The organism is Pseudomonas sp. P9_35 (assembly GCF_034008205.1).
Lineage (GTDB): Bacteria > Pseudomonadota > Gammaproteobacteria > Pseudomonadales > Pseudomonadaceae > Aquipseudomonas > Aquipseudomonas kilonensis.
In genome coordinates, this window is record NZ_CP125373.1 from 1 (window position 1) to 230,686 (window position 230,686).

Here is a 230,686-nt window from a genome sequence, read left to right on the forward strand (position 1 = left end):
ATGTCCCGACTCAATCCCCGGCAGCAAGAAGCCGTGAACTATGTCGGCGGCCCTCTTTTGGTGCTCGCCGGTGCAGGCTCCGGCAAGACCAGCGTAATCACCCGCAAGATCGCGCACCTGGTCCAGAATTGTGGCATCCGCGCCCAGTACATCGTCGCCATGACCTTCACCAACAAGGCCGCCCGGGAAATGAAGGAACGGGTTGGCGGCCTGCTGCGCGCCGGCGAAGGCCGCGGCCTGACGGTCTGCACCTTCCACAACCTGGGCCTGAACATCATCCGCAAGGAACACGCGCGGCTGGGCTACAAACCGGGCTTCTCGATTTTCGACGAGACCGACGTCAAGGCCCTGATGACCGACATCATGCAAAAGGAATACTCGGGCGACGACGGCGTGGATGAGATCAAGAACATGATCGGCGCCTGGAAAAACGACCTGATCCTGCCGCCCGAGGCCCTGGAAAACGCCCGCAACCCCAAGGAGCAGACCGCCGCCATCGTCTACACCCACTACCAGCGCACGCTCAAGGCGTTCAACGCGGTGGACTTCGACGACCTGATCCTCTTGCCGGTCAAGCTGTTCCAGGACCACGCCGACATTCTCGAAAAATGGCAGAACAAGGTCCGCTACCTGCTCGTGGACGAATACCAGGACACCAACGCCAGCCAGTACTTGCTGGTGAAGCTGCTGATCGGTACGCGCAACCAGTTCACCGTGGTAGGCGACGACGACCAGTCGATCTATGCCTGGCGCGGCGCGCGGCCGGAAAACCTGATGTTGCTCAAGGAAGACTACCCGTCGCTCAAAGTGGTGATGCTGGAGCAGAACTACCGCTCCACCAGCCGCATCCTGCGCTGTGCCAACGTGCTGATTTCCAACAACCCCCACGAGTTCGAAAAACAACTGTGGAGCGAGATGGGCCACGGCGACGAGATCCGCGTGATCCGTTGCCGCAACGAAGACGCCGAAGCCGAGCGCGTGGCCATGGAAATCCTCAGCCTGCACCTGCGCACCGACCGGCCGTACAGCGATTTTGCGATCCTGTACCGCGGCAACTACCAGGCCAAGCTGATCGAGCTGAAACTGCAGCATCACCAGATCCCTTATCGCCTGTCGGGGGGCAACAGCTTTTTCGGACGCCAGGAAGTGAAGGACCTGATGGCCTACTTCCGCCTGATCGTGAACCCGGACGACGACAACGCCTTCCTGCGGGTGATCAACGTGCCGCGCCGGGAAATCGGTTCGACCACCCTGGAAAAACTCGGCAACTACGCCACCGAGCGCAAGATCTCGATGTACGCCGCCACCGATGAAATCGGTCTGGGCGAACATCTGGACAGCCGCTTCACCGACCGCCTGGCGCGCTTCAAGCGCTTCATGGACAAGGTTCGCGAACAGTGCGCCGGGGAAGATCCGATTTCAGCACTGCGCAGCATGGTGATGGACATCGACTACGAGAACTGGCTGCGCACCAACAGCTCCAGCGACAAGGCTGCCGACTACCGCATGAGCAACGTCTGGTTCCTGATCGAGGCGCTGAAGAACACCCTGGAAAAAGACGAAGACGGCGACATGACGGTCGAGGACGCCATCGGCAAACTCGTGCTGCGCGACATGCTCGAGCGCCAGCAGGAAGAGGAAGACGGCGCCGAAGGTGTGCAGATGATGACGCTGCATGCCTCCAAGGGCCTGGAATTCCCCTACGTGTTCATCATGGGCATGGAAGAAGAAATCCTGCCGCACCGCTCCAGCATCGAGGCCGACACCATCGAGGAAGAACGGCGCCTGGCCTATGTCGGGATTACCCGCGCCCGCCAGACGCTGGCCTTCACCTTCGCCGCCAAGCGCAAGCAATACGGCGAAGTGATCGACTGCGCCCCCAGCCGCTTTCTCGATGAACTGCCGCCGGATGACTTGGCCTGGGAAGGCAACGACGACACGCCGACGGAAGTCAAAGTCGTTCGCGGCAACAGTGCCCTGGCGGATATACGCGCGATGTTGAAGCGTTAGAATCGACTACTTTTTTCCACCAGGCTTTTTAAATCCAGACGCTGAAGGCGTCACCAGAGGAGGCTTCATGGAAGCCCTGCACCAGAAAATTCGCGAGCAAGGCATCGTGCTTTCCGATCAGGTCCTGAAAGTCGACGCGTTCCTGAACCATCAGATCGACCCGCAGTTGATGAAGCTGATCGGCGACGAATTTGCCGCGTTGTTCAAGGACTCGGGCATCACCAAGATCGTCACCATCGAAGCCTCAGGGATTGCCCCGGCGATCATGACCGGGCTGAACCTGGGCGTACCGGTGATCTTCGCCCGCAAGCAACAGTCCCTGACCCTGACGGAAAACCTGCTGTCGGCCACCGTGTATTCGTTCACCAAGAAAACCGAAAGCACCGTCGCCATCAGCCCGCGTCACCTGACCAGCAGCGACCGGGTGCTGATCATCGATGACTTCCTGGCCAACGGCAAAGCCTCCCAGGCGCTGATCTCCATCATCAAGCAGGCCGGCGCGACTGTCGCCGGGCTGGGGATCGTGATCGAGAAGTCATTCCAGGGCGGCCGCGCGGAACTGGATGCCCAGGGTTATCGCGTCGAGTCGTTGGCGCGGGTGAAGTCGCTGGCGGGTGGGGTCGTGACCTTCATCGAATAACCCTGTGCCTCCTGTGGGAGCGAGCTTGCTCGCGATAGCGGTCTGTCAGACACATTTTGTGTACCAGATGCACCGCTATCGCGAGCAAGCTCGCCCCCACAAGGGTTTCAGGTGGGTCGCCAAGGCGCGGTGGCCTTGAGCCCCGCCAGCAACAACCGCTGAAACAACTCCTCCTTCAGTCCTTCAGGGCTGGCCAGCTGCATCCGCTCCAGATGCCCGGCAAACTCCCAGGGCTGCGGCGCATCGAGCGCGGCTTTGCCCAACTCCAGGATCTCGGTGAGCTTGAACTTGCTCTTGAGCCAGTTCAGCGCCCGCAACAGGTCGCGCTCGACCTCATCGAAATCACACCCCAGCGGGTACTCGGGAAACAGGTTCGGATGGCGTGCCTGGATCGCCTGCAAGCGTTCCGATGTGTTGTCGGCGAAGCGCGGGTCGAGGCGGAAATCCTTCGGCAACTTGCCGGCGGTTTGCGCCTGCTCGATCAACCCGGGCTGGAAGCGTGAATCGCTGATGTTCAGCAACGCCTCGATCACCGCAGCGTCGGTCTTGCCTCGCAGGTCGGCGATGCCGTACTCGGTCACCACGATGTCGCGCAAGTGCCGGGGAATCGTGCAATGGCCGTATTCCCAGACGATGTTCGAGCTGATCTCGCCCCCGGCCTCACGCCAACTGCGCAGCAGCAGGATCGAACGCCCGCCCTCCAGCGCATGACCCTGGGCAACGAAGTTGTACTGCCCGCCCACGCCGCTGAGCACCCGCCCGTCTTCCAACTGATCGGCCACCCCGGCCCCCATCAGGGTCATGGTGAAGACCGTGTTGATGAAACGGGCGTCGAGGCGCTGCAGGCGCTTGAGCTGTTCCTGGCCGTACAGCTCGTTGATGTAGCTGATGCGCGTCATGTTGAATTCGAGAAGACGGCTTTGCGGCAACTCGCGCAGGCGCTCATAAAAACTGCGCGGCCCGAGGAAGAATCCGCCGTGTATGCAGATGCCGTCGGGTTGCGCCGCCTCGTCGAGGGTGCCGGCGTTGGCCCGTTCCTGGGTCGGAACGTCGGGGTAGACCTTGCGCCGGACGATTCCGGCCTCGGCCAGCACCAGCAAACCGTTGACGAACATTTCACTGCAACCGTACAGCCCTTTGGCAAACGGTTCGACCCCGCCTTCACGCTCGATCAGTTGCGCCCACTGGCTAAGGTTCAGGTCCGCCAGCAGCGCCTGGTAACCGGCATTATCGGCCTGGCGTGCGAGCAGCGCCGCCGCCAGCGCATCGCCCATGGCGCCGATGCCGATCTGCAGCGTCCCGCCGTCGCGCACCAGGGTACTGGCGTGCAGGCCAATCAGATGGTCCTGGAAGCCCACCGGCATGTTCGGCGTGGAAAACAACGTGTGGCTGTCCTTCTCGTCGATCAACAGGTCGAAAGCGTCGATACCGACTTCCGCGTCGCCGGGCATGTAGGGCAAATCGCTGTGCACCTGGCCGACCAGGAGGATGGTCTCCCCGGCCGCCCGCCGCTTGGCGATCATCGGCAGCAGGTCGAGGGTGATGTCCGGATTGCAGCTCAGGCTCAGGCGATCCGGATGCTCAGGATCGCTCGCCACCAACTGCGCCACCAGGTTCAAGCCGGCAGCATTGATGTCCCGGGCAGCATGGCTGTAGTTGCTGCTGACATAGTTCTGCTGGGCCGAGGCGCTGTGCAGCAGGCTGCCGGGCTGCATGAAGAACTGCTCGACCCGTATGTTGGGTGGCAGGCTGTCCTGATGCAGGTCGGCCAGGTAATCCAGTTCGGGATAGTCACCGAAGACCTGTTCGACAAAGGGCTCGAGGAAGCGCTTCTGCAGACCATCACCCAGTTTCGGTCGGCCCAGGCTCAGGGCCGTGTAGATGGTCAACTGTCGCTCGGGCAGTTGTGCAATGCGCCGGTACAGCGCGTTGGCGAACAGATTGGGTTTGCCTAGCCCCAGTGGCATGCCGAGATGAATATGCGCGGGCAGGCGCTCGAGCACGTCATCCATCGCCTGTTCGATTGAACACAACTGCACCATCGGACCCTCCTGGACACTCCATGAATGTGGGTTGGACCGAGCTTGCCGCGTCTTGGTTGCGATGAACAGCCCTGGAGAAACCCCAGGCACAAAAAAGCCGCTCGTAAGCGGCTTTTTTACGCAAGATATCGGCGTATTACAGGCCGGACATCTCTTTGATGGCGCCCTTGAGGTCGTCATCCGAGCAATCGGCGCAGGTGCCTTTAGGCGGCATGGAGTTGATGCCGGTAATGGCCTTGGCCAGGATGCCGTCGAGGCCGCCCTGGTGATCGGCGCGCTCTTTCCAGGCTGCCTTGTCACCGATTTTCGGCGCACCCAGCAGGCCTGTACCGTGGCAAGCGTTGCAATGCTTTGCAATCACGTCAGCCGGCTTCTTGGCACCACCCGCGCCGCCAGCGGCAGTGGCAACTTCCATGCCTTTGCATTCTTTCCCCTGGACGCAGACCTGGCCAACGGGTTCGAGGCGCTTGGCGATTTCGTCGGTGGTCGCCGCTTGGGCACTGACTGCCCATAGGGCCAATACGGTTGCTGGTGCAGCCAGCATTTTCATAATTAGGTTCACGCGTACACCCTCAATGGTGGCTAGTCACGCCTGCGGCCACGGTTTGCAGGCGGGCGCAAGTATAGCGGTAAGCCCGTCACACTGAAACAACCCCAAAGTCGCAAGGGTCTTGTTTGCAATGACGGTTCCTTCCCTGGGCGCCTTTGCCGTATGGGCCGGCGCCGCTTTTTCTAGAAATTGGCCGGTGTGGCTGCGCTGATCAGTCGCGCCGGCACGTCGAACGGATTACGGAAACGGTGGGGCTTGGTGCTTTCGAAATAGTAGCTGTCGCCCGCTTCGAGCACGAAGGTTTCGACACCGACCACCAGTTCCAGCCGCCCTTCCACCAGGATCCCGGTTTCCTCGCCCTCATGGGTGAGCATCTCTTCACCGGTGTCGGCGCCAGGCGGATAGATTTCGTTGAGAAAGGCAATCGCCCGGCTCGGGTGTGCCCTGCCCACCAGCTTCATGGTCACGGCGCCGTCGGAGATGTCGATCAGTTCGTTGGCTTTATAGACGATCTGAGTCGGCTTCTCCTGAAGGATTTCTTCGGAGAAAAACTCGACCATCGACATGGGAATCCCGCCAAGGACCTTACGCAGCGAGCTGATCGAGGGGCTGACGCTGTTCTTCTCGATCATTGAAATAGTGCTGTTGGTGACGCCCGCACGCTTGGCGAGCTCACGCTGGGAAAGGCCTTTGAGTTTACGAATGGATTGCAGTCGTTCACCGACGTCCAATGCAGGAGCCTCCAGGGAATCAGGTTGTGAGGAAAGTGAGCGTTATCATGGCGACAGCGTTCAGTATTTACAACACTTTGACCCGAATCCTGTGCGGTGAAGCGACTTTCGGTAGCCGACGCCGTACGTCAATGCCCGGAATAGAGGCGTGGCACCCGCCGCAGGTTGCAGAAAATCTGATAGGGGATCGTGTCGGCGGCCTTGGCAACGTCGCTGGCCAGGATGTTCTTGCCCCACAACTCCACGGTCGAGCCGAGCCCGGCCTGGGGGACATCGGTCAAGTCGACACACAGCATGTCCATCGACACCCGTCCGACCAGTTGGCTGCGCTGCCCATCCACCAGCACCGGCGTACCGGTGGGCGCCTGGCGTGGGTAGCCGTCGGCATACCCCATGGCGACCACGCCGACCCGGGTTGGTTGCGAGGTCACAAAACGGGCACCGTAGCCCACCGGTTCGCCAGCGGGCAATTCGCGTACGCTGATGATCTTCGACTCCAGAGTCATCACCGGTTGCAGGCGCGAGGCGACGGCGTTGGGCTCGTCAAAGGGCGTAGCCCCGTAGAGCATGATGCCCGGGCGCACCCAGTCGCTGGGGATCTGCGGCCAGCCCAATACGGCCGGCGAGTTGCGCAGGCTGATCTGCGCCACCAGGCCCTGGCGGGCCTTGTCGAATATCGCCAGTTGCTCGGTGCTGCTGGGATCGTGCAGTTCATCGGCACGGGCGAAGTGGCTCATCAAGACAATCTTCGCCACCTTGCCGCTGGCGAGCAGGCGACGGTAGGCGGCCTGGTAATCCGCCGGATGCAGGCCGACCCGGTGCATGCCGGAATCGAGCTTGAGCCAGACCGTGATCGGCTGGCTCAGCGCGGCTTTTTCAATCGCTTCGAGCTGCCACAACGAATGCACTACGCACCAGAAATCGTGCTCGACGATCAACGGCAGCTCACTGGCCTCGAAAAAACCCTCCAGCAGCAGGATCGGCCCACGGATCCCGGCGGCCCGCAGCTCCAGGGCTTCTTCGATACAGGCGACGGCGAACCCGTCCGCCGTGTCCTGCAGCGCCTCGGCGCAACGCACCGCGCCGTGCCCGTAGGCGTCGGCCTTGATCACCGCAAGGGCCTTGGCCCCCGTGACTTCGCGGGCCAATTGGTAGTTGTGACGCAGGGCTTGGAGATCGATCAGGGCACGGGCAGGACGCATGGCGGCAGGCTTCTAGGCGGTCATGAATAAAAAACCGGTGCTGGCTGACAGCATGAACCACCAACAGCACCGGGAGAGGGATCGTTTGGGCCGGTATTTAAGGCAACGCGGCCACGATGGACAGCTCCACCAGGATCTCCGGTTCGCACAGCTTGGCTTCCACGGTGGCGCGGGCCGGGGCGACGCCCTTGGGCAACCATTTGTCCCAGACGGCGTTCATGCCTTCGAAGTGGGCCTCGATGTCCTTCAAGTAGATCGTCACCGATAGCAAACGATTCTTGTCGGTTCCGGCCAGGTCCAGCAAGCGTTCGATATTGGCCAGGCTTTCGCGGGTCTGCTGTTCAATACCGGCGTTCATGTCGTCGCCGACCTGTCCGGCCAGGTAAACGGTGCCGTTGTGTACGACAACCTGGCTCATGCGGTCATTGGTGAGCTGGCGCTGGATTGACATGTTTTGCAGACTCCTGGTGTTTGCTGCCATAACGGGAAATATCGAGGCCTTCGGCGCTGATCTGCGGCTTTTTCTTCGCCATCAGGTCGGCCAACAGGCGACCGGAACCGCAGGCCATGGTCCATCCGAGGGTGCCATGGCCGGTGTTCAGGAACAGATTCTTGAAGGGCGTGGCGCCCACGATTGGCGTTCCGTCCGGGGTGGTCGGGCGCAAGCCGGTCCAGAAACTGGCCTGGGCCAGGTCACCGCCCTGAGGATAAAGGTCGTTGACGATCATCTCCAGGGTTTCACGCCGACGTGGGTTGAGGGACAGGTCAAAACCGGCGATTTCCGCCATGCCGCCCACCCGAATACGGTTGTCGAAGCGGGTGATCGCGACCTTGTAGGTTTCGTCGAGAATGGTCGAAGTCGGCGCCATCGCCGGGTTGGTGATCGGCACGGTCAGGGAGTAGCCCTTGAGCGGATACACCGGTGCACGGATCCCGAGAGGCTTGAGCAGTTGCGGCGAGTAGCTGCCCAGGGCCAGGACGTAGCGGTCGGCGGTTTCCAGCTTGCCGTCGATCCAGACACCGTTGATGCGGTCACCGGCGAAGTCCAGGCGCTGGATATCCTGGCCGAAGCGGAATTGCACACCAAGCTTCTCGGCCATTTCCGCCAGGCGCGTGGTAAACATCTGACAGTCGCCGGTCTGGTCGTTGGGCAGGCGCAGGGCGCCGGCCAGGATGTCGGTGACATTTGCCAGGGCCGGCTCAACCCGGGCAATGCCCTCGCGGTCGAGTACTTCGAACGGCACACCCGACTCTTTCAGCACGGCGATGTCTTTTGCCGCGCCATCGAGCTGGGCCTGGGTGCGGAACAGCTGGGTGGTCCCCAGGCTACGGCCTTCGTAGGCAATGCCGGTTTCGGCGCGCAGCTCGTCGAGGCAGTCACGGCTGTACTCGGACAGGCGCACCATGCGTTCCTTGTTGATCGCATAGCGGCTGGCGGTGCAGTTGCGCAGCATCTGTGCCATCCACAGGTATTGGTCAATGTCGGCAGTGGCCTTGATCGCCAGCGGCGCGTGGCGCTGCAGCAGCCACTTGATGGCCTTGAGCGGTACACCCGGTGCGGCCCACGGCGAGGCATAACCCGGCGACACCTGGCCGGCGTTGGCGAAACTGGTTTCCATGGCAGGCGCTGGCTGACGGTCGACCACCACCACTTCAAACCCGGCACGGGCCAGATAATAAGCACTGACGGTGCCGATGACGCCGCTACCCAAGACCAGAACGCGCATGTTGATGCCCTCATCGCGGATAACCGCTGACGTTTGTTGTACATAGCTTTGATGGTCGCAGTGTAAAAAAGATCAGCCAGTGCTTTTCACTATATAAACGCCTATATTTGGCGAGAATTCTCGGCAAAAACCCTTTTCACGGAGGCGCATCACCTGTGCGTACCAACACCCAGACCAAACGTGAGCTGGACAAGATCGACCGCAATATCCTGCGCATTCTCCAGGCGGACGGACGCATCTCCTTCACCGAGCTGGGGGAAAAGGTCGGCCTCTCCACCACGCCCTGCACCGAGCGGGTACGGCGCCTGGAGCGCGAAGGCATCATCATGGGCTACAACGCCCGGCTCAATCCGCAGCACTTGAAGGGTAGCCTGCTGGTGTTTGTCGAGATCAGTCTCGACTACAAATCCGGCGACACGTTCGAAGAGTTCCGACGCGCCGTGCTGAAACTGCCTCACGTGCTGGAATGTCACCTGGTGTCAGGGGACTTCGACTATCTGGTGAAAGCACGGATTTCCGAGATGGCTTCGTACCGCAAGCTGCTGGGCGACATCCTGCTCAAGCTGCCCCATGTGCGCGAATCCAAGAGCTACATCGTGATGGAAGAGGTGAAGGAGAGCTTGAACCTGCCAATTCCGGATTGAAGACAGCTTCCAAGGCAAGAGTCGTCTGGACGGCCGCTATCGCGAGCAAGCTCGCTCCCACACCGGTCAGAGGTGGATACACTCTTGTGAGCAACGGAGATCCATTGTGGGAGCGAGCTTGCTCGCGAAGGCCGCGACTCGGTATCCCTGCCTGCTAGACCAACACCTGGCGAGTGCTGGCCATGTATTCATGAATCTGCTTCTCGACCCGCGGATGGATCAATTCCACCGGCCGCCGGCCATTGGGACACGGCAAGGTCGCGGTGGTGCCGAACAACCGGCAGATCAGCGGGCGCTCGTCGTAGACGGTGCAACCGTCGGGCCCCAGGTGCACGCAGTCGAGTGCGTCCATGGCCGCGTCCTGTTCGGCCCGGGTCTTGCGGGGCAAGCGGGCCATTTCCTCCGGCGAGGTGGTCACCGGACCACAGCAGTCATGGCAGCCCGGTACGCACTCGAACGAGGGAATCTGCTGGCGTAGCGTGCGAATTTTTTGACTGTTGCAGCTCATCGAGGCGGTTACCGAAGGAGACGGTCCAGGATTCTGCCTTAAAAGCCGCGCACCAGACAGCGCCAGCCGACCGGTGTTGCCCAGTAAGGAATCGCCAGCTTATGCTCCGTAAAATTTCTCAAACACAAAAATCAGGATTACGCACATGAACGCCCGTGTTCAGCAACCTGTCCCGAGCCACGCGCACGCCGCCTCTTATTACGCCGCCAGCAGCCTGCCGCAACCGGACCATCCGCTGCTGCAGGGTGAATTGCTGGCGGATGTCTGCGTGGTCGGCGGCGGGTTCTCCGGGTTGAACACGGCGATCGAACTGGCCGAGCGCGGCATGAGCGTGGTGCTGCTGGAAGCGCACCGGATCGGCTGGGGGGCCAGCGGGCGCAACGGCGGCCAATTGATTCGTGGCGTCGGCCATGGCCTCGATCAGTTTGCGCCGATCATCGGCGCCGACGGCGTGCGCCAGATGAAGCTCATGGGCCTTGAGGCCGTGGAAATCGTCCGACAGCGCGTCGAGCGTTTCCAGATCCCGTGCGACCTCACCTGGGGTTACTGCGACCTCGCCAACAAGCCCAGCGACCTGGAGGGCTTCGCCGAAGACGCCGAAGAACTGCGCAGCCTGGGTTATCGCCATCCGACCCGACTGCTGCAAGCCAACGAAATGCACAGCGTCGTGGGTTCGGATCGCTACGTCGGTGGGTTGATCGACATGGGCTCGGGGCATCTGCATCCGCTGAACCTGGCCCTGGGTGAAGCCGCCGCCGCGCAGCAACTGGGGGTCAGGCTGTTCGAGCAATCGGCGGTCACACGGATCGACTACGGCCCTGAAGTGAAGGTACACACCCAGCAGGGCTCGGTCCGCGCCAAGACGCTGGTGCTGGGCTGCAACGCTTACCTCAATGGACTCAATCCGCAACTAGGCGGCAAAGTGCTGCCGGCCGGCAGCTACATCATCGCCACCGAACCTTTGAGCCAGGCCCAGGCACAGGCGTTGTTGCCACAGAACATGGCGGTCTGCGATCAACGCGTGGCCCTGGATTACTACCGACTTTCGGCGGATCGACGCTTGCTGTTTGGCGGGGCCTGTCACTATTCCGGCCGCGACCCACAGGACATCGGCGCGTACATGCGGCCGAAGATGCTCAAGGTCTTCCCGCAATTGGCGGAGGTGAAAATCGATTATCAATGGGGTGGGATGATTGGTATCGGCGCCAACCGCTTGCCACAGATCGGTCGGCTCAAGGACCAGCCCAATGTGTATTACGCCCAGGCCTATTCCGGCCACGGGGTGAATGCCACGCACCTGGCTGGCAAATTGTTGGCCGAGGCCATCAGCGGGCAGCACAGCAGCGGTTTCGATCTGTTCGCCCAGGTCCCGCACATGACGTTCCCTGGCGGCAAGCACCTGCGCTCGCCGCTGTTGGCGCTGGGGATGTTGTGGCATCGGTTGAAAGAGCTGGTCTAAAGAACTTCAGCACTACGGATGACGCTATCGCGGGCAAGCCTTGCTCCCACAGGTCAATTTCAAATCTGTGGGAGCAAACAAATCTGTGGGAGCAAGGCTTGCCCGCGATAGCAATCTCAGAACCCACACCGCGTCAAAGCCGCCAGAACGGCTTCAAGCCCTCCTCTCGCGCCTGCTCCCGACTCAGCCCGATGTCACGCAACTGTTCGGGTGTAAGTTCCAGCAAGGCTTGGCGTGTATGCAGACGATGCCAGAACAGGGCCCAACGGCTCAGGCCGGACGGCGGCTTGCGCAACATCGCACTACGCAGCCCTCTCTCCTGCCCTGCCGCCAGTTCCTGACTGTGTAACGTCAGCCGCACATCGCTCAAGCCGTTCATTTTGATCGCTCCTGTTTACTTGGGTAGCCAGAGGTTTCATGATGCGCGGACGGTCAAAAGCAATACAGATTCAACTCATTTTTTTTATAAGCATACAGATTCGGTATTTCCGGCACTGAATTGTCATTTTCCACCCCAACTGTATCGGTTGCCGTGGTCCATCTCATCGGGAGCGCACCATGACCCTCTACGTGAACCTCGCCGAATTGCTCGGTACCCGCATCGAACAGGGTTTCTACCGTCCCGGCGACCGGCTGCCGTCAGTGCGGGCATTGAGCACGGAACATGGGGTCAGCTTGAGTACGGTGCAGCAGGCCTATCGCGTGCTGGAAGACAGTGGGCTGGCGATGCCGAGACCCAAGTCCGGCTATTTCGTCCCCGTGGGCCGCGAACTGCCGGACCTGCCGGTGGTAGGCCGTCCGGCCCAGCGCCCAGTGGATATTTCCCAGTGGGACCAGGTGCTGGAGCTGATCCGCGCCGTACCGCGCCCGGACGTGGTGCAACTGGGACGCGGCATGCCGGATATCAATTCGCCGACCATGAAACCGTTGCTGCGCAGCCTGGCGCAGATCAGCCGCCGACAAGACATGCCCGGCCTGTATTACGACAACATCTACGGCAACCTCGCGCTACGTGAACAGATCGCCCGGCTGTCGCTGGACTCCGGCTGCCAGCTGGGGCCCAACGATTTGATCGTCACCACCGGTTGCCATGAGGCCCTGTCGGTCAGCATCCGCGCCACCTGCGAACAAGGCGATATCGTCGCGGTGGACTCACCCAGTTTTCACGGGGCCATGCAAACCCTCAAGGGCCTGGGCATGAAGGCTTTGGAGATCCCCACCGACCCGCTCACCGGCATCAGCCTGGATGCCCTGGAACTGGCGCTGGAGCAATGGCCGATCAAGGCCATACAGTTGACCCCCAGCTGCAACAACCCCCTGGGCTACATCATGCCCGACGCTAATAAACGCGCCCTGCTGACCCTGGCACAGCGCTTCGACGTGGCGATCATCGAAGATGATGTGTATGGCGAGTTGGCCTACACCTACCCTCGCCCGCGCACCATCAAGTCCTTTGATGAAGACGGCCGCGTCCTGCTCTGCAGTTCTTTTTCCAAGACCCTGGCGCCAGGGCTGCGCATTGGCTGGGTCGCGCCGGGCCGGTATCTGGAGCGGGCGCTGCACATGAAATACATCAGCACCGGCTCCACCGCGCCACAACCGCAGATCGCCATTGCCGAATTTCTCAAGGGTGGCCATTTCGAACCCCATTTGCGCCGGATGCGTACGCAATACCAGCGCAATCGCGACGTGATGATCGATTGGATCAGCCGCTATTTCCCACCAGGCACCCGGGCCAGTCGCCCGCGAGGCAGCTTCATGCTGTGGGTCGAATTGCCGGAAGGCTTCGACACGCTGAAGCTCAATCGGGTCCTGCTGGACCAAGGCGTGCAGGTCGCTGTCGGCAGCATCTTTTCGGCATCGGGCAAGTACCGCAACTGCCTGCGGATGAACTACGCTGCCAAGCCAACGGCCCAGATCGAAGAGGCCGTACGCAAGGTCGGAACCGCCGCTATGGCGTTGTTGAACGAAACCCAGCGCGACATCGTCTGAACTTTATCCAGAGAAGCAGCACCCAACAGCCGATCAACGTGAACAAGCGGAACGATCCTACGTGAGATCCAGACCGATCCTGCCTGCGCTGCTGTTAGTCGCCTCACTGCTGAGCGGCTGCGCCAGTCTTGATGTCACCCGCGAGCCCTCCCAGGCCTTGCCGGCCGCCGAATCTTCGTTCGGCCGCTCGGTCCAGGCCCAGGCTGCCGCCCATGAAGGGCGCTCGGGCTTTCGGCTGCTGTCGGACAGCACCGACGCGTTCATCGCCCGGGCCGAGTTGATTCGCCACGCCCAAGGCAGCCTGGATTTGCAGTACTACATCGTCCATGACGGCATCAGCACGCGGATGCTGGTGGATGAATTGCTCAAGGCCGCCGACCGGGGCGTGCGCGTACGGATCCTGCTGGACGACACCACCAGCGATGGCCAGGATCAGATCATCGCGACCCTCGCCGCTCATCCGCAGATACAGATCCGCCTGTTCAACCCGCTGCACCTGGGCCGTGCCACCGGCGTGACCCGCAGCCTCGGACGCCTGCTCAACCTGTCGCAGCAACACCGCCGGATGCACAACAAGCTGTGGCTGGCGGATAACAGCATGGCCATCGTCGGCGGTCGCAACCTGGGCGATGAGTATTTCGACGCCGAACCCAACCTGAACTTCACCGACATCGACCTGCTCAGTGTCGGCCCGGTGGCCGAACAATTGGGGCACAGCTTCGACCAGTACTGGAACAGCGCCCTGAGCAAACCCATCGAACAGTTCCTGTCCCATCGCCCCACGCCCAAGGACCTGGCCAACAGCCGCCTGCGCCTGCAAGAATCCATGGAGCAGACCCAAAAGGAAAATCACGCGCTCTACCAGCAGTTGACCGCCTACAAGACCCAACCGCGCCTGGACACCTGGCGCGACCAGTTGATCTGGGCCTGGAACAAGGCGCTGTGGGACGCGCCCAGCAAGGTGCTGGCCAAGGACGAGCCGGACCCGCAGCTATTGCTGACCACGCAACTGGCGCCGGAACTGACCGGGGTCAGCAAGGAACTGATCATGATTTCCGCCTACTTCGTCCCCGGTCAGCCAGGCTTGGTCTATCTGACCAGTCGCGCCGATGCTGGCGTGTCGGTGAGCCTGCTGACCAACTCCCTGGAAGCCACCGACGTGCCCGCCGTGCACGGCGGCTATGCGCCGTACCGCAAAGCCCTGCTGCAACACGGCGTACGCCTGTTCGAACTTCGCCGACAACCGGGCGACAAAGGCAGCAGCCCTCACCTGTTCTACAGCAAGTCCTACGGCCAATCGGACTCCAGCCTGCACAGCAAGGCGATCATCTTCGACCAGCAGAAATCGTTCATCGGCTCGTTCAATTTCGACCCGCGCTCGGTGCTGTGGAACACCGAAGTCGGCGTGCTGGTGGACAGCCCTGAACTCGCCGGCCAAGTGCGCGACCTGGCCTTGCAGGGCATGGCGCCAGCCCTGAGCTATCAGGCCAGGCTGGAGGATGGAACGCTAGTATGGACCACCGAAGACAACGGCCAGACGCACGACCTGGACCGCGAACCGGGCAGCTGGTGGCGCCGATTCAATGCCTGGTTCGCCACGACCGTCGGACTGGAGCGGATGCTTTAGGGGGCGACCGCTTTCATGGCAACCCGCTTTTGGAGGCAGCCCGCTTTTGTGGCGAGGGAGCTTGCTCCCGCTGGACTGCGAAGCGGTCCCGGCTTTTGCGGTTGCTGCGCAACCGAGCGGGAGCAAGCTCCCTCGCCACAGGGGTTTCGGGGTTTTCAAGCGGGTTCTGTCGCCCCAAACGCCCCTTGACGCAACAACAGGATCACCAGCCCGAACGCCCCGGCGGCCATGAACAAAGGCAGCGCATGCCCGCTGACCCACTGGCTGCCTGCTCCCGCGGCCAGTGGGCCGATCAGGCAACCAAGGCCCCACAGTTGCGCGACGTGGGCGTTGGCCCGCACCAGCGCATCGTCGCGGTAACGTTCGCCGATCAGGATCAGCGACAACGTGAACAAACCGCCGGCACTGGCGCCGAACAGCACCCACAGCGGCCAGATCAACAGGGTATCGATCAACAGCGGAACCGCCAGGCTCGACAACGTCAGTGCCACCGCGCAACCCGTCAACAGCGCCCGGCGAGACACGCGATCGGCCAGGGCGCCGATGGGCAACTGCAACAGGGCATCACCGACCACCACGGTGCTGACCATCGCCAACGCGATGTCGGCGGTGAAGCCCTGGCGCAGACAATACACCGGAAGCAACGTGAGGATCATGGCCTCGAACGCGGCGAACAACGAGACCGCCCAGGCAATCGCCGGCAAGCCTCGGCAAAACGTCCACAGGTCGCCAAACGTAACGCTGCCGGCCTCGCTGCTCGGCGCACCGCTACGGCCCAGCAACAGCAAGGGTGCGATCAGCAGCAAACCGACGCCCACCCAGAACCCGTAGTCATGATCGGTCCCCAGTGCGCCCAGCAGCAGCGGGCCGGATAACTGGCTCAGGGCGTAGCTGCTGCCGTACAGCGCCACCAGTCGCCCACGCCATTTCTCAATGACCAGTTGATTGATCCAGCTTTCACCCAGAATGAACACCAGGGTCAGGACCACGCCAATCACCAGGCGCAACAGCAACCAGACCGGATAGCTGGGCAACAGCGCCAGCAACCCGATGGACACCGCGCCACCCCACAGGCACAGACGCATCAACGCCGCCGTGCCAAACCGCGCCGCCAGCCGGCTGGACACCTTGGCCCCGAGCAACACCCCCACGGCCGGCATGGCGGCCATCACGCCAATGGCGAACGAGCCATAGCCCCAGCCCTCCAGGCGCAGCGACACCAGCGGCATGCTCACGCCCAGGGCCAGGCCGACACTCAGGACAGACGCCAATACGGCGAAATAGGTCGCCCAACGCATTTCCACGCTCCTGTGGAGGGTCATCAATCTCAGCCATCCCCAAAAACACTGTGGGAGCGAGCTTGCTCGCGATAGCGGCGCAACATTCAACAAAGTCGTCGACTGTCATACCGCTATCGCGAGCAAGCTCGCTCCCACAGGGGGGATCAGCGCTGTTTGAAGCCCCGGACAGGATCCGGGGCCATCATCTTCAGAGCTTGATCCAGGTCGACTTCAGCTCGGTGTACTTGTCGAACGCATGCAGCGACTTGTCGCGACCGTTGCCCGACTGCTTGAAACCACCGAACGGCGCGGTCATGTCGCCGCCGTCGTACTGGTTGACCCAGACGCTACCGGCGCGCAGGGCCTTGGCGGTCAGGTGGGCCTTGGAGATGTCCTTGGTCCATACCGCAGCGGCCAGGCCGTACGGCGTGTCGTTGGCAATCTCGATGGCCTGCTCGGCGGTGTCGAAGGCAATGACCGACAACACCGGGCCGAAAATCTCTTCCTGGGCGATTTTCATCGCGTTGCTCACACCATCGAAAATCGTCGGCTCGACGTATGTACCGCCCGTTTCCTCAAGGATGCGCTTGCCGCCGGCCACCAGTTTGGCGCCGTCGCTGTGCCCGGCCTCGATGTAGGACAGCACGGTGTTCATCTGCTGGGTATCGACCAGGGCGCCGACGTTGGTGGCCGGGTCCAGGGGATTGCCCGGCTTCCAGCCCTTGAGGGCTTCGATCACCAGTGGCAGGAATGTGTCCTTGATGGAACGCTCCACCAACAGCCGCGAGCCGGCGGTGCAGACCTCGCCCTGGTTGAAGGCGATGGCGCTGGCGGCGGATTCCGCGGCGGCTTGCAGGTCCGGGGCATCGGCGAACACGATGTTCGGGCTCTTGCCGCCAGCTTCCAGCCAGATACGCTTCATGTTGGATTCGCCGGAGTAAATCATCAGTTGCTTGGCGATCTTGGTAGAGCCGGTGAACACCAGCGTATCGACGTCCATATGCAGGGCCAGGGCCTTGCCGACGGTGTGACCATAGCCCGGCAGCACGTTCAGCACGCCTTTCGGAATGCCGGCCTCGATCGCCAGTGCGGCGATGCGGATAGCGGTCAGCGGGGATTTTTCCGACGGTTTGAGCACCACCGAGTTACCGGTGGACAGCGCCGGGCCGAGCTTCCAGCAGGCCATCATCAACGGAAAGTTCCAAGGCACGATAGCGCCCACGACACCCACCGGCTCACGGGTTACCAGGCCCAACTGATCGTGCGGCGTAGCCGCCACTTCGTCGTAGAGCTTGTCGATGGCTTCACCGCTCCAGCTCAAGGCTTGCGCCGCGCCGGGAACGTCGATGTTCAGGGAATCACTGATCGGCTTGCCCATGTCCAGGGTTTCGAGCAGGGCCAGTTCTTCGGCATGCTGCTTGAGCAGGCCGGCAAAACGAATCATGGTGGCTTTGCGCTTGCTGGGTGCCAGGCGCGACCAGACGCCGGAACTGAATGTGGCGCGGGCGTTTTCGACCGCACGCTGGGCGTCGGCGACGTCACAGCTGGCGATCTTGCCCAGCAGGCGGCCATCGACCGGGCTGAGGCAATCGAAGGTTTCGCCGGACACCGCATCGGTGTACTCGCCGTTGATGAAGGCGCGGCCTTCGATCTTCAGGTCGCGGGCGCGTTGTTCCCAGTCGGCACGAGTCAGGGTGGTCATGCGTGTGTCCTCCTCTTATTGAGTACGAACGCCGCGCGGTGCGCAGCGCTCAAAAGAATTCTGCCCAACCAGCCTGGTTTCGGCGCCGTTTTCGGCATAGGGCACCCGCCACCCTAAACCAGCGGCTGGTCATGTTTCAATATATTTGACACAACGCTGGCAAACGACCTTGCGATGTTCGTTTTAATAAACATAGACTCGAGGCCTTCCAAGCGATCACTGGGGATCACCCGCATGAGCATTCAGGACATCGTCGATTTCAGCCAGGCCAATACCGCCGCCGAACGTTATCGCCCGGACCCGGCCAAGGTGTTCAAGGGCGATCCCGAGCAAACCGTGTTCAACCACTACAGCAGCCCCTGCGGGCAAATGAACGCGGGCGTATGGGAAGGCGCCGTCGGCCAGTGGACGGTCAATTACACCGAGGATGAATATTGCGAGATCGTCCAGGGCGTTTCCGTGCTGCGGGACGACGATGGCAATGCCAAGACGTTGCGAGCCGGCGACCGTTTCGTGATTCCAGCGGGATTCAAGGGCACTTGGGAAGTGTTGGAACCGTGCCGCAAGATTTACGTGGTGTTCGAACAGAAGGCTTGAGGACTTGTGCGGCCTGTGAGGGCCTCATCGCGAGCAAGCTCGCTCCCACAGGAATCTGAGGTGTCATAAGGTCCAGTGTGGGAGCGAGCTTGCTCGCGATGAGGCCCTCACAGGGCAACAAAAAAGGCCCGTATCTCGCGATACGGGCCTTTTTCGTAAGAAGGGAAAAATCAATTACTTGATTTTGCCTTCCTTGTAGATCACGTGCTTGCGAACAACCGGATCATATTTCTTGATCTCGATTTTGTCCGGGGTAGTACGCTTGTTCTTGTCGGTAGTGTAGAAGTGACCAGTACCGGCGCTCGAGATCAAACGAATCAATTCACGCATGATTAGCTCCCTTAAACCTTGCCATCGCGACGAAGTTCGGCCAGCACGACACTGATGCCACGCTTGTCGATGATACGCATGCCCTTGGCAGATACGCGCAGACGCACAAAACGTTTCTCTTCTTCAACCCAGAAGCGGTGATGCTGCAGGTTCGGCAGGAAACGACGACGGGTTTTGTTGTTTGCGTGGGAAATGTTATTCCCAGTCACCGGACCCTTACCGGTAACTTGACAGACTCTCGACATGCCTCAGCCCTCTAAAACCACATGCCCAACCCGGCATGGGTTGGCCGCTTAATCTCTCAGTCATTTGGCGCCAGGCGCCGCGTTTCTTTAAGGGTCTTACCGGCTACACCTACAGTGAAGGAACCGGGCCCCTAGAAAAGAGCGCTGCTTTATACCAGAAAGACCACAGTGCAACAACAGCCGATGTGATTTGTCTTCATGGCGAATCATCGGCCAACCGCCCCGGGCGGCGGGGGCAGAGGCTGGCGCAGCCCCTTACCGCTCGTCGCTGAACGCAGGTTTTTTTCTCCCGCGGCGATTTTTAGTCCTTCAACGCGTCGGCGCAGAGTGCCGGAAAATGCAAAAAGGGGATAGTCATTTAGCGGCGAGCCCACTAGGGTAGGCCTTTTCCAGACTGCACTCGCAGATGGGCCTTCGACTTGCACAGGAAACCGACCATGCGCCTCGCTGCCCTACCATTGTTGCTCGCCCCTCTGCTGATCACCCCGCAGGCCTTGGCCGCCGCCCTGAGCGTCTGCACCGAAGCCAGCCCGGAAGGGTTCGATGTCGTCCAGTACAACTCCCTGACGACCACCAACGCCTCCGCCGACGTGCTGATGAACCGCCTGGTGGACTTCGACACCGCCAGCGGCAAAGTGGTCCCCAGCCTGGCCGAGCGCTGGGAAGTCTCCACCGATGGCCTGGCCTACGTGTTCAAGCTGCGGCCACAGGTCAAGTTCCACCACACCGACTACTTCACGCCACGCCGCGACCTGACCGCCGAGGACGTGAAGTTCAGCTTCGAGCGCATGCTCGACCCGGCGAACCCCTGGCACAAGGTGGCGCAAAGCGGCTTCCCCCACGCCCAGTCCATGCAACTGCCAGCGCTGATCAAGAAAGTCGACGCACTGGACCCGCTGACCGTGCGCTTCACCCTCGATCACGCCGACTCGACCTTCCTGGCGACGTTGAGCATGGGTTTTGCCTCCATTTATTCGGCCGAATACGCCGATCAGTTGATGAAGGCCGGCACGCCGGAAAAGCTCAACAGCCTGCCGATCGGCACCGGCCCGTTCATTTTCAGCCGGTTCCAGAAGGACGCCTCGATTCGCTACAAGGCCAACGACACCTATTTCGGCGGCAAGCCCCAAGTGGACCCGCTGGTCTTCGCCATCACGCCGGACGCCAACGTACGCCTGCAGAAATTGCGTCGCAACGAATGCCAGATCGCCCTGTCGCCCAAGCCGCTGGACGTACAAGCCGCCAAGCAAGAACCTACGCTGAAGGTCGAGCAGACCGACGCGTTCATGACCGCGTTCGTGGCGATCAACAGCCAGCATCCGCCGCTGGACAAGCCTGAGGTGCGCCAAGCCATCAACCTGGCCTTCGACAAGGCCAGCTACCTGAAGACCGTCTTCGAAGGCACTGCCGAAGCCGCCAATGGCCCCTACCCGCCCAACACCTGGAGCTACGCCAAAAGCCTGCCCGGCTACGCCCATGACCAGGCCAAGGCCCGCGACCTGTTGGCCAAGGCCGGCTTGAAGGAAGGCTTCCAGACCACCATCTGGACCCGCCCTTCCGGCAGCCTGCTGAACCCCAACCCCAGCGTTGGCGCACAACTGCTGCAGTCCGACCTGGCGCAGATCGGCATCCAGGCCGAGATCCGGGTGATCGAATGGGGCGAACTGATCCGTCGCGCCAAGGCCGGCGAACATGATTTGCTGTTCATGGGTTGGGCCGGCGACAACGGCGACCCGGACAACTTCCTCACGCCACAGTTTTCCTGCGCGGCGGTCAAGTCCGGCACCAACTTCGCCCGCTACTGCAACGCCGACCTGGACAAACTGATCAGCGCCGGCAAGACCACCGGCGAACAAGGCGTGCGGGCCAAGCTCTACGAGCAGGCCCAGGCCCAGATCCAGCAACAGGCCCTGTGGCTGCCCCTGGCGCACCCGACCGCGTTCGCCCTGACCCGCAAGGATGTGCAGGGTTATTCGGTCAGCCCGTTTGGGCGCCAGGATTACTCCAAGGTCAACATCAAATAATCACAGCCCCCTGTGGGAGCGCTCGCGATGGCGGCTAGCCAGATAACATCAATGTTGAATGACCGACCGCTATCGCGAGCAAGCTCGCTCCCACACAGGGCCTAGACTCGTCAGCGACGACCTACATCCACCCACGCTCCGCCATCGACAACGGCTCCCCATCGCCAACGATGAAGTGGTCGAGCACCCGCACATCGATCAGCTCCAACGCCTCCTGAAGCCGCTCAGTGAGCACCCGGTCGGCCTGGCTGGGCTCGGTGTTGCCGGAGGGGTGGTTGTGGCACAGGATCAACGCGGCGGCGTTGTGGGCCAGGGCGCGCTTGACGACCTGCCGGGGATGGACACTGGCGCTGTCGATAGAGCCGCGGAACAGCGCCTCGAAGGTCAACACCTGGTGCTTGGAATTGAGAAACAGGCAACCGAAAACCTCGTGGGGTTCGTGGCGCAGCATCGACTTCAGGTACTCACGCACCGCGAACGGGCTTTCCAGCGACGTTTTTTCCCGCGCCTGCTCAGCCAAATGCCGACGACTCATTTCCTGAGCCGCTTGCAGCTGGGCAAACTTCGCCGGCCCGAGCCCCATATGATTACTGAATGTGATCTGATCGGCTTCAAGCAGCGCGCGCAGGCTGCCAAATTGAATCAATAGTTGTCGCGCCAGATCCACCGCGCTTTTGCCCGACACGCCGGTTCGTAAAAAAATCGCCAGCAGCTCGGCGTCCGATAGACTCCCCGCCCCTAGCGCCAATAACCGCTCCCGTGGCCGCTCGGCCGCGGGCCAATCGCGAATACTCATGGCATCTCCCTGATTGTGGGCGCCGCTGTTCCGTAGCGGTCGCTGTGATATCGTAGCCCATCTTTTTTGCAGGCGATTTGCACCCTGGCAGGCGGCTGCCAAGGGGTTCGCCCTGCACTGACCACTGAAATCGAAAGGCAGGCCTATGCAGCGGCTGTATCGGAAACGCATCGTTCTGGGCGTCGGCGGCGGCATTGCCGCCTACAAGAGCGCCGAGCTGGTTCGCAGGCTTATCGACCAGGGCGCGGAAGTTCGGGTCGTCATGACCCGCGGTGGCAGCGAGTTCATCACCCCGCTGACCATGCAAGCCCTGTCCGGGCACCCGGTCCACCTGGATTTGCTCGACCCGGCGGCCGAAGCCGCCATGGGTCATATCGAATTGGCCAAGTGGGCCGACCTGGTGCTGATCGCCCCGGCCACGGCCGACCTGATCGCCCGCTTGGCCCAAGGCATCGCCGACGACCTGCTGACCACCCTGGTACTCGCCACCGACGCGGTGGTCGCCGTGGCGCCGGCCATGAACCAGGCCATGTGGCGCGACCCGGCCACCCAGGCCAACCTGCAACTGCTGGAAAGCCGCGCCCTGAAAGTCTTCGGCCCGGCCTCCGGAAGCCAGGCCTGCGGCGATGTCGGCATGGGCCGCATGCTCGAAGCCACCGACCTCGCCCAGTGCGCCGCCGACTGCTTCCAGCGCCAGGCCCTGACCGGCAAGCACGTGCTGATCACCGCCGGACCGACCCAGGAAAACATCGACCCGGTGCGCTACATCACCAACCACAGCTCCGGGAAAATGGGCTTCGCCCTGGCCGAAGCCGCCGTGGAAGCCGGCGCCCGGGTGACGCTGATCACCGGTCCCGTGCACTTGCCGACCCCGGACCGGGTCACGCGCATCGACGTGGTCAGCGCCCGGGACATGCTCGCGGCCTGTGAAGCAGCCATCCCCTGCGACCTGTTCATCGCCTCGGCGGCAGTGGCGGACTACCGCCCCGAAGTCGTTGCCCCGCAAAAATTGAAGAAAGACCCTACAAGCGGCGACGGCCTGCTACTGCAAATGGTGCGCAACCCGGACATCCTGGCCAGCATCGCCACCCGCCCCGACCGCCCGTTCAGTGTCGGCTTTGCCGCCGAGACCGAACACCTGCTCGATTACGCCGCACGCAAGCTCAAGGACAAGAACCTCGACTTGATCGTCGCCAACGACGTGGCCAACCCGAGCATCGGCTTCAACAGCGAAGAAAACGCCTGCAGCGTGATCGACCGCCAGTTGCACGCCACACTTTTCGCCCAGACCAGCAAGAGCAAGATTGCCCGTCAGCTGATCACCTTTATCGCCGAACGTCTGAACCAGGTTTAATGTCATGCACGCCCTACAAGCCAAGATCCTCGACCCACGCATCGGCAACGAATTCCCGCTGCCGCAATACGCCACACCGGGCTCCGCCGGCCTCGACCTGCGGGCGATGCTCAAGCAGGACACGATCCTGGAGCCGGGCCAGACCCTGCTGATTCCTACCGGCCTGTCGGTGTACATCGGCGATCCGGGCCTGGCCGCGCTGATCCTGCCGCGCTCGGGCCTGGGCCATAAGCACGGCATCGTGCTGGGCAACCTGGTGGGCCTGATCGATTCTGACTACCAGGGCGAACTGATGGTGTCGTGCTGGAACCGCGGCCAAACAGCCTTCAACATTGTCGTGGGCGAACGCATCGCGCAGCTGGTGCTGGTGCCGGTGGTCCAGGCCCACTTCGAACTGGTCGAGGAATTCGACGAGAGCCAGCGCGGCGCGGGTGGTTTCGGGCACTCCGGCAGCCATTGACCGGTGGTTACAGGCCGGGCGTCCTGCCCGGCTCGTTTGTGAAGCTTGTGTTTCAGGACAAAAAATGCGCAATGGCTTTCTGCTAGGTTTCCCACCCGGAATCAATGTATTAGGCGAGCGAGGCCAGGGTAACGCTGTCTCATGGCACTTTCCCACCACGAACTCTCTGTCAAAAACGCCGTCATACCCTTCAGCTTGAGCCTGCCGACGCTACCCGTCGGCCTGTCCAGTCACTTTCCTGATAGAGCGCCCCGCCCATGAACACCCCAGCCGCAATCGCCCCGATCTTCCCTGACAGCATCTTCCGCGCCTACGACATCCGTGGCGTGGTACCGGAAACCCTCACCGCCGAAACCGCCTACTGGATCGGCCGCGCCATCGGCTCCCAAAGCCTGGCCCAGGGCGAACCGAATGTGAGCGTCGGCCGTGATGGCCGCTTGTCGGGCCCCGAGCTGGTCGAACAACTGATCAAAGGCGTTGCCGACAGTGGCTGCCACGTCAGCGACGTAGGCCTGGTGCCGACCCCGGCGCTGTACTACGCCGCCAACGTGTTGGCCGGCAAGTCCGGGGTGATGCTCACCGGCAGCCACAACCCATCGAACTACAACGGCTTCAAGATCGTCATCGCCGGCGACACCCTCGCCAACGAGCAGATCCAGGCCCTGCACACCCGCCTCAAGACCAACGACCTGAGCAGCGGCCAGGGCAGCGTGACCAAGGTCGATATCCTTCCTCGCTACAACGACGAGATCGTCAAGGACGTGAAACTCGCCCGTCGCCTGAAAGTGGTGGTCGATTGCGGCAACGGCGCGGCTGGCGTGATCGCCCCGCAACTGATCGAAGCCCTGAACTGCGAAGTCATCCCGCTGTTCTGCGACGTGGACGGCAACTTCCCTAACCACCACCCGGATCCGGGCAAGCTGGAAAACCTCGAAGACCTGATCGCCAAGGTCAAGGAAACCAACGCCGACCTGGGCCTGGCCTTCGACGGCGACGGCGACCGCGTGGGCGTGGTGACCAATACCGGCAGCGTGGTGTTCCCCGACCGCCTGCTGATGCTGTTTGCCAAGGACGTGGTGGCGCGCAACCCGAATGCCGAGATCATTTTCGACGTCAAATGCACCCGTCGCCTGGTGCCGCTGATCAAGGAATATGGCGGTCGCCCACTGATGTGGAAAACCGGTCATTCGTTGATCAAGAAGAAAATGAAACAAAGCGGCGCCCTGCTGGCCGGCGAAATGAGCGGCCACATCTTCTTCAAGGAACGCTGGTTCGGTTTTGACGACGGCATCTACAGCGCCGCGCGCCTGCTGGAAATCCTCAGCAAGGAGAAATCCACGGCCGAAGAGCTGTTCGCAACCTTCCCGAACGATATTTCTACGCCAGAAATCAATATCCATGTGACCGAAGAGAGCAAATTCAGCATCATTGATGCACTGCACGACGCTCAATGGGGCGAAGGCGCCGAACTGACCACCATCGATGGTGTGCGGGTCGACTATCCCCACGGCTGGGGCCTGGTTCGCGCATCCAACACCACACCGGTGCTGGTACTGCGTTTCGAGGCCGACAACGAGGCCGAACTGCAGCGCATCAAGGATGTGTTCCACACCCAACTCAAACGTGTTGCACCTGATCTCCAACTACCGTTTTGATTTTTTGAAGCACTACCGGAGCCCTGAATGACCCTCGAACGCGAAGCCGCCGCCAACACCGCCAAGGTCCTGTCCGAAGCGTTGCCTTATATCCGACGCTACGTCGGCAAGACCCTGGTGATCAAATACGGCGGCAACGCGATGGAAAGCGAGGAGCTCAAGACCGGCTTCGCCCGCGACATCGTGCTGATGAAGGCCGTGGGCATCAACCCGGTGGTGGTACACGGTGGTGGCCCGCAGATCGGTGACCTGCTCAAGCGCCTGTCGATCGAAAGCCACTTCATCGATGGCATGCGCGTGACCGACGCGCAGACCATGGATGTGGTGGAAATGGTCCTGGGTGGCCAGGTCAACAAGGACATCGTCAACCTGATCAACCGTCATGGCGGCAGCGCCATCGGCCTGACAGGCAAGGACGCCGAGCTGATCCGGGCGAAGAAACTCACCGTTACCCGCCAGACACCGGAGATGACCCAGCCGGAAATCATCGACATCGGTCATGTGGGCGAAGTGGTCGGCATCAACACCGACCTGCTGAACCTGCTGGTCAAGGGCGACTTCATCCCGGTCATCGCGCCCATCGGCGTGGGCGCCAACGGTGAGTCGTACAACATCAACGCCGACCTGGTGGCGGGCAAGGTTGCCGAGGCACTGAAAGCTGAAAAGCTGATGCTGCTGACCAACATCGCCGGCTTGATGGACAAGTCGGGCAAAGTCCTGACCGGACTGTCGACCCAGCAGGTCGATGACCTGATCGCCGACGGCACCATCTACGGCGGCATGCTGCCGAAGATTCGTTGCGCGCTGGAAGCGGTACAAGGCGGCGTCGGCAGCTCGCTGATCATCGACGGCCGGGTACCGAATGCGATCCTGCTGGAGATCTTCACCGACACCGGCGTGGGTACGTTGATCAGCAATCGCAAGCGTCCTTAAGCGATACCGGTAAAAAAAGACCCCGCTCAGCCAGACTGAGCGGGGTCTTTTTTTTGCGCCTCTTTTTCAGATGATGTTTTTTGTGGCGAGGGAGCTTGCTCCCGCTCGGTCGCGCAGCGACCGCAAAAATGTTGGGGCCGCTGCGCAGCCCAGCGGGGGCAAGCTCCCTCGCCACAAGATCAAAATCAGCGGGCTTCTTAGACGCCGAACTGCGCCCGATAAGCCTCAACCGCCGGCAAATGCTGCTTGAGCTGCGGATCGTCGGCCAAAAACTCCAGCACTTGGTTCAGCGTCACAATGCTGATCACCGGAATACCGAAGTCGCGCTCCACTTCCTGGATCGCCGACAGCTCACCGTTGCCGCGCTCCTGGCGGTTCAGGGCGATCAGCACGCCAGCGGCCTTGGCGCCTTCCTGGGAACCGATGATCTGCATCACTTCGCGAATGGCAGTACCGGCAGTGATGACGTCGTCGATGATCAACACGTCGCCGGTCAGCGCTGCACCCACCAGGCTGCCGCCTTCGCCATGGGCCTTGGCTTCCTTGCGGTTGAAGCACCAAGGCAGGTCGCGGCCGTGGTGTTCGGCCAGGGCGACGGCAGTGGTGGCGGCCAGCGGGATGCCTTTGTAGGCCGGGCCGAACAGCACATCGAACGGGATACCGCTCTCAACGATGGCCGCCGCATAGAAACGACCCAGTTGCGCCAGGGCGGAACCGGTGTTGAACAGGCCGGCATTGAAGAAGTACGGGCTGGTGCGCCCGGACTTGAGGGTGAACTCACCGAAGCGCAAAACGCCGCGATCGATGGCAAAGCGAATGAAATCGCGCTGATACGCCTGCATGAAAAAAAGCCTCAAATACCGCGGATTTAGCTAAATAGGTACACGGCGTGTATCATACACGCACGTGATTTTTGGGGCCATTTATGCGGATCATCAGTGTGAACGTCAATGGTATTCAGGCTGCAGTCGAGCGTGGTTTGCTCAGTTGGCTGCAAGCACAGAATGCCGACGTCATCTGCCTGCAGGACACCCGCGCCTCCGCCTTTGAACTGGACGATGCAGCCTTCCAACTGGATGGTTACTTCCTTTATGCCTGCGATGCCGAAGTCCCCGCCCAGGGTGGCGTGGCTTTGTACTCGCGGCTGCAACCGAAGGCTGTCATCAACGGTCTCGGTTTCGAGACGGCGGACCGCTACGGGCGCTACCTGCAAGCCGATTTCGACAAGGTCAGCATCGCGACCTTACTGCTCCCTTCGGGGCAGAACGGCGATGAAGATTTGAATCAGAAATTCAAGTTGATGGACGACTTCGCCCGTTATCTGGATAAACAGCGGCGCAAACGTCGCGAGTACATCTATTGTGGCTCGCTGTACGTGGCGCAACAGAAACTGGATATCAAGAACTGGCGTGACAGCCAGCAATCTCCTGGTTTCCTGGCGCCGGAACGGGCCTGGATGGACGAGATCATTGGCAACATGGGTTATGTCGACGCCCTGCGTGAAGTCAGCCGTGAAGGCGACCAGTACAGCTGGTGGCCGGACAACGAACAGGCCGAGATGCTCAACCTTGGCTGGCGCTTCGACTACCAGTTGCTGACACCTGGGCTGCGCCGCTTCGTACGCAGCGCCCGCCTGCCGCGCCAGCCACGGTTCTCGCAGCATGCGCCGCTGATCGTGGATTACGACTGGACGCTGACCATCTAAACGTCCCGGCGACATCCCCAGGTCGACCGACCAAAGAAAATGCCCGTATCGCAAGATACGGGCATTTTTTATGGCGAACGCTACCGCGCAGAACCTCAAGCCACGGCAAAAAACGGCAGGGCAAGGTACAACTTGATGACGATGACGTTAATGATATCGATGAAGAACGCTCCCACCATCGGCACCACCAGAAACGCTATCTGTGAAGGCCCATAGCGCTGCGTCACTGCCTGCATGTTGGCGATGGCCGTCGGCGTGGCGCCCAACCCAAAACCGCAATGCCCTGCCGCCAAGACGGCTGCATCGTAATGACTGCCCATGATTCTGAACGTCACGAAAATCGCAAACAGCGCCATGACCAATGTCTGGGCCGCCAGGATAATGAATATCGGCAAGGCCAGCGACGCCAGGTCCCACAACTTGAGTGACATCAAGGCGATCGCCAGGAACAGTGACAGGCTGACATTGCCAAGTACGGACACTTCTCGCTCAAAGACCTGATACAAGCCGAGTGCCGAAAGTCCATTGCGCAGGACCACCCCCACGAACAAGACACAAACGAATGTCGGCAACTCGAATGCGGTGTCGTGGAGCTGCCCATTCAAGAGCGTACCGACCAACAGGCTGACCGCAATCAGCGCCAGCGTCTCGATAAACGAAAACGGTGTAATCGAGCGCTCTTTGTTCGGCTGTTCGAAGCCCTTGGGTATCCGGGGCTTTTCTGATTCAAGGCCGCCGGGTGACTGGACACGCTTGATGAGCAGGCGCGCAACCGGTCCACCGATCAAGCCACCCAACACCAAACCAAACGTCGCGGAAGCCATCGCAAGTTCTGAGGCGGAAGCCAGACCGTACTTCTCACTGAACACCGTCCCCCACGCCGCGCCGGTACCGTGACCGCCCGCCAAGCTGATCGAGCCAGTCAGCAACCCCATTAACGGATCGAGCCCCAGCGCTTTTGCGAGCCCGATGCCCATGGCATTCTGGACCACCAACAGGCCGACGACCGCCAGCAGGAAAATCCCAACTACGCGCCCGCCTTTCTTCAGGCTCGCGAAGTCTGCGCTCAGGCCAATCGTGGCAAAAAATGCCAGCATCAACGGTGTCTGCAATGAAGTATCAAATCGAACTTCAACTTCAAGCCCCCGCAAAGCCAGGAGCACCAGGGCAACTACCAGCCCGCCCGCTACAGGCTCAGGGATATTGTAGGCGCGTAGAAAACCAACACGTGTAACAAGTCCGCGCCCCAGCAAAAGCACTAGAGAGGCGGCGACAAGTGTTCCATAGAAATCGAGCTGAAACATGAGTGTTTATTCTTTGAACATATATTCAGGGGCGAACTTTTTACCTGGACACGCCTCTTGAACAGGTTGATTGTCTCAACACTGATTGGCTTTGAATTCAAGGACCTTCAATGGTCTGAATATATCGAAATATTTCTGGAGGAATATAACTTGGCGCAACTCTATCAATCGAAGTGTCTTATTGCCAAGCATAGAGACCGCACTAAAACTGTGCAGTTGTGACTAGAAGTGTAAGAGCGGAATATGCGCACACTCACTCGCTACGCAATGGAAGATTGCACATAAAGAGAAACATTCATGACTTCAAAAAAGACAATGCCCCGATAAGCCGGGGCATTGTCCTTGAATCGCAGCGCTGATCGTTACTTGACCAAGCGCCAGGTAAACGGATACCGATACGGCTGCCCTTCATTGGCCTTCACGCCACCAATGATCGTCAGCACCAGCGCACCGATGGCCACCAGGCCGAACAGGAAGAAGCCGATCACCACGACCATCAGCAGCAGGCTGATCGCCGAGGCAATCGCCACGGTGATCTGGAAGTTCAGCGCTTCCTTGCCCTGGGCATCGATGAACGGGTCGGACTCACGCTTGAGCTGCCAGAGCACCAGCGGCCCGATCAGCGTGCCGAACGGAATCCAGATCCCCAACAAGGCGGACAGGTGACAAAACATTGCCCATTGACGCGCCTCTTTGCTCGGCTGGGGCAGTAGGATTTGCTCATCACTCATGACGCTCTCCTTGTCTTGAAGCGGGAATCGATCAGTCAGCCAAGGCGGCCTTTTGCAGTTCGAAGATTTCGTTCATGCCTTTCTTCGCCAACTCCAGCATAGCGTTCAATTCTTCCGGCTGGAACGGTGCGCCCTCGGCGGTGCCCTGGACTTCGATGAAACCGCCGGCACTGGTCATGACCACGTTCAGGTCAGTCTCGGCAGCGGAGTCTTCCAGGTAATCCAGGTCCAGCACCGGCTCGCCCTGGTACATGCCCACGGACACAGCGGCGATCATTTGCTTGAGCGGGTCGCCGCCCTTAAGGCCGCCGCGCTTCTTGATCACTTTCAAGGCATCGACCAGGGCGACCATAGCCCCGGTGATGGAGGCAGTACGGGTACCGCCGTCGGCCTGGATCACGTCGCAATCGACATACAGCGTTACGTCGCCCAACTTGGACATGTCCAGGGCAGCACGCAGCGAACGGCCGATCAAGCGTTGGATTTCCAGGGTACGGCCGCCTTGCTTGCCACGGCTGGCCTCACGCTGGTTCCGCTCACCGGTGGCGCGCGGCAGCATGCCGTATTCGGCCGTCAACCAGCCCTGGCCCTGACCCTTGAGGAACCGTGGCACGCCGTTTTCGACACTGACAGTGCAGATGACTTTGGTATCACCGAATTCGACCAGTACAGATCCCTCGGCGTGTTTGGTGTAGTTGCGGGTAATGCGGATCGAGCGAAGCTGATCGGCAGCGCGACCACTTGGACGTTTCATAGGGAATACCTGTACGGAGGACGGAAAACTGCCGAGCATTATAGAGCCGTGAATCGTCATAGGGCAGTTAAACGTCGCTCGGTTCTAAAAAGCCGGCGCGAGCGAGGCCGCGCAAAGGCCCGCCCGACGGGCTGCTGCGCTTTGTCGCAAGCGCGGTTGGGGGCATGCGCTTCACTGCGCTACAATCCTGCGCCTTTGCTGCCCTTCGGCTTTTATTCACAGATTCCAGGCCCCACGACCACCCGTTGTGGCCGCCTGCATTGCGAGGATCCTCCATGGTGCACAGCATGACCGCCTTCGCCCGCGTCGAAAAAGCCGGGGCCCAAGGCACGCTGAGCTGGGAACTGCGCTCGGTCAACAGCCGCTACCTGGAGCCGCACCTGCGCCTGCCCGAGTCTTTCCGCGACCTCGAAGGCGGCGTGCGCGAGGCGCTGCGCCAGGGCCTGTCCCGGGGCAAGCTGGAATGCACCCTGCGCTTCACCGAAGAAAACACTGGCAAAGCCTTGCAGGTGGACCGCGAGCGCGCCGCGCAACTGGTCGCCGCCGCCGAAACCGTCGCCAGCCTGATCAAGCACCCTGCCGCCCTGAACCCACTGGAAGTCCTGGGCTGGCCCGGCGTGCTGGTGGGTGACGCGAGCGACCCGCAGGCGCTGAACGCCGAGGCGATGGCGCTGTTCAATGAAGGACTCAAGGAACTCAAGGCCGGCCGCGAGCGCGAAGGTGCGGAGCTGGCCCGGCTGATCAACGAGCGCCTGACCTCCATCGAAGAAGACGTCAGCACCCTGCGCGAACTGGTCCCGCAGATGCTCGCCACCCAGCGCCAGAAGGTCCTCGACCGCTTCACCGACATGAAGGCCGAGCTGGACCCGCAACGCCTGGAACAGGAAATGGTCATGCTCGCGCAAAAGAGCGACGTGGCCGAAGAACTGGATCGCCTGAGCACCCACATCATCGAAGTTCGCCGGGTGCTCAAGTCCGGCGGTGCGGCCGGTCGCCGCCTCGACTTCCTGATGCAGGAGCTCAACCGCGAGGCCAATACACTGGGCTCCAAGGCCTTCGACCCGCGCAGCACCCAGGCGGCGGTCAACCTCAAGGTGTTGATCGAACAAATGCGCGAACAAGTGCAGAACATTGAGTAAGGCTAACGACATGACCCACAGCACCGGCACCCTCTACATCATTTCCGCGCCCTCGGGCGCCGGCAAGACCAGCCTGGTCAAGGCACTGATCGATGCCGAACCGCAGATCCGCGTCTCGGTCTCGCACACCACCCGCGCCATGCGTCCGGGCGAAGTGAATGGTGTGAACTATCACTTCGTCGACCGCGAAGAGTTCGTGAAGATGGCCGAACACGGCGACTTCCTGGAGCGCGCCGAAGTTTTCGGCAACCTTTATGGCACTTCGCAAAGCTACTTGCAGCAGACCCTGGACGAAGGTCACGACCTGATCCTGGAAATCGACTGGCAAGGCGCCGAGCAGGTGCGCAAGCTGATGCCCCAGGCCCGTTCGATCTTCATCCTGCCGCCGAGCCAGCAGGCCCTGCGCCAGCGCCTGACCAACCGTGGCCAGGACAGCGACGACATCATCGAGGGCCGGATGCGCGAAGCGGTCAGCGAGATGAGTCACTACGTCGACTATGATTACCTGATCATCAACGACGATTTCGCCCACGCGCTGGACGACCTGAAGGCGATTTTCCGCGCCAGCCAGCTGCAGCAGAAACGCCAGCAGCAACGTTTCGGCAAATTATTGGCCGAATTGTTGGGCTGAACAGCTCTTCCCAAAACCGCTGCGACGGCTTTACATTGGTAGTCGCAGCGCGCCGAGGGGTTTGGTTAAAAAATCAGCGCTTCCCTAAACGCTGGTGTTTTTTTAAACTGTCGAGTCCGCTCGCCCAACCGGGCAGCGCGCATATTGCATTCGCTCCGAGGAATACCATGGCCCGCGTAACCGTTGAAGACTGCCTAGAACACGTGGAAAACCGCTTTGAGCTGGTCATGCTCTCTACCAAGCGTGCCCGTCAACTGGCCACCGGTGGCAAAGAGCCGTTGGTCCAGTGGGAAAACGACAAGCCTACCGTAGTAGCGCTGCGTGAAATCGCCGAAGGCCTGATGAGCTACGAGTTCATCGCCAACGCTGAAATCGTCGAAGACGAACCGCTGTTCGCAGCGTTCGAGGACGAGTCCAACGAGGCGGTCTAAGCCTATGCCTGGTCGACGTAGCACGGCGCGGGGTCACAGCAAACGGCAGGAGTCATCATCATGCCGAGCATAGACGCCCTCGCCGATCGCTTATCGGCCTACCTCGGCACGGACCAGGTCAACCTGGTCCGCCGAGCCTATTTCTACGCCGAACAAGCCCACGACGGCCAGCGCCGCCGCAGCGGCGAGGCGTACGTCACGCATCCCCTTGCGGTGGCGAATATTCTTGCCGACATGCACATGGACCATCAGAGCCTGATGGCGGCGATGCTGCATGACGTGATCGAAGACACCGGCATTGCCAAGGAAGCGCTGCAAGCGCAGTTCGGCGAAACCGTGGCCGAACTGGTCGACGGGGTCAGCAAGCTGACCCAGATGAACTTCGAGACCAAGGCCGAGGCCCAGGCCGAAAACTTCCAGAAAATGGCCATGGCCATGGCTCGCGACATTCGCGTGATCCTGGTCAAGCTCGCCGACCGCCTGCACAACATGCGCACCCTGGAAGTGCTGTCCGGCGAAAAACGCCGGCGCATCGCCAAGGAAACCCTGGAAATCTACGCCCCCATCGCCAACCGCCTGGGCATGCACGCGATCCGCATCGAGTTCGAAGACCTCGGTTTCAAGGCCATGCACCCGATGCGTTCGGCGCGGATCAACCAGGCCGTCAAGCGCGCCCGGGGCAACCGCAAGGAAATCGTCAACAAGATCGAAGAGTCCCTGAGCCACTGCCTGGCCATCGACGGCATCGAAGGCGAAGTCAGCGGGCGGCAGAAACACCTCTACGGCATCTACAAGAAAATGCGCGGCAAGCGTCGGGCCTTCAACGAGATCATGGACGTCTACGCGTTCCGGATCATCGTCGACAAGGTCGATACCTGCTACCGCGTGCTGGGCGCTGTACATAATTTGTACAAACCGTTGCCGGGGCGCTTCAAGGATTACATCGCGATCCCCAAGGCCAACGGCTATCAGTCGCTGCACACCACGCTGTTCGGCATGCACGGCGTACCGATCGAGATCCAGATCCGCACCCGTGAAATGGAAGAAATGGCCAACAACGGCATCGCCGCCCATTGGCTGTACAAATCCAGCGGTGACGAACAACCCAAGAGCACCCACGCTCGCGCCCGGCAATGGGTCAAGGGTGTGCTGGAAATGCAGCAGCGTGCCGGCAACTCCCTGGAATTCATCGAGAGCGTGAAGATCGACCTGTTTCCGGACGAGGTCTACGTCTTCACGCCCAAGGGCCGGATCATGGAGCTGCCCAAAGGCTCCACGGCCGTGGACTTTGCCTATGCGGTGCACACCGACGTCGGCAACAGTTGCATCGCGTGCCGGATCAACCGCCGCCTGGCACCGTTGTCCGAACCGCTGCAAAGCGGCTCCACGGTTGAAATCGTCAGCGCCCCGGGCGCACGCCCCAACCCGGCATGGCTCAATTTCGTGGTCACCGGCAAGGCCCGCACCCATATCCGCCATGCCTTGAAACTGCAACGCCGCTCCGAATCCATCAGCCTCGGTGAACGCCTGCTGAACAAGGTGCTGAACGGTTTCGACAGCTCGCTGGACAAGATCCCGGCCGAGCGCGTGCAACTGATGCTCCACGAATACCGTCTCGAATTGATCGAAGACCTGCTCGAAGACATCGGCCTGGGCAATCGCATGGCCTACGTCGTTGCCCGTCGCCTGCTCGGCGAAGGCGAACAGTTGCCAAGCCCCGAAGGCCCGCTGGCGATTCGCGGCACCGAGGGCCTGGTGCTCAGTTATGCCAAGTGTTGCACGCCGATCCCGGGCGACCCGATTGTCGGCCATTTGTCCGCCGGCAAAGGGATGGTCGTGCACCTGGACAACTGCCGCAACATCAGCGAAATCCGGCACAACCCGGAAAAATGCATCCAGCTCTCCTGGGCCAAGGATGTCACCGGCGAATTCAACGTCGAGCTGCGGGTCGAGCTGGAGCACCAGCGCGGCCTGATCGCCCTGCTGGCCAGCAGCGTCAATGCCGCCGACGGCAATATCGAAAAAATCAGCATGGATGAACGCGATGGCCGCATCAGCGTCGTTCAATTGGTGGTCAGCGTACACGACCGTGTGCACCTGGCCCGCGTGATCAAGAAACTGCGCGCCCTGACCGGCGTTATCCGCATCACCCGCATGCGCGCGTAGCCCATTCGTTATCAGGAGTCATTCATGACCAAGACTGTTATCACCAGCGACAAGGCCCCGGCCGCCATCGGTACTTATTCCCAGGCGATCAAGGCTGGCAACACCGTGTACATGTCGGGCCAGATTCCACTGGACCCCAAGACCATGGAGCTGGTGGAAGGCTTCGAAGCCCAGACCGTGCAGGTGTTCGAAAACCTCAAGGCCGTGGCCGAGGCCGCCGGTGGTTCGTTCAAGGACATCGTCAAGCTGAACATCTTCCTCACCGACCTGAGCCACTTCGCCAAGGTCAACGAGGTGATGGGCAAGTACTTCGACCAGCCTTACCCTGCCCGCGCCGCCATCGGCGTGGCTGCCCTGCCCAAGGGCGCTCAGGTTGAGATGGATGCCATCCTGGTCATCGAGTAATAAGGCCGGCGCGGCCTCCCCTGCTGCGCCGTTTTCGTCTTGAAAGGATTCCACCATGCGCAAAGCGCTTGCTCTCTCGCTGGCTGCCCTGCTTCTGGGCGGCTGCGCCAGCGACCCTGCCGACCGTGACATCAGCGGCACCTGGATCAACCAGGCAGCCATCGACGCTGCCGCCAAGGGCGGCCCGCTTCGCGAAGCGCTGCAGGGCTATGGCCCGAACCTGGAATGGGACGTCAACACCCGGGCCGGCCAGGCGCGCTACACCAACGGCTTTGAAAACGTCGAAGGCAAATTGCTGGGCGAAGAAGACGGCGCCTGGAAAGTCGACTTCTACGGCAGCTCCGCCAGCGAACTCAAGCGCGACGGCGACCAGTTGAGCCAGGCCGCCACCGAGAACGAACCGCAGCAGGTGTTCGATCGCGCACAAGTCCAGGTCCCGGAAGGCGCGCCCATCGGCGCCAGTTTCGAGCGTGCGCTGTATGCCGCCTACCTGGGCGGCACCTGGAACATCGCCAGCGGCCCCGGCCAGGGCGCCACCGTGCAATTCCAGCCCGACGGCCAGGTCAGCGGCCTTCCGGGTGCCGATCGCTATGCCTTGTGCCTGGCCGGCGATTGCGCCTCCATGAGCGGTGGCAACGACAACATCTGGCTGCAACAGAACGGCCAGGGCAACACCTGGATCTTTGCCCGCGACGGCAAGAAGCTGGAGATCTTCCAGACCGTCAACGCCGCGCTGGCCGATGAAATGCCTTCGTTCACGCCGGGCACTCGGCAGTGGTTGCTGGAAAAGCAGTAAGAGACAGGGCGCCTTGAAGTAACTGTACGAGCGCCCCCTCCCGGCAAAGGTTCACGCGCGAGACGGAACTGGCTTTTTTCTACCCAGGCGGATCAGCTCATTGGAGAAACACAGCCCAATGATGATCAGCAGTGCGCCCGGGTACAGGCTTTCGCGCGGCACCTCATTGAGCACAACAAATGCCAGCAGTGCGGCGAACAGTGGCTCGGTCAGCTCCAAGGCTTGCACCTGGGATGGCTTGAGGTACTCGATTGCCTTGGTGGTGCAGAAAAAACCGAGGATGGTCGGCAGCGCGGCCAACGCCAGCAGTGCGCCAATCGCCCAGGGCGACAGCTCACCGATCACAAAGCCGTCGGCCGAAGCCGGCATCAGCAAGTACAGGCTGCCGAAGAACAGCAACTGACGAGTGAAGTGCAGCCCACCGGACACGCCCATCCGCTTCATGGCTACCGAAAACGCCCCATAGCCGCAGCCCGCCATGGACGCGAGCGCAACGCCCTGGAGCGTGAAGCCCTGCTGCAGATCGGCGCCAAAGATCACCGCGATTCCGGCGATCGCCAAGGCGGCACCCACAGTGGCGTTCGCGGTGATCGGATCCTTGAGGATTATGCGTCCGAGCACAATCGAGGAAATGGAAGCACTGGCCATCAGCATCACGACTACACCCGCCGCAGCGTAATGCCGATAGGCAGCCGTTTCGAAGTGGAACAGCACAAAGATACCGAGAAACGCGCAGATCGCCGCCTGGGTCCATTTGGCCGTCGTCGCCGGACGCTTGATAAACAGCAGCAAGGCCGAGAGTAGCAGACAACCCAGGACTGTCTTTATGACGGCGACACTGCTGGCGGTGAAACCATTGCTCATGAGCACTTTGCTGAGCACGCCTATCGTGGCGTTAAGTGCGGCGGCGGAGAGTGCAAAGATAACGCCTTTGCTGAAACTGGCTTGCATTGATGACGGTCCTTGTCGCTGTCAGGTCGTTCGACAGGATGTTGGCCCACCGACGACGCAAAAGATGACTGAAACGGTTGCGGGTGGCCTGCAGATCACTCTTGGCTTCGGCAAGCAGCGGTTAATGCTCGGCGAGCTCGATGAACCAAGTCAAGACCTGGAAGGTACTCAGGGCGGCAAGAGCCCATAGAGAACTAGCCCTTGGCGCCGAACCCCATCATCGAGCACATGCCGAGCAGGCCCGTGTCAGCAGCGCCCTTCCAGAATCGCCGCATACCCCTCGCGAAAACTCGGATACCGCGGCGTCCATCCCAAGGCCTTCGCCCGGGCATTGCTGCAGCGCTTGCTGCCGGCACGACGCACGCTGGCGTCTTCGGCCCACTGGGTGACGCCCATGTATTCACGCAACCAGCCCACCACCTCGGCCAGCGGCGCAGGGGCGTCGTCGACGCCGATGTAGCAATCGTCCAGCACCTGGCCCTGGCGATCGGCCTCCAGCAGGAACGCCAGCAAGCCGGCCGCATCATCGGCGTGGATGCGATTGGCGTACAGCGGCGGGTCGATCACGACGCGATAACCTTGGCGCACCTGGCTCAGCAACCATTCCCGACCCGGCCCATAGATGCCGGTCAGGCGCACGCGACTGGCCGGGATGCCACTGTCCAAGGCCACTTGCTCGGCTTCGAGCATCAGGCGACCGGAATACCCGCCGGCCACGGTTGGCGAAGTTTCATCCACCCATTCGCCCTGCTGTTGCCCATACACACTGCTGCTGGACACAAACAGCAGACGCTTGGGCTGCTGCCCATGCTGCTTCAACCAGCTCAACACGTGCTGCAACCCCTCGACATAAGCCGTGCGATAACCCGCTTCGTCATGGTCGGTGGCCGCGGCGCTGTACACCAGGTAATCCAGTGACCCGGTGGGCCAGGCGGCGGGGCATTGCTCGCTGAACAAATCCCCCGCCACCCCGATGACGCCCGCCGGCAGGTTCGAAACCGTGCGCCGCAGGCCATGGACTTGCCAATGTTCGGCCACTAACTGGCTGGCCAGGCGGCCGCCGATATCACCGCAGCCGGCGATCAAAACAGAAGGCGCGGACATCAAGAACTCCTCTGGCAAAGCCGCAGACTAGCCTTCGCAGGGGACGAGCGGCTAGCCATGGGACAAAAAAAGTAACTGTATTACTTTTGTTAACAAGAATTAATTGCAATAATGCCCACCACTTTTGTTCTCGGCCCCCGAGGCCTGGAAGAACATCAACCTTCTTTTTTCTCTCAGGTCCGGCCAGCATGAAACGCTCTCTATCCCCCGCTTCGCCAACCAATCGACCTCGTGCCTGGGGCACGGTAGCTGCCCTGCTGTTCAGCCTGCTGCTGGCACCTGCCGCCGCATTCGCCGATCAAGCGTCCGCTCCCGCAACCACTAGCGAACCCGCTGCAAGCACACCGCAAGTACCGCGCAACCCTGACGGCAGCGTGGACACCTCGTCACTTCCTCCAGAAGTCCAAAACGCATTGTCCGAGCTCGGCGAAACGGCGAAGCTGATGGAACAAGACCAGCAAAATGCCGACAACTCCCTGGGCATGGCTCACGACCTGTCGCCATGGGGCATGTACAAGAACGCCGACATCATCGTGAAAATCGTGATGATCGGCCTGGCCATCGCCTCGATCATCACCTGGACCATCTGGATTGCCAAAGGCTTCGAGCTGCTGGGTGCCAAGCGTCGCTTGCGTGGTGAAATCGCCGCCCTGAAAAAAGCCACCACCCTCAAGGAAGCCAGCGCCACCGCCGCGAAGGCAGGCACTCTTGCCAACCTGCTGGTGCATGACGCACTCGAAGAGATGCGCCTGTCGGCCAACAGCCGCGAGAAAGAAGGCATCAAGGAGCGCGTGAGCTTCCGCCTCGAGCGCCTGGTTGCCGCCTGTGGTCGCAGCATGAGCAGCGGCACCGGCGTGCTCGCCACCATCGGCTCTACCGCGCCATTCGTCGGCCTGTTCGGCACCGTGTGGGGCATCATGAACAGCTTCATCGGCATCGCCAAGACCCAGACCACCAACCTCGCCGTCGTCGCACCCGGCATCGCCGAAGCCTTGCTTGCAACGGCCTTGGGCCTGGTCGCAGCGATCCCGGCCGTCGTGATCTACAACGTTTTCGCCCGCTCCATTGCCGGCTACAAGGCCCAGGTCTCCGATGCTTCGGCCGAAGTCCTGCTGCTGGTCAGCCGTGACCTCGACCACCAGCCGACCGAGCGCAGCTCGCAACCGCACATGGTGAAAGTGGGGTAATCGGCCATGGGCCTGCATTTGAAAGAAGGCGCAGACGACGATCTGGCCGAGAACCACGAAATCAACGTCACGCCGTTCATCGACGTGATGCTGGTGCTGTTGATCATCTTCATGGTGGCCGCCCCGCTCGCCACCGTGGACATCAAGGTTGACCTGCCAGCGTCGACGGCCAAGCCTTCGCCACGGCCGGAGAAACCGGTGTTCCTCAGCGTCAAGGCTGACCAGCGGCTGTTCCTGGGTGAAGACGAGGTCAAGGCCGAAACCCTCGGCGCGACCCTCGACGCCAAGACCCAAGGCAAGAAAGACACGACGATCTTCTTCCAGGCCGACAAAGGCGTGGACTACGGCGACCTGATGAGCGTGATGGACGCGCTGCGGGGCGCCGGCTACCTGAAGGTCGGTTTGGTCGGACTCGAGACGGCGCCCAAAAAATGATCACGACGCGCCAAAAGCTGACGCGTTACAGCGGTAGCCTGGCAGTGGTGCTGGGCGTGCATGCGCTCGCCATCGCCCTGGCGCTGAACTGGACATCGCGCCCGCCCATCGAATTGCCTCCCCAGGCGATGATGGTCGAGCTGGCGCCGGTACCAGCCCCGCCGCCACCGGCACCGCCCAAAGTCGTCACACCGCCGCAACCTCCCGAGCCGGTCGAAGAATTGCCGCTGCCCAAGCTTGCCGAAGCGCCGAAGCCGGAGATTTCCGTGCCCAAGCCGGTCAAGCCCAAGCCAAAGCCGCAACCGCCCAAGCCCAAACCGGTGGAGAAAAAGCCCGAGCCGCCGAAGGAACAGCCGTCGGAGCAGAAGCCCAGCGACACCCCGCCAACCCAGTCAGTGGCCGAGAAGTCCGCGCAACCGGCCCCTGGCCCGTCGCCTGCACAATCGGCTGCCAAGGCCAATTGGCAGGGCACGCTGCTGGCGCACCTGGGCAAGTACAAGAAGTACCCGCCCAGGGCCCAGCAGATGAACAAGGAAGGCACCAACCGCCTGCGTTTCGTGGTGGATGCCGAAGGCAACGTGTTGTCATTCGAACTGGTGGGCAGCTCCGGCACGGACTCGCTGGACAAGGCCACCCTGGAAATGATCCGCAAAGCCCAACCGCTGCCCAAGCCACCGGCCGAGCTGCTGACCAACGGCACCATCGAACTGACGGCACCGTTTGTGTACTCCATCGACAAGCGCCGGCGCTGATCCCAATTACCAGCCCCTGTAACAGGGGCTTGCTGTTCCTGGTAAGCGTTTTGGAGCACAGGGGATTGGGAGCAAAGCCATCTGTGGAGCCAGGGCATCTGTGGGAGCAAAGCTTGCTCGCGATACAGGCACCTCGGTTCCAGCGAACACCGCGTTAACTTCATCGCGGGCAAGCCTTGCTCCCACAGACAACTCCACATTCTTAAATAAATCCCTGACCACACAGACATTGGACAGTGTCACACCCCGCCCCCAGTCTGATAACGTGCGTCTATCGATTGCAGCCGGTATGCTTGGCTCGCAACTTCACGGACGCTCGCCATGACCCTCACAGAATTACGCTACATCGTGACCCTCGCCCAAGAGCAGCATTTCGGCCATGCGGCCGAGCGTTGCCACGTCAGCCAGCCGACGCTGTCGGTGGGCGTGAAAAAGCTTGAAGACGAACTCGGTGTGCTGATTTTCGAGCGCAGCAAAAGCGCCGTGCGCCTGACCCCCGTGGGCGAAGGCATCGTGGCCCAGGCACAAAAGGTCCTGGAGCAGGCCCAGGGCATTCGCGAACTCGCCCAGGCCGGCAAGAACCAACTGACCGCCCCGCTGAAAGTCGGCGCGATCTACACCGTCGGCCCGTACCTGTTCCCGCACCTGATTCCGCAACTGCACCGGGTCGCCCCGCAGATGCCGTTGTACATCGAAGAAAACTTCACCCATGTGCTGCGCGACAAGCTGCGCAACGGCGAGCTGGACGCGATCATCATCGCCCTGCCGTTCAACGAAGCCGACGTCCTGACCCTGCCGCTCTACGACGAACCGTTCTACGTCCTGATGCCGGCCCAGCACCCCTGGACCCAGAAAAAGACCATCGACGCCGCCCTGCTCAACGACAAGAGCCTGCTGTTGCTCGGCGAAGGCCACTGCTTCCGCGACCAGGTGCTCGAAGCCTGCCCAACCCTGACCAAGGGCAGCGAAGGCGCCAAGCACACCACGGTGGAGTCCAGCTCCCTGGAAACCATCCGCCACATGGTCGCCTCGGGCCTGGGCATTTCGATCCTGCCGCTGTCGGCGGTGGACAGCCATCATTACTCCCCGGGCGTGATCGAAGTCCGCCCGCTGACGCCGCCCGTGCCGTTCCGCACCGTCGCCATCGCCTGGCGCGCCAGTTTCCCGCGGCCCAAGGCCATCGAGATCCTCGCTGACTCGATCCGTCTGTGCTCCGTGGCCAAGCCGCCCGCTGGCAAGTAAGCCACGGCCATGACGGAGCTGTCGAAAGTGCCGGTCACGACACTCAAGGGTGTCGGTGAAGCCATGGCCGAAAAACTGGCCAAGGTCGGCCTGGAAAACCTCCAGGACGTGCTGTTCCACCTGCCCCTGCGTTACCAGGACCGCACCCGCGTGGTGCCCATCGGCCATTTGCGCCCGGGCCAGGATGCGGTGATCGAAGGCACCGTCAGCGGCGCCGACGTGGTCATGGGTCGTCGGCGCAGCCTGGTGGTGCGCCTGCAGGACGGCACCGGCGGGCTCAGCCTGCGCTTCTATCATTTCAGCAATGCACAAAAGGAAGGCCTCAAGCGGGGCACCCGCGTGCGCTGCTACGGCGAGGCACGGCCCGGTGCGTCGGGGCTGGAGATCTATCACCCGGAATACCGCAGCATTACCGGTGACGAACCGCCGCCCGTGGATGAAACCCTGACCCCGGTCTATCCGCTCACCGAAGGCCTGACCCAACAACGTCTGCGCCAGCTCTGCCAACAAACCCTGACCCTGCTCGGCCCCAGCAGCCTGCCCGACTGGCTGCCCACGGAACTGGCCCGGGATTACCACCTGGCGCCCCTGGCCGACGCGATCCGCTACCTGCACCATCCGCCCGCCGATGCCGACGTCGACGAACTCGCCCTCGGCCATCACTGGGCCCAGCATCGCCTGGCGTTCGAAGAACTGCTGACCCATCAACTGTCGCAGCAACGCCTGCGCGAAAGCCTGCGTTCCCTGCGCGCCCCGGCCATGCCCAAGGCCAGGGATCTGCCCGCCCGCTACCTGGCCAACCTCGGTTTCGCCCCCACGGGCGCCCAGCAACGGGTCGGCAACGAAATTGCCTACGACCTGAGCCAGCCGGAGCCGATGCTGCGGCTGATCCAGGGTGATGTCGGCGCCGGCAAGACCGTGGTCGCCGCCCTTGCGGCGCTGCAAGCCTTGGAGGCCGGTTATCAGGTGGCGCTGATGGCGCCCACCGAGATCCTCGCCGAACAACATTTCATCACCTTCCAGCGCTGGCTCGAACCGTTGGGCATCGAAGTCGCCTGGCTGGCCGGCAAGCTCAAGGGCAAGAACCGCGTCGCCGCCCTGGCACAGATCGCCGAAGGCGCACCGATGGTGGTCGGCACCCATGCGCTGTTCCAGGACGAAGTGCAGTTCAAGAACCTGGCCCTGGTGATCATCGACGAACAGCACCGCTTCGGCGTGCAACAGCGCCTGGCCCTGCGGCAGAAAGGCGTGGGTGGGCGGATGTGCCCTCATCAATTGATCATGACCGCGACGCCAATCCCGCGGACCCTGGCGATGAGCGCCTACGCCGACCTCGACACCTCGATCCTCGACGAACTGCCGCCCGGCCGCACACCAGTCAATACCGTGCTGGTCACCGACACCCGACGAGTGGAGGTGATCGAGCGCGTGCGTAGCGCCTGCGCCGAAGGGCGGCAGGCTTATTGGGTGTGCACGCTGATCGAAGAGTCGGAAGAACTGACCTGCCAGGCGGCCGAAACCACCTATGAAGACCTCACCGCCGCCCTCGGCGAGTTGAAGGTCGGGCTGATCCACGGCCGCATGAAGCCCGCCGAGAAAGCCGCCGTCATGGCTGAGTTCAAGGCCGGCGCCCTGCAACTGCTGGTCGCAACCACGGTGATCGAGGTGGGCGTCGACGTGCCCAATGCCAGCCTGATGATCATCGAGAACCCCGAGCGCCTGGGCCTGGCGCAGCTGCACCAACTGCGCGGCCGGGTGGGCCGGGGCAGCGCCGCCAGCCATTGCGTCCTGCTCTATCACCCGCCGTTGTCGCAGATCGGCCGCCAGCGGCTGGGGATCATGCGCGAAACCAACGACGGTTTCGTCATTGCCGAAAAAGACCTCGAATTGCGCGGCCCCGGTGAAATGCTCGGCACACGCCAGACCGGTCTGCTTCAATTCAAGGTAGCCGACCTGATGCGCGACGCCGATCTGCTCCCCGCCGTACGCGACGCCGCCCAGGCCCTGCTGGAACGCTGGCCCGACCACGTCAGCCCGCTGCTGGATCGCTGGCTGCGTCATGGGCAGCAATACGGCCAAGTGTGAGCACGCGCTCAGTTTTCAAGACCCGCGTGCCGGACAAGCTGGTTATACTGACCAACTTGTATGAAAACGGATACAGACCATGACAGAAGCTGCCCTCGTCCCCGAAGCCCCGCACGCTCCGTCTGTTATTCGGCTGTTGCTCGAGAAATTGGGCATCGGCTATGACGAAGTACTCGAACGCCCCGGCCTGAACCCAGCCCGCAAAGTACAGGCGGTGTTGCTGCACGATGCCGTTGGCGCGCTGATGGTGCTGTTTCCGCAAAGTCAGCTGCTGGACCTCAACCGCCTGGCCGAACTCACCGGACGCAAGCTCACGGCGGTGCCGACCGAACGCCTGGAGCGCATGCTCGGCAAACATAGCCTGAGCCTGCTGCCCGGCCTGCCGGCGCTGACCAGCTCACCGTGCCTGTACGAAGAAAGCCTGCTGCGCGAACCGAAGTTGCTGATCAACTCCGGTGAGCCGGGGCTGTTGCTGGAAGTCACCAGCGAAGCATTCAAGACCATGCTCACCAAGGCCAGCGCCGCGACGTTCGGCGAAGCCGTGAGCAACATCACCCCCAACCTGGACCGCCCGCACGACGACCGCAAGGAAATCACCCAGGCTGTACAGGCGTTCACCGCCCGGCGTATCCAGCAACGGCTGGAAGAAACCATCGAGATCCCGCCGCTGGCCGAAACCGCGCAGAAAATCATCAAGCTGCGGGTCGACCCCGACGCGACCATCGATGACATCACCGGCGTGGTGGAAACCGACCCGGCCCTGGCCGCGCAAGTGGTGAGCTGGGCCGCCTCGCCCTACTACGCATCACCCGGCAAGATTCGTTCGGTGGAAGATGCCATCGTGCGGGTGCTGGGCTTCGACTTGGTGATCAACCTGGCGCTGGGCCTGGCCCTGGGCAAGACCCTGAGCCTGCCCAAGGACCATCCGCAACACACCACGCCGTACTGGCACCAGTCGATCTACACCGCCGCCGTCATCGAAGGCCTGACCCGCGCCATGCCGCGCGCCCAGCGTCCCGAAGGCGGCCTGACCTACCTGTCCGGCCTGCTGCACAACTTCGGTTATCTGCTGCTGGCCCACGTGTTCCCGCCGCACTTCTCGCTGATCTGCCGGCACCTGGAGGTCAACCCGCACCTGTGCCACAGCTACGTGGAACAGCACCTGCTGGGCATCAGTCGCGAACAGATCGGCGCCTGGCTGATGCGCTACTGGGACATGCCCGACGAACTGGCCACCGCCCTGCGTTTCCAGCACGACCCGCACTACGACGGCGAATACGCCGCCTACCCGAACCTGGTATGCCTGGCCGTACGCCTGCTGCGCTCGCGAGGAATCGGCTCCGGCCCGGACGAGGAAATTCCCGATGCATTGCTCGAGCGCGTAGGCCTGTCTCGGGACAAGGTCAACGATGTAGTCAGCAAAGTGCTGGAAGCGGAAGTGCTGCTGCGGGAACTGGCTTCGCAGTTCAGCCATTGATTGCTGACGCAGGCAGCTGAGCTTTTGTGGCGAGGGAGCTTGCTCCCGCTCGGCTGCGCAGCAGACGCAAAACCTGCCGACGCGATCCGCCTGGAGGACCGCGTCAATCCATTTGGGGCCGCTTCGCAGCCCAGCGGGAGCAAGCTCCCTCGCCACAGGGGAATCACTAGGCTTTAGGCTTCCTCGGCTTCAAATACTTGGTCAGCCCCTGGAACCAGATCACCAGTGCCGGGTTGCCCTTGATCTGGATCGACTTGTCCTGAATCCCCGTCATGAACGCCAGCTGCTTGTTCTTCGCCTGCATCGTGGCGAAGCCATAGGCGGCGTCCTTGAAGGCGATGGCGAACGCAGGCTCCGGGTAAGTGCCGGACTGGCTAGTGATCCGCTGGTTTTTCACCGTGAAATGCCGGGCGACCTTGCCGTCCAGGGTTTGCAGCTGAAACACCAATTCCTTGTCGCCCAACTGCTGCTGGAACGCCGGATTGGTCCGACTGGCCTTGCCCATCAACAACCCCAGCATCCACAGCAGAAAACGAAATTTCATGGGCACAGCCTCGTGATGAAAGATGATTGGCTGGCAGTTTAGCGATTCTTCGGCGTAACGCCATCATCGGATCGCTTTAGCGGAAGATAAGCTTGTTTTCGCGAAAGATGACTGCCAAGTCACAAAACTCAAAAACAAAAGATCGCAGCCTTCGGCAGCTCCTACATCGATTTCCGTAGGAGCTGCCGAAGGCTGCGATCTTTTGATCTTTTTGCTCTCCTGTTCCTCGGACATTTCCTTCAACACGCCGGGCTGTTCATGAACTAGGCGCGGTGGGCGTGGGCCGCTAACCTCTGTTCGTCACCAAAAAACGGTGACACGGACGTGCAAGTCCGACCTGGAGCACAATTGGTTATAGCTATTGGACGAGCATTTTTTTATGCTCGCGCCCCGTTATGGCAACTGTGCGTGGGAGACCTTCGGGTCTGCCGGATACTCCGGGCCGGTCTTGCACACTTACGCACAGTTGCCACCCTTTTCGAATGCAAGCGAGAGGATGTCAGCCCCAATACCGGAAAAATAATATGTTCAAGGTCACTCCCAATCCGCCGTAAAACGGCCACAAATCCCGCGTCCAAGCGCAGGAAGAAAAAAAGCTCGATGACGCCGCCACCCGCGCCCTCGACTACTACCTCAACCCAAAGCCCGCCTCACCGCCAGAACCCGACAGCACCAAACTGTTCATCGTCGCCCCCCACATCGACACCGAAACCCTGCTGGCCAACGCCTCCGAAGACCTGCTCTCCATCAGCACCATCGCCGCCGACCTGGCTGACGACGTGGATGACTCGCGCCGCTGTGTCGCCCTGGCGATCAGTCGCATGGCCGATGGGGTGCAGTTGTTGGTTGAGCGGGCGTTGGATCATCTGGAAACCAAGGAGGCGGTGGCGCCCGGCGCCAAGGTATAGAGCTTTGCATTGATGCAGGCTGAACCGGCGCCATCGCGAGCAAGCTCGCTCCCACAGTTGAATTGGGGTAAACCGGAGAACCAGGTCGGCTGTCAGGCCGCCTCGCGAGCAAGCTTTGCTCCCACAGGTCCTGCTCAAACAGATCTGACGGGGGTACGACCGGGAGAGATAGGTCGGCTGTCAGGCCGCCTCGCGAGCAAGTTTTACTCCCACAAGTCCTGCTCAAACAGATCTGACGGATGTACGACCGAGAGAGCCAGGTCGGCTGTCAGGCCGCCTCGCGAGCAAGCTTTACTCCCACAAGTCCAGCTCAAACAGAGCTGATGGGTGTACGACCGGGAGAGCCAGGTCGGCTGTTAGGCCGCCTCGGCGTGGACGTTGATCTCGGCGCCCCGTTAACCACGCTGGCCGAACGCAGGCATTGTGGAGTGGGCATCCCGGCATGGATGCCGGAATAGCCGCGCTGGGCCATGGATGGCCCCTTCGCGGCGGGCCCACGGAGCAATGCCGGAGTGAGGGCATGCCGAGCCTAAGCGAGGCACCAAGTGGTGGGGCATAAAGCGCTTTGGTTACTTTCGCGCTTTTCGAAAGTGACCCGCTGTAAGAGCGGAACCCTAAGTAGCCGTTACCGCAACAACGGATATGCCCCCAAAAACAACAGTGGGAGCGAGCTTGCTCGCGATGGCGCCGGTTCAGTCGACATTAATGCCAACTGAACCGACGCTATCGCGAGCAGGCTCGCTCCCACAAGGTTTTGGGTTTTGGCTGCTGATCAATGACCAGCAACCATCACTCAATCAAACATTCGGGCAAGGAACCGGTGCCCAGTCGCCCAGGTCCGGGTTTTTGCACATGCTGTTGACCTGAGTGGTACCCGCGCTGGCAACCTGCTTGCTTTCATCCTGCTTGGCCTTGGCGGTCTGCAGGGTTTTCTCGGTGGTCACCGCTTCTTTCGGCACGGTTGGCAGTTCTTTCTTCTTCGCCGGCGTCACTTTCTTCTTGGTCTTGGTGGTGGTCTGAGCCACGACCGGTGTGGTATCGGCAGTGGCCACGGTCACCACGTCAGTACGCTGCACACCCACTTGCTGCAGATCTTTCTCGTAAGCCTGGGTGTAGTTGTTCAGGTCTTCGGACGCTTTACCGTTGACCGCGACGATCAGGTCGTTCGACTCTTTCAGGCCGGCGACGATTTCTGCCAGGCGCTTGCGGCCTTCAGTGTCGTTGACAGTCTTGGCCTTGCGGTCGGCAACCAGTTTGCTGAACGCGTTCTGGTAGCACTGCTGCGACGTCTTGGCGTAGGCCGTGCTGCGGTCGATGTCGGTGACGCTTTTGTTGACGTCGGCGGCGTAGGACGCGATGCGCTGGTTGTCATCGGCGATCTGCTTCTGGCGCTCGGTGTAGTAACCGGCTGCACCACCGGCCAGGGCGCCGCCCGCGGCACCAATGGCGGCGTTGCGGCCACGGTCTTCCTTATCGGCGGTCAGGACGCCCAGCAGTGCACCGCCGACGGCGCCGACGGCCGCGCCGGTGACTACCGACTTGGTCATGTTGCCTTCGGTGGAGCGCAAGTGCTGCACCGGCTCGTAGCAGTTCGGGTAGTACTCGACTTTGGTGCTCGAGGCGACCTTGGAGGTCGGCGACGTGGCGCAGCCGGTCAGCACGGTGCTGAAGCCGACAGCGACCATCAGCAAGTGACGCTTGGAACCCGAAGCAAAAGGTTTACGGGAGAAAAGCATAGTTGTGTTCTCGTTTTAAGTTTTGACCAGCTCAGCGCAGCCCTATCGCCGCCTGAGTCCCTTCCAAGCTCGCTGACAGCGAACGCTCAAGACCGCTGAGCGTTCGATGCGAGCAATTCCTTCAATATCGCCGCCGGGTCGGCTCGTTTTTGCTGACGATAATCCCCGACATGACGAACGAATAACGTTGCGCGCGCCACCAGGCTCTTGCCCAATACCGGCTTGCGCTCCAACTCTTCCTTGATGCGTTGAAACTGCGCCTGGATCACGGCATCGGTGTAGCGCGTGCCGGTCGCCAGGTTGTCGATATAAATCGCCACCGCGCCATCGAGCGCGCTGCGACCGTTATCGATGGCCGTGGCGAACAGCGTGGCGCTGGCCTCATCCTTGGCGTCCAGGGCGGCTTGCCGACTGTTCTGCAGATTGGTCAGGCGAATGTTGTAGTTGTTGACGGTCTCGGCCACCAAGGCCGACGACTGAATCAGGTTGCCCGCCGCTTCTTCACGCTGCTGGGCGATGAGCGAGACGTTGCGCTTGAGCTCTTCGTTGACCAGGCCCAGTTCGGCTTGCAGGCGCGGGTCGACGCTGGCGGCGATGATGCTGTCCAGGCGCTTGGTCGGGTCATCGGCATCATCGATGGCGTCGGTCAGCGACGCGAGCCGACCTTCTTTCTGCCATTGGACAAACAATTCCTTGTAGCGCGAACGCGGCGCCGACAACGCACCGACGGCCACGCGAAAGCCGGTGGTTTCGTTGCTTTGCTCGGTGCCGTCGGCGGCGAACAACGGGTATTCGCGGCGCATGCCGGTGAACAGCGTGCCCTCGCCTTCCAGGTAGTTGCCGCCCTTGACCACGAAGCCGCCATAGGCGCCCTGACGGCGACCGGCGTGCACCAATTGGAAGGATTCCTGGACCATCTCGGCGGCGTTGCCGACCACGTCGAACAGGCCAATCGGGTTCGGCAACTTGGTGCCAATGGGCATCAGCCGCGCCGCCTGGCCTGTGCCACCGGCGACCTGGTTGAACACCGCCCAATCGGCCAGCGGCCCGTCGCTTTCACTGCCTTCCAGGCGCCGCGGAAACAGGCGCCCTTCCAGGTCCTGGCGACTCACGGCCTGCCCGCCACGGGCGGCGAATTCCCACTCGACTTCCGTCGGCAAGCGCACAAAACCCAGCCCGCCGTCTTCGGCGGAAGTCCCGCGACCGCTCACCGGCAGCAGGTCCTTGTGGTATTTCATCAGCCAGGCGCTGTACACCGCCGAGAAGCGCTCGGCCTCGAACCTCGACAGTTTCACCTTGGGCAACCGCCCCGCCACGCCTTGGGGCAAATCGGCTTGCAAGGTTTCGCAGGCCGGCGCCGCTTCGCCGCTGGCCAGCGATTGCGCCTGGGCCATGACCTGGGCGTATTGCCGGGCCGTGACCTCGTACTTGCCGATGAAGTACAGCATCGGCTTGAGCGGCGTCTTGGCGTCGGTCTTGGGCATCAACGGCGTGATGGTCTTGTTCCAATCCCCGGGCAGATCCTTGAGGGTGAACTGGCCGTTGATGAAGTCGCGCCGGTAGCCGGAAATGAACGACTGTTGATAGCCCGCCTCGTCTTCGCTGAACGGGTAACCGAGGCTGATCTCGCGGTCGTCCAGGGTGCCCTGGGCGAGGATGTAGACGTAGCGAAACACCATCTGGCCTTCGCACGGCAGCGGCAGGCTGACGTCGTCGGGCAACGGCTTGGGGTTGTCCAGCTTGTCCGTGCCTTCATCAGCCCAGACCAAACCGGCGAGGCTCAGCGCCACGGCGGCGCCCAATAACTTATACATCGCGAATTCCTTCACACGCCTGGATGCGCGCCACCCGCCAGCCACCACACGCCGCCGCGACGGCGCTGACGCCGAGCACGGCCACCAGGGCCAAGGTGTAGTGACGCACCAGCAGATGGCTGGCGTACTCGCCGGGCATCTGCGCAAATAAATAATTCAGGCCCGACTGCGCCAGGCCATACAGGCCGGCACTGAGCAGGGCCGCAAGTGTGGCGCTGTAGAGCGCCTGCAACACCACGAACAACAACAGCGCCGCGGTGGAAACCCCCAGCAGGCGCAACACCGACAGCTCCCGGCGCTTACGCTCGACTGCTGCCAGGGCACCAGCAAAGATCGCCGCGAACGCCCCGGCCAAGGCCAACCCGGCGATGATCCAGAACACGATCGACAGATTGCGGCTCAGCGATTGCACTTGTGCGATGGTCTGGGCCTGGGTCGATACCAACAGGTTTTGCCCAGCGAAATACTGGCGCAGCGGCTCGACATCGCCGAGGCTGCGGGCATACAAACGAAACGCCGGGTAGACCCGTTGCCCGGCCACGCCCACCGCATCGCCCGGCCAGCCGAACGCGGGCACGGCACGGCCATCGCGGTAATCCTCCGCCGCCTCCAGCAACGCCAGCGGGGCAAACAGGCCGTCGCGGGCGAAGGCTTCCAATGGCAACACGTGCAGCACCTGCACGCGCGTGCGCTGCGCCTCGCTGCGACCGGCCACCTGCCGACCGAAACTGGCCTGCAACCAATCGCCGGCCCTGGCGCCGAGCTTTTCAGCGGCGGTCTGGCTGAGCACCACTTGATCCAGGCCTTGCGGCACCGGCAAATGATCGAACAAGGGATCGCTGGCCGCGGTGGGAATCATCTCGACCGTGACGACCGACGCATCGCCGCTCAAATCCGCCGTGGCGGCGATCTGCCGGGTGCGCGGCAAAGCAAAGGCCACGTCGCTGCGCTGGCTCAATTGTTCGACGAACTCGGCACTGAAGCGCCCGCCGCCCAAGGGGATGATTTCCCGGGTGGCCGGGTCGTTCTGCAAGCGTTCGGTGAGGCTGCTGACCAGGCCGAACTTCAGGCCGAACAGCACCAGCAACGGCGCCACCACGGCCACCAGCGCCAACACCGAGCAAGCCGACAGCCAGGCATCGTTGCGGTAATCCTGCCAGGCCAGGGAAGCCACCAGTGCGCCGCGCATCAGCAAGCCTCCCCGAGGGTGGCGGTGACACCGCCGTCGACATCGCGACGGCAACTGATGCGCCGCACCTGCAAGCCGCTGGCGCGGGCCAGCGCCTCGTCGTGGGTCGCGACCACACAGCACACGCCGTGCTCACGCGCCTGGGCCACCAGCAACTGCATGACGCGCTCGGCGTTCAGCGGGTCGAGGGCGGCGGTCGGTTCATCGGCCAGCAGCAAACGCGGCCCATGGGCCAACGCCCGGGCACAGCTGACCCGCTGACGTTGGCCGACAGACAAGTCCGCCGGTTTCTTGTCCAGTTGATCGGCAATGTCCAACTGCCCAGCCAGGCGCGTCACGCTTGCGTCATCCTTCAAGCCCAGCAATTTGCGCGACAACGCGATGTTGCCGCGCACGTCCAGGAAGGCCAATAGGCCGCCGGTTTGCAGAACATAACCCAGGTAACGACTGCGCAGCTCGGCCAAGGTGCCCTGTTGCGACGCACGCCACAATTTGGCGATGTCCAGCGGCGTGTTGGCCGGCGTGAAGTCGAACTGCCCGGCCTGATCCGGCGCCAGCACCAGCGCCAGCAGGTCCAGCAAGGTGCTCTTGCCGCAGCCGCTGGGGCCGACCACCGCCAGTTGTTCACCGCCGCGCAAATGCAGGCGTGGAATCACCAGGCTGTAGCGCTGGCTGCCGGCGCCCCGGCTTTTATGCACGGCGTTCAGGGTCAGCATCACGGCAGCGTCGACAATGGAACGCGGTACAAGGCGTCACCCGGCTCGGCATCGCCGAAGCGCACCCAGTTGGCGAGGTCGTTGTGGAAGGTTTCGTAGAGACGGATTTTCGAATCCAGCTCGTCGATGAAGTCTTCCTGCTCGGCCACGCTCAAGGACAGCCACAGATCCTGGGTCATGTTCAGCGACTTGCTGCGGTACGGCAGCCCTTCGAGGTACTCGCCGAGAATCCCGCCGTCGGCCAGGTTGCCGCCCTTGCGCAGGGCCGACGGGTCGCGGCTCATGTAGGCACTGGCGCTGGCGATTTCCTGGAAGAAGTCCTTGGGCGAACTCTGGGTCTTGCGGGCCGCGTCGACGATCAGCTTCAGCGATTGTTGCAGGTCGTTGAGTTGCAGCTTGGTCAGCATCACGCAGACCTGGAACGCCGGCAGTGCCGGGTTGGTTAGGTCGCGGTCGGCGGTCCAGGCGCTGACCAGTTGCGGCGCCTGGCTGGCGGATTTACGCCCCAAAAAGTCCATGTGCATCGCGTAGCCGACCGCGGCCGACTTGTCGGCCAGGCTCGGCGCGGCGCTCAACAGCGGCACGCTTTGCGCCTTGTTGCTGCGCACCTGATGCACCAGGTCGGCGAACACCGAACCGATCTCGTCGACGCGCTCACCAAACTTGCGCACGTCGGCGCCCGGCACCGGAATGTACAGGTCGCCGATCTGCGGGTTGGCGTCGGCGGTCAGGGTGCGGTACTGGCTCTGGGCGCCGGCGTGGGTTTTCTTGCCGGCGTCGCTGAGCAGGTGCAAGGCGTAGATCTTGATCTGCTTGCCCAGTGCGGCCTGGCGCACTTCGGCCTCGTTCATTTGCGTGGCGGCAAATGGATCGTTCTTGCGCAGGGCCCCAGCGTCGGTGACCAACAGGATCAAACGCCCGCCGTAACCGGACCAGTCCATGCCTTCGACGGCTTCCATGACCCCGGCAAACGCATCTTCGTTGAACGAATGGCTCGACACCGTCGATGCCTTGACCTGCCGCGCCAGCTCCATGAAGCGTTGCGGGTCGCGGCCCTGCTCCAGGGTGATCAAGGTCTTGGCGACGTATTCCAGGCCCGGGGTTTTCTTGATGCTGCTGCGGAAACCCACCATGCCGAAGCTGACGCTGTCCAACTCGCCGCGCTCGGCGATGCGGGTTTGCAGTTCGTGGACCACGTCGCGGACCTGGTCGATGTAGGGCTGCATCGACACGGTAGTGTCCACCACCAGCACCACAGCCGTGCGGAACGCATCGGCGTTGGCGGTGGTGATCGGTGTGTTGCTCGACGCCTTGGGGGTGTTACCCGGGTCGATGGACGCCACGTTCAGCAACTGCACCGGCTGGCCGTTTTCATCCAGGCTTTCGCGGGAATCGAAGATCGGCAACAGGTAGAACTGGCTCTGCGGCACCGCGCTGGCGGCCGGCTCCAGGGCCAGCACTTGCTGGTCCTCCTGCGGGCTCTGCTGGGCCTTGAGCAACACGTTCTTGGCGGCCGAAGGGTTAGCCAAGAGCTTTTCCACTTCACCGGCCTGACGCAGGAACATCACCGGCGCACGGCCGGAACGTTCGGTGAACTTGAGCACCAGGCTTTGCTTCCAGTCGCTGACCTGGGCGGCGGGCAACCAGCCGTCGCTGCGCCCGTCAGTGGCCGCACCGACCCGCACCCACGAACCGCCGTCGACGTCCTTGCGCTGATACACGTACAGCACGGAAAACGCCGGCAGTGCCTTGCCCGGTGCGGCGCCCGGCGCATCGGCGAGCTTCGCCCCCGGTTTGCTGAGCACGCGCTGGAACAGGGTTTTCTTGCCGGCCATCAACAGCGGACGCTGGCCGCCGTCGGCTTCGGTCGCCACGGGCGGCTGAGCCGGCGGGGCAACGGGCGGCTTGACCGCTGGCACTTCGGGGGTCTTCGGCGGCTTCACTTCCGGTGGCTTGACCGAAGTGGTCGTGGCCACTGGCGTCTTCACGTCTTTGCCGTCATCACCGGACAACCACCAATAACCCGCGCCACCCAACGCCAGCGCCACGGCGACCGCAACGGCAGCCAGGGCGAACACCGGCCCCTTGCGTTGCTCCGACACCGAGGATTGAACCGTCGGTTTTATCGGCGGCGGCACTGGCTTGGGCTGCGATTGTGGCGGCGGTGGTGAGTAAGCCGGGCCGCTGGGGATGTCGATGGACATGGGCGTCAAACCCGCCAAGTCATCCACCGGTTTCGGCGTCTGCGGCAGTTGCAACGACAACGGCCGGATCAACGTCGCTTCCGCCGACTCCTCAGGCAGGTTATCCAACGCCCGCAGCAACGCCGCCGCGTCCGGGAAACGCTCCGCCGGATCCTTCGCCAGCAGCTTGCGCAACACGTCCTGGTAACGACCGTGGTGCACCGGCAATTCCGGCAACGGTTCGGTCAGGTGCGCCAGGGCCGTGGACAGTGCGTCGTTGCCGGTATACGGCAGTTTGCCGACAAGGATTTCGTAGAGCACCACGCCCAGGGCGTACAGGTCGGCGCGGCCGTCGATGTCTTGGCCACGGGCCTGTTCCGGGCTCATGTAGCTGGGCGTGCCGACGGCAAAGCCGGCCTGGGTGAACTGGGTGCGGTCGTCCAGGGACTTGGCGATGCCGAAGTCCGAAAGCACCGCCGTGCCATCGGCGCGGAACAGGATGTTGGCCGGCTTGACGTCACGGTGGACCAGGCCCAGCCCGTGGGCATAACCCAGGGCCGAGGCGATCTGGCGGATGTAGGTCAGGCCCTGCTCCGGCGTCAGGCCCGCGGCAATGCGTTCCTTGAGCGTGCCGTTGGGCAGGTACTCCATCGCCATGTAATACAGCTCACCGACGTTGCCGATGTCATGGATGGTGACGGTGTGCGGGTGCGACAGACGCGCCAGGGTCTTGCCTTCGCGCAGGAAACGCTCGCAGAAGGTCGGGTCGGCGGCCAGGGCTGCGGCCATCACTTTCAACGCGACCTTGCGTTCCAGCGAACGCTGGGTCGCCAGGTACACGCTGGCCATCGCGCCTTCGCCGATCGGCCCTTCGATGTCGTAGCCGGGGATGACAATGTTCAGGGTCAAGCTCATGACGGCACCTTCACGACCACCACGGTGATGTTGTCCGGCGCGCCGCGCATCAGGCCCAGGGACACCAGGCTGCTGGCGATTTCGCCGGGCTCGTCGTGGCTCAGCACTTCGCGGATTTCATCGTCCTCGACGGTCTTGGTCAGCCCGTCGCTGCACAACAGATAACTGTCGCCGGGCACCAGCAGCAGCTCGGTCAGCGCCAGGTTCAGTTGCCCCTCGACGCCAATGGCCCGGGTGACAATGTTGGCCCGTGGATGCACCCGCGCCTCGGCTTCGCTGAGCAGGCCGCTGTCCTGCAGATCCTGGACGTAGCTGTGGTCCCGGGAGATGCCTTCGAGCACGCCGTCGCGCAAGCGGTACAAACGACTGTCACCGGCCCACAGGCACATGCCGCGCAGGTCGCGGGCGACCAACACCACCACGGTGCTGCCCATCATCGTCACGCCACGGTTGGCGGTTTCCTCGCGCACGGCGGCGTTGACCCGCAGCAGGTCGCTTTGCAGCGCCGCGACGTATTCGTCCAGCGAACGCCCCACGGCAATGCCGCGCAGGCTGTCGACGATCAGGCTGCTGACGTAGTCGCCCGCCGCGTGCCCGCCCATGCCGTCGGCCACCACCCAGAGGCCGTTTTCCGGCAGGTCCAGGCAGGCGTCTTCGTTGACCTGGCGGACCATCCCGACATGGCTCTTGCTTGCAGACTTGATTGCTTTTCCGGCACTTGGACGCATCTACACAACACCTTCTTGGCCGAGCAAAAATTGCGCAAAATCAGCCGCCGCCGGCAATCCCTGGCAGCGCATCAAACCCGGGGCAATGCGTTCCGATCCCTGGCCCCACCACAGGCTTGCGCCTTCGCAGGCCGCCTCGGCGAGGGCGCTCATGCGCCGCTGCGGGTCGGTGGCATCGAAGCGATGCAGGCTGGCAAAGCGGCTGCTCGGCGTGCGCGGCAGGTACATCGGGCTGCCCAGGGTCTCCAGCTGTTCGTTGAACGCCTCGAAACTGGCCTCCACACTCAGTGTGCTCAGCAACAGGTTCTCGACTCGCTCAAACCACTCGTCCGCACCGCCCACCACCGACGCCGGGTCCGCGTCGGGCTCCAGCAACATCGCGACAGTCAGCGGGAAATAACGGCCGACCCGATCAATGCTCGGCATCACCACCCCGACCGCGGCGTCCGGGCCACAAACGCCCGGCGCGACCATGAAGCGCCATAGCGGGCTGACCAGATAGGCATCCAGCCAGCGCTCGCCGAGGCTGGTCTGGCTGGCGAGCAAACCCGCCGCCAACCACGAATCCCACGGGCCGATAAAACTCTGGGGCAAGCCACGGCTGACGAAATCGCCGCGGCTGGCCAACTTTCCATAGAAGCCCGGTGTACTCATAGCCGCTCCGGCAGGCTGAAGCCGCTGAGCACCCGGCTCTTGAATGGGTTGAAGGCGCTGTTGGCCCGCAGCTCATAAGAGGCGCTGGCGCCATCGACCCGCAGCCGCAGGTTGAAGCGATCCGGCGAGTTGCCGGCGGTCAGGTCCGATTGTTCCAGCAGCCGGAACCAGGCCCACGGCCCGTCCAGGGTGATGCCGGAGCGACCGCTGGACGACGGCGGCATGATCGAGATCCGCACCACGCCGATGCTGCCCGGGTTCGGCCACTGCATGGCGGTCGGGCGGCTTGGGCCGTGGTCGTAGCTCAACTGTTGGCCGTCGAGGTCGAGCAGGAACTGGGTGATGGTCGAGTCCATCGCCACCGGTTTGAGCTCGAAACGCACCATCGGCTGCGTGCCACCGGAACGGAAGAACGCATCGCGGATGGTCGCCGCGCGCTGGAAGGTCTGCAGCACGCCAGGGGCGATGCCGAGCTTCTGCGCCGCACCCGGCTGCCAGCGCCAGGTCGGGGTCGAGGTGTCGACGTAGGGTTGCAGGTACTTGCGGAAGTAGTTGTCCATCACTCCGCCGACGCCGAAGAACTGGCCGAAGTCATCCAGGGTCGCGTCCCGCGCACTGCCTGGCGACATCGGATAGCGTCCGGCCAGGGACTGGCGATAGATGTTCACCACTTCGCTGGTCCAGGCGGCGTTCAGTTGGTTGCGCACCCCGCCCATCATGCTGTTGGTGGTGGAGTTGACCACCGACTTGACCAGGCCCTGCACCAGCGGCGGCTGGCGTTCGGCGTTGAGGCTGACGCGCGTAGCGGCGGCCGTGGCCTGGTTCTTGGCTTCGCCGAGCAAGGCGTCGCCGCTGGCACCGACCATGGCGCTGACCTGCACGTACAAAGCGTTCATGTCCGCCAGCAAGCCATCGATGGCCGCCGGCTCGCCTTCGCTTTTGCTGACGATGCTGTTGAGCTCGGCGAAGTGCGCGGTGATCGGGTCATCGCTTTGCGCCGGTGCGTTTTGCGTCGCCTGCTCCTGGCCGAGCAAGCTGCCCAGGCGTTCCTTGAGCTTGTCCACACCACCTTCCACTGGCGCACCTTGGGCGGCCAGCAGGCGTTCATCCTGTTGCAGGTCGGTTTCCTTCGCCACCGCCACCAGCAGTTTTTTCAACGGCGAGGTCGGCCCGGAAATCACCCGCAGTACATCGGCGGCCTGGGCCACGCTGGTGATCGGCACAAAGTCGATGTCGGCCAGCAAGGCGTCCCATTGGCGCAGGTAGTCCTGGAAGTACAGGCGACGCACATCGGCGGCCAGGCTGGCGACGTTCTGCTGATCGGCCTGCTCAGAGCCCAGCACCCATTGCTCTTCGGCCAGGGTGCCGGTCTGGCTCAGGCTGGTGAGCAAGAAGCCCTGGCGATAGCCCTTGACGGTGAAGAACCCGCTCAGCGGCTCGCCCAATGGCTTGCCGCTCTTGCGGCTGAACACCAGCGCCGCGTCACGCCCGGCGGCTTCGTTGATACGGAAGTCCGGGATGCCTTCGGGCAGCTTCTGGCGCTTGATCCGGTCATAGACCCGCTGGGCCACCGGCAATTGCTGCAACTGGCGGCGCAGGTCTTCGACCAGGCGTGGGTCGAGGCGCGCGAGGGGCGGACGCCGTTCGAACAGCGCCTGCAAATGCGCGGTCAGGGCCTGGCGCTGCTCGGCCGGCAAATCCCGCGGCAGGCTGCGGTCCCAATCCAGGGCGATCCAGGCCTTGATGAAGTCGGCATCGTAATGCTCGGTGTCGGCGAGCATCAGGTAGGCCTTCAGGCCTTCGTAGAGGAAATCCGAATTGCCGCCGCTGTGCAGTTGCTCTTCGATGCGCGTCAGCAAGCGTGGCGCGAACACCGCGATCAGCAGCTTGCGATAGACGCTGCCAGACTCGGCTTCGAGCATGTCGCCCTGGTACAGGCCCAGGCCTTCGGCCCAGCTCGGTGCGTCACCAGCCAGGTGTTTCACGGCGTTGAGCAACGGCAACACGGCGAGGACGTCGCGTTGCGCCGGGCTGAGGTTCTGCACGGTTTGCCCCAACGGCGCGACCTTCTGGTCGACCTGGGCGATGTAGGCCTGGTTGGCGCGGTAGCTGACCCACCACAATGTGCTGACCACCAACACCAGCACCACGGTGGAGGCCAATACGCCGCGGGCGATCCACTTGCGCCGCCGCTCGACTTTCGGATCGACGCCCACCAGCCCGCGCTCGGCGAAGGCCACGGCGGTGAAGAGTTTTTCGATGAAGTAGCTGCGCCCGGTGCCGGTCTGGCGCGCCAGGTGCTGACGGTCCAGGTTCATGCTCTGGGCCATGGAGCCGATCAGGCGATCGATCGGGCTGCCTTCCTGGGTGCCGCTGGTGAAATACACGCCGCGCAGCAACACGCGCTCTTCGAAGGCGTTGGGTTTGAACACGCCTTCGAGGAAGCTTTGCAGGCAATCTTTCAAGGCGCCGAACTGCTGCGGGAAGCCGTAGATCAGATCGCGCCGCGCCGGGTCGCGCTCTTGTTGCAGGCGCTCCACCAAGCGGTCGTTGAGGCGCTGCTCAAGGCCGGTGAATTCGCTTTGCAGGTGCGCCAGCGGGCTGTCGCTGCTCTTGCCATCGTCCAGGGCAAAGGTCATGCCCCAGACCTGGGCGCGTTCTTCCTTGCTCAGGGTATCGAAATACTCCATGAACCCCGGCACGAGGTCGAGCTTGGTCAGCATCAGGTAGATCGGGAAGCGCACACCCAGTTGGGTGTAGAGCTCCTGGATCCGCAACCGGATGGCGGCGGCGTGGGCGGCGCGCTCGGCGTCGCTGCCCAGCAGCAGGTCGGACAAGCTGATGGCGATGAACGCCCCGTCAATCGGGCGCCGGGCCCGTTGTTTTTTCAACAGGCCCAGGAAGCCCAGCCAGGCGGCCTTGTCGATGGTCGCGTCGCTGTCCTGGGTGGTGTAGCGGCCGGCGGTGTCGAGCAGGACAGCCTGGTCGGTGAACCACCAATCGCAATTGCGTGTACCGCCGACACCGCGTACCGCACCGGCGCCCAGTTGCGCGGCCAGCGGGAAATGCAGCCCGGAGTTGACCAGCGCGGTGGTCTTGCCCGAACCCGGTGGGCCGATGATCACGTACCACGGCAGCTCGTAGAGGTTGCGGCGCTCGTCACCGCCCAGCTTGGCTTTCTTGAGCAGGGCCAAGGCTTCGTCCATGCGCTGGCGCAAGGTTTCGAGCTCTTCGGCGGTGGCGATGCTGGTCGGGTCCGGTGGGGTTTGCGCGGCCAGGCTGCGCATCACTTCGGCGGCCTGACGGCGCGCCTGGATGATGCGGAACACCCGGTAGGCGATCCATACCGCGAACACCAGGATGATCAAGGCCCAGCGGCGGCCTTCGGGCACCAGCCAATCGAGCAGCGGGCCCACGAACCAGATGATCAGGCTCAGGGCGATCAGCCCCAGCAATGGAATGACCCAGCGGGTCATGAAACTGAAAAACGCCTTCACTCGACCCCCTCCGCCAATACTGTGATTTCAACCCGACGATTGCGCGCACGCCCCTCTGTGGTGGCGTTGGATGCCAACGGCTCGGTGTCGCTGCGGCCTTCGGCGCTGAAGCGCTCGGGCTGGCCAGTCTTGGCCGAGAGAATTTGCAGCACCGATTGCGCCCGCGCTTCGGACAACGCCCAGTTGGACGGGAACCGGAGAGTAGCGATCGGGCGATTGTCGCTGTGCCCGGTGACCAGGACCTGGCCCTTGACCTTGCGCACCGCCTCGGCGATGCGCAGCATCAGCGGCTGGAAATCGTCCTTGATGCTGGCGCTGCCCGAGGCGAACAGTTCGTCGCCACGGATGGTCACCACCGAGCGGTCGACGGCGTCTTCCACGGCAATCCGGTTGGCGCGGATTTCATCGGCGAGGAAGCCGGCCAGGCGTGGGCGCTCGATCACTTTCGGCTGCACCACAGGGCGGTCGATGGTCTGCACCGGGATTTCACCGAGGAAATGAATGTTCTTGAACACCGGCTCGGCATCGGACGCCAGTTTCATGCGCAGGCCGAACAGCAGCGCCAGCAACAGGGCTGCACCGATGGCCACGGCGATCCATGGCGGCATGAATTGCGCCAGCCGATCACGGGCCACAGTGACACCGCGCCAGTGCGGCGACAGCTCGCGCTCGTAGTCGCCACGGGCACTGCGGATGACGGCGGCGGTGCGCTCACGCAACGCTTCCAGTTGGCTGCGACCGTCGTTCATCACCCGGTAGCGCCCTTCGAAACCCAGGCACATGCACAGATACAAAAGCTCCAGCAGGTACAGGCGCTCGCGCGGGCTTTGCAGGCAATGCTCCAGCAACTGGAAGACCTTCTCGCCGCCCCAGGCTTCGTTATGCACGGTGATCAACAGGCTTTGCTTGCCCCAATCGCTGGTGCCGCCCCACGGTGTGCTCAATACCGCTTCGTCCAGCGCGGTGCACAAGGCGTAGCGGGCCAGCAACACATCGTTGCGCACCACGCCGGCGGCCTCGGCGCGCTCTTCGAACTGGCGCAGGTAGGCCAGCAGTTGTGCGCGCAGACTGGCCGGCGCCGGGTGGGCAATGGTGTTGCGCAGGCGCGTCAGCAGCGCCAGCAGCGGGCCGGCGGCGCTTTCCAGCGGGTTGAGGCCCTCGGCCTTGCCGGTCAGCACCGGCGCGGCCGGCATCGCCAACGGTGCAGGCGCAGGCGTCGGCTGTGGCCGACCAGCGTCCGGGCGGAAGGGATCTCCACCACGGCCACCGGGCGTCGGCATGAACTGGGTACGATCGTCGTTACTCATCGCTGTTTATCCTCGGATCGCCCAGAAGGCCAGGTTCAGCCCTGGGAACTGGCCGGCGATGTGGAACGCAAAGCCGCCGGAGTTGCTCAACTGCTGCCAGTGATCGCTGCCCCGGTCGAGCTCGTAGTAAGTGGAGCCGGCGTGGTACGGCAGCTGCCGTGGCGCCACCGGCAGCGGCAGCAGGCCAATGCCCGGCAGTTGCAGGTTGACCAGGTCGCGGATGTGCTCCACCGAACCGACCTTGCTCTGCTGGCCGAAGCGGCCGCGCAGGGTCTCGGCCGGCACGTCGGCGCGCACCACCAGGATGAAGCTGGCGCTGTCGAGCAGGGTCTTGTCGGCCAGCATCGCCACGTGGATGCCGTAGGCTTTCTCGACAATCGGAATCGGTGTCGCCTTGCTGTCGATCAGCATCGACAGGGCTTCGCGCAGGGCCTGCATCACGGGCGCGTAGCTGAGCGCCAGGTCATCGTGCTGGTAAGGCGGGTATTGCTGCGGTCGTCGCCCGGACGCGGTGAACGTGGAGAACTCCCCGGCCAGGCTCACCAGCTCGCTGTAGAGACGCTCGGGATGCAGCGGGCTCAACTGGCTCAGGTGCTGGATCAGCGGCTGGGCGCGGTTGACCAGTTGCAACAGCATGAAATCGGCAATTTCCGAGGCGCCACCGGCGCCGGACGCCACCACCCGCCCGGCCAGGGCTTCGCCGCGTTGATGCAGCAGGCCCAGCAGTTCACTGCGGAACGCCGCCAGCGGCTTGGAGGCGATCACATCCAGCAGCGGCGGGATGTAGGCATCGTCGAGCACCAACGCACGGTCGGCGCGTTTTTCCTTGATGCGCACCACGCCGATGGCGGCGTAGTCGCCGATGCCATCCTGTTCGGTCAACAACCGCAGCGCCCGCGAGCCGAGGGCCACCGGTGCGCGGTTTTCGAACGGTGCGTTGTCGTCGCGCACTTCGCACACCTGGCTCACATAACGCGCAGCGCCGAGGTCTTCACCTTCGTCCACGGTGTCCCGGGCGCCGGCGCGCTTGAGCGGCAGGGCCAGGTACACCAGGCCATCGCGCAGGTTGTCGTCGACGTTCAATGGGATCGGCGCCAGGTCGTCCTGGGGAATGTTGAAGGGCGTACCGTCTGGCAACAGGCCGCGCGCCGAGATGATCGCCAGCTTGCCCTGGGCCAGCAGGCCCTGGTCGATCAGCAATTCGGAAAAACCCCAGGCGCCGGCCGACAACGGGCGGCTGCGTGCGTCGATGAGGTTTTCCAGGTAACGGTCATGCTGTTGGAAGTGCTGCGTTCCAATGAACATGCCTTCCGACCAGACCACGCGATTGTTCCAGGACATGGGGGCTCCGATTGCTTATTGGGCAGGGCTGGATGGGGGGACGACGACGGCGCTGCGCACGGCGCGCACATCGAGGCTGATCTGGTATTCGGTGTATTCGCGCGCCGGGACATTCATCACCGTGCGCCACAGCGACTGGTCCAGCTCGCGATAGCCCACCAGTATTCCGATGTGCCGCGTGGCCGGGTCGAGGTCGCGTTGCAGGCTCAGTTGCTGGCCGGGCTGGACCAGCACTTCGTCCTGGTCGATCAGGTCGGCGCCCAGCGTGGCCTGGGCCCGTTCGGCCAGGGCGAAATAATCGGCACGACCGAAGGTCGCGGCATTTTTCAGTTCGAAAATGCGCACCCGGACCGGGGCCGGCTGGCCGGTGGCGCCGGGGTTGAGGCCGGCAATGGCGTGAAAGTGCAGCTCGATGGCGGCGGTGTCGGCCTCAGCTTCTTCGGGCTGGGGGTTGGCCGCATCCTTGGCGCACGCCGTCAGCAGAAGCACGGTGGCGACTGCGAGTAAAAACCTGGGAATCATCCTGCGTCCTCAATGACGTTTGAGCTATCCGTTGTGTGCCGATCAATCTTGTTATGGGACGGCGCCGCTTAGCGGCGTCGCTGTCGCGTACTGTGTTCTTCGTAGGCGCGGCTGAACTCGCGACCGAACAGGTCCTGGAAATCTTCCTGGGCCTCCCGGGAAATGTTGCCGTAGAGCTCGGTGAACTGCTGCCAGTACTGGGCCTGTCGCGAGCCGCTGAAAATACCCGAGAGCCCACCGGGCTTGGCCATGCGCTCTTCCAGTTGCGCCGGCTCGAAGCGCGTCAGCAAATGCTTGATGGCCGCTTCCACACCGGCCATCACCGCCAGTTGGTGGGCCCGCAAGTCATCGAAACTGTCACGCACCGCCGCGTCCGGGGCCATGAACGCCTGATTGCCGTGGCGCAACAGCAACAGCAAGGCTTCATCCACGTTGGGGGCGAATTTCAGCGGGTTGTTTTCCACCGGCTGGATCATCGTCTGCTGGATACGGAACTCACCCTTGAGGCTGCTGCGGGCGCGCAAGACATCGATCAGGCCTTCGACCATCAACCGGTAACTGCGCCCGATGCTTTCCATCTGTGCTTCGGCGTTGGCCTTGTCCAGGCGCAACTGGTCCAGCCCGGCACCGCGCAGGAACGCTTGCAGCAAGTCGGGTTGGTTGGCCTCGACCGGGGCGACTGGCACAACCGGAGCAACTGGAGCAACTGGAGCAACTGGAGCAACTGGAGCAACTGGAGCTGCGACCGGGGGCTCGACGCGGGTGACCGACGCTTCAGGCACGGGCGCCGGCGGCGGTGCACTGATCTCAGCAAAGATGTCGACGAGCAGAGCCTGCGGGGCTGGCGTCGCGACCGGCTCAACCACCGGCGGTAGCGGCACAGGCGGCGGGGTCACGGGCAGCGGGGCCACCGCCACTGGCGCGGGCTTGTCGCTGAACGGGTCCCAGTCATCCGGAATCACCGAGGCAGACGGCGGTATCACGGGTTCGGCCACGGGCGGCGGGCTCGGCCGGGGAATCGGCGTCGGCGGGCGGAAGTTGTGCTGCTCGGCCGGCACATGGTCAGGCTGAGTGGCCGGCGGGACACTGGTTGGGGTCAAGAAATCGAACAGGTCCGGCAGGGTGTCCATGGCCGACCCGCCCTGGAAATGCGCAGGCGCAGACACTTGAATCGGCGATGGCGTATGAAGCGGCGACGGTGTATGCGCCGCGGCGCCCTGGCGCCCCATCAAGGCCTCGAAACTGCTGGGCGATTCGGCGAACGGGTTGCTGTCGGTGACTGGCAGGCTGAAATCGACGCGCGCCTGGATCTCATAATCACCGATGCGGATCACTTCGCCGTCTTGCAGGGGTTCGCTGTTGCCCTTGCGCAGGCGAACACCGGCCTTGACCAATTCCACACCATTAGTACTGTTATCAGTTAAATAATAACGCCCTTCTTTGTATTGGATGACGCAATGTTTGCCGGAAACCAGGCGCTCAGGGTCCGGCAATACCCAGTCATTATCGGAATTACGGCCAATTGCCATCACTCCCTGATCCATGGACTTTTCAGAACACTGGCCTGGGGTGATCTTGTGATAACTAGTGATAGTCAAACACAGCGGCATCTTGCCTCCTTGCTGAATACTTCGCGCGCGGGCGGGGGAGTGAGGATTCGAGCCCTGACTACCCGCCGGCAACCTTTACCAACAACCGTGAAACGGCTTTTTGCCAGCATGATTGCTGATCATAACCGGCTTGCGTGACAAAAACCCCACGTCAGTTGCCGCTTCGACCGATGGGTCGGGCAGGCTGTTAAGCCCATCACAACTGTTACAGAGGGGATACATTGGTGAAATAGCTTACCTTGACAAGCGATAAGTACTACACCAAAAATGCACAACTTCTTGAATATACATGATGGCACTTTAAGATCAGTGCAAGTCTAAAGGGCCATTACCGTCAAGGAACATGTGAGATTCATCCGAAACTTGCGTGTGAACTGCCCGACTTTCTTCAGCGGGTGATAGGGAGATCGATCCAAGTGGATGTGCCTTTGTTGCTCGCCGCCGTTTCCGCGACTTCGCCTTGCGGTGAAGATCTGGAATATGACGCGGATTTCTTGCGCCTGGAACGCGACTCCCGGGGTCAGCCCGAACGCAGCATGGGCGATTCGATCCTGCCTGCCGAACCTCCTGAGTGGCGCAGTATCCAGCAGCAGAGCCTGGACTTGCTGCAACGCAGCAAAGACCTGCGCATCACTCATTTCCTGTTGCAAAGCTCCCTGGCCCTCGAAGGCCTGCCGGGCATGGCCCGTGTGCTGACGCTGATCAGCGAACTGCTCAAGCAATACTGGGCCGAGTTGCATCCGCGCCTGGACGCCGATGACGACAACGATCCCACTGTGCGCATCAATGCCCTCGCCGGCCTGACGTCCGACATCACCATTCGCTTGCTGCGCGAGAGCATCCTGGCCCGTTCGCGGACCTTCGGTGCCGTCAGCCTGCGCGCCGCCGCCAACGCCAGCGGCCTGCAAAGTTTCCCGGATGAAAACCTCGGCGCCGAACAGCTCGCCGGGGCCCTGCTCGACAGCGACCCCGAGCAGTTGGAAATCACCCGTGCCGCCCTGCTGGAAGCCCGCAGCGCCGCCGAAGCCATCGAACAACAGGTCAGTGACCAGGTCGGTTCCGCCCAAGGCGTGGACCTTGGCCCGCTGAAGCAACCGCTGAAGATGGCCCTGCAGATTCTCGGCCAGTTCGCCCCGCAGAGCGGCGACAGCGCCCTGTCCGATCCGGTCAGCGACGACAGCGCCGCGCCAACTGAATATGCCAGCGCGCCAAGCACACCGCGCAACACCAGCACGAGCACCGTCAGCGGCGAAATCAACAACCGCGACGACGTGCTGCGCAGCCTGGATCGGATTCTCGCTTACTACACCCGTCATGAGCCCTCCAGCCCGCTGCCGGTGCTGTTGAACCGGGCCAAGAATCTGGTGCACGCCGACTTCGCGGCCATCGTGCGCAACCTGATTCCCGACGGCATGAGTCAATTTGAAAACCTGCGCGGCCCAGACAGCGAATAAAAGCGAACGGATCACGCAGTCACGTCACCGGTACCCCCGATGACGCCAACACCGTCGCTCAAGCGACCAGGAGCAGCAACGTGGCGAAGCAAAGTTCTCAGAAATTCATCGCGCGCAACCGCGCGCCTCGAGTGCAGATCGAGTACGACGTCGAGCTCTACGGCGCCGAGAAAAAGGTCCAGTTGCCCTTCGTCATGGGCGTGATGGCCGACCTCGCCGGCAAGCCCGCCGAGCCTCTGGCAGCGGTGGCTGATCGCAAGTTCCTCGAGATCGACGTCGACAACTTCGACTCGCGCCTCAAGGCCATGCAGCCGCGCGTGGCGTTCCATGTGCCTAACGAACTGACCGGCGAAGGCAACCTGAGCCTGGACCTGACGTTCGAAAGCATGGACGACTTCAGCCCGGCGGCCGTGGCCCGCAAGGTCGACTCGCTGAACAAACTGCTCGAAGCGCGCACCCAATTGGCCAACCTGCTGACCTACATGGACGGCAAGACCGGCGCCGAAGAAATCATCATGAAGGCGATCAAGGACCCAGCGCTGTTGCAGGCCCTGGCGAGCGCGCCGAAGCCAGCACAGGACCAATGATCATGACTGACAATACAGCTCGCGAAGGCGTGCAAAACCTGGGCGCAACCGAAGAAACCAGCGAGTTCGCGTCCCTGCTGCTGCAAGAATTCAAACCCAAGACCGAGCGCGCCCGCGAAGCCGTCGAAACGGCCGTACGCACCCTGGCCGAACAGGCCCTGGCGCAGACCGACCTGGTGTCCAACGACGCCATCAAGTCGATCGAATCGATCATCGCCGCCATCGACGCCAAGCTCACCGCCCAGGTCAACCAGGTCATCCACCACCCCGACTTCCAGCAACTGGAAAGCGCCTGGCGTGGCCTGCACTACCTGGTCAACAACACCGAGTCCGATGAGCAGCTCAAGATCCGTGTGCTCAACATCTCCAAGACCGACCTGCACAAGACCCTGAAGAAATTCAAGGGCACCGCGTGGGACCAGAGCCCGATCTTCAAGAAGATGTACGAAGAAGAATACGGCCAGTTCGGCGGCGAGCCTTACGGCTGCCTGGTAGGCGACTACTACTTCGACCAGTCGCCACCGGATGTCGAGCTGCTGGGCGAACTGTCGAAAGTCTGCGCGGCCATGCACTCCCCGTTCATCGCTGCGGCATCGCCGACCGTGATGGGCATGGGCTCGTGGCAGGAACTGTCGAACCCGCGCGACCTGACCAAGATCTTCACCACCCCGGAATACGCCGGCTGGCGTTCGCTGCGTGAGTCGGAAGACTCGCGCTACATCGGCCTGACCATGCCACGCTTCCTGGCGCGCCTGCCATACGGCGCCAAGACCGACCCAGTGGAAGCCTTCGCCTTCGAAGAAAACACCGACGGTGCCGACAGCTCCAAGTACACCTGGGCCAACGCCGCTTACGCGATGGCGGTTAACATCAACCGTTCGTTCAAACACTTCGGCTGGTGCTCGCGCATCCGTGGCGTGGAGTCCGGCGGTGAAGTGGAAAACCTGCCAGCCCACACGTTCCCGACCGACGACGGTGGCGTGGACATGAAGTGCCCAACCGAAATCGCCATCTCGGACCGCCGTGAAGCGGAGCTGGCGAAGAACGGTTTCATGCCGCTGCTGCACAAGAAAAACACCGACTTCGCCGCGTTCATCGGCGCCCAGTCGTTGCAGAAACCGGCCGAATACGACGACCCGGACGCCACCGCCAACGCCAACCTGGCCGCGCGCCTGCCGTACCTGTTCGCCACTTGCCGTTTCGCCCATTACCTCAAGTGCATCGTGCGCGACAAGATCGGTTCCTTCAAAGAGAAGGACGAGATGCAGCGCTGGTTGCAGGACTGGATCCTCAACTACGTCGACGGTGACCCGGCGCACTCCACCGAGACCACCAAGGCCCAGCACCCGTTGGCTGCAGCCGAAGTGATCGTCGAAGAAGTCGAAGGCAACCCGGGGTACTACAACTCCAAGTTCTACCTGCGCCCGCACTATCAGCTCGAAGGGCTGACCGTGTCGCTGCGCCTGGTATCGAAACTGCCTTCGGCCAAGGGCGCGTAAAAAGATTTACTGAACGGTGCAAGGCCAATGTGGGAGCGAGCTCGCTCGCGATGGCGGTGGATCAGTTGTCATGCGTATGTCTGACACTCCGCTATCGCGAGCAAGCTCGCTCCCACAGGCGATCTCCGGTGGGTTGGAGATCATCGGATCCGTTCGGCACACGCAATTTCGCAAGGTCAGCGTCAACCAAACAACGTGGTAGAGACCACACAGGGAGAAAACATGGCTGTTGATATTTTCATCAAGATTGGCGACATCAAGGGCGAGTCCATGGACAAGGCCCACAAGGACGAGATCGATGTCCTGAACTGGAGCTGGGGCATGTCCCAGTCCGGCAACATGCACGTGGGCAGCGGCGGTGGTGCGGGCAAGGTCAACGTCCAGGACCTGTCCCTGACCAAGTACGTCGACAAGGCGTCGCCGAACCTGATGATGCACTGCGCCAGCGGCAAGCACATCGACAAGGTCAAGCTGACCGTGCGCAAGGCCGGCGGTGAAAGCCAGGTCGAGTACATGATCATCAACCTGGAAGAAGTGCTGGTTACGTCCCTGAGCACCGGCGGCTCGGGCGGTGATGATCGCCTGACCGAAAACGTCACCCTGAACTTCGCCAAGGTGCTAGTGGACTACCAACCACAGAAAGCCGACGGCACCAAGGAAGGCGGTCCGGTCAAGTTCGGCTGGAACATTCGTCAGAACGTCAAGGTGTAATCGAACACGCCCCCGGTGCCACGCGCCGGGGGTGTTTGGTGCTTGCTCGCAACCAATCCTTTCCCTTCCGGTGTCTGAGCCATGGCCAAGCCTTCGTTTATCAATTTGTGGAAAGCCTATTCCGATTTGCTGGTGACCTATCCCGACGCGAAACCTTGCGACGGTCCTTGGGCAAACCAATGCGCGATTCGCATGAGCATCACGCTCAATACCGAGCTGACCGTCAAAGTCAACAAGTCCACCTACACCGAACCCAAGTGCGCCCATGGGCATGCACGAGGGGCCGAGTCATTGGCAAATTGGCTGTGGAAACATCATCTGGGTCGCCCGTTGATCCTCGGTGGAACTGCCGCGGACCGACGCAAGCTGCAAGACAAGACCGGCCTGATTTTCTTCAAGGATTGTTTCCAGCAAGTGGGAGAGGCCTCGGAAGGTCGCACCGGCGATCATATCGACCTCTGGAACCGTGGCCTAACCCTCGGGTATGACGATCCGGGCTATCGATCCCGAGCGATCTGGTTCTGGGAACTCGTATGATCAAGACTCACTGCGCGATATGGGTAGGCTGCCTGTTGACCAGCCTGACCGCCTGTGCCCAACAGCAATCCCCGTCGACAACGGCCTCCGTAGCGGTAGAGCAGGTCGTCTCGATGGGCGGGCAAACGTTGAGGCTGGAAAACGACCAGGCGCGCTGCGTGTTGCGCAAGCCCGACCAGACCCTGATGCCACTCGACTTGGCTTGGCCCTGCCAGTTCACGGTCGATCGACAAGGCAAACCCCACGTCGAGACCTTCGGTAGGGTGCCTATTGTCATCGTTGTCCACGTATCTGCTGGCCCCCATAACAATCAGGAATGTCGCTCCGAGTACCGCGCCGTACGCCAGATCAATGGGCAGCTCGAACCCTCGGTTATCGCGCGCAACGCCAGTTGCATGCGCGGCACAGGTGACCAGAAGAATTACACAGGCCTTTTCACTTGGTAACCGAAATCGCCACCCGTGATCGCCTCCAACCCTCCCTATTGGACCGGTTGACCGACGACGATCCGACCAACCCGAAGGAAAGCGCCGATAAGCGCGTGCTCTCCTTGACCCAATTAAAAGCCTCGGTGCTGCGTGACCTGGCGTGGCTGCTCAACACCACGTCATTGCTCAGCGCCGATGCCACGCTGCATACCCCGGCGGGCACCTCGGTGGTGAATTTCGGCCTGCCGGCACTGGCCGGCAACAGCGCGTCGAACGTCGATGTCTCGGCCCTGGAAACCTTGATCCACCAGGCCATTGCCACCTTCGAACCGCGCATCCTGCGGCACAGCTTGCGAGTGCGGGCCCGGGCGACGGCCGAGATGAACCACAACGCGTTGAGTTTCGAGATCGAAGGCGATCTCTGGGCCCAGCCGGTGCCGCTGCGCCTGATGCTGCAAACCGACCTGGACCTGGAAACCGGCCATGTGCGCGTGGTCAACGCCGACCAGCGGAGACGCCCATGAACCCGCGCCTGCTGGAGCTGTACAACCAGGAACTGCACCACGTGCGCGAAAGCGCGGCGGAGTTCGCCAAGGAATACCCGAAGATCGCCAGTCGGCTGACGTTGTCCGGCATGGACTGCGCCGACCCGTATGTCGAGCGCCTGCTGGAGGGCTTCGCCTACCTGACGGCGCGGGTGCAGCTCAAGCTCGACGCCGAGTACCCGACCTTCACCCACAACCTGCTGGAAATCGCCTACCCGCATTACCTGGCGCCAACGCCGTCGATGACCGTGGTGCAATTGCAGGCCGACCCGGACGAAGGCTCGCTGAGCAGTGGTTTCCCGCTGCCGCGCGATACCGTCCTGCGTGCCGCCCTGGGGCGTGAAACCCAGACCTGCTGCGAGTACCGCACCGCCCACGCGGTGACGTTGTGGCCGTTGCAGGTCAGCCAGGCCGAATACTTCGGCAACCCGTCCGCCGTGCTCGGACGCCTGGCCGCCAGCGAGCCGAAAGCCAAGGCCGGCCTGCGCCTGACCCTGCGCACCGGTGCCGAACTGCCGTTCAACAGCCTGGCCCTGGACAACCTGCCGCTGTACTTGAGCGGTGCCGACGAACAGCCTTTCCGCCTCTACGAACAATTGCTGGGCAACGCCTGCGCAGTGTTCGCCCGCAAGCCCGGCGGCAACTGGGTGGAGCGGCTGCCGCAGGATGCGTTGCGCTCGCGCGGCTTCGACGATGCCGACGCCGCGCTGCCGGTGGTGCCGCGTGCCTTCCAGGGCTATCGCCTGTTGCAGGAATACTTCGCCCTGCCCCACCGCTTCCTGTTCGTCGACTTCACCCAGCTGAGCCGCGCGGTCAAGCGTTGCGACGGCCAGGAACTGGAGCTGATCGTGCTGTTCGACCGTCACGATCCGAGCCTGGAAGGCAGCGTCGGCGCTTCGCAGTTCCTGCCGTTCTGCACCCCGGCCATCAACCTGTTCCCCAAGCGCCTGGATCGCATTCACTTATCGGATCGGGTCAACGAACACCACGTGATCGCCGACCGTACCCGGCCGATGGATTTCGAAGTGCATTCGCTGAACGGCCTCACCGGCCACGGCACCGGGCCGGAGCAGCCGTTCCTGCCGTTCTACGCCGTGCGCGATCCGTCTCGTTATGGCCGCGACCAGGCCTATTACACGGTGCGGCGCGAACCGCGCGTGTTGTCCAGCGACCAGCGGCGCAACGGCCCGCGCTCGACCTACATCGGCAGCGAAACCTTCGTCAGCCTGGTGGACAGCCAGCAAGCGCCCTATCGCCACGACCTGCGCCAACTGGGCGTGACCGCGCTGTGCACCAACCGCGACCTGCCGCTGTTCATGGGCGTGGGCAACGGCAAGACCGACTTCACCCTCGCCGACAGTGCGCCGGTTGGCGCGGTGCGCTGCGTGGCAGGTCCGAGTCGCCCACGGGCCAGCCATGCCCACGACGCCAAGGCCTGGCGGCTGATCAGCCAGTTGTCGCTGAACTACTTGTCGTTGAGCGAACAGGGCCAAGGCGCGGCCGCCCTGCGCGAACTGCTGCGCCTGTACGGCGATAGCAATGACGCGGCGCTGCAATTGCAGATCGAAGGCCTGCGCGAAGTCAGCAGCAAAGCCTGCACCCGGCGCTTGCCGATGCCCGGCCCGATCGTGTTTGGTCGTGGCCTGGAAATCACCCTGGAATTCGATGAAAACGCGTTTCGCGGCACCGGGGTGTTCCTGCTCGGCGCGGTGTTCGAACGCTTCCTGGCACGCTACGTGTCGATCAACAGTTTTACCGAGACGGTGATCCGTACCACCGAACGCGGCGAGATCATGCGATGGAAAGCCAAGCCCGGACGTCGTCCGACCCTGTGAGTACCCTGGAGGCGATGCACCAGGAACCCTGGGAATACGATTTCTTCCAGGCGTTGCGGCGCATCGAGTGCGAATCCCCCGAGCTGCCGCGCCTGGGCCATTCCCTGCGCCTGGCCGATGACCCGCTGCGCCTCGGGCAACGGGCCGACTGCACCTTCGCCCCGGCCACCCTCGCCTCGGTGCAACCGGGCAGCGACGGTGCGCCGGCACGCCTGGAGCAATTTTTCTTCGGCCTCGGCGGCCCCAACGGCCCGATGCCGCTGCACATCACCGAATACGTGCGCGAACGCCAGCGCAACAACGCCGACAGCACCAGCAAGCGCTTCCTCGATGTGTTTCACCATCGCCTGCTCAGCCTGTTTTATCGGGCCTGGGCCGAAGCGCGGCCAACGGTCAGCCACGACCGCCCGGACGATGACTATTGGTCGGCGCGCCTGGCCGCACTCAGCGGCCGGGGCATGCCGAGCCTGCTCAACCAGGGGCTGATCCCCGACACGGCGAAGCTGCACTACAGTGGCCACCTGGCGGCACAAACCCGCTACCCGGACGGTTTGAAGGCAATTCTCGGCGAGTACTTCGGCCTGCCGGTGGAGATCGAAGAATACGTCGGCCAATGGCTGGAACTGCCTGAACGCAGCCGAATCGGTGTCAACGCCCAACTGGGCGTGGACTTCTGCCTGGGCCGCTTCGTGTGGGATCGCCAGCACAAATTCCGCATTCGCCTGGGGCCACTCAAGCTCGTTGACTACATGGGCATGCTGCCTGGCAGCCAACCGTTCAACGAGCTGGTGGCCTGGGTCGCCGAATACCTGGGCCATGAATTGGACTGGGACCTGAACCTGGTCCTGGAACAGCCCGAAGTCCCGGCACTGCAACTCAATGGGCGTTTCCGCCTGGGTTTCAACACCTGGCTGGGCCGCCCCGAAACAGATGCCAACGATTTAATACTGGCCCGGCATTACGCCGAACAGGCCAACACCTCACAGACCTCAAGGAGCCATGAGCATGGGTGAAATCAGTCGCGCCGCGTTGTTCGGCAAACTCAACAGCGTGGCCTACAAAGCCATCGAAGCCGCCACCGTGTTCTGCAAGTTGCGCGGTAACCCTTATGTGGAGCTGGCCCACTGGTTTCACCAGTTGCTGCAACTGCAGGATTCGGACCTGCACCGCATCATCCGCCAGTTCAACATCGAGCCAGCGCGCCTGGCCCGTGACCTCACCGAGGCATTGGACCGCCTGCCACGGGGTTCGACGTCGATCACCGACCTGTCGTCCCACGTGGAAGAAGCCGTGGAACGCGGCTGGGTCTACGGCAGCCTGATGTTCGGCGAAAGCCAGGTGCGCACCGGTTACCTGGTGCTGGGCATCCTCAAGACCCCGAGCCTGCGCCACGCGCTGCTGGGCCTGTCGTCGGAGTTCGACAAGGTCAAGGTCGAAGCCCTGAGCGAACGGTTTGACGAATACGTCGGCGACTCGCCGGAAAACGCCCTGACCGCCAGCGACGGCTTCAATGCCGGTGCCGTGCCGGGCGAAGCCAGCGGCGCCATGGCCCCAGCCGCCATGGGCAAGCAGGAAGCCCTCAAGCGCTTTACCGTCGACCTCACCGAGCAGGCCCGCAGCGGCAAGCTCGACCCGATCGTCGGCCGTGACGAAGAGATCCGCCAACTGGTGGACATCCTCATGCGCCGCCGGCAGAACAACCCAATCCTTACCGGTGAAGCCGGCGTGGGCAAGACCGCCGTGGTCGAAGGCTTCGCCCTGCGCATCGTCGCCGGCGACGTACCGCCGGCCCTCAAGGACGTGGAACTGCGCAGCCTCGACGTAGGCCTGTTGCAGGCCGGCGCGAGCATGAAAGGCGAGTTCGAACAGCGCCTGCGCCAGGTCATCGAAGACGTCCAGGCCTCGCCCAAGCCGATCATCCTGTTCATCGACGAAGCCCACACCCTGGTGGGTGCCGGTGGCGCCGCCGGCACGGGCGACGCGGCCAACCTGCTCAAACCGGCGTTGGCCCGTGGCACCTTGCGCACCGTGGCCGCCACGACCTGGGCCGAGTACAAGAAGCACATCGAAAAAGACCCGGCCCTGACCCGCCGTTTCCAAGTGGTGCAAGTGGCCGAGCCGTCGGAAGACAAGGCCCTGCTGATGATGCGCGGCGTGGCCTCGACCATGGAAAAGCACCACCAGGTGCAGATCCTCGACGAAGCCCTGGAAGCCTCGGTCAAGCTGTCCCACCGCTACATTCCCGCACGCCAGCTGCCGGACAAATCCGTGAGTCTGCTGGACACCGCTTGCGCCCGCGTCGCCATCAGCCTGCACGCCGTACCGGCCGAAGTGGACGACAGCCGTCGGCGCATCGAAGCGCTGGAAACCGAGCTGCAAATCATCGCCCGTGAACACGCGATTGGCGTGGTCATCGGCACTCGCCAGACCCACAGCGAAAGCCTGCTGAGCGCCGAGCGTGAACGCCTGGCCGAACTGGAAGGCCGCTGGGCCGAAGAGAAAACCCTGGTGGACGAACTGCTCGCCACCCGCGCCACCCTGCGCGAGCGCGTTGGCGTGGTGGATAGCGAAGACAACAGCGAAGCTTCTGACAACGAAAGCCACCAACTGCGCGAGAAACTGGTGGACCTGCAACAGCGCCTGACCGCCCTGCAAGGCGAAACCCCGCTGATCCTGCCGACCGTGGATTACCAGGCCGTGGCCTCGGTGGTCGCCGACTGGACCGGTATCCCGGTGGGCCGCATGGCCCGCAACGAACTGGAAACCGTGCTCAACCTCGACCAGCACCTGAAGAAACGCATCATCGGCCAGGACCATGCCCTGCAGATGATCGCCAAGCGCATCCAGACCTCCCGCGCCGGCCTCGACAACCCGAGCAAGCCGATTGGTGTGTTCATGCTTGCCGGCACCTCCGGCGTGGGCAAGACCGAAACCGCCCTGGCCCTGGCCGAAGCCATGTACGGCGGCGAGCAGAACGTCATCACCATCAACATGAGCGAGTTCCAGGAAGCCCACACCGTGTCGACCCTCAAGGGCGCGCCACCGGGCTACATCGGTTATGGCGAAGGCGGCGTGCTGACCGAAGCCGTGCGGCGCAAACCGTACAGCGTGGTGTTGCTGGACGAGGTGGAAAAAGCCCACCCGGACGTGCATGAGATCTTCTTCCAGGTGTTCGACAAAGGCGTGATGGAGGACGGCGAAGGCCGGGTGATCGACTTCAAGAACACCTTGATCCTGCTGACCACCAACGCCGGCACCGAGTTGATTGCCCAGGTCTGCAAAGACCCGCAGAACGTGCCCGAGCCGGAAGAAATCGCCAAGGCCCTGCGCCAACCGCTGCTGGAGATTTTCCCGCCGGCCTTGCTGGGCCGCCTGGTGACGATCCCGTACTACCCGCTCAGCGACGAGATGCTCAAGGCCATCACCCGCCTGCAACTCAACCGCATCAAGAAGCGCGTGGAGAGCACCCACAAGGTCGCCTTCGACTACGACGACGCGGTGATCGATTTGATCGTTTCGCGTTGCACCGAAACCGAAAGCGGCGGGCGCATGATCGACACCATCCTGACCAACAGCCTGCTGCCGGACATGAGCCGCGAGTTCCTGACCCGCATGCTCGAAGGCAAGGCTTTGGCCGGAGTGCGAATCAGCGCCGTGGACAACGAATTGCAGTACGATTTCAGCGACGCGGCCTGACCTGAAGGAACACCGCACAACCCTGTGGGAGCGAGCTTGCTCGCGAATGCAATCTGTCAGTGCCATTGATGTTGCCTGACACACCGCCTTCGCGAGCAAGCTCGCTCCCACAGTGGTATTCGGTTCCGCCAGTTACTACAACCTGCACGAGACCCTCGATGTTATTCAACCAAGCCACCCGCCTGGCCAAGATCACCAGCCCCCTGGGACCTGAGGTGCTGTTGCTCAAGGACATGGGCGGCGGTGAAGAATTGGGGCGGCTGTTCAACTACGAGTTGCAGTTGCACTCGCTGGACAACGCCATCGACCTCAACAAGCTGCTCGGCAAGCCCATGTGCGTGAGCCTGCAGCTCGATGGCGGGGGCGAGCGCTATTTCCATGGCATCGTCGCCCGTTGCAGCCAGAACGTCGACCAGGGCCAATTCGCCAGCTACCAGGCCACGCTTCGGCCGTGGTTGTGGCTGCTGACCCGCACCTCCGATTGCCGAATTTTCCAGAACCTGACCATTCCGCAGATCATCAAGCAGGTGTTCCGCGACCTGGGCTTTTCCGATTTCGAAGACGCCCTGAGCCGGCCTTATCGCGAGTGGGAATACTGCGTGCAGTATCGCGAGACCAGCTTCGATTTCGTCAGCCGCTTGATGGAACAGGAAGGGATCTACTACTTCTTCCGCCATGAGCAGGGCCGGCATGTGCTGGTGCTGGCCGATGCCTACGGCGCCCACACCCAAGCGCCCGGCTACGGCTCAGTGCCGTACTACCCCAAAAATGAGCAGCAGCGCGAGCGCGATCATATTCACGATTGGCACTTGGCCCAGGAAGTCCAGCCCGGCTCCCTGGAACTCAACGACTACGATTTCCAGCGCCCGAGTGCGCACATTGATGTGCGTGCGGCCATGCCGCGTCCGCATACCGCTGGCGACTATCCGCTGTACGACTACCCCGGCACTTATGTGCAAAGCGCCGACGGCGAACACTACGCCCGCACCCGCATCGAAGCCTTGCAAACCCTGCATGAACAGGTCGAGCTGGCGGGCAACGCCCGGGGCCTGGGGTCGGGGCATCTGTTCAGCCTCACCGGCTTCAGCCGCCAGGACCAGAACCGCGAATACCTGATCGTCGGCGCCCGCTACTACATTTCCCAGGAAAGCGGCGAAACCGGCGGCGGCGCGCCTTCGGCGCAGTTCGAAAGCAGCCTCACCTGCCTCGACGCCCAGAAAAGTTATCGCCCGCTGGCGACTACCCACCGCCCCATCGTCAAGGGCCCGCAAACCGCGTTGGTGGTCGGCCCCAAGGGTGAGGAAATCTGGACCGACCAATTCGGTCGGGTGAAGGTGCATTTCTACTGGGACCGTCACGACCAATCCAACGAAAACAGCTCGTGCTGGATTCGTGTGTCGCAGGCTTGGGCCGGCAAGAACTGGGGCTCGGTGCAGATCCCGCGCATCGGCCAGGAAGTGATCGTCAGCTTCCTTGAAGGCGACCCGGACCGGCCGATCGTCACCGGTCGCGTGTACAACGCTGAACAGACCGTGCCCTATGCGTTGCCCGCCAATGCCACTCAGAGCGGCACCAAAAGCCGTTCGAGCAAGGGCGGCACGCCAGCGAATTTCAACGAAATCCGCATGGAAGACAAGAAAGGCGCCGAACAGCTGTACATCCACGCCGAGCGCAACCAGGACATCGTGGTTGAAGTGGACGAGAGCCATTCGGTGGGCCACGACCGCAACAAAAGCATCGGCCACAACGAAACCGCACGAATTGGCCAAGACCGACTGCGGGCGGTGCAGCGCAACGATGCCCTGGTCGTCGGCGGAACCAAGAGCGACAGCGTCGCGACCCAGTACCTCATGGAGGCGGGTTCGCAGATTCGACTGGTGTGCGGCAAAAGCGTGCTGGAGTTCAATGCCAGTGGCGAGATCAACATCTCGGGCACCGCGTTCAACATCTACGCCAGTGGCAATGGCAACATCGACACCGGCGGCCGTCTGGACCTCAACTCCGGTGGCGCCAGCGAAGTGGATGCCAAAGGCAAGGGCATCAAGGGTGTGATTGATGCGGCGGTAAAAGCGTTGTTCCCGACAAGGGGCAAACACTGAGGTTCACGGCAGGGCCATTGTAGGAGCTGCCGAAGGCTGCGATCTTTTGATCTTTCCCTTGAGACTCAAATATCTGGGGAAAGATCGCAGCCTCGTTGCACTCGACAGCTCCTACAACGCAGCCCGGCGGAAGCAATATCACGCGTTCGTAAGCATGTATTGGCCAGGCTGCGTCCACGCGACTCGCAAGTACTTGCCGCTCAGCAGTTGCTCGTCGCGAAGATATTCGAACACTTCGCAGGGACACCATTCCTTGCCCACCGAAAAGGCCACCCGCAAAGAACGCAACTCATCGAAGACCTTAGCCTTCTGCTTGTTATCCGCGACCTGCAAAACGTAGACATCTTTCTCTGCCGCATTCGAAAACCCGATAGCGCGCAGGGAAGAATCCAGCGCGTTATTCATGATTCGAACACCAATCGAGTCACCGTCGGCTCTTTCCACGTAGGCCTTCAACACACCATCAATCACTCAGAGATTGGCCGGCACGAAGTCAGGGCCGCCCAGCTTATCCCGGACGGCCAGGGCGGTGCGCATCAGCGGCCCCCACAGGCCGTTCTGGCTGTTCCAGGTACCGCCCGCCCACCGCGTGTCCTGGACGAGCTCAACCTTGTTGAGCTCAAGCTGGCGCTGGAGGGCCAGCGCCACGGCCCCCATATCAACCTCGAACAGGTCGGCATAGAGCCCCTCGGGTTGTGCCTGCTTTTTGCTCAGGCAAAACCGGTAGTACCAGACCCACACCGCGGCGACATAAATCGCCCGATTACGATCAGGGTAGGTCGCGAGAATCTTGAGCAGAGCCGCCACGAAGCGCCCAGGAAACTGAGGGTCGCGGGTCTGTTGCCAGTAACGCAGCACCAGTAAATCGAAAGCCGCGACAATGTTCTGCGGTTCTTCATTGTCATTCTTGGCTTCTTGAAAGTAGAACGGCTCGCCCACGAGGAATTTATCCAGCTCGTCATTGGCCAGGGCCAGCAGCAATACGTTATCCAGGTTGGCACTCATTGAATTCTCACTACATCCGGGTTCGCGAGCAGGAAATTGATGTCGTTATTGTGTGGGATGGCCACCTTATCCAATACCGCCTCACGCATACCGCCGGGATGGGTCAGGCCGCCAGGGCGCCATAACGGGTTCGCTCCGCGCTCGTTACCGGAGGGCATGACAACCTTGGGATTGTCCAGGTTCATCATGTAAATCTCCTTGCCGGTGAAGCTGCCCGGCTCATAACCCAAAGCGGTCTCCAGAATGGAAAGATCACCGGTTTTCTTAAATTCGGCGACCACACCGTGCAGGTCTGACTTGGCCATGACGTACTTAGTGTCGCTAAAGGTTCCATACATGGGGTTGGCAATGTCATCGGGGGTAAACAGAAATGCACCGCCTTCATCCTGAAAGACTTTGAGGTGCTTGTCGATATAGGAGGCCTCAAGGTAATCGGCAGGATTGGGCCGGCTTAACTTGGGTATCGCAGCGATATCCTCTGACGTGTAGCCCGGTTTGAAGCTCACCGAGCGCGGCTTGGGCGCCGTACCGATTTTTGCCATTTTCGGGCCCAAGCCCAAAAGCGCCATTCCCGCGACGCCCTGCAGCAGGTCCCGGTAACCCGGCCCCAAGCGATCCCCCAAGTCCCCCAGCAGCGCCATGCCAGCCATCATTGTGCCGCCGATCACCACAAAACCAACTAGAGCGGCAACGCCAGCCATGGCCGCGAGAATCGCCGCGCCCCCCATGGCCAGTAATCCCAATGCTTCCAACCCGGTGTGCATCCAGCCTTCGATGTCCAGGACAAACGCCACCGACACCGTCGGCCCACCGATGAACGTATTCGGGCTGCCGCTCTTGATGTGGGCACCGCAAACCATTTTGCTGTGCAAGCGCGCCGCCGGTTTGCCGTTGATGAAGACCGTGGCGCTGCCTTCGGCGATCAGCACCGGGAAAGGCCAGATCGGATGGTTCATCGGCAGCCCGGTGCAGGAAGATGACGTGTCTTCGCCCGCCCGCATGGCATTGCGGTCGTTGATGTAGACGTTGAAGCTGCCCATTATCAACGCCCCCGTGGTGGGCTCGGGCAAGTTGAAGATGGTGGAGAGGCCCTTGACGATCTGGAACATCGACAAGCCGCCGGCCGCAATCGAGCCGGCCATGATCGCCAGGGCCACGCCGCCCGTGGCGACAGTCGCGGCAACGACCGCGGCGCCGATCAAGGCACCGGCCACGGCTCCGGCGACCATCGCGGCAAACCCGAAGCCATGGGCTATTTCATCCCCCAGACGTGCTGCTGCCTGTGCATCCATTGCGAAAATCCAACTTACTGGTGGTGTGACTGCACAGGGGAGTTATCGATGACCAGAGATCGCGGGGTACGGCCAGAGCGAACGCAGCGCCGGTCTTGCCGCGTTGTCCTTCAACGAACAGACGGCGGCGACATGATTCATTGCTCTTGCAGGTAACGCAATGCCCGATGATATTTCGCGGCGCGTTCCAGGTCCTTGTCTCGCACGACGGGCAGCCGGGTGAGATCAAGATTGTCGTGGATGTCCGCTATTTTCACTTTGGTCGCCAGTGGATTGGGACGAATCCGGGCGATGAATTGTTCATAGGACTCGCCCTGGCGCTTGGTCAGGCAGTCGATCGCCGTCACTGCAACCTCGGGAATGCCAAGCCCACGCAGCTCATCCAGCGTGACATCGCCGTCTTCGACCACATCATGCAACAGGCTGACCAGTTGCTCTTCAAGCCCGTCGAACTTCATCATCAGGCGCAACGGGTGGAGGATGTAGGGCTTGCCGGCCTTATCCACCTGGCCCGCGTGGACCCTTGAAGCCAGGGCGATTGCAGCGTCCAGAATGCTCATTGGCGATCAGATGGCCGTGCCGCGGTTCGTTCCCGGCTGGACAATCAATAGCTCGTCCAGTTCACGCTTCCTGCAACGCGCCACAAACGGCAGCGCCGCATCCGGGTCACGCTTGAACAGCTCGAAGGTCGCCTGATTGATTTCATAATATTCCTCGTAGTCGGCCATGCCGTTGCTGACCGGTATGGAGACATAGAATCGACCCGAATCCTGTTCGATACCCACGGAGAACATGTGTTCGCGACTGACCAGAACATCTTGAAATTTCATGACTTGCCTACCTCTACCGTCATAATGGCGTCCAACTGAAATCTTTGGGCAAAATGCCCCCGGCATCGATGACCGCCTCGCTGGCACCGGTTGGCAGCTTGCCGCCAGGAATCCAGAATTCGTTCGCGCCGGCCTCGTTACCTGAAGGAATCCGCAGGTTCATGTCTTTCGGCGCGGGGATATCGACCCGCACCAGGGTACTACTTTCCAGGGTGTTTTCTGGAAGCCCAAGCGCCTTCTCCAATGCCCTCTTGTCGCCCTTGGCATTGGCAATCAATTGATCGGCTTCAGCCTTGGGCATGAGGAACGTCGTACCGTCGCGCTGGGCGATGCCGTACTTGTCCAAATTGGCCTTTGTGGTGAAGCGGGAGGCGCCGTTTTCGAACTGGGCCAAATGTTCTTTCACATACTGCGGTGACAAGTACGTGTCGGCATCGGGGCGCGAGCCTTTCGGCATTGCCAGGATATCGGCCTCGGTCGTGCCAGGCTTGTACTTGGGCGGCGGCAGTTCGGCAGGCTTGGCCGCCTTCGCCATTTTCGGGCTCAGCCCCAGCATTGCCATGCCGGCGACACCTTGCAGCAAGTCCCGATAGCCTGGCCCCAGACGATCACCTAAATCGCCTAGCAGCTCCATGCCCCCCAGGATCAATCCGCCCACCACCACGAATTCGACGAGCACGGCGATACCCGCCATGGCGGCCATGACCAATGCCGCACCTGCCGCCAACAACCCCAACACTTCCAACCCGGTGTGCATCCAGCCTTCGAGGTCGAGCACAAACGCCACCGACACCGTCGGCCCACCGATGAACGTATTCGGGCTGCCGCTCTTGATGTGGGCGCCGCAAACCATTTTGCTGTGCAAGCGCGCCGCCGGTTTGCCGTTGATGAAGACCGTGGCGCTGCCTTCGGCGATCAGCACCGGGAAGGGCCAGATCGGGTGGTTCATCGGCAGCCCGGTGCAGGAAGATGACGTGTCTTCGCCCGCCCGCATGGCGTTGCGGTCGTTGATGTAGACGTTGAAGCTGCCCATTATCAACGCCCCCGTGGTGGGCTCGGGCAGGTTGAAGATGGTGGAGAGGCCCTTGACGATCTGGAACATCGACAAGCCGCCAGCCGCAATCGAGCCGGCCATGATCGCCAGGGCCACGCCGCCCGTGGCGACAGTCGCGGCAACGACCGCGGCGCCGATCAAGGCGCCGGCCACGGCTCCGGCGACCATCGCGGCCAATCCGAACCCGTGGGCTATTTCGTCACCCAGACGTGCCGCGGCCTGTGCATCCATTACGCGCATCTACCTTACTGATTCGTATGACTGCTCAGTGGGACGTGTCGATGCTCAGATGATCGGAGGCTGTGGCTTGAACGAATGCATCGCCACCTTCCAGGCCGGCTCATGGTAGGCGAAGTCATTGGGTGTCGTGGTCAAGGTGGTGATCAGCACCGAGGGCTTACGCTCGATGAACACCTGGCGCAGCATCAAGTCGCGCCCTTCGCGTTGCCAGGTGTAATCCAGCAATGTGGCGGTATGCCCTTGCAGCACCGTGTCCCAGCGCTGCACCAGCTTGAAGCCCGGCAGTTGCTGCTCCGCGCTTTTGAGTTGGCGGTCCACGTACTCGGCAAAAGGAGCGTCGCCCTGGCTGGCATCGCGGCTGATGACGAAACTGGCTTCTTTAGCAGGACCGACTGCCGGCAGCTTGAAAATATTGATGCTCTGGTCCTGCCAGGTATCGGGGATTTCGAGATCGGCTTCTTGAATGCGGTAAGAGGTCACAGTAATCGCTTTCCATGGACGTGAGGTGACGCGCGAAGGAGCAGATATTCAAGTAATGCCTGGTAACAATCAAGAACCGGGTTCCTCTGCCTCACGTAAGGCACTACATTATGCGATCAGCGTCACTACTCTAGCGATCAAGCGCCCCGTAGGAGCTGCCGAAGGCTGCGATCTTTTGATCTTTCGCTTTAGACTCAAGGGTCTGGGCAAAGATCGCAGCCTCGCGTTGCTCGACAGCTCCTACGGGAATGCAAGGCATCAACAAGGGATAATTGATGTTATTCAACCAAGCCTCACGCCTGGCCAAGGTCACCAGCCCCCTGGGACCTGAGGTGCTGTTACTCAAAGACATGGGCGGTGGCGAAGAGCTGGGGCGGCTGTTCAACTACGAGTTGCAGTTGCACTCGCTGGACAACGCCATCGACCTCAACCAGTTGCTCGGCAAGCCCATGTGCGTGAGCCTGCAGCTCGATGGCGGTGGTGAGCGCTATTTCCATGGCATCGTCGCCCGTTGCAGCCAGAACGTCGACCAGGGCCAGTTCGCCAGTTACCAGGCCACGCTTCGGCCGTGGTTGTGGCTGCTGACCCGCACCTCCGATTGCCGGATTTTCCAGAACCTCACCATTCCGCAGATCATCAAGCAGGTGTTCCGCGACCTGGGCTTTTCCGATTTCGAAGACGCCCTGAGCCGGCCTTATCGCGAGTGGGAATACTGCGTGCAGTATCGCGAGACCAGTTTCGATTTCGTCAGCCGCTTGATGGAACAGGAAGGGATTTACTATTTCTTCCGCCATGAGCAGGGTCGCCATGTGCTGGTGCTGGCCGATGCCTATGGCGCCCACACCACGGCCCCCGGCTACGGCTCGGTGCCCTACTACCCGAAGAACGAGCAGCAGCGCGAGCGCGACCACATCCACGACTGGCACCTGGCCCAGGAAGTCCAGCCGGGTTCGCTTGAGCTCAACGACTACGATTTCCAGCGCCCTAGCGCGCGCATCGATGTACGTTCGGCCATGCCGCGTCCACACACCGCCGGCGACTATCCGCTGTATGACTACCCCGGTACCTACGTGCAGAGCCAGGACGGCGAACACTACGCCCGCACCCGCATCGAGGCCTTGCAGAGCCTGCATGAACAGGTGGAATTGGCGGGTAACGCCCGGGGCCTGGGCTCGGGGCATCTGTTCAGCCTCACTGGCTTCAGCCGCCAGGACCAGAACCGCGAATACCTGATCGTCGGCGCCCGCTACTACATTTCCCAGGAAAGCGGCGAAACCGGCGGTGGCGCGCCGACCGCGCAGTTCGAAAGCAGCCTGACCTGCATCGACGCCCAGCAGAGTTATCGTCCGCTGGCGACTACCCATCGCCCCATCGTCAAAGGCCCGCAAACCGCGTTGGTGGTCGGCCCCAAAGGTGAGGAAATCTGGACCGATCAATTCGGCCGGGTGAAGGTGCATTTCTACTGGGACCGTCACGACCAATCCAACGAAAACAGCTCGTGCTGGATTCGGGTGTCGCAATCCTGGGCCGGGAAAAACTGGGGGTCGATGCAGATCCCGCGCATCGGTCAAGAAGTGATCGTCAGTTTCCTTGAAGGGGATCCCGACAGGCCGATCATCACTGGCCGCGTCTACAACGCCGAACAGACCGTGCCCTACGACCTGCCAGATAACGCGACCCAGAGCGGCATGAAAAGCCGTTCGAGCAAGGGCGGCACGCCGGCGAACTTCAACGAAATCCGCATGGAAGACAAAAAGGCGCCGAACAGCTGTACATCCACGCCGAGCGCAACCAGGACATCGTGGTTGAAGTGGACGAGAGCCATTCGGTGGGTCACGACCGCAACAAGAGCATCGGCCACAACGAGACGGTGACCATCGGCAACAACCGCCTGCGCATCGTCAAGCAGGAGGACATCCTCTCGGTGGGCCAGCGCAAGACCGACAGCATCAGCCAGAGCTACGTCATCGAAGTGGGCGAGAACCTGCGCCTGGTGTGTGGTGAAAGCATCCTGGAGCTCAACGCCAGCGGCCAGATCAACCTGACCGGCGTGCAGATCAGCTTCTACGCCAGCGGCGACGCCGAGTTCAACACCGGCGGCGTGTTGCACCTGAACAATGGTGGCGGCCCCGGAGCCACGCCGGATGGCCAGGGCGTCAAGGGCAGCATCGATGCCAACATCAGCGCCGCGTTCCCCAAGGGCTAACTTCGAGATTTATGCGCCATGACTTACCGCCTCAATGAATTCCAGCTCCAGCTGCCGCCAAGCGAGTTGCTGGACGCGACGATCAACATCCTCAAGTTCCCTGAGTTGGGCACCTCCTTGATCGTCAGCCGCAGCCTGCTGGCTGACGGCGAAACCCTGCAAAGCAACCTCGACGACCAGCTCAAGCGCCTGGAAAAACAGGTCCAGCAACTGCGCTGCCAACCGGGCGCCACCGTGCGCGTGGGCGCCAACCAGGAAGTCGAAGCCATCGAATTGCGCAGCCAGTTCAACAAGGGCAACGAAAAAGTCTTCCAGTATCAGCTCGCACTGGTACTGCCCGGCACCCGCAAGATGCTTGCCCTGAGCTATGTGAAAGCCGAGAAACTGGGCGATGCCGAAGCGGCGCATTGGGCGACGATCAAGGGTTCGCTGCTGTTCGACACCCAACCCTGACCCTTGTGGGAGCGAGCTTGCTCGCGATAGCGGTGGCCCAGCCACTGATGAGTGTTGACTGAAAAGGCCTCATCGCGAGCAAGCTCGCTCCCACAGGGGGTTGGTGGTGACCGGGAAGTGGAAGGCATCACCGATCAAAATGTGGGAGCGAGCTTGCTCGCGATAGCGGTGGGTCAGACGCTAGTGATGTTGACTGGTCAGACGTCATCGTGAGCAGGCTCGCTCCCACAGGGACAAACCGAAGCGGATCAAGCGCCAGAAATGGCATCAATGAGCATGCCGTAACCCACAAGGACAACAGGCGCAATGGAAGGCATCAAATTGCTTGAACACACTCTCATCAGCCACCTGAGCGACCTGCATGTCTGACGCGCTCTGGGCCGCCCGCCTGGGCGATGCACTCAACCACACCTCGATGATGGCCGACATCCTCGGCGGCGTATTGGAGGTGGCGGCCAACATCGCGATCACCGCCCTGGCGACCGCCGCCGTGGTCGCGGCCACGGGCATCACCGTGGTCACCGGCGGCCTGGGTTGCTTCGTCCTGGGCCTGGTGGTGGGCACCATCGTCGGCCTGGCCATGAGCAAGACCGGGGCCGACAAAGGCCTGAGCAATATATGCGAGGGCATCGGCAACGCCCTCTTTCCGCCCACGGTGCAGGCCAACATCCTCACCGGCTCCAAGGACACCCTCACCAACAATATCCCCGCGGCCCGCGCCGCCGGAGCGATTGAATCCCATGTCGCCCCGGCCGGCACCGAGCTTGAAGCGTCGGAGCCTGAAGAAGACCCCAGCTACCTGGACATGGCCGGGAATTTCTTCTCGCAAATGTGGCGCCCCACCGTCGCAACGCCCGCCCCCGGCGCCGTGCCCAAGCCGGAAGACCTGGTCATCTGCATGAAGCATCCGCCGATGCCACCGCAGTTCATGGCCGAAGGTTCGGACAAGGTCACCATCAACGGCCAGCCCGCCGTGCGCAGCGGCGATCGCAGCACCTGTGATGCAACGGTGGTGTCGGCCGGGTTGATTTCGCCCAACGTGACCATTGGCGGCGGTTCGGTGGTGGTGCGCGAGATCCGCAGCGGCAAGACCCCGGGCGTAGGCCTGGCGGTCACCGCGCTGCTGATGCTCAAGGGCAGCAAGGGCAAATTCTTCAGCAAACTGCCGTGCATGCTGGTGGGCGGCGCGGTGTCCATGGCCGCCAGCAGCGCGGCGAACGCGGCCGCCAACGCCGCCCTGGGTTCGTCGAACCCGGTGCATGCCGCCACAGGCGCCAAAGTATTGGGCGGTGACGAGGAACTGGATTTCGTCTTGCCCGGCATCCTGCCGATTGACTGGCAACGCGTCTACAACAGCCGCGACGAACGCCGCGACAGCCTGTTCGGTGCCGGCTGGAGCGTGGCCTACGAAGTCCAAGTGCAAATCCAGCCCCACCCCGACGGCGGCGAAACCCTGGTCTACACCGACGAACAAGGCCGGCCCATCGACATGGGCTCCATCCCGTTGGGCGGCGCGGTGTTCAGTGCCGGCGAAGGCTTGGCCGTGCGCCGCCATGTGAACGGGCAATTGCTGATCGAAAGCGACGACGGCCTGTACCGTTTGTTCGAACCTTCGCCCGCCAACCCATCACACCTGCGCCTGAGCCAACTGGGTGACCGCAACGACAACCGCATCCACCTCGACTACGACGACGCCGGACGCCTGGCGCGGCTGCGCGACACCTTCGACCTGGTGCAAGTCGAGCTGATCCGCGCAGGCGAACGCGTCACCCACATCGAACGCCTCTACCCCGACCAATCGCGGGAAGTGCTGGTCAGCTACGCCTACGACGCGGCCAACACCCTCGCCGAAGTGCGCGACGCCACCGGCCAGGTGCAACGGCGCTTCAGCTACGACGCCGGGCAACGGATGGTCGAGCACCAGTTGCCCAGCGGCCTGCACTGCTTCTACGAATGGGCCCTGATCGACGACCAGGAATGGCGCGTGGTCCGGCACTGGACCGACGAAGGCGACGCCTACCAGTTCGACTATGACCTCAAGGCCGGCATCACCCGCATCAGCGACAGCCTGCAACGCGTCAGCACCCGGCACTGGAACAGCCAGCACCAGATCACCCAGTTCACTGACAACCTCGGCCAGACGTGGCTGTTCGAATGGAACGACGAACGCCAGTTGCTTAGCGCCACCGATCCGCAGGGCGGCCAGTACACATTCAGCTACGACGAAGCCGGCAACCTGCTCAGCGAAACCGACCCGTTGGGCCGCAGCGAATCCACCCTCTGGCTCGAACACTGGGCCCTGCCGCTGGTGGACACCGACTCCGCCGGCCACAGCTGGAAATACCGCTACGACCAACGCGGCAACTGCGCGGCGGAAACCGACCCGCTGGGCCACATCACCCGCTACCGCTACGACACCCATGGCCAAGTCGTGGAGATCATCGACGCCACCGGCAAAAGCAAAAAGCTGCGCTGGAACCCGTTCGGCCAATTGGTGGAACACGTCGATTGCTCGGGTTATCCGACGCGCTTCAGCTATGACCAGCGGGGCTACCTGCAAACCATCACCGACGCCCTCGGCGAGCGCACCCAATTCAGCTACGACGCCCAGGGGCGCCTGCTCAGCAGCCAATTGCCGGACGGCCGCACCGAACACTACCAGCGCGACACCGCCGGCCAACTCACCGGCTACACCGACCCGGCCGGGCACACCACGCTTTACCAACACAACCGCCGCGGCCAGGTCCGCCAGCGCACCGACGCCCAGGGCCGACAGGTGCAGTTTGCCTACGACAGCTTCGGCCGACTGCAAGCGCTGACCAACGAGAATGGCGAGAGCTACCGGTTTGCTTGGGATATCGGGGATCGGTTGATCGAGCAGCGCAACCTTGATGGCAGCGCCAAAGGCTATACATACGACGCCCTCAACAACGTAAACCGAGTCGAAACTATCGCAGCGCCGCGAGGTGATCATCAGCTCAGTGAAAAGACCATTGTTCATCATCTGGAACGTGATGCCATTGGCCGGCTGACCACCCGAATCACACCTGATGGACAGTCCCGGTACAGCTATAGCCCGTTGAATCAGTTAATCGAAGCCATCGTCATCGATAACGACGGCAACGAACAACGACTGGGCTTTGCTTATGACGCGCTGGGTTATCTGATTGAGGAGCAGAGTTCAGCAGGCGTTCTGAAGCATCACTACGACGAACTCGGCAACCTGATCCAGACCCAACTGCCCGATGGCCGTTGGGTCAACCGCCTGTACTACGGCAGTGGTCATCTGCACCAAATCAACCTCGACGGCCACGTCATCAGCGACTTCGAACGCGACCGGCTGCATCGAGAGGTGCTGCGCACCCAAGGTCAAATCAGCACACGCAGTGAGTATGACCGTAGCGGGCGCTTACGCAGCCGCCAACGCCGGCACACTCACCAGCCGGCGTTGATCCCTGGCGCAGATCAAACCCATTTTGAGTTTGATCCTGGCGACCACCTGGTGGGGCGCCTTGAACGGCCGCCACAGGGTCAACAACGCCAACTGCTGCACTACGATGTGACAGGCCGGATCCTGGCAAGCCAGGGAACTCGACAAAGCCAAAATGAAACATTTTCCTTTGATGCAGCCGCCAATCTCCTCGACCCTTCACCCGGTACAAGTGGGGGGGTTACGCACAACCAGCTGAAGAGCTATCAGGATAAGCACTATCGCTACGATGGTTTTGGCCGAATGATTGAAAAGCGCAGCAGGCGGCACGGCCTGCAGCGTTTCAGTTATGACTCGGATCACCGGCTGGTTGAAGTTCGGACCCAGAAATCCGACGGTGAAAACGTCGTCAGGATGCGCTACGACCCGTTGGGCCGAAGAATCGAGAAAACCCAACACGACAACAACGGTCGGCTCATCACCTGCACGCGTTTCGACTGGGATGGCCTGCAATTACTCAAGGAACATAAAAACAGCCTGACCAGCCTATACCTCTACATCGGCGACAGTCACGAGCCTTTGGCCCGGGTCGACGGCATCGGTGCGCATCAACGCATCCGCTATTACCACAACGACCCCAATGGCCTGCCACAAGCCTTGACGGAAAGTGACGGCCATCCGCTATGGCACGCTCACTACCAGGTGTGGGGCAACACCGCTGATGAAGTCCGTGAGCCGTACTATATCGAAGAACAGAACCTGCGGTTTCAGGGGCAATACCTGGACCGGGAAACGGGCCTGCACTACAACACCTTCCGCTTCTATGATCCCGACATAGGCCGCTTCACCACGCCCGACCCGTTGGGCCTGGCCGCAAGCCTGAATCTTTATCGCTACGCACCGAATCCATTTACCTGGATCGACCCGCTGGGGCTCAAAGAGAATGAGGTTATTCGGTACATGGGCGAAAGCGAAACCGTCTCGTCCAAGGCCGCCAACGGAGGCAAAGGCGGCTTGGTTCCGAATATCAGGGGAGAAAAAGCAGTCTGGGTCAACCAGGACAGTAACCCTGGATTCAACCCAGGCAATGAAAAGTATCGAGTAGTGGCCACCGTCAATAACGAAGGGGTCAGCATCCTCAATAACCATAAGGACATCTCTACCGTTGACTATAAAGAGACGGGCCTGAAAGATGGCGTGCTGTCCAAGACGAATGAGCCCAAGGCCAGAGGCATCGGTTTCCGATTATTGGATAAATTCAATAAAACCATTACGTCATTTCGTGTCGAGAAGAAAGGCCCGAACGGAAAATGGAAGACCTGCGGATAAAGCCAGATGGACATATTCGATCTGCTCTCATACAAGCTTGAAAATTTCCTGAACGTCCGGCCGTATCCAAAGGCGTTGGGTGCTGTTTTTTACGAAGCAGACGAGCCTGCACTGCTGTCCGTCGTCGCGAGAAAACACAACGGTTCCCCCTTCAGTGTTAGCCGCTGGCATGATTTGTTTTCCGCCAGCGCTTTCGAAAAAGCCATGTTGAAAAACGGCTTCACGGAACCCGACTGCTACGCCCTGCTCCTGGTCTTGTCGCGCTTTGGCTACCTGCTTGAAATCGACAACCGGCAACGAACCAACAAGGATTACTTTATTTTCTTCTACCTGATCCAGCTGATCAGCTTGAAGAACAGCGCCCTGGATGCGGATGCGCGCCTTCGGAACTACATGCTCAGGTTCCTCCTCTTCGAATTGAGCATTGATGACGAGGCGTATCGTCGGTTCAGCATCGAAGGCAATCAGCTAATGATGGCGACCGATGGGCTGGGGTCCATGGCTTTTCTGGATGTGATTGATCTGGTCTACAAAGCGATCAAGGCCGACAGCAGGAAAGAGCATGAACTGCTCAGTACGCTGAAAACGTTTCAAACAAGCACAGTCAGATTACTCACCGAGCCCCACGATACCCAGTACCGCTTCGCGATCAATGATCGCCACAGCGAGCTTATGTACCCCGACGTTTTTTTGCCCACCTATGCTCAGGACAGGCAAAAAATATTTGATGCATTGATCGATGCGGTCAATCCGCTTCAGTCAACGGAGAACCTATTCGTCTCCAATATGATTGTGATGAATTACGCCTTTCACGTCCTGAAAGACAAGCCCCGCGAAATTCTAAAGCTGAAAAAATACGTCCGTGATGAAGCGCTGTTCGGTCAATTGCTGGAGGTGATCATCATGCGTCGGATGGCGGTCAATAAAGCGCTGTTCGAAAAAATCCCCACGGGTCACGATCTGTCTTTGATCGAGGATGAGCAAGCCTCGTTCTACAACATCTTGTACAGCCAGTAGATACCTAACGATGCATCTGCGCTCCCGCGACTAAATCAATATCTGTAAGCAAGCAGTCCGACCTGACGCATGCGAACAAATGACCAGGCGCAGGTTAAGCGCAAATCCCGTGGCGAGGGAGCTTGCTCCCGCTGGGCTGCGCAGCGGCCCCCGCTTGTTAGAAAAAGACGTCACGGGTGGGCCTCCCAAAATTCTTTGCTCAGCTCGGTCGCGAACATTGATTCCATGAGCTATACCAAAGTGCCATCATCGCAAAGCAAAGGGAGCCATGCGCCATGAAGGGGACCTTATTAGCTTTCATCATTATGTCTATCGCCGGCTGCGCCAACCTGAACAGTATCTATCGGACATTTGATATTTCTCGTGGGGAAAGCACCATGAGCGATATTCGACAGAGAGCCATACTGGTTGCCCCGAATGAGAACATAACCAAAAAATACGACGCGAACGGAAAGCTCGTTTCGACGGAACACAAAAAGAACGGAATGTTTGTCTGCGCAGAACCAAGCCCCGATGCAATGGCCTCCCTTGCTTATGAGTTGGCGGCAAAAGGGGGTTATCCAGAGAAGGCAAGCGGTGAATTGGCGTTCGCCATGCAGGATGGGGCCGCATTCACGGGCATTCGCACTCAAAGCATCCAGTTGCTCCGTGATTTCGGCTATCGCTTGTGTGAGAGCTACATGTCTGGTGCGATAAGTGCCGCTCAATATGACCTCCTCATGAGACGCTTCCAGAAAAACACGGTCGCCCTCTTGGCGATTGAGCAACTGACCGGAACGGTCAAAGCTTCTCCGATAGCCCTCACGACAAGTGGGCGGGCTGAGGCGACAAAATCGCTTTCCGAACAAAGAGCCGAAAGAGAGAAGGTCAGCGATAGAATTTCTGCCCTGGAAGCAGAAAAGACGGCCGTAGACAAGAAAATCAGTGACGCAAAAAAAGCAGATGCCAAGGCTGACACGTCGGAAATGGATCAAATCGCATCGGGCTTGGCGGAAAAAATTAAAAACCTGAAAGACGATAGAACCGTTATCGACAGCGCAATAGCCGAAACAAAAGGCGTCATTGCAGATGGAGAGATAAAGGTAAAAATAGAAACCTCTGGCATGGGCAGCCAACGATCAGATGCCCACATACAACAAATAGCAGCAACAGTCGAAGGGATTGTTAATAACGTTGTGCTTGCCGATGACCAACAGCAATTGTGCATGTCGGCTCTTTTGGTGCCAAACCCGAGTGATGAGCAGACAAAATTCTCGGCTTGGTGCCTCAAGGACATGGATACCCAGGCTGACGCCCGAAATGCCTTGATGAAAGACAAAGTCTTCCAGTTGGAACAAGAACGGGCAATTTTGCGAAGCGGAGCCAACGCGGCAAAAAAAGAAGAAGCAAACCAGAAGGTTGATGACCTTCAGAAAGCGCTTGAGCAATTGGGAAAAGGCCCAGGAACATACAGTATATCCAGGCCTCTCCGTTGATCGACAATGCAGTTTAGAGCACTACGTGCCTGTCGATACTTCCCGGTGCACATGGGTAGACAAGGGACAGGAACACGAAACGAAGCGTCGGGATAGAACTGTCTCGATGCTTCTTTATTGATCGCGCTTAGCTATGCCGGAAAATGCGAGTTCATTGCCGGCGAACCGAGTGCCGGATAACGTCGACCCGCGCTAACCGCTACACCACCAACTCCGTGGCGAGGAGTTTGCTCCCTGCTGAGGGGCAAAGCAGCCTCAAACAGGCTACGTTTTCTTCGAACGAAACTCTTTCCTAGCCAAAAAAGCAATCCGTGGACTCTGTTAAAAATAGTCGGGCATAGTTTCGACGGCAGAAAGGCACATTGAAATTCCTAATTTTAAACGGATGAAGAGCGCTACATAGGCCGGCTGCCCGCTATTAGAACTTGCTGCGCAATAAACTGGATCAGCTCGATATCAAGCTGGAGCTGGTCAGCTTCCTTAGAAAAAGGTAATAACAGTTCCACTTCTGCATCTCTTGAGTCAGATTTAGTGTGAACTATTTTACACCTAATATCATAGATTCGACGCGCCACATCTGCCCTAAGCTCACTCTCCACATTTACAAGGTTAATTTTTTGAAATCCCAATTTCGATTTTGTCGAAAAAAAATTGCTTCTCTCAACATCGCAGGAAAAAAACAATCTCAGCTCTTCAACATCAACACACTCATCAAGCGTAGCTCTGAGTTGAGAGCGCTCATCGCCAAAAGCACCGTTACGGCTTACATGTATTGCACTCAACAGTTTAGCAATATCCGCTTCCCGATCGCCTCGAAATCCTGGGTTTCGCAGGATAGACTTCAGTTTTCGATGGGCCTCAGATTGTGAATATATAGGAAAATAAAATTCAATTACTTGGTAAAATGCAAGATATTGTAATAGCGGCATCCCGGCAGCACTTCTACCGTACCAGTAAAGCGAAAGTGGGGCTTGATCGAACTCCCTGACAGGAAACTTCAGATCAGGCTCGATAAATGATTTTTGTTGGTTACGAAGTCGTCTCGGTACTCGTTTCCGCCGCAAAGTCAACGCAACACTACAAATCAATTCCAGCTGAAAGAGCAAGGAGCTAGAAAGTTTATTTAGATATTCCAAAGCAGAATCGTGAGTTTTTATATTCAACCCACATATTTTTAATGTTAATGCTCTGCTACCAACCACGTCGCTAAGACTCTGAAATAGCGCGCTCGGGAGCCCGATTTGCATAGATGGACCATCGAGCTCTATAGACGGAACTATCAATTTAGGATCAATAGATAATACATCTCGGAATGGAACGCCAAACAACCTCATGTACATGTCAGCTGGAGTAATGTTGCCTACAGCTTGTAAAGCAGTTTCAATAACACCATCTTTGTAGCTGCATATGGACTCCAACCCAACCAAATAAGAGTAATTCTCAAACGGATGCTTTAATAAATTAAGCACCTCAGCCTGATCCCAGATTTCGATCTCTCTTCGCTCTCTGCCACATTTAAAATCCAACGTGAACAGGTTGTCTCCATCACTGTCTAGAAGCTCCCGAAAACCAATATCTGCTATTTCACAGCGTGCTTTAAGTTCTGCCACAATTTTTTTTAACTCATTAGCAGGCAATGTCCAATTGCTATTCTCAACGTTCTCCTCGGTCTGCAACATGCATTCTCCAGTTCAACTTCCCAGTGAAATTTGTAAAGCTATAAAATCTCATGTGAAACATTACCACTCAAACGCCCCCCATTTCGGCGCGAACCGCATAATTCACAACCAGTTTTCTACTTCACTTCTGAAACTTGGTGAATGTAGCATAAACTAAAATAGCGCCTGACTCCTTCTGACATATTTACCACTTACCTCAGAGAGTGGACGAAGGGCGTTACCATTAAGCATTACATATAAGGCGCGTAAAAATTTAAACTCCACCCTTGAAGTAAAGCGATTTAGTGACTCGATCGGAATGAATCCATAGAGCGCAGCTTGTATATTGTTCTGAGCGACCCCTCTGGATGCCACTCCGATGACTTCCATTGAGTCATTAAAGATTGGTCCGCCACTATTACCTTCAATTAATGGCACATCAACTAACCATAAATCTAAATCAACATGCCTACGAAGCTGAGTTGTGCTCCCTCGAGTAATGTAGTGTGCTGCGCCGTCTCGATGCTTTGGAAATCCAATAGACAATATTGGTTCCATAGGCCGAATGACTTCTTTTTCTGCCTTGCGTAACCTGGGAATTTTTTGGAGTTGAGACCCTGGATGAAATATTGCTAAATCCGCCTTCACATCAGACAAAATAAGCTCGGCGGTTATTTTGGTTTTATCCTCAGAACGAGTAAAAGTCAACATATGAGGCGCCATAGTCTTGGAAACTCCACTAACCACATGCTGATTTGTAACGATCCCCACACCGTCCAATAAAAAAGCGGTACCTTGACTATAGTCGGAAAGATTTTCCACCACAAAAATCGAGTTGCCTAATATCTCTTCCGGCGTCTTTCTGAATTCCGGATTCGCCTTACCTAAGGCGACGGTAAAATCATATGCAAGCTTTCTGTAGACATTATCGCTCCTACCACGGATCATTTGAATATAATTCAAACGCCCCTTTACAACCTTAATAAAAAAATCGCCTTCCCTGTCCTTTACTCTCTGGTGTTGCCGGGCGGGCATTGTTTGTTTGGCCCCCTTCATAATCTCAAGATACTTAGCTTCAGCTAACGCGGCCCCATAACGTTTCCAGGCGTGAATCATTGAACTGGTTAGCCGAATAAAATCGCGAGGCACATTAGGGAATTTATTAACTACTAAGCCAGTAACCATCTGACGTTGCGTACAATGCTGAAGCCGCGTCTTTTCTGAATTTATGATAAATCCGTTAGCATTAATGACTTGCTCTAGCACTCTTCCGGGTATAACCCTGCCGTCCTCAGATATTTCTATCAGATCGACGGGCAGGAACTTAAGAGAGCTTGTAAAGGAGAAAGTTATATCGTCAGCATAGCGTGTCACGTGGCATTTTTTTGATTTTGCTAAAACTAGTAGTTGACTGTCCAATTTGCGACAGATCATATTTGATATTAATGGTGATGTGGGTGCACCCTGAACTAATCTCCCTTCATCACAGCAAATATGAGCTATAACAGTCGCTACGTTATGCGGAGCATTGAATGGCTCAGCCATAAAGAGATTTTTAACGCGACCAAAATGTATCGATTCAAAAAAATCCTTAAGATCTATATTAAATACAAACTTCTTATCCACATGAGGCAGGGCATTTGACTTTATATTTCGCCCCTTTACAAAACCGTGAGTTGAAGATTTTGGATAAAAAAAATTTTCTAGATGAGGAGCTAATTCTCGCTGTAGCTGTTTCATGACTCGCTTCGGTGCCTTTATAGATCTCGTCGCACCGCTTTTCTTGGGAATATGAAAGCTAACATAATGGCTTGATTTTCTTTTGTACAAAAAATCAAGAAGCGTTTCCTGTTTAACACCTAGCAGGTCACAAAGCCCAGAGAGGCTGCTTAAACCAGGGGCAAACATGTCTTTTAAAATCTCATCCAAGATATTCATTAAAATCGGGCCTAGGAGCTATTTTCTCTTTTACATGAGTCGCCAACCTTATAGTAACCATCGGCGCGTAACGGCAAAGCAACCCTTTATCTGGCCACCGCATATAGTCAGTGGAAAGTTAAATTGTGCTCCTAGACCCGACGCCACATCGATATCATGTTGATATCAAACCTGTCAAGACATAGCTTCAAACAGCCACTATTGCGCGACGTAATACCTTGATCTTTGAGACCTTGGAGCAGGAGTTTTACGACTTCGGTGATGACTGGCATCACCGTATCAAGGTCGAAAAAACTTTACCCGCTATTGCCTATCCTCAAGTGCCGTACTGCCTTGAGGGCGCCAATGCTTGCCCACCGGAAGACGTGGGCGGCGGGCCGGGTTACGAAGTGTTTTTAGAGGCCATGACCAACCCCGAACATCCCGAGCACGACGCTACGGTGGAGTGGTACGGGGAGATCTTCGACCCGACATTCTTTGATTGCGAACGCGTGAACCAGTGGTTTAAGCGGATCAAGGTCTGAGTGGTAGGCGGGTGTAGTGCGGATGCTTACCCTTCAGATTAGATAGGTAACGTGCTGCCGCCATCGCGAGCAGGCTCGCTCTCACAGGGGGATTGGCGGTGTGCGCTCATTCTGTGTTCACCTCGGGATGGTCAACGACGCTCAACCTGTGGCGAGGGAGCTTGCTCCCGCTGGGTTGCGCAGCAGCCCCAAAAAGGCCGGCGCATTCCTACAGAAAAACCGCTGCGCCACCGAGCGAGAACACGCTTCCTCGCCCCTAATCCTGGGCATTACGGAGCCTTGTTTATTCTCCCTCCGCAACGCTTCCACCAAGCTACGAATCCTTGCGCCATTGCCTACAACTACGCCAGAATCCGCCCGCTTGTGCGCCTTGCCCATGGGTTCTATCGTTTCCCTGCCACTGCCCATCAGTGGTCGGGTTTAGTAGCCCGGCAATGACAACGGTTGCATGAGTCTCATCAGTCAGGCATAGCCTGCACTTGATGGCGGCTGTGCGCATGGCGCCTTCGGGCGCGCCGGGTTTCCGTTGTCCTTTACCGGTCTACTAACTTGCGCACAGCTGCCACCCCTTCGTTTAGTAGCGAGATGGTTGCGGCCTACTAACAAAGGACGTAACAAATGTTCAAGATAACTCCGAACCCTCCAGAAACTGACTCAACGTCTACCCATTCCGGTCGCAAAAACAAAAAGCACGACGAAACCACCAAACGCGTCTTGGATCACTACCTGCTACCCAAACCGGAAAAGTCCGAAGAAGCATCCAAACCAGACCAGCTCTTCACCGTGAAAAAAAACGCCGACAACGAATGCCTGCTCGCCAACCTCAGCGAAAACCTGGCATCCGCCGACGCGATGATCAGCAACCTGGCCTTCGACCTGGAAGGCCCCCGCCGCCACATCGCCCTTGGCATCCAGCAACTGATCGAACTGAGTTCAATGCTGGCCAGCCGTGTGTTGGATAACGTCGACCCGCGCTAGCCGCTACACCACCCGTGGCGAGGGAGCTTGCTCCCGCTGGGTGGCGAAGCCGCCCCAAAACAGGCTGACGCATTCTTCAAATAAACCGCATCAGCCGGTTTACGACGGCTGCGCCGCCGAGCGGGAGCAAGCTCCCTCGCCACGGGGACCGAGTGTATTTTGAGATCTGGTGTGTAACGTGCTGCCGCCATCGCGAGCAAGCTCGCTCCCACAGGAGGCCTTCTGCCCCAACCCCGCGCACACCCGCGCCAACAAGGGGCGATTTACGGTCAAAGTTATTGGCCATTTCGATCCCCTTTTGGCCTCTCCTGCCGTTCTCTGAAACGCCGCGCGCCGCAAGACTGTGTTCAAACCGACCAGCCTTGCGGAGAACAAAAAAATGCTGACGATCTATTCGGACGATCACCACCTGCACCACGGGCGCTGCGAGTTGATGGACGGGCAGTTGATGCCCTGTTTCGAGATGCCGTCCCGGGCCGATCATGTGTTGGAGCGGGTCAGGACGCAGGGGCTGGGGCCGGTGGAGGCGCCGCAGGATTTTGGCTTGGGGCCGATCCAGCGTATCCACAGCGCGGCGTACCTGGAATTTTTCAAAGGCGCCTGGGACCGTTGGGCCAAGTACAACCGCGACGGCGATTTGTTGCCCTTCACCTGGCCGGCGCGGACCTTTCGCACGGTCATCCCCACCAGCCTGCACGGCCAACTGGGTTATTACAGTTTCGACGCGGGTGCGCCGATTACCGCCGGCACTTGGCAGGCGGCCTACAGCGCCGCGCAAGTGGCCCTCACCGCCCAGGCGGATATCCAGCGCGGTGCGCGCAGTGCCTTTGCGTTGTGCCGCCCACCGGGGCACCACGCCGCTGGCGATTTGATGGGCGGTTATTGCTACCTCAACAACGCTGCCATCGCCGCCCAGGCCTTTCTCGACCAAGGCCATAAGAAGGTCGCGATCCTCGATGTGGATTACCACCACGGCAACGGCACCCAATCGATTTTCTATGAGCGCAGCGACGTGTTGTTCGCGTCGATCCACGGCCATCCGGAGGCGGAGTTTCCGTTCTTCCTGGGTTATGCCGACGAGCGTGGCGAGGGAGCCGGTGAGGGCTTCAACTTCAACTACCCTTTGCCGGCCGGCTCAGGCTGGGACACCTGGAGCGCGGCGCTGGAGCAGGCCTGCGGGCAAATCCGCGGTTACGACGCCGATGTCATTGTCGTGTCCCTGGGCGTGGACACGTTCAAGGACGACCCCATCTCGCAATTCAAGCTCGACAGCCCGGATTACCTGGCGATGGGCAAGCGCATCGCGGCGCTCGGCAAGCCAACCCTGTTCGTGATGGAGGGCGGCTACGCGGTGGCAGAAATCGGCATCAATGCCGTGAACGTTCTTGAAGGTTTCCAAAGCGCCCCATGAGGAATAACAGCATGAACAGACTCAAGCGTTTAATGGCTCCAGCCGTGTGCGCCGCGCTGCTTTGCGGCGCTGTCCAGGCCGAGGAGCGCACCTTGCGCGTCTACAACTGGTTCGACTACATCACGCCCAAGGCCCTGGAGAATTTCAAGGCGCAGAACAGCCAGGTCAAGCTGGTCTACGACATCTTCGACACCAACGAGGCCCTGGAGGCCAAGCTGCTGACGGGCAACTCCGGCTATGACGTGGTGGTGCCATCCAACGTGTTCCTGGCCAAGCAGATCGAAGCCGGGGTGTTCCAGCCCCTGGACCGCAGCAAGCTGCCGAACTGGAACCACCTCGACCCCAAGCTGATGAAGCTGATCGAAGCCAACGACCCGGGCAACAAGTTCGCCGTGCCGTACATGTACGGCACCATCCTGATCGGCTTCAACCCGGACAAGGTCAAGGCCGCCCTGGGCGACAACGCACCCGTGGACAGCTGGGACCTGATCTTCAAGGAAGAGAACATCAGCAAGCTCAAGCAGTGCGGCGTGGCGCTGCTCGATTCGCCGTCGGAGATCCTGCCCCTGGCCTTGCAGCACCTGGGCCTGGACCCCAACAGCAAGAAGCCGGAGGACTATGCCAAGGCTGAAGCGCTGATGATGAAGGTGCGCCCGTACATCACCTATTTCCACTCGTCCAAGTACATGGCCGACATCGCCAACGGTGAGATCTGCGTGGCGGTGGGTTACTCCGGCAGCTTCTCCCAGGCCGCCAACCGGGCCAAGGAAGCCAAGAACGGCGTGACCGTGGACATGCGCCTGCCCAAGGAAGGCGCGCCGATCTGGTTCGACATGCTCGCCATCCCCAAAGGCGCGAAAAACCCGGACGACGCCTACACCTTCATCAACTACTTGCTGCAACCGCAGGTGATCGCGCCGGTCAGCGATTTTGTCGGCTACCCGAACCCGAACAAGGACGCCACCGAGATGGTCGACCCGGCGATCCGCGGCAATCCCAACCTGTACCCGACCGCTGCGGCCATGACCACGCTCTACACTTTGCAACCGTTGCCCAGGGATGCCGAGCGCGCGCGGACGCGGGCCTGGACGCGGATCAAATCTGGGCAGTGAGGTTGACTGCTTTGTGAGCGCTTCGCGCTCAAGCGCGAGCAAGCTCCCTCGCCACGGGTTTTGCATGCACCAAGTGCGCTATACATAGTTACCACCTTCCCTGTCTTGTGCCGCCCTAGCATGGATTCCCCCAGCGTTTCGCTCCGGGACTCCACGTCGCACAAGTCAGGGAGACTCCGATGACACCAAGCTCTACAAGCACACGCCTCACCCCCGCAACCGACCCCAAGGATGCCGTGCTCAACCGGTTGCTCGCCGGCCCCACCTACCCCGAGGTGGCCGCCATCCTCCTGCGGGACGGCCTCAAGAAGCTCTACCCCACGCTCAACCTCGACCCCCACACCACCGTGGTCGGCGAGCCGCACTGGGGCATCGTCGACGACGAAATCGTCGAGCGCCCGACGCGTTATGAAACCCTCAGTGACATGCTCGCCGGGCTGTTGAACGACAGTAGCCCGATGCTGCTGATCGAAGGGTTGCACTTTTTGACCCAGCTCCCCCTCACCACGCCTGATGTGCACTTGCCGGTGCGCATCGACCAGATCGGGCGGCTGATCAACGAGCTGCAACCGGCCATGCTGACGGCCTGCCAGGAGCAGCAATTGGCCTATTGGAATGCCTCCATCGGCGACGCCGGCCCGCGCTGGCATGAACTCTCCAGTGCGCTGCGCTCGGCCTGGGACGTCACACGGGTCAAGGGTTGGAGCGAGGCTGAATGCGCCATGGCCAGGCATCTGTTCCGTTATCCCGACCGGCAAGGCCGCCAGGACAATAACCTCTATGACGCCCACGCCTATCTGATCGACATCGACGGCATCGAGGGCGATCAAGTGCAACGCATGAGTGACAACACCATCGTGGTGCTGATCGGCAAGATCGACAACCAGGAGGTCGTCCTCAAGTACTCGGTCTTCAACGGCTATGAACGGTTCGATTCCCAACAGGCACTCGGGCAATCGCTCCGCGCCCACTTGGGCCCGGACAGCTACCGGAAAATCCAATGGCGGCTGTATGAGCCCGACGGCAATATCTTCGATTACAAGGCCTGCGGGATGATTGCCGAGCAGGTCAAGATCATCGGCATCTCCAACGCCCCGGACATGTTGACGTTCCATGAAAACAGCCAGGCCTCCAGCCAGGATACGACTGACGACCTGATGGAGGGCTGGTTTCAAAAACAGATGCCCTACTGGTTGCAGGCGGCGTCGCCGTCCGATCAGGTGCTGTTTGCCCAGCACATGAAGAACCTGTCGATCTTGAGCCACACCCACGCCGGCAAAACCTATCTGGACGATATTCCCGCCATCAAGGCCTTTGCATTGAACGCGCTGAAAACCCAGATGACCGCCGACCATGCCGAGGCCGCGAAGCTCGATCTGGAAGCCATCGAGATCGAGGTGCGCAGCCCGGTCATCTGGGGGAGCTTCGTGGTGCCCGGCAGGGTCGACACGGCCCGGTTCAGCCTGGTGGAGCTGGCCTTGCAAAACCTGATCGCGCTGCCCCTGGGCAACAAAACCGTCAGGTCGCTGGACGACAGTGAGCTGCCCGAATGGATGACCGTCGACTATCTCGAAAACCTCATCACCCAAATCGATATCGGTCGCGTTTATCCTGAACGGGTCAAGAGCAAGTTGCTCGACGATCCAACGGAGTCGGCCCGCCGCGAAAAACTCTACACCGACCAGTTACGTATTCAGTTGCCGATGCTGGCCCTGGAAAGCAAGATCCGTGGCCAGGGTGACCTGGACGAAAAGGGCTACCGGTACGTCGTCGCCCTGATGGAGCCTGAAGAAGCCGATCGCAAGGTGGACGGCAACCTCATCGTCCTGCGCCAACTGGCCTTCGTCCCTGAACTGCAACTGGGCAGCTCGGAGGACGTGGTCACCAATATGTTCGTCATCGGCCCGCAGGATTCGAACGCTGGGCCCTGCCTGTTGTATCGACCGATGCTCGAACCACAGTTGTGCCAATACCCGTCGTTCAGCAACCTGCTGTATGCGATCAGGCAAACGCCTGCCTTGCGCCAATCGGTGCTGGCCTGGTTGCCCGATGGGGTGCGTGACGATTACGGCCGATACGTGTTCCCGGACCTGCTGCCCTCTCCTTGGAGCATCGTGGCATTCGTGGCCGCGCCGTTGACGTCCCTGGCCAATAGCGGCCCCATCGGCTTGACCGACAAGACCCTGGGTGCGGATTTCCTGCCGCGATTGTTCAAAGCCAACGCCGATGCCTTGGTCGAATTGGCCGACCGCGAATCGATCTCCAACCACGAGAGTCGCTGGCAAACGTTTAAGCGTGCCGGCTGGCTGATCCTGAACCTGGCCTTGCCTTACCTGGGAACGGCTGTCGGCACCGCAACGTGGCTCTGGCAAATTCTCGACGATATGGAACAGCTGACACAGAACCGCGAAGGGGCCGACAGCCAGGCCAAGTGGGAGACCCTCACCGACCTGTTGTTGAACATCGCCTTGGCGATCATTACCCACACCATCGACCGCGCCAGGGCCGCCCGGCGTCCGCGCCGGCCAGAGGCACCGGAAGTGGTGCGCGAACTGGAAAATCTGCCCAAGCCAAAACCTGAGCTCGTGATAGAGCAACGGGCGCCGCTTGCCAGCACGGCGTTGCCGACCGAGCACTACGAGACCATTCGTTCCAGCGGCGCCTTGATGGGCCAGTCGAGGGAGAGCGCCAAGCTGCTCGACAGCTTCAGCCTCGACGCGCCGCAAGACCCAGGCCAACGCCAGACCGAGGGCGCGCTCAAAGGGCTCTATGAGCAGGCCGGCGACTGGTACGCCAACCTGGCCGGCAAATGGTTCAAGGTGCTGGTGGAAGGCGAACAGGTGTCGATCATCGATGAGAAAGACCCTGCGCGAACAGGCCCTCCCCTGATGGGCGATGCACAGGGCAAGTGGCACGTGGATACGCGTCTGCGCCTGCGCGGCAGCGGGTCGCAAGGGGTCAGGCAGAAAGTCATCGCCCAGGCGACACGCCGCCGAGTCGAACTGTTGCTCGAACTGAACCAGTTCGAAGCCAAGAAGCCGCAGCACCAGAAGCTGTTGACCATGCAGGCCCAGGAAATGAACGAGGCGACGGGCGCCGCCAAGGAGACCAAGCGCGACACCTACGTCAGTACCTTGAAAGCGCAGCGGGAAAACTACGAACAAGCCTTGAAGACCCTCTTGGAATGGCCGGTGTTCCAGTCACGGCCCGACTACCCTCGCACCCGGCTTGGCTACTTGAACGCGCAGGTCAATTTCACCTTCGTGGAGATGGAGGCGCTGAACGAACGTTTCACCCCGGTCATGAGCAAGGCCAAGGCCATGATCACCTCCGGGGTCAAGGTGCTGGAGCAAGCGCATATAGACACCGCCGAAAACATGGTTCGCGTCGGTGACGACGTGATCGAGCGCCTGGACTACATGCAGACCCGCTTCACCGAACTGAAGGAGGTGGGCCACGAAGGCTTCGAGTTTGTCCGGCAACACCGCCGGAAGATGCCGCTGTACACGAGTGACGACCTGCAACTGATCAAGATCGACATGTTTCGCCACCTCTGCCTGTCCCTTGAAAGCGTCGAGTCGATGCCCGAAGGCTGGGAGGCCATCAACCTGATCGTCGATAACGCCACGGTGGCGTACCAAAGCCTGCGCGACGCGATCGATGAGCGCAGTGTGATCCGCCTGGACGAGCAGATCGACGCCTTCGGCAGCCTGATCGAACAGTTCACGGCCATCGATGAACATCTCCAGTACCTGGCCAATGAATACAAGACCAGCATCCACCCGATACAACTCACTCGATTGCGGACCGGGATCGGCCTCGCCAAGAAACGCACGTTGAGTCATTTGGCGGCGGCCCTCGATGAACGAAGCAACCGGCGCGTCGAAAGCAGGTCTTACGAGCTGCGCCCCAGACCCCGGAAAAAATTCATCCGGGCGCGCTTCTGGGGGCTCGTCAGTGGTGAACCGCGCTTATCGAAAAACCTGGAGGAAACCGATTGGGTCGACGTGAAGAACCCGTTTTCGGGAGAGATCATCGTCACATTCCACCGCAAGGAAACCGGCGAATGGATTCCTCACGTCAAGCCCGACGCCCCGCCGGTCGCCGTCCCGGCATTGGCCACCAGCATCAATAAGGGCACCGACCTGATCAACGGCCTGGCGGCGTTCAAGGCACAGATCGAGGACACCGTAGAGCAGACGCACCAAACGCCCGCCGGCATCGGGATGATCCTCAACGCCCATGCCGGCAGGATGGAAAAAGTCAGCGCGGCCATAAAAAAAGCCCTCGACCAGGCACAAGGCGTCGAGTCAAACGAGACCGCGGAGCTTCCCGCCGTACAACGACGCTCGGCCGAGGCCTTGCGCCAGCAATTGGAGAAGGAGGCGAGCAGCCTGTATGTGCTGGGGTTTGAAACCGTATTGAACGTCATCAAGCGCCGCCCACCGACCATGAGTGGTGTCATCTGGCTGAAAAGCCGCAATCAGATCTCCATCACCAAACAAAAGGCCCGGCAACGCATCAAGACCCCACCCTATGGCTACCTCGACCGGTATGAGATCAAGGACCTGAAAACCAATAAGACGCTGTGGTTCGCCGATTTCCGTTACTCGACCAACTGGGTGCCCGCCTACGCATTTCTTTCCGGGCGCTTGAAAACCCTTGAGCAAATCGACCAGAAGACCTCCTCGCTCGTCCCCACCAAGGCGTTCAACCAGCGGCAATTGATCGACCACTACCGCAGCGAAATTGCCACGGACCAAGCTAGGGAGGTGTTCTTCCAAAAAAAATACGGGTGACCAGGACGCCGTACGGCTGCGTATACATAGTTACCACCTTCGCTGTCATGCCCCTGCCTAGCATGGAACCCCCGAAGCACTCGGTTTCGGGGACTCCACGTATCACCAGACAGGGAAAGCCAGATGACAGAAACCGTCACAGCCACCACGACGCCTACCTCCGAAGTCAGCCTCAGAGAGGCGCTGCTCAATCAAATGCTCGCAGGGCCCACCTCCCCGGAGGTTGCCAGCCTGCTCCTGCGCAAAGCGCTCAAGAAAATGTACTCGACGCTGGACCTCGATCCACACAACACGGTAGTCGGCGAACCGAATTGGGACGTCGTCGACGGCAACATCGTGGAGCTTCCCACCCGCTATACATCCCTCAGCGATCTGTTGGCCGAGCGCGTGGGCGAGAGCGAGTCGACCTTGCTGATCGAAGGGCTGCATTTCTTGACCAAACTGCCCCTCACTTTTCCACCGGTGCATCTGCCGGTGCGTATCAGCCTGATCGGACTGCTGATCAACGAACTGGCCCCCGCCATGGCGTCCGCTTTCCAGGAACAACAACTGGTGTACTGGAACACGCCACTCGGCACGGCCGGCCCTCGCTGGCATGAGCTCTCCAGCAACCTGCGCAAGATCTGGAACGTCAGCCAGGTCCCGGGCTGGACAGCGACTGAATGCGACATGGCCAGGCAGTTGTTCCTTTACCCGGACCTGCAGGACCGCAAGCGCCATGACCGCTATGACAGCCATGCCTATTTGATCGATATCGATGAAGTGGACGGCGATACGGTCAATCGTGTGAACGAAAACTCGATCGTGGCCTTGAGCGCAACGATCGACCGCAAGGAAGTTATCCTGACGTACTCGCTGCGCAACGGGTATGAGAAGTTCGCTTCACAAGACGCGTTGGGTCAATCGCTGCCGACTCATCTGAACAGCGCCAAGCGCACACGAATCCAGTGGCGGCTGTATGAGCCCGACGGCAATGTGTTCGATCACAAGGCCTGCGGGCTGATCGCCATGCAGGTCAAAGTCATCGGCGATCCCGGGTTCCTGGAAGGCCTGATCGCCGACGATCGCGAACAGGCGGATAACGAGGGAGCGGGCCGGGATAACGAACCTGCCGAGGACTGGTTTCAGAAGCAGATTCCCGGTTGGTTGCAGGACGCGCCGACATCCGACCAGTTCCTGTTCGCCCAACACCTGAAGAATCTTTCGGCGCTGGGCAGCGCCCATGCCGGCAAGACCTACATGGAGGGTATTCCTTCCATCAAGCAGTACACGTTGAACAGCCTCAAGCAGAAAATGTTGTCGGACCATGCCGACGCCTCGACCCTTCACCTGGAAAGTATCGAGGTCCAGATACGCAGCCCGGTGGTCTGGGGGACGTTCGTGGTCCCCGGAAAAATCCAGACCACGCGGTTCAGCCTCGTTGAACTGGCCTTGCAAAACCTGATTGCGCTGCCCTTGGGGGACAAAATAGTCAGGTCGGTCGACGGCCATGCATTGCCCAAATGGATGACCGCCGATTACGTCGAAAACCTGGTCACCCAAATCGACATCGGTCGCGTTTATCCCAACCTGATCAAGAACAAACTCCTCGACGATCCGGCCGAATCCAGCCGCCGCGAAAACCTCTACGCCGCTCAGTTACGCATCCAGTTACCGCTGCTCGCGTTGGAGAGCAAAATCCGTGGCCTGGGGGGCATCGATGAACGGGGTTACCGCTATGTCGCCGCGCTGATGGAGCCCAAGGCGTCCGAGCGCCAGGTCGATGGGCAAACCATCGTCTTGCGCCCATTGGCGTTCGAATCCAAGCACGCGCTGAGCACCTCGGCAGACGTGGTCACCAACATGTTCGTGATCGGCCCGAAAGATCCCGATGCCGGCCCCTGCCTGCTGTATCAACCGTTGCTTGAGCCGCAGCTGTGTCAGTATCCGTCGTTCAGCAACTTGATCTACGCCATCCGGCAAACCGCCTCCTTGCGCCAATCGGTACTGGCGTGGCTGCCCGATGGGGTACGCGCCACTTACAGCCGGTTCGTTTTTCCGGGCCCGCTGCCGTCACCCTGGGCCATGGTGGAGTTTGCGGTCGACCCTGTGTCGTCTTGGCTCAATAGCACGCCCATCGGCTTGAGCGAGAAAACCCTGGGGGCTGATTTCCTGCCGCAGCTGTTCAAAGCCAACGCCGATGCCCTGGTCGAGCTGGCCGATCGGCAATCGGTGTCCAACAGCGAAAATCGCTGGGCCACTTTCAAACAAGCCGGCTGGTTGATTTTCAACCTGGCGCTGCCTTACCTGGGCACCGCCGTGGGCACCGCGGCCTGGCTCTGGCAAATTCTGGACGACCTTGAAACGTTGACCCAGAGCGACGAAACCTCCAACCGCCAAGCCACCTGGGAAACCTTCGTCGACCTGCTGTTGAACATGTCCATGGCGATTACGACTCACGCCATCGACCGCGCCAGGGAAAGCGCGAACAGCCGTCGACCCGAGGCGCCAGCGGTCGTGCATGAATTGGAAAGCCCGACAAAACCTGAGCTCGTGATCGAGAGGCTCGCCCCGTTAGCGCACAAGAAACCCTCACCCGAGCACTATGACGCTATCCGCGCCAGCGGTGCCTTGACAGGCCAACCCGCAAAGCGCGCCAAGCTGCTTGAATCCTTCAGCGTGAACGAACCTGAAAACGCCGAACAGCCCATGATCGAAGGCGCGCTCAAAGGGCTCTACCAGCAGGGCGGGAACTGGTACGCAAAAATCGCCGACCAGTGGTTCAACGTGACGGCGGAGGGCGAGCATGTGTCCATCGTCGATGAGAACGACCCCGCACGCACCGGCCCGCCCCTGATTAACGACGCAGCAGGCGAATGGCGTGTCGACCCTCGCCTGCGTTTGCGCGGCAGCGGGTCAAAAGGTGTCAGGCAGAAAATCATCGCGGATGCGAAACGCCTCAGCACCCAACTGCTCGCCGAACTGAACCGGTTCGAGGAAAGGAAAACACAAAACCAGAAGCTGCTGACCATGAACGCCAAGGAGATGAACCAGGCGTCAGGCTCGTCCAGGGAGGCCAGGCACAACGTCTATTTGAGCACCTTGAGAACGCAGCGGGAAAGCTACGAAGAAGCGTTGGAGATTTTGATCCAGTGGCCCGTCTTCCAATCGAGGCCCGACGCGCCTCAAGCCAGGCTCGGTTACCTGAATGCGCAAATCAACTTCACGTTCGAAGAGATAGACACCTTGCAGGAGCGATTCGTCCCGGCCCTGAGAACAGCCGTGGACATGACCACCTCGAACATCGAGAGCGTGGAGCAAGAGCACGTTGACGCAGCCGACCGCATGATCAGGATCGGAGACGACATGATCGAGCGCCTGGATTACATGGAGACGCGCTTCTCCAGGCTGAGAAAGGTTGGGCGCGAAGGCGTTGAACTGCTGCGGCAACACCGGGGGAAGATGCCGGCCTACAAGAGCGATGCGATTCGACTTATCCAGTTGGACATGTATCGCCACCTCTGCCTGTCACTGGAAAGCGTCAACGACATCCCCGAAGGCTGGGCCGACATGAACCAACTGGTCGATAACACCACGGTCGCGTTTCAAAGCCTGCACGACGCTATCGATGAGCGCAGCGTGATCCGCCTGGACGAGCAGATCGATGCATTCGGCAGCCTGACGGAACAGTTCACGGCCATTGAAGAACACATCCAATACCTGGGCGACGAATACAAGGACAGCGTTCGCACGACAGAACTCAATCGACTGGGCAAGCAGGTCGGCAATCTTAAAAAAAGGGCGTTGCATCATCTGGCGCGCGCCCTTGATGAACGAAGCAACCAGCGAAGCGAAGCCGGCCCTTATCGGGAACGCCCAAGGCCCAAGAAGAAATTCATCCGGGCGCGTTTTTGGGGCTTGGTCAGCGGGGAACCGCGTTTAACCAAGACCCTGGAAGAAACCGATTGGGTCGATGTCAAGCATCCGCTCACGGATCGAGTCATCGCCACCTTCCATCGCAAGGAAACCGGCGAGTGGCTGCCACATGTGAATACCAACACGCCGCTGGCCGTCCCGGTGCTGGCAACCAGCCTCACCAAGGGCAAGGCGCTGCTCGACGGATTGGCGGCATTCAAGGCGCAGATCGAGCAATACACGAAGAAGCCAGAGCGGTCGCCCACCGGTATCGGCCTGCTTCTGAACGCACACGCCAACCGAATGGAGAAAGTCGCTATCGCGATCACCAAGGGCCTGGACAATGCGTCAAACGAAACGGTTGGCATTTCGGCCGAGCAACAACGTCTGGCGCAATCCACGCGCACGGCTCTCAAGAAGGCTTCGAAAACCCTTCATGACGAAAGCTTCGAAACCGTACTGAACGTCATCAAGCAACGCCCACCGACCATGAGCGACGTCCTCTGGCTTAAGAGCCGAAACCAGATTTCCATTACCAAGCAAAAAAATCGGCAACGCATCAAGGCGCCTCTCCATAGCTATCTGGACCGGTATGAGATCAAGGACCTGTCAACCAATAAGACTCTCTGGTTTGCCGATTTCCATTACTCGAGGAACTGGGTGCCGCCTCATGCATTCCTGTCTGCACGCCTGCGGACACCTGAGCAGGTCAGTCAAGGAGCAGCCGTCGAGTCCACCCAGACGCTTAATCAACGGCAACTGATCGAGCATTACCGCAGCGAAATTGCCGTGGATCAGGCCAAGGAAGTGTTTTTTCCAAAACAAGTGTCATGACGGCAAGCAACCAGGGCATCCACTGATGCCCTGGCACTGCACTTTTCAGATTTTCCAGGCGGTTGCCAGGTTCGCCAGTGCGATGGCTATCGCCGCTGGCGGGACCGCCGCAAACCCCAGCACCAGCCCGGCGCGCACCTGCGACGGCGTGGTGGGTAACCAATAGCTGCTCAGGCCATTGATCTCCACACCCACATTCGTCGCTTGGGCGATCAGTTCGCGCTCGCGCTCGATGCTCTCCACAGGAACCGTGAGATGCAGCCCGGCCACGACAGTAGGTAGGGCACCGACACCCGCAACAGCCTTGGGCCAGCCCGCCAGCAACGCATCACGCCGAGCCAGGGCGGCCCTGCGCATACGCCGGATATGCCGTTGGAAATGCCCCGCAGCCATGAACTCGGCCATCACCGCCTGGGTGCTGACTTCGGAGTGGCGCACGTCCACGGCGCGCCGTCGGGCAAAGGCGTTGACCAGGCCTGGCGGCAGCACCAGGTAGCCCAGACGCAGGGCCGGGAACGCCACTTTGCCGAACGTGCCGACGTAAAGCACCCGCCCCTGGCGATCCAGAGCAGCCAAGGGCGCCAGCGGCGCGCCGCTGTAGCGGTACTCGCCATCGTAGTCATCCTCGACGATCCAGCCGTCGTTGCGCTCGGCCCAGGCCAGCAACTCCAGCCGCCGTGGCAGGCTCATGACTACCCCGGTCGGGTATTGATGGGACGGGGTGACGTAGGCCAGCCGACAGTGGCTCAACGCGCCCAGCGCGGCGCAATCCAAGCCGTCGCCATCCACCGGCACGCCCCTGACATCGGCCCCGGCAACGGCGAACGCATGCCCGGCCGCGCGATAGCCGGGATTTTCCACCGCCACGACGTCGCCCGGGTCGACCAACAGCTGTGCACAAAGGCTGATGCCCTGCTGTGCGCCACTGGTGATCACAATTTGTTCAGCCGTGCAGTGCAGCCCCCGGGAGCTGCGCAAGTACGCCGCGATCAACCCGCGCAAGCGCGCATCGCCCTGGGAATCGCCATAACACAGCTGCTGCAAGTCCGGCTTGCGCCAGAAAGCCGCATTCAGCTTGGCCCAGACGTCGAAAGGGAACAGATCGAAAGCCGGTACACCGACCCGAAACGCTCGCGGCGGGCCGCTGGGCGGTTGGGCCAAATGGTGTTTTTCGACGCGGTTTAGCGCATCGCTGTGGATAACTTTACTGGATGGACCCACAGGTAAATCGAGCCAATCTGTGGATAAGGCTGTGGGTAAGCCTGTTGAAAACCCTGTGGATACTTTTGTGGATATGTTTTTCAGCGGCAACGTCGTTGAGGACAGTTTTGCCACATAAGTGCCGTCACCGACCCGCCCTTCGATGAAACCCTCGGCGTAGAGCTGGTCATAGGCCCGCACCACGCTGTTGCGCGAAATCGACAAGGCCGCCGCCAGGTCACGGCTGGCCGGCAAGCGCGTGCCGCTGGCCAGGCGTCCATCGAGCACCCGGGTACGCAACGCCTGGTAGAGCTGGCGGCTGAGCCCCTGGCGGCGGTCCAGCTCGATGCCAGCGGGGTTGAACGACAATGGCGGCGCGGTGTTGTGCATGACAGCCCTCGCGAATGGACCTATCGAATTGGTCGGAAGTGGCTCTTACAACAGACCAATAGCCTGCCTAGGATGTTCGCATTCGCCAAGGAAAATCATCATGTACAACCCAAAAGCCTTTGCCGTCGAAGACCTGCCCGAACTGCACCAGATGATCGGCGATTGCCGCCTGGCCGTATTGGTCACCCAGGGTGAACACGGTTTGCAGGCCAGCCATTTGCCGCTGTTGCTGGACACCCAACAAGGGCCGAACGGCAGCCTCTACGGCCACATGGCCCGGGCCAATCCACAATGGCGCGACCTGGAAGCCGGCGCCGAGGCCCTGGTGATATTCGCCGGGGCCGATGCCTACGTCAGCCCAGGGTTGTACGCCAGCAAGGCCGAACACGGCAAAGTCGTGCCGACCTGGAACTTCGTGGCCGTACACGCCTACGGCAGCGCCGAGGTATTCAGCGACGCCCATCGCCTGCGCAACCTGGTGGGCGCCCTCACCGACCGCCACGAAACCGGTCGCGAGCAGCCGTGGAAGATCGATGATGCGCCGCCCGAGTACATCGACAGCATGCTCAAGGCCATCGTCGGCTTCGCCCTGCCCATCCAGCGCCTGGAGGGCAAGCGCAAGCTCAGCCAGAACCGTAGCCCCGCGGATGTCGCTGGCGTACGCAACGGCCTCGCCGCCAGCCACGACCCGCAGGACCGGGCGCTCGCCCACCTGATGCCTGAACAATTGTCCAAGGAGTGAACATGAGCCAACCTGAAATCCGCCTCGTCAGCGCCGACGATCACGCCGCCTGGCTGCCGCTGTGGCAAGCCTACCTGCGGTTCTATAAAACCGAATTGCCGGACGCCGTCAGCCAAAGCACCTGGCAACGCTTGCTCGATGAGCATGAACCGACCCATGCTGCCCTCGCCTGGGATGGCGACACGGCGGTGGGCCTGGTGCACTTTATCTATCACCGTTCGAACTGGAGCATCGAGAATTCCTGCTACCTGCAAGACCTGCTGGTAACGGAACAGAGTCGTGGCACCGGGGTGGGTCGCCAGCTCATCGAATTCGTCTACGCCACCGCCAAGGCCGATGGTTGCTGCAAGGTGCACTGGTTGACCCACGAAACCAACGCCACGGCGATCCAGCTGTACGAGCGCATCGCCGAGCGCCCAGGCTTCATTCAATTTCGCAAAGCCCTTTAAGGAGCGCAGCATGTCGACTTCACTCGCCGATTGGAAAGGTGTCCCGGCACCCTCTGCACAGGTGCTCGAAGGGCGTTTCATCCACCTGGAAAAGCTCGACCCGGCGCGGCATGCCGATGGCCTCTGGCAAGCCCTTGAAGGCCCCGGCGCCGACCCGAAGCTCTGGGATTACTTGCCCTATGGTCCGTTCACGGATCGCGGCGCGTTCGATGCCTGGCTGAACAACCATGCAGCCAACACCGACCCGTATTTCTTCAGCGTGATCGACCGCGCCAGTGGCGAGGTGCAGGGCATTCTCAGCCTGATGTCCATCGTCCCGGCCCAGGGCCGCATCGAGATTGGCCACGTGACCTTCGGCGCGCCGATGCAGCGTTCGCCGAAAAGCACCGAGGCGGTTTATCTGCTGGCCAAGGAGTCTTTCGCCCTGGGTTATCGCCGGCTGGAATGGAAGTGCAACAACGGCAATGCCCGCTCCAAATACGCGGCCGAGCGGTTGGGGTTCACGTTTGAAGGGGTGTTCCGCCAGCACATGGTGGTCAAGGGCCAGAACCGAGATACGGCGTGGTACTCAATACTGGATTCGGAATGGCCGGTGATCGCGGCAGGATTCGAGCAGTGGTTGAGTGAGGAGAATCAGAGCGAAAGTGGGCAAGTGCGCGGGCTAGTAGAGTGTCGGACATCCGCTGTCGGTGGCTGATGGCCCGTTTCGGCGAGTAGGCTCGGCGTCCATCACGTAGTTGACGACCCCACCGCCAATCCTTGCGGGGAATGGCGATGGGGCGACTTGCATCAGAGCTGTAAGTAGCCCGCGACTAAGCGATCAAGGTTTCTTTTTGGCTCCAAATGGCTTGAGCGTTTCGCGCGTGACGCCCTGCCTCAGGTATCGCCAGGCCCAATCGGGCACCGCCATGTGGCTTTCCAAATACAATGCAAAGTCCAAAAGCCTGTGGCCCAAACGATTGGCTGGGAACTCGAAATTGTAGAGATATTGTTGAGCCTGCCGCTGGCCAAGACCGAATGCATCTCTAACGATTTGGTTCGCGCGCGCCCCGTCCACGCCAAGCCCAACTCTTAACGCCCTTGCAATATCCAACTCTGAACGAAGCGAGCCAGGTTGCCTGAGCGCGGCTCGAACAGTGGCATCGCTGAAATACGGCCCAACGAGGTCCTCCCATATTTGTATAGCGTGATTCCTCGGGAAGCGTTGGAGCAAATTAAAAATATTCGGCGTATTTAATAAAATCGAAACCCTGGTATTAGAAACAGTTTGTCCCGAACTGCTAAACAAACCTACCACTGCTGGCGTTTCGGCGTTCGAATTGTACCCACCCCAGAAACTCTACAAATCTCGTCAGGCTGTCTTGCTGCTGGACAATACTGTTCAGATTCTGATCATCGAACGACTGCATCCAGTCAATACTTATCGTGCCGTCGTCAATCACTTCGGTGTAGCGGGTATTGGCATATTCCGCAATGATCCCTAGCCGCGCCTCAGACAGCTTCGGATCACGTAGCCACCTGGCAAGGACATTGACCGGTAGCGCGCCACCGAGGTTCGAGGAAATCACCGTTGAGCGAAGCAGCAGATTAGCCCGTCGCTGCAAATCGGGAAACCGTTCGAGGGCAACGCTGAGCAGATCGATGGTGTCTTCTACGCGATCGTAATACATGAACTGATTCATTAACTTGGCATCGTCATTAATGGTGACGCCCGACTCACGTTGATACCTTTGCTTTACTTCATTCAGATCGGCCTGATCCACCAGCTCAGCACCTTCCAGTAAATCATCCAGTAAATCATCCTGTTGATCATCGTCCAAATGGCCGTGCAGGGTCTCATTGTATTTTACGTAGGCCAGCTCATTCCTTGGATGATGGTCGGTCAACTGTCGAGCCCTGACACCATACTCAAGCATGATATGGATCACATCCTGCGAAAGTTGAAGGTATTCGTTATTGAGCAGTTCGGTCAGATGCAAATCATCGATGGGACCCAGCAGCACGTCTTCGAAGAACCTGCGCAATGACTCCGTTTCCTGAGTGTAAAAGGGAGCGCTACTTGGCATCAGGCGCTCCGGAGACCGAACCGATAGATGATGCCCGATCTCCTGCAACACCTCCGGCGGCAGGATGGCGTCCCGCGCTGCGTCCAGCGTCCTTCGGCCCAAGCTGTTGGCGTGACGGTCAAGGTAATCCAGAACCGGCTGGAACAAGCGATGTGGGTTGGTGGCGTTGTAGACAATCCGAGTGAGATCAGAGAGCGCTGCCTCCTCCAAGAGCTCTTGTAACCAAGGCGCGATGTCGGAGAGCGCCAATTGCAAGCCGGAGGCCGGCGGCATCATGAAGTGGCTGATTTGCGGATGCCCATCGATGTAATCGGCAGCTGCATTACGCAGCCCTTGCATCGTGAAGGCTTCCTGCGCCTGCCCTTCATTGAGCCCACGGGCGACGGCATTGAAAAAACAATCGCCATCGGCGGGAATCCCAACGACCCGCCTACCCAAGATCAAGCTGTAGTGATTTTCAGCCGTTCGCCTCAAGACGATATCCGTGGGTGATCTATCGGGGTGCTGACTCATCGGATAGAAACGCTCGTATTGCCCCGGCGTGAAGCGTACTGACCAACTACTCCCTGCGGTTATTTCGTCCATGATCAGCAAGCTCCGGTTCTGCGGCCAGCTCGGAAGACGAGTCATGACAGAGGGGACCAGATCCATGATGTCGTTGTCCCAATGACCAGCGGTCCGTACCCATTCGGAGGCACGAGGCGACAGAGCAGGCACTTTGGGTTCGCAAGGGCCTGGTTGTGTAGAGCTACCTGCCGGGCGTTTCCCGCCGCCCTGACCAAATCCAACCGCACGCCACTCTCCGTCGGGCATCCGGGCAACGGTACTTCGCATCACGCCACTGGAGCGGATACTCGACCCGGTGCCAGGGTCGACAAGGGTGGCTTCGGTTGCATTCAATCTCGTATGGTCATGAACCCGGAATACGGTCCCGTCGGGTTGCTGTATGTAGACGGGTCGGGAACTGTCCCCAGCAGCAGAGTTGAGCGTGGGGCGATAGAAGCCCTGGGCATCTGCAGCCAACCCTCGCAACAGTGAAGTGTCGGTCACCGTATAACGGTTATAGAGTGCCGCTTCCAGGGGCAACCCGGCCAGTGCATCACTCTGGCTCTGGCGCGCCGTAACCGCCAGGAAAGACGACTGGCCTCGGACCGGAACCGTGGCCCCTGCGGCAAGTTCCCGTCCGCCATGGTTAGCCACTCTGTAGACAAATGCCAGGGTGTCCAGGTCCATCGGAACAGCGCCGGTCCTGGCCACGAGCAGGCCCGTCTTGACAGCACGCCTGAGTATTTGGAAACCGGGTATCAACAGCATGCCGGCCAAGTCCATGAACACTTCCATGGCTACCATGACCATCCTTACTGCTGTTTCACGACGTATATCCGCGTTGCTGTTGGAGCGGTGGTCCGCATAAGCGCTATGGAAATCAACGTGCGCTCGGTGAAGCGCTTCAAGCAGATCGCCTGTGATAACGCTTGCGCGAATCAAGGGAAGACCACGGTGCGGCCCCAGTACACGTTTTATTTCTTCGGGATTGACCGCGCAAATGCGTGAACGGAAGTAGTCCTGCCATGGCTCTTGTCGTAGAAGCCCCCCGACACCATCGGCCAGATTGGCAAATTCGTGAAAATCTTCTCCGTCGGGACTGTCTGGAAAATAAACACCTACGGTTCCCTTAATATCCGGCCCGTCCTGATCGGAAAAAATCAAGGCGCCGTCAACGCTGACTGCGTTACCCATCGTCCCGTGCTGGCCTCCAGCCCCTACACTGCCACCCAGCAAAAGGCCATGTACCTGCACGTTTTTTCCCATGACCCGTGGACGCGTTTTTGCCTCTGGCGATTGCAGCACAGCGTCTAGCCAGAGCGTGACCAGTTTTTTGACTTTAGGTGGCTCGAAGGCTTTATCGAGTCGGGTGACCTTGAATATTTCATCCCCCCTGAGCGCGGTCTCGTAACCTTTGAATTTCATACTGGCCGTATACGCTTTTTGCCAGGCAGCTTTGTAATCCGGCTTGTTCATCTGTGCCCTGAGCAGGGTTTCATAACGTGCGCCAGCGTCGATGCTTGTCGCCATCGTGGCGAGTTCGCGCCCTTTCAATGTCATCAGCAAGCCACTCACCGGATGTCGTATCCGCTTGCCATCTTTATCGACAAGGTGAACAGCCATGACCTCTCGCATTGCATTGGGGTACTGCCGCGGGCGCAAGTTATCGAGTATCAGCTGGGTCAGGCTGGTAATACGAGACTGCCTCGGGTTGGCACCCTTTGCGAAAGCAAGCGTCACCATCGTTTTGTCTGGATCGGGCTTTATCGCGTGATGCAGGGTTCGCTGCAGGTATTGCTGGATCTTCTGGCGGGTAAATTGATGCAGCGTCCGGATACCGTCACCCAAATCTGAAACAGCTTGGAGGACATCTTGCTCCAAGCGACGATAACGAGTCTGTTCTGAAAGCGTTGCGGTTTTATAGAAATGAGGACGGTTGTTTTCAATCAAGGTTTGCTGACGAGTCGCCAATGCACCGGCAAGAGATAACGTAGGCAGGCGCAATGCATCTTCGGTCCGTTGGGCAAAAGTCCTCAGGGCCACCGTTTCGTTTTCTGGCGCATTCAGGACGGCTTCGAGCGCGTTGCTTTGCAGTTGAAGCAGTTCCGATGCCGCCACTTCGAACACATCCCCGGACAGCTCAGTCGAAATCTCCCGTATCGTGCGCTGATGCCCTGCATGGACGACCTGTACTTTTTTGACCATGTCTTGAAAAGAATCGAACCGTTGAATGCCGCGTTCCATGGAATAGAGGAACAGTGGTGCTTGATCGGTTCGTTTGATCACCATCGCGGCAGGCCATTTCTGTGGCTTCGCGGCTCCCATGTCGAGCATGACGGCATAGACATGGGGAATGGGCGCTCGCAGCAAACGGCTTCTGTCCGCCATGGACGGGTGGGTGGTGATCAGATCCAGCAGGCGATCTTCCTCATCCTGCAGGGTTCGCGCACTTTGGGTTAACGGGGTGGACGGATACCGGTCGACTTTGTACAAGTCGAAAAGATGCAGGAATCGTCGGGACAGCAGATGAGCAAGTGCCGCGTCAGTGGTCGACGTGTCGAGCGCCTGTGCATCGCTTCTGTCATGGCGAAAGGCGCTGAGATCGTCACGGAACTGCTGCTTCAAGCTGTCATTGGTCGCGGGCTCGGCGATATAGAACACGGACTCCATGATCGCTGGAATTTTCGCGCCCAGCGGGCTGACGAATACGCTGTCGACCTCTTCCACCGAATCCGGACGGGTGTAGAAGCCCACGCCACCGCGCGAGTAAGTGGGCGGTGTATCCGTCGCTAAACAGCCCAACATCACGTCGGTAAAGCACTGTGAGGCTGTCAATGAACGGCCACCGAATGAGTCCACGCTAAAGTGGTTCACGTACCAGTGATCCGGGTCGATACCCTGGAGCAGTGAAGTGTGGAATTTGCGCCCAGGGATCTTGGCCTCGATGCGGCTGACCAGCAGACGCTTGAGCACTGTGTCGAACGTTGGCAAAGCGGCGAACAGACGCGCCAGCTTCACCTGATTGGCATCCAAGTGCCCCAGTTGCCTGATTTGTTCTTTTTCACGGGGGCTGAGCAGATTGCCTTGGGCGTTCACCTCAGTAATGACCGGCTGCCCAATGCCCTGGTAGCCGGGCGCAATGCCAACTTGCAGTTGCTGCAAGACATCTGGTGAAAGACCTTTACCGTTGACCCGCAGTGACGAGAAGTCCAGGGACATATGACTTCGGTGGGGATAAACCCAACCCTCGCGCGGAGAAGGCTCAGCGGTCGCCCTGCTTTGATGGGCGATCAAAAAGCCTCTTGTCACAGCGTCACGCAGCGGCACCGATGAGGTTTTTCTTTGAGCGGCCGAATCGACTGTCTCGACCTCTTGATAGGTGACTTGTACGCGCGTATCGCCGATAAGGCCCCATTGATTTAGCCATTGATCGGCAAATTCATGAGGTTGAAATCGAATACCGTGGGGTAACAGGCTGATGGGTTTTAGCTGTACGCCGGCAGCATGCGGCGTCACGCCAGGTGCATTTTCAGGGAAGGCAGTCATTCAGGTGTCCCGGTGATGAGTAGGACTGGGACCCTATCGCGCCGTTTCAGCGGGGATGACGTACATATGTATAGGCGTGGCTACGGGCTTCGGGGAAAGCGTAAGCCGATGTTTGCGGCGGCGGGGTTGCACGCTTGAAAGGATGCGGCGGCTGAGCGTTAGCTATCGCGAGCAAGCTCGCTCCCACAGGTTCTGCATTCACCGAAGATCATTGTGGGAGCGAGCTTGCTCGCGATGGCGGTCGAACAGCCAATGTATTTATTACCCTCCGACCGCCAAACCCTTAGACCAGCTTTTGCGCCAACACCGCAATATGCTCCGGCCCGATCCCGCAGCAGCCTCCCAGATGGCTGGCACCGCGTTTTTGCCAGTCCGCCGCCCATTGCAGATAACCCGGTGGGTCGAGGTCTTCGCGTAGCGGGTCCAATCCGTCGTTGGCCGTCGCTTCCTTCGGTTGCGGCGGGAAGGCGTTGGCGTAGGCACCGATGTGGATCTTCACGCCCAGGCGCGCGAAGGTGTCCCGCGCGGCATCGATGGCCGCACCGATCACTTCCGGCTGGCTGCAGTTGAACAGCAACACCTCGACACCCAGCTCAGCCGCCACCGCAGCGGCGTCCGCCACCGGTTCACCGGAACGCAGGCGTGGCACTTCATCGGTGTCTTCGTCTTTCAGGGTGAACGACAGCCAGAACGGCTTGCCGTCCTTCGGCAACCCGGCGTGAATCGCCCGCGCTTCGACCGTGGAGCTTTGGGTCTCGGCCAGCCACACGTCGACGTGGGGCGCCAGGCCGTTCACCAGGGGCGCGAGCAATTCACTGGCGCGGGAAGCGTCGAACAGATCCGGCCGATAGGAACCGAACAGTGGCGGCAGCGACCCGGCCACCCGCACTGCTTTGCCCGAAGCGTGCACTGCCCGCTGCGCCAACTCACCCGCCAGCGCGGCCAGGGCCTGGCCTTCTTCGGCGAAACGCGCCTCGCCAATATGAAACGGCACCACGGCATAGCTGTTGCTGGTGATTACGTTGGCGCCGCTGGCAATATAGGCCGCGTGCACGGCCTCTACCGCCTGGGGCGCTTCGCTCAAGGCCAGCGCCGACCACTCGGGCTGTCGGAACGGGGCGCCCCGGCGTTGCAGTTCGCGGCCCATGCCGCCATCGAGAATGACTGTCGTTGCTGAGCCCATATGCGATTCACTCATAAGCTTATGAAAAATACTCACTACCGGAGTTGTTCTTATAACTATTTAATACGCACCATTCGGTGAACTACAACTTATTTTTCTATCAGGGGCCTCACATGAAACTACAACCACTGCTGGCCCTGGGCCTGACTCTGCTGGCTGCCTCTTCGCAAGCGTTCGCCGGTGCCACGCTGGATCGCATCGAACAGAAAAAAGAACTGGTCGGCGTGTTGATGGAAAGCTATCCGCCCTTCTCGTTCCTCAACGATCAGAACCAGCTCGACGGTTTTGACGTGGACGTCGCCAAGGCCGTGGCGCAGAAACTGGGCGTGAAGCTGCGCCTGGAAACCCCTTCCTGGGACGTGATCGCGGCCGGCCACTGGAGCGGGCGCTATGACATCTGCATTTGCTCCATGACGCCAAGCAAGGCACGCGCCGAAGTGTTCAATTTCCCGGTCCAGTACTACGCTTCGCCGGCGGTGATTGTAGTCAACGCCAAGGACGACCGTATCCACGGCGCCAAGGACTTGAGCGGCAAGAAGGTCGGCCTGACCAGCGCCTCCAGCTACGAGAGCTACCTGAACAAGAACCTGGTGATCGAAGGCGCCGAGGATACTCAACTGAGCTATCCATTCGAAGACGTGCAGATCGCCCCGTACGACACCGACAACGTGGCCTTCCAGGACCTGGGCCTGGGCGCCGGGGTGCGCCTGGACGCGGTGCTGACCAACCTGGTGACCGCACAGCCGCGCCTGACCGAAGACAAGCGCTTCAAGCTGGCCGGCGAGGCGCTCTACTCCGAGCCGAACTCGGTGGCCATCGAAAAGGGCGACGCCCAGTGGGACAACAAGGTGCGTGAAGTCTTTGCCCAGTTGAAACAGGACGGCACCTTGAGCAAACTCTCGCAGAAATGGATCGGCGCCGACATTACCCAATGACTTCTTTTCCACCCCCTCAGCCACCGCCACCGGTGGCTGAGTCACGCTTGCAAAAAATCTTCGGTTTTCGCACCCGGCTGTACCTGACCTGGGCGGCCATGCTGGTGCTGTTCGCGAGTTTCTTCCTGAGCTTCGACCTGAAGTTCTCCATCATCCTCGACAAATTGCCGAACCTGCTGGGTGTGCATCTGGCGCCCAATGGCTTTTTGCAAGGCGCGGTGCTGACACTGTTCCTGTGCTTGTGCTCGATCGTCGCTTCGTCATTGCTGGGCTTCATCACCGCCCTGGCGCGGCTGTCCAGCAGTGCGGTGGCGTTCGGTATCGCCAGTTTCTATGCGTCGTTCTTTCGCGGCACGCCGCTGCTGATCCAGATCCTGCTGATCTACCTGGGCCTGCCCCAACTGGGCGTAGTCCCGGGTGCCATCGCCGCCGGGATCATCGCCCTGTCGCTGAACTACGGCGCCTACCTGAGCGAGATCTTCCGCGCCGGTATCCTGGGCGTCCCCAACGGCCAACGCGAAGCCTCCCTTGCTCTGGGCCTGAGCGAAACCGTGATCTTCTGGCGCGTCACCCTGCCCCAGGCCATGCGCACCATCATCCCGCCGACCACCAACCAATTCATCTCCATGCTCAAGGACTCTTCGCTGATTTCGGTGATGGGGGTTTGGGAGGTGATGTTTCTGGCGCAGTCTTATGGGCGTTCCAGTTATCGCTATATTGAGATGCTGACTACGGCGGCGATTATTTACTGGTTGATGTCCATTGCGTTGGAGCTGATTCAGGCGCGGATGGAGCGGCATTATGGGAAGGCTTATTTGAATAATCGTTGAGTTGGGGTGGGGTTTTAAGGTTGGTGTGTATATCCGTTGCTGTGGTAACGGCGGCTGGCGGTTTCGCCCTTACGGCGAGTCACTTTCGAAAAGCCCGGAAGCCGGCCCAGTCGAAAGTAACCAAAGCGCTTCTGCCCCACCACTCGGTGCCTCGCTTAGGCTCGGCATGCCCTCACTCCGGCATTGCTCCGTGGGCCCGCCGCGAAGGGCCATCCATGGCCCAGCGCGGCTATCCCGGCATCCATGCCGGGATGCCCACTCCACAATGCCTGCGTTCGGCCAGCGTGGTTAACGGGGCACCGAGATCAACGTCCACCGCGAGGCGGCCTGGTAGCCGACCTGGCTCTCCCGGTCGTACACCCATCAGATCTGTGGGAGCAAAGCTGAACTGGTCAAGTAAATCCGGACACCAGTTACGGTGTTTATGCTGCTTTTTGCTCCATGGCTATTGGCGATAGGTAGTCGTTGTAGCTGTGGAGCCTGGTGCGGTTGTAGTACATGAAGAAGCGCACCATATCGGTTTGTGCTTCCTCGCTCGTGCTGTAACCGTTGCGAGGGACCCATTCTGACTTCAGGGTGCCGAAAAAACGTTCTGTTGGAGCATTGTCCCAGCACTGCCCGCGATGACTCATGCTTTGCAAAATGCCATTGCGCATCAACTCTTCTTGAAACTTGCGGCTGGTGTACTGACAGCCCTGATCCGAATGAAACATCAATCCAGGTGGGCATGTTCGAAGCTCTATCGCCATGCGTAACGCCTTGCTGACCAGGTTGGCGTCATTGACCAGCGAAAATGCCCAACCAATGACCCGGCGAGCAAACAAGTCGATCACGATGGCCAGATGAACCCAGCGTTTACCCACCATCAAGCTTGTAACGTCGCCACACCAGACCTGATTGACCACGGTCGGCTTGAAATTACGCTTGAGCAGATTGGGTGCGACAAATGCTTCAACTCCTTTGGACCTGAATGGATGAGGCTGGCGTTGTTTACTGACAATGTTGGCTTCCCTCATCAGTGTTCTAACAAGGCTTCTGCCGACCGCTATGTTTTGGGCCTTCAGATGCTTGCTGATCGTTCTGGACCCCATGGCTTCCCGGCTTTCGCTGTGCAGTTCAACCACCTTCCCCTTGAGTTCTTCGCGCTCGATCTTAGGCCGCGAGAGCCGCTGTAGCCATTCGTAAAAGCTGCTGCGCTTCACATCGAAAACGCGACACAGGATGGCGGTCGGGAATGACTCTCTTAGCTCCGCGATCATCGAAAACGATCGGGATCCGACATCAAGAGAGCGGTAGCCTTTTTTAAGATTTCGGCTTCCATTTCCATGCGTTTGATCTTGGCTTTCAGATCCTGAATCTGCCGTTGATCCTCAGTAATGGCCTTGGTGCCTTGAACTGGCTGACCTTTTTGTTCCTTGCGAACCTGGTCCACCCACCGTCGTAACGCGGTAGCACTGATGTCCAGCGACGCGCAGACTTCCTGTACTGAACAGTTGTCATCAATCACCATGCTGGCCGCACGATGTTTGAACTCGCGGGAAAAGACTCTTCTTTCTTTCATGGAACCTCCAAATTGGCGAAATCATATCGCCCTTAAGAGGTGTCCGGAATTATTAGGCCAGTTCAAGCTTGCTCGCGAAGAAGCCGGCAAACCCAACATCCCTGTGACTGAACCACCGCCATCGCGAGCAGGCTCGCTCCCACATTCAATCTTCAGCGGACACAAAATTCATATCCAACCCAGACCCCTTGTGGGAGCGAGCTTGCTCGCGATGAGGCCAGCAAGCCCAGCATCCATGTGACTGAACCACCGCCATCGCGAGCAAGCTCGCTCCCACATTCAATCTTCAGCGGACACAAAATTCATATCCAACACAGACCTCCTGTGGGAGCGAGCTTGCTCGCGATGAGGCCAGCAAGCCCAATATCCATGTGACTGAGCTATCGCCATCGCGAGCAAGCTCGCTCCCACAGGAGAAACGCGATCCCATCAAGAACCAGGTCGGCTATCAGGCCGCCTCGCGGTGGACGTTGATCTCAGCGCCCCGTTAACCACGATGGCCGAACGCAGGCATTGCGTAGTGGGCAACCCGGCATGGATGCCGGGTTAGCCGCGCTGGGCCATGGATGGCCCTTCGCGGCGGCCCACGGAGCAATGCCGGAGTGAGGGCACACCGAGCCTAGGCGAGGTGCCGAGTGGTGGGGCAAAAGCGTTTTGCTTACTTTTGCGCTTCTCAAAAGTGAGCCGCCGTCAGGGCGGAACCCTAAGTGGCCGTTACCGCAGAAACGGATATACACCCCGCCCCCAAAATCCCACCCAGCTCAACGGCTAAACAGGAAAATCCGTCTGAGGTGCAGCCGAATCGCTAGCAGGTGCAGTTTGGAGATCACACCCACCGATGCTCCACCCCAACACTTCCAGCGCATCGCAACCGTCCTGCAACAACAGATGCGCGGCGTTGGCGAAGTGCTCCAGGTCATAACCCTCGGCGTTTTTCAGGCATAGACAGGAGACGCTGTTGAGTAAGTCTCGAGCGGCTTTGATGCGATGTGCAGCAGTTTCCAAAAGATCGGAGGCACCAGCCTCTGTGTCGATAAACAGTGTGGCGCCGACGCTGGTATTGGCTTGAAGGGGATGGTACTTGATCATCGGGTTGCTCTCTTGAGTTGGGAGCTACCACCGCTCGCGGCTAAACGAATGTGGGTGGCAGCTGTACGCGGGTTAGCCGACCGGACAAGAGAATCCGGCACACCCGAAGATGTCCCCCGCACAGCCGCCATAAATGTAAAACACAGGCAGCAAAAAGCGCCGCCATTGGGGGCGCTCGTGCACTCTTGTTCGACCGGCTAAGATCGATCACCGATTTGTCGGTGACGAGAGAACTATAGGCGAGGCCCTAACGATACAACGCTGATTTTCCGTATCTCGGAACCATCCTACGCGAAACACAGAATGGGTTTACAAAGCTCAATTTTGATCGGCCGGAAGCCTACCATCGCGAACCCAATCTGTATCGAGCAGTTGGTCAGTTGCGCTTTCGAATGAGCGCTGCCGGACAACCTCAAGTCTTCATCCCAACAGTTTAAACAAGGCATCCGCCGGCAGTGATTGCCCCGTCAAATACTGGTCAAACAGAAAGGTCCGTGCGGGCTGTAAGGCAAAGCCTCGAACCATGAAAGCCAACGAACCAACACGCTGATCGCAGCACGAGCAGCCTACAAATTTCATCCGCCGAATCTTTCCCACGGCGAGGAGATGGCTGGCATCGCCGCCCAGGGTGAAATTTTTAAAGTGCGACCTCCTTCATGAGAGGTCACATTCGATGCGAACCCAACATTCATTCCTGCCTCAACATCTCGCGCTGGCAATAGCCTTGGCGCTTGGCTGTGCCGAGGTTTCGATGGCCCAGTCAGTTGCCGGGGAAGCCCGCCCCGTTGAAACAACCGCCCAAATGCAAGCCCGCCTCAAGACGTTCATGGATCCTTCAGCGGATACGAAACGTGAAAATGTCACTAATGCCCGCGAAACACCCTTGTTGAAGGACAACAGCAATGATCTGGTGATCGTAAGCAAGCAAGGCAAACTTTTCGGGCTCACCGACGGTGGCGGAGGTACCAATGTCTTGCTATTGGATACCGCCGGGGGAGGCGCATTAGGCGAAACACGCAACTTCCAGGATTCGTATTTCAAGCAAGGTGAATGGTCAAACGGCGGTGCTTTCAACGGAGGAAGCCTGGTCGATTCGAAGGCCAGGCTGACCAACACCGGCCAGATTACGGGCGCGGTGCACGTTCTCGGCGTATTCGATAACCGCGGTACCGTGGCCGGACCTGTGCTTGTCGGGAAGAAGGGTACGTTCGTCGGTAACGGGACGGTCGACACGCTGGATGTCACGGGCCTGATGGAAGTCGGACCAGAACTGGGTGCCCCTTCGGTTATCAACGATCTCAAGTTTTCCAGGAGCGCAACGCTGGTTTATGGGATCGACGCAGAGAAAGGCAGCGCCGCGATCAAGGTTGGCGGTACAGCCACCTTGGGTAATGCGACGCTGAAAATCATCGCTGTGTCGGGCGAATCCACCGAAGCCGGCAAGCACGTGGTGATCAAGGCGGACAAGATCGATGGTAAGTTTGGGAAGATCATCAATGAACTCGCTTTCATGACGGCTACACCGGACTACACCACGGAGAAACAAGTGGGACTGGTCCTCGCTCGCAACGAGGTGCCCCTTGAGAAAGCCACGGCAAATCCCAACGGCCAAGAATTTGTAAGCGCTATCCCGACGCCGCAGTCAGCCGAACCAACGCCGCCAGCACCTAGCGGCACTTCAGCGCCAGTACCATCCCCAGCCGCCAAGCCGCAAGCCACTCGCCCAACGTCAAAACTCACCGAACCACCAAAAATTGCCAGCACCGCACCAACACCTGCGGCTCAATCGTCAGCCACCCAACCTGTGCCCAAACCCAACGCTGCCATCAATGCCCTGCTCGGCACCAACCTGACCACCGCTGCCGATGCCATCAACCAACTGGGCGGTTATGACACCGCCGACCTGGGCAACGCCACCCTGAGCAGTGTCGCGCCGATCAGCACGGGAATGCTCTCGGCCATGAGCCGGAGAAGTCCGGCGGATGGGTACGACAACGGCCAAGTCTGGGTCCAGGCCATCGGCAATAGCGGCAGCCTCGCCAAGCAATTGGGAAACTTTGCTCTCAAGCATTCGACAAAAGGTTTGATGCTGGGAACTGATTGGGCTGTCAGCCCCGATTGGCGGCTGGGCATCATCGGCAGCAAGACCCAGACGCGGATGGACAGTTATCAGTTCGACGGTGCCCTGGACAGTTGGCTCGCAGGCGCTTACGCCTTGCACCAGGACGGGCCGCTGGCACTGCGCCTGGGTGCTGTCTATGGCAGTCATGACGGCAGCACCAAGCGCCACGTTGCCTTCAACGGATTCAGGGATCGCTTGAAGGGTCGTTACGATGCCACGACACAGCAGGTCTTTGGACAGATCGGCTACAACCTGGATGTTGGACATTTCGATATCGAACCCTATGTCCAAGTGGGTTACCAGCGCTATCAACGCGATGCCTATGCCGAAAAAGGTGGGGACGCCGCATTGCAGTACAACGGCCAGGCACAGGAACACTACAGCAGCGACCTCGGCCTGCGCCTCGCCCGCCCTTTGATTTTCGACCGAGGCATACGGTTGACGCCGCGACTGGATCTCGGCTGGAAGCACCTGTATGGCGACGTAAGGGGCACCTCACATCAGCGTATGGCTAGCGGAAGTGGAATCTATACCGTCGAAGGTATCGAGTTGGACCGTGACAGCCTGCTCCTGGAAGCCGGGCTGGACCTGGCCGTATCACCGCGTCATACCCTGGGATTGAGCTACAACGGCGAAACAGGCCAGGACAACCGCAACGGTGCACTCATGGGGCAATGGCGAATGATGTTCTGATAGGCAAAAAAAAGGGGAGCACATGCCCCCCCGAGGTTAAAGCGTTGTATCGAGGCTGTTTATTCAGCCTTCGATCTCGATCAGGATCTCGCCCGGGTTGACCCGGTCGCCCTTGGCTACATGAATCGCGGTGACCTTGCCGGCGATGGCCGCCTGTACTTCGGTTTCCATCTTCATGGCTTCGGTGATCAGCACTGCTTGACCGGCCTTCACCACGTCGCCTTCCTTGACCAGCACATCAACGATGTTGCCCGGCATGGTGGTGCTGACATGGCCCGGTGCAGTGGCTTGCTTGCGCTTGCTGCTGCCGCCGCTGACAAACTCATTGAGCGGTTCGAACACGACCTCTTCCGGCATGCCATCGATGGACAGGTAGAAGTGACGCTTGCCTTCGGCCTTGACGCCCACACCGGTGATGTCGACGCGGTAGGTTTCGCCGTGAACGTCGATGACGAACTCGGTCGGCACGCCTTCGCCGCCCGCCGAGCTCACGCTGCCCGCTTCGGGGATTGGCAGCAGCACTTCCGGGGTCAGGGTGCCGGCGTCGCGTTCTTCGAGGAACTTGCGACCGATGTCCGGGAACATGGCGTAGGTCAGTACGTCCTCTTCGGACTTGGCCAGCGCACCGATTTCACCGCGCAGCTTGGTCATTTCCGGCTTGAGCAAATCGGCCGGACGCACGTCGATCACCTCTTCGCTGCCGATGGCCTGGCGACGCAGCTTCTCGCTCACCGAGCCTGGCGCCTTGCCGTAACCGCCCTGCAGATAGAGCTTCACTTCGTTGGTGATGGTCTTGTAGCGCTCACCGGCCAACACGTTGAAGAACGCCTGGGTACCGACGATCTGCGAAGTCGGGGTCACCAGCGGCGGGAAGCCGAGGTCTTCGCGCACGCGCGGAATCTCCGCCAGCACTTCGTTCATGCGGTTCAGTGCGCCCTGCTCTTTCAACTGGTTGGCGAGGTTGGAGATCATCCCGCCCGGCACCTGGTTGACCTGGACGCGGGTGTCCACCGCGGTGAACTCGCTTTCGAACTGGTGGTACTTCTTGCGCACGGCGTAGAAGTACAGGCCGATTTCCTGGAGCAGTTCCAGGCTCAGGCCGGTGTCGAACTCACTGCCCTTGAGGGCCGCGACCATCGACTCGGTGCCCGGATGGCTGGTGCCCCAGGCGAAGCTGGAGATCGCGGTGTCGATGTGATCGGCGCCGTTTTCGATGGCCTTGAGCTGGCACATCGCGGCCAGGCCGGCGGTGTCGTGGGAGTGGATGAACACCGGCAACGATTGCTCGGCCTTCAGCGCTTTCACCAGCTCGCCAGTGGCGTATGGGGTCAGCAGACCGGCCATGTCCTTGATCGCCACCGAGTCGCAACCCATGGCTTCCATCTGCTTGGCCTGGGCCACGAACGCGTCGATGGTGTGCACCGGGCTGGTGGTGTAGGCGATGGTGCCCTGGGCGTGCTTGCCGGCGGCCTTCACCGCTTCGATGGCGACCTTCAGGTTACGCACATCGTTCATCGCATCGAAAATACGGAACACATCGATGCCGTTGACCGCAGCCTTGGCCACGAACGCCTTGACCACGTCATCGCTGTAATGGCGGTAGCCCAGCAGGTTCTGGCCGCGCAGGAGCATTTGCAGACGGGTGTTGGGCAGCGCCGCGCGCAGTTGGCGCAGGCGTTCCCACGGGTCTTCTTTCAGGAAGCGCACGCAAGCGTCGAATGTCGCGCCGCCCCACACTTCCAGCGACCAATAGCCAACTTTGTCGAGCTTGTCGCAGATCGGCAGCATGTCTTCGGTGCGCATGCGGGTGGCGAGCAGCGATTGGTGGGCGTCGCGCAGGATTGTGTCGGTAACAAAGATCTTCTTGGACATGGTCATACTTCCTTACAGGCCTGCGTGGGCGGCAATGGCGGCGGCGATGGCCAAGGCCAGCTCTTCGGGTTTGCGCTTGATCGAGTAGTTGGTCAGTTCAGGGTGGCTTTCAACGAAGCTGGTATTGAACTGGCCGCTGCGGAATTCCGGATTGCGCAGAATCTCCTGGTAATACGCGGCGGTGGTCTTGACCCCCTGCAGGCGCATGTCATCCAGGGCCCGCAGGCCACGGTCCATCGCTTCTTCCCAGGTCAATGCCCAGACCACCAGTTTCAGGCACATCGAATCGTAGAACGGCGGAATGGTGTAGCCGGTGTAGATCGCCGTGTCGGTGCGCACACCCGGGCCGCCAGGGGCGTAATAGCGGGTGATCTTGCCGAAGCTGGGCAGGAAGTTGTTTTTCGGGTCCTCGGCGTTGATACGGAACTGCAACGCAAAGCCACGGTGCTGGATGTCTTCTTGCTTGACCGACAGCGGCAATCCGGAGGCGATGCGGATCTGTTCGCGAACGATGTCGATACCGGTGATTTCTTCGGTGATGGTGTGTTCCACCTGCACCCGGGTGTTCATCTCCATGAAGTACACCTCGCCTTCGGCGAGCAGGAACTCCACGGTGCCGGCATTCTCGTAGCCCACGGCCTTGGCGGCACGCACCGACAGGTCGCCGATGTAGGCGCGCTGCTCGGGGGTCAGCTGCGGGCTCGGGGCAATTTCGATCAGCTTCTGGTTGCGGCGCTGGATCGAGCAGTCACGTTCGAACAGGTGCACCACGTTGCCGAAACTGTCGCCCAGGATCTGCGCTTCGATGTGCTTGGGATTGACGATGCACTTTTCCAGGAACACTTCCGCCGAGCCGAATGCCTTGGTGGCTTCGGAAATGACCCGCGGGAAGGCCTGTTCGAGTTCTTCGCGGCTGTTGCAGCGACGGATACCACGACCGCCGCCGCCGGACGTGGCCTTGAGCATCACCGGGTAACCGATGCGATCACCTTCGGTCAGCGCTTCTTCAATGCCCGCCACGTTGCCTTCGGTGCCCGGCGTGACCGGCACACCGGCCTTGATCATGCTGCGGCGCGCTTCGGTCTTGTCGCCCATACGGCGAATGACTTCTGCCGAAGGGCCAATGAATTTGATTCCGCGTTCAGCGCAGATGTCTGCCAGTTCGGCGTTTTCCGAAAGAAAACCGTAGCCGGGGTGCAAGGCATCACAGCCGGTTTCCACCGCCAGGTTCACCAGTTTGCGCGGGTTGAGGTAGCCGGCCAGCGGATCGGCGCCGATGCTGTGGGCCTCGTCCGCACGCTTGACGTGCAGCGCATGGCGGTCCGCGTCGGAGTAGACCGCGACCGAGCGAATGCCCATCTCGGCGCAAGCGCGCACGATGCGGACGGCAATCTCACCACGGTTGGCGATCAGGATCTTTGTTATCAATTGGAGGTTCCCTTGAGCCGGTGATACCACGGCCTGGGGTCCAGGCCGACGCGTGACCAGATGTAACAATTGGTCGCAGCCCCACACTAGTCCTGGCTGTTGATTAACAAAAATGAATAATTATTGGGTCATGCATAAGCAAAGACTTATAGTTGCGCTATCCGTCTCGGCCCAGGGTGCTTGAAAGATGCGTAAGTCATTGATGCGTATGACATTGCGTCAATTGCAGATTTTCAACGAGGTGTGCGACCTGAGGTCCTACAGCCGTGCAGCTGATGAAATGTCTCTCACACAACCGGCCGTTAGCCTACAGATTCGTTCTCTGGAAGAGCTGATTGGCCAGCCGTTATTCGAGTATGTCGGCAAAAAACTCTACATGACCGAAGCCGCCGAAGCCCTGCAACGTGCCAGCCGGGACATCTTCGGACGCCTGGAAAACCTCGATATGCAGCTCTCGGACATGCAGGGTTCGCTGCAAGGCCAATTGAAGCTGGCGGTGGAGTCCAGCGCCAAGTACTTCGTCCCGCACCTGTTCGCCGCGTTCAAGCGCCAGCATCCGGAGGTCAACCTGAACCTCACGGTGGTCAATCGCGGCCAGGTCATCCGTCGGCTCTCGGATAACCGTGACGACTTGGTGATCATGTCCATGGTGCCCCAGGACATGGGCCTGGAATTCCTGCCCTTTCTCAACAACCCCATCGTCGCCGTGGCGCCGCCCGATCATCCGTTGTGCCACATGGGCCCGCTGCGCTTGCAGGATCTGGAGCCCTATACGCTGCTGTTGCGCGAACCGGGGTCCGGCACGCGACTGGCCTGCGAGGAGTACTTCAAGGAGAAACGGGTGCATTTCACCCAGACACTGGAGGTGGCGTCGGCGGAGGCCCAGCGCGAGTGCGTAGTGGCCGGGCTGGGCGTGGCGCTGTTGACGCGCCACGCCGTGAGCCGGGAATTGTCGTCCGGCGCACTCATCGAGTTGCCGGTGGAGGAATTGCCGCTGTACCGCAGCTGGTGCCTGGTGCAGGCCAGGGCCAAACGCCTGTCACCGGTCGCTCACGCCTTCCTGGCATTCGTTCGCGGTGAGCGCGCTCAGATCATCGGCCTGGTTGAGCGCTTCGACGGGAAGCCGCCGGCGTTGCCTGCCAGTAATTGAACTCTACTGCGTCAGGAAATTCGCTGATTTCGGCCAGGAGCTGGCGCTGTTCATAGCGGTCTTCGATGGCACGACGGAACGCCATGCGGCGCTGGTCTTCCTGCTGACGACGGGTTTTGACGGCGCTGCGTTCTTCGTAGGACTGGGTCATGTCGAGACTCCCAAGACGTATACGGGAGTTTTACGATGACGGCGCGGGATGACGGTTTGGCGGCGCGTGCGTTACAGAACGATGAATTCGGGCAAACGATCCCTGTGGCGAGGGAGCTTGCTCCCGCTCGGCTGCGCAGCAGTCGCAAACCAGCCAATGCTGGTGTATCTGGAAAAATCGTTGGGGGCCGCTTCGCAGCCCAGCGGGAGCAAGCTCCCTCGCCACAAAAGCCCCTCGACCTCAGGGCTTGGGATTCAGTCGTCCAGCGCCTTCACCGACTTGGGCGACAGCCGCAGGCTGCGAAGGCTGCGCTTCACGCTCTTGAGGTGGTTGACCAGGCTTGGACCACGGGCCATGGCGACGCCCATCGCCAATACGTCGATCACCACCAGGTGGGCGATGCGCGAGGTCAGCGGCGTGTAGATCTCGGTGTCTTCATGCACGTCGATGGCCAGGTTCACCGTGGACAGTTCCGCCAATGGCGTCTGGCTCGGACACAAGGTGATCAGCGAGGCACCGCTTTCGCGCACCAGGTTCGCGGTGATCAGCAAGTCCTTGGAACGCCCCGACTGGGAAATGCAGATCGCCACATCGGTGGGTTTCAAGGTCACCGCTGACATGGCCTGCATGTGCGGGTCGGAATAGGCCGCAGCCGTCAGCAGCAACCGGAAGAACTTGTGCTGGGCATCGGCTGCTACCGCGCCCGAGGCGCCGAAGCCATAAAACTCGACCCGCTGGGCCTGGGACATGGCCGTGACGGCTTTTTGCAACGCCACCGGGTCGAGCTTCTCGCGAACCTCCATCAGCGTATGCAGGGTCGTGTCGAAGATTTTCAGGCTGTAGTCCGCCACTGAATCGTCTTCGTGGATCGCAAACTGACCGAAGCTCGCGCCGGCGGCCAGGCTTTGCGCCAGCTTGAGTTTCAGGTCCTGGAAACCCGAGCAACCGATGGCCCGGCAGAAACGCACGATGGTCGGTTCGCTGATGCCGACGCTGTGGGCAAGATCGGCCATGGAGCTATGCATCACGGCCGCAGGATCAAGCAGTACGTGATCGGCGACTTTCAGCTCCGACTTGCGTAGCAAGTGGCGTGACTGGGCGATGTGTTGCAACAGGTTCAAGGGGCTGGACTCTTGTTATGGGCAGATGCCGGGATGTAGCAAGCTTGTAGTTATACTACAAGAATTGGCTTTTTGCCCGTCCAAAACGTAACTGGATTGCCTCGCTGCCCCTTTGTTTTGGCCGAGGATCCGCCGATGTAGCAGCTTGTGCCGTAGCGCAAACCTTCAACGCTGCCGATCCGCTGATTTCCAGGCCCGTCCTGCGCTTTCAACGCGGGAAAAATCGTCTATCGGTCAATAGCCAACGCCTAAAACAACTTGCGCTCCTCAACAATATCTCCCAGTAACAATAGACAGTAGATCTTAAAACAGAACCAAGTAAACCATCGGAAACTCATTTCTCCTTACAATCCCAACCGCAATTGAGCAGACACTCTCAAGTCAAAGTAGATATATTGGCTCCCGCAGGACGCAATCAACTTAACTACAGGAGTTACTATCATGAAAATCACCACTAAAGATTGGACCGCACAAATCGACCGCATGCCAGGTGCCGCGTCTTTCCGCACCTTTGGTACCGTCACTGTGGCCAATAGCGGCGTCACCCCGACGCTGGTACGCAGCGACCTACAGGACAAGTCCTTTGACCTGCGACTGGAATTGAAACTTGAACATTCCGATGGAGTTTCACTGCAAGTACTGACCGACAAGTTCGTTGAATACAAAGAGCTGGGCGACTCCAATGTCACCGGCGTCAGTATCTTTTTCGACGGCCAGTTACTGCACCACATCGATGACGTGCTAATCACTAACTAAGCGTAGACCCCATAACTTCCCGTCAGACGACTTCGTTGCCTGACGGGAAGTTATCGTCGTGGTTCAGGCTCATTCAGCCAGGTGTTGCGCCCGCAACAACCCAGCCAACCCTTCAGCCTCCACCGGCCGGCTGATCAGATACCCTTGAACCTCATCGCAACGTTCATTCCTGAGGAATTCGAGCTGCTCCTGCCGCTCAACACCTTCAGCCACGACCTTGAGCGACAACCCATGGGCCATTGCAATGATTGCCCGGGTAATTGCCGCATCCACGCTGCCCTCACCCAGCCCGCGAATGAACGCCTGGTCGATCTTCACGTAATCCACCGGGATGCGCTTGAGGTAACTCAGGGATGAGTAGCCGGTGCCGAAATCGTCGATCGCCAGCTTGACCCCAAGGTCACGCAATTGCTGGAACGTGGCGATGATGTGTTCAACGCTGTCGAGCAACTGGCTCTCGGTCAGCTCCAGTTCCAGGTATTGCGGGGCCAGACCGGTTTCCTCCAGCACCTGCCGCACCAGGCTGACCAGCTTGCCCTGGCGCAGTTGATGCACCGACAGATTGACGGACACCCTGATCGGCGCGAGCCCCTGGCGTTGCCATTCGCATGCCTGCCAACAAGCCTGGCGCAATACGAATTCGCCAATCGGCCCGATCAACCCGGTCTCTTCGGCCAGGCCAATGAAATCCCCCGGTGGTACCCGGCCCATGGCCGGATGATCCCAACGCACCAACGCCTCGGCGGCGTTCAGGCGACCGGTCGCCAGGCACAGTTTTGGCTGATAAAAGACCTTCAGTTGTTGCTCTTCCAAGGCCTTGCGCAGCTGATTCTCCAGTTGCAGGCGCTCCAGCGTGCTGGCCTGGAGGCTGTCGGTGTAGAACTGGAAATTGTTGCCCCCCAAATGCTTGGCATGTTGCATGGCCATGTTCGCCTGGCTGACCAGCATGGCAACTTCTCGCGTGTTGTCAGGCAACAGGCTGATGCCGATCGAGGCACTGAGCACCAGTTCATGGCCTTCTATGGTCAGTGGCACACGCAGTTTGGCGGCCAGCCGAGTCGCCACCCGCGCCAGGCTCGAAAGGTTGCCATAGGCATCGAACAACACCGCAAACTCATCGCCCGATAGCCGGGCGATGGTATCCGCCTCGGGCAGCGCATTGATCAGGCGTCGTGCCATTTTCTGCAACAACTGGTCGGCGATGTCATGGCCGAGGCTGTCGTTGAGCAACTTGAACCGGTCCAGGTTGATATGCAGCAACGCCAGGCTGCGCCGTCCGCCCTGGCGCACCCGCTGATGCGCTTCGTTCAGGCGCTCGCGGAACAACGAACGATTCGCCAGCCCGGTCAATTCGTCGTAATGGGTCAGGTAGCGCATCCGTTCTTCAGATTCACGCCGTGCCGAAAGATCGGCGAAGAAGCCCACGATATGGCTGACATTTCCCCGAGCATCACGCACGACGTTCAGTTGCAGCCATTGCGGATACAACTCGCCGTTGGCCCGCGCCTCCACCAACTCACCCTGCCAGGTGCCGTGCTGCTTGAGCGCTTGGCGAATGACGGGGTAATGCCGGCGCGCGTCGCGACTGCACGGTAGGTCCACCACGTTGCGCCCGAGCATGTCAGCGATGTCGAAACCGGTGACCCGCGTGAACGCCTGATTGGCAGCGAGTAGCACGTAGTGGGGGTCGAAAATCACGATACCTTCGCTGGCGGCTTCGAACACTGTGGCCGCCAGTTGCCGTTGCTGCTCGAGCTCCTTGCTGGCGCTGATGTCTCGCCGGGTGCCGACCATACGCAGCACCCGTCCGCTCGCGCTGCGCTCCACGGCCCGGCCGCGGTCTTCGATCCAGACCCAGTGGCCATCGCCATGGCGCACACGGTATTCGATCTGGTAATCCTCGCTGCGGCCCTTGAGGTGTTCGACCAGGGCCCGCTTGAGCGCCGGCAGGTCCTGGGGATGCAGGCGCGGGGTGAGGTGAGTGAGCATCGCCGTGATGTATTCGGGTTCCAGGCCGAAGAGTTCCTTGAGCTGAGTGTGATGGACTTCGTCAGTCTGCAGGTTCCAGTCCCACAACCCCAGCTCACTGGCCTTGAGCGCCAGGGCCAGACGCGCCTCACTCTTGCTCAAGGCCTGGCTGGCGACCTCCAGTTCAAGACTGCGCTGCGCGACCCGCGCCTCCAGGCCAACCTGGGCCGCCCGCAGTTTTTCCTCCGCAGAACGGCGTTGCTCGACCTCCCGGGCCAGCGCGTCGTTGAGCTGGGCGCTGCGGGTTTGTGCTTGCTGCAGATGCTCGATCAGCGCCTGGTTCTGGAAGCGTCGCAACAGGCCGCTTTGGATCAAGCGGTTGACTTGCCAGGCGACCACGCTCAGTGAGACCAGCACGATCAGCCCAAGCCAGCCCCACCCGCGTTGCTGCTCATCGCCGCCCCAGAAGAGATAGCCGATGGCCGGTAACAGGCAGGGCAAGGTAAAGGACAGGAAGGCGGGAAGGCTCACCGCGTAGGCCACGCTGGCCGATAGGGCGGCCGCGCCAATCAGGCCGAACACCCATGCCTGCTGCTGGAAACTGTCAGCCGGGACCAGCGCGATACCGGCCCCAGCCAGCGTCAGGCCGGTCATCGCCGAGCCAAGCAAAAACATACGCAACCAGATCGGGTGTGCCTGGCGGCTCGGCATCGCCGAATCGAAAGCCGCCACCTGGATCACCCGCAAGGCCACCAGTGACAGCAACCAGACGAGCCAGACGCTGACCAGGAAATAGCGCTGCGGCTCCCATAACAGCGCGGCGCAGACCAGACCATTGAGCAACATGAACAGCGTAGGCAGCAGCGAGCCTTGATACAACAGACGTGTGCGCTCGACCGCCATCTCCATGGCGTACTGCTTGCAGATGACCCGCGGCTCCACACAGGGGCCCGCCGGATCGGAATTGAGGGTCATTGGCACTGTTCTTGTTCTTATATCAGTGGAGCGTGGAGAACCCGAAACAAGCACCGAGCATACACAAGCCACGGGGCATCCCACACTGCCCCAGCTCATAAAAATACGGAAAAAAGTCGCTGTTTCATTGGGTGGCGACCCTTTCGAGCGAGTCCCGCCAACGCCTGTAGCCCATGACCCACCGGTCATCACCAAGCGGTCTTTTATCGGCTGATGCAAAGCTCGGTTTGCCCGGGGTGGCGCCGCACCCTAGAATGCCCCGATGCGCGATGATCTCTCCCTTCTGCTGAACTCCCTCAACGATGCCCAACGTCAGGCCGTAGCTGCCTCCGTGGGTCGTCAGTTGGTCCTGGCCGGTGCCGGCTCCGGTAAAACCCGAGTGCTGGTGCACCGTATCGCCTGGTTGATCCAGGTCGAGAACGCCTCGCCCCATTCGATCCTGTCGGTGACGTTCACCAACAAGGCCGCGGCCGAGATGCGCCACCGCATCGAACAACTGATGGGCATCAACCCTGCCGGCATGTGGGTCGGCACGTTCCACGGCCTGGCGCACCGCTTGTTGCGGGCGCATTGGCAGGAGGCCGGGCTGAGCCAGACCTTCCAGATCCTGGACAGCGACGACCAGCAACGCCTGATCAAGCGGGTGATCCGCGAGTTGGGCCTGGACGAGCAGCGCTGGCCGGCCCGCCAGGCGCAATGGTTCATCAACGGCCAGAAAGACGAAGGCCTACGCCCGCAACACATCCAGGCCAGCGGCGACCTGTTCCTGGCGACCATGCGCAGCATCTACGAAGCCTACGAGGCGGCGTGCCAGCGTGCCGGGGTCATCGACTTCTCCGAGCTGCTGCTACGGGCACTGGACCTGTGGCGCGACCACCCAGGCCTGCTGGCCCATTACCAGAAGCGCTTCCGGCATGTACTGGTGGACGAATTCCAGGACACCAACGCCGTGCAATACGCCTGGTTGCGCCTGCTTGCCAAGGGCGGCGACAGCCTGATGGTGGTGGGTGACGATGACCAGTCGATCTATGGCTGGCGCGGCGCCAAGATCGAGAACATTCACCAGTACTCGGCGGACTTCCCGGACGCCGAAGTCATCCGCCTGGAACAGAACTACCGCTCCACCGCCGGCATCCTCAAGGCCGCCAACGCCCTGATCGCCAACAACACCGGGCGCCTGGGCAAGGAGTTGTGGACCGACGGCGGCGAAGGCGAAGCGATCAACCTCTACGCCGCCTTCAACGAACACGATGAAGCCCGCTACGTGGTGGAAACCATCGAAAGCGCGCTGAAAACCGGCCTGGCCCGCAGCGACATCGCCATCCTGTACCGTTCCAACGCCCAGTCGCGGGTGCTGGAAGAGGCCTTGCTGCGCGAGCGAATCCCCTACCGCATCTATGGTGGCCAGCGCTTCTTCGAGCGTGCTGAAATCAAGAACGCCATGGCCTACCTGCGCCTGATCGAAGGACGCGGCAACGACGCGGCCCTGGAACGGGTGATCAACGTGCCGACGCGGGGCATTGGCGAGAAAACCGTCGAGGCGATTCGCGATCACGCGCGCCACAGCCATGTGTCCATGTGGGAAGCCATGCACCAACTGGTCGCCAACAAAGGCATGACCGGTCGCGCCGCCGGTGCGCTGAAGGCCTTCATGGACCTGATCGAAGACCTGGCCGCCAAGTGCGGGGAAATGCCTCTGCACTTGATGACCCAGACCGTCATCGAGCAGTCCGGCCTGATCGCCTACCACGAAGCGGAAAAAGGCGAGAAAGGCCAGGCCCGGGTGGAAAACCTTGAGGAACTGGTCAGCGCCGCGCGCAACTTCGAAAGCACCGAAGAAGACGAAGACCTGACGCCGCTGTCGGCCTTCCTGGGTCATGCCTCCCTGGAGGCCGGCGACACCCAGGCCGACGAACATGAAGACAGCATCCAGCTGATGACCCTGCACAGCGCCAAGGGCCTGGAATTTCCCTACGTGTTCCTCGTGGGTATGGAAGAAGGCCTGTTCCCTCACAAGATGAGCCTGGAGGAACCGGGACGCCTGGAGGAGGAACGGCGCCTGGCCTATGTTGGCATCACCCGCGCCATGCAGAATCTGGTGCTGACCTACGCCGAAACCCGACGTCTATATGGCAGCGAGACCTACAACAAGGTGTCGCGCTTCGTACGCGAAGTACCGAAAGGCCTGATTCAGGAAGTGCGGTTGTCCAACAGTGTCAGCCGTCCGTTCGGTGGCGGCCAGCAGCAAAGCACCAGCAGCCTGTTCGGCGGCAGCGACATCCCGGAAACCGGCTTCAGCCTCGGCCAGACCGTACGGCATTCGGTATTCGGCGACGGCGTGATCCTCAACTTCGAGGGCGCTGGCGCCCAGGCGCGGGTGCAGGTGAACTTCAGCGAAGGCAGCAAGTGGCTGATGCTGGGGTATGCCAAGCTGGAAGCAATCTAAAGATTTGCATAGAACCCTGTGGGAGCGAGCTTGCTCGCGATAGCGTTGGATCTGTCAATGTTGATGCTGACTGACACTCCGCTATCGCGAGCAAGCTCGCTCCCACAATTTGTTCGTTGGGCGCCGAAGTATCTCCGATAGAACTCATCCCCCTTTCCTACAGCCCAAAGCGAACAAGCCTTCTTGCACAGCCCAAGCTGAACCTAAGCTGTCACGCAAAAGCCAGAAACACTCTGTCGCTAGCCAGCAACAGTTCAGCTGTGCAACATGGCGCGCGTGCTATCCACAAATGGGAATGCCTTTATATGAAACGTTTTCTTAGCATCGCCATGGCGCTGTGCATTGGCCTGACGATGGCCATCGACGCCAATGCCGCCAAGCGCTTTGGCGGTGGTAAAAGCTCGGGCGCCGCCCCGACTCACCAAACCAGCCAGATGGCACCGTCCTCTGCCGCCGGTTCTACCGCTGCCACCGCAGGTGCTGCCGGTGCCGCGGGCGCGGCCACCAAGGCCAGCGGTGCTTCGCGCTGGCTCGGCCCCCTGGCCGGCATCGCCGCCGGTGGCCTGCTCGCCTCCATGTTCATGGGCGACGGCTTCCAGGGCATGCAGATCTTCGACATCCTGATCATGGCGGTCATCGCCTTCCTGGTCTTCCGCTTCATTGCCGCCCGTCGTCGCAAGCAGCAGGAGCAATTCGCACCAGCCGGCCATGCGCCGATGCAGCGTGAAGTGTTCAACCAGCAGCCCGCCAGCGGTTCGATCTTCGGTGGTTCGGCAGCGCCGGTGGCCGCTCGTCCGGTCATCAATGCGCCGGCCTGGTTCAACGAGCAACGCTTCATCGAAGCGGCACGCAGCCACTTCATGTCCCTGCAGCAACATTGGGACGCGAACGAAATGGACAAGATTGCCGAATTCGTGACCCCGCAACTGCTGGAGTTCCTCAAGCGCGAGCGGGCCGAACTAGGCGATGGCTTCCAGTCCACCTACATCGACAATCTGCACGTGCAACTGGACGGCGTCGACGATCGCGCCGACAAGACCATCGCCACCCTGACCTTCAGCGGTGTGTCGAAGGATTCTCGCTTCGACAAGGGCGAAGCGTTCAGCGAAAGCTGGAACATGGAACGTGCCCAGGGCGATGACCAGCCTTGGCTGGTAGCCGGTATCCGCCAGAACGGTTGAACCTTTACCCGTTTTGCATGTTGAAATAAAAGAACCCCGGCTCAGGCCGGGGTTTTCTATTTCGCAGTTGCATCTATAGCGAGCTACTGTATAAACCGCTCCATATAAAACCGCGCCATCGAGAAAGAGGATCCCCGGACGTGGAAGAAATCATCGAACAATTGCGTGAAGCCAACGAGCCCGTACCGGTCCCGCTGGAGTTGCCCGACGAAGACTTGCTGGTAGAGATCGAAGAGCAGCTGTTCATCGATATCCCATTCGTCTTCAGGGAGTTTTTGCTGACCGTCAGCGATGTCGTCTATGGCAGCCTGGAGCCGGTGACCGTCACCGATCCACAATCCCACACCTACCTGCCGGATGTGGCCGCCAATGCCTGGGATGCCGGAGTCGACCGCAGCCTGATCCCGATCTGCCAGGACGGCGACGATTACTATTGCGTCGAAGAAGACGGCACTGTGGTGCTGTGGCAGGCCGAGGAAGAGCTGGTCGCCGAAGAAACCTGGGAATCGGTCTGGCACTGGGCGCGGGACGTCTGGCTGGAAAGCTGAGCCCCATGGCCGGTCAATGCCCGGACGAGTCCTTGTGATTGTCCAGGGTTTCAAGCAAGGCCACCTGCATCCGTGTATGCAGGCGGATGAACCAGCGCCAGAGCAGTGCCGCCACGGCGGTCGCCACTACGGCGATCAGTACGAGCAACTTGTTGGTCGGCAGAATGCTGGCCGACAAGGCTGCCAATAGCAGGAAAATCACCAGCAGCGAGAGAATCGGGATCACTTCGGCGATCACCCGACGCACGCGCTGGGTGTGGCGGCCAGCCATCTCCGGCTTCACGCCCATCTCCGCCAACAGCATCGACAGCGCCTTGAGCTTGCGATAGGCGGCGATCAGGAACGGTAGCGACAGCAACAACGCCCCGCCCCAAATCAAGGCTTTCTGCCAGCTCGGGTCGCTGATCCACGCTTGCAGGTAAGCCGACATCCGCTCGGCGAAATATCCGCCCGAGACAAAAATCGCAATGACCAGCGCCAGGTTGACGCCGACCTGCAGCAAGATCCGCCGGATCATCGATGCCACCATCGCCCCTTCACCATGGGGCTGGATGCTGCGCAGCCATTCGCCATACATCCCCAGCACCCGCGTCAGCCGTTGCGGCATGACCGTCGCCAACTTGACGGACAGTGGGTCGGCGGCCCGGATCAGGTACGGCGTCAGCAGAGTGGTCAACACCGAGACGGCGACCGCAACCGGATAGAGGAAATCGCTGGTGACCTGCAGGGTCATCCCCAACGACGCGATGATGAAGGAGAATTCGCCGATCTGCGAAAGGCCCATCCCAACGCGCAGCGAGGTGCGTCCGTCGTTGCCGGCGATAAAGGCACCGAGGCCGCAGGACAACATCTTGCCGAGCACCACTGCGCCCGTGATCACCGCAATCGGCCAGGCGTACTGCAGCAATATCGCCGGATCGAGCATCAGCCCGATGGCGACAAAGAAGATCGCGCTGAACAGATCACGCACCGGCTCCACCAGCCGCTCGATTTTCAGCAGTTGCCGGGACTCAGCCATGATCGCACCGATCAGGAACGCCCCAAGCACCATGCTGTATTCCAGCTTCACCACCAGCAGGCAGAAGCCGAAACACAGACCCAACACGGTAATCAGCAGCATTTCGTTGCTGTCGAACTTCGCCACGTAGGCCAGCACCCTCGGCACCAGCAGAATGCCGATGACCAACGCGACGATCATGAACAACGACAACTTGCCGACTGTGGAAAATACCTCGCCGGAGCTCACGGTGCCGCTGACCGCAATGCTCGATAGCAAGGCGATGATGCCAATGCCCAGGATGTCCTCGACGATCAACACCCCGAAAATCAGCTGCGCGAAGCGCTCGTTCTTCATCTTCAGGTCGTTGAGGGCCTTGACGATGATGGTGGTGGAGGAAATGGCCAGGATCGCGCCGAGGAACAGCGAGTCCATGGTGCTCCACTCGAACCAGCGGCCGATTTCATAACCGATCCAGATCATCAGCACGATTTCGAGGAACGCCGCGATGAAGGCCGTGGCCCCAACCTTGAACAGTTTGCGCAGGCTGAACTCCAGGCCCAGGCAAAACATCAGGAAGATCACCCCGAGCTCGGCCAGGGTCTTGATCGTGTCTTCGTCGTGGATAAAACCGAACGGCGGCGTATGCGGGCCGATGATGAAGCCGGCTACGATGTAGCCCAATACCACCGGTTGCTTGAAACGATGAAAGAGCACGGTCACCAGCCCCGCTGCCATCATGATGATTGCCAAGTCTTGAATGAAACTGATGGCATGCATGTCGGAGCTCCCTGTTCAAATGACTCATCGCAGAGCTGGAGAAATCCATTTCCTCTGTAGGAATTGCCCTCACAACGGGCTTTTGAAGGGTAACACCGCGACTTCCGACAAAAAGACGGTGCAATATATGGAAACAGATCCATCGGCGCGTGACGGCAACCACAGGCGCAGCGTCCCGATATCGGTGGTTTTTAAAACCTGGTGACCTGTTGGCAGGCCACCCACCAGCACCCGCAGAGGTGCACTCCCGAATTGCTGCCTTGAACCGTGAGTACGTTATGGAACCCGGAAACGCCCAGCTGTCGATGACGGTGTTGATGACCCCCGATATGGCCAACTTCTCTGGCAATGTCCATGGCGGCACCTTGCTCAAATACCTCGACGAAGTCGCCTACGCCTGCGCCAGCCGCTACGCCGGGCGCTACGTGGTGACCCTGTCGGTTGACCAGGTCATCTTTCGTGAGCCGATTCATGTCGGCGAACTGGTGACCTTCCTGGCATCGGTGAACTACACCGGCAACACGTCGATGGAAGTGGGCATCAAAGTCGTGACCGAAAATATTCGCGAACGCTCGGTGCGCCACACCAACAGTTGCTTCTTCACCATGGTTGCGGTGGATGACCTGCGTAAACCCGCAGCCGTGCCGCCCTTGCAGCCGCAAAACAGCGAAGAAAAACGCCGCTACGAACAAGCCCAGCAACGCCGGCAGATTCGCCAGGAGCTGGAAAAGCGTTATCAGGACATCAAGGCAGACGGGCCTTAACCGACATGTGGGAGCGCGCTTGCTCGCGATGGCGGTCGATCAGTCAATATTGATGCTGACTGACACACCGCTATCGCGAGCAAGCTCGCTCCCACAGGAATTTTGCAGCATTTTCACGGGTGCGATCAGAGGCTGATCGGCACTGCCTCGAACCGCACCCGTGGATGGGCGATCCGGTCCTGGGCGCGGACCAGTTCCAGCTCATAGCTTGTGCAGGCCTGGGTTTCCAGCAGCACTTCATGCACCGCTGCGGCAGTGAATTCGAGCGCCGCCACCAGACTGTCCCCCAACAGTATCCGCGCCAGGAACAACCCTGACGTCAGGTCACCCACGCCCACCGGCTGACGCGGGAAAGCCAACAGCGGACGGCGCAGGTGCCAACTGCCATCAGCGGTCACCAGCAGCATTTCGAAGCTGTCATCCGGCTTGCCAGGGTAGGCCAGGTGCTTGACCAGCACCGCCTTCGGGCCACGGGCCAGCAACGCCCGGGCCATGGCCAGGCAATCGAGCAAAGATTGCGCCTTGCGTCCCGAAAAACTGTCCAGCTCCAGTTGGTTCGGGCACATGAGGTCCGCCACGGCAGCAGCTTCTTCCAGGAGAAACTCGCTCACCTCGGGCGCCACGATACAGCCCTTCTCTGGATGCCCCATGACCGGGTCACACAGGTACAGCGCCTTCGGATTGGCGGCCTTGATCCGCGCCACGCCCGTCAGAATCGCCCGCCCCTGAGCCGCGCTGCCCAGGTAACCGGACAACACCGCATCGCAGTGACCCAGCTCACCGATGGCCGCAATGCCTTCTACCAGTGCCGGTATCTGCTCTGGGGCCAGCACCTCCCCGGTCCATTGGCCATACTGGGTGTGATTGGAAAACTGCACGGTGTTGAGCGGCCAAACGTTCACGCCAACCCGCTGCATCGGAAACACTGCGGCGCTATTGCCGGCGTGTCCGAACACCACGTGGGACTGAATGGCAAGCAGATGAGGCGTACGTTTCATGCGGGAAGTTTCCGTAAAACGATTGAAATTCAAGCCGCGCAGTATGCGACTAAACGCAGCCTGTACGACAGACCGGCGAGACAGTTAAGCTGGCAGCAACTTGTTGGAGCACTTTGTTCATGCTGACCCTTGGAAACATTTTCGTGCTGATGCTGCTGGCTACCGGCGGCGCCTGGCTGTGGCACAACCATGGCTTGCGCGAACGGGCGTTGGCGAGGGTCATGCAGCATTGCGCCAACCTCAAGATCGAGCTGCTGGACGGCAACGTGGCGCTGAAAAAGATCGGTTTCGTGAAAGACGCCAGCGGACGACGACGGCTGGCTCGCGTCTACACCTTCGAGTTCACCGTCACCGGCGAAAGCCGTCATTCGGGCACCATCACTCAGTTTGGTGCCCACAGCGCACAAATAGAGCTGGCGCCCTACCCGATGCCCTTCGAAGAAACACCGCCAACGCCTATTGAACCGGTCCAGACCAGGCCCAGGGCTGAAGTCATCGAGTTGAGCCAATGGCGCCAGGAACACAACAAATGGAAGCCTTGAAACAGGGCTGACTCAAGCACACCGACAATTCACCAGCCCGGCTTGCAGGCGATCAACGTCTTGCACCTGATCGAAAATCAGCTCGATCCGAGAATCCTGGCGCCACTCACTGGCTTGCCAACCCAGCACCGCCCCCTCCAGCGCATTGGCTGAAACCCAACCACCGACGCTGTGGATAACCATCTTCGCCCGTTTCCAGTCCTGGCCTTGCAGCCATTGCGTCAGCGCCGCTGCGTCGAATTGCTGGCTGGGGTGCCAGCGCCAACCAATACTCCAGCCGCCTTCCTGCTGCTGATACAAGCAGATCGGCAGCGTCGGGTCGGACCAAATGGCCGGTATCTGGCCCAGGCTCTTCGGTAGATTCAAGTTATCCACAGCCCCACTGCCCCGAGCCGCAAGGCCTGGTAATCGATCGATCGGCAGCGCAGCCTGTTGCGTCCAGTACAACGCACGCCCTGGCAGTTGCGCCGTCAGCCGTTCGCGATCGGCTTGTGTGAGGGCCTCGGACTTGTTCAGCACCAGCAGTCCGGCATCCGCCAGGGTTTGTTGCTGCGCGTCGGGCAAGGGCTTGCCGTCCGCCATCGCCCGGGCGTCCAACACCAGCACACAGGGTTGCACCGCCAGCACACCGAGCCATGGCGCTTCGCTCAGCTGGCGCAGCAACTGCGCCGGATGACCCAGGCCCGAGGGTTCGATGAACAGCCGATCTGGCCGGGCCTTGCGCAGCAAACGCCCAAGACCGATCTGAAACGGCGCGCCGTTGACGCAGCACAAGCAGCCACCGGCCACTTCGCCCAGTGCGATACCATCGCCCGCCTGGGTCAGCAACGCGGCATCCAGGCCGATCTGGCCGAACTCATTGATCAGCACCGCCCAGCGCTCATTGGCCGGGCGCTGAGCCAGCAGATGCCTGATCAGGCTGGTCTTGCCGGCGCCCAAGGGACCGGCGATGACATGGGTGGGAATGTGCTGCAACATAATCGACGGCTTTCGATGGAGGTGAATATGCGAATGATCGGCTGGTTGTTACTGGCACTGACTTCGAACCAGGCATTGGCCCAGGCTTGTGTGGTCCACAGCCAGGCGGAGCGGCTCGATGTGAAAGTCTGCCAGCAGAACCGCAACATCCCGCAGAAGCTGTTTGCCGATGGTTTTTGCCAGCCAAACCTTGCCGGCCAGAAGGTCGAGGTGCAATACGTCGATCAATGCCCTGGCGGCGCGTTCGGCGTTTGCAGCAACGCTCAGGTCGCCAATATGCCTTACCGCCAGGATATTCACTATTACGGCGTGGCGACCGATGCCGCTTATCTGCAGCCCTTTTGCGAAGGGCAGAGCCAAGGCACCTGGCTCAAGCCTTAAGCCAGCCAATCCAGCGTGAGAATCAATCGACGCTCTCCCGGCGCGAGCTCCGGTGATCGATGGATCAGGCCAAGGCCTTCGTTGCCGTGCCATTTTTCGCCTTTAAGCAAACCCACATCACCGCGACGAAACTGCTGGATCACGCGCGGATCACTGGGCTCAGCCTCAGGCTCGGCAAGTCGTCGACGGTCCATGGCACCTTCCTCAAGCCACTGGCTGCCGACGCCCGCATAGGTGGTCAGCAGCCGCACCGGCACGTGGTCAACGTGAAAGCGCGGGCACATCGCCTTGTCCAGCGTGCGCAGGCGCAGGCCGACACGTTGGGCACCCAATAGGCAGGCAAATGCACTGACCAGCCAGGAGACATCGGCGATAAAGCCTTCATAGCCTTGCAGGTCGCTGAAACCTGCCGCGAGCCCTCGCAGCGCCGGCTGCGTGTCTTCCTCCGGCAACTCGAGCACGCGTGATTCGGCCAGCGACGGGTCCATCGCCAGCACCATGGCCGCAAAATCGCTGATGTGTGCAGGAAGCTGACGCTGCCAGACCGCCAGGTTGGTGCCGTCGTCCAGGATCTGCGTGAATACCCCTGGCGTATCACCTTGGGCCTGTCGTGCCTGCGTAGCCCTTTTCAGAGTGGGCGCCAGCATCACGCCGCGACCTCGTCATGCCACGTGCCGAACGGATCCGGCAACAGCCGCCAACTTTCAACACCGAGGGCCATTTCCGCGTCGGTGAGCAAGCAAGCGTCCAGTTCGGCGGTGAGCTGGCTGAAGTCGATGTCCTGACCAATGAACACCAGCTCCTGACGGCAATCGCCTGTGGCAGCGAGCCAGTTCTTCATGATCGCCGCTGTGCTCTCTTCATCCTGCGGCCATTGGTTTTTCGGCACGAACCGCCACCAGCGCCCGGCGAAACCATGCCGCATCAAGCCCCCGGCCTGGGACCAACTGCCCGCCTCCTCAGGTTTGCTGGCCAGCCAGAAGAACCCCTTGGAGCGCAGGAGTTTGCCGTTGGGCCATGGACGGTCGATGAAACTGAAAAAGCGCTCGGGATGAAACGGTCGGCGAGCCCGATAGGCGGTCGAGGCGATGCCATATTCCTCGGTTTCTGGCACGTGCTCGCCACGCAGCTCCTGCAGCCAGCCAGGGGCCTGGGCGGCGCGTTCGAAGTCAAAAAGGCCTGTGTCGAGGATCCGGCCCAGCGGCACCTGCCCCATGACCATGGGGAGGATCTGCGCCTGGGCGTTGAGGCGCTGCAGAATCGCGGTCAACTCTTCCCATTCATGCTGGCTGATCAGGTCGATCTTGCTGATCAGAATCACGTCGGCAAACTCGATCTGTTCGATCAGCAGGTCGGTGATCGAGCGTTCATCGTCCTCACCCAGGGTTTCACCCCGTGACGCAAGGCTTTCAGCGGCCTGGTAATCCAACAGGAAATTCACCCCATCGACCACCGTCACCATAGTGTCGAGTCGGGCCACATCGGCCAGGCTTCGGCCTTCTTCATCACGAAACGTGAAGGTTTCTGCCACCGGCAACGGTTCGGAAATGCCTGTGGATTCGATCAACAGATAATCGAAACGCCCTTCCCTGGCGAGTTGCCCGACCTCTTCGAGCAAGTCCTCGCGCAACGTGCAGCAGATACAGCCGTTGCTCATTTCCACCAGTTTTTCTTCAGAACGACTCAGGGTGACATCTCGCTGGACTTCGCTGCCATCGAGGTTGATCTCGCTCATATCGTTGACGATCACCGCCACTCGCAGATTGTCGCGATTACGCAAGACGTGGTTGAGCAGTGTGCTTTTACCGGCACCGAGGAATCCGGAAAGCACGGTTACAGGAAGACGATTGGGCATCAGGTATATCCTCATCGGGCGGCCGCTTCGACTACGGCTCGTTTCCAGGGTTTGGCTAGATTCAGGGGCATAGTTATTTATGTTATAGTATAACAACGCAATTCAACCAGCCCCCGCGTCCCTCATTGGCCTGAGATCACTCCATGCGCAATCATCTGAAATTCGTATTGGCGAGCCCGTTGTTGCTGTGGGTGTTAAGCGCTTCGGCCCAAACCTCTCTCCTGGCGAACTGCACCCGCAGTGCAAATCTGCTGGCGTGCGTGGACATCCAGGGCAATGCCTACAGCGTCGCAACGGCGGGAAACACCATTTATTTACGAGGTTTTGAAGCCGCCAGTCGTCGTTATTGGGCGCAAACAAACAGCCGCTACGGTCAGCTCACCTTCTTTACTGGCGTGGCGTCGGATGGAGAAAGCTGGGTCGGATACACCCGGCGAGTGGGCTGGACGACCCTCAATCGTTTCTCGAGTTCGGGCGGTAGCACTGGCACATTTGTATGCGGACGCATGAACGGTTGCCAGGATTCATCGCGCTGATGTTTCACGTGGAACGTGAACGTTTGGGGAGATGAAACTCCTTTCATGGAAAAGGTTTCTTTAAATCAGTTGTTATACTATAACATCTAATTTTGAACCTTCGATGGACCTTGACCATGAACGCGTTAACCCTGCCCGACATCGCTGCGCAGGCTTCACGTCAAACCCTGCCCCTTGATTGGGTGGGCATGTGTGGCATCGCAACGCCGGTGTTGATTGACGGCCAACGTCTCAGTGCAACGGCCGACGCAGGTGTCAGCCTTGATGACGGTGAGGCGCGCGGCATTCACATGTCACGTTTATACCTGGCGCTGGAGTTGCTCGAAGAGACGACGCTTTCGCCAGCCTTATTGCGCCGAATCCTCCAGCAATTTCTCGACAGCCACGAAGGCTTGTCCCACGCAGCATCGCTCAGTGTGCATGCCGATCTTCTGCTCAAGCGTCCGGCACTTATCAGCCCGCTGATGGGTTGGAAACGCTATCCGGTGAGCATCGAAGCCCACTTGAAAAACGCAATGTTCCACGTGGAACTGAACATCCAGATTCCCTATTCATCCACCTGCCCTTGTTCGGCCGCACTTGCCCGGCAGTTGATCCAACAGCAATTCGTCGACGACTTTGCTAACAAGAAACTTGAGCACGCCGAGATCCTGGCCTGGCTAGGTTCATCAAACGGCATCGTTGCCACCCCTCATAGCCAACGCAGTACGGCGATCCTGACCCTGCGCCTGAATGCCAATGCCGACGATTTGCCGCTGCAGTCTTTCATCAACGAAGCCGAAGCAGCCCTCGGCACCGCTGTGCAAACCGCCGTCAAGCGCGCCGATGAACAGGCCTTCGCCCTGGCCAACGGCCAAAACCTGATGTTCTGCGAAGACGCCGCGCGGCGATTAAGCACGGCCCTGAGCCGGTCACCCGACATTGTTGCGCTGAATGTGCGCGTCGTTCACGCCGAAAGCCTGCATGCCCATGACGCCGTGGCGCAAAGCCGCTGGACCCGGGAGGCATCATGATCAACTGCCAAGCGCTGCGCTGGGGCGCACCCGGACACCCTCTCACCCCGCCGCTCGCGATGCAGCGACCGGCCGGCAGTCTCACCGCCATCATCGGTGCCAACGGTTCGGGAAAAAGCAGTCTGTTGAAAGTGCTCGCGGGATTACAGAAACCGCTCTCCGGCAAAGTCACCTTGGATGTTCCACGCCGTGGTGGGGTTTCGTTCATGCCCCAGCAGCAACATCTGGATCGGCAATTCCCCATCAGTTTGCAAGAGTTGGTGGCCGCCGGTTCCTGGGGCAATCGACACACGCCGGCCATGCGCAGGCAGTTGCTCCAGACCGTACTGGCCGACTGGGCGCTGACCGGCCTCGAACATCGTCCGCTAATGGCGCTGTCTGGAGGCGAGCTGCAACGCGCCCTGCTCGCTCGCCTGAGCCTGGCCGAAGCGCCGCTGCTGTTGCTCGACGAACCCCACGCCGCCCTCGACGAACAGGGCCAGGCGCTGTTGTGGAAACACCTCCATCACTGGCATGCCCAGGGCCGAACCGTCGTGGTGGTATGCCATGATCTGGCAGCGGTGCGCCAACATATCCCCCATACGTTGCTGATCAGCAACACCGGCTGCGTGCTGGGCCGCAGCGTCGACTTGATCGCTCAACAACCCCACACGTGGGTGGCCTGATGCTTGCGGCCGCTCATCTCTGGCAACCGTTTCAAGAGTTTGTCTTCATGCGCCGGGCCTTGCTTGGCGGCCTGGTGCTGGCGTGCAGCACAGCGCCGTTGGGCGTGTTCCTGATTCTTCGGCGCATGAGCCTGATTGGTGACGCCGTCGCGCACGGCATTCTGCCTGGCGCCGCCCTGGGTTTCTGGTTTGCCGGGCTGAGCCTGCCCGCCCTGACCATTGGCGGCCTGGGCGCGGGCCTGAGCATGGCCGGGCTCGCCGCCTGGATTACCCGACGTACCGGTCTAAGGGAGGACGCCAGCCTCGCGGCGATTTATCCCATTTCCCTGGCGGCCGGTGTGTTGATCCTCGGCATGGCCGGTAAACGCCTGGACTTGCTTCACTTGCTGTTCGGCTCGGCGCTGGCGGTAGACGGCCCAACACTCACCGGCATGCTCTGGGTGTCCGGCGCAAGCCTGTTGGCGATGACCTTGATTTACCGCCCGTTGCTGCTAGACACCTTGGACCCGCTGTTCCTGCAAACCGTCAGTCGTCTCGGCCCGTTGGCCCATGGCGTATTCCTGACCCTGGTGGTGTTGAACCTGGTGATCGGCTTCCAGGCCATCGGTGCGCTGATGGTGGTCGGCCTGATGATGTTGCCAGCCGCCACGTCGCGATTCTGGAGCCGTCGCCTGCCACTGCTGATGCTGATCGCGGCGCTGCTTGGTTGCCTCTCGGTGTGGTTTGGCCTGTTGTTGTCCTTCTATTACTCACTGCCCAGCGGGCCGTCCATCGTACTGGTGGCGGGCGCGTTGTACCTGCTGTCGGTGGTATTCGGGCCGGTGCACGGCTTGCTGCGCCGCCCGCCTTTGCTCACATCCCAATGAGGTGTTTCCCGATGCGCGTACTGCTCGTGCTATTCAGTCTGATGCTGTCCATGTCCCTGTCCGCCGCCGAAAAGCTCCAGGTGGTGACCAGCTTCAGCATCCTCGCCGACATGACCCGACAGGTCGGCGGTGAGCATATCGAAATCACCAACATGGTCGGGCCGGACGCCGACGCACACACTTACGAACCCACGCCAGACGACGCCAAGGCATTGCTCAAGGCAAAACTGATCATCAAGAACGGACTGGGCTTCGAGCCATGGTTGGATCGCCTGGTGACCAGCACTGAAACCACTGCCCCGGTGGTCAGCGCCAGCCGCGGCGTCATTCCGCGTTCACTGGATGAGGATGGCGAGACCATCCCCGACCCGCACGCCTGGCACAACCTGGCGAACGCCGAGCTGTATGTCAGCAACATCACCAAGGCATTGGAAGCTGCCGACCCGGCCAACAAGGCCGACTACGAACGCAACAGCCAGGCGTACCTGAAGAAAATCTATGCCCTGCTCGCCGAAGCCAGGGCCAAGCTCGGTGCATTGCCTGCCGGCAATCGCAAGATCGTGACCTCCCACGATGCATTCGGTTACCTGGGCCAAGCCTATGGCATCGAGTTCATGGCGCCCCAGGGCTTATCCACAGAGCGTGAACCGTCGGCGGCAGAAGTCGCGGCACTGATTACCCAGATCCGTCAGGCGAAGGTCAAAGCGGTGTTCATGGAAAACATCAAGGACGCACGCCTGCTCAAGCAGATCGCCGACGAGAGCGGCGCGCACATCGGCGGTACGCTGTACTCCGATGCACTCGCCACTAGCGGACCGGCCAGCACTTTTACTGGTCTTTTCGAATACAACCTCAATACGTTGTATGAGGCGCTGAGTCGGCCTTGATCAAGCACTTGTGGCAAGGCTTGCCCTGATCGAGCACTTGTGGGAGCAAGGCTTGCCCGCGATGAACGATAACGCGCTTGGCGGTTGACCAAGTTGCCCGCATCGCGAGCAAGCTTTGCTCCCACAGGTTCACCAAGAGATTACCTCATACCCGATTCAAGCCCTCGGCTTGACCGTCCCGCACTCCTGCCCCAGCCATACCGCGCGCGTGTCGAGGCTGCCGTTCTGCTGGATGCCGGTGGCATTGAACGTGCCGTTGACCTTGGTGGTGAATTCACGATCGCTCTGGAACGTCGCGACGCCATTGCCCTGGGCTTTCGGGCAACTGAAGCGAAACTTCCACTGATTGCCGGTACGCTCGGTGATCTGCTGCTTGCAACCCGATTGCGGGTCTTGCAGCGGAATGTCATTGGTTTGCACCTGAGCCGGGGTCAGGCAGACACGGATGCCTTTACCGCCCATGGTGATGCCCTGCTTTTCCAGCATCGCCCGTTGCTCCGGCGTCATCTGGTTCTGCACCTGGCCCAGGATCAGTTGCAGGTCCGGCAGGTTCTGGTTATCGACCTTCATGTTGCTGGTGGTCAGCTCCCATAAACCCGGCTGGAGCATCTGCGCCTGAGCCGCCATCGGAACCGACAACCCCATTGCCAAGGCCACACCCAGCAGACGAACATTCATTGCATAAACTCCAGAGGACAAGTGGCCGTTAGACGCCGCCCACAGGCTTCGGTTCAGGCCCGGGACGAGTGAATTAAATAGCGACATTCGCCATGGAACATGGTCTGTTAAGCATTGAAACTTCCGGAGCAAGAATGCCCCATGGATTATTTCGGCCCGCATGTTTTCGGTTACCTGATCGCGCTGCTCCACACCCTGGGTTCCATTGCCGCCGTCCACGCTGTATTGACGGTGCGCACGGCCCAAGGCTCGATTGCCTGGGCCCTGTCGCTGCTGTTCATTCCCTACCTGACGTTGATCCCTTACCTGGTTTTCGGGCGCAGCACCTTTGATGGCTACATCAAGGCGCGCCGACAAGCCAACGAAGAGATGCGCAAGGCGATCTCCGAGCTGAACTGGCGGCCGTGGGTTGAAGAAGCTTTGACCGCCCGTGCCTCCCAGGCCTACGACTCGCTACGGGCCATGCCCAAGCTGGGGCGCACACCGTGCCTGGCGAACAATCAGGTGCGTTTGCTCGTCAATGGGCAGGCCACGTTCGAGGCAATCTTCCAGGCCATTGATAACGCACGGCAGGCCGTGCTGATTCAATTTTTCATCATCCACGACGACCGCCTCGGCCTACGCCTGCAGACACTGCTTCTGAAAAAAGCCGCCGAAGGCGTGGCGGTGTATCTGCTTTACGACCGCATTGGCAGCCACTCCCTGCCCCACCGCTACGTCCAGGCGCTGCGCGACGGTGGTGTCCACGTGAAAGCCTTCGCCACCCGCAGCGGCTGGCTCAATCGGTTCCAGGTCAACTTTCGCAACCACCGCAAGATCGTGGCGGTGGATGGCGTTCTAGGCTTCGTTGGCGGGCACAACGTGGGCGATGAATACATGGGCGAAAAGCCGCCCCTGGCGCCGTGGCGCGACACCCATGTCGAAGTCTGCGGCCCGGTGGTGGGGAGTATGCAAGAGTCGTTTGCCGAGGACTGGTTCTGGGCGGCCCGTTCGCTGCCACCGCTGATCCTGCCAGACACCTACCCGGACGACGGTGTGCTCTGCCAGTTGCTGACCAGCGGCCCGGCCGATGCCTACGAAACCTGTTCGCTGTTTTTCGTCGAAGCTATCCATGCGGCCAGCGAGCGAGTCTGGATCACAACGCCTTACTTCATCCCTGACGAAGCGGTGTTCGCGGCCTTGCGCCTGGCGGTGCTGCGCGGGGTGGACGTGCGCATCCTGCTGCCCTCGCGGCCGGACCACAAGATCGTCTACGCCGCGTCCAGCCTGTATGCGTTTGAAGCGGTGCGGGCCGGTGTGCGGATGTTCCGTTACGCGCCGGGTTTCCTGCATCAGAAAGTGGTGCTGATCGACCGGGAAATCAGCGCCATCGGCAGTGCGAACCTGGACAACCGTTCGTTCCGCCTGAATTTCGAAGTCATGCTGCTCACGGTGGATATCCCGTTTGCCACCGAGGTCGAGCAGATGCTTGAGCAGGACTTCGCCCAAGCCGTGGAAATCGACAAACAGGAAAGCCGGGAGACCCACCGCCTGCAGAAGATCGGCATGCGGATCGCCCGGCTTATTTCCCCGATTCTCTAAGGCGTGTAGATGTCGTCGCGGGTCCAGGGCAACTCATGGCTACCGTCGGCGTGGGCCTTCACCGCCAGGATCTGGTGCAAATTGATCCAGCCCTTGGCGAACGCGTAGGCACAGCCGGCCAGGTACAGACGCCAGATCCGCAACGCCTGTTCCGGTACTTCCTTCGCGGCGGCCTCGAGATTGTCCTCCAAGCGTTCACTCCAGTGATCGAGCGTGCGCGCGTAATGCAGGCGCAGGCTTTCCACGTCGACGATCTCCAGCCCCGCTTCGCTGATCTCGGCAGAGATCATCGACAGGTGCGGCAGCTCGCCGTTGGGGAATACATACTTCTCGATGAATTCACCGGCGCCACGACCGACCGGACGACCGTCGGTGTGCTTGGCGGTGATGCCATGGTTCATCACCAACCCGCCCTCCCGCACCGCGCCGAACAACGTCTTGCAGTACTGCTCGAGGTTGGCGTGGCCAACATGCTCGAACATGCCGACGCTGACCACTTTGTCGAAGCGACCGTCCTGGGGCAGGTCGCGGTAGTCCAGCAATTGCAACTCGACCAGATCCTCCAGGCCTTCGGCCTTGACCCGTTCCCGAGCCAGTGCCAGCTGCGCCTTGCTCAGGGTAATCCCGAAGACTTTGGCACCAAACTCCCGCGCGGCGTAACGCGCCAGACCGCCCCACCCGCAACCGACATCCAGCAAATAGTCACCCGGCTGCAATCGCAGCTTGCGGCACAAGTGGCGGAATTTTGCTTGCTGGGCCTGTTCGAGGGTTTCACTGCCCGTCTCGAAATAGGCACAGGAATAGGCCATGTCGCTGTCGAGCCACAGCTGATAGAACGCGTTGGAAAGATCGTAGTGATAGGAAATCGCCTTGGCGTCGGTTTCCTTGTCGTGGAGCGAGCGAACCGGCTGGTTGTCGGCGTCATCCTCGATCAAGGCCTGGCTCCATTCATCGCAGACACGAATGACTTCGTGAATCGAACCTTCGAGTTCCAGTTTGCCTTCGACGAAGGCCGCTCCTAGCGCATCCAGGCTGGGATGGGTGAATTGCGCGACCATTTGTGGGTCCTTGACCACGATCGTGACACTGGGGTCGTCACCCAGTGAAAATTCATGGCCATCCCAGAGCCGCAGCCGAAGCGGTAGATGCAGATTCTGTAAGGCCGGTGGAAGTTGCGCGAGCATGAAAAATCCCCCTTATTTCAGACGTCTGAAAATGAGGGTAGACCATCATAGAAAAATAGCAGGCTATCGAATTTATAGCCTTTCTCTATCACCGTCCCAAATTCACTCCTTGTGCCGGGTACTGCCAGTATGGGTGCGCCCTCTTCAACAGAGACTGCAAGGGTGACGCACAGTTCGCCAAGGGTTATCCAACGGTTCCCTTCGCTTGGATTTTCAGGAGTGGCTCCTGGAACCGCAGCAATCGCCCTGCATTACCTAACACTAGCAGGGTACTGAGATTGTGCAGCAGCGCGGCGATCATCGCCCCCGCCGCGCCGAGCCAGCCGAAGGCGGCAAAGGCGACGATTGCCAGCGTCCAGCCCAGGCCAATGATCACGTTGACCTGCAATGTGCGCCTGCATTGGCGGCTCAAGCGCACGCAGGTGCCAAGGCGGCGCAGGTCACTGCCGATCAGCACGATGTCTGCCGACGCCAGGGCGATGTCGGCACCGCCTGCGCCCATTGCAACGCCGACCACCCCGGCCTTGAGCGCCAGGGAGTCGTTGATGCCATCGCCCACCACCATGGGGCGGAACCCATGGTCGATTTCGGCCATGACCCGTTTGAGTTTGTCTTCAGGGAGGGCCTGGGCTTGCAAGTCGCCGATGCCGACATCCCGGGCCAGCGTCGTGGCCACGCTCTGGCGGTCGCCGGTCAACAGCAACTGACGTCCCAGGCCCAGCTCGCGCAGCTCGGCCATGGCAACCCGCGCCTCCGGCTTGACGCTGTCGGCCAGCAACAGCCAGGCGAGGAACTGCCCGTCCAGGGCCAGGCCGGCAATCGGGCCGTCGTGCTCCGGGACCGCTGACGTTTGAATGCCCAGTTGTGCAAACAACTCCGGCCGCCCGAGCGCCGCTTCGCCCTGGGCGGTCATCGCGACCACCCCCAACCCCTGGCGCTCATGGATGTCCGTCAGCGCCAGGCAATCTTCCTGTTCCACCAGCCCCGCCAACGCACGACTGACCGGATGACTGCTGGCCGAACCGAGGCTGGCAGCCAAAGGCAGCAGGAACGATGCATGAGCATCCTGGGCATGTTCGATGGATTGCAGACGCAGGACGCCGTACGTCAGAGTACCGGTCTTATCGACAACCAACGACGTCAGGTCCGCCAGTTCTTCCAGGAAGGCCGAGCTGCGGATCAGGATCCCGTGGCGCGCCGCCACCGCGATCCCGGCAATGGCGGTGGCCGGCGCCGACAGCACCAACGCACAAGGGCAGGCGGCGACCAATACCGCCAGCATCGCCTGGGCATCGTTGGTCACGAACCAAGTCACCGCCGCCAGCAACAACACCAGTACCAGGTAACTGCCGGCGTAGCGTTCCAGCAGGCGAGTGATGGGTGGCTTGGAGCGTTCGGCGTTTTGCATCAGGGCGATGACTTTGCCCAGGGTTGATTCTTCGCCGGTCCGGGTCACTTCCAGGCGCAGCAGGCCATCCAGGTTGATCGCGCCACCAAAGACATCAGTACCGACCACAGCCTCCAACGGCACCGACTCACCCGTGATGGGCGCGGTGTCGAGGCTGGCCTGGCCGGATAACACCCGACCATCGGCCGGCACCCGATCGCCAGCGCGCACCTCCACGACATCGCCGGGCTGGAGTGTCGCGTTGTCGACATCGATGATCGAACCGTCGGCCTGCACCTTGCGACCTTGGCTGCGGGTCAGTTGGCCAAGGGCATGGATCGCCTCCTGGGAGCCAATGACGCTGCGCTCTTCCAGCACATGCCCGAAGATCATGATGATCGGCAACAACGCTGCCGTCAGCAGATCGCCGGTGGCCCAGGCACCGAGCATCGCCAGGGCGATGAGTTGGTCGGTAATCCCGTGCAGGCTTGGGTAACGCAAGCTGTACCAGGCCGAACGCATCACCGGCACCGCCACCAACAGCGAGGCGAACCCCAACAGCAGTTGGCTGACACCGCTCTGCTCCGGCGACCAACCGCGCCATACCAGGCCCAACGCGAGCAAGCCGAGGGCGAGCATCGCCAAGGTCAGTTGTCGGGCGGCGATGCGTTGTTCCGTCGAGGACAACATCGGTGCAGCGCTGGTTTGGGCGGTCATTGTCCGGCTCCCTGGATGATCAGGCGGGAATCGTCTTTCGGATCTACCGTGGTCACTGAACCGGCCTGGCGAAGGATGGCAGGCATGCGTTCGCGATACAGGCGCAGCAACATTTGCGGATCGCTGCCTTGGGTCTTCGCCAAGCCGAGCACCGTGGCCGTGTCGGCCGAAGCCTTGGCGAGTCGTTCGCTGGCCTGGGCATGGGCGACTTGCACGGCACGGTCGGCGTCTTGGCGGGCGGCCTGGGTGAGCTTTTCGGCTTCGGTGCGCGCGTTGGCCACGGCTTTATCGGCCTGCTGGCTGGCCGTCAGCACCGCGTTGAAGGCACTGACCGCCGGTCCCGGCAAACTCGATTGCACATCGACCCGCACCACTTCGATGCCCAACCCCTGCCCCGTCGCTGCCAGGTCAGCCAGGCGTCGGTTAAGCCCCTGCACCAGATCGCCACGCAAGCGTTCGCGGCGTTCGGCCGCCTGGTTGTCGCTGCCCATCAGTTCGGGGCGAGCCACCAGAATGGTGTCCAGGTCCCGGGCTGCAGTCAGGGCCACGGCACTGCGGGTCGCCAACCGGTCCAATGCCGGCAGGACATGTTCACCTTGCAAGACGAAGGAATAAGGGTCGGTGACTTTGTAGAACACCCGTACATCCAGTTGCACCACGCCGGCATCACCGGTCAATAAATAACCAGAGCCGGCCAACGCATCGCTGACCGGCGTGGCGAAACTGGCAACACGATCGGCTTGCAGGGCCTCATCCGAGCGCAGCAGATTTTCCACACGCCGCTCAAGCACCCGATCCGCAGCGGGCAGCAAGACCACTTGTTCCACAGGACGAGGCCACGCCAACAAGAGGCCGGCATTCTGAATGCGATCCAAGGCGCCAAAGTGCAGCACCACCGCACGATTCTGCGGATCGATCTGCCGCACGTTGGAAAAGACCCAGGCCAACGCCGCCAGCACCGTGACGGCGTAAAGCGCAAGAAACGCCAGGCGTCCGGCCTGGATCCACGGACTGGATAACTCGTTTGTTCCACGTGGAACCAAACTCATGGCTGTGTTCCACCTTTGCCGTCCACGGAAATTGGACCGTCCACCAGGACACGGAATGGCGCCGCATCGGTGCGCAAAATCAGCTTCGTACCTGGGCTGACAATGGTGCCCAAGGTGTCCAACGAACGGAGCAGGTTGTAGAGCTGCGGGGAGCCCGCGTATGCCCGGCCATAGATCTCGGCCGCTTCTACCCGCGACTGTGCTTCGATATCCGCAGCTTTCACCGTGGCATCGGCTTGCAAGACTCGCGCATCACGTTCTGCGGCGGAACGAATCTGTGCCGCTTCGCGCTTGCCGATGGCGGTGCGTTCGGTGGCGATGGTCTCACGCTCGGCACGCATGCGATCCACCGTCGCCGTCAGCGTCACCGAGGGCAAGGTCAGGCGCTCAACGCCAACTTGCAACACGCGCACGCCATAAGTGGTGAGCAACTGTTGATCGATCTGCTGACGCAGCTGAGCTTCGAAATCGGCGATGCGCACTTGGCTGGCGTCGGTGTTGACCAGGTTCGCCAGGTCAAAACTGGCGGCGGTGGTTTCCAGCGCCGAGCCGACGAAGGTGCGAATCTGCCGTGCGGCTTCGTCCGGTTGGTTCTGCACCGCGCGCATGAAACGCTGCACGTTTTCCGGGTCACCCTGCACCTGCCACGCCACGTAGGCCTGGACGATGATCCGCAGGCCATCACGGGTGCCGACATCCTGCAAGCCGCTGGACGTGGTGCGCAACCGCAGGTCCACCGGGATCGCCGCCTCGAACGGCGCCGGCCAGCGCCAACCCAAGCCAGGTTGCAGCAGCACCCGCGCCGGATTACCGAAACGAGTGATGACCGTGGCCTCCCCCGAGCGCACTTGCACCAGGCTTGCGGCCGCAATGGCAAACGCCACCAGCAACGCCGCCCAACCCATCCGCCGCCACGGGAACGGACCGGCCTGCTGCGGATCGCCATGATGGTGGTGATGATGACCATGGTGATGACCGGCATGGCCGTGATCGTGACCGGCGTGGTCGTGGTGATCGTGTGAAGAGGACTGGCTCAATGGGCAGCTCCTGGCGGGACAGGGTTACGCGGCGACGCGGGGTCTGCCGGCAGCGTGAAGGTACGCAAATCGATGGTCGGCGCGTTGCCGCTGCCGCCCAGGCGATGATCGAGAATCAGCAACCGGGCATTGGCGAGGCCCTGGCTGAGTTGACCCAGGTAATGCTCCAGCACAAAAGCGTGCCCCGCCGTGGCGTAGGCTTTGCGGTCGGCACTGAAGCGCAGGTCAGCGGCCTGGGCAGTCGCGTTGATTTCCCGGGCGGTGGCCGTGGCTTGGTCATGGGCGACGCTGGCTTGCAATTGCGCCTGGTTGGTCTGTTCCGCCGCCGCGCCGCGCTCTCGGGCGATCAATGCCTGCGCGCCGATCTGCGCCGCCTGCACGCCGTGGTAGGCATTGGCCGCACCAGCCGGTGGATGAATCGCCTCCACAACCGTCGCCAGGATTTCCACACCGCTATCGAGCGATTGCAAATCAGCCTGGACGGCGCGACCGATTTCGTCGGCGAGGCTGACACGGTCCGCGCCCAGCAAACCATCCAGCGTGCGCGACGCAAACTCATGCACCAGGATGCGGCTGGCGGTGCTGCGGATCAGCGTCGGCACATCGGCGCTGTTGTAGGTCGCCGCCAACGCCGCGGCGTCGGTCAGGCCGATGCGGTAGACAAAGCGCACGTCCATGTTGACGATCTGGAAGCTCTGCTGGTCGGCACGACGACTGGCAATGACCTGGGACTTGTCGTTCACATGGCTGGCGTCCCACAACCGATTGGCGATTGCCGGCGCCGGTCCCTCCGCCGGTTCAGCCTCGACCACTGCCCGACTCTCCGCGACGCTAGTCGCCAGTTCATGCACAACACCATTCTCGACGTTGAGCACCCTGCCCCACGGCCAAGGCAACGCGACATGCAAGCCAGGGCCGAACACCTCCACCGGTTTGCCAAAGCGCTCATAGATGCCACGCCCCTGCAGCGGCACTTCGTGCACGCCCGTCAACAACCAGCCCACCAGCACCACCAGTGCCAACACCGGCAAAAAAGCCCGGCGCATGTAGCTGAAGGCCCAGATCTGGCGCAGGTCGATGCCAAAACGGTTGTGCAGTTCATGTTGCAAGGCCAGCAACGGTTGCGGCGGCCAGCGCAGCAGATCGGCGATGACACTGCGGCCCAGCAGCGTCGGTTCCAGGGCGTCCCGGCGCGGGATGAATAACGACAGCACCGCACGCAGCAAAAACTCGGCCGCCACCACGCCCGGCAACAGCCCCATCAGCACGGCCAGGCGCATCGGCCAGATGGACGTTTCTGCGGCGAACAACAAGCACAAGGCGCCGAGCACCAGCACGATGATCGTCACCCGCGTCAGTTGCGCCAGCGACGGCGCTTCCGGCCATTCCACGGGAGATTGCTGGGCCAATTGCCGCTCGAATACCAGTAGCCCGAACGCCAACAACAACGACAACACCGCCCCCACACTGGCCGAGACACCGAGGGCCGCAGCCGGCAGTTGCAAATTCCAGGCTTGCTCCAGGCCCAGCAATACCAGCACTGACCACCCGGCCAACCACAACGCAGGCGCACCGATCTGTTTCAGCAGGCCGACTCCGCGAGCGCCAATTCGCTCCAGCAGCCGCTCATACCAACCCAGGTTATCAATAGGCTCGTTTTCCGCAGGCAGGTTATCCACAGCTGGCAGCAGCGCGCTGCTACGCCATTGCGTGACCCACCAGGCCGATTGCAAACCCGCCACCAGCACCAAGAGTCCCGCGCCTTGGCTGACCAGCAAAACCGGCCATAGCGAGTGTGGCGAAAACACCCCGATAAAAAACGCCAATACCAAGCCCAAGCCCGCCGCGCTTCCCAGGCCGAAGGCGATCTGCTTCAAACGGCGCCCCTGAAACGACGCGCGCTGAAAACGCGGCCATTCGGCCACCTGTGCCCCCTCGACATCAAGATCGACTTGCATACCACCCCAGCACTCGTGGCGATCAAAATCTGGGCCCGTGGACAGATGCCACCGACGCTTCGTTATATGCCGTTACCTTATAACGATTCCTGTGAAATTTCCGTTTTGAATTCTTCATGCCAAGGCCTGCGCCGGCCTCTTGACTTAAGCCTTGACCGAAATCTCTGGAAACGCTCATATTACGTACATAATTTTTTATCAGGCCAAGCGGGAGAACAGCAATGAGCAACTACGACGTGATCATTCTGGGCGGCGGGCCCGGCGGGTATAACGCGGCGATTCGGGCCGGGCAGTTGGGGTTGAAAGCCGCCTGTGTCGAAGGCCGAGCCACCCTGGGCGGCACCTGTCTGAACGTCGGCTGCATGCCCTCCAAGGCCTTGCTGCATGCCTCGGAGCTGTACGAAGCCGCCACGGGAGCGGAATTCGCCAACCTGGGCATTGAAGTCAGCCCCACCCTCAACCTTGCGCAAATGATGAAGCAGAAGGACGAAAGCGTGGCCGGCCTGACCAAGGGCATCGAGTTCCTGTTTCGCAAGAACAAGGTCGACTGGATCAAAGGCTGGGGCCACATCGACGGGCCCGGCAAGGTGACCGTTACCGGCGACGATGGCGCCAAGACCGAACTCAGCGCCAAGGACATCGTCATCGCCACCGGCTCGGAACCCATGCCCCTGCCAGGCGTGACCATCGATAACCAGCGCATCCTCGATTCCACCGGCGCCTTGTCCCTGAGTGAGGTGCCCCGGCATCTGGTGGTGATTGGCGCCGGCGTCATCGGCCTCGAATTGGGTTCGGTCTGGCGGCGCCTGGGTGCCCAGGTGACCGTGGTGGAATACCTCGATCGCATCTGCCCGGGGGTGGACGGCGAAGCGGGCAAGACCCTGCAACGGGCCCTGGGTAAACAGGGCATCCAGTTCAAGTTGAGTTCGAAGGTCACCGGAGCCATTCCCTCGGCCAGCGGCGTGCAACTGCAGATAGAGCCGGCGGCGGGCGGCGAAGCACAGACCCTGGACGCCGATTACGTACTGGTCGCCATCGGTCGTCGGCCTTACACGCAAGGGTTGGGGCTGGAGAACGTCGGGCTGAGCACCGACAAACGCGGCATGCTCGCCAACCAGCATCACCGGACCGAAGCGCCCGGCGTCTGGGTCATCGGTGATGTGACGTCCGGACCGATGCTGGCCCACAAGGCCGAGGACGAAGCCATGGTCTGCATCGAACAGATCGCCGGCAAGGCCGCCGAGGTCAACTATGCGCTGATTCCCAGCGTCATCTACACCCGTCCGGAACTGGCCAGCGTCGGCAAGACCGAGGAACAGCTCAAGGCCGAAGGCCGTGCCTACAAGGTCGGCAAGTTCCCCTTCACCGCCAACAGCCGAGCCAAGATCAACCATGAGACCGAAGGGTTCGCCAAGGTCCTGGCCGATGAACGCACCGATGAGATCCTTGGCGTGCACCTGGTAGGCCCGAGCGTCAGTGAGATGATCGGTGAATACTGCGTGGCCATGGAGTTCAGCGCCTCGGCCGAGGACATCGCCCTGACCTGCCACCCACACCCTACCCGCTCGGAGGCGTTGCGCCAGGCGGCGATGAATGTGGAGGGGATGGCGACGCAGATGTAGGGACACGCCCCACTGGCGATAACACCCCCACCTGTGGGAGCGAGCTTGCTCGCGATGGCTGCATTGCAGACGCTACAAAGGCGTATGTAATGGCCTCATCGCGAGCAAGCTCGCTCCCACAATGGGTTATTCAGCTTAGCTGGCCGATATCCGCGCCTTGCGCCGGCGCCGGCTGATCAGCCCCAACGCCACCGCTACCAGCAGCACGGCCCCGCTCACTTCCAGCCAACCCTTGTAAGGTCGCAGCGTCGAGCGTATCGGGTCCAAGGCCTGGGTCACGTAGCGCTTGTTCGCGTTGCTGAAGTCCGGTTCCTGGCATTGATGACCGAAATCCCCGGCCCAATCCACATACGGACCTTCCTTCACATAGCGTTGATACAGCGCGCTTTGCTCCTCAAGGCTGGAGTTGTACCCCACCGCTTTGCACAACACCGCCGCAAACGCCTGGCTGGTATGCGGCAAATGATCCGCCGCCTGGCTCGCCAGCGCCGTGGCGACAAACCGATAGTGATAACGCACGTCCGGCTGCGCCGCGCTGGCCTGCTGGCGTTGCACTTCGCCTTCGGCCACCAGCGGCCCGACCTTCAGCTCAACCGGTTCCAGGCTGTAGTTGCCGCCCAGGCTGGCGTAATCCGGCGCCATCTCATAGCCGAGCAACTCCATGCCCCATTTGCGCGCCATCCAGGACGCATTGAAATAGGCCTCGGCCCGTCGGGTTGGCCACCATTTGGACTCCGCGTCCTGGCGCAATTGCCCATAGGCGCGGGCCTTGTTCTGCAGGTCCGCGTTATCGAAATAAGCCGGTGCCTCATCAAAGCGCCCTTCCCTCAACAACCGACGACCCAGCAGATTGCGCAGGCTCGCAGCCACCGGCAGCGGCACGTAGTTGTCCCGATCCTCCTGGCTCAACGCCGGTGGTGCCGGGACTTGGGCGTCGACGTACTGCTTGAGCTCATCCACCGTCAGCACACGCTCGGCGACTGCGGCGGCGTCGTACCAATAATTGCTCTGGCCGCGATAGAGCTGATCGAAGGCTTGCAGGTAATCGCCGCGCTGCAAGGCCAGGATCGCGCTTTCACCTTCGACCCGGCACTTGGGCTGCACCGACTCGAAGTTCCAATCCGGTGTCCGCCGGCTGCCCCAGGATTCATCGTTCGGGAAAGCCTGGGCAGCCTTGGCATAAGCCGCCGCTGCGGCCACTTTGTCGCCGTCGCGCAAGGCCAGCTTGGCACGCACCCACCAGGCCAGGCCGGTGTCGGCAGCCTTTTGCACAAAAGCCTGGGCACTGGCGTAATCGCCGTGCTGGTAACTCACCGCCGCCAAACGGTCGGCATCGTCCAGGTTGTCCCGGGCGTTGGCTTGCAACAGTTCGAACAGCCTTTTCTCGCCAGAGGGTTCTTCACCGTCCCACCAGCCGACGCGGCTGAGCAGGTAGGCGGTGACCAATCGCTGCACCGCCTTGGACTTGAGCAGCTCGCTCAAGCGCTCATCCGGTTGGGCACTCAAATCACCGGCCAATTGCAGCAACGAGCTGTAGCCCACCGGGGAGCCTTGCAGGTTCTGGATCGCATACAGGCCGATGGCACTGTCCCAATCGTCAGCGGTGTAGGCCACCCGGGCTTCTTCGCCAAGGCTGGCGATGCCCAGTTCCAGCGGATCGCTGAAGCCGGCAATGCTCAACTCGCGGGCCTGGCGAAACGCCGCTCGCGCCTGGTCCTGCAAGACTACAGGGTCGCCGCTGCCGGCCTCGGTGCTCACGGCGAACAACGCCCGGCCGAGGGAATACGCGGCCCATGTGCTGCGCAACCGACGTTGGTCGGCCGGTAACGCCAGCAATTGCTGGAACGCTTCCACAGCGCGCTGATGCTCACCGATGTTGAAAGCCGCCGCGCCAATCGCATACAGGCGCAGCTCATCAGGCAGGTTGGCCGCTTCGGCTGCCACCTGGTCGACATCGGTCAGGGCCCGCAGGCGCTCCACCACCGCTTGCTGCGGCGGGGTCAGGCCGATCTGCTCGGCCTGGTTGCGTTGTTCAACGTAGGACGGCGGGTCGTCATAGCTGTAGTCCGGATTGCGTGTCGCGTCGGTGGCCGGCTTGAGCCCGGCAATCGCCTGACCGAGACGGCTGACCTCGAAGCGAAAGCTGCCTTCGGGTAATTCGGCCAGTGACTGGGCGCGGTTATCCAGCAGGCGCATCGGGAAATCCGGCCCGCAGGCCAGCGCTGGGCCCAGCGGCAGGCAAAGGCTCAGACACAGTAGGTGACGAGGCCACTTACGGGTAAACATTGAAACCTCCTTGGTCAATTTTCGTACAGCGCGCCCAGCCGATTGCCCGTTGGCTGCCAGCAGCCAAGCGGCCTTCCTGAATGCGGGTGAAGGTAAGCAGTCCGGGGGTTTGTTGCAACGTATAACCGGCCAAGGCATCGACGCCGTCACACGCGCCGACAGCCAGCGTCAGGCGCTGGGGCCAGGGGCTGTCGAGATTGCCTTGGTTAACCAGGCGGATATCGTACAAACCACCCTGTTCCCCCCACTGCAACGCCAGGCGACTGTCCAGGCTGTCTCCCCGGGCGACGGCGCCGAGCGTGGTCAGGCTCCACGCCCGTCGGTCGCCGGCCAGCGGCAGGCGAAACCAGATCAACCCAGCGAGATGCTTCGGCGGATCGGCACGCAAATCTGCCGCAAGCCCGGCCACTTGTTGCGGATCGGCCAGCAACTCCCGACGCTCGCCACCGCGATCGATCGGCACTTCGCTTTCCACCACCGGCACGCCACTCTCCTGGGTCAGCAGCGCCACGCCGTACGCCGGCAGGGCCAGATAAAACGGCCGTGTGGTGACGTCGCTCCAACGTTGCGCCCAGTGCCGGGCCTGTTTCGGATCGAACAATCCCTGCCTTGGGTCGCTCACCGCGTGGACCTGCAGCACGCTGCTGTCCACCCTTTCCAGCAACCCCGGCAAGGCGGGGCTGTCGAGCCAGGCCGGTAGCGCGGTAATACTTAGCCGCACATTGGCCGGCAGGGCTTGCCGCAGTTGGCCGAGGAACTTTTCATAAGCCGGCAACCGTGCGTTACCGGCATCGTGGTCGATTTCTACCCCTACCGGGGTCAGGCCTTGGGCTTGCCAATCGCCCAGCACCTGCTGGATCTGCGCGATCACCTCGTCCTGGTCCAAAGCCTTGAGCTGCCCGTCCAGGCGAATCACAGCGATCAGCGGACGGCCATCAGCCTTGAGCAAAGCCGGATCGATCCGCGCACGGCTCCAGCCCGCTCCGGGAAAAGCCTGCAACGCCAGCACCCGCAGGCTGGAGAAATCGCCCTGGCTCTGGCGCAGCGCCGGCTCGTGGGCCTTTGTCCATTGACGCTGCCAGATATACAACTGTTGATCCAGGGCTGGGGGCGGCGGTTGTTCGCAGCCCGCCAAAAGCAACACGGCGAGGGCCAGGGAGAGCCGGAAAAGAAAAGTCATGAAGCCTTACCGCGCGCAAAAGATGTGCAGATTAACGCCGTGCACGTCATTGTGGGAGCGAGCTCGCTCGCGATAGCGGTGTATCAGTCAATCTATAGGCGGCTGAACCAATGCTATCGCGAGCAAGCTCGCTCCCTCAGGGTTGAGGTCTACCAACGTCATCAAGGCTTACGCGCAATAATCACCTGACTCTTGGCCACCACCGCGTCCAGCGCCTGCTTGATTTGCGCACCGCGCGGTGAATTCAGCACGGTTTGCCAGGTGTCGGCCCAATGATTGAGCAATGGGTGGTCGGGGTTGCTGAAATCGACCTTGGCCTCCCAGAACAACAACATCCACATCGACCAGTAGAAACCGTATTGGCTGTGGCTCAACACCGTAAGCCCGGCCTCGCTGACCATCGCCTTGAACTGCTCTTCGCTGATGATGCGAATGTGGTTGGGCTTGCGGAAGTACTCCGGCGCGGCGATGTCCTTTTGCAGGTCTTCGGAGCTGGGGTGCGGCACGCTCAACAGGTACAGCGCACCGGGCTGGCCGACCCGTACCAGTTCGGCAAGGAACTGCGCCGGGTCGTCGACATGCTCGATGACTTCGGTGGACACCACCCGCGTGGCCGTGGCGTCGGCAATGGGCAGCGGGTTGCAGTCGGTCACGTGGCACTCGACTTCGCGCGCGGGGGTGTCGCTCAAGCGCTGGCGAGTGGCCTCGACCTTGGCCGCGTCGATGTCGGCGATGATGATCTTCGCCCCGCGCATCGCACAGAAATGCACGTTGCCGCCGTCGCCGCACCCCACGTCCAGCAGCGTGTCTTCAGGGGTCACCGGGAACCCGGTGAACAGTTCGCCGGTTTGCTGGTTGAACCAGCCGCTGAGCATCGCATCGTGCAGCCCGAGCATATACGGGTCGACCTTGTCGGCGACCGGCTCAGCGGGCGCGGGCGTGCCCGTGGTGAGTTTCTTCAAAAGGCTCAGCATGACGGGGCTCCAGAGACAGGAAGGACGGTTCGGGCGGCGGCCAGGCGTTCAACCAGTTGGGCGCCACGATTGCGCATGGGCATTTCGACCCAGCGGTAGTTGAGTTCGCTCAACAGCCCGATCAGCGACAAGGCACAAGCCAGGGCCAGCCAGGGATGGCTTGCCGGGTCCGGCGAGCCCAAGGGGGCGAAACGAAACCACAACTCGCGCAACAGGAAAAACACCGGGATGTGGATCAGGTAGATCCCATAGGAACGACTGCCCATCCAGGTCAGCGCCGTTTTAAAACGGCTGCGAGGCAACAGGTAATCCCGATCATACGAGGCCACCCAGACCAGCACGGCACTGAGCACTGCAATGACCCCGAGACGGTAGAACGACAAATTGAAGTGCTCGGTCGCGATCCAGGCCATCACGCTGCCCAGGCCCACCACCAACAGCACCCCCAAGGGCGGGCGGCGCAACCATGTGGGCTCGAACCGCCAGTAGCTGGACCGCAGGCTCCAGATCGACAACAACACACCCAGCGCCAAGGCATCGGTACGGATCACCGACAGCCACAGCGCCCGCCAGGTGAAAAACTGCACCAGCACCACCGCCAATAGCACCCAGACCAGATAGCGGCGCGAGACAAACACCAGCAGCGGCAGGATCAAATAGAACTGCTCTTCCAAGGAAAGCGTCCAGTACACGAAGCTTGCGCCGTATTCATAGTGCATGAACGCATCGGCAAAACGCAGGTTGGCGAACTGCAGGAAACCGGCCAGGGTCGCCTGCAGGTTGGCCTGCACGCTGCCGAACGCCCCGGAGCGGTTCAGGAAGAACACCGCGAACAGCACCAGCAGCAGCCAGAGCCAAGCCGACGGCAACAGGCGAAACGCCCGGCGAATCCAGAAATCCCGGGTGACGATCCAGAATTGCCGAGGGCTGTCGCAGCGACGCAATTGCGGGATCAGGCTGCGTCCGATGACGAACCCGGATATCGCGAAGAACAGATCCACGCCCCACCACAGTTGGAAGCTGTCGGCCAGGGCTGCCAGGCCCGGCCATCCGCCAGGAAACGGCATGCCTTGCAGGTGATGGAACAACACGCCCATCACCGCAACGGCGCGCAGCAGCTCGATGTCCATGATCCGCTTGCTGCTCATGAAGTGCTCCCGGAGAAAGGATCGGGTTTACGCGCGATGATGACCTGGCTCTTGGGCATGAACCGGTCCAGCACCTGCTTGATCGCCAGGCCGTCAGGTTGCGTCAGCAGGTCCTGCCAGAGGCTCGCCCAACGCTCCATCAACGCAGGATACGGCGCCTGGATGCGGTCGCGCACCGCACCTTCCAGGTCCCGGCCAGCCGCCTGCTCGCTGGCCCAGAAGAAAATCATGCCCATGACCCAGAAAAATCCGCTGGCCTGGCGATGCTCGATTACCAGCCCGGCCTCCTCAACCAGCGCGGCAAATCGTTCGGCACTGAAAATCTGCACATGGTTGGGTGCTTGAAAGTAGCCCGGCGGCGCGATGCCTTGCTGCAAATGCTCGCCCACCGATGCCGGCACGCTGAGCAAATACTGCGCCCCTGGCCGGCCCATGCGCACCAGTTCAGCCATGAACGGCTCCGGCTCATGGATATGCTCGAGCACCTCCATGCAGACGATCTTGTTCGCACAGCCATCGGCCAGGGGCAGCGGCAGGCTGTTGCTGACCAGGCCCAGGAAAGGCGCACCGGCCTGGGCCTCGACCTGGCGGGCCAGGTCGCGCACCTTGTCTTGTTCGCTGTCGGTAAAGATCACGGAGGCACCCTGGCGCATTGCAAACAGGGTCGCCACGCCTTCGCCGCAGCCGACATCCAGCAAGGTGTCGTCGGCCGTGATGGCAAAGCCTTTGAGCAATTCACCGGTTTCACTGCAAAACCAGCCGTCGAGCAGCGCGTCGTAGAGGCCGGCATCCCGGGGCGAAACGGCCACCACCGGCGGTGGCGAAGGCTCCACCGCAGGCCTGAGCCCGGCCAGCCATCGGCGGATCATGACTCCTGCGCGTTCCGGCGCCGCTCAGGTATGGCTTCGAAAAAAACCCGCAAACGCTGCTCGGCGTTGGCCTGGCTGCAGAACTTCTCCAGGCTGCGCACGGCGTGGGCCGACATGCGGCGATAACGCTCGGGGTCGTTTTTGGCCACGTCATAACTGGCGCGGTAGGCCGAACACAGCGAGTCCCAATCGGTGACATAACGCAGGGTCCGGTACGCGGCACGGGGGTCGTGGGGCCAGGCGGTCAACTCCTCGGTCGACTCCACCACAAACGCATTGTCGTGGTCGATGTAGTCGGCCATCGCCGTGTTCAGCGGCGCAATCGCCGGACGGCCGCAGGACATGAACTCCATCAACGGCAGGCACTGCCCTTCGCCATAGGAACTGTTGACCACGTATCGGGTGGCTTCCACCAGCCGCTCGTAATCCGCGTCCGCCAGGTATCCATGTATCAGCACGATGCGGCAGCGGTACGACTGGTTCTTGTAAACGTGATGGAGCATGTCGGTGAGCGCGGCAGTGACGTCGTGATGCGTCAGCTTGAGCACTAGAGTCGCGTCGGAAACGTCGCGGAACGTCGCGCAAAATGCGCTGATCATGTCCTTCCAGTTCTTGCGGCCGTCATAAGGATTGAACACGGAGGTATAGATCACACCGTCCAGGAGCAACTCGCAATCCTGCGCCGGGCCGTCCAGCACCAGCGGCGTACCCGCCTGATGCGCCGGCGGACCATAAGGCCGCAGGTCGGTGGTGCGGCTGTCGATCAACAGGCCACGCAATTGCAGGCGCATGTGCTCCACCGTCGGCCGCTGGGCCAGCACCGCGCCGCGCGCCGCAAAGCGGTCCCACACCGGCGCCGCGATGGCAGTGATGGGGAAGTCCTCTCCCATCACTTCACGAACGGTTTTAACGGTGAAGCTGGAGTGGGTAATCGCCATGCCGGTTGCGCCCAGGACCACCCGCCAGTCGTGCCGCGGCTCGCCCTGCCAGCTTTCGGTAGGAATGGTGCTGAACTCCCAGGCGAACACCGCAACTGTCGGGCAAGCGTAGTGGGCAGCAGTACGATGAGGGGGTGAGAACGACAGGAATACGCAATCCTCGCCACGCCCCAGGCAATCGGCGTACAGCTGATCGACCTCGTCGTCAGGCCGAGTCACTTCGACGACCCGCCCCAGCCGCTCCAACACCGGGCGAAACTCCTTGAGCACGAAGTAATAGCTGTACTCGGGCTTGCCGAGGTTTTCCAGAATGTTGCTCTGGTTGGTTTCCGAATAAATGATGATCAACATGAGGCGGTACCTGCCTGGAGCACCAGCGGCAGCCCTTCGTCACAACCGGGCACAGCCAGGAAATCCGCCAGGCGCTGCTGCACCGGGGTGAACGCGCAATAGCGGCGCATCCGCTCGTTCGCGGCAACGGCCATGGCCTGGTAGGCCTGCGGCTGGTGCTTCGCCGTGGCGTAGCTCTGCTGGTAGGCGAGTTTCAATGAGCCCCAGTCGGGCCGATGGCGCAGGGTGCGGTACAAGATGCGCGAGTCTTCCGGCCAGATGGTCGGTTCGCGGCTGGACTTGACGATGAAGGCCACCTCGGCGTCGATGTAGTCGCGCATCGCCGTGTGGTCCGGTGCGATGACTGGGCGGGCGCAGGACATGAACTCCATCAACGGCAGGCACAGGCCTTCGCAGCGGGACGCATTGACGTAGAAACTCGCCGCGCCATACAGCCGGGCGAATTGTTCGTCCTCCAGGTAACCGTGCATCACCACCACCCGGCAACTGAACGGCGACAGCTGGGACAGCAGCGTCAGCAGCTCGACGTAGTAGGTCGACAGGTCGTTCTGAGTCATTTTCAGTACCAGCGTGGCGTCCTCGACGTCGCGCAGGGCCCAACAGAACGCGGTGATCAAGTGATGCCAGTTCTTGCGACCGTCATCGGGGTTGAACACGCTGACGTACACCACCCCGCTGACGTCGGTCTCCACCACCTGGCTGGTGTCCGGCAGGACGGCCTGGGGATGTTCCGGTGAGGCTGGCTCTGGAATGGGTTCTGGAACAGGCTCTGGAGTGGTCTCTACGATCACCGGCGGCGGTGCCGGCCCCCTCAGGATCCTGCTGACCGCAACGCGTATCGGCACCGGTATCAAGTCGCGGACCGCTTCGCGATACCAGCACACCAGGTTGTGCTTGAACAGCCACACAGGGCCCTGCTCGTTCTTGCCGGTAAACGCGCGAATCATTTCACGCAGGTAATGGCGGGAAATGAATGCCCGCCGCCGCCAAGTCAGGGGCGGCGGCTCGATGATTGGTTCGGGTTCGGGCTCCGGTTCGGGCTCCGACGCCTCTTCGAAGATCGGCGCGATCAAGCCGTCCGCCGAAAGCCCGAGAGGCCGGCTGTCGATGATGCAGCCCTTGATCTGCAAGGTCGTTCCCGGGTTCACCGGCAAGCTTGGGTGTTGCTCACGAACCGCCGCGAAACGCTCCCACAGCGGCGTGGGCAATACCAACACCGGGAAGTCTTCGCCCAAAGTTCGACGGATCGCCTCGGCCGTGTGGCTGGACAGCGTAATCACCCGACCATGACGGGCCAGCGTGCGGCTCCAGTCATGGCGCAGGTCGTCGTCCCAGTGCTCGGCCGGGATCGAATCGAACTCCCAGGCCACCACGCAGACCATCGGACAAAGCAGGCCCAGCGGCGTCTTGTGCGGAGGTGAGAACGAAAGAAACAAGCAGTCCTGCCCGGCCGCCTGCAACGTTTGGTAAAGCGGATCGACCTCGGCGACCGACGACACCACATGCACCGGCCCCAGGCTTTCCAGCACGGGACGATAGGCCTTGAGCACGAAGTAATAGCTGTACTCAGGGCGACCGAGGCTCTGGCTGATGGAGTGATCGTTTACGTCCGAGTAAAGAATGAAATTCATGGGATCCCATCATGGCACCGCCGTCCCGGCAGCCCCACTTCATGACGGTCGAGTCACGCATCGAGCCGGCCCGGGGCCGCCACGCGTCGTTCGTCTTGCTACCCGTCTCGTTCTTGTTTTTTTGTGGTCCCGCCCCTGGGCTCATCTCGAAGATCGAAACCTGGGACAGTGTGACGAGGGGCATTCTAAACACATCCACCAAGGGTTCGTGAACCGCTCGACGTGAATAAACCAGCTATAAATATGAGAACTGACCGGTCACGGTTTGCGCTGTTGAAATTGCGTTGAAATTGGCCCAGATTGGCAACCAAACAACTACAACAAATGCTTCTCCAAGCTGATCGTTGCGTGATTTTTCCCCGATCTTACGGAAATTTCCCACTCGGTTCGCACTAGACGAAGCAACCGTCAAAGGGGGCTGGTGCTTGAAAAAACGTCTGTTCGTTACGGGCCTCAGCGGTTTCGTTGGACGTCACCTCAAATCTCGACTGAACGGTCATGATTCGGCGTGGCAGGTGATGCCTGTCGCTGCCCGCTACGACCTGATGGATGCCAAGACCCTGGAAGGCCTCTGGCCCGAGATTCCCGACGCCGTGATCCACCTGGCGGGCCAGACCTTTGTCCCCGAAGCCTTCCGCGATCCGGCACGCACCCTGCACATCAACCTGCTGGGCACCTTGAACCTGCTCCAGGCCCTCAAGGCCCGGGGTTTCACCGGGACATTCCTGTATGTCAGCTCCGGTGATGTCTATGGCCAGGTCAGCGAAGACCACCTGCCGATTACCGAACTGCAACTGCCCTCCCCGCGCAACCCGTATGCGGTGAGCAAGCTGTCGGCCGAACTGCTGAGCCTGCAATGGGGCATGAGCGAAGGCTGGCCGGTGCTGGTGGCCCGCCCGTTCAATCACGTCGGTCCCGGGCAGAAGGACAGCTTCGTCATTGCCAGCGCCGCCCGGCAAATCAGCCGGATCAAGCTGGGCCTGCAACCGGCTCGGCTGCAAGTGGGCGATATCGACGTGACCCGCGACTTCCTCGATGTCGGCGATGTGATTTCGGCCTACCTGGCCCTGCTGGACAACGGTGCCCCGGGACAGGTCTACAACATCTGCTCGGGCCGCGAGCAGAGCATTCGCAGCCTGATCGAACAACTGGGCGATATCGCCCAGGTCGACGTGCAACTGATCCAGGACCCTGCGCGCCTTCGCCGCGCAGAACAGCGTCGCGTCTGTGGTAGCCCAGCCAAGCTACGACAGGCCACCGGATGGACGCCTGAAACAACAACACAACAATCCTTGCGGGCGATCCTGTCCGACTGGGAGATACGGGTACAACAAGAATGAAAAGTGCATTGATCACAGGGATCACCGGTCAAGACGGCGCGTATCTGGCCAAGTTGCTGCTCGACAAGGGTTACAAGGTCCACGGCCTGGTGGCGCGACGAAGCAGCGACTCGCGCTGGCGGCTGCGAGAGATGGGCATCGAACAGGACATCGTTTACCTGGACGGTGACATGGCCGATGCCTGCTCGGTGCAACGGGCCGTGATCAAGTCGGCGCCGGACGAGGTGTACAACCTGGCCGCGCAAAGTTTCGTCGCGGCCTCCTGGGACCAGCCGGTGACCACCGGCATCGTCGATGGGCTGGGGGTCACCCACCTGCTCGAAGCCATTCGCCAGTTCAGCATGCATACGCGCTTCTACCAGGCCTCCACCAGCGAAATGTTCGGCCTGATCCAGGCCGAGCAGCAGGACGAGCACACCCCGTTTTACCCACGCAGCCCCTATGGCGTGGCGAAACTGTACGGCCACTGGATCACCGTCAACTACCGGGAAAGCTTCGGCCTGCATGCCAACAGCGGCATCCTGTTCAACCACGAATCACCGCTGCGTGGCATCGAGTTCGTCACCCGCAAGGTCACCGATGCCGCTGCGCGCATCAAGCAGGGCAAGCAGCAGGAGTTGCGCCTGGGCAATATCGACACCAAGCGCGACTGGGGCTTTGCCGGCGATTACGTCGAGGCCATGTGGCTGATGTTGCAACAGGACACCCCCGACGATTACGTAGTGGCTACCGGCGTCACCACCACTGTGCGCGAGATGTGCAGGATTGCCTTCGAACACGTGGGCCTGGACTACCGTGACTTCGTCAAGATCGACCCGGCGTTTTTCCGCCCGGCCGAAGTCGAAGTGCTACTCGGCAACCCGGCCAAGGCACAACGCGTCCTGGGCTGGAAGCCCAGGACCGACCTCGACACCCTGATCCGCATGATGATGGATGCGGACATGAAACGCGTCGCCAAGGAGTAGGCCATGCTCATTCCCGTGATTCTCTCCGGCGGAGCCGGGACGAGGTTGTGGCCGGTGTCCCGCGAAGACCACCCCAAGCCCTTCATGCTCTTGCCCGATGGCCAGTCGCTGCTGGGCAAGACCTATCGGCGTGCCGCGGGGTTGTTCGACGGCCGGGGCGATATCGTCACCGTCACCAATCGCGAGTACTACTTCCAGAGCCGCGACCACTATCAAAGCGCCCACCTGGAGCGTCATCGCGGTCACTTCGTGCTCGAACCGACGGGCCGCAACACCGCGCCGGCCATTGCTAGCGCCGCGCTCGCGGTGCAGGCCCTGCACGGTGACGACGCGATCCTGGTGGTCATGCCTGCCGACCACCTGATCCAGGACGAGGCCGCCTTCCAGGCCTCCGTGGCGCACGCCGTGGAACTGGCCAAAAACGGCCACCTGGTGACCTTCGGCGTATTGCCCTCGGCGCCGGAAACCGGCTTCGGCTATATCGAACGGGGCAAGCCCCTGGATACCAAGGGTGCGGCCAAGGTTGTGCGCTTCGTCGAAAAACCCGACCTGCAGACCGCCACGCAATATCTGGAAAGCGGCCGCTTCCTGTGGAATTCGGGGATGTTCTGCTTCTCGGTCAAGACCCTGCTGGCGGAGCTGCAAGCCCACGCCCCCGAGCTGCTGGAACAGGCACGCGCCTGTGTCACGGCCAGTACGGCGGTGGAAACTTCAGGGTGTGTGCAGCAGGAACTGTCCGCGGCACATTTCGCCGAAATGCCAGACATCTCCATCGACTATGCCCTGATGGAGCGCTCCGCCAATGTCGTGGTGATTCCCGCGGCATTCGACTGGAGCGATATCGGCTCCTGGACCGCCGTCGCCGGCCTGGTGCCCGCCGACGGGCAAAACAACCGCGCCACCGGCGAGGCCCTGTTTATCGACAGCCAGAACAACTTCGTCCAGAGCGACGGCCGCCTGGTGGCCGCCCTGGGCGTGGAAAACCTGATCATTATCGACACCGCCGATGCCGTACTGGTGGCCCATGCCGACCGCGCCCAGGATGTTCGTCGCGTCGCCCGGCAACTCAAGGACAAGGATCACGAAGCCTATCGCCTGCACCGTACGGTCAGCCGCCCATGGGGCAGTTATACCGTGCTCGAAGAGGGTCCACGCTTCAAGATCAAGCGTATCGTGGTCAAGCCTGGCGCTTCGCTGTCGCTGCAAATGCACCATCATCGCAACGAACACTGGGTGGTGGTCGAAGGCATGGCCAAGGTCACCAACAACGGCTCGGGTTCGCACCTGGTCGCCAAGAACGAATCGACCTTTATCCCCGCCGGCCACAAGCACCGCCTGGAGAATCCCGGCGTGATCGATCTGGTGATTATCGAAGTGCAAAGCGGCGAATACCTGGGGGAAGACGACATCGTCCGCTTCGAAGATCACTATGGCAGGGCCGTCTGATGCTGCTGGCCTTGCAACGCACACTGTGGAGCTACCGCGGCTTCGTCCTTGGCAGCGTCAAGCGCGAGTTCCAGGCGCGGTATCGCAACTCGTTGTTCGGCGCGCTTTGGACGGTGCTCAACCCGCTGTCGATGATCCTCGTCTACACGGTAATTTTTTCCCACATCATGCGTGCCCGCCTGCCCGGGGTGGAAGACGGCATGGCCTACAGCGTCTATCTCTGCGCCGGGCTGCTGACCTGGGGGTTGTTCGCGGAAATCACCACCCGCAGCCAGGGCATGTTCCTGGAAAACGCCAACCTGCTGAAGAAGATCAGCTTCCCCCGGATCTGCCTGCCGGTGATCGTGCTGTTCAACGCCGGGATCAACTTCGCGATCATCCTCGGGCTGTTCCTCGGTTTCCTGTTGATCACCGGGCGCTGGCCGGGCATTACCTTGCTGGCATTGGTGCCGCTGCTGGCCCTGCAAGTGATGTTCGCCGCCGGGTTGGGCATGCTGCTGGGGATCCTCAATGTGTTTTTCCGTGATGTCGGGCAGTTGTTCGGCATTTGCCTGCAATTCTGGTTCTGGCTCACACCGATCGTTTACCCGATGACGATCCTGCCGCCGCCGATCCAGCAACTGCTCGCCTTCAATCCCATGACCGCCCTGATGCAGAGCTACCAGAACCTGTTTCTCTACAACCAATGGCCGGTCTGGAGCTCGCTGGTGCCGTTGCTGGTGGTCGGCCTGCTGTTATGCACCTTGGGCTTGCGCATGTTTCGTCGGCGCGGCGGTGAAATGGTGGACGAACTCTGATGGGACATTTGCGCGTCAGTGGCCTGGGCAAGGCCTACAAACAGTATCCGAACCGCTGGAGCCGGCTGTTCGAATGGTTGATCCCCTTTTCTCGCCAGCGTCATCAGTTGCATTGGATCCTGCAAGGAGTGGATTTCGAGATCCAGCCCGGGGAAGCCGTCGGCATCGTCGGGGTCAACGGTGCCGGCAAAAGCACATTGCTCAAGATGATCACCGGTACCACCCAACCCACCTGCGGCCACATCCAGTTGCAAGGTCGTGTCGCCGCGCTGCTGGAATTGGGCATGGGCTTTCATCCGGACTTCACCGGTCGCCAGAACGCGTTCATGGCCGGTCAGTTGCTGGGCATGCAGGTGGAGGAAATCGAAGCCTTGATGCCCGAGATCGAAGGGTTCGCCGAAATCGGCGAGGCCATCGACCAGCCGGTACGTACCTATTCCAGCGGCATGCAGATGCGCCTGGCCTTCAGCGTCGCCACCGCCCGGCGCCCGGACATCCTGATCGTCGACGAAGCGCTGTCGGTGGGCGACGCCTACTTCCAACACAAGAGCTTCGAGCGCATCCGCAGCTTCCGCAAGGCCGGCACCACGCTGCTGATCGTGTCCCATGATCGCTCGGCGATCCAGTCGATCTGCGACACCGCCATCCTGCTGGAACACGGACGCATGGCCATGCGCGGCAAGCCCGAAGAAGTGATGGACTATTACAATGCGATGCTGGCCCAGCGCGAAGGCCAGGTGGTCCGCCAGGAAATGCTCGCCAACGGCCAGGTGCGCACGATTTCCGGCACCGGCGAAGCCGGCATCATCGATGTACAACTGCTCAACAGTCAGGAACAGCCGGTGGAAGTGGCCGAGATCGGCCAGCCGATGGTGTTGCAAGTGCGGGTTGAAATCCGCCAGGACATCGAGCGGCTGGTGCTGGGCTTCCTGATCAAGGACCGTCTTGGCCAGCCCATGTACGGCATCAACACTCATCGCCAGGACAAAGCCGTGACCGACCTCAAGGCCGGCGAACAGATCACCTTCCGCTTCAGCTTCGACATGCGCCTGGGCAAGGGCAATTACTCCGTTGCGCTCAGCCTGTCGCGGCTGGACTCGCACCTGGACCGTAATTTCGAATGGCGCGACTACGGGTTGGTGTTTCACGTGATCAATAATCGCCAGGAAGATTTCGTCGGCTGTTCCTGGCTCCAGGCCGAGACCTGCATCCGGCGTTCGAGCCAGCCAACCCTCGACGTGCTGCCGCAAAAGGAGTTGCAATGACCCGTCTACTGGTGGAGTGCACCTATGTCTATGAAAACCCAAAGGCAAACTCCGGGATTCAGAGGGTCGTGCGCAATGTCATCCACGAGCTGCCGACCGAGGACCTGGAGCGCGAATACATTCCCGTGGCGATGCTGCGAGGCAAGCTCTACGAGGTTAAAAGCCTGGTTCCACCACCCGAGAAAGCATGGGACCTGGTCAGCTTGCGCGCACGGCTGGAGCAAGCGGCCAATCTGTTCTGGCTCAGGCACCGGACGCTGGAATCGCGGCGCCCTTTCAGCCAGTCGGCCTGGGCTCGCCGCCTCTTGTACATCGGCTGTCGGCTGTTTGTCTTTGGCTGTCTGAGTATCCCGATTCGTCTGCTCAACCTGCTTCTCAGACGCCGACAGGTTGCGCCGCGCATCATGCCGCTGGAACACCGCGCCGGTGACCAATTGGTGTTGCTGGACTCCTCCTGGCATGCGGATTTCTTCCCTTTGGCTGAACAACTCAAGCGTGACGGCGTCGGGATTATCTCAGTGGTCTACGACCTGATTCCCCTGACCCATCCACAATTCTGCGACGCCGGGCTGGTCAAGGTGTTCAACCGCTGGTTCGATTGGATTGCCCGCACCGCCGACGGCTACATCGCCATCTCCACCACCATCCGGGACCAGCTTCGCCAGGAAATGGTTCGGCGCATTGGCGAGCAGCAGGTACGAGAACGCTGGTTCGACTATTTCTACCTGGGCAGCGAACTGGACCAGATTGATCCCACCCAGGCTGTCGATCCGAATTTGCTGCGGCTGTTCAAGCGCCCCGAGCCGGTGTTCCTGATGGTCAGCACCATCGAGCCGCGCAAAAACCACGCTTACCTGCTCGACGCATTCGAGCGGGCCTGGGCCGCCGGCTCCCAAGCGCGGCTGTGCATCGTCGGGAAGATCGGCTGGAAATGCGAGGCGTTGATCGAACGTATCCGACGTCATCCGCAACTCGATAGCCGCCTGTTCATGTTCAACAACCTCGCGGATCAAAGCCTGGAACACGCCTATCGAAACGCCACTGCGCTGGTGTTCCCGTCCTATGTGGAAGGTTTCGGCCTGCCGCTGGTGGAAGCCATGCAGCGCGGCTTGCCGGCAATGGGCAGCGACATTGAAGTGTTTCGGGAAATCGGCGGTGATTTCATGGCCTATTTCGATCTCGACGAACCCCAAAGCCTGGCGGACCTGGTCACCGACATGGAGCACACCGGGGTATTCCCGGCCAAGCGCAACCTGGATCACTGGCAATGGCTGAGCTGGCGCCAGGCCAGTGCGCAATTGGTGGAGCGGATCGAGGGCCACGTTAACGAAGTCATCGTCGACCGGGAAACAGCATGCGGATAGCCCTCAACGCGCGCATCCTCCAGGCCCCTCGCACTGGCATCGGCCATTACGTAGCGGAGCTGGCCACTGCCCTGGCCCGGGAGCCGGACGTGCAGTTGTCGCTGTTTCATGGCTGGGGTTGGAGTTCGCAATTGCCGCAAACGGCCGCGCCTGGCTATTCAAAGCTAAGCCCCTGGCTTCGGCGGGTTCCGGGAGCCTATCAGGCGCGGCGCTGGCTGGAGCAGAAACGCTTCGATCAAGGCCGTTCAAAGGCCATCGACCTGTATCACGAACCCAGCCTTTGGCCGCTGGCCTTCGAGGGGCCGACGGTGATCACCCTCCATGACCTCACGCACCTGCGCTACCCAGAAACGCAACCACCGGCACGCCTGAAGGAAATCGAGCGACGGCTCGACCGTGCGGTGGAGCTGGCGCAACTGATTCTGACCGACTCGCAGTTCATCGCCGATGAGGTCCAACAGCATTTCGGCCTCCCCGCCGAGCGCCTGCGGGTCGCGCCGCTGGGGGTGGCGGCGCGTTTCCATCCGCGCGAACCCGCAGCCATCGACGCCGTACTCAAGGCCCATGGCCTGGAGCCCGGCCGTTACTTTCTATGTGTCGGCACCCTGGAGCCACGCAAGAACCTGTCACTGGCCCTGCGCGCCCATGCCGGGCTTCCTGAATCCGTACGTCAGACCTTTCCTTTGTTCATCGTAGGAATGAGCGGATGGCAACAGGCACAGCTCAATGATGAGTTGAAAGGCGCCCTGGCTGGCGGTCATGTTTGTCTGGCGGGTTACCTGCCTGACGAACAGGTCGCCCAGCTATTGGCGGGGGCACGGGCGCTGATTTTCCCGTCTTATTACGAAGGCTTTGGCCTGCCGGTGCTTGAAGCCATGGCCAGTGGCACACCGGTAATTACCACCAGCTGCTCGGCGATGCCCGAGGTGGCGGGGCCAGCCGGCAATTACTGCGAGCCGGACGATCCGCAAGGCATGCGCGAAGCCATGGGCCGGTTGATGGAAGATCCCCAGCACTGGCAAGCGTGTCGCGAAGCGGGGCTGCAACAAGCGGCGCTTTTTTCCTGGGAACGCTGTGCGAAGGTCACCGCCCAAGCGTATCGCCAGGTCTTGGGAGGTTGAATGCGAGTCCTGCACTTTTACAAAACCTATTTGCCAGACTCCATGGGGGGCATCGAACAGGTCATCTTCCAGCTGTGCGACAGCACTGACCGGTTGGGTATCGATAACACCGTGCTGGCCCTGAGCAGGCAGCCGGCGCCCGCACCGATCAAGATCCGACAGCATGTCGTTCATCAGGCGCGAATGGACTTCCAACTGGCGTCCACCGGCTTCTCCTACAGCGTGTTCAAGAAATTCCGTGAGCTGGCCGCCGAAGCGGACGTGATCAACTACCACTTCCCCTGGCCGTTCATGGACCTGGTGCATTTTTGCACCTCCGTGAAAAAACCCTACGTCGTGACCTACCATTCGGACATCGTTCGCCAGCGGCACCTGCTCAAGCTCTATCGCCCCTTGATGCGGCGCTTTCTCGACGGCGCCGAGCGTATCGTCGCGGCGTCGCCGAACTATGTTCATACCAGCGATGTGCTCAAGGAATACCCCGCCAAGACCCGGATCATCACCTACGGCCTGAACAAGACCAGTTATCCACAGCCTGACGCCGAGCGCATGGCGGGGTGGAAGGCAAAACTGGGCGAGCGTTTCTTTTTGTTCGTGGGGGTGATGCGTTACTACAAAGGCCTGCACATTCTGCTCGACGCCCTCAAAGGCGTGGATTACCCCGTGGTCATCGTGGGTGCCGGCCCGCTGGAAAAACAACTGCATGCCCAGGCGGCGGCACTGGGCCTGCGCAACCTGCATTTCCTCGGACGCCTGGGGGACGAGGACAAGGTCGCGCTGCTGGAATTGAGTTATGCCATCGTGTTCCCTTCGCACTTGCGCTCCGAAGCCTTTGGCATCTCGCTGCTCGAAGGCGCGATGTTCGGCAAGCCGATGATCTCCAGCGAAATCGGCACCGGCACCAGCTACATCAATGTCCACGAAGAAACCGGCCTGGTGGTGCCACCGAGCAATCCCGAAGCTTTTCGCGAGGCGATGCGCACCCTGTGGGAAAACCCGGCACAAGCCCAGGCCATGGGCGCCAGGGCCGAAGCTCGCTACCGACAGTTGTTCACGTCTGAAGAGATGGGCCGCAAGTGGGTGCGGCTATACGAGGAACTGCTGGAGGAAAAGGCGCTTTCCTACGCCTAGGTCTACTGGAACGATGCAATTGCTGTGGTAAGGGACCTATCTCTGCCATGTGGGAGCAAAGCTTGCTCGCGAAACAGGCGCCTCGATCTCTGAAAGACCGCAGTGCCTTCATCGCGGGCCAGCCTTGCTCCCACAGTGAAGATAAATCCCCTCGCCACCGAGCTCCGTTTCAGGCGTGCTTTTGCAACCCGACAGCCGTACGCGGCATGCCCACGAACCCGGGCAAGGCTTCGATCCGCGCCAGCCAGGCCCGCACATTGGCATAGTCCTCCAACGACACATTGCCTTCCGGTGCGTGGGCGATGTAGCTGTAGCCGGCGATGTCCGCGACGGTCGCAGCGTCACCCGCCAGATAAGCACGGTTGCTCAATTCCTGATCAATGACTTTCAGCACGTTGTGGGAACGGGCAATCACGTCCTCAGCGTTGTAGGCCGCGCCAAACACCGTGATCAGTCGCGCCGTGGCCGGGCCCGCATGGATCGGCCCAGCCGCCGCCGACAACCAGCGCTGCACCCGGGCGGCGCCGATCGGATCGGTCGGCAGCCAGCGGCCCTTGCCATATTTGTGCGCCAGGTACACCAGGATCGCGTTGGAGTCCGCCAGCACCACGCCGCCATCGTCAATGACCGGCACCTGGCCAAACGCATTGAGCGCCAGGAAGTCCGCCTGTTTGTGCGCGCCCTTGGCCAAGTCGACGAAGACTTCTTCGACGGGTAGCCCGAGCAACGAAAGCATTAGTTGAACGCGATGGGAATGGCCGGAAAGCGGGAAATGATAGTGCTTGATAGGGTTCATGGTCGACTCCGCTGCAAGTGACGCCATCAGCACAACGGCGTCGATGGGGTCATCTTCCGCTCCAGGCAGAACCAAGAGAATCACCCAGAAATGCAATCCATTGTTTCAGCCAGCGAAACAATGCTTCAACCGCTCAAGGCCGGATGTTCGCGCAGTGCACCGACGACGAAATCGACAAAACTGCGGACCCGCGCCGGCGCATTTCGCCCGCCCTGGTACACCACATGGATCGGCAGAGGCGGCAATTCGAAATCGGCCAGGACGATTTCCAGTTCCCCGGCCGCCACGTTGCCTGCCACTTGGTAAGACAGGACCCGCGTCATCCCCAACCCCTGGCAGGCCGCCGTGATCGCGGCCTGGTTGGCCGTCACCACCAGCCGAGGCACGGGCCGGACGGCCAACGGTTGGCCTGAATCGAGGAAGGTCCAGCTTTTGACCTGGCCAATGGCCGATGATGCCACCACGGGCATTCGCTCCAAATCCTCCGGATGCCGGGGCCGCCCGTGGCGCGCGAAGAAACCAGGGGCGCCGCACACCACCCGCCGCACTTCACCGACTCGCACGGCGTGCAGGTTGCTGTCCGGCAACTCGCCAATGCGCAGGGCAACATCGATGCCCTCCTCCACCAGGCTGACCGTGCGGTCCAACAACAAGGCGTTGATGCAGACCTCGGGGAACCGGTGCAAGTAATCCACCAGCAGCGGCGTGACGAATAACTGACCGAACAGCACCGGCGCGGTAATCGTCAGCTGCCCTCGGGGCTGGACGTGGCTGCCGGCCGCCGAATCCTCGGCTTCCTGCAAATCGCTCAGGATCCGGCGACAGTCCTCGAGAAAGCGCTGGCCGGCTTCGCTCAAGTACACGTTGCGGGTGGTGCGCACCAGCAATGGCGTGCCGATGCGTTGCTCCAACGCCGCCACCGCCCGCGTGACGCTGGCCGCCGACATCCCCAAGCGCCGCGCTGCCGCCGAAAAACCCGACTCCTGGGCCACGGCGAGGAAAACCTGCATTTCCTGGAACCTGTCCATCCATCCCCCGATGAGAAATCCTGATACAAGTTTTCTGCGCGTCTCAAAGCAGCGCTACGCGGCCATTGTAGAGGCCTGGGCCAGTGAACCACAGCGTAGCGCAGCCAGACACCGGGACATTGGCTCGGCCAGGGGCGATTGCCCTTGGTACCATCCCTCCCCATGACAATTTCATGACCGAAGGAAGAACCTTCTGTGGGAGCGAGCTTGCTCGCGATGGCGGTGTGTCAGTCGATATGAATTCAACTGATCCGACGCTATCGCGAGCAAGCTCGCTCCCACAGGGGTCGTGTCCGTTCAGTAGATTGGTTTCAACCGAAAGGCCTGCTTTTGTGAACGTTCTTTATCGCGCTTCAACCCATCCGCGCGCCGCCCTCATAGCCCTGATTGGCTGCGTACTACTCGTCCCCATGGGCCTGCGTCTCGCCCTGGGCTGGTCCGACCCGCTGGGTTATCTCTCGGACCTGGGTATCGGCGGGTTGCTGATCGTGCTGCTCCATCGCCGTCCCGGGTGGCTGGCGTTCCCGGTATTGCTGGCCTGGAGCGCGTTGACGCTGGCCAGCATCGAGTTGGTCAGCGCGGTCGGGCGGATGCCCAATCCTTCGGACGTGCATTACCTGACCGACCCGCAGTTCGTTGAAAATTCCACCAGCGGCGGCTTCGCCCATCCCTGGCTGGCCGCGCTCCAGTTGTCCGCGCTGGTGTTCTGGCTGGTTACTCAATGGACCAGCCGCCCACGCCAGGCGCCACGCTTGCCGCGCCACGCCTGGGCCGTGCCCGTGTTGCTCCTGTTGGGCCACGGCGCGCTGCAAGCCTGGCGTCCCAGCGAGGCGGACCAATGGAATGTGTTCAACCTGCCTCACCAACTCGTCACCGCAAGTATCGCCGCCGGGCAGGACCAGGCCCGACAATGGCTCGACGGCGATGCGGTGGACCCGCCCCCGCCGATGGAGGGGCTGACCCGCCTGGACCTCGATGGCAACAGACTGCTGGCCGAACCGGGCCGTGCGCGCAACGTCCTGGTCATCGCCCTGGAGGGCATTCCCGGTGCCTACGTGGGCGCCAACCGCCAGGCCTTGAAAAGCAGCTATCAGGAGAACCTGATGCCGCACCTCAGTGCCTGGGCCGAGCGCGGCATGAACACCCCCGATTACGTCCTGCACAGCCACCAGACCATTCGTGGCCTCTACGCGATGCTGTGTGGCGACTACGACAAGCTCGACAACGGCACGCCCAAAGGCGTCGAAATGCTCAACCAGACCCAGCGCAACCAGGCCTGCCTGCCGGCCCAGTTGCGCCAGAACGGCTTTTCCACGCATTTCCTGCAGGGCGCGGGCCTGCGGTTCATGGCCAAGGACCGGATCATGCCGCACATCGGCTTCGACACGACCTTGGGCATGGAGTGGTTCACTCGCCCCGCCTACCTGGAATTCCCTTGGGGCATGGACGACAAGACTTTCTTCGAAGGCGCGCTGGACTACGTCGGGCAACTGCAACAAGCGGACAAACCCTGGATGCTGACCCTGCTGACCGTCGGCACGCACCAGCCCTACTCGGCACCGGATGACTACCTGCAACGCTACGACACCGCCAAGCAGGCAGCAGTGGGTTACCTGGACGACGCCCTGGAAAACTTCCTCGCGGGCCTGGAACGCCAGGGCATCCTGGACAACACCCTGGTGGTCATCACCTCGGACGAATCCCATGGCATCGACGACGTGCGACTGGCCTCCTCCTGGGGGTTCAACCTGACGCTGGCGCCGGAGCCGTTGCCCCGGATCAAGTCAGGCACCTACGGCCACGTCGACTTGACCGCCTCGATCCTCGATTACTTCGGCTTTGCGGTGCCCACGTCATTGTCCGGCCGCTCGATGTTCAGGGACTACCCGACGGGTCGGGAAATCATGTCGTTCACCAACGGCAAGCTTCGCTATCACGATGGCAAGGGCACCTTTACCGAGTGCGACTTCCTCCAGCATTGCCGTGACTACGCCAGCGACGGCTTCATCGCCGACCGCGCCACCTATGGCGGGCAATACAGCGGCCAGCGCGCCAGGCTGATCGGCGCCCGGGCCACGGCCCTGGACCAGACCCTGTTGCGCACGCCCTTGAACCAGCATTATCAATTCGGCAGTGCGGATAAAATCCCGCTGCCGGCCCAGGTCACCAACGACTGGACCGACAACCTGATCGGTGCCCAATACCTGGAAATGCCCAAGGGTTCACAGACCCGCGTCAGCCTGACCATCCGCGCCGTGGAGGCTGACCACGCCGCCTACATTTCCCTCAAGGCCAAGGAGTTCGAACAGGATGTGTCGATGGACCTGCCGACAGACGTGGCGGTGACACCCGACCAGCCGCTGGTGATGAACCTCCGTTTCGACAACCCGCAGCAGCGCAAGGCGTTTTCCTTCCATCTGCTCGGTCATGGCGTCGGCGCCATCGAGATCAGCGACTTCAGCGTCGTGACCGAACTGCCGGACCAGACCGACAAGCCGGAATATCTGGACGATATGCAGGACGACAGCGAGGCCCAATCCAGCTGAACGAAAAACGCGGCTAATCCAGCAACCGATGCAGCTTGGCGTACTGCAACAGCATGATGGTCTTGCCGTCGCAAATCTCCCCGGTCTCGATCATGCCCAAGGCCTGGTCGAGGGGTAGCTCCAGCACTTCGATCTCTTCGCCCTCGGCTTCCAGGCCGCCGCCTGCGTGCTGCTTGTCTTCATCGAAGTACTCGCCGACGAAAAAATGCACCCGTTCCGTCACCGAGCCCGGGCTCATGAAGGCGTCGAACACCTTGCGCACGTCCTGGATGATATAGCCGGTTTCTTCCTGGGTTTCCTTGCGGATGCAGGTGTGCGGGTCGTCGTTGTCCAGCAGGCCAGCGCAGGTTTCTATCAACAAGTCGTCGTGCCCGTTGACGAAGGCCGGGAAGCGGAATTGCCGGGTCAACACCACGGTCTGCTTGGCCTTGCTGTACAGCAGGATCGTGGCACCGTTGCCACGGTCGTAGGTCTCGCGCGTCAGCTCGCGCCATTGGCCGTTGCGACCGAGGTAGTCGTAGGTGGTCTTGCGCAGCACGTACCAATCATCCGAGAGGACTTCGACGTGCTTGATGCGTACGCGATCCTTGATGCCGATTGCCTGTGTCATTTGCCCACTCCGTTCGGGACCCGAGGTCCCCTTTGAAAACTCCATTCGCACCTCTTCCATGCCCACAAGAAAACTCACGATGGCCCATCGTTTTTTCTAGTTCGACAAAATCTGCCCGCTCATTAAATCTTCGACCAGCCCTGAGCCTGCGGGGATTCGATCAATAAAAAAGAAACCAGACGAGCATTCCTCATGGGCATCAATCTGAAATTCGGCCACAAGATTCTTCTGGGTGCCTGCCTCATCGTGATGGCGGTATTCCTGTCTTTCTCGTTGTTCAACGACCATCGCCAGCAAGCCAGCACCCGCGAAGCACTGCACCGCAACCTACAGGCCACCGGCCAGTTGCTGGGCGCGAACCTCGACAGCTGGCTGGCCGGCCGGATCCTGTTGATCGAAGGTGCCGCCGAAACCATCGCCGCCAATCCCACTTCGCAGACCATCGGTGCCATTCTCTCCCAGGACATCATTACAAGGACCTTCATCGCCAGCTACGTCGGCCTTGAAGACAGTCGTTTCTTTATCCATCCCGAACGGGTAATGCCCGACGGGTATGATGTTCGCCAGCGCGCCTGGTACAAAGACGCGGCTCGCAGCCTTGAACCGGTGCTGACCGAACCCTATATCGGTGCTGGTATTGATTACCTGATCATGACCCAAGCGGCGCCGATCAAGGTCGATGGCAAGGCTGTGGGTGTGCTGGGTGCGAGCCTGAGCCTGGAGCAACTCGCGAAAATCATCAATGCCGTGGACCTCAACGGCATAGGCTACGCCTTCCTGGTCAGCGACGACGGCAAGATCCTGGTGCACCCGGACAACACACGAGTGACCAAGACTCTCGCCCAAGCGTTCCCCGAAGGCCCGCCGAGCATCAACAGCGCCTTGAATGAAGTGCAGGAAAACGGCCGGACGCGGATCGTCACGTTTACCCCGATCAACGGCCTGCCCTCGCTGCACTGGTCCATCGGACTTTCAGTGGATAAAGACAAGGCCTACGCCGCACTCCACGAGTTTCGCACTTCGGCGTTGGTCGCCACATTGATCGCCATGCTGGTGACGGTCGGTTTGCTCGGCCTGTTGATCAATGCCCTGATGCGACCACTACGCAGCATGGGCTCGGCCATGCAATCCATAGCCGATGGCGAAGGCGACCTGACCCAGCGCCTGCACAGCCTGTCCCGGGACGAGTTCGGCATGATGGCCGGCGGGTTCAACCGCTTCGTCGAACGTATCCAGCAGTCGATCCGGGAAGTCCTGGCGTCCAGTGTCCAGCTCACCCACTTGGCGGCACAGGTCAGCCAGGCGTCAAACGCATCCCTGAAAAGCTCTGACACGCAAGCCGCGCTGACCCATAACGTCGCCACGGCTATCAACGAGCTTGGGGCCGCAGCCCAGGAAATCGCCCGCAGCGCCGCTCATGCCTCAAGCCGCGCCTCTGATACCAGGGATCAGACCCAAGAAGGCCAGGCGGTGGTGCAGCGCAGTATCAGCGCCATGTCGCAACTCTCGTCGCAGGTGGTCAATACCCGCCAGGACATCGAAAGCCTGAATGAGAAAACGCTGAAAATCGGACGTATTCTCGACGTCATCAAAGGCATCTCCGACCAGACCAACTTGCTGGCCCTTAACGCTGCCATCGAGGCCGCCCGCGCCGGAGATGCCGGGCGCGGTTTTGCTGTGGTCTCGGACGAAGTCCGTACGCTCGCCCATCGCACCCAACAGTCCGCTCAGGAAATCCACAGCATGATCGAGGAACTGCAAGCAGGTGCCGGCAGCGCCGTGAGCGCCATGCTCGAAAGCCAGCGTCACAGCGACGACAACGTCACTACCGCCAGGCTCGCGGGCGAGCGACTCAACCGTGTGCTGCTGGGCATCGGCGAGATCGACGAGATCAACCTGTCGGTAGCCACCGCCACCGAAGAACAAACCTCAGTGGTGGACAATCTGGATCGCGACATCAGCCACATCAATGACCTGAACCAGGAAATGGTCGGCAATTTGCAATCCACCTTGCAGGCCTGCACAGAACTGGAAAACCAGTCACGCCGCCTGCAACAAATGGTCAACACCTTCAAGATCTAAGGGTCATTCAGACCGGGTAGGCGGGACGCGGGGCAGTGCTCGTTTGTGGGCCGTCTTGAGGTAGGCGCGCTCAATGATCTGTCGCGCCTGCGGCGACACCGCTTCGCCCATCAGATACCCATCGATTTGCTCGTAGCTGCAGCCATACGCCACTTCATCGAGCTTGCCGGGTGCCAGGTCTTCCAAATCGGCGGTCGGTGCCTTGCGCACCAGGTACGCGGGGGCGCCCATCGCATCGGCCAACAATCTCACCTGAGTCTTCGTCAACCCGGACAGCGGGGCCAGGTCGCACGCGCCGTCGCCGAACTTGGTGAAAAAACCCATGACCGCCTCCGCCCCATGATCGGTGCCAACCACCAACCCATTGCTCAGATTGGCAATGGCGTATTGCGCCAGCATCCGTGCCCGGGCCTTGGCGTTGCCTTTGGCAAAGTCGATGAGCTCGGCGCCAGGCTGCAAGCCGTCGATGGCGATACTGCCCATCAGCCCGTCGACACAAGCGGCGATGTTGCTGGTGGTGATCACGTCCGGCCGGATGAAGTCCAGGGACGCCTGGGCGTCTTGCTCATCTGCCTGAGCCTTATAGGGCAACCGGACGGCGATAAAACGCGCCTCGTAGTCTGCCTCCCGCAATTGCTCCACCGCCAACTGGCATAGGCGGCCGGCGGTGAGCGAGTCGACGCCTCCACTGATCCCCAGGACCAGGGACTTGCAACCGGACTCGCGCAAGATCTGCTTGATGAATTCGATGCGGCGGGCAATCTCGGTGGCTTCGCCACCCCGTGTGAGTTGACGATCGATGCCCAGTTCCCGGGCAATGCGTTCTTGCACAAGCGAAGTCATATCAGGCTCCCAGCTGTGGATTGATCAGGGCGACGTTGAACACTTGGGCGGCGTACCGCAGAAACGAGGCATCCTCGCAGACGTTCTTGATCGGGTCGTCGGAGAACTTCACGACCGGCTCGCCGTGGACCCGCACCAGCTTCATGACGATGCTCAGTGGTTCGACACCGTCGACATCGCAGGCCAGGCTGGTGCCCATGCCGAAACCGAATTTGGCCTTGCCGCGAACATGCCGCAGGATCGGCAGGCATTTTTCGAAATTGAGGCCATCGGAGAACATCAGGTCCTTGGTCCGCGGGTCGATGCCCAGCTCCTGATAACGCCCCAGCACCTTGTCGGCCCAGACGATCGGGTCACCGGAATCCTGGCGCAGGCCGTCATAGAGCTTGGCAAAGTACAGGTCGAAATCCTTGAGGAAGAAATCGGTGCTGATGCAGTCCGTCAGGGCGATACCGAGGCGGCCGCGATACTCGCGCACCCAGTTTTCCAACGCCGCGTTCTGGCTCTCGCGCAAGCGCCCGAGTTGTTGATGCACCATCAGCCATTGGTGAGCCATGGTGCCGATCAGGGGCAGATCGAACTCGTAAGCCAAGTGAGCGTTACTGGTGCCGACAAAGACCCCAGGAAAATCGCTGCGCATGATATTCACCACTTCACGCTGGGCCCTGAACGACAGCCGCCGCCGGGTGGAGAAGTCTGAAACGCGAAACTCGGCGAGTTCTTCACGGCTGGCGTTTTTCTCCAGCCATTCGAACTTCTGGTACAGCTTGCGGGTGACGTCGGCCAACTCGACTTCGGGGTACTTCTCGCGGTTGCGCAGTTCACTGACCATGGCCAATACCGGTTGCTCGAACATGATGCAGTGCAGCATCGGCCCCCGGACGCGGATGTGCAGTTGGCCGTCGACTTCCGAAACGTGTATGTAGCGCAAATTGAAGCGAAACAGGCCGAGAAACTGTTCGAAGTCCGGTGTCAGGTATTCGCGGAAACGCTTGTTGAACAGAAACCGCTGCTCCCCTTCGCGCAGCTGCAACCCCGCGAGCCTCTCCAGCTCCACACGAATATCCGGGATCAGGTGACCGAGCCGCTCCTTGGAGCGCACGATGAACTGGTATTCCACCTCGACATTCGGGTGCTGGTGCAAGACCGCCTGCATCATGGTGAAGGTGTAGTAGTCGGTATCCAGAAGACTCTGGATGGTGCCGCTGTTTGAATCGAATGCACTGTCCATGGCTCTTCCTTATGCGTTCGCCAGCTGGAGGGTTTCTTCGCGCGTCGCGGCAACCGAGACGCCCGCTTGCCGCATGTCTTGAATGGCTTGAATGGCCCCCTCTTCACTGATGGCCCGGCAAGCCGGGAGGTGAATGATCACCTTGAAGCCGGCGGCGGCCAGTTGCAGAGCGGTGGTCTTGACGCAGAAATCCAGCGCCAGCCCGCCAACAATCACCTGCTGCACACCCAGGCCGTTCAGGTACTCGATCACCCCGGTGGACAGCTTGCCGTGCAGGTCGTGGTAGCAGGCGCCGTACGGGTGCAAATCCGGCTCGACGCCCTTCCAGACGAAATAGTCGTAGTCGTAGGGAGTCGGCAGTTGATCCAGCAGGGCGAAACCTTCGGTGCCGGGAACGCAGTGGCTGACCCAGGTGATGTCGGCATGCTCGAGCCCGGTCGGCACGAACATCTGTGCGTGATCGGCGACCACCCACGGAGCCAGGGGCGAATGGGCGTCCTTGCTGCCGATGCGGAGGCTGGCCAGGGACGCGATGAAATTCAGCTCACCGCCAATCTGGTCACCGCCCGGCACCGGAAGCTCATCGGGGCATAGCGGCGTAAAGCTCTTTTGCGCATCGACATCGAAGGAAGCTGTTTTCCGGGTCAGGCTGTTCATGCTGGGTTTCTCCTCTTCATGGTCACGAGAGTACATAAGATGTACTTTCATAACAAGCCACTCGCAGAGAATATTTTTGATGATTACTCTTTAATTAGTGGCTATGAATCAACACAAAGCAGGTTTTCACTAAAAAGATTTTGCTGATAGAGTACATGTCATGTACCAAAAGAGGATGTGCCATGTTCGAGATTGCCCTTTATGGCGGCGCCTTCAATCCCCCGCACGCCGGTCACGCCCAGGTGATGATCGAGGCCTCACGCCTGGCCAGACGCGTGCTGGTGGTCCCCAGCTTGCGGCATCCCTACGGCAAGCAAATGGTCGACTATGAGGTTCGCCTGAACTGGCTGGAATCGATCGTCGAAAAGGTGCAGCCACTGTGCTGCGCCGAAGTGCGTGCAAGCCGGGCGGAACAGGTCGTGGCCCGTGGCGTTGAAGGCGCAATCTACAGCTACACCCTGCTCGCCCACCTCGCCGACAGCCTGGCCCTGGACGGCAAGCGGATTGCGTTGGTGGTGGGCCAGGATGTTGCGGATCGGCTGCCGACCTTCTACCGCGGCCAGGAATTGCTGGAGCGTTTTTCCATCCTTTGCGTGGAGGAAAAGATCCACGTGCGCAGCACGGTGGTTCGCGAACGACTGGCCTTGGGCAAGCCGCTTCCCAGCGACTGGATAGCACCCGGCATGAACCCGTTAAACTATGGTCTTTACGCTCCCCACGGAAATCGACATGCCCACTAGCACAGCCCCCGCGCGCGGTTATCTGCACACCATCGACCTCTGTGTGCTGCGCTTCTGCCGGGAAACCCACGCACTGGAAATCCTCCTGAACCGACGGGAAGCCGAGCCGTTCGCCGGCCATTGGGCGCTGCCCGGGATCGTGGTCAATGGTGACGTCGAAGATCTCACGCTGAACGACGCCGTGGAGCGCCTGCGCAATTCAAACAAGGTGGGCATGCCGCTGGCCTGGATCGAACAGGTCGGCACCGTCGGCGACGCGTTCCGCGATCCGCGCTGCTGGTCGTCCTCGACGTTCTACCTGGCGATTGTCAGCGAGGCGGTCCAGCTCGCCGAACACCAGGGATTTTTTCCCCTCAAGGACGTCGCTGACGCCTCGATCAAACTCCCTTTCGACCACAACAGCCTGGTGGCTGCGGTCCAGGAGCGATTGCTGTCCAAGGCCCTCTATAGCAGCCTGCCGCTGATGTTCCTGGGCCCGGAATTCAGCGCGCCGGAAGCGGTGGACATTTTCTCCGTGGCGCTCGATCGCCCGGTGCTCAAGACCAGCATGCGCCAGCGTTTGCTGAAGATGACCGAGGCGGGTTATTTGCAGGAAACCGGTCGCAAAAAAAGCGGCGACGGCGGCCGCCCACAACGCACGGTGGAGAATCTCAAACCGGACAGCGTTTATCTTTTTGATCGGTGTTTTCTGGAGTGATTTGTGCGTACGGCCAGCACACCTTCCTGGCCCCGATATCAAAGGCCATGGGGTCTCTGCTAGATCAAAGAACAGCTTAGGAGAGTCCTTCGAGCAATCCGGCTTCGCCCAGCAAGTCCACGATGACATGCTCGTCAACCGCGTAGACACCACGAGAGGCTTTCCAGACCAGCTTCTTTTCTTGAAGGGCGATGAGCGCTTGCTGAACACCCGGCACTTCGACCTTTATATCGTGCTCTGCGATACCGGCCTGCTCCATCGCTTTCGCATAGAGCTCCATGGTGGGTGCCTCGAAGGGCGCATAGTTATCGCCTTTGGCACTCATGACGCGGATAACGGCGGACTGGATAGGGGTCAGGCTATGAATAACTTTCTTGAGGTTTGCGTTGAGCTCGTCAGCTTGCGCCCGAACCAACGTTGCGAATCGCTCGGGGATGGTTGCAGGATCCAGCGCAAAATCGAACCTGATCTCATCGGCGGCGGCCCCTAGCAACTCAGGGCGATAACCACTCTCCTTGAACAACTCGAACACATTAGAGGGATCGAGCGGATAGCCGAGATCGATATTCGCGCAGAACCAGTTTATGAAATTCTGATCCAGGGTTGGAAATTGAACCATGGAGGCCCCAAAGAAAGCTTGGTCCTTACTATTGCGGAGCATGGCGAGCTTGTCCCGGTTAGATCCGGTGCAGACGATGCGAAGACCGTGGTGCTTCGAACTGTTTAGCTCGTCCCTTGCCGCTTTCAGTGCGAAAAGCGCCGCAACGCCTTCATCCGTGGTGATCGCATGTTGAGCTTCGTCGATCATCAGGACGATGATCTTCTTCGACTCATCCGAAAGCGCCGCGAGCGCGGTGGTCAAGTCGATATCCCTGCCCAGCGCCAGTCTTTTATGATTCTAAAGCTGTTGACACTTGCAGCGCTGTTACTTCATTCATGTAATTGCTCTTGCAAGGCCTCGTAACGCTGCCAGCCATCGGCCACCAGTTGCAATGAATGCTGTTGTTTTCTAGCGCTTTCCAGCTCTCGGTGAATGTCGGTCAGATCATCATATGAAAGTATTTTTTCATAATTGCGGGAATAATCGAGAAATCCCTTCAGTCACTCCAGCCCGCAGTAAAGACCTTGCCAGGATTCATCTGCCCCGCCGGGTCCAGCGCGCGCGCTGATCCAAATCGCCAGAGCGTTTAGCTGCGCCCATAAAAAACCCCCTGGATTCAGGGGGTTAGTTTGGCCAGGAAGCTAGCCACAAACCGTCGAGCTGGGAGGCTGTTCCTACGCGCGACGTCCTTACTCAACCGTTACCGATTTTGCCAGGTTACGCGGCTGGTCCACATCGGTACCCTTGAGCACAGCGACGTAGTACGACAGCAGCTGCAGCGGGATGGTGTAGAGGATCGGCGACAGGATGTCGTGGATGTGCGGCATGTGCACCACGTGGGTGCCTTCGCCATTGGTCATGCCAGCCTTTTCGTCAGCAAAGACAATCAACTGGCCGCCACGGGCGCGCACTTCCTGCAGGTTGGACTTGAGCTTTTCCAGCAGCTCGTTGTTCGGCGCGACGGTGACCACCGGCATGTCGTTATCCACAAGCGCGAGCGGGCCGTGCTTGAGCTCGCCAGCCGGGTAGGCCTCGGCGTGGATGTAGGAGATTTCCTTGAGCTTCAAGGCCCCTTCCATCGCCACCGGGAATTGCGCGCCACGGCCCAGGAACAGGGTGTGGTTCTTCTCGGCGAACAGTTCGGCGATTTTTTCCACAGTACCGTCCATGGCCAGGGCTTCGCCCAGGCGGGCCGGCAGGCGGCGCAGCTCTTCGACCAATGTTGCCTCGACCCCTTTGCCCAGGGTACCGCGCACCTGGCCCAGGGACAGGGTCAGCAACAGCAGGCCCACCAGCTGCGTGGTAAACGCCTTGGTCGACGCCACGCCGATTTCGCGGCCGGCCTGGGTCAGCAGGGTCAGGTCGGATTCGCGCACCAGCGAGCTGATGCCGACGTTGCAGATCGCCAGGCTGGCGAGGAAACCCAGTTCCTTGGCGTTGCGCAGGGCGGCCAGGGTGTCGGCGGTTTCGCCAGACTGGGAGATGGTGACGAACAGCGAATCGGGTTGCACCACCACTTTGCGATAGCGGAACTCGCTGGCCACTTCGACCTGGCACGGAATACCGGCCAGTTCTTCCAGCCAGTAACGGGCGACCATGCCGGCGTGATAACTGGTGCCGCAGGCCACGATCTGTACGTTGCGGACCTTGGCGAACAACTCGGCCGCCTGTGGACCGAACGCCTGGACCAGCACCTGGCTCTGGCTCATGCGGCCTTCCAGGGTGCGTTGGACCACGGCCGGTTGTTCGTGGATTTCCTTGAGCATGAAGTGGCGGAACTCGCCCTTGTCGGCGGCTTCGGCACCGTCGCGGTACTGGACGGTTTCACGTACCACGTCTTTGCCGTCGAGGTCCCAGATCTGCACGCTGTCGCGGCGAATTTCGGCGATATCGCCTTCTTCCAGGTACATGAAGCGGTCGGTGACCTGGCGCAGCGCCAACTGATCGGACGCCAGGAAGTTTTCCCCCAGGCCCAGGCCGATAACCAATGGGCTGCCGCTGCGGGCCGCCACCAGGCGATCAGGTTGTTTCGCGCTGATGACCGCCAGGCCATAGGCACCGTGCAGTTCCTTGACGGTGGCCTTGAGGGCGACGGTCAGGTCCACCAGGTCCTTGAGCTTGTGGTTGAGCAGATGGGCGATGACTTCGGTGTCGGTGTCCGAGGTGAACACATAGCCGAGCGCCTTGAGCTGTTCACGCAGGGCTTCGTGGTTTTCGATGATGCCGTTGTGCACCACCGCCAGGTCGCCGGAAAAATGCGGGTGAGCGTTACGCTCGCACGGCGCGCCATGGGTGGCCCAACGCGTGTGGGCGATGCCCAGGCGACCGAGCAGCGGTTCGGCTTCCAGCGCCTGCGCAAGCTCGCTGACCTTGCCCGGACGACGCATGCGTTCGAGCTTCTCGTCGTTGGTAAACACCGCCACACCGGCGCTGTCATAACCGCGGTATTCCAGGCGCTTGAGGCCTTCGAGCAAGATTGCTGTGATGTTGCGTTCAGCAACGGCGCCGACAATTCCACACATGCTATTTCTCCTGGCTGACAGGCGCGCAGATCACGGTGATGCCGCGGGCCTGAATCTGATCGCGGGCCTCTACGGGCAGGCGATCATCGGTAATGAGGGTATGGACGCTGCTCCACGGCAGTTCCAGGTTAGGGATCTTGCGGCCGATCTTGTCGGCCTCCACCATTACGATCACTTCCCGGGCAACCTCAGCCATCACACGGCTCAAGCCCAGCAGTTCGTTGAAGGTGGTGGTACCTCGAACCAGATCGATGCCGTCGGCGCCGATGAACAGCTGGTCGAAGTCATAGGAACGCAGGACCTGCTCGGCCACCTGGCCCTGGAACGACTCGGAGTGAGGATCCCAGGTACCGCCGGTCATCAACAGCACCGGCTCGTGCTCCAGTTCGCTCAAGGCGTTGGCGACGTGCAGGGAATTGGTCATCACCACCAGGCCCGGCTGTTGGCCGAGTTGCGGAATCATGGCCGCCGTGGTGCTGCCGCTGTCGATGATGATGCGCGCGTGCTCGCGGATCCGCTTCACGGCGGCCCGGGCAATGGCCAGTTTGTACTTGGAGACGGTTTGCCCGTTATCGGCCACCAACTCCTGCGGCATCGGGACCGCGCCACCGTAGCGACGCAGCAGCAGGCCGTTGGTTTCCAGGGCGGCGAGATCCTTGCGAATCGTAACTTCCGAGGTTTCGAAGCGCTTGGCCAACTCATCCACACTGACCTCACCCTGCTCCTGGAGCAAGGCAAGGATGTTGTGACGGCGTTGTGGTGTGTTGCGTTTCGACATGGCGGTATAAGTTTCGATTCGAAAGATAACGTAAGCAATCAAAACCTATTGAAGCGATATCGTCAAGACAGCAGAAGAAAAATTCAGAAAGTCCCTAAATCACTGTGGGAGCGAGCTTGCTCGCGAAGGGGCCGGGTCAGGCAATGCTGCTTTACCTGATATACCGCTATCGCGAGCAAGCTCGCTCCCACAGGGGGGGTTGTGGATAACTTTAGGGCTTCTTGATTTTCTCCGGCCGCTTCCAGCCGTCGATATTGCGTTGGCGGGCGCGTCCGACTGCCAATTGGCCTTTATCCACATTCTGGGTAAGGGTCGAACCGGCTGCCGTGGTCGCACCGCTGGAGATATCCACAGGTGCTACCAAGGAGTTGTTCGAGCCGATGAACACATCTTCGCCCAACACGGTTTTCCACTTGTTGGCGCCATCGTAGTTGCAGGTGATGGTCCCAGCACCGATGTTGGTGCGGGCGCCGACTTCAGCGTCACCGAGGTAGGTCAGGTGCCCGGCCTTGGCGCCTTCGCCCAGGTGAGCATTCTTCAGTTCAACAAAGTTACCCACATGGGCACGGGCTTCCAGCACAGAGCCTGGGCGCAGGCGGGCAAACGGGCCAGCATCGCTGCCCTCCCCCATGACCGCACCGTCGAGATGGCTGTTGGCCTTGATCACCACGCCTTTGCGCAGGGTGCTGTCCTTGATCACGCAGTTCGGGCCGATGACCACGTCGTCTTCGATGACAACCTTGCCTTCGAGGATGACGTTGATATCGATGACCACATCGCGACCCACGCTGACTTCACCGCGCACGTCGAAACGGGCCGGATCGCGCAGGGTCACGCCTTGGGCCATCAAGCGGCGGGCGGCGCGCAATTGATAGTGGCGCTCCAGTTCGGCCAATTGCCGGCGATCATTGGCGCCCTGCACTTCCATGGCGTCCAGCGGCTGCTCGGTGGCGACCACCAGCCCGTCGCTGACCGCCATGGCGATCACGTCGGTCAGGTAGTACTCGCCCTGGGCGTTGTTGTTCGACAGACGACTCATCCAGTCACCCAGGCGCTCAGCCGGTACGGCCAGAATCCCGGTGTTGCCTTCAGTGATCGCGCGCTGGGCTTCGTTGGCGTCCTTCTGCTCGACGATGGCGGTCACCTGGCCGTCGACGTTACGCACGATGCGGCCATAACCGCTGGGGTCGTCCAGCTCGACGGTCAACAGGCCCAACTGTTGTGGCGCGACATGCTTGAGCAGGCGTTGCAAGGTGTCGACTTCGATCAGCGGCACATCGCCGTAGAGAATCAGCACCGTATCCGCCGTGATGAACGGCACAGCCTGGGCCACCGCATGGCCGGTGCCCAGTTGTTTGTCCTGCAGGACGAAATTCAGGTCATCGGCGGCCAGGCGTTCGCGCACTGCATCGGCACCGTGGCCGATCACCACGTGAATGCGCTGTGGATCAAGTTGCCGGGCGCTGTGGATAACATGGCCGAGCATGGAATTGCCGGCTACAGGGTGCAAGACCTTGGGCAGCGCCGAACGCATGCGGGTGCCTTGACCGGCCGCGAGGATAACGATTTCGAGAGACATGACTGGCTACCAATCCTGGGTGGTCAGCGGCTGCGACCAGATGATGAGTGTCGGGAAAAGAAAAAAGGGTAGCCGAGGCTACCCTTTTTAATCAATCGCACAGAAAGCAGACGGCTTAGCCGCCGAACTTCTTGCGGATCTGCTGGACGGTGCGCAGCTGGGCTGCGGCCTCGGCCAGACGTGCAGCAGCAGAACCGTAATCGAACTCCGCGCCTCGCTCGTGCAGGGCCTTCTCGGCAGCCTTGACGGCTTCCTGAGCGGAGGCTTCGTCCAGGTCGGCAGCACGTTGCACAGTGTCGGCAAGGACCTTGACCATGTTCGGCTGAACCTCGAGGAAACCACCGGAGATGTAATACACCTCGGCTTCCCCGCCCTGCTTGATCAAGCGGATCGGACCCGGTTTCAGATTAGTGATCAGCGGTGCGTGACCCAGAGCGATACCAAGATCACCCAGCTCACCATGCGCAATCACCATCTCGACCAGACCGGAGAAGATTTCCCCTTCCGCACTGACGATATCGCAATGGACTGTCATAGCCATCTGATTGCCTCAACCTAAATTAGCGCCCGTTGCCGGGCGCCGGGATTACAGTTTCTTGGCTTTCTCGATCGCTTCTTCGATGCCGCCGACCATGTAGAACGCTTGTTCTGGCAGGTGGTCGTAGTCACCGTTGAGGATGCCTTTGAAGCCAGCAATGGTGTCTTTCAGGGAAACGTATTTACCCGAGGCACCGGTGAAGACTTCAGCCACGAAGAACGGCTGCGACAAGAAGCGCTGGATCTTACGAGCGCGGGATACCAACTGCTTGTCGGCTTCCGACAGCTCGTCCATACCCAGGATCGCAATGATGTCCTTCAGCTCTTTGTAGCGCTGCAGCACGTACTGGACGCCGCGAGCGGTGTCGTAGTGCTCCTGGCCGATCACGTTCGGGTCCAGCTGGCGCGAAGTCGAGTCCAGTGGGTCAACCGCTGGGTAGATACCCAGGGAAGCGATGTCACGGGACAGAACGACGGTGGCGTCCAAGTGGGCGAAGGTGGTCGCTGGCGACGGGTCGGTCAAGTCATCCGCAGGTACGTATACCGCTTGGATCGAAGTGATCGAACCTTCCTTGGTCGAAGTGATACGTTCTTGCAGAACGCCCATCTCTTCAGCCAGGGTCGGCTGGTAACCTACTGCCGAAGGCATACGGCCCAGCAGTGCGGATACTTCGGTACCGGCCAGGGTGTAACGGTAGATGTTGTCGACGAACAGCAGAACGTCGTTACCTTCGTCACGGAACTTCTCGGCCATGGTCAGGCCGGTCAGGGCTACGCGCAGACGGTTTCCCGGCGGCTCGTTCATCTGGCCATAGACCAGTGCCACTTTGTCCAGAACGTTGGAATCCTTCATCTCGTGGTAGAAGTCGTTACCCTCACGAGTACGCTCACCCACACCGGCGAACACGGAATAACCGCTGTGCTCGATGGCGATGTTACGGATCAGTTCCATCATGTTTACGGTCTTGCCTACACCGGCACCACCGAACAGACCCACTTTACCGCCCTTGGCGAACGGGCAAACCAGGTCGATAACCTTGATGCCGGTTTCCAGCAGGTCGTTGCCGCCTGCCTGTTCAGCGAAGGATGGCGCAGGACGGTGAATGCCCCAGCGCTCTTCGGTGTCGATCGGACCCGCTTCGTCGATCGGGTTACCCAGTACGTCCATGATCCGGCCCAGGGTCGCTTTACCGACCGGTACGGAGATGGCAGCGCCAGAGTCGATTACGTCCAGACCGCGCTTCAAGCCTTCGGTAGAACCCATCGCAATGGTACGAACGATGCCGTCGCCCAGCTGCTGCTGAACTTCCAGGGTAGTTTCCGCGCCTTGTACTTTCAGCGCGTTGTAGATGCTCGGTACGCTGTCGCGTGGAAATTCCACGTCGATAACGGCGCCGATGATTTGAACGATACGTCCGCTACTCATAGCTGGATCCTCTGAATATTTGAACCGTTAAACCGCGGCAGCGCCGCCGACGATTTCCGAGATCTCTTGGGTGATCGCAGCCTGACGCGCCTTGTTGTAGATCAGCTGCAAATCGCTGATCAAATCACCGGCGTTGTCGGTAGCGTTCTTCATCGCGATCATCCGCGCTGCTTGTTCAGCTGCGTTGTTCTCGACCACCGCCTGGTAGACCTGCGACTCCACGTAGCGGACCATCAAGCCGTCAAGCAGCTCCTTGGCATCCGGTTCGTAGAGATAGTCCCAGTGGTGCTTGAGTTCCTGTTCCGGGGTCGCCACCAGTGGGATCAATTGCTCCACGGTTGGCTGTTGCGTCATGGTGTTGATGAACTTGTTGGATACCACGGACAGGCGGTCAATCCGGCCTTCCAGGTAAGCATCCAGCATCACCTTGACACTGCCGATCAGGTCATTGATCGACGGTTCTTCACCCAGGTGGCTGATAGCAGCGACGACGTTGCCGCCGAAGTTGCGGAAGAAAGCCGCACCCTTGCTACCAATCACGCACAGATCGATCTCGACGCCTTGTTCGCGGTTTACAGCCATGTCCTTGACCAGGGCCTTGAACAGGTTGGTGTTCAAGCCACCACACAGACCACGGTCACTGCTCACCACGACGTAACCGACGCGCTTGATAGCACGGTCGATCATGAACGGGTGGCGATATTCCGGGTTGGCGTTGGCCAGATGACCAATAACCTGGCGGATGCGCTCCGCATAAGGGCGGCTAGCAGCCATGCGCATTTGTGCCTTGCGCATTTTGCTGACCGCCACTTTTTCCATGGCGCTGGTAATTTTTTGCGTGCTTTTGATGCTCGCAATCTTACTGCGAATCTCTTTTGCGCCTGCCATGTAACACCTATCAGGTTAGCAAGCGGGAGCCTTGCGACTCCCGCTGCGGCTTACCAGGTTTGGGTGGCCTTGAACTTCTCGATACCGGCTTTCATGCCAGCGTCGATTTCGTCATTGAAGTCACCCTTCACGTTGATCTTGGCCAACAAGTCGGCGTGATCGCGGTTGAAGTAAGCAATCAGCGCTTGTTCAAAGCTGCCGACCTTGGCGATTTCAACGTCAGTCAGGAACCCACGCTCAGCGGCATACAGCGACAGCGCCATGTCAGCGATCGACATTGGTGCGTATTGCTTCTGCTTCATCAGCTCGGTAACGCGCTGACCATGCTCAAGTTGCTTACGGGTCGCTTCGTCCAGGTCAGAAGCGAACTGGGCGAATGCCGCCAGTTCACGGTACTGGGCCAGGGCGGTACGGATACCACCGGACAGCTTCTTGATGATCTTGGTCTGAGCGGCACCACCCACACGGGATACCGAAACACCGGCGTTCACAGCAGGACGGATCCCGGAGTTGAACATGGCCGATTCCAGGAAGATCTGACCGTCGGTGATGGAAATCACGTTGGTCGGAACGAACGCGGAAACGTCGCCAGCCTGGGTTTCGATGATCGGCAGAGCGGTCAGGGAGCCGGTCTTGCCGGTCACTGCGCCGTTGGTGAACTTCTCTACGTACTCTTCCGAAACGCGGGATGCGCGCTCCAGCAGACGGGAGTGGAGATAGAACACGTCGCCTGGGTAGGCTTCACGGCCTGGTGGACGGCGCAGCAGCAGGGAGATCTGGCGGTAAGCCACTGCCTGCTTGGACAGATCGTCATAAACGATCAGCGCGTCTTCACCGCGGTCGCGGAAGTATTCGCCCATGGTGCAACCGGAGTACGGTGCCAGGAACTGCAGCGCAGGAGATTCCGATGCGCTCGCCGCCACGATGATCGTGTTGGCCAGGGCGCCGTTTTCTTCCAGCTTGCGAACCACGTTGGCGATGGTCGATTGCTTCTGACCGATGGCTACGTAGACGCAGAAAATGCCGCTGTTCTTCTGGTTGATGATCGCGTCGATCGCCAGAGCGGTCTTACCGATCTGACGGTCACCGATGATCAGCTCACGCTGGCCACGGCCGACAGGGATCATGGCATCGACAGCCTTGTAGCCAGTCTGTACAGGCTGGTCTACCGACTTACGCCAGATCACGCCAGGAGCAACTTTCTCGACCGCGTCGGTCTCGGTGTTGTTCAGCGGACCTTTACCGTCGACAGGGTTGCCCAGTGCGTCGACGACGCGACCCAGCAGTTCCTTACCAACCGGAACTTCGAGGATGCGGCCGGTGCACTTGGCGCTCATGCCTTCGGCCAGCGACTGGTAGGAACCCAGTACAACGGCACCTACGGAGTCTTGCTCCAGGTTGAGGGCCATACCGTAGACGCCGCCCGGAAACTCGATCATCTCGCCGTACATGACGTCGGCCAGACCGTGAATCCGCACGATACCGTCAGATACGCTGACGACAGTGCCTTCGTTACGGGCTTGGGAGGTCACATCGAGCTTGTCGATGCGGCCCTTGATAATTTCACTTATTTCGGAAGGATTGAGTTGCTGCATTGCTCTGCTGCCCCTTCAAACTCAAGATTTCAATGCTTCGGCAAGTTTCGCGATTTTGCCGCGAATCGAGCCATCGATAACCAGGTCGCCGGCGCGGATTACAACGCCCCCTATCAGGGACTTGTCTTCCTCGACTTGCAGGCGCACTTCCCGGTTGAGTCGTGCACTGAGAACCTTGGCGAGTTTGTCTTGCTGTTCTTGGTTCAATGCGAAAGCACTGGTCACTTCCACGTCTACCGACTTCTCTTGCTCGGCCTTGTACAGGTCAAAAAGAGTGGCGATCTCCGGCAGAAGCAGGAGACGGTCGTTTTCGGCAACGACGTGAATGAAATTCTGTGCCTTGGCATCGAACTTGTCGCCGCACACGTCAATGAACGTGGCGGCCTTTTCTGCGCTCGTCAGTCGCGGGGCCTTGAGCACGCGCTGCATGGTGTCGTCTTGCGACACCGCTGCAGCCAGGCCGAGCATGGCTGACCAATTGGCCAGTTGCTGGTGGGCCTGAGCGTGCTCGAAGGCCGCCTTAGCGTAAGGTCGGGCCAACGTGGTCAGTTCTGCCATGATCGCCCTCGCTTAGATTTCAGCAGCCAGTTGGTTAACCAGCTCTGCGTGCGCGTTTTGATCGATTGTGGCACCCAGGATCTTCGAAGCACCGCCAACGGCCAGGGCACCCACTTGGGCACGCAGCGCGTCTTTGACACTATTGAGTTCCTGTTCGATCTCGGCTTGAGCCTGAGCCTTCACACGGTCAGCTTCGACGCGAGCCTGTTCACGGGCTTCGTCGACAATCTGGGTACCGCGTTTCTTGGCTTGCTCGATGATTTCAGCTGCCTGAGCCTTCGCTTCGCGCAGTTGCTGACCCACTTTCTCATGGGCCAACTCCAGGTCGCGAGCTGCACGGCTGGCAGCGTCCAGACCATCAGCGATCTTCTTTTGACGTTCGTGCAATGCCGCAATGACCGGAGGCCATACGAACTTCATGCAGAACAGTACAAAAATCAGGAACGCAACGGACTGGCCAATCAGGGTCGCATTAATGTTCACGCCAACACCTCGCAGTTACGTTGTCCATCACACCAATCTACTCGAGACATCCGAGTAATTAGCCAGCGATTTGACCAACGAACGGGTTCGCAAAGGTGAAGAACAGCGCGATACCAACACCGATCATGGTCACGGCGTCGAGCAGACCGGCCACGATGAACATTTTGACTTGCAGCATTGGAACCATTTCTGGCTGACGCGCTGCGCCTTCCAGGAACTTGCCGCCCAACAGGCCGAAACCAATTGCGGTACCCAGTGCGCCCAGGCCGATCAACAGTGCAACAGCGATAGCGGTTAGACCAACTACAGTTTCCATCTTTCCTCCCGACTTTTACGTCGTATGGTTTAGGTTTTTTAGATTAAAGCGGTAAAACAAATCGTTTCTCAGCCCGGTTCGGGCTCCTTCCCGTTTGACCGGGAAGGACATCAGACTAGTCGAGACTGGCCTTAATGGTTTTCTTCGTGCGCCATCGACAGGTAGACGATGGTCAGCATCATGAAGATGAACGCCTGCAGGGTGATGATCAGGATGTGGAACACAGCCCACGCCCATTGCAGGACTACACCCAGGCCGCTGAGCCACAGCAGGCCGCTGCCGAACATCACAGCGATCAGGATGAACACCAGTTCGCCGGCATACATGTTGCCGAACAGACGCAGTGCCAGAGAAATCGGTTTGGCGATCAGGGTCACGAATTCGAGCAGGAAGTTCACCGGGATCAGCAGGGCTTGAACCAGGATGTTCTTGCTGCCGAACGGGTGCAGGGTCAGTTCGCCGATGAAGCCGCCGATGCCCTTGACCTTGATGCTATAGAAAATGATCAGTGCGAAGACCGAGAAGGCCATGCCCAGGGTTGCGTTCGGGTCGGTGGTCGACACGGCGCGGAATGGGATGTGGTGGTCGCCGGTGATCAGGATGGCCAGCTGAGGAATCCAGTCGACCGGTACCAGGTCGACGGCGTTCATCAGGAACACCCAGACGAAGATGGTCAGTGCCAGCGGTGCGATCACCGGGCTACGGCCATGGAAGCTGTCTTTCACGCTGCCATCGACGAATTCGACCAGTACTTCAACGAAGTTCTGCAGTGCACCAGGCTGACCGGAAGTCGCCTTCTTTGCCGCCATGCGGAAAAGAAGAACGAAGATCAGGCCCAATGCGACCGACCAGCCGAGGGTATCGACGTGGAAAGCCCAGAAGCCCATTTCCTTGGCTTCTGCTGCGGAGTGGGCAAAGCCCCAGCCGCCGTTGGGTAGCTGACCGAAGGTCAGGTTCTGCAAGTGGTGCTGGATATAGCCCGAAGCGGTTGTCTCTGCCATGGTTGCCTCAAACGCCCTAAGGTCTCGAAAGTCTTGTTCTCATTAGCAGGGGAGCGAACCAGCTAACCAGTTGGGTCAGCACGAAGACGCTGAATACAGCCAGCGGCGCCAGTGGCTTCACACCTGCGAACGTCAATGCAAACAGCACTGCCGTCAAAATCAGTTTCCCCGCCTCGCCGGCATAAAAAGACCGGACGATAGCCTGGGCTGCTCGGGCGCCGGAAAACCGAAAGGCCCTGTGAGCGAAGTAAATATTGGGAAGCAAGGCTATCAGGCCTCCGCAAAGCCCTGAGTATCCGGCGACGACTCCTTTCCATTGCCAAAGCGCCAATGCGGCGATCAGTACAACGGTGAATTGGGCCATCAAAACCGGGAAAACTGCCAGACGATGGAACGGCAAGCGGTTTGGCGTGCGGGTTTCCATCGCTTTTGCTCTCCAATAGTCGGCCGCCATAATTCAATAACTTGGCATAATTTGTGCCGACAAAATGCGCGCAGAGTATAGGGGCGGTTCTGCCCCTATTCAACTGTCGGGTAGTGATTTCCGACTGCGCGCTACAAGAGCAATTGTTTCAGCGAATGTGTGCAAGGACACCTTGCAGCTCATCGAGGGAGTTGTAACCAATCACCAATTGCCCTTTGCCCTTCTTTCCGTGGCGGATCTGCACCGCAGAGCCCAGGCGCTCGGCCAGGCGTTGTTCCAGGCGAGCGATATCAGGATCGGTTTTGGGTGCCTCGACAGGGGCCGGTTTGCCGCTCAGCCACTGGCGAACCAGTGCCTCGGTTTGGCGCACAGTCAGACCGCGTGCGACAACATGTCGCGCCCCTTCAACCTGTTGATTTTCCGGCAAACCGAGCAACGCCCGGGCATGACCCATTTCCAGGTCGCCATGGGACAGCATGGTCTTGATGACTTCCGGCAACGCAATCAGGCGCAGCAGGTTGGCCACGGTCACGCGGGACTTGCCCACCGCCTCGGCAACTTGTTGCTGGGTCAGCTGGAATTCCTGCTGCAAGCGCTGCAGGGCCACGGCTTCCTCGATCGGGTTGAGGTCTTCACGCTGGATGTTCTCGATCAGCGCCATGGCGATGGCCGTTTCATCCGGCACATCGCGGACCATTGCCGGGATGGTTTCCTGGCCGGCCTGCTGGCTGGCGCGCCAGCGACGTTCGCCGGCAATGATCTCGAAGCGCCCATTGGCGATCGGCCGGACCACGATCGGCTGCATCACGCCCTGGCTCTTGATCGACTGGGCCAATTCTTCCAGCGCCTGCGGATCCATGTCCCGACGCGGCTGATATTTGCCGCGCTGGATCAGGTCCAGCGGCAAATGCTGCAACTCACGCTGATCGACCTGGACGGCCTGTTCTTCCAGCGAGCTGACAGTGGGACCGCTGAGCAGTGCATCCAGTCCACGTCCGAGACCTCGTTTCTTGACGGCCATGGGGTTTCCTTAAGTTGGCTGGGCTGCAGCGGTGCGTGGATTGCGGCGCTGACGGCGAACCATCTCGCCCGCCAGGGCCAGGTAAGCCAGCGCACCACGGGATTGTTTGTCGTAGGCCAGGGCCGGCATGCCGTAGCTCGGCGCTTCGGCCAGACGGATGTTACGCGGGATGACCGTGTCGTAGAGCTGCTCGCCGAAGTGTTCCTTGAGCTGGGCCGAAACATCGTTCATCAGGCTCAGGCGCGGGTCGTACATGGTCCGCAGCAGGCCTTCGACCTTCAGGTCCGGGTTCAGCAGTTCGGCGATGCGCTTGATGTTATCCACAAGGTCGCTCAAGCCTTCCAATGCGAAGTATTCGCACTGCATGGGGATAATGACCCCATCGGCCGCCACCAGGGCGTTGAGGGTCAGCATCGACAGCGACGGCGGGCAGTCGATCAGGATGTAATCGTAGTTTTCCCGGATCGGCGCCAAGGCGCTGCGCAGACGGCTTTCCTTCATCTGCATTTCCAGCAGCACCACTTCGGCCGCCGTCAGGTCACGGTTGGCCGGCAGCAGTTGATAACCGCCGTGTTCGGAGAAGTGCATGGCCTGGCCCAGATCGCATTCGCCGATCAGGACGTCGTAGATGGAGTTTTCCAGGCCATGCTTATCCACACCGCTACCCATGGTGGCGTTGCCCTGTGGATCGAGATCGATCAACAGCACCCGGCGCTTGGTCGCGACCAGGGATGCTGCGAGGTTGATACAGGTGGTGGTCTTGCCCACACCACCCTTCTGGTTCGCTATCGCGAATACCTTAGCCATTCTTGCTTGTGTTCCCAATCATGCCGTGCGGCGCAGTATCAGCAGATGGCGTTGGCCTTGGCAACCGGGTACGGCCAAGGCGTGTTCGCTATCGAGGTGGAAGTCTGCCGGCAATGCTACCAGCTCATCGGCTGGATGAACGCCCTTCATTGCCAGCCAGCGCGTATCGGCGTCGCCCAGGTGGCGAGTCCAGTTGCTGAAGTTCTCCATGCTGCTGAACGCCCGGGAGATGATCCCGTTGAACGGCTCGGCAGGCTGGAACGCTTCGACGCGGCTGTGGATAACTTGCAGGTTATCCAGTTTGAGTTCGAGTTTGACCTGGGTCAGGAAGCGGGTTTTCTTGCCGTTGCTGTCCAGGCAGGTCACTTGCGAGTCGGGAAACAGGATCGCCAGCGGGATTCCCGGCATGCCCCCGCCACTGCCGACATCCAGCCAGCGACCGTTTTCGATGAAGGACATGACGCTGAGGCTGTCGAGCAAATGGCGCGAGACCATTTCATCCGGATCGCGCACGGCGGTCAGGTTGTAGGCCTTGTTCCATTTGATCAACAACGCCAGATAACCCAGCAATTGCGCGTGCTGGGCTTCGGTCAAGTTGACGCCGAGCTGACGGGCACCTGTGGATAACTCTTCAGCGTGTTGCGAGGTGACCATCGAACTCAAGCGCTTTGCTCCAACTGGCGGCCGGCGCCGCGTTTTTTCAAATGAATCATCAACAGGGAAATCGCCGCTGGCGTAACGCCTGGAATACGCGAGGCCTGGCCCAGGGTTTCTGGACGGGTCGCACCGAGCTTGCTCTGGATTTCTTTCGACAGCCCGGAAATGCCGGTGTAATCGATATCCACAGGCAGCTTGGTGTCTTCACTGGCGCGCAGACGGGCGATTTCGTCTTGCTGGCGGTCGATGTAACCGGCGTATTTGGTCTTGATCTCGACCTGTTCGGCCACTTGCGGATCTTCCGCACCCTGGCCGGTCACTTCCACCAGCCCGGCATAGTCGATTTCCGGACGGCTCAAGAGGTTCAACAGGTTGTATTCGTGGGTCAGTGGCGTGCCGAATTTCGCAGCAATGGCATCGCCCTGCTCGGTACCGGGACGAACCCAGGTGCTTTTCAGGCGCTGCTCTTCCAGCTCGATGCTCTCGCGTTTCTTGCAGAACGCGGCCCAACGCACGTCGTCCACCAACCCCAGTTCGCGACCTTTCTCGGTCAAGCGCAGGTCGGCGTTGTCTTCACGCAGGATCAGGCGGTATTCGGCGCGGGATGTGAACATCCGATACGGTTCCTGGGTGCCCAGGGTAATCAGGTCATCCACCAGCACACCGATGTACGCCTCGTCACGACGCGGGCACCAGGCTTCTTTGCCCTTGGCGAGCAGTGCGGCGTTGGCTCCGGCGAGCAAACCCTGGGCACCCGCTTCTTCGTAGCCGGTGGTGCCGTTGATCTGCCCGGCGAAGAACAGACCGCCGATAGCTTTGGTTTCCAGGCTGTACTTCAGATCACGCGGATCGAAGTAGTCGTACTCGATCGCATAACCCGGACGCACGATGTGCGCGTTCTCCATGCCACGGATCGATTGCACGATCTGCAATTGCACGTCGAACGGCAGACTTGTGGATATCCCGTTCGGATACAACTCATGGGTGGTCAAACCTTCCGGTTCGATGAACACCTGATGGCTTTCCTTGTCGGCAAAGCGATGGATCTTGTCTTCAATCGACGGGCAATAGCGCGGGCCGACACCTTCGATTTCACCGGCAGCGGAATACATCGGCGAACGATCGAGGTTCGCCGCAATGATTTCGTGGGTGCGGGCGTTGGTGTGGGTGATCCAGCAACTGACTTGCCGTGGATGCTGTTCCTTGTTGCCCATGAACGACATCACCGGGATCGGCGTATCGCCAGGCTGCTCGGTCATCACCGAGAAATCCACGGACTTGCCGTCGATGCGAGGTGGCGTACCGGTTTTCAGGCGCCCGACACGCAATGGCAACTCACGCAGACGGCGAGCCAGAGCAATCGACGGCGGATCACCGGCGCGACCGCCGGAAAAATTCTGTAAACCGATGTGGATAAGTCCGCCAAGGAAGGTCCCGGTGGTCAACACCACGGAATCGGCGAAGAACCGCAGGCCCATTTGCGTGACGACACCGCGTACCTGGTCCTGCTCGACGATCAGGTCATCGGCCGCTTGTTGAAATATCCACAGGTTCGGCTGGTTTTCCAGGATTTCACGGACAGCGGCCTTGTACAGGACTCGGTCGGCCTGGGCGCGAGTGGCGCGCACGGCTGGGCCTTTGCGGCTGTTCAATACGCGAAACTGGATACCACCCTTATCGGTGGCCATGGCCATCGCGCCGCCCAGGGCATCGATTTCCTTGACCAGGTGGCTTTTGCCGATCCCACCAATGGCAGGGTTGCAACTCATGGCACCGAGGGTTTCCACGTTATGCGTCAGCAACAGGGTTTTTACCCCCATGCGTGCTGATGCAAGTGCTGCCTCGGTACCGGCATGACCGCCGCCGATGACGATCACTTCAAAACGGGAAGGGAAATCCACCACGCACCTCGTGCCTGCTTAATTCAGGTAATTCGGAAATAGGTCTTGAGCCTGGCCAGAGCGTTTTTCGAGCCAGGTCGGCAAGTATAGGGACTTCCCCTTTCCTAAAGAACCCTTTGCACAAAATTTAACCAGCTGTGGAAAAGTCGCGGTTAAAGAAATTAAAAAGAAAGAAATTTATAAAACCTTTGTTTTTATGTTTATTCTTACTGAGCCACTTATCTGTGGATAACGTTACACAGGCCTTTATTTACAGTGTGTACAGAGATTCAAAACCCTGTGATCAGGTGGCAATGAGGGGCTTGGATAACCGGTGTAAGCCTGTGGATGAATGGGCCTGTTATCCACAGAGGCGGTTATCTTCAGTTTTGAAGGGGGTTTATCAACCGACCTCAATGGCAGTTATTCACAGGGCTTAATCCACAGAAAACCGCCGCAATGGACCGTCGCAGCGTCCACAGGCAAGCCGCCATCAAGGGCAATCGTTTCAAAAATAGAGGGGAGGAACCGGGTTTGTGTTGGACTCGAGAGGCTTCGAGGACAAACCCGGTTTGAAAGTCGGGGTTATTTACCGATGCAGAAGCTGGAAAAGATCCGCCCCAACAGGTCATCGGAGCTGAAGGCGCCGGTAATTTCCCCAAGGGAATGTTGGGTCTGGCGAAGGTCTTCGGCCAACAACTCACCCGCCCCCGCCAAGGTCAGCTGCGCACGACCGTGTTCCAGGGCGGCGCTGGCATGGCGCAAGGCTTCAAGATGCCGCCGGCGGGCGCTGAAGCTGCTTTCCGAGGTCTGCTCATAGCCCATGCAGGCCTTGAGGTGTTCACGCAGCAACTCCAGGCCTTCGCCCGCCGCCTTCGCGCTCAGGCTGATGGTCACATGGCCGTCGTTGCTGACCTCAAGGACAATCGCTTCCCCGGTCAGGTCGGCCTTGTTGCGGATCAAGGTGACTTTCGCTGGATCCGGGCGGACTTCGAGGAATTCAGGCCACAAGGCAAATGGATCGTCCGCTTCCGGTGCGGTGGCATCCACCACCAGCAGGACCCGATCGGCTTCACCGATGGCCTTGAGCGCCCGCTCAACGCCGATTTTTTCCACCTGGTCATCAGTGTCGCGCAAACCTGCGGTATCCACTACGTGCAGTGGCATGCCATCGATGTGGATATGTTCACGCAATATGTCCCGGGTGGTGCCGGCGATCTCGGTGACAATCGCCGCCTCGCGCCCGGCCAGGGCATTCAACAGGCTCGACTTGCCGGCATTCGGCCGCCCAGCGATCACCACGGTCATCCCATCGCGCAGCAAGGCGCCCTGCCCGGCTTCGCGCAGTACTGTGGATAACTCATCGCGCACTTTATCCAGCATGCTCAGCACGTGACCATCGGCCAGGAAGTCGATTTCCTCTTCCGGGAAATCAATCGCCGCCTCGACGTAAATCCGCAGGCCAATCAATTGTTCGGTGAGGTTATGCACACGCAGGGAAAACGCACCCTGCAAGGACCGCAATGCGTTGCGTGCCGCTTGTGCCGAACTGGCTTCGATCAAATCGGCGATCGCCTCGGCCTGGGCCAGGTCGAGCTTGTCGTTGAGGAATGCCCGTTCACTGAACTCACCCGGCCGGGCCAGGCGGCAGCCCAGTTCCAGGCAACGCTTGAGCAGCATGTCCAGCACGATGGGGCCGCCATGCCCTTGCAGTTCCAGTACGTCTTCGCCGGTGAACGAATTCGGCCCCGGGAAATATAACGCCAGCCCCTCGTCGAGGACCTGCTGGTCATCACTGAAAAACGGGCCGTAATGAGCAAACCGCGGTTTGAGTTCACGACCGCTGATAGCCTTGGCCGCGACACTGGCCAAGGGCCCCGAAATACGGACGATGCCGACACCGCCGCGACCTTGGGCGGTGGCAACGGCGGCGATGGTTTCACGCGGAGCGCTCATAAACCGGTATCCAGACAAAAGTGACAGATAGCAAAACGCCCCACTAGGGGGCGTTTTGTGTGGTTATCCACAGAGCAAGTTACGCCTCGGCTTTTTTCGTAGCCGCTTCGATCTTACGCGTGATGTACCACTGCTGAGTGATGGACAACACGTTGTTCACAACCCAGTACAGCACAAGACCAGCCGGGAACCACAGGAAGAAGAAGGTGAAGATGATTGGCATCATTTTCATGACCTTCGCCTGCATCGGATCCGGAGGCGTTGGGTTCAGCTGCTGCTGGATGAACATGGTCGCGCCCATGATGATCGGCAGGATGAAGAACGGATCCTTGATCGACAGGTCGGTAATCCACAGCATGAACGGTGCCTGACGCATCTCCACGCTTTCCAGCAAGACCCAGTACAGCGACAGGAACACGGGCATCTGTACAAGAATCGGCAAGCATCCACCCAGCGGGTTGATCTTCTCTTTCTTGTACAACTCCATCATGGCCTGGGACATTTTCTGCCGGTCATCGCCATGTTGCTCTTTCAGCGCGGCCAGTTTCGGCGCCACAGCGCGCATGCGAGCCATGGATTTGTAGCTGGCGGCCGACAATGGGAAGAACAGACCCTTGATCAGCATGGTCAGGAAAATGATCGACCAGCCCCAGTTACCGACGATGCTGTGGATATGTTGTAGCAGCCAGAAGATCGGCTGGGCAATGAACCACAGGAAACCGTAGTCCACGGTCAGTTCCAGGCCTGGGGACAACTCTTTCAGCACGGCCTGGCTTTTAGGGCCGGCATACAGAATGGCGCTGGTTTCGGCTTTCGCACCTGGTGCGGCAGTCAATGTCGGGCCGGTGTAGCCGATGATGAAGTTGCCTTTGCTGTCTTTACGCGTCTGGACGACGTTGCTGTCGCCTTTTTGCGGGATCCAGGCTGTTACAAAGTAGTGCTGCAGCCAGGCAACCCAGCCACCTTGGACGGTTTCCTTGAGCGGGCCCTTGTCCATGTCCTTCATGGAGACTTTCTTGTACGGCTCCGAACTTGTCCACAGGGCGGCGCCCAGGTAAGTCGCGGTGCCGGTGGCAGTGCTCGAAGACGGATCGGAGCTGGCGTCACGCTTCAATTGCGCGAACATCGCACCGGACCAGGGCTGTGCGCTCTGGTTGTCGATCAGGTAAGAGACGGTTACGTCATACAAGCCACGTTTCAAGGTGAAACGCTTGATGTAGTTGACGCCATCCTTGCTGAACTTCAGGTCCACGACCAGTTGGTCCTGACCGTCAGCCAGTTGATAAGTCTTCTTCTCGGCGGAGTAGACCGGGCGACCGGCCGGGCTCGAATCCGGGCCGTTGGTACCGATCAGGCCACTTTGGGCCAGATAGGTGCGCTCGTTACCGTTGTCGAACAACTGGAACGGGATTTCCGGATGATCCTGGCGACGCGGATACAGCGGCAGCTTCAGCTGGGCGACGTCACCACCTTGTGGATCGATTGCCAGCTCGAGCACGTCCGTCTTGATCTGGATGAGATCTTTGCTTACGGCCACGGGGGCTTCGGCGGGAGCGCTGGTATCGCTTGCCGCGCGCGGGATGTCGTCATTGCTGGCAGCATTGTTGCCAACTGGGGCATCCGGCAGGCTCGGTGCGGTATTGCTGGCTGCAACATTCTGAGTCGGCAGGGCAGCCTGGCCATAGTCCTGGTTCCATTTAAGGACCATGACGTAGGACACGATTGCCAGGGCGACGATCAGGATCGTGCGTTTGATATCCATGATTACTCGGCCATCGAAGAAGAACGGGAGGTAGGGATAGGCGGAACCGGGTCATAACCGCCGGGATTCCACGGATGACAGCGACCTAAACGACGAAAGGTCAGCCAGCCACCGCGCAGTAGGCCATGATTTTCTATGGCTTCGTACGCGTAGCAGGAACAACTGGGGTAGAAACGACAGTGACTGGCCATCAAAGGACTAATGGCATAGCGGTAAAACTGGATCGGAACGAGTGCCAGTTTACGCATCGGGACTGTCTACCCCTACAGTTTCGGTGTTGACTGCTGGTACTGGCTTGTTGCGGGCCAGACGCTTCCAGAGCTTGCCGAAATGCTGAATCAATTCGGGGTTTTCTACGTCACCCAAACCTTTGCGCGCGACGATAACAATGTCCCATCCAACCAGTGAATCCTGGTTCAGGCGAAACGATTCGCGCATCAGACGTTTGAGGCGATTGCGCTGAACAGAGAGCTTGACGCTCTTTTTCCCGATAACCAGCCCTAGTCGGGGGTGATCGAGATCGTTACTGCGCGCAAGGAGCAGGAGATTTTTCCCCGGAACCTTGCCGGTAGGGGAGTCAAAGACTGCCTTGAAATGCCGGGGTGTAAGCAGACGCTTTTCCCGACTGAAGTCCTGACTCACCTCCAGTGCCGGATTATCAAACTGCCAGACGCGCACGACCTTTGGCGCGACGACGCGACAGGACGGCACGACCGTTCTTGGTAGCCATGCGAGCACGGAAACCGTGGGTACGAGCGCGTTTGATAGTGCTTGGTTGGAAAGTACGTTTCATGTCGTGTTACCTGGTTCGTCCACAACGGGCCGGAATGGCCCCCGTTTTAAGAGACCGGGGATTCTAGAGAAAGCAAGCCTCTAGGTCAATTTCCAACCAGCGTTTCCTTTAAATAGATATCCGGACGCTTGGGCGGATTCATCACACGACGCTAGATATAGAAATAAAGAAGGGAATTATTTAAGGCTTTTCTGTAAAGCTTATAAAAGCAAGGCAGCCACCTGTCTGTGGATAACCATGCGCAGGCCTTGTAATCCGCCATGTACAGAGAATGACAACTACAGGGGAAAGCAGTGGCCAGCCTGTGCTGCGCTGTCGGATAAGCTGTGTGTGGAATGCCATGTTATCCACAGGGCGGTTATCCACCGACTTTCGCCCCCACTTGTGCAACGACCTCAGGCCCGGTTATCCACAGAGCTTATCCACTGACCGCCCGTCGTCTTTCTTGCGGTTAACGCATTGATAAATCATGGGCGATCAGCAAGCTGCATGTGGATAAGTGGGCGTCTGCTCGCTACAATGGCCGCTTGTTTTTGCCTCACCGGCTTTCAACTTAGGGGATATCCGTGTCAGTGGAACTTTGGCAGCAGTGCGTGGAGCTTTTGCGCGATGAGCTGCCTGCCCAACAATTCAACACTTGGATCCGTCCACTACAGGTCGAAGCCGAAGGCGACGAGTTGCGTGTCTATGCACCGAACCGTTTCGTTCTCGACTGGGTCAACGAAAAGTACCTGGGCCGGGTCATGGAACTGCTCGACGAGCATGGCAATGGCATGGCGCCTGCGTTGTCCTTATTAATAGGCAGCAAGCGCAGCTCGGCACCGCGCGCCGCACCCAACGCGCCGCTGGCCGCCGCAGCGTCACAGGCCCAGCAGGCTGCAACGGCACCGGTTAACAACCATGTTGCCCCGGCACCCGCGCCTGCCCCGAGCAAACGCAACGCACAAAAGGTCGCCGAGGTCAGCGAAGAGCCCTCCCGGGACAGCTTCGACCCGATGGCCGGTGCCAGCTCCCAGCAGGCTCCGGTGCGTGCCGAACAGCGCACCGTCCAGGTCGAAGGTGCGCTCAAGCACACCAGCTACCTGAACCGGACCTTTACCTTCGAGAATTTCGTCGAAGGTAAATCCAACCAACTGGCTCGCGCTGCGGCCTGGCAGGTCGCGGACAACCCCAAGCATGGCTATAACCCGCTGTTCCTTTATGGCGGCGTAGGCTTGGGTAAGACCCACTTGATGCATGCGGTGGGCAACCACCTATTAAAGAAGAACCCGAATGCCAAGGTCGTGTACCTGCATTCCGAGCGTTTCGTGGCCGACATGGTCAAGGCGCTGCAACTGAACGCGATCAACGAGTTCAAGCGTTTCTACCGTTCGGTGGACGCTTTGCTGATCGACGATATTCAGTTCTTCGCCCGCAAGGAACGTTCCCAGGAAGAGTTTTTCCACACCTTCAACGCATTGCTTGAAGGCGGGCAGCAGGTCATTCTCACCAGTGACCGCTACCCGAAAGAAATCGAAGGCCTTGAAGAGCGCCTAAAGTCGCGTTTCGGCTGGGGCCTGACGGTGGCCGTCGAGCCGCCCGAGCTGGAAACCCGGGTCGCGATCCTGATGAAGAAAGCCGACCAGGCCAAGGTCGAGCTGCCTCACGATGCCGCGTTCTTCATCGCCCAGCGTATCCGCTCCAACGTGCGTGAGCTCGAAGGTGCCCTCAAGCGGGTGATCGCTCACTCGCACTTCATGGGCCGTGACATCACCATCGAGTTGATTCGCGAATCCTTGAAGGACCTGTTGGCGCTTCAGGACAAACTGGTCTCTGTGGATAACATTCAGCGAACCGTTGCGGAATACTACAAAATCAAGATTTCCGACCTGCTGTCCAAACGCCGTTCGCGTTCGGTAGCACGTCCGCGTCAGGTGGCCATGGCCTTGTCCAAGGAATTGACCAACCACAGCCTGCCGGAAATCGGCGATGTGTTTGGCGGACGCGACCACACCACCGTGCTGCACGCCTGCCGCAAGATCAACGAACTTAAGGAATCCGACGCGGACATCCGCGAGGACTACAAGAACCTGCTGCGTACACTGACCACTTGATGACCACCAGCGCAGCTTATTAAGGCAAGGGACTAGACCATGCATTTCACCATTCAACGCGAAGCCCTGTTGAAACCCCTGCAACTGGTCGCAGGCGTCGTCGAACGCCGCCAGACCTTGCCGGTACTTTCCAACGTGCTGCTGGTTGTCGAAGGCCAGCAATTGTCGCTGACCGGTACCGACCTGGAAGTCGAGCTGGTCGGTCGTGTGCAACTTGAAGAACCGGCCGATCCGGGTTCCATCACCGTGCCGGCGCGCAAGCTGATGGACATCTGCAAGAGCCTGCCCAACGACGCGCTGATCGACATCAAGGTCGATGAGCAGAAGCTCGTGGTCAAGGCCGGCCGCAGCCGCTTCACCTTGTCCACGCTGCCAGCCAACGATTTCCCGACCGTTGAAGAAGGCCCGGGTTCGCTGACCTGCAGCCTGGACCAGAGCAAATTGCGTCGCCTGATCGAACGCACCAGTTTCGCCATGGCCCAGCAGGACGTGCGTTATTACCTCAACGGCATGCTCCTGGAAGTGTCGGCCGGCGTCATCCGCGCCGTCGCCACCGACGGCCACCGCCTGGCCATGTGCTCGATGCAGGCCGATATCGGTCAGCCGGATCGCCACCAGGTGATCGTGCCGCGCAAAGGTATCCTGGAGTTGGCCCGCCTGCTGACCGAGCCGGACGGCAACGTCAGCATCGTGCTGGGCCAGCACCACATCCGCGCCACCACTGGCGAGTTCACCTTCACGTCGAAGCTGGTGGACGGCAAGTTCCCTGACTACGAGCGCGTGCTACCAAAAGGTGGCGACAAGCTGGTCCTGGGCGATCGCCAGGCGCTGCGCGAAGCTTTCAGCCGTACCGCGATCCTGTCCAACGAGAAGTACCGTGGCATCCGCCTGCAACTGGCCAATGGTCAGCTGAAGATCCAGGCGAACAACCCGGAGCAGGAAGAAGCGGAAGAAGAAGTAGGCGTTGAGTACAACGGCGGCTCCCTGGAAATCGGCTTCAACGTCAGCTACCTGCTCGACGTGCTGGGCGTGATGACCACCGAGCAAGTGCGTCTGATCCTGTCCGACTCCAACAGCAGTGCGCTGGTGCAGGAGTCCGATAACGACGATTCGGCTTACGTTGTCATGCCGATGCGTCTGTAACCAGCTAGATGTCCTTAAGTCGCGTCTCGGTCACCGCGGTGCGCAATCTGCACCCGGTGACCTTCTCCCCTTCCCCCCGCATCAATATCCTTTACGGCGCCAACGGCAGCGGCAAAACCAGCGTCCTGGAAGCCGTGCACCTGCTCGGGCTTGCCCGTTCGTTTCGCAGCACCCGCCTGTTACCGGTCATCCAGTACGATCAACTGGCATGCACGGTGTTCGGGCAGGTGGAACTGGCTGAAGGCGGCCACAGCGCCCTGGGGATATCGCGGGACAGGCAAGGCGAGTTCCAGATCCGCATCGATGGGCAGAACGCTCGCAGCGCTGCTCAGCTGGCAGAGATCCTGCCATTGCAGTTGATCAACCCGGACAGCTTCCGTCTGTTGGAGGGCGCACCGAAGATTCGCCGGCAATTTCTCGACTGGGGCGTGTTCCACGTGGAACCGCGCTTCATGACCACTTGGCAACGCCTGCAGAAGGCGCTGCGCCAGCGAAACTCTTGGCTGCGACATGGTACACTTGACGCCGTTTCGCAAGCGGTTTGGGACAGGGAACTGTGCCAGGCCAGCGCTGAAATCGATGAATACCGCCGCGCTTACATCAAAGCCTTGAAACCGGTCTTCGAGCAGACCTTGAGCGAACTGGTTGAGCTTGAGGGCCTGACGCTCAGCTATTACCGAGGCTGGGACAAGGACCGGGAACTGAGCACCGTGTTGGCTGGCTCGCTGCAGCGCGACCAGCAGATGGGCCATACCCAGGCCGGACCACAACGTGCTGACTTGCGCCTCAGATTGGGCGCACATAACGCCGCGGACATCTTGTCCCGGGGGCAGCAGAAGTTGGTGGTGTGTGCCTTGCGTATCGCCCAGGGGCATCTGGTCAGCCAGGCCCGCCGCGGTCAGTGTATTTATCTGGTGGATGACTTGCCGTCCGAGCTGGACGAAGCCCACCGCCGCGCACTATGCCGCTTGCTGGAAGACTTACGCTGCCAGGTTTTCATCACCTGTGTAGATCACGAATTATTGAGGGAAGGCTGGCAGACGGAAACGCCAGTCGCTCTGTTCCACGTGGAACAGGGCCGTATCACCCAGACCCACGACCATCGGGAGTGAAGGCATTGAGCGAAGAAAATACGTACGACTCAACGAGCATTAAAGTGCTGAAAGGCCTGGATGCCGTACGCAAACGTCCCGGTATGTACATTGGTGACACCGACGATGGTAGCGGCCTGCACCACATGGTGTTCGAGGTGGTCGACAACTCCATCGACGAAGCCCTCGCCGGCCATTGCGACGACATCAGCATCATCATCCACCCGGATGAGTCCATCACCGTTCGCGACAACGGCCGTGGCATCCCGGTAGACGTGCATAAAGAGGAAGGCGTTTCCGCCGCCGAGGTCATCATGACCGTCCTCCACGCAGGCGGTAAGTTCGACGACAACTCCTACAAGGTCTCTGGCGGCCTGCACGGCGTAGGTGTTTCGGTAGTGAACGCACTGTCGGAAGAGCTGGTCCTGACCGTTCGCCGCAGCGGCAAGATCTGGGAGCAGACCTACATCCACGGCGTGCCCCAGGCACCCATGGCGATCGTTGGTGACAGCGAAAGCACCGGCACCCAGATTCACTTCAAGGCCTCGAGCGAAACCTTCAAGAACATCCACTTCAGCTGGGACATCCTGGCCAAGCGGATTCGTGAACTGTCCTTCCTCAACTCCGGTGTCGGCATCGTCCTCAAGGACGAGCGCAGTGGCAAGGAAGAGCTGTTCAAGTACGAAGGTGGCCTGCGTGCGTTCGTTGAGTATCTGAACACCAACAAGACCCCGGTCAACCAGGTGTTCCACTTCAACGTCCAGCGTGAAGACGGCATCGGCGTGGAAATCGCCCTGCAGTGGAACGACAGCTTCAACGAGAACCTGTTGTGCTTCACCAACAACATCCCGCAGCGCGACGGCGGTACTCACCTGGTGGGCTTCCGTTCGGCGCTGACCCGCAACCTGAACACCTACATCGAACAGGAAGGCCTGGCGAAGAAGCACAAAGTCGCCACCACCGGTGACGATGCCCGTGAAGGCCTGACCGCGATCATCTCGGTGAAAGTGCCGGATCCGAAGTTCAGCTCCCAGACCAAGGACAAGTTGGTGTCTTCCGAAGTGAAGACCGCGGTCGAACAGGAGATGGGCAAGTACTTCTCCGACTTCCTGCTGGAAAACCCGAACGAAGCCAAGCTGGTGGTCGGCAAGATGATCGACGCCGCTCGTGCCCGTGAAGCGGCGCGCAAGGCCCGTGAGATGACCCGCCGCAAAGGCGCGCTGGACATCGCCGGCCTGCCGGGCAAACTGGCTGACTGCCAGGAAAAGGACCCTGCCCTGTCCGAGCTGTACCTGGTGGAAGGTGACTCTGCTGGCGGTTCCGCCAAGCAGGGCCGCAACCGCCGTACCCAGGCCATCCTGCCGCTCAAGGGCAAGATTCTCAACGTCGAGAAGGCGCGCTTCGACAAGATGATTTCCTCCCAGGAAGTCGGCACCTTGATCACGGCGTTGGGCTGCGGCATTGGCCGCGAAGAGTACAACATCGACAAGCTGCGCTATCACAACATCATCATCATGACCGATGCTGACGTCGACGGTTCGCACATCCGTACCCTGCTGCTGACGTTCTTCTTCCGTCAGTTGCCGGAGCTGATCGAGCGCGGCTACATCTACATCGCCCAGCCGCCGCTGTACAAGGTCAAGAAAGGCAAGCAAGAGCAATACATCAAAGACGACGACGCCATGGAAGAGTACATGACGCAGTCGGCCCTGGAAGACGCGAGCCTGCACCTGAACGAAGATGCCCCAGGCATTTCCGGTGAAGCCCTCGAGCGCCTGGTGAATGACTTCCGCCTGGTGATGAAGACCCTCAAGCGTCTGTCGCGCCTGTACCCACAGGAACTGACCGAGCACTTCATCTACCTGCCCGCCGTAAGCCTGGAGCAACTGTCCGATCACGCAGCGATGCAGGATTGGCTGGCCCAGTACGAAGTACGCCTGCGCACCGTGGAAAAATCCGGCCTGGTCTACAAAGCCAGCCTGCGTGAAGACCGTGAACGTAACGTCTGGCTGCCGGAGGTCGAGCTGATCTCCCACGGCCTGTCGAACTACGTCACCTTCAACCGCGACTTCTTCGGCAGCAACGACTACAAGACCGTCGTATCCCTCGGCGCGCAACTGAGCACGCTGCTGGACGACGGTGCGTACATCCAACGGGGTGAGCGCAAGAAAGCCGTGACCGAGTTCAAGGAAGCCCTTGAATGGCTGATGGCCGAAAGCACCAAGCGCCACACCATCCAGCGATACAAAGGTCTGGGTGAGATGAACCCGGATCAGCTGTGGGAAACCACCATGGACCCAGGCTCGCGCCGGATGCTGAAAGTCACCATCGAAGACGCCATTGGCGCGGACCAGATCTTCAACACCCTGATGGGTGATGCGGTCGAGCCTCGTCGTGACTTCATCGAGAGCAATGCGCTGGCGGTATCCAACCTGGATTTCTGATCCCTTCAGCAGCACCGCTCCAAAAAAAAGCCAACGCTTATGCGTTGGCTTTTTTTTACGTTTGAAAAACGTGCACCCTTTTCAGGCCTGTGGATAAAAAACGGGGTAACTCGGTAACACCTTGGCACAAAGCCTTCATGCTCAATAGGTTAGGAATTGAGTGAGAGCCCCGGATAACGGGGCCTCAGATTTTCTGGCGCAGAACTTGCGTGTTGAATAAATTACACATCGTTTCTTTAAATTGACAGGGGAGCGGTGGGTACGAGGTGACACGAATAAATCCAACACCAAGGGTAGTCTCAATGAGCGGTACGCAAACTTCCAATCATCTGGAGCAAGGGCTCAAACCCCGGCATGTGACGATGCTATCCATCGCCGGCGTCATCGGCGCTGGCCTTTTCGTTGGCTCCGGCCACGCCATCGCGGCGGCCGGTCCAGCCGTGCTGCTGGCTTACGCTGCCGCGGGTGCCCTGGTGGTGCTGGTGATGCGGATGCTGGGCGAAATGGCGGTGGCCTCGCCCGACACCGGTTCCTTCTCCACCTATGCTGACCGTGCGATTGGTCATTGGGCCGGTTTCACCATCGGCTGGCTCTACTGGTGGTTCTGGGTGCTGGTTATTCCGCTGGAGGCCAACGCCGCCGCGACGATCCTGCATGCCTGGTTTCCGAACGTGGCGATCTGGGCCTTCACCTTGGTCATCACCCTGCTGCTGACGGTCACCAACCTGTTCAGCGTGAAGAATTACGGGGAGTTCGAATTCTGGTTCGCCTTGGTCAAGGTAGTGGCGATCATCGGCTTCATCGGTCTTGGTGTGATGGCGATCTTCGGCGTGCTGCCCACCAGCCAGGTCAGCGGTGTTTCGCACCTGTTCGACACCCAGGGCTTCCTGCCCAACGGTATGGGCGCGGTGTTGGGGGCAATCCTGACCACCATGTTTTCGTTCATGGGCACCGAGATCGTGACCATCGCGGCGGCCGAATCGAAGAACCCTGGCCAGCAGATTTCCAAGGCGACCAACTCGGTTATCTGGCGGATTGGCTTGTTCTATCTTGTCTCTATCTTCATCGTTGTCGCCCTGGTGCCGTGGAACGATCCGCTCCTGGCCAGCGTCGGTTCCTACCAGACGGTGTTGGAGCGCATGGGCATCCCCAATGCCAAACTGATCGTCGATATCGTCGTTCTGGTGGCAGTTACGAGCTGCCTGAACTCGGCGCTGTATACGGCTTCGCGGATGATGTTCTCGTTGGGCAAGCGTGGTGATGCGCCGGCCGTTTCCCAGCGCACCAACAAGAGCGGTACACCTTACTGGGCGGTGATGCTGTCGACCGTGGCGGCCTTCCTGGCGGTATTCGCCAACTACGTGGCGCCGGCTGCTGTGTTTGATTTCCTCCTGGCCAGCTCCGGCGCCATTGCGTTGCTGGTGTACCTGGTCATCGCGATTTCGCAGCTGCGCATGCGCAAACAACGCATGGCGCGTGGTGAAAAAGTCGCCTTCAGCATGTGGCTGTTCCCCGGCCTGACCTACGCGGTGATTGTCTTCATCGTGGGAGCCTTGACCATCATGCTGTTCCAGGAAGCCCATCGTGTGGAGATCCTGGCGACGGGGCTGCTGAGTGTTTTGGTGGTGGTGTCCGGTTTGCTGATACAGCGCCGCCGGATCGCTAAGGCAGGAAGCCTGGTGCAGACGATCGGTTGATATCCATTGTGGCGAGGGGATTTATCCCCTCGCCACGGATGTAATCAAATAACTAACTCGCGACAGACGCTTCGCTCCCCGCCGTCACGCTCTCCAGCCGATACCCATACCCATAAATCGTCAGCAATTGCCAACCCCGGTCTGCCGTCAGGCCGAGCTTGTTGCGCAGGCGATAGATGTGGGTGTCGAGCGGGCGGGACGAGGTCATTTCCTCGTGGGTCCAGAAGCGTTCATAGAAATACTCCCGAGACAGCGGCCGGCCCAGGTTGGCGAACAGGCACCGGGCCAGGCGGTATTCCCGCTCGGTCAGGCTGATGGGTATGCCGGCGCGGGTAATGGTCAGCTCGGCGTCGTCGAACGCCAGGTCGTTGAACACCAGCACATCGCTGGCGGGCGCGCGTTGCAGGTTGTGACGGCGCAACACAGCGGTGACCCGGGCCTTGAGCTCGTTGGGCCGGAAGGGTTTGCTCACATAGTCGTCAGCACCGGCGTTGAGGGCCTGGACGATGTCGTGTTCGCCGTCTCGGCTGGTCAGCATGATGGCGGCCGGTGGCGAATCCATGTGCTCGCGGGTCCAGCGCAGCAATGAAAGCCCGCTGATGTCCGGCAGTTGCCAGTCGAGGATCAACAGGTCGAAGGTTTCCCGGCGCAGTTGCCGCAACAAGTCGTCGCCTCGCTCAAAGCTGTGCAGGGTCCAGGCTTGCTCGCCCCTGCCGGGGATTTGTTGCAGGGTCTGTTCTACCCGGCGTAGCTCGGCCGGTTCATCGTCCAGTATGGCGACACGCATGGAATGCGATTCCTTGATCTCGAGAGTAACGGACATCTTCAGGTGGCAATGAAACGCAGCCGGTGGCTGATTCGTTGTCATTGACCTGTCGCTGGCTGCGACAATACCGGCTCGCGGCACAGAGGGAAAGGCAGCAGCGCGTCACCCATCGAGTCCCGTTATAGTCATGGGCTTTGCAGGCCCGTAAAGAAATCCCCAGTCCTTGAGGTTGGCCAGGAGGCCTATGAGTAACCAGCGTCGCCGTGAAAGTCGTGAGCCAACCCAGGTCCAGCAGTTGTTTCGTCAGTTGGTGCGGGAGTGGTTGTGGATAAGTTTGTTGCTGTTGCCGCTGACGGCCTTGCTGTCATTGAGCAGCCAATCGACGGGTAACCATCTAGGCGCTGTGTTGTTGTCGGTGTGTCTGGTGGCCTGTGTATTGGGCCTGTTGCTGTTGCGCCCGCGCCTGGCCTTGTGGACAACAGTGGGCGGCATGAGCCTGGCCCTGTTGATCAGTGCAGTGCTGGGCGCGCGAGGCTGGTGGTGGTCGCCCATGGCAAGTGTGCTGGGCATGCTGTTCGGCTACCTGATCTGGAATTGGCGGCGCCTGAGCGTGGTGCTGGCCTATTTCGGCTGGGAGCTGGCACGCCTGGACGCGGAGCCCAAGGTTTTCCCGGAGCGTCGCCGCGCCTCCTACACCGGCAGCGACCGCTTGCAGGGGCAGATCATGGCCCTGGAACAAGCCATGAGTCGAACCCGCGACACCCGGCGCTTCATTGCCGACGGCCTGGAATACCTGCCGGTGGCGACCATGATCAGTGATCCTCAAGGCAAGCTGTTGCTTGGCAATCGCAAGGCGCGCGAGTTGTTCGGCCATGGCCTGGCGGGCGGCGACGTGCTGGAGCATCTCGGGCAATTGGGTTATCCAGGGTTGGAGCATGGGGCGCATCATCGGTTATCCACATTGCCCTTGGTGGAGTTTCGCGACATTCGCGAGCGCAGCTTGCGCCTGGAACGGGCGGCGTTATTGCCGGTTGATGGCGATGCGCCGATTGGCTGGTTGTTGAGCCTCACGGACCTGAGTGCCGAACGTGAGGCTGAAGAACAGCGCAGCGTCATGCTGCGTTTTCTCTCCCACGACTTGCGCGCCCCGCACTCGGCGATCCTTGCATTGCTCGATGTGCAGCGGCATCAGGTCGGTGGGGATAATCCGCTGTTCGACCAGATCGAGCGTCAGGTACGTCGCGCCCTGGACCTGACCGAGGGCTTCGTGCAATTGGCCAAGGCCGAATCCGAGGCGTATCAATTCCAGCCGACGCTGTTCGCCATGCTGGTGCTGGATGTGCTCGACCAGGCGCTGCCCATCGCCCAGGCAAAACGCATCCAGTTGATTCATGAAATAGCGGATGAAGAGGCGATGGTGAGGGCGGATCAACCGTTGCTGACCCGTGCCCTGTTCAATCTGCTGGAAAACGCCATCAAGTACAGTGCGCCCGACGCCTGCATTTCGCTGCAGGTTCATTGCACCCCGGGCTGGTTGATCTGCAATGTCGCCGACCAGGGCAAAGGCATCAGCGCCGAAGAACTACCCGACCTGTTCAGTCAGTACCGACGGTTTTCCTCGGCTCACGGGGTCGATGGAATTGGCTTGGGGCTGTCGATGGTCAAGGCCGTGGTTGACCATCACGAGGGGAAAATCGAGTGCCGTAGCGTGGTGGGTAAAGGCACGACGTTCAGCCTGCGTTTCCCGTTATTGGAAGATTGAAAAAGATCGCGGCTTTCGGCTGTAGGAGCTGCCGAAGGCCGCGATTTTTTGGTGCTATAAAAAACTTATGCACCTAACCGCGGGTTTTATGTGTTTAGGAAATATGTATTAAAAACATAGACCTACAGCATAAAAACAACGGATTTCGAAAAAACGGTACACAGGTTATCCACAGATCTCAAACAGCGAGCTGGTCGGTGGTGGCCGGTGTTGTCGGGGTCGGAGGCAGCGAGCCCATTTCCCGTTGTGTCTGTTCATTCCAGGCTTGGACTCGGTCATTGAGCTCGGCGATGGCGCGCGGCCCAGTGCCTTCGGCATACATCGGCGCGCCGATCACCACAGTGATGACGCCTGGTTTCCTGATCCAGCCAGCCTTGGGCCAGAATTTGCCGGCATTGTGTGCAATCGGCAGCACGGGTAGATCGGCGTTCACGGCCAATGCCGAACCGCTGCGGGAGAATTTGCCGACGGTTCCATAAGGAACACGGGTGCCCTCGGGGAAGATCAGCACCCAAACGTTATCCTTGAGCAGTTCGTCGCCCTTCTTCGCGACCTGCTTGAGGGCTGCCTTGGGGTTGTCGCGATCGATAGCGATCGGGCGCAGCATCGCCATGGCCCAGCCGAAGAACGGCACGAACAACAGTTCACGCTTGAGCACTTGGCTCAACGGTTCGAAATAGGCCGAGAGAAAGAACGTCTCCCAGGTGCTCTGGTGGTTGGACTGGATCACACAGGGCCGGTCAGGCACATTCTCGGCGCCTTTGATTTCATAGCTGATGCCCAGGAACACCTTGCTCAACCACAGGGCGCAGCGGCACCAGTACACGTTGATGAAACGGTAGCGCGCCTTGAACGGCAAGAAAGGCGCGATAAAAAAACTCAAGGAACACCACAGCAAGGAACTGGTGCCCAACAGCAGGTAAAAGAGAAAGGCGCTGATGGCCTGCAATATAGACATAGCGGCATTTACCGTTGCGGGCAATGCCCGCCTGTTCAAGCGCTTCCCGAACAATCCTTGATCAGGTTGTCTTGGGAGCTCTAATTGTGGATAAGTTCAGCGGCAATCGCCGCCAAGTCGTCAAAAATCAAGGTGCCCACCGGTAGGGTCTTGCCCAGAGTCTTCTCGCCTTTCCCGGTCTTTACCAAAACTGGCTGACAATCGACGGCTTTGGCCGCCTCCAGGTCACCGAGGCTGTCGCCGACGAACCACACACCCGCCAGCGCCACGCCGTAATGCGCGGCAATGGTTTTCAACATGCCCGGCTTGGGCTTGCGGCAATCGCAACCTTCGTCCGGCCCGTGCGGGCAATAGACGATCAGCCCGACTTCCCCGCCCTGCTCCGCCACCAATGCACGCAGGTGCTCGTGCATGGCTTCGAGCATGGCGAGGTCATAATAACCGCGGGCAATGCCCGACTGGTTGGTGGCAACCGCCACCGTCCAGCCGGCCTTGCTCAACTGCGCGATGGCTTCGATTGAACCGGGTAGCGGCAACCACTCCTCCACCGATTTGATGTAAGCGTCGGAGTCGTGATTGATCACCCCGTCCCGATCGAGAATCAGCAGTTTCAACAGCAGCTCCTCAACCCAGCACGGAAATATCGGCAATATTGAGGAACAGGCTGCGCAGGCGTGCCAGCAATGCATAACGATTCTTGCGAACGTCTTCGTTGTCCGCATTCACCATCACGGCTTCAAAGAACGCATCGACCGGCTCGCGCAATGCCGCCAGGCGCGCCAGTGCCTCGGCATAATCGCGTTTTTCCATGAGCGGTTGCACCGACGCATACGCCTGTTGAATCGCCGAGTTGAGCGAAAACTCGGCGGCATTATCAAAGTAACGTGCTTCAACGGCTTTGACGGAAGGCTCGGCCTTGCTCAGCAGGTTCGACACACGCTTGTTCACCGACGCCAGCGCTGCCGCTTCCGGCAATTTACGGAACGCTTGCACCGCTTGTACACGCTGGTCGAAGTCCAGGGCCGAACCTGGTTTCAGGGCACGCACCGACAGGTAGGTCGCGACTTCGACACCTTCGTCTTCATAACGCGCACGCAGGCGGTCGAAGATGAATTCCAGCACGGCATCGGCCAGGCCGGCAGCCTTGACCTTGCTGCCGAACGCATTGACGGCGAACGCCACGGCGTCGTTCAGGTCCAGGTCCAGTTGCTTGTCGATCAGGATCCGCAACACGCCCAGCGCCGCACGACGCAAGGCATAAGGGTCTTTGCTGCCGGTAGGCAGCATGCCGATACCGAAGATGCCGACCAGGGTGTCGAGCTTGTCAGCGATCGCCACGGCCGCACCGGTCAGGGTGGTCGGCAGCTCAGCACCAGCACCGCGCGGCATGTACTGCTCGTTCAGTGCCAGGGCCACGTCTTGCGGCTCGCCATCGTTGAGGGCGTAGTAGTAACCGGCGACGCCTTGCATCTCCGGGAACTCACCGACCATCTCGGTGGACAGGTCGCACTTGGACAGGATGCCAGCACGGGCCGCGCGCTGGGCGTCGCCGCCGATGCGTGGGGCGATGAACGCCGCCAGTTTCGACACGCGCTCGGCCTTGTCGTAGACGCTGCCGAGTTTTTCCTGGAACACCACGTTGCGCAGGCGCTCGTTGAAGCTTTCCAGCGACTGCTTCTTGTCTTGCTTGAAGAAGAACTCGGCATCGGTCAGGCGCGGGCGAACGACTTTTTCGTTACCGGCGATGATCTGCTGCGGGTCCTTGCTTTCGATGTTGGCGACCGTGATGAAGCGCGGCAGCAACTTGCCTTCGGCGTCCAGCAGGCAGAAGTACTTCTGGTTGTCCTGCATGGTGGTGATCAGCGCTTCCTGCGGCACTTCAAGGAAACGTTCCTCGAACGAGCACACCAGCGGCACCGGCCATTCCACCAACGCGGTCACTTCGTCCAGCAGGTTGGCCGGCACGATGGCGGTGCCTTCCTGCAGGGTGGCCAGCTCTTCGGTGCGCTTGCTGATCAGTTCGCGGCGCTCGTTGGCGTCGGCCAGCACGTAGGCGGCACGCAGGTCGGCCAGGTAGTTGGCCGGCGAGGTGATGCGCACGCTCTGTGGGTGATGGAAGCGGTGACCGCGGGAATCGCGACCGGCCTTCTGGGCCAGGATCGTGCAATCGATGACCTGGTCACCGAGCAACATCACCAGCCATTGGGTTGGACGCACGAACTCTTCCTTGCGCGCGGCCCAGCGCATGCGCTTGGGGATCGGCAAGTCATTGAGGGAGTCTTCGACGATGGTCGGCAACAGGCTGGCGGTCGGCTTGCCCTTGATGCTCTGGCTGTAGCGCAGCTTCGGGCCGCTCTGGTCGATTTCGCTCAGGTCCACGCCGCACTTCTTGGCGAAGCCCAGGGCGGCTTGGGTCGGGTTGCCGTCGGCATCGAACGCGGCCTGGCGTGGCGGGCCGTCGAGGTTGATGCTGCGGTCTGGCTGCTGGGTCGCCAGGGCGGTGATCAGCACGGCCAGGCGGCGCGGTGCGGCGTACACCTGTTTGGCTTCGTAGCCCAGGCCGGCGGCTTGCAGGCCTTTGTCGATACCGGCCAGGAACGCATCGGCCAGGGTGTTCAGGGCTTTGGGTGGCAGTTCTTCGGTGCCCAGTTCAACCAGAAAATCTTGAGCACTCATTGTGCAGCCTCCAGCTTAGCCAACACTTCATCACACAGGTCCGGGGTCGCCATCGGGAAGCCCAGCTTGGCACGGGCCAGCAGGTAGGCTTGCGCAACGGAACGCGCCAGGGTGCGCACACGCAGGATGTATTGCTGGCGCGCGGTCACGGAAATCGCCCGGCGTGCATCCAGCAGGTTGAAGGTATGGGACGCCT

General features: G+C 60.6%; 188 protein-coding genes and 4 pseudogenes (1 of these 192 cut by a window edge). 88 read left to right on the forward strand and 104 right to left on the reverse strand.

Annotated elements, in window-relative coordinates; translation table 11 throughout:
- Together rep and QMK47_RS00010 are read left to right on the forward strand one after the other, a co-directional pair.
- A complete protein-coding gene (gene rep / locus QMK47_RS00005; protein ID WP_014340843.1) occupies nt 1-2,010 on the forward strand; it encodes a DNA helicase Rep in 2,010 nt (669 codons plus the stop codon).
- A 67-nt stretch (nt 2,011-2,077) separates the two neighbouring features.
- The gene (locus QMK47_RS00010; protein WP_018602593.1) at nt 2,078-2,650 is read left to right on the forward strand and encodes a xanthine phosphoribosyltransferase; all 573 of its coding nucleotides are present in this window, start codon (nt 2,078-2,080) and stop codon (nt 2,648-2,650) included.
- Nucleotides 2,651-2,757: 107 nt separating this feature from the next.
- Here the strand turns inward: QMK47_RS00010 and QMK47_RS00015 are convergent, their stop codons facing one another.
- From QMK47_RS00015 to dadA, 6 genes are all read right to left on the reverse strand, one after another.
- The gene (locus QMK47_RS00015; RefSeq protein WP_320389619.1) at nt 2,758-4,692 is read right to left on the reverse strand and encodes an acetyl-CoA hydrolase/transferase C-terminal domain-containing protein; all 1,935 of its coding nucleotides are present in this window, start codon (nt 4,690-4,692) and stop codon (nt 2,758-2,760) included.
- 136 nt (nt 4,693-4,828) lie between these two features.
- Complete coding sequence (locus tag QMK47_RS00020) at nt 4,829-5,242, reverse strand: c-type cytochrome (protein WP_003206840.1); 414 nt, start codon at nt 5,240-5,242, stop codon at nt 4,829-4,831.
- 182 nt (nt 5,243-5,424) lie between these two features.
- Nucleotides 5,425-5,973, reverse strand: a complete 549-nt coding sequence (locus QMK47_RS00025; protein WP_003206841.1) for a cupin domain-containing protein — start codon at nt 5,971-5,973, stop codon at nt 5,425-5,427.
- Nucleotides 5,974-6,101: 128 nt separating this feature from the next.
- A complete protein-coding gene (alr, locus tag QMK47_RS00030) occupies nt 6,102-7,175 on the reverse strand; it encodes an alanine racemase (protein WP_320389620.1) in 1,074 nt (357 codons plus the stop codon).
- A 97-nt stretch (nt 7,176-7,272) separates the two neighbouring features.
- The gene (locus QMK47_RS00035) at nt 7,273-7,626 is read right to left on the reverse strand and encodes a RidA family protein (protein ID WP_320389621.1); all 354 of its coding nucleotides are present in this window, start codon (nt 7,624-7,626) and stop codon (nt 7,273-7,275) included.
- The gene (gene dadA, locus QMK47_RS00040; RefSeq protein WP_024618128.1) at nt 7,598-8,902 is read right to left on the reverse strand and encodes a D-amino acid dehydrogenase; all 1,305 of its coding nucleotides are present in this window, start codon (nt 8,900-8,902) and stop codon (nt 7,598-7,600) included. Before dadA ends, QMK47_RS00035 begins: the two co-directional genes overlap by 29 nt.
- A 155-nt stretch (nt 8,903-9,057) precedes the next feature.
- On the opposite strand from dadA, the gene QMK47_RS00045 reads away from it, so the two are divergent.
- On the forward strand, nt 9,058-9,546 hold the full coding sequence (locus QMK47_RS00045) for an Lrp/AsnC ligand binding domain-containing protein (RefSeq protein WP_003206849.1): 489 nt from the start codon (nt 9,058-9,060) through the stop codon (nt 9,544-9,546).
- 154 nt (nt 9,547-9,700) lie between these two features.
- Here the strand turns inward: QMK47_RS00045 and QMK47_RS00050 are convergent, their stop codons facing one another.
- Nucleotides 9,701-10,054, reverse strand: a complete 354-nt coding sequence (locus QMK47_RS00050; protein WP_092442997.1) for a YkgJ family cysteine cluster protein — start codon at nt 10,052-10,054, stop codon at nt 9,701-9,703.
- A gap of 145 nt (nt 10,055-10,199) precedes the next feature.
- Between QMK47_RS00050 and QMK47_RS00055 the strand changes: the two genes are divergently transcribed.
- Entirely contained in the window at nt 10,200-11,513 is a 1,314-nt protein-coding gene (locus QMK47_RS00055) for an NAD(P)/FAD-dependent oxidoreductase (RefSeq protein WP_253470380.1), read from the forward strand.
- 133 nt (nt 11,514-11,646) lie between these two features.
- On the opposite strand, the gene QMK47_RS00060 is transcribed toward QMK47_RS00055, so the two are convergent.
- A complete protein-coding gene (locus tag QMK47_RS00060; RefSeq protein WP_018602562.1) occupies nt 11,647-11,892 on the reverse strand; it encodes a DUF1127 domain-containing protein in 246 nt (81 codons plus the stop codon).
- Nucleotides 11,893-12,071: 179 nt separating this feature from the next.
- On the opposite strand from QMK47_RS00060, the gene QMK47_RS00065 reads away from it, so the two are divergent.
- Complete coding sequence (locus QMK47_RS00065; RefSeq protein ID WP_214510110.1) at nt 12,072-13,505, forward strand: PLP-dependent aminotransferase family protein; 1,434 nt, start codon at nt 12,072-12,074, stop codon at nt 13,503-13,505.
- Between the two features lie 61 nt (nt 13,506-13,566).
- Nucleotides 13,567-15,132 (forward strand): phospholipase D family protein, encoded by a 1,566-nt coding sequence (locus QMK47_RS00070; protein ID WP_258689877.1) that lies wholly within the window; start codon nt 13,567-13,569, stop codon nt 15,130-15,132.
- Nucleotides 15,133-15,287: 155 nt separating this feature from the next.
- Here the strand turns inward: QMK47_RS00070 and QMK47_RS00075 are convergent, their stop codons facing one another.
- Nucleotides 15,288-16,430, reverse strand: a complete 1,143-nt coding sequence (locus QMK47_RS00075) for an MFS transporter (RefSeq protein ID WP_258689879.1) — start codon at nt 16,428-16,430, stop codon at nt 15,288-15,290.
- Nucleotides 16,431-16,620: 190 nt separating this feature from the next.
- Complete coding sequence (locus QMK47_RS00080) at nt 16,621-18,114, reverse strand: aldehyde dehydrogenase (RefSeq protein WP_057449428.1); 1,494 nt, start codon at nt 18,112-18,114, stop codon at nt 16,621-16,623.
- A gap of 234 nt (nt 18,115-18,348) precedes the next feature.
- Between QMK47_RS00080 and QMK47_RS00085 the strand changes: the two genes are divergently transcribed.
- On the forward strand, nt 18,349-18,711 hold the full coding sequence (locus QMK47_RS00085; RefSeq protein WP_320389622.1) for a cupin domain-containing protein: 363 nt from the start codon (nt 18,349-18,351) through the stop codon (nt 18,709-18,711).
- Between the two features lie 174 nt (nt 18,712-18,885).
- Here the strand turns inward: QMK47_RS00085 and rpmG are convergent, their stop codons facing one another.
- Together rpmG and rpmB are read right to left on the reverse strand one after the other, a co-directional pair.
- The gene (gene rpmG, locus QMK47_RS00090) at nt 18,886-19,041 is read right to left on the reverse strand and encodes a 50S ribosomal protein L33 (RefSeq protein WP_003177274.1); all 156 of its coding nucleotides are present in this window, start codon (nt 19,039-19,041) and stop codon (nt 18,886-18,888) included.
- 11 nt (nt 19,042-19,052) lie between these two features.
- Nucleotides 19,053-19,286 (reverse strand): 50S ribosomal protein L28, encoded by a 234-nt coding sequence (gene rpmB / locus QMK47_RS00095; RefSeq protein WP_003177273.1) that lies wholly within the window; start codon nt 19,284-19,286, stop codon nt 19,053-19,055.
- 437 nt (nt 19,287-19,723) lie between these two features.
- On the opposite strand from rpmB, the gene QMK47_RS00100 reads away from it, so the two are divergent.
- The gene (locus tag QMK47_RS00100) at nt 19,724-21,310 is read left to right on the forward strand and encodes an ABC transporter substrate-binding protein (RefSeq protein WP_253470393.1); all 1,587 of its coding nucleotides are present in this window, start codon (nt 19,724-19,726) and stop codon (nt 21,308-21,310) included.
- A gap of 121 nt (nt 21,311-21,431) precedes the next feature.
- Here QMK47_RS00100 and radC read toward each other — a convergent pair whose 3' ends face one another.
- Nucleotides 21,432-22,106: a RadC family protein gene (gene radC, locus QMK47_RS00105; RefSeq protein ID WP_013694555.1), complete on the reverse strand. Its 675-nt coding sequence runs from the start codon at nt 22,104-22,106 to the stop codon at nt 21,432-21,434.
- A gap of 145 nt (nt 22,107-22,251) precedes the next feature.
- On the opposite strand from radC, the gene coaBC reads away from it, so the two are divergent.
- The 4 genes and pseudogenes from coaBC to argB all read left to right on the forward strand — a co-directional run bounded on the left by coaBC (nt 22,252) and on the right by argB (nt 26,508).
- Nucleotides 22,252-23,460: a bifunctional phosphopantothenoylcysteine decarboxylase/phosphopantothenate--cysteine ligase CoaBC gene (coaBC, locus tag QMK47_RS00110; protein WP_003206865.1), complete on the forward strand. Its 1,209-nt coding sequence runs from the start codon at nt 22,252-22,254 to the stop codon at nt 23,458-23,460.
- A gap of 4 nt (nt 23,461-23,464) precedes the next feature.
- A complete protein-coding gene (gene dut, locus QMK47_RS00115; RefSeq protein ID WP_135847774.1) occupies nt 23,465-23,920 on the forward strand; it encodes a dUTP diphosphatase in 456 nt (151 codons plus the stop codon).
- Between the two features lie 251 nt (nt 23,921-24,171).
- Nucleotides 24,172-25,575: pseudogene (locus tag QMK47_RS00120) on the forward strand (phosphomannomutase/phosphoglucomutase); the annotation flags it as partial.
- Nucleotides 25,576-25,602: 27 nt separating this feature from the next.
- Nucleotides 25,603-26,508, forward strand: a complete 906-nt coding sequence (gene argB, locus QMK47_RS00125) for an acetylglutamate kinase (RefSeq protein ID WP_003206871.1) — start codon at nt 25,603-25,605, stop codon at nt 26,506-26,508.
- Nucleotides 26,509-26,705: 197 nt separating this feature from the next.
- On the opposite strand, the gene pyrE is transcribed toward argB, so the two are convergent.
- The gene (pyrE, locus tag QMK47_RS00130; protein ID WP_253470396.1) at nt 26,706-27,350 is read right to left on the reverse strand and encodes an orotate phosphoribosyltransferase; all 645 of its coding nucleotides are present in this window, start codon (nt 27,348-27,350) and stop codon (nt 26,706-26,708) included.
- Nucleotides 27,351-27,433: 83 nt separating this feature from the next.
- Here pyrE and QMK47_RS00135 point away from each other — a divergent pair, with 83 nt between their 5' ends.
- A complete protein-coding gene (locus QMK47_RS00135; protein WP_013694557.1) occupies nt 27,434-28,213 on the forward strand; it encodes an exodeoxyribonuclease III in 780 nt (259 codons plus the stop codon).
- Between the two features lie 95 nt (nt 28,214-28,308).
- Here the strand turns inward: QMK47_RS00135 and gltS are convergent, their stop codons facing one another.
- The 3 genes from gltS to rph form a co-directional block, all read right to left on the reverse strand.
- Nucleotides 28,309-29,517 carry a sodium/glutamate symporter gene (gene gltS / locus QMK47_RS00140; RefSeq protein ID WP_258689895.1) on the reverse strand — a complete coding sequence of 403 codons (1,209 nt, stop codon included), beginning with the start codon at nt 29,515-29,517 and terminating at the stop codon, nt 28,309-28,311.
- Nucleotides 29,518-29,879: 362 nt separating this feature from the next.
- Nucleotides 29,880-30,248: a DUF4870 domain-containing protein gene (locus tag QMK47_RS00145; RefSeq protein ID WP_013694558.1), complete on the reverse strand. Its 369-nt coding sequence runs from the start codon at nt 30,246-30,248 to the stop codon at nt 29,880-29,882.
- A gap of 31 nt (nt 30,249-30,279) precedes the next feature.
- Entirely contained in the window at nt 30,280-31,002 is a 723-nt protein-coding gene (gene rph / locus QMK47_RS00150) for a ribonuclease PH (protein WP_003177262.1), read from the reverse strand.
- A gap of 275 nt (nt 31,003-31,277) precedes the next feature.
- Between rph and QMK47_RS00155 the strand changes: the two genes are divergently transcribed.
- The 6 genes from QMK47_RS00155 (at nt 31,278) to QMK47_RS00180 (ending at nt 36,570) form a co-directional block, all read left to right on the forward strand.
- Nucleotides 31,278-32,141, forward strand: a complete 864-nt coding sequence (locus QMK47_RS00155) for a YicC/YloC family endoribonuclease (protein WP_253470400.1) — start codon at nt 31,278-31,280, stop codon at nt 32,139-32,141.
- A 10-nt stretch (nt 32,142-32,151) separates the two neighbouring features.
- Entirely contained in the window at nt 32,152-32,772 is a 621-nt protein-coding gene (gene gmk, locus QMK47_RS00160; protein WP_003206877.1) for a guanylate kinase, read from the forward strand.
- A 167-nt stretch (nt 32,773-32,939) separates the two neighbouring features.
- A complete protein-coding gene (gene rpoZ, locus QMK47_RS00165; protein ID WP_003177259.1) occupies nt 32,940-33,203 on the forward strand; it encodes a DNA-directed RNA polymerase subunit omega in 264 nt (87 codons plus the stop codon).
- Nucleotides 33,204-33,263: 60 nt separating this feature from the next.
- Entirely contained in the window at nt 33,264-35,369 is a 2,106-nt protein-coding gene (gene spoT / locus QMK47_RS00170) for a bifunctional GTP diphosphokinase/guanosine-3',5'-bis pyrophosphate 3'-pyrophosphohydrolase (protein ID WP_053190083.1), read from the forward strand.
- A 24-nt stretch (nt 35,370-35,393) separates the two neighbouring features.
- Nucleotides 35,394-35,774, forward strand: a complete 381-nt coding sequence (locus tag QMK47_RS00175; RefSeq protein WP_003206880.1) for a RidA family protein — start codon at nt 35,394-35,396, stop codon at nt 35,772-35,774.
- A gap of 55 nt (nt 35,775-35,829) precedes the next feature.
- Complete coding sequence (locus QMK47_RS00180; RefSeq protein WP_253470402.1) at nt 35,830-36,570, forward strand: hypothetical protein; 741 nt, start codon at nt 35,830-35,832, stop codon at nt 36,568-36,570.
- 51 nt (nt 36,571-36,621) lie between these two features.
- On the opposite strand, the gene QMK47_RS00185 is transcribed toward QMK47_RS00180, so the two are convergent.
- Nucleotides 36,622-37,521 carry a DMT family transporter gene (locus QMK47_RS00185; protein WP_253470404.1) on the reverse strand — a complete coding sequence of 300 codons (900 nt, stop codon included), beginning with the start codon at nt 37,519-37,521 and terminating at the stop codon, nt 36,622-36,624.
- Between the two features lie 64 nt (nt 37,522-37,585).
- Here QMK47_RS00185 and QMK47_RS00190 point away from each other — a divergent pair, with 64 nt between their 5' ends.
- A complete protein-coding gene (locus QMK47_RS00190) occupies nt 37,586-37,711 on the forward strand; it encodes a hypothetical protein (protein ID WP_320389623.1) in 126 nt (41 codons plus the stop codon).
- A gap of 56 nt (nt 37,712-37,767) precedes the next feature.
- Here QMK47_RS00190 and QMK47_RS00195 read toward each other — a convergent pair whose 3' ends face one another.
- Nucleotides 37,768-38,625 carry an SDR family oxidoreductase gene (locus QMK47_RS00195; protein ID WP_258689902.1) on the reverse strand — a complete coding sequence of 286 codons (858 nt, stop codon included), beginning with the start codon at nt 38,623-38,625 and terminating at the stop codon, nt 37,768-37,770.
- Nucleotides 38,626-38,813: 188 nt separating this feature from the next.
- Here QMK47_RS00195 and exbB point away from each other — a divergent pair, with 188 nt between their 5' ends.
- The 6 genes from exbB to QMK47_RS00225 all read left to right on the forward strand — a co-directional run bounded on the left by exbB (nt 38,814) and on the right by QMK47_RS00225 (nt 45,803).
- Entirely contained in the window at nt 38,814-39,812 is a 999-nt protein-coding gene (exbB, locus tag QMK47_RS00200; RefSeq protein WP_320389624.1) for a tonB-system energizer ExbB, read from the forward strand.
- A 6-nt stretch (nt 39,813-39,818) separates the two neighbouring features.
- The gene (exbD, locus tag QMK47_RS00205; protein WP_003206888.1) at nt 39,819-40,247 is read left to right on the forward strand and encodes a TonB system transport protein ExbD; all 429 of its coding nucleotides are present in this window, start codon (nt 39,819-39,821) and stop codon (nt 40,245-40,247) included.
- A complete protein-coding gene (locus tag QMK47_RS00210) occupies nt 40,244-40,999 on the forward strand; it encodes an energy transducer TonB (RefSeq protein ID WP_258689907.1) in 756 nt (251 codons plus the stop codon). Before exbD ends, QMK47_RS00210 begins: the two co-directional genes overlap by 4 nt.
- A gap of 321 nt (nt 41,000-41,320) precedes the next feature.
- Nucleotides 41,321-42,241 (forward strand): hydrogen peroxide-inducible genes activator, encoded by a 921-nt coding sequence (locus QMK47_RS00215; RefSeq protein WP_072343175.1) that lies wholly within the window; start codon nt 41,321-41,323, stop codon nt 42,239-42,241.
- 9 nt (nt 42,242-42,250) lie between these two features.
- Nucleotides 42,251-44,326, forward strand: a complete 2,076-nt coding sequence (recG, locus tag QMK47_RS00220; RefSeq protein WP_253470414.1) for an ATP-dependent DNA helicase RecG — start codon at nt 42,251-42,253, stop codon at nt 44,324-44,326.
- A gap of 79 nt (nt 44,327-44,405) precedes the next feature.
- Nucleotides 44,406-45,803, forward strand: coding sequence for an aminoacyl-tRNA deacylase and HDOD domain-containing protein (locus tag QMK47_RS00225; protein WP_253470415.1), 1,398 nt, complete (start codon nt 44,406-44,408; stop codon nt 45,801-45,803).
- 166 nt (nt 45,804-45,969) lie between these two features.
- On the opposite strand, the gene QMK47_RS00230 is transcribed toward QMK47_RS00225, so the two are convergent.
- Complete coding sequence (locus tag QMK47_RS00230) at nt 45,970-46,347, reverse strand: helicase (protein WP_214510123.1); 378 nt, start codon at nt 46,345-46,347, stop codon at nt 45,970-45,972.
- Between the two features lie 524 nt (nt 46,348-46,871).
- On the opposite strand from QMK47_RS00230, the pseudogene QMK47_RS00235 reads away from it, so the two are divergent.
- A pseudogene (locus tag QMK47_RS00235) lies at nt 46,872-47,255 on the forward strand (DUF6124 family protein).
- 797 nt (nt 47,256-48,052) lie between these two features.
- Here the strand turns inward: QMK47_RS00235 and tagQ are convergent.
- From tagQ to tagH, 12 genes are all read right to left on the reverse strand, one after another.
- The gene (gene tagQ, locus QMK47_RS00240; RefSeq protein WP_253470416.1) at nt 48,053-48,991 is read right to left on the reverse strand and encodes a type VI secretion system-associated lipoprotein TagQ; all 939 of its coding nucleotides are present in this window, start codon (nt 48,989-48,991) and stop codon (nt 48,053-48,055) included.
- Nucleotides 48,992-49,077: 86 nt separating this feature from the next.
- Nucleotides 49,078-50,805 carry a formylglycine-generating enzyme family protein gene (locus QMK47_RS00245; protein WP_253470417.1) on the reverse strand — a complete coding sequence of 576 codons (1,728 nt, stop codon included), beginning with the start codon at nt 50,803-50,805 and terminating at the stop codon, nt 49,078-49,080.
- Complete coding sequence (locus QMK47_RS00250) at nt 50,798-51,994, reverse strand: ABC transporter permease (RefSeq protein WP_253470419.1); 1,197 nt, start codon at nt 51,992-51,994, stop codon at nt 50,798-50,800. Before QMK47_RS00250 ends, QMK47_RS00245 begins: the two co-directional genes overlap by 8 nt.
- Nucleotides 51,994-52,710 (reverse strand): ABC transporter ATP-binding protein, encoded by a 717-nt coding sequence (locus tag QMK47_RS00255; protein WP_258691280.1) that lies wholly within the window; start codon nt 52,708-52,710, stop codon nt 51,994-51,996. Before QMK47_RS00255 ends, QMK47_RS00250 begins: the two co-directional genes overlap by 1 nt.
- Nucleotides 52,710-55,808, reverse strand: coding sequence for a serine/threonine-protein kinase (locus QMK47_RS00260; RefSeq protein WP_320389625.1), 3,099 nt, complete (start codon nt 55,806-55,808; stop codon nt 52,710-52,712). Before QMK47_RS00260 ends, QMK47_RS00255 begins: the two co-directional genes overlap by 1 nt.
- Nucleotides 55,805-56,536, reverse strand: coding sequence for a PP2C family protein-serine/threonine phosphatase (locus QMK47_RS00265; protein WP_053190086.1), 732 nt, complete (start codon nt 56,534-56,536; stop codon nt 55,805-55,807). The genes QMK47_RS00260 and QMK47_RS00265 overlap by 4 nt, the downstream gene beginning before the upstream one ends.
- A complete protein-coding gene (tagF, locus tag QMK47_RS00270; protein WP_003206910.1) occupies nt 56,537-57,190 on the reverse strand; it encodes a type VI secretion system-associated protein TagF in 654 nt (217 codons plus the stop codon).
- The gene (tssM, locus tag QMK47_RS00275) at nt 57,187-60,687 is read right to left on the reverse strand and encodes a type VI secretion system membrane subunit TssM (protein ID WP_258689921.1); all 3,501 of its coding nucleotides are present in this window, start codon (nt 60,685-60,687) and stop codon (nt 57,187-57,189) included. The genes tagF and tssM overlap by 4 nt, the downstream gene beginning before the upstream one ends.
- Nucleotides 60,684-61,994, reverse strand: coding sequence for a DotU family type VI secretion system protein (locus QMK47_RS00280; protein ID WP_253470425.1), 1,311 nt, complete (start codon nt 61,992-61,994; stop codon nt 60,684-60,686). Before QMK47_RS00280 ends, tssM begins: the two co-directional genes overlap by 4 nt.
- A 6-nt stretch (nt 61,995-62,000) precedes the next feature.
- Nucleotides 62,001-63,335 carry a type VI secretion system baseplate subunit TssK gene (gene tssK, locus QMK47_RS00285; protein WP_253470427.1) on the reverse strand — a complete coding sequence of 445 codons (1,335 nt, stop codon included), beginning with the start codon at nt 63,333-63,335 and terminating at the stop codon, nt 62,001-62,003.
- Between the two features lie 15 nt (nt 63,336-63,350).
- Nucleotides 63,351-63,857, reverse strand: coding sequence for a type VI secretion system lipoprotein TssJ (tssJ, locus tag QMK47_RS00290; protein ID WP_214510130.1), 507 nt, complete (start codon nt 63,855-63,857; stop codon nt 63,351-63,353).
- A gap of 68 nt (nt 63,858-63,925) precedes the next feature.
- Nucleotides 63,926-65,467: a type VI secretion system-associated FHA domain protein TagH gene (gene tagH, locus QMK47_RS00295; RefSeq protein ID WP_320389626.1), complete on the reverse strand. Its 1,542-nt coding sequence runs from the start codon at nt 65,465-65,467 to the stop codon at nt 63,926-63,928.
- A 416-nt stretch (nt 65,468-65,883) separates the two neighbouring features.
- On the opposite strand from tagH, the gene tssA reads away from it, so the two are divergent.
- From tssA to QMK47_RS00350, 11 genes are all read left to right on the forward strand, one after another.
- Nucleotides 65,884-66,921, forward strand: a complete 1,038-nt coding sequence (gene tssA / locus QMK47_RS00300; protein WP_014340885.1) for a type VI secretion system protein TssA — start codon at nt 65,884-65,886, stop codon at nt 66,919-66,921.
- Nucleotides 66,922-67,001: 80 nt separating this feature from the next.
- On the forward strand, nt 67,002-67,508 hold the full coding sequence (gene tssB, locus QMK47_RS00305) for a type VI secretion system contractile sheath small subunit (RefSeq protein ID WP_003206923.1): 507 nt from the start codon (nt 67,002-67,004) through the stop codon (nt 67,506-67,508).
- A 2-nt stretch (nt 67,509-67,510) separates the two neighbouring features.
- The gene (gene tssC, locus QMK47_RS00310) at nt 67,511-69,007 is read left to right on the forward strand and encodes a type VI secretion system contractile sheath large subunit (protein WP_003206925.1); all 1,497 of its coding nucleotides are present in this window, start codon (nt 67,511-67,513) and stop codon (nt 69,005-69,007) included.
- 222 nt (nt 69,008-69,229) lie between these two features.
- Nucleotides 69,230-69,718: an Hcp family type VI secretion system effector gene (locus QMK47_RS00315; RefSeq protein ID WP_003206927.1), complete on the forward strand. Its 489-nt coding sequence runs from the start codon at nt 69,230-69,232 to the stop codon at nt 69,716-69,718.
- 81 nt (nt 69,719-69,799) lie between these two features.
- Complete coding sequence (locus tag QMK47_RS00320) at nt 69,800-70,255, forward strand: type VI secretion system amidase effector protein Tae4 (protein WP_253470431.1); 456 nt, start codon at nt 69,800-69,802, stop codon at nt 70,253-70,255.
- On the forward strand, nt 70,252-70,701 hold the full coding sequence (locus QMK47_RS00325; protein ID WP_018611750.1) for a hypothetical protein: 450 nt from the start codon (nt 70,252-70,254) through the stop codon (nt 70,699-70,701). The genes QMK47_RS00320 and QMK47_RS00325 overlap by 4 nt, the downstream gene beginning before the upstream one ends.
- Nucleotides 70,695-71,207 (forward strand): type VI secretion system baseplate subunit TssE, encoded by a 513-nt coding sequence (gene tssE, locus QMK47_RS00330; RefSeq protein WP_024619036.1) that lies wholly within the window; start codon nt 70,695-70,697, stop codon nt 71,205-71,207. Before QMK47_RS00325 ends, tssE begins: the two co-directional genes overlap by 7 nt.
- Nucleotides 71,204-73,063 carry a type VI secretion system baseplate subunit TssF gene (tssF, locus tag QMK47_RS00335; RefSeq protein ID WP_253470433.1) on the forward strand — a complete coding sequence of 620 codons (1,860 nt, stop codon included), beginning with the start codon at nt 71,204-71,206 and terminating at the stop codon, nt 73,061-73,063. The genes tssE and tssF overlap by 4 nt, the downstream gene beginning before the upstream one ends.
- The gene (gene tssG / locus QMK47_RS00340; RefSeq protein WP_018611744.1) at nt 73,027-74,076 is read left to right on the forward strand and encodes a type VI secretion system baseplate subunit TssG; all 1,050 of its coding nucleotides are present in this window, start codon (nt 73,027-73,029) and stop codon (nt 74,074-74,076) included. Before tssF ends, tssG begins: the two co-directional genes overlap by 37 nt.
- Complete coding sequence (tssH, locus tag QMK47_RS00345) at nt 74,069-76,759, forward strand: type VI secretion system ATPase TssH (RefSeq protein ID WP_018611742.1); 2,691 nt, start codon at nt 74,069-74,071, stop codon at nt 76,757-76,759. The genes tssG and tssH overlap by 8 nt, the downstream gene beginning before the upstream one ends.
- Before the next feature lie 158 nt (nt 76,760-76,917).
- Nucleotides 76,918-78,858 (forward strand): type VI secretion system tip protein VgrG, encoded by a 1,941-nt coding sequence (locus QMK47_RS00350; protein WP_320389627.1) that lies wholly within the window; start codon nt 76,918-76,920, stop codon nt 78,856-78,858.
- Nucleotides 78,859-78,996: 138 nt separating this feature from the next.
- On the opposite strand, the gene QMK47_RS00355 is transcribed toward QMK47_RS00350, so the two are convergent.
- From QMK47_RS00355 to QMK47_RS00385, 7 genes are all read right to left on the reverse strand, one after another.
- A complete protein-coding gene (locus QMK47_RS00355) occupies nt 78,997-79,263 on the reverse strand; it encodes a hypothetical protein (RefSeq protein WP_320389628.1) in 267 nt (88 codons plus the stop codon).
- Between the two features lie 66 nt (nt 79,264-79,329).
- Nucleotides 79,330-79,863: a hypothetical protein gene (locus tag QMK47_RS00360; RefSeq protein WP_320389629.1), complete on the reverse strand. Its 534-nt coding sequence runs from the start codon at nt 79,861-79,863 to the stop codon at nt 79,330-79,332.
- Nucleotides 79,860-81,155, reverse strand: coding sequence for a PAAR domain-containing protein (locus QMK47_RS00365; protein WP_258689993.1), 1,296 nt, complete (start codon nt 81,153-81,155; stop codon nt 79,860-79,862). Before QMK47_RS00365 ends, QMK47_RS00360 begins: the two co-directional genes overlap by 4 nt.
- A gap of 137 nt (nt 81,156-81,292) precedes the next feature.
- Complete coding sequence (locus QMK47_RS00370) at nt 81,293-81,715, reverse strand: GTP pyrophosphokinase (RefSeq protein ID WP_210642057.1); 423 nt, start codon at nt 81,713-81,715, stop codon at nt 81,293-81,295.
- A gap of 6 nt (nt 81,716-81,721) precedes the next feature.
- Entirely contained in the window at nt 81,722-81,985 is a 264-nt protein-coding gene (locus QMK47_RS00375; RefSeq protein WP_214513028.1) for a hypothetical protein, read from the reverse strand.
- A gap of 19 nt (nt 81,986-82,004) precedes the next feature.
- The gene (locus QMK47_RS00380; protein ID WP_320389630.1) at nt 82,005-83,270 is read right to left on the reverse strand and encodes a PAAR domain-containing protein; all 1,266 of its coding nucleotides are present in this window, start codon (nt 83,268-83,270) and stop codon (nt 82,005-82,007) included.
- A 54-nt stretch (nt 83,271-83,324) separates the two neighbouring features.
- Nucleotides 83,325-83,759, reverse strand: coding sequence for a DUF1795 domain-containing protein (locus QMK47_RS00385; RefSeq protein ID WP_214513027.1), 435 nt, complete (start codon nt 83,757-83,759; stop codon nt 83,325-83,327).
- Nucleotides 83,760-84,034: 275 nt separating this feature from the next.
- Here QMK47_RS00385 and tssI point away from each other — a divergent pair.
- From tssI to QMK47_RS00410, 5 genes and pseudogenes are all read left to right on the forward strand, one after another.
- Nucleotides 84,035-85,965: pseudogene (tssI, locus tag QMK47_RS00390) on the forward strand (type VI secretion system tip protein TssI/VgrG).
- An 18-nt stretch (nt 85,966-85,983) separates the two neighbouring features.
- Nucleotides 85,984-86,418 (forward strand): DUF1795 domain-containing protein, encoded by a 435-nt coding sequence (locus tag QMK47_RS00395; RefSeq protein ID WP_258690008.1) that lies wholly within the window; start codon nt 85,984-85,986, stop codon nt 86,416-86,418.
- Between the two features lie 361 nt (nt 86,419-86,779).
- Nucleotides 86,780-91,177: an RHS repeat-associated core domain-containing protein gene (locus QMK47_RS00400; RefSeq protein ID WP_320389632.1), complete on the forward strand. Its 4,398-nt coding sequence runs from the start codon at nt 86,780-86,782 to the stop codon at nt 91,175-91,177.
- Between the two features lie 6 nt (nt 91,178-91,183).
- Nucleotides 91,184-92,194: a hypothetical protein gene (locus QMK47_RS00405; protein ID WP_320389633.1), complete on the forward strand. Its 1,011-nt coding sequence runs from the start codon at nt 91,184-91,186 to the stop codon at nt 92,192-92,194.
- 275 nt (nt 92,195-92,469) lie between these two features.
- Complete coding sequence (locus tag QMK47_RS00410) at nt 92,470-93,669, forward strand: hypothetical protein (RefSeq protein WP_320389634.1); 1,200 nt, start codon at nt 92,470-92,472, stop codon at nt 93,667-93,669.
- A 395-nt stretch (nt 93,670-94,064) separates the two neighbouring features.
- Here QMK47_RS00410 and QMK47_RS00415 read toward each other — a convergent pair whose 3' ends face one another.
- Both QMK47_RS00415 and QMK47_RS00420 read right to left on the reverse strand, forming a co-directional pair.
- On the reverse strand, nt 94,065-95,348 hold the full coding sequence (locus QMK47_RS00415; protein ID WP_320389635.1) for a hypothetical protein: 1,284 nt from the start codon (nt 95,346-95,348) through the stop codon (nt 94,065-94,067).
- A gap of 153 nt (nt 95,349-95,501) precedes the next feature.
- Nucleotides 95,502-97,265 (reverse strand): reverse transcriptase domain-containing protein, encoded by a 1,764-nt coding sequence (locus tag QMK47_RS00420; protein WP_320389636.1) that lies wholly within the window; start codon nt 97,263-97,265, stop codon nt 95,502-95,504.
- A 248-nt stretch (nt 97,266-97,513) separates the two neighbouring features.
- Between QMK47_RS00420 and QMK47_RS00425 the strand changes: the two are divergent.
- The 6 genes and pseudogenes from QMK47_RS00425 to QMK47_RS00450 all read left to right on the forward strand — a co-directional run.
- Nucleotides 97,514-97,789: pseudogene (locus tag QMK47_RS00425) on the forward strand (plasmid pRiA4b ORF-3 family protein); the annotation flags it as partial.
- A gap of 618 nt (nt 97,790-98,407) precedes the next feature.
- Nucleotides 98,408-98,767 carry a DUF6124 family protein gene (locus tag QMK47_RS00430; protein WP_153389110.1) on the forward strand — a complete coding sequence of 120 codons (360 nt, stop codon included), beginning with the start codon at nt 98,408-98,410 and terminating at the stop codon, nt 98,765-98,767.
- Nucleotides 98,768-99,146: 379 nt separating this feature from the next.
- Nucleotides 99,147-100,178, forward strand: a complete 1,032-nt coding sequence (locus QMK47_RS00435) for a histone deacetylase family protein (RefSeq protein WP_003206957.1) — start codon at nt 99,147-99,149, stop codon at nt 100,176-100,178.
- 11 nt (nt 100,179-100,189) lie between these two features.
- Nucleotides 100,190-101,290 (forward strand): polyamine ABC transporter substrate-binding protein, encoded by a 1,101-nt coding sequence (locus tag QMK47_RS00440; RefSeq protein WP_320389637.1) that lies wholly within the window; start codon nt 100,190-100,192, stop codon nt 101,288-101,290.
- A 179-nt stretch (nt 101,291-101,469) separates the two neighbouring features.
- On the forward strand, nt 101,470-106,089 hold the full coding sequence (locus QMK47_RS00445; protein WP_320389638.1) for a dermonecrotic toxin domain-containing protein: 4,620 nt from the start codon (nt 101,470-101,472) through the stop codon (nt 106,087-106,089).
- Nucleotides 106,090-106,212: 123 nt separating this feature from the next.
- Nucleotides 106,213-110,817, forward strand: a complete 4,605-nt coding sequence (locus QMK47_RS00450; protein WP_320389639.1) for a dermonecrotic toxin domain-containing protein — start codon at nt 106,213-106,215, stop codon at nt 110,815-110,817.
- A 45-nt stretch (nt 110,818-110,862) separates the two neighbouring features.
- On the opposite strand, the gene QMK47_RS00455 is transcribed toward QMK47_RS00450, so the two are convergent.
- Nucleotides 110,863-112,407, reverse strand: coding sequence for a PLP-dependent aminotransferase family protein (locus QMK47_RS00455; RefSeq protein WP_320389640.1), 1,545 nt, complete (start codon nt 112,405-112,407; stop codon nt 110,863-110,865).
- Nucleotides 112,408-112,507: 100 nt separating this feature from the next.
- On the opposite strand from QMK47_RS00455, the gene QMK47_RS00460 reads away from it, so the two are divergent.
- From QMK47_RS00460 to QMK47_RS00470, 3 genes are read left to right on the forward strand one after another with little or no spacing between them, the layout of a single operon-like run.
- Nucleotides 112,508-113,149 carry an FMN-binding negative transcriptional regulator gene (locus QMK47_RS00460; RefSeq protein ID WP_253470467.1) on the forward strand — a complete coding sequence of 214 codons (642 nt, stop codon included), beginning with the start codon at nt 112,508-112,510 and terminating at the stop codon, nt 113,147-113,149.
- A gap of 2 nt (nt 113,150-113,151) precedes the next feature.
- The gene (locus QMK47_RS00465; RefSeq protein WP_018611678.1) at nt 113,152-113,598 is read left to right on the forward strand and encodes a GNAT family N-acetyltransferase; all 447 of its coding nucleotides are present in this window, start codon (nt 113,152-113,154) and stop codon (nt 113,596-113,598) included.
- A 10-nt stretch (nt 113,599-113,608) separates the two neighbouring features.
- On the forward strand, nt 113,609-114,295 hold the full coding sequence (locus QMK47_RS00470) for a GNAT family protein (RefSeq protein WP_320389641.1): 687 nt from the start codon (nt 113,609-113,611) through the stop codon (nt 114,293-114,295).
- A 123-nt stretch (nt 114,296-114,418) separates the two neighbouring features.
- Here the strand turns inward: QMK47_RS00470 and QMK47_RS00475 are convergent, their stop codons facing one another.
- From QMK47_RS00475 to QMK47_RS00485, 3 genes are all read right to left on the reverse strand, one after another.
- Complete coding sequence (locus QMK47_RS00475) at nt 114,419-114,886, reverse strand: hypothetical protein (protein WP_320389642.1); 468 nt, start codon at nt 114,884-114,886, stop codon at nt 114,419-114,421.
- Complete coding sequence (locus QMK47_RS00480) at nt 114,879-119,756, reverse strand: hypothetical protein (RefSeq protein ID WP_320389643.1); 4,878 nt, start codon at nt 119,754-119,756, stop codon at nt 114,879-114,881. The genes QMK47_RS00475 and QMK47_RS00480 overlap by 8 nt, the downstream gene beginning before the upstream one ends.
- 283 nt (nt 119,757-120,039) lie before the next feature.
- Nucleotides 120,040-120,939: a homocysteine S-methyltransferase family protein gene (locus tag QMK47_RS00485; protein WP_024619057.1), complete on the reverse strand. Its 900-nt coding sequence runs from the start codon at nt 120,937-120,939 to the stop codon at nt 120,040-120,042.
- Nucleotides 120,940-121,052: 113 nt separating this feature from the next.
- Between QMK47_RS00485 and QMK47_RS00490 the strand changes: the two genes are divergently transcribed.
- Together QMK47_RS00490 and QMK47_RS00495 are read left to right on the forward strand one after the other, a co-directional pair.
- On the forward strand, nt 121,053-121,874 hold the full coding sequence (locus QMK47_RS00490; RefSeq protein ID WP_024619058.1) for an ABC transporter substrate-binding protein: 822 nt from the start codon (nt 121,053-121,055) through the stop codon (nt 121,872-121,874).
- Nucleotides 121,871-122,704: an amino acid ABC transporter permease gene (locus QMK47_RS00495; protein WP_024619059.1), complete on the forward strand. Its 834-nt coding sequence runs from the start codon at nt 121,871-121,873 to the stop codon at nt 122,702-122,704. The genes QMK47_RS00490 and QMK47_RS00495 overlap by 4 nt, the downstream gene beginning before the upstream one ends.
- A gap of 422 nt (nt 122,705-123,126) precedes the next feature.
- On the opposite strand, the gene QMK47_RS00500 is transcribed toward QMK47_RS00495, so the two are convergent.
- The 3 genes from QMK47_RS00500 to QMK47_RS00510 form a co-directional block, all read right to left on the reverse strand.
- A complete protein-coding gene (locus QMK47_RS00500; RefSeq protein ID WP_253470111.1) occupies nt 123,127-123,963 on the reverse strand; it encodes an IS3 family transposase in 837 nt (278 codons plus the stop codon).
- Nucleotides 123,960-124,265, reverse strand: a complete 306-nt coding sequence (locus tag QMK47_RS00505; protein WP_038858942.1) for a transposase — start codon at nt 124,263-124,265, stop codon at nt 123,960-123,962. The genes QMK47_RS00500 and QMK47_RS00505 overlap by 4 nt, the downstream gene beginning before the upstream one ends.
- A gap of 768 nt (nt 124,266-125,033) precedes the next feature.
- Nucleotides 125,034-125,354, reverse strand: coding sequence for a hypothetical protein (locus tag QMK47_RS00510; protein ID WP_253470473.1), 321 nt, complete (start codon nt 125,352-125,354; stop codon nt 125,034-125,036).
- 673 nt (nt 125,355-126,027) lie between these two features.
- Here QMK47_RS00510 and QMK47_RS00515 point away from each other — a divergent pair.
- The gene (locus tag QMK47_RS00515) at nt 126,028-128,169 is read left to right on the forward strand and encodes an autotransporter domain-containing protein (RefSeq protein ID WP_320389644.1); all 2,142 of its coding nucleotides are present in this window, start codon (nt 126,028-126,030) and stop codon (nt 128,167-128,169) included.
- A 63-nt stretch (nt 128,170-128,232) separates the two neighbouring features.
- Here QMK47_RS00515 and oadA read toward each other — a convergent pair whose 3' ends face one another.
- Nucleotides 128,233-130,041 carry a sodium-extruding oxaloacetate decarboxylase subunit alpha gene (gene oadA, locus QMK47_RS00520; RefSeq protein ID WP_253470477.1) on the reverse strand — a complete coding sequence of 603 codons (1,809 nt, stop codon included), beginning with the start codon at nt 130,039-130,041 and terminating at the stop codon, nt 128,233-128,235.
- 12 nt (nt 130,042-130,053) lie between these two features.
- On the reverse strand, nt 130,054-131,469 hold the full coding sequence (locus QMK47_RS00525) for an acetyl-CoA carboxylase biotin carboxylase subunit (protein WP_003187105.1): 1,416 nt from the start codon (nt 131,467-131,469) through the stop codon (nt 130,054-130,056).
- A 187-nt stretch (nt 131,470-131,656) separates the two neighbouring features.
- Here QMK47_RS00525 and QMK47_RS00530 point away from each other — a divergent pair, with 187 nt between their 5' ends.
- Nucleotides 131,657-132,619: a LysR family transcriptional regulator gene (locus QMK47_RS00530; protein ID WP_013694598.1), complete on the forward strand. Its 963-nt coding sequence runs from the start codon at nt 131,657-131,659 to the stop codon at nt 132,617-132,619.
- Here the strand turns inward: QMK47_RS00530 and QMK47_RS00535 are convergent.
- Both QMK47_RS00535 and hexR read right to left on the reverse strand, forming a co-directional pair.
- Nucleotides 132,561-132,770, reverse strand: a complete 210-nt coding sequence (locus tag QMK47_RS00535; protein WP_253470479.1) for a PA3496 family putative envelope integrity protein — start codon at nt 132,768-132,770, stop codon at nt 132,561-132,563. The two genes, QMK47_RS00530 and QMK47_RS00535, sit on opposite strands and share 59 nt — an antisense overlap.
- 254 nt (nt 132,771-133,024) lie before the next feature.
- Nucleotides 133,025-133,891, reverse strand: a complete 867-nt coding sequence (hexR, locus tag QMK47_RS00540) for a transcriptional regulator HexR (protein WP_003187110.1) — start codon at nt 133,889-133,891, stop codon at nt 133,025-133,027.
- 441 nt (nt 133,892-134,332) lie between these two features.
- On the opposite strand from hexR, the gene QMK47_RS00545 reads away from it, so the two are divergent.
- A complete protein-coding gene (locus QMK47_RS00545; RefSeq protein WP_320389645.1) occupies nt 134,333-134,647 on the forward strand; it encodes a hypothetical protein in 315 nt (104 codons plus the stop codon).
- Nucleotides 134,648-134,716: 69 nt separating this feature from the next.
- On the opposite strand, the gene QMK47_RS00550 is transcribed toward QMK47_RS00545, so the two are convergent.
- Nucleotides 134,717-137,590 carry an EAL domain-containing protein gene (locus QMK47_RS00550; protein ID WP_258690068.1) on the reverse strand — a complete coding sequence of 958 codons (2,874 nt, stop codon included), beginning with the start codon at nt 137,588-137,590 and terminating at the stop codon, nt 134,717-134,719.
- A gap of 262 nt (nt 137,591-137,852) precedes the next feature.
- Between QMK47_RS00550 and uvrD the strand changes: the two genes are divergently transcribed.
- The 3 genes from uvrD to QMK47_RS00565 all read left to right on the forward strand — a co-directional run bounded on the left by uvrD (nt 137,853) and on the right by QMK47_RS00565 (nt 141,765).
- Complete coding sequence (gene uvrD, locus QMK47_RS00555) at nt 137,853-140,036, forward strand: DNA helicase II (RefSeq protein WP_320389646.1); 2,184 nt, start codon at nt 137,853-137,855, stop codon at nt 140,034-140,036.
- A 305-nt stretch (nt 140,037-140,341) separates the two neighbouring features.
- Nucleotides 140,342-141,217 (forward strand): Tim44 domain-containing protein, encoded by an 876-nt coding sequence (locus QMK47_RS00560; RefSeq protein ID WP_013694601.1) that lies wholly within the window; start codon nt 140,342-140,344, stop codon nt 141,215-141,217.
- 140 nt (nt 141,218-141,357) lie between these two features.
- On the forward strand, nt 141,358-141,765 hold the full coding sequence (locus QMK47_RS00565) for an SMI1/KNR4 family protein (RefSeq protein ID WP_024616886.1): 408 nt from the start codon (nt 141,358-141,360) through the stop codon (nt 141,763-141,765).
- A 13-nt stretch (nt 141,766-141,778) separates the two neighbouring features.
- Here QMK47_RS00565 and QMK47_RS00570 read toward each other — a convergent pair whose 3' ends face one another.
- Nucleotides 141,779-143,542, reverse strand: coding sequence for a cation:proton antiporter (locus tag QMK47_RS00570; protein ID WP_214511078.1), 1,764 nt, complete (start codon nt 143,540-143,542; stop codon nt 141,779-141,781).
- A 278-nt stretch (nt 143,543-143,820) separates the two neighbouring features.
- On the opposite strand from QMK47_RS00570, the gene QMK47_RS00575 reads away from it, so the two are divergent.
- Entirely contained in the window at nt 143,821-144,306 is a 486-nt protein-coding gene (locus tag QMK47_RS00575; RefSeq protein WP_003206993.1) for an acyl-CoA thioesterase, read from the forward strand.
- 125 nt (nt 144,307-144,431) lie between these two features.
- Here QMK47_RS00575 and pdxY read toward each other — a convergent pair whose 3' ends face one another.
- Nucleotides 144,432-145,304 (reverse strand): pyridoxal kinase PdxY, encoded by an 873-nt coding sequence (gene pdxY / locus QMK47_RS00580; protein ID WP_053186240.1) that lies wholly within the window; start codon nt 145,302-145,304, stop codon nt 144,432-144,434.
- Nucleotides 145,305-145,423: 119 nt separating this feature from the next.
- Here pdxY and QMK47_RS00585 point away from each other — a divergent pair, with 119 nt between their 5' ends.
- Nucleotides 145,424-145,846: a DUF3301 domain-containing protein gene (locus tag QMK47_RS00585; RefSeq protein WP_024616883.1), complete on the forward strand. Its 423-nt coding sequence runs from the start codon at nt 145,424-145,426 to the stop codon at nt 145,844-145,846.
- Between the two features lie 12 nt (nt 145,847-145,858).
- Here QMK47_RS00585 and QMK47_RS00590 read toward each other — a convergent pair whose 3' ends face one another.
- Nucleotides 145,859-146,824, reverse strand: coding sequence for a CobW-like GTP-binding protein (locus tag QMK47_RS00590; protein WP_320389647.1), 966 nt, complete (start codon nt 146,822-146,824; stop codon nt 145,859-145,861).
- A gap of 27 nt (nt 146,825-146,851) precedes the next feature.
- On the opposite strand from QMK47_RS00590, the gene QMK47_RS00595 reads away from it, so the two are divergent.
- The gene (locus tag QMK47_RS00595; protein ID WP_014340943.1) at nt 146,852-147,205 is read left to right on the forward strand and encodes a hypothetical protein; all 354 of its coding nucleotides are present in this window, start codon (nt 146,852-146,854) and stop codon (nt 147,203-147,205) included.
- Here QMK47_RS00595 and QMK47_RS00600 read toward each other — a convergent pair.
- Nucleotides 147,202-147,852, reverse strand: coding sequence for a DUF1826 domain-containing protein (locus QMK47_RS00600; protein ID WP_320390558.1), 651 nt, complete (start codon nt 147,850-147,852; stop codon nt 147,202-147,204). The two genes, QMK47_RS00595 and QMK47_RS00600, sit on opposite strands and share 4 nt — an antisense overlap.
- Nucleotides 147,852-149,060, reverse strand: coding sequence for a zinc metallochaperone GTPase ZigA (zigA, locus tag QMK47_RS00605; RefSeq protein ID WP_320389648.1), 1,209 nt, complete (start codon nt 149,058-149,060; stop codon nt 147,852-147,854). Before zigA ends, QMK47_RS00600 begins: the two co-directional genes overlap by 1 nt.
- A 143-nt stretch (nt 149,061-149,203) precedes the next feature.
- Between zigA and QMK47_RS00610 the strand changes: the two genes are divergently transcribed.
- The 5 genes from QMK47_RS00610 to QMK47_RS00630 all read left to right on the forward strand — a co-directional run bounded on the left by QMK47_RS00610 (nt 149,204) and on the right by QMK47_RS00630 (nt 153,027).
- Nucleotides 149,204-149,596: a glutamine synthetase gene (locus QMK47_RS00610; protein ID WP_320389649.1), complete on the forward strand. Its 393-nt coding sequence runs from the start codon at nt 149,204-149,206 to the stop codon at nt 149,594-149,596.
- A 116-nt stretch (nt 149,597-149,712) separates the two neighbouring features.
- Nucleotides 149,713-150,609 carry a GTP cyclohydrolase FolE2 gene (gene folE2 / locus QMK47_RS00615; protein WP_320389650.1) on the forward strand — a complete coding sequence of 299 codons (897 nt, stop codon included), beginning with the start codon at nt 149,713-149,715 and terminating at the stop codon, nt 150,607-150,609.
- Nucleotides 150,606-151,274 (forward strand): metal ABC transporter ATP-binding protein, encoded by a 669-nt coding sequence (locus tag QMK47_RS00620; RefSeq protein WP_320389651.1) that lies wholly within the window; start codon nt 150,606-150,608, stop codon nt 151,272-151,274. The genes folE2 and QMK47_RS00620 overlap by 4 nt, the downstream gene beginning before the upstream one ends.
- The gene (locus QMK47_RS00625) at nt 151,274-152,140 is read left to right on the forward strand and encodes a metal ABC transporter permease (protein ID WP_320389652.1); all 867 of its coding nucleotides are present in this window, start codon (nt 151,274-151,276) and stop codon (nt 152,138-152,140) included. The genes QMK47_RS00620 and QMK47_RS00625 overlap by 1 nt, the downstream gene beginning before the upstream one ends.
- A gap of 11 nt (nt 152,141-152,151) precedes the next feature.
- Nucleotides 152,152-153,027 carry a metal ABC transporter substrate-binding protein gene (locus tag QMK47_RS00630; RefSeq protein ID WP_320389653.1) on the forward strand — a complete coding sequence of 292 codons (876 nt, stop codon included), beginning with the start codon at nt 152,152-152,154 and terminating at the stop codon, nt 153,025-153,027.
- Between the two features lie 156 nt (nt 153,028-153,183).
- Here the strand turns inward: QMK47_RS00630 and QMK47_RS00635 are convergent, their stop codons facing one another.
- Entirely contained in the window at nt 153,184-153,705 is a 522-nt protein-coding gene (locus QMK47_RS00635; protein ID WP_214511090.1) for a DUF3617 domain-containing protein, read from the reverse strand.
- A 141-nt stretch (nt 153,706-153,846) separates the two neighbouring features.
- Here QMK47_RS00635 and cls point away from each other — a divergent pair, with 141 nt between their 5' ends.
- Nucleotides 153,847-155,286: a cardiolipin synthase gene (gene cls / locus QMK47_RS00640; protein WP_214511091.1), complete on the forward strand. Its 1,440-nt coding sequence runs from the start codon at nt 153,847-153,849 to the stop codon at nt 155,284-155,286.
- On the opposite strand, the gene cfaB is transcribed toward cls, so the two are convergent.
- The 5 genes from cfaB to QMK47_RS00665 all read right to left on the reverse strand — a co-directional run bounded on the left by cfaB (nt 155,283) and on the right by QMK47_RS00665 (nt 162,618).
- Complete coding sequence (cfaB, locus tag QMK47_RS00645) at nt 155,283-156,470, reverse strand: C17 cyclopropane fatty acid synthase CfaB (RefSeq protein ID WP_253470505.1); 1,188 nt, start codon at nt 156,468-156,470, stop codon at nt 155,283-155,285. The genes cls and cfaB overlap by 4 nt on opposite strands.
- Before the next feature lie 184 nt (nt 156,471-156,654).
- On the reverse strand, nt 156,655-158,574 hold the full coding sequence (locus QMK47_RS00650; protein WP_320389654.1) for a heavy metal translocating P-type ATPase: 1,920 nt from the start codon (nt 158,572-158,574) through the stop codon (nt 156,655-156,657).
- Nucleotides 158,571-159,623: a protease modulator HflK gene (locus tag QMK47_RS00655; protein WP_320389655.1), complete on the reverse strand. Its 1,053-nt coding sequence runs from the start codon at nt 159,621-159,623 to the stop codon at nt 158,571-158,573. Before QMK47_RS00655 ends, QMK47_RS00650 begins: the two co-directional genes overlap by 4 nt.
- On the reverse strand, nt 159,620-160,660 hold the full coding sequence (gene hflC / locus QMK47_RS00660) for a protease modulator HflC (protein WP_258690076.1): 1,041 nt from the start codon (nt 160,658-160,660) through the stop codon (nt 159,620-159,622). Before hflC ends, QMK47_RS00655 begins: the two co-directional genes overlap by 4 nt.
- Nucleotides 160,657-162,618 (reverse strand): protease modulator HflK, encoded by a 1,962-nt coding sequence (locus QMK47_RS00665; protein WP_320389656.1) that lies wholly within the window; start codon nt 162,616-162,618, stop codon nt 160,657-160,659. The genes hflC and QMK47_RS00665 overlap by 4 nt, the downstream gene beginning before the upstream one ends.
- A gap of 221 nt (nt 162,619-162,839) precedes the next feature.
- On the opposite strand from QMK47_RS00665, the gene lpdA reads away from it, so the two are divergent.
- Nucleotides 162,840-164,240, forward strand: a complete 1,401-nt coding sequence (gene lpdA, locus QMK47_RS00670) for a dihydrolipoyl dehydrogenase (protein WP_258690078.1) — start codon at nt 162,840-162,842, stop codon at nt 164,238-164,240.
- A gap of 135 nt (nt 164,241-164,375) precedes the next feature.
- On the opposite strand, the gene QMK47_RS00675 is transcribed toward lpdA, so the two are convergent.
- The 7 genes from QMK47_RS00675 to QMK47_RS00705 form a co-directional block, all read right to left on the reverse strand.
- Complete coding sequence (locus QMK47_RS00675; protein WP_320389657.1) at nt 164,376-166,526, reverse strand: hypothetical protein; 2,151 nt, start codon at nt 166,524-166,526, stop codon at nt 164,376-164,378.
- On the reverse strand, nt 166,513-167,706 hold the full coding sequence (locus tag QMK47_RS00680; protein ID WP_253470519.1) for a DUF3142 domain-containing protein: 1,194 nt from the start codon (nt 167,704-167,706) through the stop codon (nt 166,513-166,515). Before QMK47_RS00680 ends, QMK47_RS00675 begins: the two co-directional genes overlap by 14 nt.
- Before the next feature lie 161 nt (nt 167,707-167,867).
- The gene (locus QMK47_RS00685) at nt 167,868-168,680 is read right to left on the reverse strand and encodes a class I SAM-dependent methyltransferase (RefSeq protein WP_253470521.1); all 813 of its coding nucleotides are present in this window, start codon (nt 168,678-168,680) and stop codon (nt 167,868-167,870) included.
- Nucleotides 168,674-169,828, reverse strand: coding sequence for an acyltransferase family protein (locus tag QMK47_RS00690; protein WP_214511101.1), 1,155 nt, complete (start codon nt 169,826-169,828; stop codon nt 168,674-168,676). Before QMK47_RS00690 ends, QMK47_RS00685 begins: the two co-directional genes overlap by 7 nt.
- On the reverse strand, nt 169,825-170,697 hold the full coding sequence (locus tag QMK47_RS00695) for a class I SAM-dependent methyltransferase (protein WP_253470525.1): 873 nt from the start codon (nt 170,695-170,697) through the stop codon (nt 169,825-169,827). Before QMK47_RS00695 ends, QMK47_RS00690 begins: the two co-directional genes overlap by 4 nt.
- The gene (locus QMK47_RS00700; RefSeq protein ID WP_253470527.1) at nt 170,694-171,986 is read right to left on the reverse strand and encodes a glycosyltransferase; all 1,293 of its coding nucleotides are present in this window, start codon (nt 171,984-171,986) and stop codon (nt 170,694-170,696) included. Before QMK47_RS00700 ends, QMK47_RS00695 begins: the two co-directional genes overlap by 4 nt.
- Nucleotides 171,980-173,617 carry a glycosyltransferase gene (locus tag QMK47_RS00705; RefSeq protein WP_258690080.1) on the reverse strand — a complete coding sequence of 546 codons (1,638 nt, stop codon included), beginning with the start codon at nt 173,615-173,617 and terminating at the stop codon, nt 171,980-171,982. The genes QMK47_RS00700 and QMK47_RS00705 overlap by 7 nt, the downstream gene beginning before the upstream one ends.
- A gap of 425 nt (nt 173,618-174,042) precedes the next feature.
- On the opposite strand from QMK47_RS00705, the gene QMK47_RS00710 reads away from it, so the two are divergent.
- The 8 genes from QMK47_RS00710 to QMK47_RS00745 are packed head-to-tail and all read left to right on the forward strand — an operon-like array spanning nt 174,043 to nt 183,046.
- Entirely contained in the window at nt 174,043-174,957 is a 915-nt protein-coding gene (locus QMK47_RS00710; RefSeq protein ID WP_253470531.1) for a GDP-mannose 4,6-dehydratase, read from the forward strand.
- The gene (gmd, locus tag QMK47_RS00715; RefSeq protein ID WP_253470533.1) at nt 174,954-175,922 is read left to right on the forward strand and encodes a GDP-mannose 4,6-dehydratase; all 969 of its coding nucleotides are present in this window, start codon (nt 174,954-174,956) and stop codon (nt 175,920-175,922) included. The genes QMK47_RS00710 and gmd overlap by 4 nt, the downstream gene beginning before the upstream one ends.
- Before the next feature lie 3 nt (nt 175,923-175,925).
- Complete coding sequence (locus QMK47_RS00720) at nt 175,926-177,368, forward strand: mannose-1-phosphate guanylyltransferase/mannose-6-phosphate isomerase (protein WP_253470535.1); 1,443 nt, start codon at nt 175,926-175,928, stop codon at nt 177,366-177,368.
- A complete protein-coding gene (locus QMK47_RS00725; RefSeq protein ID WP_253470537.1) occupies nt 177,368-178,165 on the forward strand; it encodes an ABC transporter permease in 798 nt (265 codons plus the stop codon). Before QMK47_RS00720 ends, QMK47_RS00725 begins: the two co-directional genes overlap by 1 nt.
- On the forward strand, nt 178,165-179,430 hold the full coding sequence (locus QMK47_RS00730) for an ABC transporter ATP-binding protein (protein WP_258690081.1): 1,266 nt from the start codon (nt 178,165-178,167) through the stop codon (nt 179,428-179,430). Before QMK47_RS00725 ends, QMK47_RS00730 begins: the two co-directional genes overlap by 1 nt.
- Nucleotides 179,427-180,794, forward strand: coding sequence for a glycosyltransferase family 4 protein (locus tag QMK47_RS00735; protein WP_258690082.1), 1,368 nt, complete (start codon nt 179,427-179,429; stop codon nt 180,792-180,794). Before QMK47_RS00730 ends, QMK47_RS00735 begins: the two co-directional genes overlap by 4 nt.
- On the forward strand, nt 180,785-181,915 hold the full coding sequence (locus QMK47_RS00740; RefSeq protein WP_320389658.1) for a glycosyltransferase family 1 protein: 1,131 nt from the start codon (nt 180,785-180,787) through the stop codon (nt 181,913-181,915). The genes QMK47_RS00735 and QMK47_RS00740 overlap by 10 nt, the downstream gene beginning before the upstream one ends.
- Nucleotides 181,916-183,046, forward strand: coding sequence for a glycosyltransferase family 4 protein (locus QMK47_RS00745; RefSeq protein ID WP_320389659.1), 1,131 nt, complete (start codon nt 181,916-181,918; stop codon nt 183,044-183,046).
- Nucleotides 183,047-183,215: 169 nt separating this feature from the next.
- Here QMK47_RS00745 and QMK47_RS00750 read toward each other — a convergent pair whose 3' ends face one another.
- Entirely contained in the window at nt 183,216-183,842 is a 627-nt protein-coding gene (locus QMK47_RS00750; protein WP_253470548.1) for a glutathione S-transferase family protein, read from the reverse strand.
- Nucleotides 183,843-183,967: 125 nt separating this feature from the next.
- The gene (locus tag QMK47_RS00755; RefSeq protein ID WP_253470550.1) at nt 183,968-184,870 is read right to left on the reverse strand and encodes a LysR family transcriptional regulator; all 903 of its coding nucleotides are present in this window, start codon (nt 184,868-184,870) and stop codon (nt 183,968-183,970) included.
- A gap of 332 nt (nt 184,871-185,202) precedes the next feature.
- On the opposite strand from QMK47_RS00755, the gene QMK47_RS00760 reads away from it, so the two are divergent.
- On the forward strand, nt 185,203-187,416 hold the full coding sequence (locus tag QMK47_RS00760) for an LTA synthase family protein (RefSeq protein WP_320389660.1): 2,214 nt from the start codon (nt 185,203-185,205) through the stop codon (nt 187,414-187,416).
- A 13-nt stretch (nt 187,417-187,429) separates the two neighbouring features.
- Here QMK47_RS00760 and nudK read toward each other — a convergent pair whose 3' ends face one another.
- Nucleotides 187,430-188,026: a GDP-mannose pyrophosphatase NudK gene (gene nudK / locus QMK47_RS00765; protein WP_253470554.1), complete on the reverse strand. Its 597-nt coding sequence runs from the start codon at nt 188,024-188,026 to the stop codon at nt 187,430-187,432.
- 192 nt (nt 188,027-188,218) lie between these two features.
- On the opposite strand from nudK, the gene QMK47_RS00770 reads away from it, so the two are divergent.
- Nucleotides 188,219-190,108 (forward strand): methyl-accepting chemotaxis protein, encoded by a 1,890-nt coding sequence (locus QMK47_RS00770; protein WP_320389661.1) that lies wholly within the window; start codon nt 188,219-188,221, stop codon nt 190,106-190,108.
- A gap of 3 nt (nt 190,109-190,111) precedes the next feature.
- On the opposite strand, the gene nadE is transcribed toward QMK47_RS00770, so the two are convergent.
- Genes nadE through QMK47_RS00785 form a run of 3 tightly spaced genes read right to left on the reverse strand, consistent with a single transcriptional unit; the run spans nt 190,112 to nt 192,839 of the window.
- Nucleotides 190,112-190,951, reverse strand: a complete 840-nt coding sequence (gene nadE / locus QMK47_RS00775) for an ammonia-dependent NAD(+) synthetase (RefSeq protein WP_253470559.1) — start codon at nt 190,949-190,951, stop codon at nt 190,112-190,114.
- A 1-nt stretch (nt 190,952) separates the two neighbouring features.
- A complete protein-coding gene (pncB, locus tag QMK47_RS00780; RefSeq protein WP_214511118.1) occupies nt 190,953-192,182 on the reverse strand; it encodes a nicotinate phosphoribosyltransferase in 1,230 nt (409 codons plus the stop codon).
- A 9-nt stretch (nt 192,183-192,191) separates the two neighbouring features.
- Complete coding sequence (locus tag QMK47_RS00785) at nt 192,192-192,839, reverse strand: nicotinamidase (RefSeq protein ID WP_320389662.1); 648 nt, start codon at nt 192,837-192,839, stop codon at nt 192,192-192,194.
- Between the two features lie 182 nt (nt 192,840-193,021).
- Here QMK47_RS00785 and QMK47_RS00790 point away from each other — a divergent pair, with 182 nt between their 5' ends.
- Both QMK47_RS00790 and QMK47_RS00795 read left to right on the forward strand, forming a co-directional pair.
- Nucleotides 193,022-193,579, forward strand: coding sequence for an adenylyltransferase/cytidyltransferase family protein (locus QMK47_RS00790; RefSeq protein ID WP_320389663.1), 558 nt, complete (start codon nt 193,022-193,024; stop codon nt 193,577-193,579).
- Complete coding sequence (locus tag QMK47_RS00795) at nt 193,569-194,276, forward strand: NUDIX hydrolase (protein WP_320389664.1); 708 nt, start codon at nt 193,569-193,571, stop codon at nt 194,274-194,276. The genes QMK47_RS00790 and QMK47_RS00795 overlap by 11 nt, the downstream gene beginning before the upstream one ends.
- Before the next feature lie 76 nt (nt 194,277-194,352).
- Here the strand turns inward: QMK47_RS00795 and QMK47_RS00800 are convergent, their stop codons facing one another.
- From QMK47_RS00800 to rpmH, 22 genes are all read right to left on the reverse strand, one after another.
- Nucleotides 194,353-195,138 (reverse strand): hypothetical protein, encoded by a 786-nt coding sequence (locus tag QMK47_RS00800; protein WP_320389665.1) that lies wholly within the window; start codon nt 195,136-195,138, stop codon nt 194,353-194,355.
- Between the two features lie 428 nt (nt 195,139-195,566).
- Nucleotides 195,567-197,399: a glutamine--fructose-6-phosphate transaminase (isomerizing) gene (gene glmS, locus QMK47_RS00805; RefSeq protein ID WP_214511122.1), complete on the reverse strand. Its 1,833-nt coding sequence runs from the start codon at nt 197,397-197,399 to the stop codon at nt 195,567-195,569.
- 1 nt (nt 197,400) lies between these two features.
- Nucleotides 197,401-198,177: a DeoR/GlpR family DNA-binding transcription regulator gene (locus QMK47_RS00810; protein WP_060739917.1), complete on the reverse strand. Its 777-nt coding sequence runs from the start codon at nt 198,175-198,177 to the stop codon at nt 197,401-197,403.
- A 211-nt stretch (nt 198,178-198,388) separates the two neighbouring features.
- The gene (gene glmU / locus QMK47_RS00815) at nt 198,389-199,756 is read right to left on the reverse strand and encodes a bifunctional UDP-N-acetylglucosamine diphosphorylase/glucosamine-1-phosphate N-acetyltransferase GlmU (protein ID WP_214511123.1); all 1,368 of its coding nucleotides are present in this window, start codon (nt 199,754-199,756) and stop codon (nt 198,389-198,391) included.
- A 115-nt stretch (nt 199,757-199,871) separates the two neighbouring features.
- Nucleotides 199,872-200,297 carry a F0F1 ATP synthase subunit epsilon gene (locus QMK47_RS00820; RefSeq protein WP_003207087.1) on the reverse strand — a complete coding sequence of 142 codons (426 nt, stop codon included), beginning with the start codon at nt 200,295-200,297 and terminating at the stop codon, nt 199,872-199,874.
- 45 nt (nt 200,298-200,342) lie between these two features.
- Nucleotides 200,343-201,719, reverse strand: a complete 1,377-nt coding sequence (gene atpD / locus QMK47_RS00825; RefSeq protein ID WP_003207089.1) for a F0F1 ATP synthase subunit beta — start codon at nt 201,717-201,719, stop codon at nt 200,343-200,345.
- A 27-nt stretch (nt 201,720-201,746) separates the two neighbouring features.
- Nucleotides 201,747-202,607 (reverse strand): F0F1 ATP synthase subunit gamma, encoded by an 861-nt coding sequence (gene atpG, locus QMK47_RS00830; protein ID WP_003207090.1) that lies wholly within the window; start codon nt 202,605-202,607, stop codon nt 201,747-201,749.
- Nucleotides 202,608-202,657: 50 nt separating this feature from the next.
- On the reverse strand, nt 202,658-204,202 hold the full coding sequence (gene atpA / locus QMK47_RS00835) for a F0F1 ATP synthase subunit alpha (protein WP_003207093.1): 1,545 nt from the start codon (nt 204,200-204,202) through the stop codon (nt 202,658-202,660).
- Between the two features lie 21 nt (nt 204,203-204,223).
- Nucleotides 204,224-204,760, reverse strand: a complete 537-nt coding sequence (locus QMK47_RS00840; RefSeq protein WP_003207094.1) for a F0F1 ATP synthase subunit delta — start codon at nt 204,758-204,760, stop codon at nt 204,224-204,226.
- Between the two features lie 12 nt (nt 204,761-204,772).
- The gene (locus QMK47_RS00845) at nt 204,773-205,243 is read right to left on the reverse strand and encodes a F0F1 ATP synthase subunit B (protein WP_003187193.1); all 471 of its coding nucleotides are present in this window, start codon (nt 205,241-205,243) and stop codon (nt 204,773-204,775) included.
- Between the two features lie 58 nt (nt 205,244-205,301).
- Nucleotides 205,302-205,559 (reverse strand): F0F1 ATP synthase subunit C, encoded by a 258-nt coding sequence (gene atpE, locus QMK47_RS00850; RefSeq protein WP_003097235.1) that lies wholly within the window; start codon nt 205,557-205,559, stop codon nt 205,302-205,304.
- 131 nt (nt 205,560-205,690) lie between these two features.
- Nucleotides 205,691-206,560, reverse strand: a complete 870-nt coding sequence (gene atpB / locus QMK47_RS00855; RefSeq protein WP_214511126.1) for a F0F1 ATP synthase subunit A — start codon at nt 206,558-206,560, stop codon at nt 205,691-205,693.
- Between the two features lie 16 nt (nt 206,561-206,576).
- Nucleotides 206,577-206,984 (reverse strand): F0F1 ATP synthase subunit I, encoded by a 408-nt coding sequence (locus tag QMK47_RS00860; RefSeq protein WP_013694636.1) that lies wholly within the window; start codon nt 206,982-206,984, stop codon nt 206,577-206,579.
- Nucleotides 206,985-207,132: 148 nt separating this feature from the next.
- The gene (locus tag QMK47_RS00865; RefSeq protein ID WP_003207098.1) at nt 207,133-208,005 is read right to left on the reverse strand and encodes a ParB/RepB/Spo0J family partition protein; all 873 of its coding nucleotides are present in this window, start codon (nt 208,003-208,005) and stop codon (nt 207,133-207,135) included.
- A 9-nt stretch (nt 208,006-208,014) separates the two neighbouring features.
- Nucleotides 208,015-208,812, reverse strand: a complete 798-nt coding sequence (locus QMK47_RS00870; protein WP_003207100.1) for a ParA family protein — start codon at nt 208,810-208,812, stop codon at nt 208,015-208,017.
- Between the two features lie 18 nt (nt 208,813-208,830).
- Entirely contained in the window at nt 208,831-209,466 is a 636-nt protein-coding gene (rsmG, locus tag QMK47_RS00875; RefSeq protein ID WP_249877389.1) for a 16S rRNA (guanine(527)-N(7))-methyltransferase RsmG, read from the reverse strand.
- Nucleotides 209,467-209,471: 5 nt separating this feature from the next.
- On the reverse strand, nt 209,472-211,370 hold the full coding sequence (gene mnmG / locus QMK47_RS00880) for a tRNA uridine-5-carboxymethylaminomethyl(34) synthesis enzyme MnmG (protein WP_320389666.1): 1,899 nt from the start codon (nt 211,368-211,370) through the stop codon (nt 209,472-209,474).
- 564 nt (nt 211,371-211,934) lie between these two features.
- A complete protein-coding gene (mnmE, locus tag QMK47_RS00885; protein ID WP_320389667.1) occupies nt 211,935-213,305 on the reverse strand; it encodes a tRNA uridine-5-carboxymethylaminomethyl(34) synthesis GTPase MnmE in 1,371 nt (456 codons plus the stop codon).
- 79 nt (nt 213,306-213,384) lie between these two features.
- A complete protein-coding gene (yidC, locus tag QMK47_RS00890; protein WP_258690090.1) occupies nt 213,385-215,067 on the reverse strand; it encodes a membrane protein insertase YidC in 1,683 nt (560 codons plus the stop codon).
- 2 nt (nt 215,068-215,069) lie between these two features.
- A complete protein-coding gene (yidD, locus tag QMK47_RS00895; RefSeq protein ID WP_010465488.1) occupies nt 215,070-215,315 on the reverse strand; it encodes a membrane protein insertion efficiency factor YidD in 246 nt (81 codons plus the stop codon).
- The gene (gene rnpA / locus QMK47_RS00900; protein ID WP_003207107.1) at nt 215,308-215,709 is read right to left on the reverse strand and encodes a ribonuclease P protein component; all 402 of its coding nucleotides are present in this window, start codon (nt 215,707-215,709) and stop codon (nt 215,308-215,310) included. Before rnpA ends, yidD begins: the two co-directional genes overlap by 8 nt.
- A 16-nt stretch (nt 215,710-215,725) precedes the next feature.
- A complete protein-coding gene (rpmH, locus tag QMK47_RS00905; RefSeq protein WP_003213577.1) occupies nt 215,726-215,860 on the reverse strand; it encodes a 50S ribosomal protein L34 in 135 nt (44 codons plus the stop codon).
- A gap of 566 nt (nt 215,861-216,426) precedes the next feature.
- Between rpmH and dnaA the strand changes: the two genes are divergently transcribed.
- The 5 genes from dnaA to gabP all read left to right on the forward strand — a co-directional run bounded on the left by dnaA (nt 216,427) and on the right by gabP (nt 224,328).
- Nucleotides 216,427-217,953 (forward strand): chromosomal replication initiator protein DnaA, encoded by a 1,527-nt coding sequence (dnaA, locus tag QMK47_RS00910; protein ID WP_258690091.1) that lies wholly within the window; start codon nt 216,427-216,429, stop codon nt 217,951-217,953.
- Between the two features lie 39 nt (nt 217,954-217,992).
- Nucleotides 217,993-219,096 carry a DNA polymerase III subunit beta gene (dnaN, locus tag QMK47_RS00915; RefSeq protein WP_003196145.1) on the forward strand — a complete coding sequence of 368 codons (1,104 nt, stop codon included), beginning with the start codon at nt 217,993-217,995 and terminating at the stop codon, nt 219,094-219,096.
- An 8-nt stretch (nt 219,097-219,104) separates the two neighbouring features.
- Entirely contained in the window at nt 219,105-220,208 is a 1,104-nt protein-coding gene (gene recF, locus QMK47_RS00920) for a DNA replication/repair protein RecF (protein ID WP_003196148.1), read from the forward strand.
- Nucleotides 220,209-220,213: 5 nt separating this feature from the next.
- The gene (gyrB, locus tag QMK47_RS00925; RefSeq protein WP_253470577.1) at nt 220,214-222,631 is read left to right on the forward strand and encodes a DNA topoisomerase (ATP-hydrolyzing) subunit B; all 2,418 of its coding nucleotides are present in this window, start codon (nt 220,214-220,216) and stop codon (nt 222,629-222,631) included.
- 302 nt (nt 222,632-222,933) lie between these two features.
- The gene (gene gabP / locus QMK47_RS00930) at nt 222,934-224,328 is read left to right on the forward strand and encodes a GABA permease (RefSeq protein WP_320389668.1); all 1,395 of its coding nucleotides are present in this window, start codon (nt 222,934-222,936) and stop codon (nt 224,326-224,328) included.
- 52 nt (nt 224,329-224,380) lie between these two features.
- On the opposite strand, the gene QMK47_RS00935 is transcribed toward gabP, so the two are convergent.
- Nucleotides 224,381-225,115, reverse strand: coding sequence for a response regulator transcription factor (locus tag QMK47_RS00935; RefSeq protein ID WP_320389669.1), 735 nt, complete (start codon nt 225,113-225,115; stop codon nt 224,381-224,383).
- A gap of 223 nt (nt 225,116-225,338) precedes the next feature.
- Here QMK47_RS00935 and QMK47_RS00940 point away from each other — a divergent pair, with 223 nt between their 5' ends.
- The gene (locus tag QMK47_RS00940; RefSeq protein WP_320389670.1) at nt 225,339-226,856 is read left to right on the forward strand and encodes a sensor histidine kinase; all 1,518 of its coding nucleotides are present in this window, start codon (nt 225,339-225,341) and stop codon (nt 226,854-226,856) included.
- 178 nt (nt 226,857-227,034) lie between these two features.
- On the opposite strand, the gene QMK47_RS00945 is transcribed toward QMK47_RS00940, so the two are convergent.
- The 4 genes from QMK47_RS00945 to glyQ form a co-directional block, all read right to left on the reverse strand.
- Entirely contained in the window at nt 227,035-227,814 is a 780-nt protein-coding gene (locus QMK47_RS00945) for a lysophospholipid acyltransferase family protein (RefSeq protein WP_214511134.1), read from the reverse strand.
- Between the two features lie 80 nt (nt 227,815-227,894).
- The gene (gene gmhB / locus QMK47_RS00950; protein WP_214511226.1) at nt 227,895-228,434 is read right to left on the reverse strand and encodes a D-glycero-beta-D-manno-heptose 1,7-bisphosphate 7-phosphatase; all 540 of its coding nucleotides are present in this window, start codon (nt 228,432-228,434) and stop codon (nt 227,895-227,897) included.
- Between the two features lie 4 nt (nt 228,435-228,438).
- Nucleotides 228,439-230,490 carry a glycine--tRNA ligase subunit beta gene (gene glyS, locus QMK47_RS00955; RefSeq protein ID WP_253470581.1) on the reverse strand — a complete coding sequence of 684 codons (2,052 nt, stop codon included), beginning with the start codon at nt 230,488-230,490 and terminating at the stop codon, nt 228,439-228,441.
- Nucleotides 230,487-230,686, reverse strand: the final stretch of a protein-coding gene (gene glyQ, locus QMK47_RS00960) for a glycine--tRNA ligase subunit alpha (protein WP_320389671.1). 754 nt of this gene lie beyond the right edge of the window; only the last 200 of its 954 coding nucleotides appear in the window; its start codon lies beyond the right edge, outside the window — the gene reads right to left on this strand; it ends in the stop codon at nt 230,487-230,489. Before glyQ ends, glyS begins: the two co-directional genes overlap by 4 nt.

Coding starts and splice junctions, on each gene's coding strand:
- QMK47_RS00940 (WP_320389670.1), top strand. CDS start 225,339: ATGAGTAACCAGCGTCGCCGTGAAAGTCGTGAGCCAACCCAGGTCCAG.
- QMK47_RS00585 (WP_024616883.1), top strand. CDS start 145,424: ATGCTGACCCTTGGAAACATTTTCGTGCTGATGCTGCTGGCTACCGGC.
- QMK47_RS00065 (WP_214510110.1), top strand. CDS start 12,072: ATGACCCTCTACGTGAACCTCGCCGAATTGCTCGGTACCCGCATCGAA.
- QMK47_RS00180 (WP_253470402.1), top strand. CDS start 35,830: ATGCGCAAAGCGCTTGCTCTCTCGCTGGCTGCCCTGCTTCTGGGCGGC.
- QMK47_RS00655 (WP_320389655.1), bottom strand. CDS start 159,623: ATGAGTTTGGTTCCACGTGGAACAAACGAGTTATCCAGTCCGTGGATC.
- QMK47_RS00445 (WP_320389638.1), top strand. CDS start 101,470: ATGACACCAAGCTCTACAAGCACACGCCTCACCCCCGCAACCGACCCC.
- QMK47_RS00080 (WP_057449428.1), bottom strand. CDS start 18,114: ATGACCACCCTGACTCGTGCCGACTGGGAACAACGCGCCCGCGACCTG.
- spoT (WP_053190083.1), top strand. CDS start 33,264: ATGCCGAGCATAGACGCCCTCGCCGATCGCTTATCGGCCTACCTCGGC.
- QMK47_RS00630 (WP_320389653.1), top strand. CDS start 152,152: ATGCGCGTACTGCTCGTGCTATTCAGTCTGATGCTGTCCATGTCCCTG.
- QMK47_RS00550 (WP_258690068.1), bottom strand. CDS start 137,590: ATGACCCTCAATTCCGATCCGGCGGGCCCCTGTGTGGAGCCGCGGGTC.
- QMK47_RS00430 (WP_153389110.1), top strand. CDS start 98,408: ATGTTCAAGATAACTCCGAACCCTCCAGAAACTGACTCAACGTCTACC.
- QMK47_RS00500 (WP_253470111.1), bottom strand. CDS start 123,963: ATGATCGCGGAGCTAAGAGAGTCATTCCCGACCGCCATCCTGTGTCGC.
- QMK47_RS00530 (WP_013694598.1), top strand. CDS start 131,657: ATGCGTAAGTCATTGATGCGTATGACATTGCGTCAATTGCAGATTTTC.
- QMK47_RS00190 (WP_320389623.1), top strand. CDS start 37,586: ATGACTGAAACGGTTGCGGGTGGCCTGCAGATCACTCTTGGCTTCGGC.
- tssH (WP_018611742.1), top strand. CDS start 74,069: ATGGGTGAAATCAGTCGCGCCGCGTTGTTCGGCAAACTCAACAGCGTG.
- QMK47_RS00545 (WP_320389645.1), top strand. CDS start 134,333: ATGAAAATCACCACTAAAGATTGGACCGCACAAATCGACCGCATGCCA.
- QMK47_RS00075 (WP_258689879.1), bottom strand. CDS start 16,430: ATGCGTTGGGCGACCTATTTCGCCGTATTGGCGTCTGTCCTGAGTGTC.
- QMK47_RS00665 (WP_320389656.1), bottom strand. CDS start 162,618: ATGCAAGTCGATCTTGATGTCGAGGGGGCACAGGTGGCCGAATGGCCG.
- QMK47_RS00505 (WP_038858942.1), bottom strand. CDS start 124,265: ATGAAAGAAAGAAGAGTCTTTTCCCGCGAGTTCAAACATCGTGCGGCC.
- QMK47_RS00485 (WP_024619057.1), bottom strand. CDS start 120,939: ATGGGCTCAGCAACGACAGTCATTCTCGATGGCGGCATGGGCCGCGAA.
- QMK47_RS00820 (WP_003207087.1), bottom strand. CDS start 200,297: ATGGCTATGACAGTCCATTGCGATATCGTCAGTGCGGAAGGGGAAATC.
- QMK47_RS00730 (WP_258690081.1), top strand. CDS start 178,165: ATGGGACATTTGCGCGTCAGTGGCCTGGGCAAGGCCTACAAACAGTAT.
- dadA (WP_024618128.1), bottom strand. CDS start 8,902: ATGCGCGTTCTGGTCTTGGGTAGCGGCGTCATCGGCACCGTCAGTGCT.
- exbD (WP_003206888.1), top strand. CDS start 39,819: ATGGGCCTGCATTTGAAAGAAGGCGCAGACGACGATCTGGCCGAGAAC.
- zigA (WP_320389648.1), bottom strand. CDS start 149,060: ATGCCCAATCGTCTTCCTGTAACCGTGCTTTCCGGATTCCTCGGTGCC.
- QMK47_RS00935 (WP_320389669.1), bottom strand. CDS start 225,115: ATGCGTGTCGCCATACTGGACGATGAACCGGCCGAGCTACGCCGGGTA.
- pncB (WP_214511118.1), bottom strand. CDS start 192,182: ATGGACAGTGCATTCGATTCAAACAGCGGCACCATCCAGAGTCTTCTG.
- QMK47_RS00795 (WP_320389664.1), top strand. CDS start 193,569: ATGCCCACTAGCACAGCCCCCGCGCGCGGTTATCTGCACACCATCGAC.
- QMK47_RS00175 (WP_003206880.1), top strand. CDS start 35,394: ATGACCAAGACTGTTATCACCAGCGACAAGGCCCCGGCCGCCATCGGT.
- QMK47_RS00750 (WP_253470548.1), bottom strand. CDS start 183,842: ATGAACCCTATCAAGCACTATCATTTCCCGCTTTCCGGCCATTCCCAT.
- QMK47_RS00350 (WP_320389627.1), top strand. CDS start 76,918: ATGTTATTCAACCAAGCCACCCGCCTGGCCAAGATCACCAGCCCCCTG.
- QMK47_RS00440 (WP_320389637.1), top strand. CDS start 100,190: ATGAACAGACTCAAGCGTTTAATGGCTCCAGCCGTGTGCGCCGCGCTG.
- rpmH (WP_003213577.1), bottom strand. CDS start 215,860: ATGAAACGTACTTTCCAACCAAGCACTATCAAACGCGCTCGTACCCAC.
- QMK47_RS00945 (WP_214511134.1), bottom strand. CDS start 227,814: ATGTCTATATTGCAGGCCATCAGCGCCTTTCTCTTTTACCTGCTGTTG.
- QMK47_RS00455 (WP_320389640.1), bottom strand. CDS start 112,407: ATGCACAACACCGCGCCGCCATTGTCGTTCAACCCCGCTGGCATCGAG.
- pdxY (WP_053186240.1), bottom strand. CDS start 145,304: ATGAAACGTACGCCTCATCTGCTTGCCATTCAGTCCCACGTGGTGTTC.
- yidD (WP_010465488.1), bottom strand. CDS start 215,315: ATGCGTAAACTGGCACTCGTTCCGATCCAGTTTTACCGCTATGCCATT.
- tssC (WP_003206925.1), top strand. CDS start 67,511: ATGACTGACAATACAGCTCGCGAAGGCGTGCAAAACCTGGGCGCAACC.
- QMK47_RS00785 (WP_320389662.1), bottom strand. CDS start 192,839: ATGAACAGCCTGACCCGGAAAACAGCTTCCTTCGATGTCGATGCGCAA.
- QMK47_RS00575 (WP_003206993.1), top strand. CDS start 143,821: ATGGAACCCGGAAACGCCCAGCTGTCGATGACGGTGTTGATGACCCCC.
- dnaN (WP_003196145.1), top strand. CDS start 217,993: ATGCATTTCACCATTCAACGCGAAGCCCTGTTGAAACCCCTGCAACTG.
- recF (WP_003196148.1), top strand. CDS start 219,105: ATGTCCTTAAGTCGCGTCTCGGTCACCGCGGTGCGCAATCTGCACCCG.
- tagQ (WP_253470416.1), bottom strand. CDS start 48,991: ATGCTTTTCTCCCGTAAACCTTTTGCTTCGGGTTCCAAGCGTCACTTG.
- recG (WP_253470414.1), top strand. CDS start 42,251: ATGACGGAGCTGTCGAAAGTGCCGGTCACGACACTCAAGGGTGTCGGT.
- QMK47_RS00265 (WP_053190086.1), bottom strand. CDS start 56,536: ATGCGTCCAAGTGCCGGAAAAGCAATCAAGTCTGCAAGCAAGAGCCAT.
- rpoZ (WP_003177259.1), top strand. CDS start 32,940: ATGGCCCGCGTAACCGTTGAAGACTGCCTAGAACACGTGGAAAACCGC.
- rep (WP_014340843.1), top strand. CDS start 1: ATGTCCCGACTCAATCCCCGGCAGCAAGAAGCCGTGAACTATGTCGGC.
- QMK47_RS00145 (WP_013694558.1), bottom strand. CDS start 30,248: ATGAGTGATGAGCAAATCCTACTGCCCCAGCCGAGCAAAGAGGCGCGT.
- QMK47_RS00435 (WP_003206957.1), top strand. CDS start 99,147: ATGCTGACGATCTATTCGGACGATCACCACCTGCACCACGGGCGCTGC.
- rsmG (WP_249877389.1), bottom strand. CDS start 209,466: ATGGTCACCTCGCAACACGCTGAAGAGTTATCCACAGGTGCCCGTCAG.
- gabP (WP_320389668.1), top strand. CDS start 222,934: ATGAGCGGTACGCAAACTTCCAATCATCTGGAGCAAGGGCTCAAACCC.
- QMK47_RS00675 (WP_320389657.1), bottom strand. CDS start 166,526: ATGTTTACCCGTAAGTGGCCTCGTCACCTACTGTGTCTGAGCCTTTGC.
- QMK47_RS00135 (WP_013694557.1), top strand. CDS start 27,434: ATGCGGATCATCAGTGTGAACGTCAATGGTATTCAGGCTGCAGTCGAG.
- QMK47_RS00225 (WP_253470415.1), top strand. CDS start 44,406: ATGACAGAAGCTGCCCTCGTCCCCGAAGCCCCGCACGCTCCGTCTGTT.
- alr (WP_320389620.1), bottom strand. CDS start 7,175: ATGCGTCCTGCCCGTGCCCTGATCGATCTCCAAGCCCTGCGTCACAAC.
- QMK47_RS00700 (WP_253470527.1), bottom strand. CDS start 171,986: ATGTTGATCATCATTTATTCGGAAACCAACCAGAGCAACATTCTGGAA.
- QMK47_RS00515 (WP_320389644.1), top strand. CDS start 126,028: ATGCGAACCCAACATTCATTCCTGCCTCAACATCTCGCGCTGGCAATA.
- QMK47_RS00050 (WP_092442997.1), bottom strand. CDS start 10,054: ATGAGCTGCAACAGTCAAAAAATTCGCACGCTACGCCAGCAGATTCCC.
- glmS (WP_214511122.1), bottom strand. CDS start 197,399: ATGTGTGGAATTGTCGGCGCCGTTGCTGAACGCAACATCACAGCAATC.
- QMK47_RS00840 (WP_003207094.1), bottom strand. CDS start 204,760: ATGGCAGAACTGACCACGTTGGCCCGACCTTACGCTAAGGCGGCCTTC.
- mnmE (WP_320389667.1), bottom strand. CDS start 213,305: ATGAGCGCTCCGCGTGAAACCATCGCCGCCGTTGCCACCGCCCAAGGT.
- rpmB (WP_003177273.1), bottom strand. CDS start 19,286: ATGTCGAGAGTCTGTCAAGTTACCGGTAAGGGTCCGGTGACTGGGAAT.
- QMK47_RS00060 (WP_018602562.1), bottom strand. CDS start 11,892: ATGAACGGCTTGAGCGATGTGCGGCTGACGTTACACAGTCAGGAACTG.
- QMK47_RS00195 (WP_258689902.1), bottom strand. CDS start 38,625: ATGTCCGCGCCTTCTGTTTTGATCGCCGGCTGCGGTGATATCGGCGGC.
- QMK47_RS00600 (WP_320390558.1), bottom strand. CDS start 147,852: ATGCTGGCGCCCACTCTGAAAAGGGCTACGCAGGCACGACAGGCCCAA.
- QMK47_RS00365 (WP_258689993.1), bottom strand. CDS start 81,155: ATGGATGCACAGGCAGCAGCACGTCTGGGGGATGAAATAGCCCATGGC.
- QMK47_RS00460 (WP_253470467.1), top strand. CDS start 112,508: ATGTACAACCCAAAAGCCTTTGCCGTCGAAGACCTGCCCGAACTGCAC.
- tssG (WP_018611744.1), top strand. CDS start 73,027: ATGGAAAGCCAAGCCCGGACGTCGTCCGACCCTGTGAGTACCCTGGAG.
- QMK47_RS00860 (WP_013694636.1), bottom strand. CDS start 206,984: ATGGAAACCCGCACGCCAAACCGCTTGCCGTTCCATCGTCTGGCAGTT.
- QMK47_RS00725 (WP_253470537.1), top strand. CDS start 177,368: ATGCTGCTGGCCTTGCAACGCACACTGTGGAGCTACCGCGGCTTCGTC.
- atpD (WP_003207089.1), bottom strand. CDS start 201,719: ATGAGTAGCGGACGTATCGTTCAAATCATCGGCGCCGTTATCGACGTG.
- QMK47_RS00790 (WP_320389663.1), top strand. CDS start 193,022: ATGTTCGAGATTGCCCTTTATGGCGGCGCCTTCAATCCCCCGCACGCC.
- QMK47_RS00215 (WP_072343175.1), top strand. CDS start 41,321: ATGACCCTCACAGAATTACGCTACATCGTGACCCTCGCCCAAGAGCAG.
- QMK47_RS00510 (WP_253470473.1), bottom strand. CDS start 125,354: ATGATCAAGTACCATCCCCTTCAAGCCAATACCAGCGTCGGCGCCACA.
- QMK47_RS00490 (WP_024619058.1), top strand. CDS start 121,053: ATGAAACTACAACCACTGCTGGCCCTGGGCCTGACTCTGCTGGCTGCC.
- rph (WP_003177262.1), bottom strand. CDS start 31,002: ATGAAACGTCCAAGTGGTCGCGCTGCCGATCAGCTTCGCTCGATCCGC.
- QMK47_RS00450 (WP_320389639.1), top strand. CDS start 106,213: ATGACAGAAACCGTCACAGCCACCACGACGCCTACCTCCGAAGTCAGC.
- glyS (WP_253470581.1), bottom strand. CDS start 230,490: ATGAGTGCTCAAGATTTTCTGGTTGAACTGGGCACCGAAGAACTGCCA.
- QMK47_RS00635 (WP_214511090.1), bottom strand. CDS start 153,705: ATGAATGTTCGTCTGCTGGGTGTGGCCTTGGCAATGGGGTTGTCGGTT.
- gmk (WP_003206877.1), top strand. CDS start 32,152: ATGACCCACAGCACCGGCACCCTCTACATCATTTCCGCGCCCTCGGGC.
- tagF (WP_003206910.1), bottom strand. CDS start 57,190: ATGAGTACACCGGGCTTCTATGGAAAGTTGGCCAGCCGCGGCGATTTC.
- QMK47_RS00400 (WP_320389632.1), top strand. CDS start 86,780: ATGTCTGACGCGCTCTGGGCCGCCCGCCTGGGCGATGCACTCAACCAC.
- QMK47_RS00745 (WP_320389659.1), top strand. CDS start 181,916: ATGCGAGTCCTGCACTTTTACAAAACCTATTTGCCAGACTCCATGGGG.
- QMK47_RS00465 (WP_018611678.1), top strand. CDS start 113,152: ATGAGCCAACCTGAAATCCGCCTCGTCAGCGCCGACGATCACGCCGCC.
- QMK47_RS00480 (WP_320389643.1), bottom strand. CDS start 119,756: ATGACTGCCTTCCCTGAAAATGCACCTGGCGTGACGCCGCATGCTGCC.
- QMK47_RS00610 (WP_320389649.1), top strand. CDS start 149,204: ATGCGCAATCATCTGAAATTCGTATTGGCGAGCCCGTTGTTGCTGTGG.
- QMK47_RS00625 (WP_320389652.1), top strand. CDS start 151,274: ATGCTTGCGGCCGCTCATCTCTGGCAACCGTTTCAAGAGTTTGTCTTC.
- tssF (WP_253470433.1), top strand. CDS start 71,204: ATGAACCCGCGCCTGCTGGAGCTGTACAACCAGGAACTGCACCACGTG.
- QMK47_RS00020 (WP_003206840.1), bottom strand. CDS start 5,242: ATGAAAATGCTGGCTGCACCAGCAACCGTATTGGCCCTATGGGCAGTC.
- QMK47_RS00495 (WP_024619059.1), top strand. CDS start 121,871: ATGACTTCTTTTCCACCCCCTCAGCCACCGCCACCGGTGGCTGAGTCA.
- gltS (WP_258689895.1), bottom strand. CDS start 29,517: ATGTTTCAGCTCGATTTCTATGGAACACTTGTCGCCGCCTCTCTAGTG.
- pyrE (WP_253470396.1), bottom strand. CDS start 27,350: ATGCAGGCGTATCAGCGCGATTTCATTCGCTTTGCCATCGATCGCGGC.
- QMK47_RS00870 (WP_003207100.1), bottom strand. CDS start 208,812: ATGGCTAAGGTATTCGCGATAGCGAACCAGAAGGGTGGTGTGGGCAAG.
- coaBC (WP_003206865.1), top strand. CDS start 22,252: ATGCAGCGGCTGTATCGGAAACGCATCGTTCTGGGCGTCGGCGGCGGC.
- nudK (WP_253470554.1), bottom strand. CDS start 188,026: ATGACACAGGCAATCGGCATCAAGGATCGCGTACGCATCAAGCACGTC.
- QMK47_RS00720 (WP_253470535.1), top strand. CDS start 175,926: ATGCTCATTCCCGTGATTCTCTCCGGCGGAGCCGGGACGAGGTTGTGG.
- lpdA (WP_258690078.1), top strand. CDS start 162,840: ATGAGCAACTACGACGTGATCATTCTGGGCGGCGGGCCCGGCGGGTAT.
- atpG (WP_003207090.1), bottom strand. CDS start 202,607: ATGGCAGGCGCAAAAGAGATTCGCAGTAAGATTGCGAGCATCAAAAGC.
- cfaB (WP_253470505.1), bottom strand. CDS start 156,470: ATGCTCGCGCAACTTCCACCGGCCTTACAGAATCTGCATCTACCGCTT.
- QMK47_RS00230 (WP_214510123.1), bottom strand. CDS start 46,347: ATGAAATTTCGTTTTCTGCTGTGGATGCTGGGGTTGTTGATGGGCAAG.
- QMK47_RS00770 (WP_320389661.1), top strand. CDS start 188,219: ATGGGCATCAATCTGAAATTCGGCCACAAGATTCTTCTGGGTGCCTGC.
- radC (WP_013694555.1), bottom strand. CDS start 22,106: ATGAGTATTCGCGATTGGCCCGCGGCCGAGCGGCCACGGGAGCGGTTA.
- QMK47_RS00570 (WP_214511078.1), bottom strand. CDS start 143,542: ATGCATGCCATCAGTTTCATTCAAGACTTGGCAATCATCATGATGGCA.
- atpB (WP_214511126.1), bottom strand. CDS start 206,560: ATGGCAGAGACAACCGCTTCGGGCTATATCCAGCACCACTTGCAGAAC.
- QMK47_RS00035 (WP_320389621.1), bottom strand. CDS start 7,626: ATGTCAATCCAGCGCCAGCTCACCAATGACCGCATGAGCCAGGTTGTC.
- folE2 (WP_320389650.1), top strand. CDS start 149,713: ATGAACGCGTTAACCCTGCCCGACATCGCTGCGCAGGCTTCACGTCAA.
- QMK47_RS00680 (WP_253470519.1), bottom strand. CDS start 167,706: ATGACTTTTCTTTTCCGGCTCTCCCTGGCCCTCGCCGTGTTGCTTTTG.
- QMK47_RS00595 (WP_014340943.1), top strand. CDS start 146,852: ATGCGAATGATCGGCTGGTTGTTACTGGCACTGACTTCGAACCAGGCA.
- QMK47_RS00735 (WP_258690082.1), top strand. CDS start 179,427: ATGACCCGTCTACTGGTGGAGTGCACCTATGTCTATGAAAACCCAAAG.
- QMK47_RS00420 (WP_320389636.1), bottom strand. CDS start 97,265: ATGAATATCTTGGATGAGATTTTAAAAGACATGTTTGCCCCTGGTTTA.
- exbB (WP_320389624.1), top strand. CDS start 38,814: ATGAAACGCTCTCTATCCCCCGCTTCGCCAACCAATCGACCTCGTGCC.
- QMK47_RS00315 (WP_003206927.1), top strand. CDS start 69,230: ATGGCTGTTGATATTTTCATCAAGATTGGCGACATCAAGGGCGAGTCC.
- QMK47_RS00810 (WP_060739917.1), bottom strand. CDS start 198,177: ATGTCGAAACGCAACACACCACAACGCCGTCACAACATCCTTGCCTTG.
- tssK (WP_253470427.1), bottom strand. CDS start 63,335: ATGTCCTGGAACAATCGCGTGGTCTGGTCGGAAGGCATGTTCATTGGA.
- atpA (WP_003207093.1), bottom strand. CDS start 204,202: ATGCAGCAACTCAATCCTTCCGAAATAAGTGAAATTATCAAGGGCCGC.
- QMK47_RS00620 (WP_320389651.1), top strand. CDS start 150,606: ATGATCAACTGCCAAGCGCTGCGCTGGGGCGCACCCGGACACCCTCTC.
- nadE (WP_253470559.1), bottom strand. CDS start 190,951: ATGACTTCGCTTGTGCAAGAACGCATTGCCCGGGAACTGGGCATCGAT.
- QMK47_RS00375 (WP_214513028.1), bottom strand. CDS start 81,985: ATGAAATTTCAAGATGTTCTGGTCAGTCGCGAACACATGTTCTCCGTG.
- tssJ (WP_214510130.1), bottom strand. CDS start 63,857: ATGATTCCCAGGTTTTTACTCGCAGTCGCCACCGTGCTTCTGCTGACG.
- QMK47_RS00695 (WP_253470525.1), bottom strand. CDS start 170,697: ATGATCCGCCGATGGCTGGCCGGGCTCAGGCCTGCGGTGGAGCCTTCG.
- QMK47_RS00370 (WP_210642057.1), bottom strand. CDS start 81,715: ATGAGCATTCTGGACGCTGCAATCGCCCTGGCTTCAAGGGTCCACGCG.
- QMK47_RS00470 (WP_320389641.1), top strand. CDS start 113,609: ATGTCGACTTCACTCGCCGATTGGAAAGGTGTCCCGGCACCCTCTGCA.
- QMK47_RS00010 (WP_018602593.1), top strand. CDS start 2,078: ATGGAAGCCCTGCACCAGAAAATTCGCGAGCAAGGCATCGTGCTTTCC.
- QMK47_RS00380 (WP_320389630.1), bottom strand. CDS start 83,270: ATGGATGCACAGGCCGCGGCACGTCTGGGTGACGAAATAGCCCACGGG.
- QMK47_RS00015 (WP_320389619.1), bottom strand. CDS start 4,692: ATGGTGCAGTTGTGTTCAATCGAACAGGCGATGGATGACGTGCTCGAG.
- cls (WP_214511091.1), top strand. CDS start 153,847: ATGGATTATTTCGGCCCGCATGTTTTCGGTTACCTGATCGCGCTGCTC.
- rpmG (WP_003177274.1), bottom strand. CDS start 19,041: ATGCGTGAATTGATTCGTTTGATCTCGAGCGCCGGTACTGGTCACTTC.
- QMK47_RS00055 (WP_253470380.1), top strand. CDS start 10,200: ATGAACGCCCGTGTTCAGCAACCTGTCCCGAGCCACGCGCACGCCGCC.
- QMK47_RS00535 (WP_253470479.1), bottom strand. CDS start 132,770: ATGACCCAGTCCTACGAAGAACGCAGCGCCGTCAAAACCCGTCGTCAG.
- QMK47_RS00155 (WP_253470400.1), top strand. CDS start 31,278: ATGGTGCACAGCATGACCGCCTTCGCCCGCGTCGAAAAAGCCGGGGCC.
- tagH (WP_320389626.1), bottom strand. CDS start 65,467: ATGCCGCTGTGTTTGACTATCACTAGTTATCACAAGATCACCCCAGGC.
- QMK47_RS00210 (WP_258689907.1), top strand. CDS start 40,244: ATGATCACGACGCGCCAAAAGCTGACGCGTTACAGCGGTAGCCTGGCA.
- QMK47_RS00280 (WP_253470425.1), bottom strand. CDS start 61,994: ATGAGTAACGACGATCGTACCCAGTTCATGCCGACGCCCGGTGGCCGT.
- QMK47_RS00410 (WP_320389634.1), top strand. CDS start 92,470: ATGAAGGGGACCTTATTAGCTTTCATCATTATGTCTATCGCCGGCTGC.
- QMK47_RS00415 (WP_320389635.1), bottom strand. CDS start 95,348: ATGTTGCAGACCGAGGAGAACGTTGAGAATAGCAATTGGACATTGCCT.
- QMK47_RS00100 (WP_253470393.1), top strand. CDS start 19,724: ATGCGCCTCGCTGCCCTACCATTGTTGCTCGCCCCTCTGCTGATCACC.
- QMK47_RS00325 (WP_018611750.1), top strand. CDS start 70,252: ATGATCAAGACTCACTGCGCGATATGGGTAGGCTGCCTGTTGACCAGC.
- yidC (WP_258690090.1), bottom strand. CDS start 215,067: ATGGATATCAAACGCACGATCCTGATCGTCGCCCTGGCAATCGTGTCC.
- oadA (WP_253470477.1), bottom strand. CDS start 130,041: ATGTCCAAGAAGATCTTTGTTACCGACACAATCCTGCGCGACGCCCAC.
- uvrD (WP_320389646.1), top strand. CDS start 137,853: ATGCGCGATGATCTCTCCCTTCTGCTGAACTCCCTCAACGATGCCCAA.
- gmd (WP_253470533.1), top strand. CDS start 174,954: ATGAAAAGTGCATTGATCACAGGGATCACCGGTCAAGACGGCGCGTAT.
- QMK47_RS00755 (WP_253470550.1), bottom strand. CDS start 184,870: ATGGACAGGTTCCAGGAAATGCAGGTTTTCCTCGCCGTGGCCCAGGAG.
- QMK47_RS00865 (WP_003207098.1), bottom strand. CDS start 208,005: ATGGCCGTCAAGAAACGAGGTCTCGGACGTGGACTGGATGCACTGCTC.
- QMK47_RS00185 (WP_253470404.1), bottom strand. CDS start 37,521: ATGCAAGCCAGTTTCAGCAAAGGCGTTATCTTTGCACTCTCCGCCGCC.
- glmU (WP_214511123.1), bottom strand. CDS start 199,756: ATGTCTCTCGAAATCGTTATCCTCGCGGCCGGTCAAGGCACCCGCATG.
- QMK47_RS00360 (WP_320389629.1), bottom strand. CDS start 79,863: ATGAGTGCCAACCTGGATAACGTATTGCTGCTGGCCCTGGCCAATGAC.
- QMK47_RS00405 (WP_320389633.1), top strand. CDS start 91,184: ATGGACATATTCGATCTGCTCTCATACAAGCTTGAAAATTTCCTGAAC.
- dut (WP_135847774.1), top strand. CDS start 23,465: ATGCACGCCCTACAAGCCAAGATCCTCGACCCACGCATCGGCAACGAA.
- argB (WP_003206871.1), top strand. CDS start 25,603: ATGACCCTCGAACGCGAAGCCGCCGCCAACACCGCCAAGGTCCTGTCC.
- QMK47_RS00085 (WP_320389622.1), top strand. CDS start 18,349: ATGAGCATTCAGGACATCGTCGATTTCAGCCAGGCCAATACCGCCGCC.
- QMK47_RS00685 (WP_253470521.1), bottom strand. CDS start 168,680: ATGCTGAGCCTTTTGAAGAAACTCACCACGGGCACGCCCGCGCCCGCT.
- QMK47_RS00690 (WP_214511101.1), bottom strand. CDS start 169,828: ATGAGCAGCAAGCGGATCATGGACATCGAGCTGCTGCGCGCCGTTGCG.
- QMK47_RS00320 (WP_253470431.1), top strand. CDS start 69,800: ATGGCCAAGCCTTCGTTTATCAATTTGTGGAAAGCCTATTCCGATTTG.
- QMK47_RS00590 (WP_320389647.1), bottom strand. CDS start 146,824: ATGTTGCAGCACATTCCCACCCATGTCATCGCCGGTCCCTTGGGCGCC.
- atpE (WP_003097235.1), bottom strand. CDS start 205,559: ATGGAAACTGTAGTTGGTCTAACCGCTATCGCTGTTGCACTGTTGATC.
- QMK47_RS00260 (WP_320389625.1), bottom strand. CDS start 55,808: ATGAGCTTGACCCTGAACATTGTCATCCCCGGCTACGACATCGAAGGG.
- QMK47_RS00395 (WP_258690008.1), top strand. CDS start 85,984: ATGACTTACCGCCTCAATGAATTCCAGCTCCAGCTGCCGCCAAGCGAG.
- QMK47_RS00560 (WP_013694601.1), top strand. CDS start 140,342: ATGAAACGTTTTCTTAGCATCGCCATGGCGCTGTGCATTGGCCTGACG.
- QMK47_RS00245 (WP_253470417.1), bottom strand. CDS start 50,805: ATGTATAAGTTATTGGGCGCCGCCGTGGCGCTGAGCCTCGCCGGTTTG.
- QMK47_RS00355 (WP_320389628.1), bottom strand. CDS start 79,263: ATGAATAACGCGCTGGATTCTTCCCTGCGCGCTATCGGGTTTTCGAAT.
- QMK47_RS00650 (WP_320389654.1), bottom strand. CDS start 158,574: ATGACCGCCCAAACCAGCGCTGCACCGATGTTGTCCTCGACGGAACAA.
- QMK47_RS00250 (WP_253470419.1), bottom strand. CDS start 51,994: ATGCGCGGCGCACTGGTGGCTTCCCTGGCCTGGCAGGATTACCGCAAC.
- QMK47_RS00255 (WP_258691280.1), bottom strand. CDS start 52,710: ATGCTGACCCTGAACGCCGTGCATAAAAGCCGGGGCGCCGGCAGCCAG.
- QMK47_RS00740 (WP_320389658.1), top strand. CDS start 180,785: ATGCGGATAGCCCTCAACGCGCGCATCCTCCAGGCCCCTCGCACTGGC.
- QMK47_RS00705 (WP_258690080.1), bottom strand. CDS start 173,617: ATGAATTTCATTCTTTACTCGGACGTAAACGATCACTCCATCAGCCAG.